General features: G+C 70.3%; 204 protein-coding genes, 1 tRNA gene, 8 pseudogenes and 2 riboswitches (2 of these 215 cut by a window edge). Of the genes and pseudogenes, 87 read left to right on the forward strand and 126 right to left on the reverse strand.

The genetic code is table 11. The annotated features are described in order from the left end of the window. On the reverse strand, positions 1 to 1,206 hold the 5' portion of the coding sequence (locus LNK82_RS11515; protein ID WP_230566934.1) for a PI-PLC domain-containing protein. It extends 75 nt beyond the left edge of the window; 1,206 of the gene's 1,281 nt are visible here — the first part of the coding sequence; the start codon lies at positions 1,204 to 1,206; the stop codon falls past the left edge of the window. 90 nt (positions 1,207 to 1,296) lie between these two features. Here LNK82_RS11515 and LNK82_RS11520 point away from each other — a divergent pair, with 90 nt between their 5' ends. Then, positions 1,297 to 1,716 carry a CoA-binding protein gene (locus tag LNK82_RS11520; protein ID WP_230566935.1) on the forward strand — a complete coding sequence of 140 codons (420 nt, stop codon included), beginning with the start codon at positions 1,297 to 1,299 and terminating at the stop codon, positions 1,714 to 1,716. On the opposite strand, the gene LNK82_RS11525 is transcribed toward LNK82_RS11520, so the two are convergent. Together LNK82_RS11525 and LNK82_RS11530 are read right to left on the reverse strand one after the other, a co-directional pair. Further along, positions 1,717 to 2,955: an MFS transporter gene (locus LNK82_RS11525; RefSeq protein WP_230566936.1), complete on the reverse strand. Its 1,239-nt coding sequence runs from the start codon at positions 2,953 to 2,955 to the stop codon at positions 1,717 to 1,719. 70 nt (positions 2,956 to 3,025) lie between these two features. Continuing rightward, on the reverse strand, positions 3,026 to 3,409 hold the full coding sequence (locus LNK82_RS11530; protein WP_230566937.1) for a RidA family protein: 384 nt from the start codon (positions 3,407 to 3,409) through the stop codon (positions 3,026 to 3,028). 90 nt (positions 3,410 to 3,499) lie between these two features. Between LNK82_RS11530 and LNK82_RS11535 the strand changes: the two genes are divergently transcribed. Beyond that, on the forward strand, positions 3,500 to 4,300 hold the full coding sequence (locus LNK82_RS11535; protein WP_230566938.1) for an alpha/beta fold hydrolase: 801 nt from the start codon (positions 3,500 to 3,502) through the stop codon (positions 4,298 to 4,300). Positions 4,301 to 4,427: 127 nt separating this feature from the next. After that, positions 4,428 to 6,443 (forward strand): NACHT domain-containing protein, encoded by a 2,016-nt coding sequence (locus LNK82_RS11540; protein WP_230566939.1) that lies wholly within the window; start codon positions 4,428 to 4,430, stop codon positions 6,441 to 6,443. Here the strand turns inward: LNK82_RS11540 and LNK82_RS11545 are convergent. From LNK82_RS11545 to LNK82_RS11560, 4 genes are read right to left on the reverse strand one after another with little or no spacing between them, the layout of a single operon-like run. After that, positions 6,412 to 6,849: a hypothetical protein gene (locus tag LNK82_RS11545; protein WP_230566940.1), complete on the reverse strand. Its 438-nt coding sequence runs from the start codon at positions 6,847 to 6,849 to the stop codon at positions 6,412 to 6,414. The genes LNK82_RS11540 and LNK82_RS11545 overlap by 32 nt on opposite strands. Before the next feature lie 60 nt (positions 6,850 to 6,909). Continuing rightward, positions 6,910 to 7,707 carry a pentapeptide repeat-containing protein gene (locus tag LNK82_RS11550; protein ID WP_230566941.1) on the reverse strand — a complete coding sequence of 266 codons (798 nt, stop codon included), beginning with the start codon at positions 7,705 to 7,707 and terminating at the stop codon, positions 6,910 to 6,912. Further along, entirely contained in the window at positions 7,704 to 9,506 is a 1,803-nt protein-coding gene (gene recQ, locus LNK82_RS11555; RefSeq protein WP_230566942.1) for a DNA helicase RecQ, read from the reverse strand. Before recQ ends, LNK82_RS11550 begins: the two co-directional genes overlap by 4 nt. A 9-nt stretch (positions 9,507 to 9,515) precedes the next feature. Next, complete coding sequence (locus LNK82_RS11560) at positions 9,516 to 11,171, reverse strand: phosphorothioated DNA-binding restriction endonuclease family protein (RefSeq protein ID WP_230566943.1); 1,656 nt, start codon at positions 11,169 to 11,171, stop codon at positions 9,516 to 9,518. A 112-nt stretch (positions 11,172 to 11,283) separates the two neighbouring features. Between LNK82_RS11560 and LNK82_RS11565 the strand changes: the two genes are divergently transcribed. After that, positions 11,284 to 12,774, forward strand: a complete 1,491-nt coding sequence (locus tag LNK82_RS11565) for an AAA family ATPase (protein ID WP_230566944.1) — start codon at positions 11,284 to 11,286, stop codon at positions 12,772 to 12,774. 18 nt (positions 12,775 to 12,792) lie between these two features. Here LNK82_RS11565 and LNK82_RS46675 read toward each other — a convergent pair. Beyond that, positions 12,793 to 12,924: pseudogene (locus tag LNK82_RS46675) on the reverse strand (ABC transporter permease); the annotation flags it as partial. Positions 12,925 to 13,140: 216 nt separating this feature from the next. Here LNK82_RS46675 and LNK82_RS11570 point away from each other — a divergent pair. Next, a complete protein-coding gene (locus LNK82_RS11570; protein WP_230566945.1) occupies positions 13,141 to 14,037 on the forward strand; it encodes a helix-turn-helix transcriptional regulator in 897 nt (298 codons plus the stop codon). Between the two features lie 124 nt (positions 14,038 to 14,161). After that, positions 14,162 to 15,034: a dioxygenase family protein gene (locus LNK82_RS11575; RefSeq protein ID WP_230566946.1), complete on the forward strand. Its 873-nt coding sequence runs from the start codon at positions 14,162 to 14,164 to the stop codon at positions 15,032 to 15,034. A gap of 79 nt (positions 15,035 to 15,113) precedes the next feature. Here the strand turns inward: LNK82_RS11575 and LNK82_RS11580 are convergent, their stop codons facing one another. Next, positions 15,114 to 15,266: a hypothetical protein gene (locus LNK82_RS11580; protein WP_230566947.1), complete on the reverse strand. Its 153-nt coding sequence runs from the start codon at positions 15,264 to 15,266 to the stop codon at positions 15,114 to 15,116. 515 nt (positions 15,267 to 15,781) lie between these two features. Between LNK82_RS11580 and LNK82_RS11585 the strand changes: the two genes are divergently transcribed. Beyond that, complete coding sequence (locus tag LNK82_RS11585; RefSeq protein ID WP_230566948.1) at positions 15,782 to 15,982, forward strand: cold-shock protein; 201 nt, start codon at positions 15,782 to 15,784, stop codon at positions 15,980 to 15,982. Positions 15,983 to 16,133: 151 nt separating this feature from the next. On the opposite strand, the gene LNK82_RS11590 is transcribed toward LNK82_RS11585, so the two are convergent. After that, positions 16,134 to 16,475: a hypothetical protein gene (locus LNK82_RS11590; protein ID WP_230566949.1), complete on the reverse strand. Its 342-nt coding sequence runs from the start codon at positions 16,473 to 16,475 to the stop codon at positions 16,134 to 16,136. A gap of 173 nt (positions 16,476 to 16,648) precedes the next feature. Here LNK82_RS11590 and LNK82_RS11595 point away from each other — a divergent pair, with 173 nt between their 5' ends. Continuing rightward, a complete protein-coding gene (locus tag LNK82_RS11595; protein ID WP_230566950.1) occupies positions 16,649 to 16,825 on the forward strand; it encodes an RGCVC family protein in 177 nt (58 codons plus the stop codon). Position 16,826: 1 nt separating this feature from the next. Here LNK82_RS11595 and LNK82_RS11600 read toward each other — a convergent pair whose 3' ends face one another. From LNK82_RS11600 to LNK82_RS11620, 5 genes are all read right to left on the reverse strand, one after another. Further along, complete coding sequence (locus LNK82_RS11600) at positions 16,827 to 17,306, reverse strand: YbaB/EbfC family nucleoid-associated protein (protein WP_230566951.1); 480 nt, start codon at positions 17,304 to 17,306, stop codon at positions 16,827 to 16,829. Continuing rightward, positions 17,303 to 17,788, reverse strand: coding sequence for a hypothetical protein (locus LNK82_RS11605; RefSeq protein WP_230566952.1), 486 nt, complete (start codon positions 17,786 to 17,788; stop codon positions 17,303 to 17,305). Before LNK82_RS11605 ends, LNK82_RS11600 begins: the two co-directional genes overlap by 4 nt. A 23-nt stretch (positions 17,789 to 17,811) precedes the next feature. Then, a complete protein-coding gene (locus LNK82_RS11610) occupies positions 17,812 to 19,176 on the reverse strand; it encodes a putative T7SS-secreted protein (protein WP_230566953.1) in 1,365 nt (454 codons plus the stop codon). Further along, positions 19,176 to 19,475, reverse strand: coding sequence for a hypothetical protein (locus LNK82_RS11615; protein ID WP_230566954.1), 300 nt, complete (start codon positions 19,473 to 19,475; stop codon positions 19,176 to 19,178). The genes LNK82_RS11610 and LNK82_RS11615 overlap by 1 nt, the downstream gene beginning before the upstream one ends. Before the next feature lie 137 nt (positions 19,476 to 19,612). After that, on the reverse strand, positions 19,613 to 20,107 hold the full coding sequence (locus LNK82_RS11620; RefSeq protein WP_230566955.1) for an RrF2 family transcriptional regulator: 495 nt from the start codon (positions 20,105 to 20,107) through the stop codon (positions 19,613 to 19,615). Positions 20,108 to 20,190: 83 nt separating this feature from the next. Between LNK82_RS11620 and LNK82_RS11625 the strand changes: the two genes are divergently transcribed. Beyond that, positions 20,191 to 20,934 (forward strand): SDR family oxidoreductase, encoded by a 744-nt coding sequence (locus LNK82_RS11625; protein ID WP_230566956.1) that lies wholly within the window; start codon positions 20,191 to 20,193, stop codon positions 20,932 to 20,934. A gap of 46 nt (positions 20,935 to 20,980) precedes the next feature. Here LNK82_RS11625 and LNK82_RS11630 read toward each other — a convergent pair whose 3' ends face one another. The 5 genes from LNK82_RS11630 to LNK82_RS11650 form a co-directional block, all read right to left on the reverse strand. Next, positions 20,981 to 23,143 (reverse strand): MMPL family transporter, encoded by a 2,163-nt coding sequence (locus LNK82_RS11630; protein ID WP_230566957.1) that lies wholly within the window; start codon positions 23,141 to 23,143, stop codon positions 20,981 to 20,983. Positions 23,144 to 23,148: 5 nt separating this feature from the next. Continuing rightward, positions 23,149 to 23,718 (reverse strand): TetR/AcrR family transcriptional regulator, encoded by a 570-nt coding sequence (locus LNK82_RS11635; RefSeq protein ID WP_230566958.1) that lies wholly within the window; start codon positions 23,716 to 23,718, stop codon positions 23,149 to 23,151. A 123-nt stretch (positions 23,719 to 23,841) separates the two neighbouring features. Then, entirely contained in the window at positions 23,842 to 25,050 is a 1,209-nt protein-coding gene (locus LNK82_RS11640) for a vWA domain-containing protein (protein WP_230566959.1), read from the reverse strand. A gap of 11 nt (positions 25,051 to 25,061) precedes the next feature. Continuing rightward, positions 25,062 to 26,285, reverse strand: a complete 1,224-nt coding sequence (locus tag LNK82_RS11645; protein ID WP_230566960.1) for an AAA family ATPase — start codon at positions 26,283 to 26,285, stop codon at positions 25,062 to 25,064. Positions 26,286 to 26,354: 69 nt separating this feature from the next. Beyond that, entirely contained in the window at positions 26,355 to 27,677 is a 1,323-nt protein-coding gene (locus LNK82_RS11650; protein ID WP_230566961.1) for a hypothetical protein, read from the reverse strand. A gap of 182 nt (positions 27,678 to 27,859) precedes the next feature. Here LNK82_RS11650 and LNK82_RS11655 point away from each other — a divergent pair, with 182 nt between their 5' ends. The 6 genes from LNK82_RS11655 (at position 27,860) to LNK82_RS11680 (ending at position 36,038) form a co-directional block, all read left to right on the forward strand. Continuing rightward, positions 27,860 to 28,255: a VOC family protein gene (locus LNK82_RS11655; protein WP_230566962.1), complete on the forward strand. Its 396-nt coding sequence runs from the start codon at positions 27,860 to 27,862 to the stop codon at positions 28,253 to 28,255. After that, positions 28,252 to 29,130 (forward strand): sigma-70 family RNA polymerase sigma factor, encoded by an 879-nt coding sequence (locus LNK82_RS11660; RefSeq protein ID WP_230566963.1) that lies wholly within the window; start codon positions 28,252 to 28,254, stop codon positions 29,128 to 29,130. The genes LNK82_RS11655 and LNK82_RS11660 overlap by 4 nt, the downstream gene beginning before the upstream one ends. A 937-nt stretch (positions 29,131 to 30,067) precedes the next feature. Beyond that, positions 30,068 to 31,810, forward strand: coding sequence for an FAD-dependent monooxygenase (locus tag LNK82_RS11665; protein ID WP_230566964.1), 1,743 nt, complete (start codon positions 30,068 to 30,070; stop codon positions 31,808 to 31,810). Next, positions 31,791 to 33,221 carry an MFS transporter gene (locus LNK82_RS11670; protein ID WP_230566965.1) on the forward strand — a complete coding sequence of 477 codons (1,431 nt, stop codon included), beginning with the start codon at positions 31,791 to 31,793 and terminating at the stop codon, positions 33,219 to 33,221. Before LNK82_RS11665 ends, LNK82_RS11670 begins: the two co-directional genes overlap by 20 nt. Before the next feature lie 252 nt (positions 33,222 to 33,473). Next, entirely contained in the window at positions 33,474 to 34,547 is a 1,074-nt protein-coding gene (locus LNK82_RS11675; RefSeq protein WP_230566966.1) for a methyltransferase, read from the forward strand. Positions 34,548 to 34,817: 270 nt separating this feature from the next. Then, on the forward strand, positions 34,818 to 36,038 hold the full coding sequence (locus tag LNK82_RS11680; RefSeq protein WP_230566967.1) for a LuxR family transcriptional regulator: 1,221 nt from the start codon (positions 34,818 to 34,820) through the stop codon (positions 36,036 to 36,038). Between the two features lie 11 nt (positions 36,039 to 36,049). Here the strand turns inward: LNK82_RS11680 and LNK82_RS11685 are convergent, their stop codons facing one another. From LNK82_RS11685 to LNK82_RS11745, 13 genes are all read right to left on the reverse strand, one after another. Next, entirely contained in the window at positions 36,050 to 36,715 is a 666-nt protein-coding gene (locus tag LNK82_RS11685; RefSeq protein WP_308257198.1) for an isochorismatase family protein, read from the reverse strand. Positions 36,716 to 36,735: 20 nt separating this feature from the next. Beyond that, positions 36,736 to 37,539 (reverse strand): 2,3-dihydro-2,3-dihydroxybenzoate dehydrogenase, encoded by an 804-nt coding sequence (locus LNK82_RS11690; RefSeq protein ID WP_230566968.1) that lies wholly within the window; start codon positions 37,537 to 37,539, stop codon positions 36,736 to 36,738. Beyond that, positions 37,536 to 38,768: an FAD-dependent monooxygenase gene (locus LNK82_RS11695; protein ID WP_230566969.1), complete on the reverse strand. Its 1,233-nt coding sequence runs from the start codon at positions 38,766 to 38,768 to the stop codon at positions 37,536 to 37,538. Before LNK82_RS11695 ends, LNK82_RS11690 begins: the two co-directional genes overlap by 4 nt. Positions 38,769 to 38,814: 46 nt before the next feature. After that, positions 38,815 to 40,134: a phenylacetate--CoA ligase family protein gene (locus tag LNK82_RS11700; RefSeq protein WP_230566970.1), complete on the reverse strand. Its 1,320-nt coding sequence runs from the start codon at positions 40,132 to 40,134 to the stop codon at positions 38,815 to 38,817. Further along, positions 40,097 to 40,906: an amidohydrolase family protein gene (locus LNK82_RS11705; RefSeq protein WP_230566971.1), complete on the reverse strand. Its 810-nt coding sequence runs from the start codon at positions 40,904 to 40,906 to the stop codon at positions 40,097 to 40,099. The genes LNK82_RS11700 and LNK82_RS11705 overlap by 38 nt, the downstream gene beginning before the upstream one ends. After that, positions 40,903 to 42,006, reverse strand: a complete 1,104-nt coding sequence (locus LNK82_RS11710) for a 3-dehydroquinate synthase II (protein WP_230566972.1) — start codon at positions 42,004 to 42,006, stop codon at positions 40,903 to 40,905. Before LNK82_RS11710 ends, LNK82_RS11705 begins: the two co-directional genes overlap by 4 nt. Continuing rightward, positions 42,003 to 42,848, reverse strand: a complete 846-nt coding sequence (locus LNK82_RS11715; RefSeq protein WP_230566973.1) for a 2-amino-3,7-dideoxy-D-threo-hept-6-ulosonate synthase — start codon at positions 42,846 to 42,848, stop codon at positions 42,003 to 42,005. The genes LNK82_RS11710 and LNK82_RS11715 overlap by 4 nt, the downstream gene beginning before the upstream one ends. Before the next feature lie 48 nt (positions 42,849 to 42,896). Then, positions 42,897 to 44,114, reverse strand: coding sequence for an aspartate kinase (locus LNK82_RS11720; RefSeq protein WP_230566974.1), 1,218 nt, complete (start codon positions 44,112 to 44,114; stop codon positions 42,897 to 42,899). 214 nt (positions 44,115 to 44,328) lie between these two features. Continuing rightward, positions 44,329 to 45,042 (reverse strand): DsbA family oxidoreductase, encoded by a 714-nt coding sequence (locus LNK82_RS11725; RefSeq protein WP_230567170.1) that lies wholly within the window; start codon positions 45,040 to 45,042, stop codon positions 44,329 to 44,331. A gap of 19 nt (positions 45,043 to 45,061) precedes the next feature. Then, entirely contained in the window at positions 45,062 to 47,005 is a 1,944-nt protein-coding gene (locus LNK82_RS11730) for an anthranilate synthase family protein (protein ID WP_230566975.1), read from the reverse strand. A gap of 145 nt (positions 47,006 to 47,150) precedes the next feature. Further along, the gene (locus tag LNK82_RS11735; RefSeq protein WP_230566976.1) at positions 47,151 to 48,770 is read right to left on the reverse strand and encodes an FAD-dependent monooxygenase; all 1,620 of its coding nucleotides are present in this window, start codon (positions 48,768 to 48,770) and stop codon (positions 47,151 to 47,153) included. Positions 48,771 to 48,878: 108 nt separating this feature from the next. Beyond that, on the reverse strand, positions 48,879 to 51,764 hold the full coding sequence (locus LNK82_RS11740; protein WP_308257200.1) for a helix-turn-helix transcriptional regulator: 2,886 nt from the start codon (positions 51,762 to 51,764) through the stop codon (positions 48,879 to 48,881). A 144-nt stretch (positions 51,765 to 51,908) separates the two neighbouring features. Next, positions 51,909 to 53,141, reverse strand: a complete 1,233-nt coding sequence (locus LNK82_RS11745; RefSeq protein ID WP_230566978.1) for a 3-deoxy-7-phosphoheptulonate synthase — start codon at positions 53,139 to 53,141, stop codon at positions 51,909 to 51,911. A gap of 451 nt (positions 53,142 to 53,592) precedes the next feature. Between LNK82_RS11745 and LNK82_RS11750 the strand changes: the two genes are divergently transcribed. Next, the gene (locus tag LNK82_RS11750) at positions 53,593 to 54,033 is read left to right on the forward strand and encodes a cupin domain-containing protein (protein ID WP_230566979.1); all 441 of its coding nucleotides are present in this window, start codon (positions 53,593 to 53,595) and stop codon (positions 54,031 to 54,033) included. A 72-nt stretch (positions 54,034 to 54,105) separates the two neighbouring features. Here LNK82_RS11750 and LNK82_RS11755 read toward each other — a convergent pair whose 3' ends face one another. The 4 genes from LNK82_RS11755 to LNK82_RS11770 all read right to left on the reverse strand — a co-directional run bounded on the left by LNK82_RS11755 (position 54,106) and on the right by LNK82_RS11770 (position 58,004). Then, on the reverse strand, positions 54,106 to 54,708 hold the full coding sequence (locus LNK82_RS11755) for a malonic semialdehyde reductase (protein ID WP_230566980.1): 603 nt from the start codon (positions 54,706 to 54,708) through the stop codon (positions 54,106 to 54,108). 55 nt (positions 54,709 to 54,763) lie between these two features. Next, on the reverse strand, positions 54,764 to 55,294 hold the full coding sequence (locus tag LNK82_RS11760; RefSeq protein ID WP_230566981.1) for a cupin domain-containing protein: 531 nt from the start codon (positions 55,292 to 55,294) through the stop codon (positions 54,764 to 54,766). Between the two features lie 866 nt (positions 55,295 to 56,160). Next, a complete protein-coding gene (locus LNK82_RS11765) occupies positions 56,161 to 56,931 on the reverse strand; it encodes a HEAT repeat domain-containing protein (RefSeq protein WP_230566982.1) in 771 nt (256 codons plus the stop codon). A gap of 254 nt (positions 56,932 to 57,185) precedes the next feature. Then, positions 57,186 to 58,004 carry an RHS repeat-associated core domain-containing protein gene (locus tag LNK82_RS11770; protein WP_230566983.1) on the reverse strand — a complete coding sequence of 273 codons (819 nt, stop codon included), beginning with the start codon at positions 58,002 to 58,004 and terminating at the stop codon, positions 57,186 to 57,188. On the opposite strand from LNK82_RS11770, the gene LNK82_RS11775 reads away from it, so the two are divergent. Next, positions 57,967 to 59,181, forward strand: a complete 1,215-nt coding sequence (locus tag LNK82_RS11775) for an NsdA family TPR-like regulatory protein (protein WP_230566984.1) — start codon at positions 57,967 to 57,969, stop codon at positions 59,179 to 59,181. The genes LNK82_RS11770 and LNK82_RS11775 overlap by 38 nt on opposite strands. Positions 59,182 to 59,183: 2 nt before the next feature. Here the strand turns inward: LNK82_RS11775 and LNK82_RS11780 are convergent, their stop codons facing one another. From LNK82_RS11780 to LNK82_RS11800, 5 genes are all read right to left on the reverse strand, one after another. Next, complete coding sequence (locus LNK82_RS11780; protein WP_230566985.1) at positions 59,184 to 60,443, reverse strand: site-specific integrase; 1,260 nt, start codon at positions 60,441 to 60,443, stop codon at positions 59,184 to 59,186. A gap of 475 nt (positions 60,444 to 60,918) precedes the next feature. Continuing rightward, positions 60,919 to 62,388, reverse strand: a complete 1,470-nt coding sequence (locus LNK82_RS11785) for an SAVED domain-containing protein (protein ID WP_230566986.1) — start codon at positions 62,386 to 62,388, stop codon at positions 60,919 to 60,921. Then, a complete protein-coding gene (locus tag LNK82_RS11790) occupies positions 62,385 to 63,296 on the reverse strand; it encodes an AAA family ATPase (RefSeq protein WP_230566987.1) in 912 nt (303 codons plus the stop codon). Before LNK82_RS11790 ends, LNK82_RS11785 begins: the two co-directional genes overlap by 4 nt. Next, positions 63,293 to 63,805: an HORMA-1 domain-containing protein gene (locus LNK82_RS11795; RefSeq protein ID WP_230566988.1), complete on the reverse strand. Its 513-nt coding sequence runs from the start codon at positions 63,803 to 63,805 to the stop codon at positions 63,293 to 63,295. The genes LNK82_RS11790 and LNK82_RS11795 overlap by 4 nt, the downstream gene beginning before the upstream one ends. A 2-nt stretch (positions 63,806 to 63,807) precedes the next feature. Next, a complete protein-coding gene (locus LNK82_RS11800; protein ID WP_230566989.1) occupies positions 63,808 to 64,797 on the reverse strand; it encodes a CBASS oligonucleotide cyclase in 990 nt (329 codons plus the stop codon). Between the two features lie 282 nt (positions 64,798 to 65,079). Between LNK82_RS11800 and LNK82_RS11805 the strand changes: the two genes are divergently transcribed. Continuing rightward, positions 65,080 to 66,195, forward strand: coding sequence for a helix-turn-helix domain-containing protein (locus tag LNK82_RS11805; protein ID WP_230566990.1), 1,116 nt, complete (start codon positions 65,080 to 65,082; stop codon positions 66,193 to 66,195). A 101-nt stretch (positions 66,196 to 66,296) separates the two neighbouring features. On the opposite strand, the pseudogene LNK82_RS48590 reads toward LNK82_RS11805, so the two are convergent. The 5 genes and pseudogenes from LNK82_RS48590 to LNK82_RS11830 form a co-directional block, all read right to left on the reverse strand. Beyond that, positions 66,297 to 66,722 (reverse strand): annotated as a pseudogene (locus tag LNK82_RS48590) (transposase); the annotation flags it as partial. Positions 66,723 to 66,853: 131 nt separating this feature from the next. Beyond that, complete coding sequence (locus LNK82_RS11815; protein WP_230566992.1) at positions 66,854 to 67,792, reverse strand: hypothetical protein; 939 nt, start codon at positions 67,790 to 67,792, stop codon at positions 66,854 to 66,856. A 698-nt stretch (positions 67,793 to 68,490) separates the two neighbouring features. Beyond that, positions 68,491 to 69,669, reverse strand: coding sequence for an endonuclease/exonuclease/phosphatase family protein (locus LNK82_RS11820; protein ID WP_230566993.1), 1,179 nt, complete (start codon positions 69,667 to 69,669; stop codon positions 68,491 to 68,493). A 1,051-nt stretch (positions 69,670 to 70,720) separates the two neighbouring features. Continuing rightward, positions 70,721 to 71,209, reverse strand: coding sequence for a hypothetical protein (locus LNK82_RS11825; protein ID WP_230566994.1), 489 nt, complete (start codon positions 71,207 to 71,209; stop codon positions 70,721 to 70,723). Positions 71,210 to 71,220: 11 nt separating this feature from the next. Then, positions 71,221 to 72,471 carry a hypothetical protein gene (locus LNK82_RS11830; RefSeq protein WP_230566995.1) on the reverse strand — a complete coding sequence of 417 codons (1,251 nt, stop codon included), beginning with the start codon at positions 72,469 to 72,471 and terminating at the stop codon, positions 71,221 to 71,223. Positions 72,472 to 73,948: 1,477 nt separating this feature from the next. Here LNK82_RS11830 and LNK82_RS11835 point away from each other — a divergent pair. The 4 genes from LNK82_RS11835 to LNK82_RS11850 are packed head-to-tail and all read left to right on the forward strand — an operon-like array spanning position 73,949 to position 76,912. Beyond that, complete coding sequence (locus LNK82_RS11835) at positions 73,949 to 74,248, forward strand: PE domain-containing protein (protein ID WP_230566996.1); 300 nt, start codon at positions 73,949 to 73,951, stop codon at positions 74,246 to 74,248. After that, positions 74,245 to 74,889 carry a DUF3558 domain-containing protein gene (locus tag LNK82_RS11840; protein ID WP_230566997.1) on the forward strand — a complete coding sequence of 215 codons (645 nt, stop codon included), beginning with the start codon at positions 74,245 to 74,247 and terminating at the stop codon, positions 74,887 to 74,889. The genes LNK82_RS11835 and LNK82_RS11840 overlap by 4 nt, the downstream gene beginning before the upstream one ends. After that, complete coding sequence (locus LNK82_RS11845; protein WP_230566998.1) at positions 74,889 to 76,190, forward strand: hypothetical protein; 1,302 nt, start codon at positions 74,889 to 74,891, stop codon at positions 76,188 to 76,190. Before LNK82_RS11840 ends, LNK82_RS11845 begins: the two co-directional genes overlap by 1 nt. A gap of 23 nt (positions 76,191 to 76,213) precedes the next feature. Continuing rightward, on the forward strand, positions 76,214 to 76,912 hold the full coding sequence (locus tag LNK82_RS11850; protein WP_230566999.1) for an ESX secretion-associated protein EspG: 699 nt from the start codon (positions 76,214 to 76,216) through the stop codon (positions 76,910 to 76,912). Between the two features lie 171 nt (positions 76,913 to 77,083). On the opposite strand, the gene LNK82_RS11855 is transcribed toward LNK82_RS11850, so the two are convergent. From LNK82_RS11855 to LNK82_RS11880, 6 genes are all read right to left on the reverse strand, one after another. Beyond that, positions 77,084 to 77,866: a deazapurine DNA modification protein DpdA family protein gene (locus tag LNK82_RS11855; RefSeq protein ID WP_230567000.1), complete on the reverse strand. Its 783-nt coding sequence runs from the start codon at positions 77,864 to 77,866 to the stop codon at positions 77,084 to 77,086. Next, a complete protein-coding gene (locus tag LNK82_RS11860) occupies positions 77,863 to 78,351 on the reverse strand; it encodes a VUT family protein (RefSeq protein ID WP_230567001.1) in 489 nt (162 codons plus the stop codon). Before LNK82_RS11860 ends, LNK82_RS11855 begins: the two co-directional genes overlap by 4 nt. A 92-nt stretch (positions 78,352 to 78,443) precedes the next feature. After that, positions 78,444 to 79,385 carry a hypothetical protein gene (locus LNK82_RS11865; protein WP_230567002.1) on the reverse strand — a complete coding sequence of 314 codons (942 nt, stop codon included), beginning with the start codon at positions 79,383 to 79,385 and terminating at the stop codon, positions 78,444 to 78,446. Beyond that, a complete protein-coding gene (locus LNK82_RS11870) occupies positions 79,382 to 80,701 on the reverse strand; it encodes a DNA cytosine methyltransferase (RefSeq protein WP_230567003.1) in 1,320 nt (439 codons plus the stop codon). Before LNK82_RS11870 ends, LNK82_RS11865 begins: the two co-directional genes overlap by 4 nt. Positions 80,702 to 80,811: 110 nt before the next feature. Continuing rightward, the gene (locus LNK82_RS11875; RefSeq protein ID WP_230567004.1) at positions 80,812 to 81,972 is read right to left on the reverse strand and encodes a TRM11 family SAM-dependent methyltransferase; all 1,161 of its coding nucleotides are present in this window, start codon (positions 81,970 to 81,972) and stop codon (positions 80,812 to 80,814) included. Continuing rightward, positions 81,969 to 82,934 carry a hypothetical protein gene (locus LNK82_RS11880; protein WP_230567005.1) on the reverse strand — a complete coding sequence of 322 codons (966 nt, stop codon included), beginning with the start codon at positions 82,932 to 82,934 and terminating at the stop codon, positions 81,969 to 81,971. The genes LNK82_RS11875 and LNK82_RS11880 overlap by 4 nt, the downstream gene beginning before the upstream one ends. 706 nt (positions 82,935 to 83,640) lie before the next feature. Here LNK82_RS11880 and LNK82_RS11885 point away from each other — a divergent pair. The 10 genes from LNK82_RS11885 to LNK82_RS48245 all read left to right on the forward strand — a co-directional run bounded on the left by LNK82_RS11885 (position 83,641) and on the right by LNK82_RS48245 (position 97,856). After that, entirely contained in the window at positions 83,641 to 84,624 is a 984-nt protein-coding gene (locus tag LNK82_RS11885; protein WP_230567006.1) for a hypothetical protein, read from the forward strand. A gap of 239 nt (positions 84,625 to 84,863) precedes the next feature. Continuing rightward, a complete protein-coding gene (locus tag LNK82_RS11890) occupies positions 84,864 to 85,142 on the forward strand; it encodes a pilin (RefSeq protein ID WP_230567171.1) in 279 nt (92 codons plus the stop codon). Between the two features lie 443 nt (positions 85,143 to 85,585). Continuing rightward, a complete protein-coding gene (locus LNK82_RS11895; protein WP_230567007.1) occupies positions 85,586 to 87,208 on the forward strand; it encodes a TrbL/VirB6 family protein in 1,623 nt (540 codons plus the stop codon). Next, positions 87,205 to 88,419: a PrgI family protein gene (locus tag LNK82_RS11900; protein WP_230567008.1), complete on the forward strand. Its 1,215-nt coding sequence runs from the start codon at positions 87,205 to 87,207 to the stop codon at positions 88,417 to 88,419. Before LNK82_RS11895 ends, LNK82_RS11900 begins: the two co-directional genes overlap by 4 nt. Beyond that, complete coding sequence (locus LNK82_RS11905) at positions 88,419 to 90,317, forward strand: VirB4 family type IV secretion system protein (protein WP_230567009.1); 1,899 nt, start codon at positions 88,419 to 88,421, stop codon at positions 90,315 to 90,317. Before LNK82_RS11900 ends, LNK82_RS11905 begins: the two co-directional genes overlap by 1 nt. Before the next feature lie 142 nt (positions 90,318 to 90,459). Next, positions 90,460 to 92,976: a DUF8128 domain-containing protein gene (locus tag LNK82_RS11910; protein ID WP_230567172.1), complete on the forward strand. Its 2,517-nt coding sequence runs from the start codon at positions 90,460 to 90,462 to the stop codon at positions 92,974 to 92,976. 202 nt (positions 92,977 to 93,178) lie between these two features. Further along, on the forward strand, positions 93,179 to 94,240 hold the full coding sequence (locus tag LNK82_RS11915) for a replication-relaxation family protein (RefSeq protein ID WP_230567010.1): 1,062 nt from the start codon (positions 93,179 to 93,181) through the stop codon (positions 94,238 to 94,240). A 4-nt stretch (positions 94,241 to 94,244) separates the two neighbouring features. Next, positions 94,245 to 95,237, forward strand: coding sequence for a C40 family peptidase (locus LNK82_RS11920; RefSeq protein ID WP_230567011.1), 993 nt, complete (start codon positions 94,245 to 94,247; stop codon positions 95,235 to 95,237). Positions 95,238 to 95,417: 180 nt separating this feature from the next. Continuing rightward, entirely contained in the window at positions 95,418 to 97,496 is a 2,079-nt protein-coding gene (locus tag LNK82_RS11925; protein ID WP_230567012.1) for an NACHT domain-containing protein, read from the forward strand. A gap of 138 nt (positions 97,497 to 97,634) precedes the next feature. After that, complete coding sequence (locus LNK82_RS48245; protein ID WP_372470464.1) at positions 97,635 to 97,856, forward strand: hypothetical protein; 222 nt, start codon at positions 97,635 to 97,637, stop codon at positions 97,854 to 97,856. On the opposite strand, the gene LNK82_RS11935 is transcribed toward LNK82_RS48245, so the two are convergent. Both LNK82_RS11935 and LNK82_RS11940 read right to left on the reverse strand, forming a co-directional pair. Further along, the gene (locus tag LNK82_RS11935; RefSeq protein WP_230567013.1) at positions 97,759 to 98,466 is read right to left on the reverse strand and encodes a WYL domain-containing protein; all 708 of its coding nucleotides are present in this window, start codon (positions 98,464 to 98,466) and stop codon (positions 97,759 to 97,761) included. The genes LNK82_RS48245 and LNK82_RS11935 overlap by 98 nt on opposite strands. 166 nt (positions 98,467 to 98,632) lie before the next feature. Continuing rightward, positions 98,633 to 98,767: pseudogene (locus LNK82_RS11940) on the reverse strand (HTH domain-containing protein); the annotation flags it as partial. 80 nt (positions 98,768 to 98,847) lie between these two features. Between LNK82_RS11940 and LNK82_RS11945 the strand changes: the two are divergent. Both LNK82_RS11945 and LNK82_RS48250 read left to right on the forward strand, forming a co-directional pair. After that, on the forward strand, positions 98,848 to 99,582 hold the full coding sequence (locus LNK82_RS11945) for an alpha/beta fold hydrolase (protein ID WP_230567014.1): 735 nt from the start codon (positions 98,848 to 98,850) through the stop codon (positions 99,580 to 99,582). A gap of 24 nt (positions 99,583 to 99,606) precedes the next feature. Beyond that, positions 99,607 to 99,891 (forward strand): DNA glycosylase AlkZ-like family protein, encoded by a 285-nt coding sequence (locus tag LNK82_RS48250; protein WP_372470466.1) that lies wholly within the window; start codon positions 99,607 to 99,609, stop codon positions 99,889 to 99,891. A 36-nt stretch (positions 99,892 to 99,927) separates the two neighbouring features. On the opposite strand, the gene LNK82_RS47650 is transcribed toward LNK82_RS48250, so the two are convergent. Next, entirely contained in the window at positions 99,928 to 100,362 is a 435-nt protein-coding gene (locus LNK82_RS47650) for an integrase core domain-containing protein (protein ID WP_308257199.1), read from the reverse strand. Here LNK82_RS47650 and LNK82_RS11955 point away from each other — a divergent pair. Then, positions 100,301 to 100,633, forward strand: a complete 333-nt coding sequence (locus LNK82_RS11955; protein ID WP_268996272.1) for a non-canonical purine NTP pyrophosphatase — start codon at positions 100,301 to 100,303, stop codon at positions 100,631 to 100,633. The two genes, LNK82_RS47650 and LNK82_RS11955, sit on opposite strands and share 62 nt — an antisense overlap. 199 nt (positions 100,634 to 100,832) lie before the next feature. On the opposite strand, the gene LNK82_RS11960 is transcribed toward LNK82_RS11955, so the two are convergent. Beyond that, positions 100,833 to 100,991, reverse strand: coding sequence for a hypothetical protein (locus LNK82_RS11960; protein ID WP_230567017.1), 159 nt, complete (start codon positions 100,989 to 100,991; stop codon positions 100,833 to 100,835). 149 nt (positions 100,992 to 101,140) lie between these two features. Here LNK82_RS11960 and LNK82_RS11965 point away from each other — a divergent pair, with 149 nt between their 5' ends. The 6 genes from LNK82_RS11965 (at position 101,141) to LNK82_RS11990 (ending at position 106,536) form a co-directional block, all read left to right on the forward strand. Then, positions 101,141 to 101,311, forward strand: coding sequence for a hypothetical protein (locus LNK82_RS11965; protein ID WP_230567018.1), 171 nt, complete (start codon positions 101,141 to 101,143; stop codon positions 101,309 to 101,311). A 778-nt stretch (positions 101,312 to 102,089) separates the two neighbouring features. Next, the gene (locus LNK82_RS11970) at positions 102,090 to 103,802 is read left to right on the forward strand and encodes a hypothetical protein (RefSeq protein ID WP_230567019.1); all 1,713 of its coding nucleotides are present in this window, start codon (positions 102,090 to 102,092) and stop codon (positions 103,800 to 103,802) included. 58 nt (positions 103,803 to 103,860) lie between these two features. Then, positions 103,861 to 104,820, forward strand: a complete 960-nt coding sequence (locus LNK82_RS11975) for a hypothetical protein (protein ID WP_230567020.1) — start codon at positions 103,861 to 103,863, stop codon at positions 104,818 to 104,820. A 10-nt stretch (positions 104,821 to 104,830) separates the two neighbouring features. Then, positions 104,831 to 105,244 carry a hypothetical protein gene (locus LNK82_RS11980; RefSeq protein ID WP_230567021.1) on the forward strand — a complete coding sequence of 138 codons (414 nt, stop codon included), beginning with the start codon at positions 104,831 to 104,833 and terminating at the stop codon, positions 105,242 to 105,244. Position 105,245: 1 nt separating this feature from the next. After that, on the forward strand, positions 105,246 to 105,536 hold the full coding sequence (locus tag LNK82_RS11985) for a hypothetical protein (protein WP_230567022.1): 291 nt from the start codon (positions 105,246 to 105,248) through the stop codon (positions 105,534 to 105,536). Between the two features lie 4 nt (positions 105,537 to 105,540). Next, positions 105,541 to 106,536: a hypothetical protein gene (locus LNK82_RS11990; RefSeq protein ID WP_230567023.1), complete on the forward strand. Its 996-nt coding sequence runs from the start codon at positions 105,541 to 105,543 to the stop codon at positions 106,534 to 106,536. A 93-nt stretch (positions 106,537 to 106,629) separates the two neighbouring features. Here the strand turns inward: LNK82_RS11990 and LNK82_RS11995 are convergent, their stop codons facing one another. From LNK82_RS11995 to LNK82_RS46685, 4 genes and pseudogenes are all read right to left on the reverse strand, one after another. After that, positions 106,630 to 107,712, reverse strand: coding sequence for an IS110 family RNA-guided transposase (locus tag LNK82_RS11995; RefSeq protein ID WP_230567024.1), 1,083 nt, complete (start codon positions 107,710 to 107,712; stop codon positions 106,630 to 106,632). Between the two features lie 327 nt (positions 107,713 to 108,039). Beyond that, positions 108,040 to 109,388 (reverse strand): annotated as a pseudogene (locus LNK82_RS12000) (IS30 family transposase). Beyond that, positions 109,328 to 109,771 (reverse strand): DDE-type integrase/transposase/recombinase, encoded by a 444-nt coding sequence (locus tag LNK82_RS12005; RefSeq protein WP_308257201.1) that lies wholly within the window; start codon positions 109,769 to 109,771, stop codon positions 109,328 to 109,330. The pseudogene LNK82_RS12000 and the gene LNK82_RS12005 overlap by 61 nt, the downstream one beginning before the upstream one ends. Before the next feature lie 42 nt (positions 109,772 to 109,813). Next, positions 109,814 to 109,960, reverse strand: a pseudogene (locus LNK82_RS46685) (helix-turn-helix domain-containing protein); the annotation flags it as partial. A gap of 154 nt (positions 109,961 to 110,114) precedes the next feature. Between LNK82_RS46685 and LNK82_RS46690 the strand changes: the two are divergent. Beyond that, the gene (locus LNK82_RS46690) at positions 110,115 to 110,237 is read left to right on the forward strand and encodes a hypothetical protein (RefSeq protein ID WP_268996238.1); all 123 of its coding nucleotides are present in this window, start codon (positions 110,115 to 110,117) and stop codon (positions 110,235 to 110,237) included. Here the strand turns inward: LNK82_RS46690 and LNK82_RS48255 are convergent. Continuing rightward, positions 110,217 to 110,351 (reverse strand): annotated as a pseudogene (locus tag LNK82_RS48255) (transposase); the annotation flags it as partial. The gene LNK82_RS46690 and the pseudogene LNK82_RS48255 overlap by 21 nt on opposite strands. 616 nt (positions 110,352 to 110,967) lie before the next feature. On the opposite strand from LNK82_RS48255, the gene LNK82_RS12010 reads away from it, so the two are divergent. Together LNK82_RS12010 and LNK82_RS12015 are read left to right on the forward strand one after the other, a co-directional pair. Continuing rightward, entirely contained in the window at positions 110,968 to 111,582 is a 615-nt protein-coding gene (locus tag LNK82_RS12010) for a MarR family transcriptional regulator (RefSeq protein ID WP_230567025.1), read from the forward strand. A 68-nt stretch (positions 111,583 to 111,650) separates the two neighbouring features. Then, positions 111,651 to 112,592: a DUF4192 domain-containing protein gene (locus LNK82_RS12015; RefSeq protein WP_230567026.1), complete on the forward strand. Its 942-nt coding sequence runs from the start codon at positions 111,651 to 111,653 to the stop codon at positions 112,590 to 112,592. 362 nt (positions 112,593 to 112,954) lie between these two features. On the opposite strand, the gene LNK82_RS12020 is transcribed toward LNK82_RS12015, so the two are convergent. Next, complete coding sequence (locus LNK82_RS12020) at positions 112,955 to 113,620, reverse strand: TetR/AcrR family transcriptional regulator (protein WP_230567027.1); 666 nt, start codon at positions 113,618 to 113,620, stop codon at positions 112,955 to 112,957. A 97-nt stretch (positions 113,621 to 113,717) separates the two neighbouring features. Here LNK82_RS12020 and LNK82_RS12025 point away from each other — a divergent pair, with 97 nt between their 5' ends. Continuing rightward, positions 113,718 to 114,608 (forward strand): SDR family NAD(P)-dependent oxidoreductase, encoded by an 891-nt coding sequence (locus tag LNK82_RS12025; RefSeq protein ID WP_230567028.1) that lies wholly within the window; start codon positions 113,718 to 113,720, stop codon positions 114,606 to 114,608. A gap of 97 nt (positions 114,609 to 114,705) precedes the next feature. On the opposite strand, the gene LNK82_RS12030 is transcribed toward LNK82_RS12025, so the two are convergent. From LNK82_RS12030 to LNK82_RS12125, 20 genes are all read right to left on the reverse strand, one after another. Further along, positions 114,706 to 114,975 carry a hypothetical protein gene (locus LNK82_RS12030; RefSeq protein WP_230567029.1) on the reverse strand — a complete coding sequence of 90 codons (270 nt, stop codon included), beginning with the start codon at positions 114,973 to 114,975 and terminating at the stop codon, positions 114,706 to 114,708. A 6-nt stretch (positions 114,976 to 114,981) separates the two neighbouring features. Beyond that, positions 114,982 to 115,206 (reverse strand): hypothetical protein, encoded by a 225-nt coding sequence (locus LNK82_RS12035; RefSeq protein ID WP_230567030.1) that lies wholly within the window; start codon positions 115,204 to 115,206, stop codon positions 114,982 to 114,984. A gap of 14 nt (positions 115,207 to 115,220) precedes the next feature. Next, complete coding sequence (locus LNK82_RS12040; RefSeq protein ID WP_230567031.1) at positions 115,221 to 115,406, reverse strand: hypothetical protein; 186 nt, start codon at positions 115,404 to 115,406, stop codon at positions 115,221 to 115,223. Between the two features lie 154 nt (positions 115,407 to 115,560). After that, entirely contained in the window at positions 115,561 to 116,112 is a 552-nt protein-coding gene (locus LNK82_RS12045) for a hypothetical protein (protein ID WP_230567032.1), read from the reverse strand. Positions 116,113 to 116,364: 252 nt separating this feature from the next. Beyond that, a complete protein-coding gene (locus LNK82_RS12050) occupies positions 116,365 to 118,284 on the reverse strand; it encodes a vWA domain-containing protein (RefSeq protein ID WP_230567033.1) in 1,920 nt (639 codons plus the stop codon). Positions 118,285 to 118,332: 48 nt separating this feature from the next. Next, entirely contained in the window at positions 118,333 to 119,523 is a 1,191-nt protein-coding gene (locus tag LNK82_RS12055) for an AAA family ATPase (RefSeq protein ID WP_230567034.1), read from the reverse strand. A gap of 1,406 nt (positions 119,524 to 120,929) precedes the next feature. After that, positions 120,930 to 123,710: a BTAD domain-containing putative transcriptional regulator gene (locus tag LNK82_RS47655; RefSeq protein WP_230567035.1), complete on the reverse strand. Its 2,781-nt coding sequence runs from the start codon at positions 123,708 to 123,710 to the stop codon at positions 120,930 to 120,932. A gap of 531 nt (positions 123,711 to 124,241) precedes the next feature. Next, positions 124,242 to 124,673 carry a hypothetical protein gene (locus tag LNK82_RS12065; RefSeq protein WP_230567036.1) on the reverse strand — a complete coding sequence of 144 codons (432 nt, stop codon included), beginning with the start codon at positions 124,671 to 124,673 and terminating at the stop codon, positions 124,242 to 124,244. A gap of 40 nt (positions 124,674 to 124,713) precedes the next feature. After that, positions 124,714 to 125,196: a pilus assembly protein TadG-related protein gene (locus tag LNK82_RS12070; RefSeq protein WP_230567037.1), complete on the reverse strand. Its 483-nt coding sequence runs from the start codon at positions 125,194 to 125,196 to the stop codon at positions 124,714 to 124,716. Next, positions 125,193 to 125,600 carry a pilus assembly protein TadE gene (locus LNK82_RS12075; protein ID WP_230567038.1) on the reverse strand — a complete coding sequence of 136 codons (408 nt, stop codon included), beginning with the start codon at positions 125,598 to 125,600 and terminating at the stop codon, positions 125,193 to 125,195. The genes LNK82_RS12070 and LNK82_RS12075 overlap by 4 nt, the downstream gene beginning before the upstream one ends. Positions 125,601 to 125,721: 121 nt before the next feature. Next, positions 125,722 to 126,105: a TadE/TadG family type IV pilus assembly protein gene (locus tag LNK82_RS12080; protein ID WP_230567039.1), complete on the reverse strand. Its 384-nt coding sequence runs from the start codon at positions 126,103 to 126,105 to the stop codon at positions 125,722 to 125,724. Positions 126,106 to 126,181: 76 nt separating this feature from the next. Continuing rightward, positions 126,182 to 126,370, reverse strand: coding sequence for a hypothetical protein (locus LNK82_RS12085; protein ID WP_230567040.1), 189 nt, complete (start codon positions 126,368 to 126,370; stop codon positions 126,182 to 126,184). Between the two features lie 34 nt (positions 126,371 to 126,404). Next, complete coding sequence (locus LNK82_RS12090; protein ID WP_230567041.1) at positions 126,405 to 127,307, reverse strand: type II secretion system F family protein; 903 nt, start codon at positions 127,305 to 127,307, stop codon at positions 126,405 to 126,407. A gap of 4 nt (positions 127,308 to 127,311) precedes the next feature. After that, entirely contained in the window at positions 127,312 to 128,214 is a 903-nt protein-coding gene (locus LNK82_RS12095) for a type II secretion system F family protein (protein WP_372470470.1), read from the reverse strand. After that, positions 128,202 to 129,677 carry a TadA family conjugal transfer-associated ATPase gene (locus LNK82_RS12100; protein WP_230567043.1) on the reverse strand — a complete coding sequence of 492 codons (1,476 nt, stop codon included), beginning with the start codon at positions 129,675 to 129,677 and terminating at the stop codon, positions 128,202 to 128,204. The genes LNK82_RS12095 and LNK82_RS12100 overlap by 13 nt, the downstream gene beginning before the upstream one ends. Further along, a complete protein-coding gene (locus LNK82_RS12105; RefSeq protein ID WP_230567044.1) occupies positions 129,674 to 130,561 on the reverse strand; it encodes a CpaE/TadZ family protein in 888 nt (295 codons plus the stop codon). Before LNK82_RS12105 ends, LNK82_RS12100 begins: the two co-directional genes overlap by 4 nt. Positions 130,562 to 130,572: 11 nt before the next feature. Next, positions 130,573 to 131,286 carry an SAF domain-containing protein gene (locus LNK82_RS12110; protein WP_230567045.1) on the reverse strand — a complete coding sequence of 238 codons (714 nt, stop codon included), beginning with the start codon at positions 131,284 to 131,286 and terminating at the stop codon, positions 130,573 to 130,575. Positions 131,287 to 131,407: 121 nt separating this feature from the next. After that, positions 131,408 to 132,250 carry a hypothetical protein gene (locus LNK82_RS12115; RefSeq protein WP_230567046.1) on the reverse strand — a complete coding sequence of 281 codons (843 nt, stop codon included), beginning with the start codon at positions 132,248 to 132,250 and terminating at the stop codon, positions 131,408 to 131,410. Then, a complete protein-coding gene (locus LNK82_RS12120; protein ID WP_230567047.1) occupies positions 132,244 to 132,816 on the reverse strand; it encodes a hypothetical protein in 573 nt (190 codons plus the stop codon). Before LNK82_RS12120 ends, LNK82_RS12115 begins: the two co-directional genes overlap by 7 nt. Before the next feature lie 67 nt (positions 132,817 to 132,883). Further along, complete coding sequence (locus LNK82_RS12125; RefSeq protein ID WP_230567048.1) at positions 132,884 to 133,396, reverse strand: prepilin peptidase; 513 nt, start codon at positions 133,394 to 133,396, stop codon at positions 132,884 to 132,886. A gap of 432 nt (positions 133,397 to 133,828) precedes the next feature. On the opposite strand from LNK82_RS12125, the gene LNK82_RS12130 reads away from it, so the two are divergent. Beyond that, the gene (locus LNK82_RS12130; protein WP_230567049.1) at positions 133,829 to 136,177 is read left to right on the forward strand and encodes a helix-turn-helix domain-containing protein; all 2,349 of its coding nucleotides are present in this window, start codon (positions 133,829 to 133,831) and stop codon (positions 136,175 to 136,177) included. On the opposite strand, the gene LNK82_RS12135 is transcribed toward LNK82_RS12130, so the two are convergent. Further along, positions 136,152 to 136,994, reverse strand: coding sequence for a class I SAM-dependent methyltransferase (locus tag LNK82_RS12135; RefSeq protein ID WP_230567050.1), 843 nt, complete (start codon positions 136,992 to 136,994; stop codon positions 136,152 to 136,154). The two genes, LNK82_RS12130 and LNK82_RS12135, sit on opposite strands and share 26 nt — an antisense overlap. A gap of 182 nt (positions 136,995 to 137,176) precedes the next feature. On the opposite strand from LNK82_RS12135, the gene LNK82_RS12140 reads away from it, so the two are divergent. Next, positions 137,177 to 137,545, forward strand: a complete 369-nt coding sequence (locus LNK82_RS12140) for a DUF6355 family natural product biosynthesis protein (protein WP_230567051.1) — start codon at positions 137,177 to 137,179, stop codon at positions 137,543 to 137,545. A 355-nt stretch (positions 137,546 to 137,900) separates the two neighbouring features. On the opposite strand, the gene LNK82_RS12145 is transcribed toward LNK82_RS12140, so the two are convergent. From LNK82_RS12145 to LNK82_RS12155, 3 genes are all read right to left on the reverse strand, one after another. Then, positions 137,901 to 138,980, reverse strand: coding sequence for an asparaginase (locus tag LNK82_RS12145; protein WP_230567052.1), 1,080 nt, complete (start codon positions 138,978 to 138,980; stop codon positions 137,901 to 137,903). Between the two features lie 359 nt (positions 138,981 to 139,339). Continuing rightward, positions 139,340 to 140,230, reverse strand: coding sequence for a bifunctional diaminohydroxyphosphoribosylaminopyrimidine deaminase/5-amino-6-(5-phosphoribosylamino)uracil reductase RibD (gene ribD / locus LNK82_RS12150; protein WP_230567053.1), 891 nt, complete (start codon positions 140,228 to 140,230; stop codon positions 139,340 to 139,342). Continuing rightward, positions 140,227 to 141,498, reverse strand: coding sequence for a helix-turn-helix transcriptional regulator (locus LNK82_RS12155; RefSeq protein ID WP_230567054.1), 1,272 nt, complete (start codon positions 141,496 to 141,498; stop codon positions 140,227 to 140,229). The genes ribD and LNK82_RS12155 overlap by 4 nt, the downstream gene beginning before the upstream one ends. 137 nt (positions 141,499 to 141,635) lie before the next feature. On the opposite strand from LNK82_RS12155, the gene LNK82_RS12160 reads away from it, so the two are divergent. The 11 genes from LNK82_RS12160 to LNK82_RS12210 all read left to right on the forward strand — a co-directional run bounded on the left by LNK82_RS12160 (position 141,636) and on the right by LNK82_RS12210 (position 149,178). Further along, positions 141,636 to 142,814 (forward strand): radical SAM protein, encoded by a 1,179-nt coding sequence (locus LNK82_RS12160; protein ID WP_230567055.1) that lies wholly within the window; start codon positions 141,636 to 141,638, stop codon positions 142,812 to 142,814. Continuing rightward, on the forward strand, positions 142,811 to 143,437 hold the full coding sequence (locus tag LNK82_RS12165; RefSeq protein ID WP_230567056.1) for a 3'-5' exonuclease: 627 nt from the start codon (positions 142,811 to 142,813) through the stop codon (positions 143,435 to 143,437). Before LNK82_RS12160 ends, LNK82_RS12165 begins: the two co-directional genes overlap by 4 nt. Then, positions 143,434 to 144,051, forward strand: coding sequence for an AAA family ATPase (locus LNK82_RS12170; protein WP_230567057.1), 618 nt, complete (start codon positions 143,434 to 143,436; stop codon positions 144,049 to 144,051). Before LNK82_RS12165 ends, LNK82_RS12170 begins: the two co-directional genes overlap by 4 nt. A gap of 218 nt (positions 144,052 to 144,269) precedes the next feature. After that, the gene (locus LNK82_RS12175) at positions 144,270 to 144,719 is read left to right on the forward strand and encodes a hypothetical protein (RefSeq protein ID WP_230567058.1); all 450 of its coding nucleotides are present in this window, start codon (positions 144,270 to 144,272) and stop codon (positions 144,717 to 144,719) included. 57 nt (positions 144,720 to 144,776) lie between these two features. After that, a complete protein-coding gene (locus LNK82_RS12180) occupies positions 144,777 to 145,064 on the forward strand; it encodes an HC3 family zinc finger protein (protein ID WP_230567059.1) in 288 nt (95 codons plus the stop codon). Continuing rightward, on the forward strand, positions 145,061 to 145,468 hold the full coding sequence (locus LNK82_RS12185; protein WP_230567060.1) for a hypothetical protein: 408 nt from the start codon (positions 145,061 to 145,063) through the stop codon (positions 145,466 to 145,468). Before LNK82_RS12180 ends, LNK82_RS12185 begins: the two co-directional genes overlap by 4 nt. A gap of 198 nt (positions 145,469 to 145,666) precedes the next feature. Next, positions 145,667 to 146,245, forward strand: coding sequence for a helix-turn-helix domain-containing protein (locus LNK82_RS12190; protein WP_230567061.1), 579 nt, complete (start codon positions 145,667 to 145,669; stop codon positions 146,243 to 146,245). Continuing rightward, entirely contained in the window at positions 146,242 to 147,156 is a 915-nt protein-coding gene (locus tag LNK82_RS12195; RefSeq protein ID WP_230567062.1) for a tetratricopeptide repeat protein, read from the forward strand. Before LNK82_RS12190 ends, LNK82_RS12195 begins: the two co-directional genes overlap by 4 nt. 39 nt (positions 147,157 to 147,195) lie before the next feature. Next, positions 147,196 to 148,050 carry a helix-turn-helix domain-containing protein gene (locus LNK82_RS12200; RefSeq protein ID WP_230567063.1) on the forward strand — a complete coding sequence of 285 codons (855 nt, stop codon included), beginning with the start codon at positions 147,196 to 147,198 and terminating at the stop codon, positions 148,048 to 148,050. Positions 148,051 to 148,129: 79 nt separating this feature from the next. Further along, positions 148,130 to 148,378 carry a transcriptional regulator gene (locus tag LNK82_RS12205; RefSeq protein ID WP_230567064.1) on the forward strand — a complete coding sequence of 83 codons (249 nt, stop codon included), beginning with the start codon at positions 148,130 to 148,132 and terminating at the stop codon, positions 148,376 to 148,378. Continuing rightward, positions 148,375 to 149,178, forward strand: coding sequence for a tetratricopeptide repeat protein (locus LNK82_RS12210; RefSeq protein WP_230567065.1), 804 nt, complete (start codon positions 148,375 to 148,377; stop codon positions 149,176 to 149,178). The genes LNK82_RS12205 and LNK82_RS12210 overlap by 4 nt, the downstream gene beginning before the upstream one ends. A gap of 695 nt (positions 149,179 to 149,873) precedes the next feature. Here LNK82_RS12210 and LNK82_RS12215 read toward each other — a convergent pair. From LNK82_RS12215 to LNK82_RS12225, 3 genes are read right to left on the reverse strand one after another with little or no spacing between them, the layout of a single operon-like run. Further along, the gene (locus LNK82_RS12215) at positions 149,874 to 151,913 is read right to left on the reverse strand and encodes a hypothetical protein (protein WP_230567066.1); all 2,040 of its coding nucleotides are present in this window, start codon (positions 151,911 to 151,913) and stop codon (positions 149,874 to 149,876) included. After that, the gene (locus LNK82_RS12220; RefSeq protein WP_230567067.1) at positions 151,906 to 152,508 is read right to left on the reverse strand and encodes an ABC-three component system middle component 2; all 603 of its coding nucleotides are present in this window, start codon (positions 152,506 to 152,508) and stop codon (positions 151,906 to 151,908) included. Before LNK82_RS12220 ends, LNK82_RS12215 begins: the two co-directional genes overlap by 8 nt. Beyond that, entirely contained in the window at positions 152,505 to 153,536 is a 1,032-nt protein-coding gene (locus tag LNK82_RS12225) for a hypothetical protein (protein ID WP_230567068.1), read from the reverse strand. The genes LNK82_RS12220 and LNK82_RS12225 overlap by 4 nt, the downstream gene beginning before the upstream one ends. A 1,070-nt stretch (positions 153,537 to 154,606) precedes the next feature. Here LNK82_RS12225 and LNK82_RS12230 point away from each other — a divergent pair. The 6 genes and pseudogenes from LNK82_RS12230 to LNK82_RS12255 all read left to right on the forward strand — a co-directional run. Continuing rightward, entirely contained in the window at positions 154,607 to 155,185 is a 579-nt protein-coding gene (locus tag LNK82_RS12230) for an AAA family ATPase (protein WP_230567069.1), read from the forward strand. A 31-nt stretch (positions 155,186 to 155,216) separates the two neighbouring features. After that, positions 155,217 to 156,446, forward strand: coding sequence for an ATP-dependent nuclease (locus tag LNK82_RS12235; RefSeq protein ID WP_372470474.1), 1,230 nt, complete (start codon positions 155,217 to 155,219; stop codon positions 156,444 to 156,446). Next, positions 156,436 to 157,650, forward strand: a complete 1,215-nt coding sequence (locus LNK82_RS12240) for a UvrD-helicase domain-containing protein (protein ID WP_230567071.1) — start codon at positions 156,436 to 156,438, stop codon at positions 157,648 to 157,650. The genes LNK82_RS12235 and LNK82_RS12240 overlap by 11 nt, the downstream gene beginning before the upstream one ends. Next, positions 157,551 to 158,138 (forward strand): 3'-5' exonuclease, encoded by a 588-nt coding sequence (locus LNK82_RS12245; RefSeq protein WP_230567072.1) that lies wholly within the window; start codon positions 157,551 to 157,553, stop codon positions 158,136 to 158,138. The genes LNK82_RS12240 and LNK82_RS12245 overlap by 100 nt, the downstream gene beginning before the upstream one ends. 394 nt (positions 158,139 to 158,532) lie before the next feature. After that, positions 158,533 to 158,742, forward strand: coding sequence for a DUF8686 domain-containing protein (locus tag LNK82_RS12250; RefSeq protein WP_230567073.1), 210 nt, complete (start codon positions 158,533 to 158,535; stop codon positions 158,740 to 158,742). A gap of 97 nt (positions 158,743 to 158,839) precedes the next feature. Then, positions 158,840 to 159,710 (forward strand): annotated as a pseudogene (locus tag LNK82_RS12255) (IS110 family RNA-guided transposase); the annotation flags it as partial. Positions 159,711 to 160,195: 485 nt separating this feature from the next. Here the strand turns inward: LNK82_RS12255 and LNK82_RS12260 are convergent. Then, entirely contained in the window at positions 160,196 to 160,864 is a 669-nt protein-coding gene (locus LNK82_RS12260) for a hypothetical protein (protein ID WP_230567074.1), read from the reverse strand. 648 nt (positions 160,865 to 161,512) lie between these two features. On the opposite strand from LNK82_RS12260, the gene LNK82_RS12265 reads away from it, so the two are divergent. Both LNK82_RS12265 and LNK82_RS12270 read left to right on the forward strand, forming a co-directional pair. Continuing rightward, positions 161,513 to 161,881, forward strand: coding sequence for an alpha-L-rhamnosidase C-terminal domain-containing protein (locus LNK82_RS12265; protein ID WP_230567075.1), 369 nt, complete (start codon positions 161,513 to 161,515; stop codon positions 161,879 to 161,881). Between the two features lie 197 nt (positions 161,882 to 162,078). Then, a complete protein-coding gene (locus tag LNK82_RS12270) occupies positions 162,079 to 163,755 on the forward strand; it encodes a hypothetical protein (protein ID WP_230567076.1) in 1,677 nt (558 codons plus the stop codon). Positions 163,756 to 164,034: 279 nt separating this feature from the next. Here the strand turns inward: LNK82_RS12270 and LNK82_RS12275 are convergent, their stop codons facing one another. Next, positions 164,035 to 164,340 carry a transposase gene (locus LNK82_RS12275; RefSeq protein ID WP_230567077.1) on the reverse strand — a complete coding sequence of 102 codons (306 nt, stop codon included), beginning with the start codon at positions 164,338 to 164,340 and terminating at the stop codon, positions 164,035 to 164,037. A 735-nt stretch (positions 164,341 to 165,075) separates the two neighbouring features. On the opposite strand from LNK82_RS12275, the gene LNK82_RS12280 reads away from it, so the two are divergent. Both LNK82_RS12280 and LNK82_RS48260 read left to right on the forward strand, forming a co-directional pair. Further along, a complete protein-coding gene (locus tag LNK82_RS12280) occupies positions 165,076 to 165,252 on the forward strand; it encodes a hypothetical protein (protein ID WP_230567078.1) in 177 nt (58 codons plus the stop codon). 257 nt (positions 165,253 to 165,509) lie between these two features. After that, positions 165,510 to 166,496: pseudogene (locus tag LNK82_RS48260) on the forward strand (recombinase family protein); the annotation flags it as partial. Between the two features lie 639 nt (positions 166,497 to 167,135). Here LNK82_RS48260 and LNK82_RS12295 read toward each other — a convergent pair. After that, positions 167,136 to 167,209 (reverse strand) — tRNA-Leu (locus tag LNK82_RS12295). A 68-nt stretch (positions 167,210 to 167,277) separates the two neighbouring features. Next, positions 167,278 to 167,559 (reverse strand): metal-sensitive transcriptional regulator, encoded by a 282-nt coding sequence (locus LNK82_RS12300; RefSeq protein ID WP_053722042.1) that lies wholly within the window; start codon positions 167,557 to 167,559, stop codon positions 167,278 to 167,280. 273 nt (positions 167,560 to 167,832) lie between these two features. Here LNK82_RS12300 and LNK82_RS12305 point away from each other — a divergent pair, with 273 nt between their 5' ends. Then, positions 167,833 to 168,174 (forward strand): histone-like nucleoid-structuring protein Lsr2, encoded by a 342-nt coding sequence (locus LNK82_RS12305; RefSeq protein WP_015104119.1) that lies wholly within the window; start codon positions 167,833 to 167,835, stop codon positions 168,172 to 168,174. A gap of 65 nt (positions 168,175 to 168,239) precedes the next feature. Here LNK82_RS12305 and pabB read toward each other — a convergent pair whose 3' ends face one another. The 3 genes from pabB to LNK82_RS12320 all read right to left on the reverse strand — a co-directional run bounded on the left by pabB (position 168,240) and on the right by LNK82_RS12320 (position 171,839). Further along, positions 168,240 to 170,255 (reverse strand): aminodeoxychorismate synthase component I, encoded by a 2,016-nt coding sequence (gene pabB / locus LNK82_RS12310; RefSeq protein WP_230567081.1) that lies wholly within the window; start codon positions 170,253 to 170,255, stop codon positions 168,240 to 168,242. 139 nt (positions 170,256 to 170,394) lie between these two features. Continuing rightward, positions 170,395 to 171,339, reverse strand: coding sequence for a hypothetical protein (locus LNK82_RS12315; protein ID WP_230567082.1), 945 nt, complete (start codon positions 171,337 to 171,339; stop codon positions 170,395 to 170,397). Next, a complete protein-coding gene (locus LNK82_RS12320; protein ID WP_230567083.1) occupies positions 171,336 to 171,839 on the reverse strand; it encodes a SigE family RNA polymerase sigma factor in 504 nt (167 codons plus the stop codon). The genes LNK82_RS12315 and LNK82_RS12320 overlap by 4 nt, the downstream gene beginning before the upstream one ends. Positions 171,840 to 171,957: 118 nt before the next feature. Here LNK82_RS12320 and LNK82_RS12325 point away from each other — a divergent pair, with 118 nt between their 5' ends. The 4 genes from LNK82_RS12325 (at position 171,958) to LNK82_RS12340 (ending at position 175,763) form a co-directional block, all read left to right on the forward strand. Further along, positions 171,958 to 173,172, forward strand: coding sequence for a metallophosphoesterase (locus LNK82_RS12325; protein ID WP_230567084.1), 1,215 nt, complete (start codon positions 171,958 to 171,960; stop codon positions 173,170 to 173,172). A 98-nt stretch (positions 173,173 to 173,270) separates the two neighbouring features. Next, the gene (locus LNK82_RS12330; RefSeq protein WP_230567085.1) at positions 173,271 to 174,455 is read left to right on the forward strand and encodes a type III PLP-dependent enzyme; all 1,185 of its coding nucleotides are present in this window, start codon (positions 173,271 to 173,273) and stop codon (positions 174,453 to 174,455) included. Between the two features lie 55 nt (positions 174,456 to 174,510). Further along, positions 174,511 to 174,924 carry an adenosylmethionine decarboxylase gene (gene speD / locus LNK82_RS12335; protein WP_053722047.1) on the forward strand — a complete coding sequence of 138 codons (414 nt, stop codon included), beginning with the start codon at positions 174,511 to 174,513 and terminating at the stop codon, positions 174,922 to 174,924. Then, positions 174,921 to 175,763: a spermidine synthase gene (locus LNK82_RS12340; RefSeq protein WP_230567086.1), complete on the forward strand. Its 843-nt coding sequence runs from the start codon at positions 174,921 to 174,923 to the stop codon at positions 175,761 to 175,763. Before speD ends, LNK82_RS12340 begins: the two co-directional genes overlap by 4 nt. A gap of 144 nt (positions 175,764 to 175,907) precedes the next feature. On the opposite strand, the gene LNK82_RS12345 is transcribed toward LNK82_RS12340, so the two are convergent. Next, on the reverse strand, positions 175,908 to 177,971 hold the full coding sequence (locus tag LNK82_RS12345; RefSeq protein ID WP_230567087.1) for a S9 family peptidase: 2,064 nt from the start codon (positions 177,969 to 177,971) through the stop codon (positions 175,908 to 175,910). Between the two features lie 159 nt (positions 177,972 to 178,130). Between LNK82_RS12345 and LNK82_RS12350 the strand changes: the two genes are divergently transcribed. Further along, positions 178,131 to 178,787, forward strand: a complete 657-nt coding sequence (locus LNK82_RS12350) for a hypothetical protein (protein WP_230567088.1) — start codon at positions 178,131 to 178,133, stop codon at positions 178,785 to 178,787. Positions 178,788 to 178,926: 139 nt separating this feature from the next. Here LNK82_RS12350 and glyA read toward each other — a convergent pair whose 3' ends face one another. The 8 genes from glyA to LNK82_RS12390 form a co-directional block, all read right to left on the reverse strand. Beyond that, positions 178,927 to 180,192, reverse strand: coding sequence for a serine hydroxymethyltransferase (gene glyA, locus LNK82_RS12355; RefSeq protein ID WP_230567089.1), 1,266 nt, complete (start codon positions 180,190 to 180,192; stop codon positions 178,927 to 178,929). Between the two features lie 14 nt (positions 180,193 to 180,206). After that, positions 180,207 to 181,307, reverse strand: a complete 1,101-nt coding sequence (gene gcvT / locus LNK82_RS12360) for a glycine cleavage system aminomethyltransferase GcvT (RefSeq protein ID WP_372470471.1) — start codon at positions 181,305 to 181,307, stop codon at positions 180,207 to 180,209. A 128-nt stretch (positions 181,308 to 181,435) separates the two neighbouring features. Continuing rightward, positions 181,436 to 181,531: riboswitch (glycine riboswitch) on the reverse strand. Between the two features lies 1 nt (position 181,532). Next, positions 181,533 to 181,620, reverse strand: a riboswitch (glycine riboswitch). Positions 181,621 to 181,683: 63 nt separating this feature from the next. After that, positions 181,684 to 181,986, reverse strand: a complete 303-nt coding sequence (locus tag LNK82_RS12365) for a DUF3817 domain-containing protein (protein ID WP_230567175.1) — start codon at positions 181,984 to 181,986, stop codon at positions 181,684 to 181,686. Between the two features lie 14 nt (positions 181,987 to 182,000). Beyond that, entirely contained in the window at positions 182,001 to 182,399 is a 399-nt protein-coding gene (locus LNK82_RS12370; protein WP_230567090.1) for a hypothetical protein, read from the reverse strand. Between the two features lie 110 nt (positions 182,400 to 182,509). Then, positions 182,510 to 182,998 (reverse strand): helix-turn-helix transcriptional regulator, encoded by a 489-nt coding sequence (locus LNK82_RS12375; protein WP_123746208.1) that lies wholly within the window; start codon positions 182,996 to 182,998, stop codon positions 182,510 to 182,512. 201 nt (positions 182,999 to 183,199) lie between these two features. Beyond that, positions 183,200 to 183,361 carry a hypothetical protein gene (locus tag LNK82_RS12380; RefSeq protein WP_181319924.1) on the reverse strand — a complete coding sequence of 54 codons (162 nt, stop codon included), beginning with the start codon at positions 183,359 to 183,361 and terminating at the stop codon, positions 183,200 to 183,202. Between the two features lie 448 nt (positions 183,362 to 183,809). Further along, positions 183,810 to 184,934: a CaiB/BaiF CoA transferase family protein gene (locus LNK82_RS12385; protein WP_230567091.1), complete on the reverse strand. Its 1,125-nt coding sequence runs from the start codon at positions 184,932 to 184,934 to the stop codon at positions 183,810 to 183,812. Further along, positions 184,934 to 186,082: an acyl-CoA dehydrogenase family protein gene (locus tag LNK82_RS12390; RefSeq protein ID WP_230567092.1), complete on the reverse strand. Its 1,149-nt coding sequence runs from the start codon at positions 186,080 to 186,082 to the stop codon at positions 184,934 to 184,936. The genes LNK82_RS12385 and LNK82_RS12390 overlap by 1 nt, the downstream gene beginning before the upstream one ends. A 208-nt stretch (positions 186,083 to 186,290) precedes the next feature. Between LNK82_RS12390 and LNK82_RS12395 the strand changes: the two genes are divergently transcribed. The 3 genes from LNK82_RS12395 to LNK82_RS12405 are packed head-to-tail and all read left to right on the forward strand — an operon-like array spanning position 186,291 to position 190,065. Further along, the gene (locus LNK82_RS12395; RefSeq protein WP_230567093.1) at positions 186,291 to 186,743 is read left to right on the forward strand and encodes a GNAT family N-acetyltransferase; all 453 of its coding nucleotides are present in this window, start codon (positions 186,291 to 186,293) and stop codon (positions 186,741 to 186,743) included. Between the two features lie 56 nt (positions 186,744 to 186,799). After that, the gene (locus tag LNK82_RS12400) at positions 186,800 to 188,002 is read left to right on the forward strand and encodes an acetyl-CoA C-acetyltransferase (protein WP_230567094.1); all 1,203 of its coding nucleotides are present in this window, start codon (positions 186,800 to 186,802) and stop codon (positions 188,000 to 188,002) included. Beyond that, positions 188,002 to 190,065, forward strand: a complete 2,064-nt coding sequence (locus LNK82_RS12405) for a 3-hydroxyacyl-CoA dehydrogenase NAD-binding domain-containing protein (RefSeq protein ID WP_230567095.1) — start codon at positions 188,002 to 188,004, stop codon at positions 190,063 to 190,065. The genes LNK82_RS12400 and LNK82_RS12405 overlap by 1 nt, the downstream gene beginning before the upstream one ends. 162 nt (positions 190,066 to 190,227) lie before the next feature. On the opposite strand, the gene LNK82_RS12410 is transcribed toward LNK82_RS12405, so the two are convergent. The 4 genes from LNK82_RS12410 to LNK82_RS12425 all read right to left on the reverse strand — a co-directional run bounded on the left by LNK82_RS12410 (position 190,228) and on the right by LNK82_RS12425 (position 196,142). Next, positions 190,228 to 190,752, reverse strand: a complete 525-nt coding sequence (locus LNK82_RS12410; protein ID WP_230567096.1) for a hypothetical protein — start codon at positions 190,750 to 190,752, stop codon at positions 190,228 to 190,230. Positions 190,753 to 190,854: 102 nt separating this feature from the next. Then, the gene (locus LNK82_RS12415) at positions 190,855 to 194,241 is read right to left on the reverse strand and encodes a phosphodiester glycosidase family protein (protein ID WP_230567097.1); all 3,387 of its coding nucleotides are present in this window, start codon (positions 194,239 to 194,241) and stop codon (positions 190,855 to 190,857) included. Positions 194,242 to 194,355: 114 nt separating this feature from the next. Then, entirely contained in the window at positions 194,356 to 195,348 is a 993-nt protein-coding gene (locus LNK82_RS12420; RefSeq protein ID WP_230567098.1) for an AraC family transcriptional regulator, read from the reverse strand. Between the two features lie 248 nt (positions 195,349 to 195,596). Continuing rightward, the gene (locus LNK82_RS12425) at positions 195,597 to 196,142 is read right to left on the reverse strand and encodes a DM13 domain-containing protein (protein WP_230567099.1); all 546 of its coding nucleotides are present in this window, start codon (positions 196,140 to 196,142) and stop codon (positions 195,597 to 195,599) included. 122 nt (positions 196,143 to 196,264) lie between these two features. On the opposite strand from LNK82_RS12425, the gene LNK82_RS12430 reads away from it, so the two are divergent. The 5 genes from LNK82_RS12430 (at position 196,265) to LNK82_RS12450 (ending at position 200,553) form a co-directional block, all read left to right on the forward strand. Next, the gene (locus LNK82_RS12430) at positions 196,265 to 196,660 is read left to right on the forward strand and encodes a hypothetical protein (RefSeq protein WP_230567100.1); all 396 of its coding nucleotides are present in this window, start codon (positions 196,265 to 196,267) and stop codon (positions 196,658 to 196,660) included. Further along, complete coding sequence (locus LNK82_RS12435; RefSeq protein ID WP_230567101.1) at positions 196,657 to 197,757, forward strand: winged helix DNA-binding domain-containing protein; 1,101 nt, start codon at positions 196,657 to 196,659, stop codon at positions 197,755 to 197,757. The genes LNK82_RS12430 and LNK82_RS12435 overlap by 4 nt, the downstream gene beginning before the upstream one ends. Positions 197,758 to 197,830: 73 nt before the next feature. Continuing rightward, positions 197,831 to 198,211 (forward strand): hypothetical protein, encoded by a 381-nt coding sequence (locus LNK82_RS12440; protein WP_230567102.1) that lies wholly within the window; start codon positions 197,831 to 197,833, stop codon positions 198,209 to 198,211. Between the two features lie 77 nt (positions 198,212 to 198,288). Continuing rightward, positions 198,289 to 199,485, forward strand: coding sequence for a GNAT family N-acetyltransferase (locus LNK82_RS12445; RefSeq protein WP_230567103.1), 1,197 nt, complete (start codon positions 198,289 to 198,291; stop codon positions 199,483 to 199,485). A 36-nt stretch (positions 199,486 to 199,521) separates the two neighbouring features. Beyond that, positions 199,522 to 200,553 (forward strand): LacI family DNA-binding transcriptional regulator, encoded by a 1,032-nt coding sequence (locus tag LNK82_RS12450; protein WP_230567104.1) that lies wholly within the window; start codon positions 199,522 to 199,524, stop codon positions 200,551 to 200,553. A 63-nt stretch (positions 200,554 to 200,616) separates the two neighbouring features. On the opposite strand, the gene LNK82_RS12455 is transcribed toward LNK82_RS12450, so the two are convergent. The 9 genes from LNK82_RS12455 to LNK82_RS12495 form a co-directional block, all read right to left on the reverse strand. Further along, positions 200,617 to 202,035, reverse strand: a complete 1,419-nt coding sequence (locus tag LNK82_RS12455) for a GH1 family beta-glucosidase (RefSeq protein ID WP_230567105.1) — start codon at positions 202,033 to 202,035, stop codon at positions 200,617 to 200,619. 8 nt (positions 202,036 to 202,043) lie between these two features. After that, complete coding sequence (locus tag LNK82_RS12460; RefSeq protein WP_230567106.1) at positions 202,044 to 202,877, reverse strand: carbohydrate ABC transporter permease; 834 nt, start codon at positions 202,875 to 202,877, stop codon at positions 202,044 to 202,046. Between the two features lie 5 nt (positions 202,878 to 202,882). After that, entirely contained in the window at positions 202,883 to 203,797 is a 915-nt protein-coding gene (locus tag LNK82_RS12465; RefSeq protein WP_268996293.1) for a carbohydrate ABC transporter permease, read from the reverse strand. Positions 203,798 to 203,862: 65 nt separating this feature from the next. Then, on the reverse strand, positions 203,863 to 205,146 hold the full coding sequence (locus LNK82_RS12470; protein WP_230567107.1) for an extracellular solute-binding protein: 1,284 nt from the start codon (positions 205,144 to 205,146) through the stop codon (positions 203,863 to 203,865). Between the two features lie 447 nt (positions 205,147 to 205,593). Further along, a complete protein-coding gene (locus tag LNK82_RS12475; RefSeq protein WP_230567108.1) occupies positions 205,594 to 208,131 on the reverse strand; it encodes an ABC transporter permease in 2,538 nt (845 codons plus the stop codon). After that, positions 208,124 to 208,876, reverse strand: a complete 753-nt coding sequence (locus tag LNK82_RS12480; protein ID WP_230567109.1) for an ABC transporter ATP-binding protein — start codon at positions 208,874 to 208,876, stop codon at positions 208,124 to 208,126. Before LNK82_RS12480 ends, LNK82_RS12475 begins: the two co-directional genes overlap by 8 nt. An 89-nt stretch (positions 208,877 to 208,965) precedes the next feature. Beyond that, on the reverse strand, positions 208,966 to 212,001 hold the full coding sequence (locus LNK82_RS12485) for a helix-turn-helix transcriptional regulator (protein WP_230567110.1): 3,036 nt from the start codon (positions 211,999 to 212,001) through the stop codon (positions 208,966 to 208,968). Positions 212,002 to 212,012: 11 nt separating this feature from the next. Next, the gene (locus tag LNK82_RS12490) at positions 212,013 to 212,201 is read right to left on the reverse strand and encodes a hypothetical protein (protein ID WP_230567111.1); all 189 of its coding nucleotides are present in this window, start codon (positions 212,199 to 212,201) and stop codon (positions 212,013 to 212,015) included. Positions 212,202 to 212,383: 182 nt separating this feature from the next. After that, positions 212,384 to 214,720 carry a chitinase C-terminal domain-containing protein gene (locus LNK82_RS12495; protein ID WP_230567112.1) on the reverse strand — a complete coding sequence of 779 codons (2,337 nt, stop codon included), beginning with the start codon at positions 214,718 to 214,720 and terminating at the stop codon, positions 212,384 to 212,386. A gap of 275 nt (positions 214,721 to 214,995) precedes the next feature. On the opposite strand from LNK82_RS12495, the gene LNK82_RS12500 reads away from it, so the two are divergent. Beyond that, complete coding sequence (locus LNK82_RS12500; protein ID WP_230567113.1) at positions 214,996 to 215,658, forward strand: hypothetical protein; 663 nt, start codon at positions 214,996 to 214,998, stop codon at positions 215,656 to 215,658. Between the two features lie 24 nt (positions 215,659 to 215,682). Here the strand turns inward: LNK82_RS12500 and LNK82_RS12505 are convergent, their stop codons facing one another. The 4 genes from LNK82_RS12505 to LNK82_RS12520 all read right to left on the reverse strand — a co-directional run bounded on the left by LNK82_RS12505 (position 215,683) and on the right by LNK82_RS12520 (position 220,899). Then, positions 215,683 to 218,538 (reverse strand): AfsR/SARP family transcriptional regulator, encoded by a 2,856-nt coding sequence (locus tag LNK82_RS12505; protein WP_230567114.1) that lies wholly within the window; start codon positions 218,536 to 218,538, stop codon positions 215,683 to 215,685. A 471-nt stretch (positions 218,539 to 219,009) separates the two neighbouring features. Next, complete coding sequence (locus LNK82_RS12510) at positions 219,010 to 219,657, reverse strand: DedA family protein (RefSeq protein WP_230567115.1); 648 nt, start codon at positions 219,655 to 219,657, stop codon at positions 219,010 to 219,012. A gap of 184 nt (positions 219,658 to 219,841) precedes the next feature. Next, a complete protein-coding gene (locus tag LNK82_RS12515; protein WP_268996242.1) occupies positions 219,842 to 220,033 on the reverse strand; it encodes a DUF397 domain-containing protein in 192 nt (63 codons plus the stop codon). A gap of 17 nt (positions 220,034 to 220,050) precedes the next feature. Continuing rightward, entirely contained in the window at positions 220,051 to 220,899 is an 849-nt protein-coding gene (locus LNK82_RS12520; protein ID WP_230567117.1) for a helix-turn-helix domain-containing protein, read from the reverse strand. A 167-nt stretch (positions 220,900 to 221,066) separates the two neighbouring features. Between LNK82_RS12520 and LNK82_RS12525 the strand changes: the two genes are divergently transcribed. Further along, positions 221,067 to 221,390, forward strand: a complete 324-nt coding sequence (locus LNK82_RS12525) for a hypothetical protein (RefSeq protein WP_230567118.1) — start codon at positions 221,067 to 221,069, stop codon at positions 221,388 to 221,390. Between the two features lie 273 nt (positions 221,391 to 221,663). Here LNK82_RS12525 and LNK82_RS12530 read toward each other — a convergent pair whose 3' ends face one another. From LNK82_RS12530 to gnd, 3 genes are all read right to left on the reverse strand, one after another. Continuing rightward, positions 221,664 to 223,868 (reverse strand): SulP family inorganic anion transporter, encoded by a 2,205-nt coding sequence (locus LNK82_RS12530; protein WP_230567119.1) that lies wholly within the window; start codon positions 223,866 to 223,868, stop codon positions 221,664 to 221,666. A 314-nt stretch (positions 223,869 to 224,182) separates the two neighbouring features. Then, positions 224,183 to 224,800 (reverse strand): rhomboid-like protein, encoded by a 618-nt coding sequence (locus tag LNK82_RS12535; RefSeq protein WP_230567120.1) that lies wholly within the window; start codon positions 224,798 to 224,800, stop codon positions 224,183 to 224,185. 24 nt (positions 224,801 to 224,824) lie between these two features. Next, positions 224,825 to 226,264 (reverse strand): NADP-dependent phosphogluconate dehydrogenase, encoded by a 1,440-nt coding sequence (gene gnd, locus LNK82_RS12540; RefSeq protein WP_230567121.1) that lies wholly within the window; start codon positions 226,262 to 226,264, stop codon positions 224,825 to 224,827. A 123-nt stretch (positions 226,265 to 226,387) separates the two neighbouring features. On the opposite strand from gnd, the gene LNK82_RS12545 reads away from it, so the two are divergent. From LNK82_RS12545 to LNK82_RS12555, 3 genes are all read left to right on the forward strand, one after another. Continuing rightward, complete coding sequence (locus LNK82_RS12545; protein WP_230567122.1) at positions 226,388 to 227,395, forward strand: LacI family DNA-binding transcriptional regulator; 1,008 nt, start codon at positions 226,388 to 226,390, stop codon at positions 227,393 to 227,395. 168 nt (positions 227,396 to 227,563) lie between these two features. Beyond that, positions 227,564 to 229,438, forward strand: coding sequence for a ricin-type beta-trefoil lectin domain protein (locus LNK82_RS12550; protein ID WP_230567123.1), 1,875 nt, complete (start codon positions 227,564 to 227,566; stop codon positions 229,436 to 229,438). Positions 229,439 to 229,525: 87 nt separating this feature from the next. Continuing rightward, positions 229,526 to 230,686: the 5' portion of a hypothetical protein gene (locus LNK82_RS12555; protein WP_230567124.1), read on the forward strand. 222 nt of this gene lie beyond the right edge of the window; only the first 1,161 of its 1,383 coding nucleotides appear in the window; its start codon is at positions 229,526 to 229,528; the stop codon falls past the right edge of the window.

The raw sequence follows: 230,686 nt of genomic DNA on the forward strand, positions 1-230,686 counted from the left end.
CAGGTAGGTCGGGGTCTTGCGGGCGGCGGGCTCGCAGAACCGGCGGGCCCGGTCGGCGAGCTTGCCGTTGTCGGTGGTCGCGGTGGCGGTGATCGGGACGTCCCGGAAGTGGTTCATCACGAACAGCGGCCGGAAGCCGGGCTCGGTGCGGGTGAGCGGCGTGCTCCAGCGGCTGGCGCAGGACCAGTCGGACGTGCCCAGGCCCGAGCCCATGGACCAGTAATTCTCCACCGTCCACTCCGACTGGTACATCACGCCGAACGTGTCGCGCTGCGGCGAGTCGCCCGAGCGGCCGTGGTCGGTGAAGATCATCAACCGCTTGTTCGTGGCGCGCAGCGCGTCGAGGGTCGGCCAGCCGTTCGTCCGCACGCCCGCCTGGTCCGGGCGGAACAGCAGGGCCGCCAGGCCGTCGACGCGGGCGAGCTCGGCGCGCAGCACCGCCGCGGGGACGTAGTCCTCCAGGAAGATCGTGACGAACTCGGTCGGGTTGCGCTCGAGGAAGTCCACGATCCGCCGCACGTCCACCCACAGCGCCACCGGGCGGCTGACGAACGTGCAGCTGTTGTGGCACAGGATCGCGCCGTCCGGCGTCTGGTGCACGTCGAGCTGGAACCCGCGCACACCGTCCCCGAGCTGCTGCTCGATGCCGCGGGCCTGGTTGGGCGCGAGGTTGACGAACGGCGGGGCGAAACCGCCGTCCACGCCGTTGGCGTAGGCGTTGTGCGCGGTGAGGAAGGTGACCTGGTCCAACCGCCGCTCGCCCTCCGGCGGGACGGGCACCCGTCGGGGTGACACCGGGGTGAGGTACCAGAGGTCGGCACCCGTGCCGATCCGCACCTGGTCCGTGCCGGCGGCGATCAGGTAGCGGTCGGCGCCGGGCACCTTGAGCCGGTGGCGATCACCGTCGGGCAGCACGTCCCACTGCGCGTCGGCGCTGTCGCAGGACGACATCACGGCCTGGTCGCCCTGACGGCCCAGGCACTGCGCGCCCTCGCGCAACGTGCGGCCGGCGAGGGTCCACTGCTGGCGGTCCTCGTCGCCCTTCGGCCGCCGTTGGAGCACGGACGTGCCGGAGACGCCGGCGTTCAGACCGGTGGTGACGCTTTGCAGGTAGTAGACGCCGTCGGCGGGTGCGGCGTGAGCGGTGAGCGGTGTCATCAGGGAGGCGACGAGCGTGGCGATCACGACTGATCGGGTGGCGCGCATCAAGAAGTCCTCTCGAAGGCTCCGCGGCGGCGGACGTTCCACAGGGTAAACGCGAAACCTCTTCACGTCAGCCCGTCCTACGCTGGTGCCATGACCGAACCCTGGGGCGACCCCGAGAAGATCCGCCGCGTCCTCGCCACCGGCGGGACCTGGGCCGTGGTGGGGCTGGCCGACCACCCGCACCGCGCCGCGCACGGCGTGGCGAAGTTCCTCCAGCAGCGCGGCAAGAGAATCGTGCCCGTGCACCCGGACGCGCCGACCGTGCACGGCGAGCGGGGCTACGCGACGCTGGCCGACATCCCGTTCCCGGTCGACGTGGTCGACGTGTTCCGCCGGTCCGAGGCGGCGGGCGCGTTCGCCGACGAGGCGGTGGCGATCGGCGCGAAGGCGGTGTGGTTCCAGCTCGACGTGGTGGACGAGGCGGCGTACGAGCGGGCCACGGCGGCGGGGCTGGACGTGGTCATGGACCGCTGCCCCGCCATCGAGTGGTCCCAGCACGGGCCGCGCTGATCACCGCCGGACCGCGGGGAACCCGTGCGCGCGGGCGGCGACGATCACCGTCAGGGCGGGCACGAGGAGCACCAGCGCGCTCCACGGCAACGAGCCCGCGCCGAGCCGGTCGAGCAGCAGGCCGCCCGCGACGCCGCCGCCCGCCATGGCCGCGTTCCACAACGTGACCAGCAGGGCCTGGGCGGAGTCCGCGGCCTCGCCGCCCGCGTCGCCGGCCGCCGTCGTGAGCAGCGTCGGCACACCGCCGAACCCCAGGCCCCACAACGCCACCGCGACGTAGACCAGGGGCGCGACGGCCAGGTCGGCGGCCAACGCGGTGACCGCGACGGCGAACAGCACGGCGGCGGCGATCATCAGGGCGCGCAGCCGGCGGTCGATGTGCGCGCCGACGACCCAGATGCCCGCCACCGACGCCACGCCGAACACCAGCAGCACCGCGTCGACCCGGTCGGCCAGGCCGAGCCGCGCCAGGTACGCGGCGATGTAGGTGTAGAGGATCGTGTGCGCGAGCACGAACACCAGCGTCACGGCCAGGACCGGCGCCACACCGGGCAGGGCGAGCGTCCGCGCGACCGGGATCCGGCCGCCGCGCGGCTGACCGGGCCGGTCCGGCACCACCGCCGCCACCCAGGCGATCAGCGCCACGGCCAGCGCCGTCATCGCCCAGAACGCGGCGCGCCAGCCGAGCGCGCCGCCGAGGAACGTGCCCGCGGGCACGCCGAGCGACAGCGCGACCGGGATGCCGGCCATGACCAGCGCGGTGGCCTTGCCGCGCAGGTGGTCGGGCGCGACGCGGCGGGCGTACCCGGCCAGCAGCGCCCACACCACGCCCGCGGCCACGCCGGCGACGAACCGGGCGGCCAGGGTGACCGGGAAGGCCGAGGACACGGCGGTGACGGTGTTGCCGACCGCGAACCCCGCCACCCCGGCCAGCAGCAAGCGCTTGCGCGGCCAGGTCGAGGTGGCGGCCGACAGCGGGATCGCCGCCGCCACCGTGCCGATCGCGTAGACGGTGACCAGCTGGCCGGTCGCGGACTCGCTCACGCCGAGGCCGGCGCTCATGCCGCGCAGCACGCCGGCGGGCAGGGCCTCGGTCAGGACGGTGATGAACGCGGCCGTGGCCAGCGCGAGCAGGGGCCGCAGCGGCAGCTTCCCGACCCCGGTCGGTGGCGCGGCGTCGTCACGAGCTGCGGTGTCGGGTCGAGTAGCGGTGTCGGGTCGGGTCGCGGTGAATCGCATACCGCATGGTCGGACCTGACACCGGTGTCACTTTCAATCCGCAGCGGCGTGAGCCGGCGCACACCCGCCGTCAGCGGGCCTGCCGGTGCGCGGTGACCTCGATCTCGATGCGCATCCTCGGGTCGGACAGGCCGCACTCCAGCATCGTCGCGGCCGGGCGCACCTCGCCGAACGCCGCGCGCAGCACCGGCCAGCACGGCTCGAAGTCCTCGGCGTCGGGCAGGTAGTACGTCACCCGCACCACGTCGGCGAAACCGCTCCCCGCCTCGGCCAGCGCCGCGCCGATGTTGGCCAGGCACTGCTCCGCCTGCGCCACCACGTCGTCGGAGATGGTCATGGTGGTGTAGTCGAAGCCGGTGGTGCCGGAGACGTGCACCCAGTCGCCGTCGACCACCGCTCGTGCGTAGCCGATCTGCTCTTCGAACGTGGAACCGGACAGGATCGCTCGCCTCATGGGATCAACCTATGTCGCGCCCGGCCGACCTCGAAGCGGTTTCCGCCCGGCGATAGCCGCCGTGCAGGGCCGGTCAGTAACCTGCGGGCCATGCCGGTCGTCGCGCTCAACGGGATCAACCTCAGCTACCACGTGGAGGGCGAGGGCGACCTCGTCGTGATGGTGATGGGCACCGGCAGCCCGGGTCGGGTGTGGCACGCGCACCAGGCGCCCGCGCTGCGGGAGGCCGGGTTCCGGGTGGCGACCCTCGACAACCGGGGCATCCCGCCGACGGACGAGTGCGCGTCCGGGATGGTGATCGAGGACCTGGTCGGCGACGTGGCGGCGTTGATCGAGTCGCTCGGGGGTCGGGCGCACGTGGTCGGCACGTCCATGGGCGCGCGGGTGACGCAGGAACTCGCGCTGGCCCGGCCGGACCTGGTGGGCAAGGCCGTGATGCTGGCGACCGCCGGCCGCAACGACCCCGTGCAGTCGGCGTTGTCGCACGGCGAACGCGCGCTGCACGACCAGGGGATCACGCTGCCCTCGCGGTACTACGCGGCGGTGAACGCGCTGCTGAACCTCTCGCCCGCGACCCTGCGCGACCCGGTCGGCGCGCGCGACTGGTTGGACGTGTTCGAGTTCACCGGGTCGTCGGTGAGCAAGGGCGTGCGGGCGCAGATGGAGATGAACGACTTCGACGACCGGCTCGACGCCTACCGCGCCATCACCGTGCCGTGCCTGGTGGTGGGCTTCGCCGACGACCGGGTCCTGCCCGCCCACCTGGCCCGCGAGGTGGCCGGGGCCATCCCGGGCGCGCGGTACGAGGAGGTGGCCGACGCGGGCCACTACGGGTTCCTCGAACAGCCCGCCGCGGTCAACCGGCTCCTGGTGGACTTCCTCAAGGGCTGAACCGCCGTCGTCCGGCGTCCGTTTGTGGAGTACGTGACCACGGATGGTGACCGGTCGACCACGGGAACTCGCCTACCCCCGCGTCGCGAACGCCGTTACCGTCGATCGCGACCTGGTGGGAGGCCCGATGGATGCGCGACGCGCCCGCTGGACCAGGCTGGGCCGCACCACCCGTCTGGTCGCCCTGGCCGCGGTCGGCGGTGTGACGTGCCTCGTGCTCGTCCCCGTCGCGATCAACGCCGCCACCGGCGGGTCGGCGCTGCCGGTGCTCGGCCCGCACGCGCGGTGGCTGTGGCCGGCGCTGGTCGTGCTGTCCGCGCTCACCGCGTGCCTCGCGGCGTGGGACCGGTTGAGCGCGCTGCTCGTGCGACGACGGCCGGCGCACCCCGCGAACCGCCGGGCGGCGCTGGACCGGGTCGAGCGGTTCGTGCGGGCGCGGGTGGACGGGTCGCTGGCCGAGCAGCTGCGGCTCAAGCTCGGTGTCGCACCCAGGGTCGGGCCGCGCCTGTCGACGCGCGTGCGCCACCCGGTGATCGTGGCCGGCGAGGCGGGCGCGGGCAAGACGACGTTGCTGCTGGAGCTGGCCGAGGCGTTGCTGGCGCGGGCCGCGCTCGACCCGGTCCGGCCGATACCGGTGGTCGTGGACCTCGGCGGGTGGCGGCGTGACGACGATTTCGGCGCGTGGCTGCTGCGCGTGCTCGCCGACCGGTACCGGATCGCGGCGCGGGTGGGGCGGGCGTGGCTGCGGGAGCGCAACCTCGTGCTGCTGTTCGACGGGTTGGACGAGCTGGCGCCCGCCGACCGGGTCGAGTGCCTGGCCTGGATCACCGCGCTGAACGTGCCGCAGGTCGTGCTGTGCACCGCGAGCGACGAGTACCAGCACCTGCCGCGGTACGACGTCGTCGAGGTGGAACCGTTGTCCCGCACCGTGGTGCAGGAGCTGATCGCCGCGTGCGGTCCGCGGCTGGACGGCCTGCACGACGAGCTGGAGAAGAACCCGGACCTGTGGGACGAGCTGCGCACGCCGCTCGCGTTCGGCCTGCTGGCGTTGGCCTACCGGGCCGGGCGGGCGGAGTACCGGGGCGTGCTGGACACCTACGTGGTGGAGTCGGCGGCACGGGGTGCGGCGCGTCCCGAGCGGACGGTGCGCGCGTTGCGGTTCCTGGCCCGCATCGCGCGGCGAAAGCGCGACCTGCTGGCGCGGGCGGCGTTGCCGCCGCGGCACGTGTGGCTGGACTTCATCGGCCCGGAGGCGGTGTGGCGGTTGTTCCGGCGGGCCGCGCCGGGCGCGTTGGCGGGCGCGGCGGCGTCGTCGTGCTTCGTGGTGGGCGTGCGGCTCGGCCTGGTGCCGGCCGCGGTCGCCGCCGTGGCCACGTTCTTCCTGCCGCACAGCGCTTTCCGGGTGACGCGCGGTGACCCGAGCCGGGGGAACGTCTGGGCGGCAACGGGTTTCGTCGCCGGCGCGGTGGTGACGGGCGGGGTGGCGGTGCTCGGCGGGGTGGTCGGCACGCAGGTCGCGCGGTGGCCCGCGCCGGTCGGGTACGGGCTGGTCGTCGTGGTCGCGCTGCTCGTCGCGTACGGCAACACCCGTGACCGGTACTGGGCCGTGGCGTGCGCGCTGGTGCCCGCCGGCGTGATGGTGGTGACGGGACCGTCGGCGGAGTTGTCGGCCGGGTTGGGCATCGGGCTCGGCACGGGCGCGCTGGCGGGCGCGTTCGTCGGCGGCCTGCGCGAGGTGTGGTCCGGTGTGCGGGTCCGGCCGGCCGTCGGCCTGCGCTGGCTGCCCGCGGCGGGCGCGGTCGGGGTGGGCCTCGCGGCGCTCGTGGGCGCGGACGTCGGGCTGTCGGCGTTGGGCGCGGTGACCGGGCTGCTGGTCGGGCTGGCCGTCACGCCGATCGCGAACCGGCCGTACCACCTGATCGCCGAGCTGCTCGCCCGGCCGCTCGCGCTGGACGAGTTCCCGTTGCGGCGCAAGGCGATCCTGCAGTCCGCGCGGGACCGGGTGCTGCTGGTGGACGAGCACCGGTTCCCGCACGACCTGGTCCGCGACCACCTCGCCGAGTGCGACCCGGTCGAGCTGGCGACGAGCGTCGAGCGCAGGCGCGCCGAGCTCAGCCCCACCGGGTCCGGCCCCACGGCTTGAACACCGACAGCACGGTGTTGAACGTGTAGAGCGCCAACGACACGCATGCCGCCGCCAGCACGTCACCACCCGCCGCGACGACCCCGTCCGCCGCCTCGTGCAGGCCCGAGCGCAGCGAGAACGTGGTGGCGACGACGGCGACGACGGTCAGCACGAACTTCACCAGCACCCACCGGTGCCGCACCAGGCCCCACTTCGTGCCGAGCGACAGCACCACGCCGGTCACCAGCGCGCCCAGCGCCAGCGGTAGCACGACGAGGTCGCCGAGCAGCTCCATCGCCTGGTAGAGCTGCGGCGCGTCGAACGCCGCGAGCGCCAGCACGAGCATCCCGATCGTGACGCCGAGCCAGCCCACGGACGTGATGACGTGCAGCAGCAGCCACGTCTTGCGCGCTTTCGGTTTCATGGCGCACAGCGTGGCGCTCACCCCGCCGTCACCGCGTCCGCCCGGTGGCGGCTCGCGCGCCTACGCCTGCCGACGTACCCAGTGCGCCGGGCGGGTCACGGACTTCGGCAGCTTCGTCGCCTCGTCGCCCCTGGCGGCGTCCACCTGGGCCTGGGTCAGGAAGAACGCGCCGGTCAGGTTCGCGCCGGACAGGTCGGCGCCGCGCAGGTCCGCGCCGATGAAGTCGACCAGCCGCAGGTCCGCGTTCGTCAGCTTGGCTCCGATGAGGTACGCGCCGCGCAGGTTGGACGCCCGGAGGTTGGCGCCCTTGAGGTCCTTGCCGATCAGGTCCGCGCCGCGGCGGTTCTTGCCCTTGTCCCGGGTCAGCTCGCTGGCGCGCAGCAGCAGGGCGTTCGCGCGCTCCCAGTGCGGTCCGACGTCCAGCGCCAGCAGCTCTTCAGGTGTGCCGGTGGTGAGGGCCTCGATCGTCTTCCTCAGCTCGCGCGCGGCGGGGTGCAGCTCGCGGGCCGGCTCCAGGTCCAGCGCCTCGGTCAGGTACCAGAGCAGTTCGTGCAGCTGCCGCATGACCGGGAACACGTCGAACATGGCGTTCGCCGACGCCGGGTCGTCACGCCAACTCGTGCCGCCGAACGTCACCTGCGCCACCTGCTGGCCCGCGCCGAAGCAGTCGTACACCGTGCAGCCGGTGAAACCCGTGTCCCGCAGGGTGGTGTGGGTGCCGCAGCGGAAGTCGTCGCGCAGGTTCGGGCACGGCGTGCGGGCGGGCTTGTCGATCGCGAAGTCGACCGACTTGGCGAAGGCCGGCACCACGCAGCACAGGGCGAAGCAGCGCGCGCAGTCGGCGCGGAGGTCGTTCATGCGCTCAACGTGTCCAGGATCTGCTGACCGTACTTGGCGAGCTTGTTCTCGCCGACGCCGCTGATCGCGCTCAGCTCGTCCAAGGTGGACGGGGTGGTCGCGGCGATCTGCCGCAGCGTGGCGTCGTTGAAGATGATGTAGGGCGGGACGCCCTGCTCCCTGGCCTGGGCGGTCCGCCAGGTGCGCAGCTTCTCGAACACCGGCGCGGCCTCGGCGGGCAGGTCCACCGGCGCGTTCTTGGCCGCCTTGGCGGTCTTGACCTTGGCCGCACGCTCCTTCTCACGCCGCATCATCACCTTGCGGCCCTGGTAGAGCACCTCGTCACTGGCGGGCGTGACGACGAGCGTGGAGTACTCGCCCTCGACCGCGAGCAGGCCCTGCGCCAGCAGTTGGCGGATCACGCCGCGCCAGCCGCTCTCGTTCAGCTCCGTGCCGATGCCGAAGACCTTCAGCTGGTCGTGGTCGTGCTGGATGACCTTCGCGGTCTTGCGGCCGAGGAGGATGTCGATCGTCTGGCCCGCGCCGAACTTCTGCCGCCGTTCGTTGCGCAGCCGCACCACGGTGGACAGCGCCTTCTGCGCGGCCACCGTGCCGTCCCACGTCTCCGGCGGCGCGAGGCAGGTGTCGCAGTTGCCGCACGGCGTGCCGGACTGGCCGAAGTAGTCGAGCAGCCGGACGCGGCGGCACTCGACCGTCTCGCAGAGCGCGAGCATCGCGTCCAGGTGGGCCATGAGCTTGCGGCGGTGCTGCTGGTCGCCCTCGGAGTCGTCGATCATCTTGCGCTGCTGCACGACGTCCTGCAGGCCGTAGGCCAGCCAGGCGGTGGACGGCAGCCCGTCGCGGCCCGCGCGGCCCGTCTCCTGGTAGTAGCCCTCGACGGACTTCGGCAGGTCGAGGTGGGCGACGAACCGGACGTCCGGCTTGTCGATGCCCATGCCGAAGGCGATGGTGGCGACCATCACCAGGCCGTCCTCGCGCAGGAAGCGGGACTGGTTGCGCGACCGGGTGCCCGAGTCGAGGCCCGCGTGGTAGGGCAGGGCCGGGATGCCGTTCTGGCTGAGGAACTCGGCGGTCTTCTCCACCGAGTTGCGCGAGAGGCAGTAGACGATGCCCGCGTCGCCCTCGTGCTCGGTGCGCAGCAGTTCCAGCAGCTGCTTCTTCGGCTCGTTCTTGGGCACGATGCGGTACTGGATGTTCGGGCGGTCGAAGCTGGCGACGAAGTGCTTCGCGTCACCGAGGTTGAGGCGTTCGGCGATCTCGGCGTGCGTGGCCGGCGTGGCGGTCGCCGTGAGCGCGATGCGAGGCACCTCCGGCCACCGCTCGTGCAGGTGCGAGAGCGCCAGGTACTCGGGCCGGAAGTCGTGGCCCCACTGGGAGACGCAGTGGGCCTCGTCGATGGCGAACAGCGCGATCCGGCCGCGCTCCAGCAGGCGGGTGGTCTGCTCGGTGCGCAGGCGTTCGGGGGCGAGGTAGAGCAGGTCCAGCTCGCCTGCCAGGAACTCGGCCTCGACCATCGAGCGCTCGTCGGGGAACTGGGTCGAGTTGAGGAACCCGGCGCGCACGCCGAGGTCGCGCAACGCGTCCACCTGGTCCTGCATCAGCGCGATCAGCGGCGACACCACCACCCCGGTGCCCTCGCGCACCAGGGAGGGGATCTGGTAGCACAAGGACTTCCCTCCCCCGGTGGGCATGAGCACCAACGCGTCCCCGCCGGCGACGACGTGGTCGACGATGTCCTGCTGCTCCCCGCGGAAGGACTCGTACCCGAAAATCCTTCGCAGCACCTCTTGCGAAGCCATCGCGCGATCCTAACGGACCCCTCCGACACTCCCTCCGGTCCGACCCTTGAACACGTTGCGGCGATGCCACCGGAAGTACCGCGCCGACTGCTCGTGGAAGGCCTCCGTGACGCGGCCACGCAGGTGTTCGAGGTGCGGATCGACCGGGCCACCGCCGGCGGCGAGCAGCACCCCGCCGTCCTCGCCCACCGAGACGTACCCCAGCTCGAAGAGCCGGTCACAGCCGAACGAGCACGCGAGCATCGCGACGTTGCGCAGGTCGTTGCGCTCGACGTCGTCGCACACCGCCCGCCGCTTGATGTGCGCCGCGATCAGCAACTCGACCGGGAACACCCGCCCGCACAGCGCGCACGGCGCCTCAGCCGCGGCCCCGACCAGGACCTTCCGCAGTTCGCCCTGCTCCTTGCGGTACTTCGCGACCACCCGGCCGTCCAACTCGGCGAAGTGCTTGTCCCGCCCGTCCCGACCGCCGCGCTGCACGGCCCGCCCGGCCTGGACGGTGGTGCCGGCCACCGTCGCGACCACGGCGGCGAGGACCTCGCTCTGCCCGACGGACGCGGTCCCGTCCTCGGTGAGCCGGTCGAGCACGGCCTGGACCTCGTCGACCGAGAGCTCGACCGGTCCGTCGGCCGTCGCCACCAGCGCCGCCGAGGCACCGACCCCGACCACCGTGACGGTCTGCCCGGACGCCGTCGGCAACCCGGTCCCGATGAGATCCCGCAGCACGTCGAGCGCCCGGGGCGGCTCGGCGACCGGCAGGCCCACCCACCGCCACAACGCCCGGTGGTCGACCTCGCCGAGGTACGTGACCCGCAGCACCTCGGCCGCCTGCGCCCGCACGACGGGATCGGACAGCAACTCGGCGGCCTGCTCCGTGAACCCGGCCAGCGCCGACCCGTCCGCCGCCGTCGGCTCCCGGGTCAACCCGTGCGTCTCCCACAGGGCGTCGGCGGAGCGGAGCCGCCAGAACGGGTACTGGGGTGTCGCGCTCGCGCCGGCCCGCCCGAACTCGCGCAGCAGCGCGGCCACCGGCGTCCGGAACTCGGCCCACTCGAACAACCGGTCGTGCCCGGCCGCGAGCCGCCCGAGGGCCCACGTCAGCACCAAGGGCTTGTGCAGCGTGACCTCGCCGCCCTGCCGGTGCGTGACCAGGCTCTCCAACGCGGCGAGCAGGTCGGGCACGCGGAACCGCTCGGCGAGCCGCGTGCGAGGCCAGGCGATGTCGCTCGCCAGCCGGTCGGCGTCCGCGTCCGCCGGCCGGTACCCGGGCACGTCGACCCGCAACCGCAGCCGCTTGCTGTTGTTCCCCGCCTTCGGCGCGCCCGGCCGCTGCCCGATGCGCCCCTGACCACTGGTGAGCCGCCGGCGCAGCGCGGAGATGTCGACGCCCCGTCCCAGCCACACCGGCTCCGGGAGGAGCCTGCGCTCGTCCTCGGCCAGGCCGCGGACCTGGCTCGAGTCGACCAACGCGTCCAGCAGCACGGCGTCGAACGCCGCCAGCCTGCTCAGCAGCGCTTCCAACCCGGGCCGGTAGTCGGCGTTGCGCACCCCGCCATCAGCCCTCCGCCCGCCGGCGCTCTCCACCAGCACCGCCAGGTGCTCACCGTCCGGCTCGACCGAGAAGTCGGCGTTCAACTCGTCGCCGGCATCGTCCGCAACTCGCACCACCCCACCGTGTCAGACACGATGGGGTGAAATCCCGGAGACGTGGACATCAGGTCATGTGGGGACACAGCGGCCCCGGATGGGTGATGATGGCGTGCAGGGGGTGGCGGCCATGGGGGAACTCTCCGGGGACGAGGCGAAAGCGCTTGCCGGCAGTTTGCGGCGCCTGATGCAGTTGACCGCGAACCTCGTCGAGCAGGACGGTGAGGCGGCGCCGTTGCTCGCGCGGCTCCGGGATCACCTCGGGTGCGAGTTGGCGCAGGTGTTGTCGGTCGCCACACGGTTCGAGGTGTGGGAGCACGTCAACCTCCAGCGGGGTGTCGACGCTTACCTCGCGGAGCACACGCCGGACGCCGAGTGGTTCGGGGTCGGTGGGCACCACCGCGGCCACGAGGACATCATGGGGATGCTCCTGGCCGCACGGCACTCGGTCGGCGTCGGGCTCGGGGCGGCCGACTACGCGACCGCGGCGGTGGGGCCGGAGGACAGCGTCGAGGTCGTCCAGCTCGGACTGGTGCCGACCACGGCTCCTGACGGCACGCCCGTGCTGGTGGGCATCCGCGGGTCCAACGACTTCGGGCCGCCGGCCTGCCGGTTGGAGGTCCTCGCGGCCGATCGGGCGGCGGCGCGGGCGGTCGGCGGGGAGATCGAGCGGTCGATGCGGGAGCACGACGTGTTCCGGCGGCAGGTGCTGGCGTTCGGGGTGAGCGAGCACCGGGGCAACGAGCTGCTGACGTTCCTCCCCCGGCCCGCGCTGGGCGCCGACGACGTCGTGCTGCCGGACGGTGTGCTGGACCGGATCGAGGAGCACGTGGTCGGCATCGCCGAGCACGCCGAACGGCTGCTCGCGGCGGGACAGCACCTCAAGCGCGGGCTGCTGCTGCACGGACCGCCCGGCACCGGCAAGACGCACACCGTCCGCTACCTGATGAGCCGGCTGACCGACTGCACGGTGATCCTGCTGACCGGCCAGGCGATGCGGCTGATCGGGCAGGCGGCGGCGCTGGCGCGGCGGTTGCAGCCGTCGATGGTCGTGGTGGAGGACGTCGACCTGGTGGCCATGGACCGCGGTTTCGCGGCCGGCCCCACGAACCCGCTGCTGTTCACGCTGCTCGACGCGATGGACGGGGTCGGCGCGGACGCGGACGTCACGTTCGTGCTCACCACGAACCGGGCCGACGAGCTGGAACGCGCGCTCGCCGACCGGCCGGGGCGCGTCGACCTGGCCGTCGAGGTGCCACGACCCGACGCCGACGGCCGCCGCAGGCTCGTCGAGCTGTACGGGCGCGGTGTCGACCTGCGGGCCGACCTGGGGCCCGTGGTCGAGGCGACCGAGGGCGTCACGGCGTCGTTCATCAAGGAGCTGCTGCGGCGGGCCGTCCTGGGCGCGGTGCGGGCGGACGGGGCAGGCGGCGTGCCGGTGGTGGGCGACGAGCTCGCCGACGTGGCGCGGGCCATGGCCGACGAACGCGCGTCGCTCACCGGCATCCTGCTCGGCGGCTCGAAGAGCACGGCGACCGGACCGGGACTCGGCGGACCGGGCCCGGCGCAACCGGGCCTGGCACCGCCCGTGATCGCGGTGAGGGCCACCAAGGAGTACTGAGGACGGGGCGCCGCGAGCTCAACCGCCACGCCCGGCCAGGGTGCGTTGCAGCACCACGACCACGAGCAGGAACGCGCCGCTGACCACCGACTGGTGGTTGCTGTCCAGCGTGCCGACCTGGTTGATCACGTTCTGGATCACGGCCCGCAAGGGCGGCTCCGTTTACGTCGTTGATACAACGTTGTAAAAGCCCGGACCGCGAGGGCTGCGGTGCCCGATCGGACCGCGATCCACCGACGGAACGCAGGCAAGCGCTTACCGTGGGCGACGGGGAAACCTCGCCACCGTTCCCCCGCGTGCCCGGCCGTGCCATGGTGGTCGGAGCGAGAATTGGTCTGGACCTTCAGCGGAGAGGGGATCGGGACTATGCGTGGCACCACCGTGTTGCCCGGAACGCCCTGCCGGACGCCGCGCGACGGCGAGCTGCCCCTGCACCGGCTGGAGGTGCCGACGCCCGGCGCGCTGCCGTTCGCGGTCGGCACGTTCGACACGATCGGGCCGATGTCGCGCGCGCCGTTCCCGCACCGGCACACGTTCCACGAGATCGTGCACGTCACCGGCGGCACCGGCACGCACGTCGTCGACCTCGCCCGCTGGGAGCTGCGCCCGCCGCACCTGTGCGTGATCGCGCCCGGCCAGGTGCACCACTGGGACGGCGCGCACGACCTGCAGGGCTCGGTGCTGCTGTTCACCGACGACTTCCTGCTCGACCACCCCGCCGACCGCGACCTGCTGCGCCGGATGGGCGAACGGCCCTGGCTGACGCTGGACGAGCCGGCGCACGCCCGGGTCGGCCGGGTCATCGCCGAGCTGCACGAGGAGTACCGGCACGGCGAAGCGGGCGCGGACACGGTGCTGCGGGCGTTGCTGCACGTGCTCGTCGTGCGCGCGGCCCGGCTGACCGCGACACCGGCCGCGCCGCCGCCCGCCCGGCCCGGCGCGGTGGCCGAGGAGTTCGTCCGGCTGTCCGGCCGCACGGACCACCGGCTGTGGTCCGTGCGGGCGTACGCGGAGCGGATCGGCGTGACCCCCGGCTACCTGACCGAGGCGGTGAAGGCCGCGACCGGGCGGACGCCGTCGCAGCTGGTCCGCCAGGCGCGGACGCAGGAGGCGCAACGGCTGCTCGCCAAGACGGAGCTGAGCGTGCGGCAGGTGGCGAACCGGGTCGGCTTCGACGATCCCGCCTACTTCTGCCGGTTCTTCCGCCGCGAGACGGGCGCGAGCCCCGGCGCGTTCCGCCGCGCGGCGGGCCGTTCACAGTGAGCGCGGGGGCAACGCAGACCGCGAGGATCACCACGAACAGCGGCGTCAGTCCATCGTCCGCGGGTGAGCGGCGTCCGTAGGTTCGTGGTCGATCCCGAACCGAATGCCCCCACGAGGAGCAGGTATGGACGCATCCACGGACGGCGACCGCGGCACGACCGGGCAACCCCCGGCCGACGAGTCGGACGCGCGCCACCTCAGCCGCAAGACGGTGCTGCGCGCCGCGGTGGCCGCGGGGGTCGCGCTGCCGGTGGCGATGATGGGCGTGCCCGCGCTGGCCCGCACGGTCGGCGCGAGCGGCGAGCAGGTGGAGCTGACGCCGGCGTGCGACGACGGCGACGACCCGACACCGCCGCAGACCGAGGGGCCGTACTTCAAGCCGAACTCGCCGCGCCGCACGTCGCTGGTCGACGCGGGCACGCCCGGCACCAGGCTCACCGTCACCGGTTACGTGTTCGGCCTGGCGTGCCTGCCGCTGGGCAACGTGCTGATGGACTTCTGGCAGGCCGACGTCAACGGCGTGTACGACAACGCCGGCTACCGGTTCCGCGGCCACCAGTTCACCAACCCCGACGGCACGTTCACGCTGACCACGATCGTGCCCGGCCTCTACCCCGGCCGCACCCGGCACATCCACGTGAAGCTGCAGGCGCCCGGCCGGCCGGTGCTCACGACCCAGCTGTACTTCCCGGGCGAGCCGCGCAACAACACCGACAGCATCTTCGACCCGCGGCTGCTGATGGAGGTGCGCACGGTCGGTGGCGGCCGTGAGGCGAAGTTCGACTTCGTGCTGAACGTGCCGCAGAGCACCACCACGCGGCCGACCTCGACCACGACGCCGTCGTCGCCGGGCGGCGGCACGTGGGCGGCGGGCACGAACTACGCGATCGGCGCGACCGTCACCCACAACGGCGTGGGGTACGTGTGCTTGCAGGGGCACCTCGCCCAGCCGGGCTGGGAACCGCCGAACGTGCCCGCGCTGTGGCGGGCGGAGTGAGCGCGGCCTGACGCCCGCGACGGCGAACCCCCGGTGTGCGGATGACACCGGGGGTTCCCGCGCGGGTGGAGTGCCCTGGTCAGGCGGTGTTGCCGGTGCCCTGCGGCGGCACGTCGGCCGGCTCGCGGAACAGGTCGGTGTAGGCGCGCTGCTCGTCGCGGCGCGGGCCGCTGGTGTCCTCGGGCCGGTCCGTGTCCGGGTGGCTGAACAGGTCGTGGTACGTGGATGACATGGGTTTCCGACTTTCTTCGCGTCCGATGCGTGCTCACGGTCGGCGATGCCGGTCCGGAGATCCCCGCACGGCGCGAGGGTGTTCGGGGTTCGAGAAGATAGAGAAACACCCCGATGAGACCCACGGTACACGTCGCGGTGCCGTGACCGCCACAGCATTGGCGCGGGCGTGTCGGGCGCACCACCGCGACGCCGGTTCCGACGACACGGCCGATCGGCGGATCGCACGCCGCACCCGTCCGTCCACAATGTACTGAGGATGCCCGTGGCCCATCGCACCCTCGAACGGGTGACTTGGGCCACTCCGGGAGGGTCCGGGGAACGAACCCGAGCCTCCCGTGGTTGTACGGGGTGGTCGTCAATCTTGTGTCCGTGTTTCCATCGAAGTCTCGCGGGAATGATGTTGCGGACGAAGTTCTTCCTTTGCCTTGCAGGACAAGCTGGAGAAGTCGTCGTCTGGAATCCGACCCGGAGCCCCGACCGGGGCGCCGCAGCCAGCACTGCCAAGGAGAGATCATGACTCAGGGAACCGTGAAGTGGTTCAACTCGGAGAAGGGCTTCGGCTTCCTCGCGCAGGAGGGTGGCCCGGACGTGTTCGTCCACTACTCCGAGATCGAGGGCAACGGCTACCGCAGCCTCGAGGAGAACCAGCGCGTCGAGTTCGACGTCAACCAGGGCCCCAAGGGCCCGCAGGCCGTCGGCGTCCGCGCCATCTGATCACTTCGCAGCCCGTTCGACTTGCTCCTACCAGCGGTGACGCCGGCGGAGACTCGAAACCCGGCGCCCCTCGGTCCAGTCCTGGGCCGAGGGGCGCCGGGCTTTTCCGCGCCGGTCGCGCGGGATCCGGGCGGCGGAGACCACCCGCGGATCACCCGTCCGGTGTAGTTTCCAGCCCACCGAAGGAAATCCTTCGCTCCACAATGGAGCTCGGCGCGTCGCCCGCGCGGGCGGGCCGGAGCACGCGTTGCGGCGCTTCGAGCCCGAGCCGGAGCGGACGTTCATCGGCACGGTCGCCGCGCACGAGCACCACCGGCCGTGGCTCGACGTCGACCGGTTCGCCCAACCCCTGGCCGACCTGCTCGACGGGCCCGAGGACCGGGTGTCGGGAGGCGGCCGGGCTGGGACTCGTGGCGACGGCGTGGGCGGAGCCGGCGACCCGCGCGGACGTCCAGGAGCTGGTCGTGCGCCGGTTGTTCGCCGCGCCCGGCACGCGACGTGCTCGACTCGGCGAGGGCTCCGGCCGACGGCTGACGCCGGCTCAGCGTGTACCTTTGGGTGCAGGCGGGAACCGTTCGAGCATCAGTCATGAGTTGCCGGTGTCCCGACCCATCTCGCACCGCCCGGAGATCGACGCGCTCCGCGGGTGCGGACAGGACAGATCCGATGAACCACGTCATGCCGACCACCGAGTCGACCGACGTCACCGAGACCGACGCCGCCGAAACCCTTCAGTGCGCCGTGTGCCCGCACCCGTGGAAGTCCCACGACCGGATCGCGATGCGCTTCTGCACCGCGACCGTCAGCGAGAACCACCACCGGGGTTGCGTCTGCGGCTCCTGACTCACCAGGCGTCGCGGCTCCGGTAGGCGGGCTCCGGCTCCTCGTCCTCCACCGGCGCGACCCTCCGGACCACGCGGGGTGGCGCGGTGGCGGGCAGTTCCTGCGGCGGCTCGTCGCCGAACACCCGCCGGTCCTCGGCGAGCACCCGGTCCAGCAGCGTGGTGTCGCCCAGCGCCGAGCGGACCACCTCGGCCTGCTTGCGCGCCGCGTCCGCGCGGGCCAGCGCGATCACGCGCAGGGTGGCGGACGACAGCGCCGCCGGGTCCGTCGTGCGCACGGCCGGGCTGAAGGCGATCGACTTGACCGCGCCGTCCGCCCCCGCGACCGCGGTCACCACGCCGTCGTCGGACGTCGCCGTGCCGACCACCTCCCGCAGCCCTTCGGCCATGCGCTGGAACGACTCCGCGCGCAGCCGGTTGTCGGCCGCGGCGGTGTCGATGGCCTCGATGCGCCGCAGCAGGATGTCCGCGGACTCCGTCACCGGGATGCCCCCTCGTCCGGTCGGATGGTCTTGAGGAACGCCTGGAAGTCGCCGACCAGGTCCTCGAACTGCCCGGGCGTCGCGCTGAGCACGATCTGCAGCACCGCGCGCCTGCGCTCGTCGCGCACGTCCGCCATGGCCAGGAACACCTGCAACTGCACCAGGTCCACCGGGCGGTCGCCGACGGGCGCGGTCAGCCGCAGCACCTGCGTGTAGGCGTTCTCCAGCTCGTTGCGCCGGCCCACCTCCACCGCGCCGATGTCCCGTCGCAGCCGTGCCGCGGCCTGGTCGGCGATCTGCGCGAGCGTCGCGTCGTCGGCCCGGACCTCGCCGCTGATGGTGATGTTCGCGGTGAACCCCGCGCCGGAACCGGGGTGCAGCGCGACGAACGCCGCCTGGGACGCGCCGACCTCGTCGGGCGGCGCCGAGAGCCACCCGTCGGGCAGCGAGAACTCGATCGGCACCGGAAGGGTGGTGGCCATGCCTGGTGTCCTCCTGGGATAGCTCATCGGCCGAACAGGCGGCCGATCGCGCGGCCGGCGTTCTCCACACCGCGGCCGACGTCCTTGGCGACCTCGCCGACGTCGTCCGCGACGTCGACCACCGTCTCCACGACCTCGACCGGGTCGACGGTGACGTCGAAACCGACCTTGCCACCCACGCCGAACGCGAGTCCCACCGACCCTCCGATGTGGAACTTGCCGTCCTCGCCCATGCCGAACTGACCGCTCGCGTGCCCGCCGATCCCGGCCCACGCCTCGCCGTTCACGCCCGCGCCGACGCCGGCGACCTCGGCACCCGCCTCGCCGGACACCTTCGCGCCCGCGAAGGCCTCCGCGTTGCCCTTCGCGCCCAGGATCCCGATCGAGCCCTTGGCCTCCGCGGCGGCGCCGATCGTGCCCTCGGCGCTGCCCGAGACGCTCGCGTGCTGCCCGAGCTTGACCTCGCCTTCGGCGTACCCGCTGGCCAGGTACGCGCCCGCGTGGGCGCCGACCGACACGCCCGCGTAGCTCGCGGTGGCGGTGTACCCCGCGTCCGCGCCGAGCACCGAGCCGCCGATCCGGCCCTGGCCGGTGACCGGGCCCGCGTGGAAGTCGCCGTCCTTCTCGCCGTGCTTGACGTCGACGTGCTTGTCGTCGCCGCCCCACTCGCGCTCGTGCAGGTCGATGCCGATCTTCTCGGCGATCTCGCCGAGCGCGTCGGTGAGCAGGCGCTTGGACTCGCTGCCGGACTTGCTCTCGTACGAGCGCCCGTCGACGCCGTACTGCCAGCCGCCGGTGTCCTCGCCCTCCTCGTCGGTCTCGCGGTGCGCCGCGCCGTACTTCTCCTTGCCGAACGTCTTCTTGTAGCCGCCCTTGCCGTCGGACTCCCAGCCGAGCGCCTTCGCGACCACGTCGCCGATGCCGGACAGACCCTTGCGGGCGTCGTCGAGCACCTTCTGCGCCTCCACCGCGCCCGCCTGGCCGGGGTCCTGCAACGGCGCGGTCGGCGTGCCGGAGAGCGCCGCCGCGGCGTGCTCGGCGGCGGCCAGCCGGGTCGCGGCCTGTGCCGCCAGGTGCAGCTCGACGGCCCGTTGCGCCTCGCGCTGGCTCTCGACCAGCGCGTCGCCGTAGTCGGCCAGCAGCCGCCCTCCGCCGCCGAGGTCCTCGCCCGCCCGGAGCCACCGGGGCGGTTCCGCCTGGAAGGCCGACCGGAACGCGCCGCTCGCGCCGCCGCTCCAGCCGCCGGGGTCGATCCGGCCGAGGTCCTCGCCGACGGCCACGACCAGCCGCAACGTGCCCACGAGCTGCCGCAGGTCGCCGGTGATCAGCTCGGGTTCGCCGGGGACGAGCGCCTTGGGGTCGGTCGTCTCGCCGAGTCGTGCCGCCATCAGGACACCGGCCCTTCCGGGTTGAGGCGGCCGAAGACGTCCGCGCGCGCGTCGTCGACGTCCACATAGGACGATGCCGCCGCGCGCAGCCCGATGGCGTGCTCGTCGGCCTCCTGGCGCAGCCGCTCCACGTAGGCGCGCATCTCCTCGATGAACAGCTCCCACGCGCCCGCTACGCCGGCGTGCCCGTACTCGCCGCTCGGCCCGCACCAGACCATGCCCGCGGTCCTGTCGCCGACGTCGCCGATCTGCCCGGCCGCCCGCCGCAACTCCTCGGGCACCGCACCGAACCCACTCATGTCCGTCCCACCAGTCCACTCGACGCCACGCCGTCGGACGGCGCCGGCGCGTCGGCCGTTCCCAGGGGTACAGCTATAGCGGCAGGCGCAGTGGTCGCGCAGACGTTTGGCCGAATCGGGTTCGTGCTTGGAGGGCCTCACGGCGCTCTGCGGAGGGCGGCGGCCGTCGCCGCCATGAGCGACCGGGTGCGGGTGACGGCCGTCGGCGGCAACGCGGCGATGACGTCGGCCAACGACTCCGCGGCGAGCGTGCGCCGCCACGCGTCGTGCGCGGCGGCCATCTTCGCGGCGAGCACGCACGCGTTGCGGCAGTCCTCGGCCGGCAACGCACCCCGGCCGCGCTGCCGGATCTCCTGGCACTCGTACGGCGAGGACGCGCCGTCGACGGCCTCCACCACGTGCAGCAACGTGATCTCCGAGGCGGGCCTGGCGAGCCGGAAGCCGCCCCGCGGGCCGGTCGTCGCGGTCAGCACACCCGCCTTGACCAGCCCCTGCAACTGCTTGGCGAGGTAGGGCGCCGGCAGGTCGTAGTACGCCGCGAGCTGGGCCGCCGACGCGGTCGTCCCCGGTTCGAGCTGCGCCATGGTCGTCGCGCAGTGCAGTACCCACTCCGTGCTCACAGGCAGCTTCACACGGGCCAGTCTATCCAAGACATTGCGGATCTGTTTAGTCCGAGATAGGTTCACGGCACAGCCCAGCAGCGGAAAGGTTCGTCATGCGGATCGCAGTCGCCGGCGCGACCGGCAACATCGGCTCCCTCACCGTCGCCAACCTCGAACGCGACGGGCACGACGTCGTGCGCATCAGCCGGTCGGACGGGGTGGACCTGACGACCGGCGACGGGCTCGACGCGGCGCTGACCGGCGTCGACGCGGTGGTGGACGCGGTCAACGTGCCGTCGGCGGACCGCGCCGGGACCGTGCGCCTGTTCGGCGGGATGACCCGCAACCTGCTCGCCGCCGAGGCGCGCGCCGGCGTCCGGCACCACGTGCTGCTGTCGATCGTCGGCATCGCGGACATCGAGGGCAACGTGCACTACGCGGGCAAGCGGGAGCAGGAACGCCTGGTCGAGGCCAGTCCCGTGCCGTGGACGATCGTGCCCGCCACGCAGTTCCACGACTTCGCCGAGATGGTCGCGGGCTGGACCGAGCGGGACGGCGTCGCCACCATCGCGCCGCTGCTCGTGCAGCCGATCGCGCCGCAGGACGTGGCCGACGTGCTCGCCGAGATCGCCGTCGGCGAGCCGCAGGGGCGTTACGCGGACGTCGCCGGCCCCGAGACGCAGGACCTGGTCGACATGGCGCGGCGCACGCACCAGGCCCGTGGCCGGGACGTGCGCCTGGTGCCGACGTGGTCGGGCGTGTTCGGCCCGGAGATGGCAGGGAACGCGCTGCTGCCGGGCGAGCGCGTCCGCCTCGCGCCGACCACGTTCGACGAGTGGCTGGCGAAGTCGGTGTGAACCCGGGCGGGTCCGGCGCCGGTGCTCGGCGCCGGACCCGTCGCGGTCACCGGGTGGCGCCGACGAGTTCCTCGCGGTCCGCCTCCAGCGCGGCGCCCTCCACGTCGAGGGTCGGAAGGCGGCGCAGCCACTTCGGCAGCCACCACGCCTTCTCGCCCAGCAGGGCCAGCGCGGCGGGCACGAGGACCATCCGGACCACGAACGCGTCGAACAGGATGCCGATGGCCAGGGCGAACGCGATGGACTTCATCGGGCCCTCGCCCGCGGGCACGAAGCCGGCGAACACCGAGAACATGATCAGCGCGGCGGCCACGACCACGGGCGCGGCCTGGCGGAAGCCGGTGTCGATCGCGGCGAGCGGCGGCTTGCCGTGGTGGTGCGCCTCGTGCATCCGGGACACCAGGAAGATCTGGTAGTCCATCGCCAGGCCGAACAGGATGCCCACCATCAGGATCGGGGTGAGGCTGAGCAGCGGTCCGGTGCCGTCGAGGTTGACCGCGTCGGCCAGCCAACCCCACTGGAACACCGCGACCGTCGCGCCGAGGGAGGCGCCGATGGTGAGCAGGAAGCCCAGCACGCCGACCAGCGGCACCAGGATCGACCGGAACACGAGCACCAGCAGCACCAGCGCGAGGCCGACGACCAGCGCCAGGTAGACCGGCATGGCCTCGTCCAGGGCGACGGCCACGTCCACGCTCACGGCGGTGGCGCCGGTGACGTAGGTGGTCGCGCCGTCCACGCCGGCCAGCCGTTCGCGCAGGTCGGTGACCAACTGCTCGGTGGCCTGCGTGGCCGGGCCGGACTCGGGGATCACGGTGAGCATCGCGGCCGTGCCGTCGGCGTTCGGCGTCGGCGGCGTGACCAGCGCGATGTCGCCCGCGCCCTGGATGGTCGCGACGGAGGCCGAGGCGGTGGCGGCGGCGTCGTCGCCCTCGAACAGCACGACCAGCGGGCCGTTGAAGCCCTCGCCGAAGCCGTCGGCGAGCAGCCGTTCCGCGCGGGCCTGGCTCGACTCGGCGGGCGGGGCCGCGACCAGGGTCGTCTCCATCGACAGCACGGGCACGGCGATCGCGCCCAGGCCCAGGACCGCGAGCAGCAGCGCCGCGACCCGGTTGCGGGTGACCGCGCCGATCCAGCCGCGGAAGAAGCCGCGCTCGTGCGGCTCGGCGTCCGAGGCGTCCACGGCGCGCACGTCGCGCTCCTTGCGCGGCAGCACGCGGCGGCCGAGGTAGCCGAGCACCGCGGGCACCAGGGTGACGGCGACGAGGACCGCGACCACGATCGTCAACGCGGCGGCGACGCCCATCTGGGTCAGGAACGGGATGCCGACCACGGCCAGGCCCGCCAGCGCGATGACCACGGTCAGGCCGGCGGTCACGACGGCGGAGCCCGCGGTGCCGACCGCCGTGCCGATCGCGTCGCCCACGTCCCGGCCCCGGCGCAGCTCGTGCCGGTAGCGGTTGATGATGAACAGGGCGTAGTCGATGCCGACCGCCAGGCCGAGCATCGCGGCCAGGATCGGGGTGGTGGACTGCAGGTCCATGAAGCCGGTGGCGATGGTGACGCCCAGCGCGCCGATGCCGACGCCGACGGCGGCGGTCAGCAGGTTCATGCCGGCCAGCACGAGCGAGCCGTAGGTGACGGCCAGCACCAGCAGCGCGATGACCACGCCGATGACCTCCGCGGGACCGCCCACGTGCGGCGGCGCCTGCGTGGCCTCACCGGTGGCCTCCACGGTCAGCCCGGTCACCTCGCGCGTGGCGTCGAAGAGCGCGGTGCGCTGCTCCTCGGTCACGTCGCCGACCTGGGCCTCGTAGGTGACCGTGCTGTAGGCGACGTCCTGGCCGGCGTTCACGGTCGGCGCACGCGGGTCGAGCGGGTTGCTCGCGGACGTCACGCCGGGCAGCTCGGACAGCTCCCGCACCAGCCCGGCGAGCTTCGCGGCGTTCTCGGGCGAGGTGACCTGCCGGCCGTCCGGAGCCCGCACGACCACCCGCGCGGTCGCGCCGCCGCCCGTCCCGAACTCGTCGGAGATCTTGTCGAGGGCGGTGGTCGACTCCTGCCCCGGGATGGAGAAGGAGCCGGAGGTCGGGCCGGCCAGCGTGACCGCGCCGAACGCCGTGCCGCCGAGCACGAGCAGCCACAGCAGGACGACGACCAGGCGGCGCCGGTGCGCGCCGAAGCCGAGTCGGTAGAGCAGACGTGCCATGGGAGTCAGGCCTCCGGGTGGGATGGGTCGCGGTGCCCGAGCGCGTCGAGGCAGGTGGCGATGATGTGGGGCCGCCACGCGGTCTTCTCGCCCGCGTGGTTGGCGGCCAGGCTGAGCACGGCCAGGGCGCTGAGCATGCCGATCACGCGGACCAGCCGTGCCGTGTCGCCCGCGTCCTGCTCGACGCCGAACACGGCGAACACGTGCTGGGACAGGGCGTCCAGGTCGCCCTCCGCACCCTCGGCGCCCAGCAGGCTGATCGCGCGGGACTCCAGCGCGATCAGACCGGGCCGGTCCAGGGCGAAGTCGACCAGCAGCTCCACGGCCCGCCGGTCCCGCGCCGGGCCGGCCGGCGCCTGCGCGGCCTGCGCGAACAACTTCCCGCTGTGCGTGCGCCCGACGTCGCGCGCGGCGTCGAACAGCGCCTGCTTGCTCGGGTAGTGGTGCAGCAGGCCTGCCTTCGACAACCCGACCGCGTCGGCCAGGTCCTTCACCGACGTGTGGTCGAACCCGTGCCGGGCGAACAGACCTGCCACGCGGTCCAGCAACTGGTCCTCGGTCAGCGCGCGTGCCATGCCTCCACGGTACGCAGTTACCGACCGATCCGGTCGGTAAGCCGACCGATCCGGTAGGTGGCCTCCGTCACCCCGCTCCGCCGCACGCCTGGGCCGGGCGGTGGCGCTCCTGACGACGTGGGATCAGCCGATGGTGACCACCCGCGCCCACGCCGGTGGCGAGTCCGGCACGTAGTCGGGATCGTCCTCGTCCCACCGGGACGGTCGGGGGAACAGGCCCACGACCGTCCGGCACGGTGGACGCGCACCCGGCCAGGGCGTCTGCCCGTCGGTCAGGGCGACGACGACGTCGGGGCGGGGGTTGCCGCGCAACGCCTTGGCGAAGCCGCTGCGCAGGTCCGTGCCGCCACCGCCCACCAGCGGGATGCCCTCGGCACGGCACAACGGGTGCGTGACGTGGGCGGCGGCGTCGCACGACAGCACGGAGACGAGATCACGTCGACCGCCCACCGCACGGACGATCGCGGCGATCTCGACGATCGCGCTGCCCAACTCGTCGTCGCTCACCGACCCCGAGGTGTCGACGATCACGCAGACGCGCGGCGGTCGTCGTCGCAGGCTCGGCAGGACGACCCCGGGCAGGCCGGCCGACCTGCGCGAAGGCCGACCGTAGGTGTAGTCCTCACCCGCGCCGGGCCCGGACACCGCCGAGCGGACCGCCGCCCCCAGGAGCTCGCGCCACGGCTGCGGCGGGTGGAACGCCTCCTGCGCCCACCGTTGCCAGCCCTTCGGCGCGTTGCCCGGACGTGCGGTGATGCCTTGGGCCACCCGGAACCGGACGGCGTCGCGTTCCTGCGCGCTGAGCCCGTTCGCGCCGTCCGGCCCCAGGTCCCACTCCCGCTCCAGCCCGTCGGCGCCGCTGCCGCAGTCCAGCCAGCCGAACCCGTCGGTGTGCGGCCCGAGCCGGAACTGGCGCAGGTAGTCCTCCATCAACTGCCCGTCGGGCAACCTGAGCAGAGCCGGCTGGACGGCGCCCGCCGGCTTCGCCAGCCCCTCGCCGAACACGTCGTCGTTGATCTCGCAGTCCGCGGCGATGTTCATCCGCAACCGCTCCCCCGGCCCGGTCAGCCCGTGCTGCGCCGCGAACCGGTCGCCGCGCCCGTGGTGGTCGCGCAGCAGGTGCGAGACCTCGTGCACCCAGACCCCGGCCAACTCCTCCAACGGCGTCCGGTCCACGAACGCCGGCGAGACGTAGCAGCGCCAGTGCCGGTCCACCGCCATCGTGGGCACTCGCCGTGATTCCACCACGTGCAGCGCGAACAACGCCGTCGCCAGGTACGGCCGGCTGCGAACCGCGTGCAACCGGGCGGCGAAGAGCTTCTCCTCGTCCATGTCCCCCGGCGTCATCGGCGGGCGCCCGCGCCGACCGCCGCCCGGTCCGCCCGCCGCGACAGCGACACCGCGCCGGCCAGCCGCTCGATCGCCGCCGGCACCTGCCAGTCGTCGCGGCGCAGCGCGGCGAGCGTGGACGCCGGCACGACCACCAGGTCCGGCGCGCCGGTTTCCAGGGCCAGCACCAACAACGACCACGCGGCGTCCCAACGGGACCGCTCCGGCCGCCTGCGCACCGCCTCCACCACGCCGTCGAGCACCGTCTGACGCAGGTCGCCGCGCTCGGGCAGGACGGCCGCCGCCGGGTCCGCGAGCAGCTCCTCGGGATCCGGCAGGTCCATCCGGTCCAGACTGGCCAGCAGCTCCAGGCCCGGACCGTCGCCCACGGTGGCCCGCACCAGCATCGACAGCACCTCCCGGGAGGCACCGGCCGCCGTGGCGAAAGCGATCAGCCGCAACGTCATCTCCCAACTGCGCGGTGAGGGCCACGGACCGCCGCGGTTCGCCTCGCTCTTCGGAAGCTGGTGCACCAACCCGGGACGTGCGGCCAGGAGCTCGCACACCGCCCGACGGGCGAACGCCACGGCGTCGGTCAGCCGTGCCGGGTCCAGCCTCGGCAGCGCCGCTTCCGGCCACGTCCCGCCCAGCCCGCGCACCACGACCTCGTGGTCGTAGCTCCACCGCAGGTGGACGAACCGGTTGGCCAGCGGTGGGCTGAGCTCCCAGCCGTCGGCCGCGGACGAGCGCGGGTTGGCGGCGGCCACGATCCGGACACCGGGCGGTAGCCGCAGCGCGCCGATCCGGCGTTCGAGCACCACGCGCAGCAGCGCGGCCTGGACCGCGGGTGGCGCGGTGGACAGCTCGTCGAGGAACAACAGCCCCCGGCCGGCCCGGACCAGGCGCACGGCCCAGTCGGGCGGGGCCATCGGGACCCCTTGCACGGCCGGGTCGTCGCCGACCACCGGCAGGCCGGAGAAGTCGGACGGCTCGTGCACGCTGGCGATCACCGTGGTCAGCGGCAGTTCGAGGGTGTCGGCGAGCTGGGTGAGGGCCGCGGTCTTGCCGATGCCCGGCTCGCCCCACAGCAGCACCGGCAGGTCGGCGGACACGGCCAGGGTCAGGGCTTCCAGCTGGAGGTCGGGACGCGGCTCGGTGGTCGTGTCCTGGAGCAGGGCGAGCAGGTCGGCGGCGGCGTCCATCGGTCGGACGTGGGCCGCTTCGGCGAAAGTGCGCATGTTCCGGTCACCTTTGGGGTCGAGTCGGGGGGCCGTGAGGTCGGCCGGTGGGTCGAGCGAGGTGTGAGGTCAGCGGCTGATCGCGTGGCGCGGGTGCGACCGGACGTCACGGCGGCGGGTGTCCCGGGCGGCCGGCCCTGGTCCGGACCCGGCGAGCCCGGCCCGGAACAGCCCGTGCGCCACCCGACCACGCGCCGCCGCCTCCAACTCGTCGCGCAACGCCCCGCTGCGGAGCAGCACGTCGGGTCCGAGCAGTCGTTCAACGGTCGCGAGGGCGCCTTCGGTGTCCCCGTGGTCCAGCCGGGCGCGAACGTCCACAAGGGACTCCGGCCGCCGGTGCGCGTCGTCGATCACCCGCAGGCACGGCAACGGAGGGCCGCCGAACGCGACCAGCAGCTCCTCGCGGCGGATCTCGTCGGGGTCGTGGTCCAGCGGGACGAGGACGCCGTCCACCACGCCGATGCGGTGCGTGGCGCCACGGCAGTCGACCAGGCGCGCGTGCCCCGGGCCGTCCGGGCTCGGTGACGCGCCGGCCGGCCGGTGATCCGGCACGAGCGCCGACGCGACGAGCGGGTGCAGCCGGTCGACGTCGATCAACCCCGCGCGGAGCAGTTCCAGGTCGGGGAGCACCCGGGTCGCGGCGTCCGGCAGGACCGGCCACGCGCGGCTGCGACCTCTCGGCGGCGCCACCGTGATCCCTGCCGGGGCCAGCACCAGCCGGCGTCGGCTGTCGAGCCGCACGGTGACGAGGCCGTCCACACGTCCCTCCGCGCGCAGCAGCAACGCAGCCTCCGCCGGCCACCGGTCGACGGCGAAGCCGCTCAACTCCGCCGCCACCCCGTCACCGATCGTGCTCCCGGACCGCTCCCCCAGCTCACCGGCCCTGCGCACGTCCCACAGGTGGCGGTGCAGGTCCAGGCGGAACCGCCGGTCGGGGCGGGGGTGGGGGTGCAGGCCGGCCCCGTCCCTCGGCCGGGACGGCACCCACAGCGCGAGGCTGATCCGCTGGCCGGCGTCGGCCCACGACGGCGGTGTGCGCGCCACCAGGTGCACCTCGCCGTCGGCCGTCGAGGGGTACCGCGCCAGGGACACGGTGAGGCCGGGCCGCAACAGGCCGTCCGGCGCGATCCTCGGGAAGTGCCAGCGCAGCAGGTCGGGAGCCAGTTGGCGGAGGTCGGCGCGGACCTGTGCCGCGAGGAGCCGGCCGTGGGCGCGACCCACGGCTCGCAGGTTCAGGTCCACGTCGACGCGCGCGGCGGCGCAGGCTCCGGCCCAGTCGCCCACCAGCCGGCGGGCGGTCGCCGATTCGATCATCGGCGGCGGCACGGCGAACTCGCGCACGTGCGCCCAGAAGAAGAGGCGGTCGTTCTCATTCGCGGTCAAGGGGCGCATCAGCACTCACCTTGTGCGAAGAGAACCTCCGATCCGTTCACGTAGGTAACCATCGCCGGGAGCGTACCAGGATCGACAACGAGCGGGTCCGGTTCTGTTACCTCTGCCCGCCGGCTCTCGTCATACCGGCGACGACCGAGTGCGCCCACCGGTCGTCCGACCTGAGTGGAGTGAAGAGCAGGATGCTGACGAACATCATGTACGTGACGGTCTACGTCACCGACCAGGACCGCGCGCTGGAGTTCTACGCGGAAGGGCTCGGTTTGGAGAAGCACGTCGACTACCCCGGGCCGGACGGGCGCTTCCTCACCGTGGGCGCGCCCGGTAGCGCGGTCAAGATCATCCTCTGGCCGCACGCGCCGGCCGCCGGACACCCGGCCGAGCCGGGCGCCGCGCCCGGTCCGCTCATCCTCGAGTCGGACGACCTGAGGAAGGACTTCGAGGTGTTCCGCCGGCGTGGCGTGACGTTCGTCAAGCCCGAGCCGGTGGACTACCCGTTCGGCGTTCGCGTGGAGGCGGTGGATCCGGACGGCAACCGGATCTCGCTCCGCCAGCAGCCCCGCGGCGCCGGCAGGTGACCGACGCGGGCCGGGGGAACCCGGTGGCCGAGGCGTTCGAGGGGCAGCGGGACCGGCTGCGCGCGATCGCGCACCGCGTGCTCGGGTCGCACGCCGACGCGGAGGACGTGGTGCAGGAGGCGTGGCTGCGACTGTCCCGCCAGGACGCGGCGGCCATCGGGAACCTGGCGGGCTGGCTGACCACGGTGGTCGGCCGGCTCAGCCTGGACGTCCTGCGTGCGCGCCAGACCCGTCCCGAGGCGTCCTACGACAGCCGCCTGCCCGAGCTGGTGGTGACCGTCGACGACGGCGCCGCGCCGGAGGACGACGTGGCGCTCGCCGACTCGGTCGGGCTCGCGCTGCTCGTCGTGCTGGAGTCGCTGCGGCCGGGCGAGCGGCTGGCGTTCGTGCTGCACGACCTGTTCGCGGTGCCGTTCGACGAGATCGGCCGGATCCTCGGCAAGTCGACCGACGCCACCAAGATGCTCGCCGGCCGCGCCCGGCGGAAGGTGCGGGCGACCGGGCGGCCGGAGGTCCCCGGGCGGGAGCAGCGGGAGGTCGTGCAGGCCTTCCTGGCGGCGGCTCGCGACGGCGACTTCGAAGGGCTGCTGCGCGTGCTCGACCCCGACGTGCGGCTCACCGCCGACACCCCCGACGGCCGTGTCGTCGTCCTCGGCGCCACCAAGGTGGCCACTGGCGCACGGCTGGCCGCCGGCGCGGCCGGGCACGGGCTGGCCGTGCTCGTCAACGGCCGTCCGGGCGTGGTGTCCTGGCGCGACGACGGCACCCCGCTCGCGGTCATGGCCTTCACCGTCGTGGACGGCCGGATCGCCGGGATCGCGATCGTGTCCGACCCCGCCAAGCTCGCGTCCACGGACCTGCCGGGGCCACCGTGAGGCCCTCGGAACCACTCAGCCACGAACCCGTCAGTCCGAAGTGGACCTCACGCGGGAATTCGTCTCCGTCACCGGGACGTGCGGTCCAAGCGGGTGCGGCCGGTGAGCGAGAGGGTGCGGGCCAGGTCGCCGGGGGTGACGAAGTTCGGGGCGGCTGCGTGGGCGCGGACGGCCTCCAGGCAGTCGTGCGGCTGGTCCGGGGTGCCGCGGCCGGGAGGTGGAGTCCGGTTTCGGCGGCGTAGTCGGCGAGGAGCGGGCCGAGGTCGGTCGGTGCGCCGGTGCGCCCGGTCGGGGTGGTGAACGGCAGGGTCGCGTGCTGCCGCGCCCAGTCCAGTGGTGACCCGTCGTCGGGCTGGGCGCCGACGTCCAGCGCGCAGGGGCCGGCCGGGTCCGCCTCGCGGTGGCGGCGGTAGACGAATTCGGAGCAGATCATGAGTGTGCGGCCTTGACCGCCGCCGTCGAAGGCGGCGATGGCCGACGACAGCGGCCCGTCGCCGGAACGAACCAGGTCCGCACCCGTCCGCGCGCCCCGCGGTCGCCTGGGGCCGGCACCGGACCGGAGCCGACGACCGAGTCGCCGCTCATCTCCGCCTCACCGATGCCACCCGCTCGTGTCGTGATCCACCCTGTTCGCGGCGGCGTGCCCGAAGGGCGACCGGCCGACCTGCCGGTGACCGTCTGAGTTCAGTCGCGGCGTACGGCCGTGCGGAGGACGTGGGAAGACACCGGCGTGCGGGCGTCGGAGAACAGGAACCGGTCGAGCCGATCGCCCGGCTGACCGCAGTGGTCCCCCAGTCGAACCGGAGCGGCGAGCCCATCGCCACCGCACCGGGCGTTGACACCGCGCTGAAGATCCCATGAACACGTGATGTGGCGGCACGGCCGACGCTGGACGCTGCCCGTATCACGTCGGTCCCGGAGGTGGGGGAAAGAGTGCATGGACAACGTTCCCGTAGTCGTGGTCGGCGCAGGCCCCGTCGGGATGATGACGGCGCTGGAACTGGCCCACCACGGTGTGGCGTGCCTGCTCGTCGAGCAGAACGCCGGTCCGACCGCGCACCCGAAGATGGAGTTCAGCAACCCCCGGACGATGGAGCACCACGCGAGGCTGGGCTCGGCGGCGGACATCCGGCGGTCGGGGGTGCCGCCCGAGTACCCCTTCGACGTCATCTGGTCCACCGGGCTGGACGGCGAGCGGCTCGCGCTCTGGGAGCAACCCTCGGTTGAGCGGAAGTGGCAGCAGATCAGGGAGCACAACGACGGCAGCCAGCCCAGCCAGCCGTACCAGCGGATCTCGCAGACCGACCTCGAGCCGATCCTGCTCTCCCGCTGCCGCCGCCACCCGCTGATCGACCTGCGCCTGCGCTGGAGGTTCGACTCGCTCGAACCGGACGACGACGGTGTCACCAGCACTTTCCTGGACCTGGCGAGCGGTGCCGCGCGGTCGGTGCGTTCGCGGTACCTGGCCGCCTGCGACGGCGCGAGCAGCACCATCCGCCAGGCCGTCGGCATCCCGCTGAGCAGCGGTGGTGTCGCCGACGGCACCAGCGGCGGTGTCCGCGACCTGCCGGCCGCCTTCTCGGTGACCTTCCGCACCGCCGACGACAGCACCCTGTTCCGGCACGGCTACTTCTGGCACTACTTCACGAACCGCTACGTGCTCATCTCGCTCGACGAGGCAGGCACCTGGGCGTTCCACTCCCTGCGCCCGGCCGACTTCGACCCGCCACCCGCCGACACGGCAGCGTGGATGCGCTCCCTGCTCAACGTCGACCTGGCCGTCGACCACGTGCACGTCTCCTCGCGCTGGACGCCGAGGTACCTGATCGCCGACAACTACCGGTCCGACCGGGTCCTGCTCGCGGGCGACGCCGCGCACCAGATGTTCCCCGCCGGCAGCCACGGCATGAACACCGGCGTGGGCGACGCGGTCGACCTGGGTTGGAAGCTGGCGGCACTGGTCAACGGCTACGGCGGGCCAGGGCTGCTGGACAGCTACGAGGTGGAGCGGCGGCCGGTCGGCCTGCGGAACATGGCCATGTCGCGCGAGCACCTCGAGGTGCACTTCCGGTTCATGCGGCTCATCGGCGACGGCGCGACACCGGCGCAGCTGGGCCGGTTCCTCGGCGCGCAGCCCGGCGAGAACACCTACGAGGGCATCTACCTCGACTACCGGTACGCGGGCTCGCCGATCGTCTGCGCCGACGGCACCGCCGAGCCGGCCTCCGACCCGCTGCGCTACGTCCCGAGCACCTGGCCGGGCGCCCGCCCGCCGAGCCTGCTGCTGGCCGACGGCAGTCAGCTCTTCGACCGGTTCGGCCCCGAGTTCACGTTGGTGGACACGGCAGGGGACGGACGGGCCGACGCCCTGCTGGCCGGCGCGGCCGACCGGGGCTTGCCGGTCCGCCACCTCGTGGTCCGGGAACGCCGGGTGCGCGAGCTGTGGGAACGCGACTTGGTACTCGTGCGCCCGGACCACCACGTCGCGTGGAGGGGGAACCGATCCCCGACCGACCCGACCGAGGTCGTCGACCGGGTCAGGGGCGCGACGGGTGGGCCGGCCGCGCCGCCGGCGGGCTCCACCGGTTCGGGCCGCACCGCCGGGAAGAACGTGCACCACCCCGTAAGAGGCATCGCAGATTCGCATTCAGGAGGCCCTCGTGGCGACCGAACCGTCTAGCTCGACCCGCGGCGACACGAAAGAGGGAACCCGGCCCGCCTGGCTGGTCCTGGTGCTGGTGTGCGCTTGCCAGTTCATGGTGATCCTCGACGCGTCCATCATCAACGTCGCCCTGCCCTCGGTCGACCGGGACCTCGGCTTCTCCGACACCGGCCTGGCCTGGGTGGTGAACGGCTACCTGCTCACCTTCGCCGGCTTCATGCTGCTGGGTGGCCGCGCCGCCGACCTGTTCGGCCAGCGCCGGGTGTTGATCGCCGGGATGTTCCTGTTCTCCGCCGCGAGCCTGGCCGCCGGCCTGGCGAGCTCACCGGAGGTCCTGGTCGGGGCCCGGGTCGTGCAGGGCATGGGTGCCGCCATGCTCGCTCCGACGACGCTGGCCGTGATCAACACCACCTTCACCGCCGAAGGCGCGCGCGCCAAGGCGTTCGGCGCCTGGGCCGCCTCGGGCGGTGTGGGCGGGATGGCCGGCGCGGTCGTGGGCGGCGCTCTCACCACGGGCCTGTCGTGGCGGTGGGTGTTCCTGATCAACGTGCCGATCGGAGCGGCGTTGATCGTGGTGGCGGTCATGGCGCTGTCGGGCGCCCGGGGTGCCCGGAACCAGTCGCTGGACGTCGTCGGCGCGGTCACCGGCACGCTCGGGCTGGCCGCCCTGATCTACGGGATCATGCAGACCGTCGACCACGGCTGGGGTTCGGGGCTGGTCATCGGGCCCATCGCGGCGGGCTTGCTGCTGCTCGTCGCGTTCGTCCTGGTGGAGGTCCGCTTCGCCGCCCAGCCGATGATGCCGCTGCGGCTGTTCCGCATCCGGAGCGTGGTCGTCGGCAACAGCATGCTGCTGCTCTTCGGCGGGATCGCCATCGCGATGTGGTACTTCACGTCGCTGTTCCTGCAGAACGTGCTCGCCTACAGCGCGCTCGAGGCCGGACTCGGGCAGACGCCCGCGGCGGTGATGTTCCTGCTGGTCGCGCGGTGGGCCGCGGGTCTGCTGCCGCGTGCCGGTGTGCGTCGCCTGGTCCTGGTCGGCAGCGCCTGCTTCGTGGCCGGTTTCGGTTGGCTCTCCCGAGCGGACGCGGACACCGGCTACGTCACCGGCCTGCTCGGGCCCACGCTGCTCATCGCGATCGGGATCGGGTTCGCCTTCCCCACCTTCATGGCCGCGGCGACCGCCGAGGCGCCCGAGGGCGACGCGGGCATCGTCGGCGGTCTGGCCAACACCGCCAACCAACTGGGCGGGTCGTTGGGCCTGGCGGTGCTCGCGACGGTCGCCGGCGCCAAGACCGCGTCGGAGGCGGACAGCGGCTCACCGTCCGCCCTCGCCTCCGGCTACGGCGTGGTCTTCCTCATCGCGGCCGGACTCGCCGTGGGCATCGCGGCGATCAGCCTCCTGCTGCCGAAGACCCGGCGCGCCTGACCCGAAGCCGCGACACGGGCCCACCGACTTCCGGTGGGCCCGTGTCCGCGTTCACGGGAATTATTCCTGAACGCCGCCGCGCGCCCATGCCGGGTACCTCTTATTCATCGGCACGAACACCGGCGCCGCGCGGACCGCTTTCCGGTGCACGCTTTCTGCGCCACAACCACGTGGACACGTGATGTCGCGGGAGATTCATCGCGCAAAACTGACTGCACCAGCAAAAGCGTGAGTCGCCAAGGAGGCTGACAGATGTCCCAAGCACCAGCGCTGCCCGTCGACCCCGCCGAAGGGCTCCGGTCGCTGTTCTACGCCCATTATCGGTTCCAATACCTGAGCGCGGCGTACCAGCTCGGCCTGTTCGCCCTCCTGGCGAGCCGACCGGGCGCCACGAGGGCGGACATCGGTCGCCAACTCGGCCTGGAGGACCAGCCGACCCGCATCCTGATGCTCGGCTGCACCGCTTTCGACCTCGTGCACAAGGACGGCGACCGCTACTTCAACAGCAAGCTCGCCGAGCCGCTCGCGACGAACAACGACCAGGTGCCCGCGGCGTTCGTGCCGTGGGAGCAGCACGTCAACTACCGGCCCATGGCGTGGTTCTACGAATCGCTCAAGGCGAACACGAACGTCGGGCTCCAGCGGGAGATCGAGGGCACGTCGCCCACCCTCTACGGCCGCTTGGCGGGCAACGCCAGGCTGGAGACCGTGTTCCACAACATGATGGGCTCGGTCAGCCGACTGGTCGCCGAGCAGCTCGTGCACAAGCTCGACCTGTCGGGCTACCGCCACATGCTCGACATCGGCGGTGGGACCGCCATCAACGCGTCGAACTTCGCCCGGCGTTGGCCGCACCTGCAGATCACCATCATCGACCTGCCGTCCGTCACCGAGGCCGCGAACCGGCGGATCGCCGACCTGGGGCTGTCGGACCGCGTGCGCGCGATCGGCCTCGACGCGTTCCAGGACGAGTTCCCGAAGGGGTGCGACTGCGTCCTGTTCGGCCACTTCCTGGAGATCTGGTCGACCGACCGCAACAAGGCACTGCTGACCAAGGCCGCCAGGGCGGTCGAGGAGGGCGCGGGGATCTTCGTCGTCACCCCCGGCCAGAACGACGACGAGACCGGGCCCGAGCTCGCCGCCGCGCTGTCGGCCTACTTCCAGACCGTCGCGTCCGGCGAGGGCATGGTCTACACGCCCAGGGAGTACGAGCAGTGGTTCGCCGAGACGGGTTTCCAGCCCACCGGCCGCCAGTTCGTCGGCGAACTGGGTGACATCGTGATCTCCGGGGTGCGCACGTCCGACGAGGCGCCGAGCGCGCCCTGAGACGGCCATCGCCGGACCGACGGCGTGGGGCCCCGCCTGCCGGCGGGCCCCACGCCGACTCGCCGAAACTCCCCACCAATTTTACAATAGGCTCCGAACGACCGGGAACAGATGCGTTCGTGATAGATGCTCATCTCCGACCGCTTCCCACCGAAACGACACAGGAGCGGAACACTTCCGATACAATCGGCGAAGGTTGCACAGAACTACCTGGACTGAGGAACACGTGCCACAGGGGGTGTCACGTGCGTGATCGAACCAGGGGGGAACATGATCGCGTTCCAGGGTCGACAAAAGGAAGTCAGACGGATCACGTCATTACTCGGGCCGACGCCGTCGAAGAGACCGAGAATCGTGGCGATCACCGGGGTCGCCGGCACCGGTAAGACATCTCTGCTCCAGGAAATCGCCGCGGTCGCCAGGCGGTCCGGTTACCGGACGTCGCCGCCGGTCCACGGCGCGCGGTTGAACGCCCTGCCACCGGGTTCCGTCACCCGGCAGGAACCTCTGAGCACGCCGGGACTAGTGCTCGTGGACGACGCGCACCTCGTCACCCCGGAAAGGCTGCACGCCCTGATCGGAGCGGCGGGCGAACGCACGGACATCGCGTTCCTGCTGGCGGGCAGGGGCACGACACCGGCTGCGGCGGACCGGTGGCTGCGCCCCGGCGGGATCGGCGGCGGCGAGGTCGTGCACGTGTCCGACCTGTCCTCGGCGGAGACGCACGCACTGGTGGCCGACTTGACCGGGGCGCCACCGGACGCGCACCTCAAGGCGTTGGCGGGCCAGACCCGCGGCAACCCGCGGTGGATCGAGGCGCTGGTCACCGGTCTGCGGGACGAGGACAGGCTGCGCGTGGCGGACGGGTACTCGGCGGTGACCGACTGCCGCATCCCGTGCCGGTTGAGGGCCACCATCGTCGACGTCCTGGACCTGCTGACCCCCGCCTGTCGGCAGATGCTGCAGATAGCCGCGACGCGGGGCTGCGTCCACCCGGCGCGCACCCCGTTCATGCTCTCGCTGCTGGAGGAGGGCGCGGAGGCGGCCATGCTCAGGCAGGTCGGCCGGACGTTCGAGTTCCAGAGCGAATCCGTGCTGCGGGTGATCCGCGAGACCGTGCCCGCGCCGATGCGGTCGGTCCTCGCCCGGGAGGACCTGCCCGCGCCGAGCCGACCGGGGTGGGACCACTTCCCGTGCCTCCCGAGCCCCGGTGGGGGCGACGGGTCCGAGGCGGACGTCGAGCAGCCGACCGACCAGGCACCCGTCGAGTGGGCCAGCCTCACCCGGACCGAGCACGCGATCGCGCGGTTGGTCAGCCGCGGGATGACCAACCGGCAGATCGCGAGCCGGGTGTTCCTGTCCCCCCACACCGTCAACTACTACCTGCGCCGCATCTTCCGGAAGCTGGACATCGCCTCCCGGGTGGAGTTGGCGACCCTCGCGAACACCTACGACCCGCAGACCGCCTACTCCGGCACGGTGTCGGAGTAGGCGGTCCCCGGTCACCGCCCCTCGCCCCTCGCGTCGACGGCCTCGGCGAGCCGGGCGAGAACCGACTCGGTCGGCAGCACGACGGCACAGCGGCGCGCCGCGTAGTCGAGGGCCATCATGTGCTCCTCGGGGGTGAAGTCCGCGACGGCGTCCGCCACCAGGAACGCCTCGAGGTCCCGGCTGAAGGCGTCGCACGCGGTGATCAGGCACCCGATGTGGGCGTAGATGCCGCAGATGACGACCTGATCCCGACCGCGCGACCGGATGACGTCGTCGAGGTCGTTGCCGACGAAGGCGCTGTAGCGCCACTTGGTCACGACGACGTCGTCCGGTCCGGGCTCGAGCGGTGCCACGACCCGCCGGTGCTCGGGCCGCCGGTCCATGCCGGGACCCCAGAAGTCGCGCAACAGCCCCCGCTGCGCTTCGCTCATCGAACCGGGCTGCGCCGTGTAGACCACGGGGATGCCCAGCGCCACCGCCGCCGCCTTGACCGAGGCGGAGTTGCGGATCAGGTCCTCCCTCGGTGCGGCCCCGGCGGGGAAGAAGTCGACGAAGTACTGCTGCATGTCGTGGATCAGCAGGACGGCCCGGCCGGGGTCCAACCGCCAGGGCGCCACGTTCGGCGGCAGGTCCTCGCGGCCGGGCATCGGGTACTCGGGGATGCTCGAAACGATCACGTCCGCTCCTCGCTGGGGCATCAGACGCCGAGCGCCGCGCCGCCGTCGACGCACAGGTCGTGCATGGTGATGTGACCGGCGTCGTCGGACACGAGGAAGAGCACCGCGGCCGCGATGTCCGCCGTGGTCGCCAGCTTGCGCAGCGGGATCCCCACCCGGTAGGCGGCGAGGGATCCGTCCAAGGTCGCCGCGCTGCTCGCCTCGCCGGTCCACGTGTCCCGCAGCATCCGGGTGTCGGTGGAGCCGGGTGACACCACGTTGCACCGGATGCCCTTGTCCGCCAGCTCGAGCCCGAGGGCCTTGGTGAAGTAGACGGCCGCGGACTTCGAGGCGGCGTACGCCGCCATGCTCCTCCTGGGCACCCGGGCCGCGTTGGACGCGACCGTGACGATCACGCCGGCCTCCCGCCGGACCATCCGCCGCGCGACCGCGCGGCTCATGTAGAAGACCCCGTCGGTGTTGACCGCGAACACCGAGTGCCAGTCGTCATCGGTGAGTTCGACCAGGTTCCCGAGGCGCATCGACCCCGCCACGTTGACCAGGACGTCCACCGGCCCGAGTTCCCGCTCCACCCGGTCGACGGCACGCTCGACCGCGCGGCTGTCGCGGATGTCCAGCGGGTAGGCGTTCGCCTCCGCCCCGGCCTCGGTGAGGCGGGTGACCACCTTCGCCAGCGCGTCACCGTCCAGGTCCGCGGCCGCGACCTTCGCGCCGTGCTCGGCGAGCAGGTCCGCGACCGCCTCGCCGATCCCGTTGGCGGCTCCGGTGACCAAGGCGACCTTCCCCGCCGCTTTCCCGACACGTGCCGTCGTCGACTCCGTCATAACGACTCCCTCCCCATGGCGAAGACCCCCTGTTGACCGCCGGCCGCCGACAGCGCCGACTCCGCTTCGTACCCCCAGAGCCATCGCCGGTGCTCCAAGTCGGCGTAGCGCGCCAGCTCGGCGTCACGCCGGAGCTGATCGGCGCCGTCCGGTAGGTGGAACACGTCCGTGTTGACGCGTGATTTCTCGTGCACCGCGTCCGTGCGCGGCTTGCGCAGTGCTTCGTACGCGCGCAGCGCCGCTCCCGTACCCCCGGTCGGCAGCACGTCGTGCAGGCACGTCGCCAGGACGACGGCGTCCTCGATCGCCTGGTTCGCGCCCTGCGCGAAGAACGGCAGCATCGGGTGCGCGGCGTCACCGACGAGGACGGTTCGCTCGGTGCTCCACCGGGCGATGACGTCCCGGTCGTGCAGCGCCCACCGACCGACGGACTCCGCCGCGTCGAGCAGGCTGAGCACGTCCGGGCACCAGCCGTCGTAGGCGGCGCGCACCTCGGCGGCGTCCCCCGTCGCCGACCACGACTCGGCCCGCCACCCACCGGCCGGCGTGGTCGCGCCGAAGCTCACCCGCTCACCGCCCGCGACGGGGTAGGCGACGCAGTGCCTGCCCGGTCCCAACCACAGCTGCACCCGCGGTTCGGCGCGCAGGAACGGCACCCGGTCGGCGGGGATCACGCCCCGGTAGATCGTCTCCCCCGAGAAGCGCGCCTCGTCCCGGACGAGGTGTCGCCGGACCGCGGAGTGGATGCCGTCGGCGCCCACCACCAAGTCCGCGGTGACCCGACGGCCGTCGGCGAAGGTGAGCTCGACGTCGTCGGTGCGCTCGGCCAGGCCGACGCAGCGCCGGCCGAGGTGGACCGCGTCGGGCGGCAGCAGCCCCGACAGGGCCGCGTGCAGGTCCGACCTCAGCACCGTGTAGTAGGGCGCGCCGAATGTTTGCTCGCAGCGCTCGCCCAGGGCGGTGGACGCGATGAGGTCGCCGTCGTCCCACCGGCTCACCCGGATCTCGTCGGGCCGCACGGCGGTCGCCGCCAGCGGTTCCGCCAGGCCGAGCCCGCGCAGGACACGCACCGCGTTCGGCGCGAGCTGGATGCCGGCGCCCACTTCGGCGAGGCGGGGAGCCTGCTCGAAGACCTGGCAGGACAACCCGGCCCGGCGCAGCGCGGCCGCGACCACCAGCCCGGCGACACCGGCCCCGATCACGGCGACCCGGAGATCTGCAGTGGGCACTGGACGTCCTCGTCTCTGTCGTCGGACCGGTCGGGGCCGAGCTCGTTCAGTAGTAGAGAAGTGCTTTGTCCCAGTCCTCGTCAGCGCCGAAGAGGCTGCGTGGCTTGAGCACGTCGTGACTCGCGGTCAGCACCTCGCGGGGCACCAGTGACCCGGACGGCACCGCGGCGACGAGGCAGGGTGTGCCCAGGGCGTCCCCGATCGCAGCGGTGAGCGCCCCGGCGGCCGCTTCGGCGAGGTCCCGGTCGGGCACCTCGATCTCGACCCGAAGCGAGTCCGGTTCCGCGCGGGCCCGCCAGAACACCACTCCGTACTCGACGGGCAGCTCGAACACCAACTGCTCCAGCAGGTTCTGGTTGACCTTCCGCCCGGCCACCGGGTAGCCGAACGCCGCCCGGCCGAGCACCCGCACCACCGGGAGCTGCCAGCCGCAGCCGCAAGCCTCGTAGGAGACCTCGACGTCGTCCTCCAGGTTGTACCGCAGCAGCGGCATCGCCCGCCGGAACAACGGGGTCACCACGAGTTGGCCCGCGCCGTCGACCGTGGTCGACCCGGTCTCCGGGTGGTACACCTCGAAGACCGCCCGGTCCGCCCACAGGTGCATCCGGCCGAACCGGCACTCGCCGGCGAGGCTGCCCGTCTCGGTGGCGCCGTACTCCTCGATGACCGGCACGCCCCAGACCTCGCCGATGCGCCGCCGGCGCGCGTCGCTGAGCGGCTCGCCACCGACGAACAGGGCGCGCAGCGACGGGAAGTCGGAACCGGGGTCGAGCCCGGCCTCGCGAGCCGCCGCCGCCCACAGGAGGGTCTCGGTGGGCATCGACCACGTCAGGGTGACGTCCAGGTCGTGCAGCACGCGCAGGACGCGGGAGTACGGCATCGCCAGCGAGCGGTTGTCGCCGGGCACGACCGTGGCGCCGCGCAGCCTGCCCGCCGCTTGCGCGAGGTGGCCGGTGATCATCAGGGCGTACGGGGTGCGGACGAGCAGCGTGTCGGTCTCGTCGATGCCGTTCCACTTCCTGGCGAACCGCTCCGCGAGGTCCGTCCAGTCGTCGGCGGTGTAGTAGGACGGCGTGGGCGTTCCCGCCGTGCCGCTCGACTCGTGGTAGGTCGCCAGCCGCTCCCGGGGCACGGCCAACATGCCGAACGGGTAGTTGTCCCGCAGGTCCCGCTTGGTCGTCAGCGGCAGCGCGGTGAGGCCGGCCCGGTCCCGCGACACCGCGTCCAGGTCGCCACGGGCCCGGTAGAACGGCGATCGGCCCGCCTCGGCCAACAACCTGGCCACCTGCTCGTCCTGCAGGGCGGTCAGCTCGTCGAACGATCCCCAGTCACCCAGTTGCGGCAGGGGCGTCCTGGTCGACGTCATGAGGTCCCTCTCCTAGAATCCGGGCCGCGTTGGTCCACGCGACCTTCCGCCACTGGTCGGCGGGCACCTCCAGCGCCGCGAACTTGGCCAGCTCCACCGCCGGGTGCTGCAGCGGGAACTCCGTGCCGAACAGGACCCGGTCCGGACCGAGCCGGTCGAGCGCGGCCCGCAGGACGCTCGTGTAGCCACCGGAGGTCTCCAGCAGGACGTTGCGGCTGGGCTCGATCAGCTCCACACCGTGGAAGTCGATGTTGCCCACCCCGCTGTGGCCGAGCACGAAAACCACCTCGGGGAACCGCGCGGCGAGGGCGACCAGGTCGGAGACCCGGGCGCCCGGCCGCTCCAGGCAGACCACGTACACCGGGTGGCCCTCGTCGGCGGCGACCGACGCCAGGTCGGCCACCCGCGGGTCGTCCAGGCCCACGCCGTGCACGGCCGGCGAGACCTCCACGCCGCGGAACTCGGCGGCCCGGTCCCGGTACGGGCCCGCGCCGCGGTGCGGGTTGGCGAAGAAGAACGGCACGAGCCTGCCGCCCGACGCCGCGCACGCCCCCAGCACCGCGTCGTTGTCCGCGTCCGTCTCGACGTGACCGCCCTCGACGAGTTGGCGCGACAACCTCGGCAGGTCGATCGTGCCGCCCGCGCAGGCGACCGCGCGGTCGATCCCGCAGGCCGCGAGCGCCTCCAGCAACCGGTCCGCGGCACCGGGTCGTGGGACCAGCCGAACGTGGAAGTCGAACACCGGCCGCGGGTGGTGCGGCTCGCCGTTCACTGCTCGAGGCAGAACTCGTCGATCGGGTAGCCGACGTGCCGGTCCTCGACGGGGAGGTAGCCGAGCACCTTGTCCCCCGGCTTCAGCTCGGTGCTGTTGAGCACCGTGCCGCCGGGCCCCAGGACGCGCACGTGCCAGTCGTCCTGGAGGATCAGGTTGACCGTGGCGCCGTTCGGCGCGACCGCGTCGACCATCAGCATCGGGCGGGACTCGATCTTGACCCGGCCCACGACGGCGACCCTGGTCTGCCCCTTGATGTCGACCGCGAGGACCTTGCTGCCCGCCTTCAGCTCGCTCAGGTAGTTCGTGCGGCCGTTCTTCGACAGCGTGTAGGACATGATCGCGCCGGCGTTCACCCGGAACGGCCGGGTGGGCATGTACGGCAGCGGGTGGGTCTCGCTGACGCAGAGGATCATGCCCTTCGAGTGCGAGCCGACGAGAATGCCCTCGTCCTCCCGGAAGTACGTGCAGGTGTCCACACAGGCCCGTTCGCCCATGCCGACGTGGGTGATCCGGGTCACCTCCAGCTCGACCAGGTCGAGGTCGTCCTGGCGCTCCTGCGCGGCGGCCTGGAGCTTGGTCGCGTCGCCGACCTCCCGCGGCGCCATCATCACGCCGTCCGAGCCGTGCTCCAGCACGCCGAAGATGATCTCCGCCTCTTCGACGCCCCCGCTCACCGTGATGACGCTGCCCTCGGCGCCCGAAGCCGCCGCCAGCACGATCTCCAGCGGGATCTTGGTCGGGTCGGCGAACCTCACCACGGTCCACCGCTCGGTGCGGGCCGCCGTGCACGCCCGTTCGAGCGTGTCCGCGTCGACCACCTCGACGTACCGGGCGAACTCGACCCCGGTATCGCCCTGCGCCGCACGACGCGCCACGTCGTGCGCTTCTTCCGCGAGCACCACGATGTCCGCCCCGCCGAGGTGCTCGGGCATCTGCCCGTCCTCGCGGAAGAGCACCTTCCGGACGGTCGGCGGCAGGCTCTCCAGGACCGCGGGGTCGTCGCTCACGATGCCGGCGACGCGCTGGTGCACGGCTTCCTCGACGATCGCCTCACGCCGGTCTCCGACGCCCCGGACGTCCAGCCAACAGAACTTCACTGGGGTCTCCCTCCTGATGTCTTCCAGCCGGTGGGGACTTCGAGCAGGTCCAGCCGCGGCGGTGCCCCCGCCCGCGCGACGCCGTGCACGACCGCGGCGACCTCCCTCGCCGCCGCCGCCGGGTCGTCGGCCTGGAAGATGTTCCTGCCCATGGCCACCCCCGCCGCACCGCTGCCGATCACTTCGTCCACGTAGGACAGAACTTGTCGCTGGTCCGTGCGCGGTCCACCGGCGGCGATGACGGGCACCGGGCAGCTCCGCACGACGTCGGCCATCTCCGCGACCGATCCGGGGTACACCGACTTGACGATGTCGGCGCCGAGGTCGGCGGCGATCGTCGCGGCGTGCGCGATCAACTCCGGGTCCCTGGGGTTGCGGACCTTCGGCCCCCGCGGGTACATCATGGCCAGCAGGGGCAGGTTCCAGCGGTCGCACCCCTCCGCGACCTTGGCCAGGTCCGCGATCTGGCGGGCCTCGTCCGACGCGCCGACGTTGACGTGCACGCTCACCGCGTCCGCGCCGAGGCGCATCGCCTCCTCCACGCTCGCGACGAGGTACTTCGCGTCCGGGTCCGGGCCGCGGGCGGTGCCGGCGCTCAGGTGCAGGATCAGTGACATGTCGGTGAACCAGCGCCGGTCGACGTGCCGCAGGCTCCCCTTGTGCAGCACCACGGCGTCCACCCCGCTGGTCGAGAGCAGCCCGACCAGGGTGTCGACCGTCCGGCCACCGCCCGTGATCGGGCCGTCGGTGACCGAGTGGTCCAATGGGACGACGAGCAAGCGTTGGTCGACTTGTCGGCACAACCTGCGCAGCCGCACTTCACGCGCGAACGAACCCGGCACGGTGGACTCCTCTCCCCGGAGGTGGCGCTGGTGGATCGGCGGGTGCGATCACCCGCGGTCGAGCTCGAACTCGGCGTGCAGCAGGGCGACCGCGGTGTGCACCCGGTCGATCGGGATCGTCACCGAGGTTCGCAACTGCGAGGTGGAGACCCAGCTCGTGGCGATCCCGGCGTCCGCGAGCACGGACAGCATCCGCGCGGTGTGCCCGGGCCGGCTGAGCATCCCCGTGCCGATCAGGGACACCTTGCCGACGTGCTCGTCGTAGACGACCGATCCACCGTTCCGAGCCACCAGGTCGCGCAGCTCGTCGGCCAGCCGGACCAGGTCGCTGCGCCGCATGGTGAAGCCCATCCGGAACTCGTCCTCGAACGGCCCGGACCTGGCGACCAGGTCGACCGGCGCGTTGTGCTCGCCCAGCAGCACGAGCACGTCCACCGCCGGGTCCCGGTGTCCCGGCCCCGAGCGGACCAGCACCCTGGTGACGTCCGAGTCGTGCGCGACGGCCAGCACGCCGAACGCCTCCAGCACGTCCGGGTCGTCGCCGTGGCGGACCACGGTCCCCGGACGGTCACCGACGGAGTTCCGCACGTGGACCTCGACCCTCTCGGCAGTGGCCAGCTCGACCGCCCGGGCGTGCAGGACCTTGGCGCCGGCGAAGGCCATCTCGCTCATCACGTCGACGTCCACTTCGGACAGCAGCGACGCGGTCGGCACGATCCGCGGATCCGCGCTGCACACGCCGTCGACGTCGGTGTAGATCTCACACCGGCGCGCGCCGAGCGCGGCGGCGAGGGCGACGGCCGTGGTGTCGGAACCACCGCGGCCCAGCGTGGTCACGTCACCATCGGGGTTGTCGCCCTGGAACCCGGCGACGACGGGAACCTCGCCCACGTCGAGCGACGAGCGGATCCTGGTGGGCGTCACCTTCGCGACCCGTCCCTCGCCGTGCGGCCCGACCACCGCGACACCCGCCTGGGCGCCGGTCAGCGAGACGGCCGGGACCCCGACCTCGTGCAGCGCCATGGACATCAGCGCCGCGGACGCGCATTCTCCGGTGGCCAGGAGCTGGTCGCTCTCCCTGGTGGGCCGCCGCACGTTCAGCGCCGCGGCCGTGCCGAGCAGGTCGTCGGTGGTGGAGCCCTGAGCGGAAACCACCAGCACGACGGCGACGCGTCGCCGTGCCGCCGCCACGGATCGGGCTATCGAGCGCACTTGGTCGAGCCCGGCGAGCGAAGTGCCGCCGTACTTGCGGACGACTGTTTCCATTTCTCCCCCATCGGCACGGGAAGTGCCGTTCAGGCCGGTCTGTCCACCAGCCGGCCGGCCATCACCGACGTTAACCGAGCGCTTCGGCGCCTCCCACTACTCGAGTGGGTAGGCACTTCTCCTCGACCGGTTGGAACGCACGCTCCCGCCCACCCATAAAGGAACGGTCGGGAAGGCCGACCGGGAGATGTCGGCGAAGAAGAGTCGCGCGCGGTCAGGAGTCGGCGAAACCGTCCAGCAGTTCGTCCACCCACTCGCGCCGGTATTCGTCCAGCCGTGGAAAACCCGCGGGCGGCTCACCGGTCCAGTGGTAGGTCGCGCCCGGGTTGTGCTCGGCGTAGCCGTTGGCCGCGAACAGGTGCGGACTGCCCTGCACCCGCGGCCCTCGCGCCACGGACCACTGCCGGTACACCGCTTCCCTGCCCGCCCCGCGGGCCATCGCCTCGGCCAGCCGGTCGTGGTCGACGTGCTCGCAGTCCCTGGCGAGCTCCAGGATCACCGAGTGGACGCTGACGCACCGGCTGTCCACGAAGAAGGCTCGACGCAGGGCGGTGTCCAGCTCGTCGCTGCCGAGCAGGCCGCCCACGGCGGGGTCCTTCGCTGCCTGGACCGCTTCCATCGCCGGCAGCGTGGTCACCGGGTAGGACTCGACCGGGCCGTGCCACGCCTTCCAGCCGAGCTCCGGCAGGGCACCGGCGATCGCCACGACCTCGACGTCGACGATGTGCTTCGGCGTCGGTATCCCGTTGAACAGCTCCAGCGGGAAGGCGCGGTGGTCGATCAGCACTTCGACGTCCCGCTCGCGCGCCCTGGTGTGCAACGTGTGCAGCGCGAGCGCGCTCCACGGGCAACTGGTGTCGGACCAGACCGTCACCGTGCGAAGGGCGGGGTTCACCAGGTCGCTCGCCACATCGGGGTGTGCAGCCATCTTCACGCCTACCTTCCGCTCAGCCCGCGGTGGCTCCGGCCCTCCGCCGGTCACCGGCCATCAGGGCACTCGTCAGTTCGTCGAGGACGTCGATCCCGTCGACGGTCAGCACCGACTCCGGGTGGAACTGCACCGACGCGAACCCCCGGCCGCGCATCCCGTGCACCTCGCCGCTGACGGGGTCGCGCGACAGCTCGACCAGTCCCCGCCCCAGCGGCGCCAGCACCCGGTCGGTGTCCGCGCAGGCGGCGAACGTGTTGTAGAAACCGCAGCGCCGCGAGCGGCCGAAGAAGTCGATGACCTTCTGCTCGCCCTGGCCCGGCACCGGCCGCCGCAGCACCCGCAACCCCAGCAGGTGTGACAGCACCTGGTGGGACAGGCAGATCGCGAGCAGGGGGACGCCCCGCGCCAGCGCGTCGCGCAGCAGGCGGTGCGCGGCGGCGATCTTCGGGTGGCCGACGTCCCCGGGGTCACCCGGACCGGGCCCGGCCACCACCAGGCTGTGGTCGGTGATCCGGAACTCGTCGTCGTACCGCGCGACGCGAACCGACAGCCCCAGCGAGGAGAGCTGGTGGCGCAGCATCGCGGTGAAGGTGTCCTCGAAGTCGACGACCAGCACCGGGGGCCCGTCGATCACGGCCTGTCGCCCGGTGTGCGGTCGCAGCCAGAAGCGGGCGAGCCGGTCGTTGCGCGACCGCAACGCTTCCACGAGCACCGGATGGTTCCGCCACTGGCTGATCAGGGGTGTCACGCCGGCCACCGGCCCGTCCGGCACCGAGTCCCGGCCGCCGAGCGCCGCCAGCAGCCCGGCGGCCTTCGCCCTGGTCTCAGCGGACTCGGAAGCGGGATCGGAGTGGCGCACGAGCGTCGCCCCGACGTCGAGCCGCAGCCGCCCGGTCGCGTCGACGTCCGCGGTCCTGATCACGATCGCCGAGTCCAGACCCCGCTCGCCGCGGGCGTCGCGGTCGATCAGCGCCACCACCCCGCTGTAGTACCCGCGGCCGGCCGGCTCGTGCCGGGCGACCACCCGGCACGCGCTCTCCAGGGGGCTCCCGATGACCGTGGGCGCGAACATCGTCTCCCGGAGGATGTGCCGGGGGTCCATCGAGGTCCGGCCGGTGATCAGGTACTCGGTGTGCGCGACACGGGCCATCGCCTTGAGCGCGGGCCCGACGACCCGGCCGCCGGACTCGCAGATCCGGCCCATCATCTTCAGCTCTTCGTCCAGCACCATGTGCAGCTCGTCGACCTCCTTGCGGTCGTCGAGGAAGCCGAGGACGTCCTCGATCGAGCCGCCGGACGGCGGGTAGCGGTACGTGCCGCTGATCGGGTTCATCGTCGCCGTGCCGTCGACCACGCTGACGTGCCGCTCGGGTGACGCGCCGATGAGCGTCCGAGTGCCGGTGTGCACCAGGAACGTCCAGTAAGCACCGCTCTCGTGGCGCAGCAGCCGGCTGAACGCCGCCAGCGCGGTGCGCGTGGAGTAGTCCTCGACGTGGGCCAGCAGCGAGCGCTTGAGCACGAAGTTCGCCCCGACGCCCCGGCCGATCTCCTCGGCCACCACCCGCCGCACCAGGCGTGCGTACTCCCGGTCGTCCAGGGAGAACCTCTTGTCGCGCAGGCGGATGTCGACGTCCGGGACGGCGTCGAGGAAGTCCGGCACCGCGAGGTCGGCCCGGTGCGACACCCGCATCACCACCAGCGGCGTGCCGTCGTCGACGCACTCGAAACCCCGTTCGGCCAACTGCCGGTGGGGCACCAGGACGAGCGCGGCGGAACCCGGCGACGTGACGTCCGGCAGGTCCGCCAACCTGTCCACCGTGGACAGTTCACCGGTGAGGAACTCCACCCGTGCACCGCCCTTGGCCGAGACCCGGTGCAACAGTGCGAACGGTGGCGTCCGCGGCGAGAGGACGCGCCGCACCACCTCGGCCGCGGACTCCCTGAGAACAACCGCACCCATCACTGCCCGTTCCCCCTTGGTCGAACCGTCGAGCACTGGGAGCCGACGCGGCGGCGGCCCCCTGCCGCGCACCGGGCGTCGACCCGAAATCGCTACTGCGCCCCGGATCGGGGACGACCACTCGCTCCGGCGGTGTCCGGCACGGTCACGACACCTGCCCGCGGACGAGGTCGAGCAGGGCCGTGCAGTCAGCCGGCAGCTCGGAGGCGTTGCCGCGCCAGGCGACGTGGTGGTCCGGTCGGACGAGCACGAGGTCCCGCTCCCACACCTCGGCCACGTGGCGGTCGGGCACCGACACGGAGGTGAGCGGCACCCCCAGCCGCTCGGCCGCGTCGACCAGCGGCCGTCCGGCGCCCCTGCCGGACGTGTCCACGAGGGTCATCTCCGGGCCGAGCAGGTCGAACACCTCGGTCCCGTCCTCGAGCCGGACGCTCGGCGCCCGGCCGCCCGGCCAGGTGGTCGGCACGATCGACCGCCAGTCCCAGGGCGGCTCGGCGCCCTCCTCGTGCCGCACCACGGGCGAGTGGCGGTAGCGGTGCCCGAAGTGGATGCCGGCGTTGTCGATCTGGTGCCGTTCGCGATCGAGGAAGCCGACGATCTCGGCCGCGCTCGCCCCGTGGGCGGCCAGTGTCGGGAAGCGCCGCCACACCTCCAGCAGGTTCGCGCACATCTCGCGGTTGAACAGCGCGACACCGCGCCGCTCGGCCTCGTAGCTGTCGAGCAGCCGCGGCCCACCCCAACCGTTGACGACGGCGGCGAGCTTCCAGCCGAGGTCGACGGCATCGCCCAAACCGGTGTTGGCCCCGTGCCCGCCCGTCGGGTAGAACTGGTGCGCCGCGTCGCCGACCAGGAACACCGCGCCCTTCCGGTAGGTCCGCGCCACGGCGAGGCGGCCCTCCCAGTGCGCGACGGCGAGCACCTCGTCCACCTGGAGGTCGACGCCGAGCCGCTCCCGGACCACCTCCACCGGGTCACCCCGGAACGGCTCGTCACCCGGCAGCGGGAAGGTGCCCGTCCAGGTCGACGTGCCGTCCCGGGAGACCAGGGTGAGGCCCCGGGTGGCGTTGGCGAGGAAGAAGCGCCCGTGCTTGGCCAGCACGGGGTCGGTGCTGCTGAAGTACACGTCGCAGTGCAGCGCCCGCTGCCCGACGTCGTCCATCGCGATGCCGCACTGCTCGCGCACGGTGCTGTTGGCCCCGTCGCACGCGGCGAGCCAGCGCGTGCGCACCTGGTCGCGTTCCCCCGTCGCGGTGTGCCTCAGGGAGACCGTGACACCGTCGCCGTCCTGGGTCAGCGAGACGACGGTCCAGCCTTCCCGCAGCCGCACCAAGTCGTTCGCCCGGCAGTGCTCCCGGCCCAACCGCTCCAGCAGCGAGCCCAGCACGCGCTGGTAGGGCTCGCGCGGCTGGGTGCCGTCATTGGCGGCCGCCATCCGGAGGCGGAGTTCGTCCACCGACGGGTAGGTCCACCCGGTCAGCGGGTCGTCCGCGAAGTCCCGCGTCCACAGGAAGGTGAACGGGTGGTCCGAGGGCACGCCCAGCTCGCGGATGGCGTCGACCAACCCGAGCCGCCGGAGCAGCTCCATGCTGCGGCCGTTGACGAAGTCCATCTTGGGGTGGCGCGACACGTGCTCGGCGCGCTCCACGACCAGGCTCGACACCCCGTGCCGGGCCAGCTCCAAGGCGAGCGTCGCACCCACCGGACCGGCGCCGACCACCAGGACGTCGACTTCAGCGGGTGCGGGCGACTTGTGCGTCGTGACCATCGACGAAGAGCTCCGGAGGACGTAGGGAGGTACCTCCGTCGAGCCTGCCACCCGTCCGGGGCCGGACCATCGCGCGTTCACGTGATTCACGCGTGGGAGCCCGGTTCCTCACTGCCTTTCGTGTTCCATCACGCGCCGGGTGAGCTCCACCCGGCTGGACACGCCGAGCTTGGCGAACGCGTGCCGGAGGTGAGTGTCCACCGTGTGCGGGGACAGGAACAGCCGCTCGGCCGCCGCTCGGTTGCTCAACCCCTGCGCGACCAGCCGGGCCACCCGCATCTCAGCCTCGGTGAGGCTCGCCCAGCCCGTGCGCGCCGGGGTCGGGGCCGCCTGCGTCCGACGGCGGACGCCCAACGACCGCAGCGCTTTCAGCACCCGTGCGTGATCGCGGACGGCCCCGCACCGCGCGTACACGTCGAGCGCCTCGTCCAACAGCGACACGGCACTCGGGCGACGGCCCGCGGCGTGCTCCGCCGCAGCCAGGTCCTCCATCGCGGACGCCAAGCCGAGCGGTCGCGGGCCGGACCGCTGCACCTCGACCGCTGAGCGGAGCAGGGCCGGATCGTCGCGCAGCAGCCCTTCGGCCTGGGCCGCGGCGCCGACGAGCGACGCGACCGCCGGGTTGTTCCGGGCGAGGAGGTCCATGGCCCGCACCGCCTCGCGGGCCCAGTCGTGGTGACCGGACTCCTGCGCGAGCCGCACCATCCACGGCGCCGCGGTGGGGTGGTGGACGAACAGCACGAACCGGCCCGGCAGCGCCTCGTAGTCGCCCCGCAGCACCTCGATCGCCGCGTCCGGGTCGCCGCGGGTGTGGTGCACGAGGGCGACCGCCCAATCGAGGTCCTCGGGCATGGCTCCGACGCCGGCGGCGAGCAGCGCCTTGGCCCGCTCGACGTGCTCGACCGCCTCGGGCAGCTCGTCGCGGTGCAGCGCGACCTCGGCGAGGATCGCGTACAGGCCCACGGCGGTCGCACGGGCCGACGTCCGCTCGGTGACCAGCAACCCGGCCTCGGCCTCCGCCTTCGCGTCGTCCAACCGCCCCGAGGCCAGCAGCAGTTCGGCGCGGTAGAAGTGCCACAGCGGCTGCGACCACACGGTGCCCGCCCGTTCGGCCTCCCGGCGGCCCCGCTCGTAGATCGCCTCGGCCTCCTGGAGCCGGTCGGCGCAGACCAGCGCGCGGCCCAGCCACAGCGCCGGGTGGCGCCAGCGCGCTTCGCCACCCGAGGTCTCGGCGAGCTCGGTCGCGTCCCTGGCCAGCTCGACGGACCGGTCGAGGTAGCCGCTGGACCGCGCCACCACGCTGCGGGCGACGGCGCCGAACACCACCGCCGCCGGCTCGTCGGCCTCGGTGCCCACCCGCACCGCCTCGGCTCCTGCCTCATCGGCGCCGGCCAGGTCGTCGACGTAGAGCAGGGCGTGCGAGCGGACGGCGAGCAGCTGCGCCCGGGCCGCTGCCGGCACACCCGTCCTGGCCAGCGCGGCGGTGGTCGACTCGACCACCGCGGAGTCCTCACCGGCGTGCTTCAGCGCCTCGGCGAGACCGACCAGGATGGCCGCTTCGCTCTCGACGTCCAAGCCCTGCCGCAACGCGCTGTCGGCGAGTTCGCGGGCCTGCACCAACCTGCCCGCGGCGGCCAGCAGCCTGACCACCTCGGCCAGCAGGGCCGGCCGGTCGGCGTCCGCGGGATCCATCAGGTCGAGGGCGTTGACCAGCAGTTCCGCCGCGGTGGCGGGGGTCCGCAGCGCGATGTCCGCCGCGGCCTCGCGCATCGTGTCGATGGCCGGCCGGTCGCCCTTGCGGGCGCTGCGGATCATGTGCTCCACGACTTCGACGACCGGGCGGCCCTCGTACCGCAGCACGGTCGTCGCCTCCCGGTGCAGCGCACGCCGAACCGCACCCGACAGCGACTGGTACACGGCTTCGCGCAGCAGGTCGTGGGCGAACGCCAACTCGGCGCCGGAGTTCACCAGGATTCCCGCCCTGGTCGTCTCGTCCACGGCGGTGAGCATCCGCGCGGTCGGGATGCCCGCCAGCCCGGCCGCCTCGTGCAAGCTGAACGACCGGCCGAGCACCGACGCCACGTCCAGCAGCCGCCGCGCGCTGGGGGTGAGGTCGCGCAGCCGGTGGTCGACCGCGCTGACGAAGGTGGACGGCAACTCGCCCTCGATCACCGTGGCCTTGCCGTCCCGCACGGCTATGCGCCCGTCCTCGACCATCGTGATCAACAGCTGTTCGACCAGGAACGGGTTGCCGCCGCCGCGTTCGGCCAGCAGCAGCACCTCGGGGTCGGGTTCGGCGTCGAGCACGAGCGAGCACAACCTGCGCACCTCGGCCGGGGGCAGCGGTCCCAGCGTCAACCGCCGCGCGCCCTCCGACACGAGCCAGTCCACCGCTTCCCCGGCGTGGGACCCGGCTGGTTGGGGCCGCCGGGCGATCAGCCACAGGACTCCCGACGACCGCAACGCGGGCACGAGCGTGCGCAGCGCGAGCGCGGTCAGCTCGTCAGCCCACTGGGCGTCGTCCAGGAGGACGAGGAGCGACTGCCTGCCCGCGAACTCCTCGATCAGCTCGCCCAGGCGGTCGAGCTGGTAGAACCGGCTGCCCCGCAGGTCGGAGAGCGCTTCCACCGCGTCGGCGTCGAGCACCTGCGGCACCGTCGCGCGCAGCGCGCGGAGCAGCGCACCGAGAGGTGCGATCCGGTCCAGCTCCGTGTGCCGGGCCTCGGCGACCACCATCCCCTTGGCCACCGCCTGCTCGGCGGCGGCCGCGAGCAACCTGCTCTTGCCGACCCCCGCGAGACCCTCGACGACCACGCAACCGCCCTTGCCCTGGGCGACCTCGGTCAACGTGACGGCGATGTCGGCCAGCCACTCGTCTCGGCCGACGATCGGAGCCTTGGTCAGCTGGATGGCCGCCTCCCCCTCGCACCATTCATGCCCGACCCCGCACGTGATTGGTGTGCTGGAAACCCGCAGGACGCACGGTGGTCCCAGCGCATGTGAACGAGGTTAGCGCGCGGTGCTGATCCGGTTCAGCCGGACAGCGCGATTCCCGGGCACTCGCCCCGGACGGGTTTCGCGCCGCCGCGCGGTGATCAGCGCGTGGCGCGGTGTTCCGACCGACGTGGAATCCCGGCATCAGTCGACGGGCGGAGGACGGTCCCAGACCGACGCCACCGCCACTGCCTGCTCCGGGTTCAACCGCGGATCGCACAGCGTGGTGTAGAGGCGCTCGCCCACGCGGTCGACCTCGGACTCGTCGGTCACGCACTCGTCCACGTCGGCCGGGGTCGTCTCCAGGTGCAGGCCACCGGGCACGCCTCCGCCCGCGAGCACCGCGCCCCGGAATTCCCGCACCTCGCGACGCAGGACGTCCAGCAAACGCGTCTTGCGCCCGTTCGGCGCGCGCACGGTGTTGCCGTGCATCGGATCGCAGAGCCAGATCACCGGGTGGCCGGCCGCGCGCACCGCCGACACCATCGCGGGCAGCCGGTCCGCCACGGAGGTGGCGCCGAACCGGGCGATCAGCGCGAGCCTGCCCGGTTCCCGGTCCGGGTCGAGCCTCTCGCACAGCGCGAGCAGGTCCGACCGGGTGACCAGCGGACCGACCTTGCACGCGACCGGGTTGCGCACCGCCGCGAGCAGGTTGACGTGCGCGCCGTCCGGGTCGCGCGTGCGCTCGCCGATCCACGGCCAGTGCGTCGACGCCAGCATGAGGCGACCGGTGCCGTCGTGCCTGAGCAGGGGGACCTCGTAGTCGAGCACCAGCGCCTCGTGGCTGGCCCACACCGGCGGCCGCGCGGGTGCGGTGCCCGGACCGCGCCTCAGGTAGTCCATGGCGACACCGGCGGCTCGATAGCAGACCAGCATCCGCAGTGGATCCGCGCGCCGCCGGGACAGCACGGGCTCAGGGCTGTTCACCATCGGCCCGCGGTACACCGGCAGGTCGACGTCGCCGTGCCGCTCCAGCGCCTGCGACCGGGGCTTGGCGAACTGCCCGGCGATCCGGCCCACCTGGACGACCGGCTTGCCGGACCCGACCCGCATCACCCCGGCGAGCGCGTCGAGCAGGCCGACCTTGCGGCCGAGCACCTCCGGCACGCACTCGTCCGGGTCCTCGGCGCAGTCCCCCGCCTGGATGACCTGCGCCCGACCCGCCGACACGTCGGCGAGGGCATCGCGCAACGCGTCCACCTCGGACCACCGGACGAGCCCGGGCATGCCGGCCAGGTCGGCGCGGACCTTGTCCACCAGCCAACCGTCGCCCCAGTCCGGTTGCTGGGCAGCCGGAAATGCCTTCCACTGGTCGAGGTCGGCGGCCGGGAACCGGAAGTCGAACGGCTCGGACAGTCTTCTCGCATCTCCGGACACGCTTCCCCCATTGTCGCATTGTCTGCGGACGCACGTGATCAACCGGTAACACGACCCGAGGACGGACGGAGTTCGACGCGACGAGCACCCCGTCGTTGCGGCCGACCCCCAGCGGAGCACCCATGATCTCGACTAGCAAAAGTAGCCCAAGCGACAATTCGCAGGTACTACTTGCTCGGGTAGTGTCGCCCACCCGTGCCGGCCCCTTCGGGCGCGGTCGACCGGCCGACCAGCACCGATCGGTGAGCGGAGCGGCCGGCGCGTCCGCCCCTCCGCGCTTCGATGCCGTGCCCCGATCCCGTCGTCGGGCGTCCTCGTCGGACACCACCAACAGGGCAGGAAGATGTGCGGACTTTCATAATCTGGTGGAATCCCGTGAACACGGGATGCGACGGCGCTCACCGATCGGCACTCTTGAGAGTATGCGGAAACGGTCGGCGGAGCGACGGGGATGACCTACGAGAATGATTCTCCAGCGCCGGAGGTGGTCTTCGTGCCGGCCGGTGAGGGAATTTCCCTGCTGGTCCCCGAGGAACCCTCACCGGAATCGGTCGGCGGTGCCGAACCCGCGCAGTACACGTACACCTTCATGGTGACGACCGACCAAGCGGGCAGGGCACTCGCCGTCGTGGACACGGTCGTGCCCGCGAGGGGCGGCCCACCCGAGCACGTGCACGACGACACGGACGAGTCGTTCTACGTGCTCAGTGGCGAGTTCGAGGTGCGCGCGGGAGAGCGGTCGTTCGTCATGAAGCCGGGCGACTACGCCTTGGTTCCCCGCGGCACCGCGCACGTCTGGCGGAACTCGGGCGACGAGGCCGGGCGGATGATCCGCATCTACACGCCGGGCGGGCACGAGCGGTTCTTCTTCGCCGTCAGCAAGCTCGCGTGAGGGCGAAGCCGGGGACCCCACGCCTGGTCCACCGGCCGGGTGGTCGGTGGACCAGGCGTGGGGTCCGTGAGGTCAGTAGCTCCTGAACACCCGGTCGTAGGCGAGGCGCGGTTGGCGGTCGAACCACGCGTCCGGGCCCGGCTTGCCGAGGTTCACGACGACGAGGGCCTGGTGGCGGCCGGCGTCGAAGAACTCCTCAGTGACCTTGTCCGCGAAGAAGCCGGTCATCGGCCCGGCCGCCAGGCCGACCGCCCGTGCTCCGATGATGAAGTACCCGATCTGCAGGGTGGTGTTCAGCATCGCCGCTTCCAGCCGAGCCTCCTCCTTGGCGAAGAAGACGTCCTTCGCCTGGGGGAAGATCGGGAACACCTCGGGGAGCAACTCGTCGAACCGCAGGTCCGCGGCCAGGATGGCGGTCAGCGGGGCCGCCGCCGTCTTGGCCTGGTTGCTGTCCCACATGAGCGGGACCAGGCGGCTCTTCGCCTCCTCCGACCGGATCAGCGCCACCCGCAGCGGCTGCTGGTTGAACGAGGTGGGCGCCCACTTCACCAGGTCGTAGAGCGCGGCGATCTTCTCGTCGCCGACCGGTTCGTCGGTGAACGTGTTCGCCGTGCGCGCCTCGCGGAACAGCAGGTCCTGCGCCCGCTCGTCGAGCAGCACGTGGTTGGAGGACATCAGACATTTCCTTTCCAGCGCCATGCATGGTGATCAGCCGCTCGGATCCGGGGGATCAGAGGTCCTCGGGGGAGCGGACTGCCGGGGTCAGCTGCTCGGTGTGGTGCTTCCGCCGGAGCTCGGCCACCGCCTCGCGCAGCAGCTCTTCATCGGACGGCGGGTCGGCGAGCAGGTCGGCGATCTCCTGCTGGTAGTGCTCGTGACCAGCGGGCGCCGCGATGAACAGCATCCGCATCGGGCCCGGGCCGGGGTTCCTGAACGCGTGCGGCGTTCCGCTCGGGACGTACATCACGCTGCCGACCGTCGCCCGGGCCACCCGGGAGCCGTCGGCCGACTCCCAGTCCCGCCACGAGCCGGGCTCGCTCGTGCGCACCCGCGGCTCGAAGGCGAATAGCTCGAGCTCGCCCTCCAGCACGTAGAAGATCTCTTCGTGGTGGGCGTGGATGTGCGCCCCGACGTCGAACCCCGGACCGAACCTGCACTCGACCGCCAACAGGTTCGGCGTGTGCGCCTCACCCACCTTCAGGCTCAGCTGGTGGCCGATCGGCTTGCCCCCACCCGGCGACAGCACGAATCCATCGCTCATCTTCACTCCGTCGTGTGGTTCCCCTACCGAATGACACGACCAGCATTCCGAGGTGGGGCACGGCGCCACATCACGTGTTCATGGGATCTCCACCGCTGACCACGTCCCCGACCGGCGCGCCTACGCGCCCTCCCTCGAACTGCTCCGCCGCGAACGACGACGCACCAACCCCCACCCAGACGACGCCGACGCACCGCGCTTTCGAGCCTCGCGCTCGGACTGCACCGCGGCCGGGAACTTCGGCGGACCGCTCCGCGCCACGATCCCCATCGCGTCGGCGTGCACGACCGCGCTCAGCGAGTCGGTGACGGCGTGTGCGGCCCAGCCGATGTCGAGCCAGTGCCGGGTGCGGTCGTGGACGTCAACGACTCCACCGCACGATCACCGACATCGTCCTGGGGTCCATTCCGGACGTCGCCATCAAGTACCTCGGTGACGGGGCCGTGTTCGCGTGCGGCCGGACCACACGACCGCGTCGGTCAACGCGGCATCATCGACTTCACGTGCTCGGCGGCGTCGACCACCGGTGAAGGCGATCTTCGTCGCCACCGCCACCGTGGGCGCGGCCAACCCGAGAGGCCGGTGACCTGATGTTCCTCATCCGCCTGCCGCTCGATCAGACAGCCGACGAACTGCGGCGGAAACATGAGCCACCGACGATCGGACGGCACCTGGCGGCCTGGAGGGTACGGTTGAGTCCATTCGAATTCCCGTGTACCACAACTGCCGACGAATTCTCGACACAGGACTCTCATGCCTTCAACCGACTGCCGCCGGCGCGCCACGCCGTGAATGGGGTCCGCCGAAATCGACGGACCCCATTCACGGTGGCGGCTAGTTATTTCACTGTACAAGCGGTCTTGCTGCTATTCCTTTTCGTTCGCCGAACCGATGTCGCCTGCCCAAGTGGGCTCCAGTGGAGGCCGCTTGCCATCGAGCACCGCGTCGACAACCGCCACGGCATCGGCCGTCAATCCAGACGAACGCCGCTCCTGGATCAACCGTTCCCGCAGAGGGTGGATGGACAGGGCAGCCGCCGCGTGCTCGACCACCTTCAGCCTGCGATCCGACAAACAGCCGACGAGCGCGTCCGCCACCGCGTCCACCGCCTGGGGCCCCACCGCACCATCCCTCACAAGCCGCCGAATGGCATTGGTGGCCTCCAGCCGAACCCCCCACTTCCGGTCCCGCAACGCCGTCACGACGTGCGGCACCGCGACGGGGTCCGCCGTGTCACCAAGGGATAGCACAGCGAGGAGCCGACGGGTGGCGCGCCAGGACACCACATCCCGCGCGTAGTGCTCGACCGGCGACGCCAGCCGAAGCCGGGGAATCCCGTACAGCACACCCAATGGGTTGCGGTATGCCAGCCGCCGGAGCCAGCCGTCCACCGGATGTGACTTCCCCGGCTTTGATCGCCGGAATCGGTCGAGCACGTACGTCGGATCGCGATCGGGCCGCCGCTCCGCCAGTACACGACAGAGCACCGACTCCACCCCAAGCGGTTGATCGTCGATCAGGGCCAGCATCCTCTCGTCGAGCCCGTCCTCGGTACTCTCGATCAGGAACCGGATGTGGCCCAGCCGCTCTGGCGAGTCCACGTCCAGCACTGCGGCGAGAGCTGCGTCTGTCGACAATCTGACTTCCTTTCAGCGGCCCCGGAGCACTCTGCCGATGCAACCGAGAGCGCTTACGGCCGGCTTCCACCACCACGGACCGCCCTGCAGATGGACGATAGCCTGGCTGGTGTACCGGTATCCTTCTCTACAGCGCTGAACCACCGGGTTATACGTGACCCGAATGACTCTCGGCTGCACCTTGTCCTTATACCAGGTCGTGGCGCCGCGCACGATGTTCTTGGCCTGGACCTTGGCGACGGCGAACTTGGTGCCTACCCCCTGAGCCCGCCCATAGCCTGACGTACCACCCACGGTGCCGCCGTGCGTGCGACCCATGGTGCTGCCGTCCGCGCGATCCACGGGGCAGCCGCACGGATTCCCATGCCGGCCGCGAAAATGCAGAAGGGGCATCGCCCATCGAGGTCGCTGGTGTTGACCGGGTCGCCATTGACGTAGTCGTAGTCGTTGGCGCTGCCGCCTTCCTCAGGGTCGACCGACAGGAACCGACCCAACAGCGGGCTGTAGGGCCGGGCTCCCATTTGGACGATGGACAGCGCACCGGCGTGCTCGTGCGGACGCTGGTGCTGACCGAGCCAGCCGTAGTCCATATGACCGGGCTGGTTGTCGGGAAGGCCGTCGTTGGCATCGGCGGTCCCGACGGCCTCGCCGAACGGGTTGTACTGGCGCAGCTCGCCTACCCGCTTCCCGTCCGCACCCGTGGTCAGGACGAGGTCACCACGCACCGTCGGGTAGTCGAACGTGACCTCGGCCGCGACCGGCTTCCAGGTGTAGAGCACTCCACCAGGCAGGCTGACGCTGCGGGACATGACCCGCTTGTCCCCACCGGTCAGGGCGAAGTCCGCGCTGTCGCCGCTGCCGCTGTAGCCGTAGCGAATGTCCGCCGCCGTATCGCCTTGCACCGCGCTGCGGCGAATGATCCGGTCGTTGCCATCCCTGGTGTAAGAGACGTCCGCCGGATCCGCGCCGTCGGTACGCAATGCGATGTTGCGGTCCGCACCGTCCCACGACAGGTACGTGGTAGCTCCGCTGATCGTGTACTGGGTCGTGTTGCCGTGGTCGTCGTACCGCACGTTGGTCACCACCGAAGTCCCGGTGGTGGCAAGGCACCGAAGCACGCTGCTGGGCGAGCTGCTCCACGAGCGCGGGCTGACGCCCGAGCAGTTCAGCGAACAGGCCAACCTGTTCGCCTACGAACACGGCATTGACGCCACCCTCAGCGCTCGCCACGTCAACCGTCTGGCAACGGGTCGACGCACCGACGGCCGACCGTTGGGACCGGTCCGGGCAGGCACCAAGCGACTGCTTGAGGAAATGCTCGGCGTGCCGATCGACCGGCTCTTGAAGCCCACGACAACCTTGCCAGCCGAAGCGCAAGCGTGGTCGGCCGAGGCGTTGGAGCTGCGGGCACGAATCAGGTGCGGTCGGGCCGTCGACCGGGAGACCGTCTCGCTGCTTCAGCAGAAGCTCGACCTCACGCGGGTCATTGATCGACGGCTCGGCGCATCGGTGTTGCTCGGCGAGCTACGGGCACAGATCAGGCAGATGTGGAACCTGCTCGGGAACGTCCTCGACCAACAGTCGAGAATTGCGCTCGCGCGGGTGCTGGTCGACGCGTCCACGCTCGCGGGCTGGCAGTCGCTCGACCAGGGTTTGCTACGGGAATCTTGGGAGCACTACGAACAGGCCCGAAGCGCCGCACGCGTCGCGGAGTCGAGCGCGCTGGAGGCTTACGCCTGCGCCGGACAAGCCGTCGTGCTGCTCGACGTCGGAGAGACGGAATCAGCAGTCGAGTTGACGCGGTACGCGTGTGCTGTTGCGGAACACCGCGCACCGGGATTGCTCACCTCGTGGCTGTTGGCTGGTCATGGTGAAGCGCTTGCTGCGGCCGGTGACCGTGACGGCAGCCTTCGCACCTTCGACCACGCTGAGTGGATCATGCCGACCGACTCCGACGACGCAGAAGCGCCGTTCCTGGTGTTCGACGGAACGCACCTGACCAGATGGCGCGGCGGTGCGTTGGCACGTCTTGGTGAGCCAGCGGCGGTAGAAGTCCTGTCCGGCGTGCTCGACAGGTTGCACCCGGAGTTCGCACGGGCGGAAACAGCGCTACGGGTCGACTTGGTGCACGTGTTGTCGGTGCACGGCGAACGGCGTGACGCGTCCGCCCATGCCGAGCGCGCACGACTTCTCGCCGCGCAAGTCGGGTCAGTGCGCCAGCGCCGGAGGCTGGAAGCCCTGACGAGCTGAGGTCACTTGCGTGCCCGCTTCGGCATCCGTGACCCCAGAATTTCGGCGACCTTGCGGTCCGACGCGGCTACCCACGCGGCGTAGACGCGCAATGTGGTCGCGCCTCCCCCACCGTGACCGAGACGACCGGCAACCGTGCGGAGGTCTACACCAACGGTCAGCAACTCTGTTGCCGAGTAGTGCCTCAGCGCGTGCAAGTGAGTGTCGATCTCGAGCCGGATCGCCATGTCCTTGTACCGCTGAGTGACTGCGTTCGGCGAGTATGGCTGCTTGTGGTCGAGCGACCGGGTACCGTTGAACACGAACAGATCTTCGGTGAACTCGCCACCGACCGAACGCACCCGCTCGGCCACGCGCTCACGGTGCTCGCGGAGCAGCGCGACGGTTTCCGAGTCCAGCGCGATCCGGCGGTTCTGGTGGGTCTTGGTGTCCTTCTCCTTGCCGCCGACCCAGTTCCGACGGAGGTCGATGACCTCAGCGTCCAAGTCCACCCGGTTGAAGCGAAGCCCACACAGCTCCCCGCGACGCATCCCCGTGGTCATGACCAACCACACGAGGGTGCCCCAGTCGTCATCCATCCGGAACGCCTCTTCGACCAACCGCGCGGCCTCAGCGGAGGTAGGCGGGTCCGGCTCCGGTGGCTTCTGCTTCGTGCGACGCGCGAGCTTTGCCGGGTTGAGCGTGATCCAGTCCCAGCGCGCCGCCGCGTTCATGGTGCCGCTGATGATCGAGTGGATCTGGCGCACGGTGGACGCGGCCATGCCCTTGCAGACGTGCGGCTTGCACTTCTCCGCCACGCAGTCGTGGTCACCTTCGGCGTTGTGCTTCTCGATGAACGGCTTGCGGTCGCAGCGGACGCGGCACCGGCGAAGCTCCGTGTAAGAGCTCTCCAACTCCAGCGCGCCCAGCTTGTTGACCGCGATCGCCCCGAGCGCCGGCTTGATGGTCCGCTCGATGTACCCGACGTAGGCCTTACGTGTGCTTTCCTCAAGTTCGTTCGTCGCGAGCCACCGGTCTATGGCGTGGTCGAGGCGAACGGCCGAAGGCGTCGAGCACTGCTTGTCCACCTGGACGACGAGCTCGTTGCGCTTCTTCTCGGCGCGCTTCCACGCTGCCTTGCTGGTGCCCTGGATGGTCACCCGAAGGTAGACCCGCTTACCTGTGACGGGGTCAAGTCCGGCGTAGACCTTGACCCGCAGCGTGTCCCCCCGCTGCTCGATCTCACCGCGCCGGCGACCCTCCGGAACGCGTGCAGCACTCATAGACCCAAGGCCACTCGCACCCAGCGCCGCACCCACTGATCAACTTGTGATCAACATCTTCGGTTGTAACGCCTGGTCAGGCGCAGTGCCCCCGGTCCGGCTCCGACAGGAAGCACACGGATTCACCGTCCGCTCAACCAGCGTCAACTGCTCGCTTCGGGGGCATGCACACAACGAGACACCCACTTGTGATCAAGACACGAATAACACTCTCAATGCAACGCAGGACGTCTCCCTCTATCGACAAGCCGTAACCTGCTCTCAGTCAGAGCGACGTGCAGCCACGTCGAGCGCCCGGCCGTCGGCAGGCTGTTTGACCGGCGTGAACACGCTGACGCCCACACCGTCGTAGCCGCCGTCGGCCAGGGTTTGCGCGTCAAGTTAGGAGGCGGCCCAGTACGGCGCGCCGGGCCCGCGCCGAGGACCGCATACGCGCCGCGAAGGCCACCGGACTGACCAATCGGCACATGCAGGTCTAGTTGGGGATGGTGAATGCTGGTTCGTAGCCGTTGGCTGCGAGGTCTTCGTAGGTTTGGGTGGTGGGGACTCGGTCCCAGATTCCGCCGAGGAGGACGGCGAATCCTGCGGGTGTGGCGAGGAAGAGATGTAGAATCGGGGGTTTGATGGTGCGGGCGATCTCGCGTGCGAGGTCGCGGATGGCGAGCGCGACTCCGAAGGCGTGGTCCACGCCGGTGATGCTTGTGTTGGACGTGCCTACTGATGGCCGAACGGTCAGCAGGGGAATATCGCGGCCAGTTGAGGCGAGGTGTTGGCGGACGTCGGCGGTCAGGTCGGCGGAGATTGCGACAGCGAGAGCAACGTCCTGTCCGGCTGGCAGGTCGGTGAGAGGGTGGGACAGGGAGATCGCTGCGGGGGTGACGTGGCCGGTCGGCAGGGTCCAGAGTTGCCCGTCTTTGATCTTTGCAGGGGTGAACCCTGCAGTTTCCTGGAACATCACTCCTGCGGTGAACCAGGTGGGAAGCCGCATGGTGCCGGTGATGAGGATGCGGCGGGCGCGGAGGTTGCGCAGTGTGTGCTGAGCTGCAGCAAGTTGTGGGCGAAGGACGGTTTCCCATTCCTGCGGGTTCTTCAAGCCCCGACGGTTGCGGGCCTCGCTGCCGCGGAACCTGTCAACCCAGTCGAGGGTGATCGCGGCGTCGGGATGCGCGGTGTGGTCGTCGAGGGAGTTGATGGCGAGGATGGTGAACGGCTCGGTGACGTGAAGCCCGAGCCGGTCAAGCGCATCCCGGACGTCGCTGGCTGTTCTCTCCACGCGGCTGGTCTTGACCCATTCCCGGACTTCGGTGATACCGAGGCGGAAGGCGGTGTCGTCGGCGCGGACGCCAGCGGCGTAGCTGATCTCGGCCACATGGTCTCGCCAGACGGCTTCGGATGCATCGGTGCGTAGCCGCAGGTCGGCGAGGAAGTCGAACAGTTCGTCGTCGGTGCAGCCCAGGTGTTCGATGAGGCGGCTGCGGGCCGCGAGAGCGTTAGCCGTCGTCGCGTGCTGGAGTCGCTCGCCAAGCCGGTCGTTGCGATTGCGCAGGGTCAGGATCGGGTCGGCGGGGTCGATGGAGCGACTGGTGACCAGAGTCAACTGGGGGTGCATCTCGTTTCGAGACAGGTCGGTCCATGCGTGGTGGAACCGTTGCAGGATGCTGGCCCCGCCGGTCCGGGTCGGTTCGCACAACCAGTCGAGTGTCGCGGCTCGCTGTGCGGACACCGTCGCCTTGACCTGGAGGTATTCGTTGGGGCCGGGGTCCTTGGTGATCACGACGTCGTCGACATTGCCAACGTGGGCGGCTTCGACGGTGACGGCTTGGACCCTGGTGTGCGGGACCAAAGTACGTAGGGCGGCGTGCCAGGCCACGGCGTGCTGGACGTCATCGCCGGTCAGGCGGGCGCCGCTAGCACTCGGACGGGTTGCGGCTGCCACCTGCTTCATGACTGTGCCGTGAACGGAGGCGTCGGCGGGCAGGTGCGGATCTGTTCGGCGATGAGTTGGGCGGTGACGGGGCGGTCGGGGTAGGCGGCCAGACAGGTTGCGGCGAGCACTCGGTCGACCAAGTCGGAATAGGTGTGGCCGTATCCGCGCGCGTCTGGTCCGGTCAACTGTGCCAGGTGCTCCAGGTCCGACGGGCTGAGGTGGACTCCCTCGAAAAGAGCGGTAATGATGGCAGCGCGTTGGGTTTCGTCGGGGCGGATAAAGTCGAACTCGGCCGCGGCCCTGCGGCGGATCGCGGGGTCGAGGGCGCCGATGCGGTTGGTGCACATGATGACCAGGACGCCGGGTGCTTCGGTGGCGATCTGGCTGATGCCGCGGATCAGCGCGTTCACCCCGGCTCGGTCCTCGTGGTGCATTTGGCTGGCTTCGCGGGATTGGGCCAGGGCGTCGGCCTCGTCGATGATGAGGATGGTGGGTCGTGTCGAGCCGGCTGCGCGGGCCTCGTCGAGTACGACGTCGAATGCGGTCCCGATCAGCCGGGTCATTTCGCCCACGGCGCCGGTGCCGCGGGCGCGCAGGCTCAGCCGCTTGACGCGCACGTCGATGCGGTGTCGACGGGCGATGGCGTCGGCGAAGGTCTCCGCGAGGGTGGTCTTTCCGGTGCCGACGTCGCCGGCGAAGATGATCAGGGGCGGTCGGTGGGTCAGCCGGTCGACTGCGGGCAGCACGGTGTTGTGGGTGCGGAGACTCCACTCACGCAAGAGGTGCGGTTGCAGGATCAGTTCGGCTTCTTTGGCCAGACGGGTCTTGACGTGGTCGAGCCCGATCAAGTGTGCGTAGCGCTGCTGGGCGAGGGGATCGGGGAGGTCGAGGTCGTCCTCGAACAGGTCGTTGCTGGTGGTGGTCATAGTGATCGGTACGTGCTCCTGGTGAATCCCGTCCCGTGGGCCGAGTAGGTGCGATCGGAGGTGTGATAGCCGCCCGTATAGCCGGGAGCCGGGGCGCTGGTACGAGTGAAGGGGAGCAGTTCGGTGAAGTTGTCCCGGTCGGCGCCGGTCAGCTGGGACCACTTCCAGCTGTAGTACAGGAAGCTGGTGAACACGGTGCCGCTGGTGTCGGCGTGGCGGTCGATCCCGCCTGCGCGATCGTCCGCGACCAGGGTTCCGTTGGCGCTGGTGTACTCCAGCGTGACGGGGACCCAGGACCCGTTACGCTGGAAGCCGTAGATGACCTTGTCGACGTAGCCGCCGTGGGACAGCAGCGCCGCCTCCAGGGCGTAGTCGGTGATGTCGGTGTCGGAGGGACGGCCGTAGTAACGCTGCACCTGTCGCAGATCGGTGGCGATCTTCGAGGCGACGTACTTGGCGGAGGTCAGGCTGTAAGTCTCGGACTCGGAGCGCGTATAGGACGTGGTCATGGCTACCCCCGGAACCTGCTGCCGAGCACGACCTGCCAGCACTTCACGGCCTGGTCCTTCGTCGTGGCGAAGCTCGCCTCGGTGATGGCGTCCAGGGAGGCCTCGGCCGCGTCCACGATTCGGACACGGTCCCGGTGCTCATACTGGCGGGCGGTGTTGTTCGCCGGATTGACCGGGTCGAAAATCTCGATCTCCCCGACCCGTGCGTTCGGCAGGTCCGACGCCGGGTAGTACGTGTCGAACGCGATCCGTTCACCGAGCTCCGTCCGCACGATGTAGTCGAAGAAGCCCTCCAACGCAGTGACGTAGTCGGTGAAGTCGATGCGCGCGGTGTCCAGCAGGTGCGCGCAGAGCAGTTCGATCATGAACGACTTGAACCGGAACTTGTCTCCCGGCGGGCTGCTCATGACCTGCTCGCGAACCCACCACTTCACCAGGCGCACCACCTGCGCCCAGTCGTCAGGACAGTCGTCCTTCCGGTTCTGAACGAAGTCGAGGTGCAGCCGGACGCTGGTGAGCAACCAGTCGGTCCGGTCAACGGCATCCTTGGCGATCAAGTAACCGCGATCATCGGCGTCGCCTTCGTAGAGCACCGGCACGACATCGACATCGGTACCGGTGGACTTGAAGTGGACGTTCACGCAGTGCGTGCCCGGCGTGATTTGTGACGGGTCGAGCAGTCCCTTGTACGCCGCGCGGAGCCGCTCGGCGATCCACTCCACGAGTTCGGCTTCATCGACGGGCGCGTCGTCGCGCTTGACGTAGATCGCCACGTCGAAGTCGTTGAACGTACGCAGCGCCGTCCCCTTGGCCACCGAGCCCGCATGCAGCATCTTCACCAGCGAAAACCCGGGGTTGCGCGCAATGTGCGACTTCAGGCGGTCGCGCAGCGTGTTCACCTGCCTACGTCTCTCGATCGCGGTGTCACGCGACAGGTTCACCGCCCGTTCCGCGAAGGCCGCCACCTCGGCATGCGTGATCTTCGGCGTCACGTCCGCAACCCCCTGCCGTCCCTCGCGTACTCCTGAACCCTCACTTCTACGACTCCATCCCCCGCGTGCGGGTGCCTCAGATTTGAACATCATCTTCCAGGTTTTGGCGAGAGTACACGACGAAGGGTACCGTTGAGTCGCTACACCTCATCCGGGCGCGCCGCCGGGAATTACTGCAACTTGACTCAGCGGTAACCAAGGTGTGCCTAAGATGCGAGTGGACCGATCAAGATCGAGGATCGTCCGCTCACCAGCGGACGTGGACTGGCGCGGAGACGAGACGTGAGCGACCCGCAACTGGACCTCGGCGACATCGCGGCCCTGTTCGACCGGGCCAGACTGCGGATGGCGCGCGAGCTTCGAGGGCTTACCCAGGTGCAACTGGCCCGGGAAGTTGGCTCCGTCACGGCGGCCTCGGTCAGCCAGTTCGAGAATGGGCACACCAGGCCCGCCGCATCGACTCTGCGCCGGCTCTCGGTGGCGCTGCGCGTGCCGCCGTCTTTCTTCGCCGCCCCGGCCCGTCCTCCTGCCCAGGAGCAGCTCGACGGATTCTTTCGAAGCCTCAGGTCCACCTCTCCTCGAGATCGCCAGCAAGCACTGGCCTACGTTCACCTTGCACGGGAACTTGCACTCGAGCTCGAAAAATACGTTGCACTGCCGGATCTCAATCTGCCGCGCGTTCCAGTCGACGAAGGACAGCCCCTACAAGCTGCTGATATCGAACAAGCCGCAGCCCAGGTGCGCAACCATTGGAACGTCCCTCCTGGTCCAATTCAGGACGTGGTGAGGCTGCTTGAAACGAACGGGATGGTCGTTGTTCGCTTCCGTGTCAGCATCGAGAAAGTCGACGCATTCTGCGTCGACTTCCCTGACAGGCCCGTCGTCGCCCTGGGGGCCGACAAGGGGTTGCGCGACCGCTCGCGCTTCGACGCAGCCCACGAACTAGGGCACCTCGTCCTGCATGGCGTCCATGGCCAGGTCGGCGACAAGGCTACTGAGAATCAAGCCAACGATTTCGCCGCCGCGTTCCTCATGCCAGCCAACGACATCAAACCCGAACTTCCGGCTCGGCTCGACTGGCCCGCATTGCTCCGACTGAAGGCAAAGTGGCACGTCTCACTGGCGGCCCTGTTGGTCCGAGCAAAGACGCTCGGGGTCATGAGTGAGCACATTTACGCGCAGGCATGGAAAGCCTTGTCGGTGCGTGGATGGCGAAAGGTGGAGCCCGGTCCGCTGGGGAACCCGGAGGCTCCGGTACTACTACGGCGTGCGCTGGAACTCACGGAAACGACCGGGGTCTCATTTTCCGAGTTTATCCGCCGCTCAGGATTGCCCGAAGCGGACGTTCGCACCCTGCTCAACCGCGATATCAGCGAACGGCCGCGTGTGGAGTTTTGAACTTGACGGCGTGTAGCGCGCAGAGTATTCATGCAGATATTCGAGCAGTATGGGTCACGCCAGTCTCGGTGGCGGTGGGAGGGTGTGTCTACCGGGGGACCGGGTTCGACCCGGCTTCCCTGCGCATCGAAGCGGGATCGCATCCGCCCGGTGGGACTGGCGGCTATCTTGTGGGAGCCGTGGCGCGCCAGACCACGAATCGCCCCGCCGATCGGCCCGCGGACACGGCCAGGGTCTTCAGATTCACCGCGGGCTCGGGATAGCGCGGTAGCGGCCAGCGGCCGATGCCGCCGTAGTCGGCCGTCACGGCACCGCCGAGGCCGGGTGGGCGGTGGTGTTGGAGTGCACGGCCAGCGCATAGGCCAGGCCGCGCTCGGTCAGCACCAGACGGAAGGTGGTCGTGTCGCCGTAGCCCGCGTCCGCGACGACCGATCGGGAAGGCAGGCCCAGCCGGTGATCTCGTCGAGCATGTCCAGCACCAGCCGCCACTTCCCTCGGTGCCGGACTGCGTCCGGGATCGCGCACCGGTCCGATGGCGAACTTCAGGTGCTGGAGACCTGGTCGAGGCGTCGCACAACCGAGCAGGGATTGGAGCATGCTTTGCGATGACTATGCCGGTGCAATTCCTTCCGATTCGGTGTTGTATGACGTGGGGTCCCTACGGACGGCGTTCAAGGACAGTGGGGTCGACCGTGTAGGGGTGGTCCGGCAGAGCAATCCACGCCGTGTCCCTGACCTCTTTCACTTCTACCTCAACAGGTCGGAAGGTGGCCCCGGCCAACACTGGCGAGTGGCGTATGACGTCGTCGAACACGACTCGGGACACGATCATCGCGACCACTCCGGGCGAGGAGGTCAAGGCTTCCTTCAGCGGAGCTGCCTCCAGCAGGCGGAACGCGGTCGTCAGCTGTGTGGAAGTGACCCCGTACGTGTCGAAGGCGACCTCGCCTGCGTGCAGGGTGAGACGCAGACGTGTCTGTGCCGCGTCGTGGCTGATGTCGTTGCGTGATCGCACCGCCCGCGCCAGGGCCTTTGGCAGCACCTCTACCAGCGGTGCCTTCGGGTACTCGGGCGGCACGAGTACAAGTACCCCATCGCCACGGTCCTCGTGGTAGCAGGCGTCCCAAGGCACCCCTGCCGCCGCCAGCGCCTCGACCAGTGCGGCGTACAGTCCCTCCCTGGTGCCAAGCTGGTGGGGAAGTGTCCGGTCGGGTGCACAGAAGCCCTGCACATCCACGATTACCATGGTTCGATGAACTGCGTGCCAGCCTGTCCTCGCCGAGGCGTCTATCAGAGCGCGATTTCGGTAGAGGGATCGGTGTACGGGCAGATCGGGCTGGTGCCACGGCGCTGGCAGACCGTCGGGACCGATGTTCTGGTTCAACACCAGGTGTAGCAAGGCTTGGAGGCGGCGGAATGGCTGATCCGTTGGCACGGTGATGACGTAGGCAAGAAGGAACAGTGTGACCACGACGGTGATGATCAACAGCTCCTGTAACAGGCGGCCATCAATGATCAGCGCACCGATAAGCCCTGCGCTGAGTGTCGCGGCGAGCGGATCGGTGCACCTCCGTCGAGGTGGCGGGTTCGACGTCATGCCCTGCTACAGCTTTGGCCCGGATGTTGACGCCGCTTTAACAGGTGATCGATGGCGTGCATGCAACAACCTCGTCGCGGCCGCGGGGAAGATTGTGACCGCGCACAGGTGTATCGCAAGGTCTCAGCGGGCCGCGACGTTAGTCGCCCGAACCGATGCGCAGGAACGACTGACGCACTGAGTCGGCCGCCACGATCTGGGTGACTGCCCGGCTGGGCGGCTCACCCCCAGCCCGGGCTGTGTGCAGCTCGTTCATGGCGGCGAACGGGGTCCGCTCGGGCACCGTCGTGACGGCGCCACGACGACCGCCGTACCCTCGGCGACGAGCAACCCGTTGGCGAACCCGAGCGTCCTGCGCCGACACGCGCTCGCCGTGCCCTGAAGTACGACCAGGACGGGCGATTCCTCCAGTTCGCCGATCTCGTGCGCGAGCAACGCGCCGTTGACGAGTACGACCTTGGAGATCCGGTTCGTGCTCCCGCTGCGCGTCGCGCTGGCTCACGCCGGAATGAGGGTGACCGGCACACGACCACAGACCACGTCCGCCGCAACGAGCAGCTACGCTCGGTCTACCTGCAGCCGACAGTGTCCAAGCAGAGATGATGGCCCTGAGGTACACCGCCAGTTACCCACCGGGACGCCACCCGAATCGGGTCTTCACAGCGGTGACCGCGACGAAGATGTTATGTAGTGAATGACTAGAGGTTGAGGTCGATCCAGACTGCGGCGTGGTCGGAGGCGCTGTGTCGGGATGAGGTGATCTCGGGGTAGATGTCCCACTGTTGCGGTGGGTTGGTGTTGTCGGGGTCGCCCCAGAGTCCTGTGCGGAACACTCCGCCCGTTGTGGTGAGGTCGGCGAGTTCGGGTGAGACGAGGATGTAGTCCAGGCGGTTGCGCAGGCTGCACGACTGGAACGTGCCGGGGCGTGGGCCGGTGTCGAAACCCGGCAGGTCGGCGGTGTCGACCAGCGGTGTTCCGGGGCCGAGGAGTGGTTCAAGGGTGGGGTGTTGGGGTGGGGTGTCGTTGGTGGGGCCTTTGTTGAGGTCACCTAGCACGGCGACGAGTTCGGCACCGTCTGTACGGAGCCGGTCGTAGATCTCGCGCACTCGGGTGGCCTGCCTGCGGCGTAGGGGGTCGGGGTCACCGCTGGAGAACGACTGGCTCTTGAAGTGGTTGAGCAGCAGGAACAACTCGCGTCCGCCGGGCAGTCGCAACTGGTAGACCGGGCAGTCCCGGCTGAATAGCGCACGCCCGGTGTCGGACTGTGGGTCGGGGTCATCGACATGGCTGTGCACCGACTCGATGGATACTCGGGCGGTGGTCATCAGGCCGACGTCGATGCCGCGCGGGTCGTTGCCGTCGACCAGCATGGCGTGGGCGTAGTGGCGATCGAGCAGGGCGGCGTTGAACCGCACCAGCGAGGGCCGGTGCTCGGCCTCCACCAGGCACAGGATGTCGGCTGCCACGTCGTTGATCACCTTGGCGGTCATGCGGGTCGCGTTCTCGTCGACCGGCTCGGTGATCAGATCGACCCAGCCGATCCAGTCACCACGCCCGCCAGCCACGATCACGGCGTCACCACCGGCGGGTTGTTTGAGGAAGTCGCCGCGGTTCTCCCGCAACAACGCCCACGCTTCGAACGGGCGGGGATTGAGCACCAGCCGCCCGCTCTGATCACGAACGAGCACTTGAAGAATCTCCAGGGCCTGCAGCATGTCCTGCTTGTCGTCGTCGGTGTAGACGGTCTTGGCGGACAGGGTGGTGAACCGGCCGTAGGCAGCCAGGACCGGCTCGCCCTCAGCCCACGTCGTGGTGTCGAGGGCCTTGGCCCGTTCGAACAGGTTCTCGACGTTGAAGGTCGCGAGCCGGATGGCCATGACGACGTCCTCGATTCGCAGCGGCGGCGATGCGGTGCGCCACACCGGACAACGCCGACGCACCACGGTGTCTTACCTCTCCCGTCGCCGACAACGTCAGCCGGGTTACAACTTTCACCCAAACGAGCTAATTCTCAGTCGGAAGTTGATACGGCTCCGCCACAGGCGTATTTCGGCCTCCGCTAATCCTGTGCGCCGGTTACCAGACTCAGGGAAACCTGCGTTCTACGACCGACGGATCCACCGACCCGCGTCGGCAGGTGCACAACCTTCGCGTGCTCGCCAAGGCAACAGTCACCACAGGAGCGACCGACCAGGCCGCAGTCCTGTCCGAACTGGCGGAGTCCGTCGCCCGCACGATCTCGAACCCTCATCAACGTCGGAAAGCGATGGAGCGGTCCACCGCGCCCGGGCGAGCAGCGGTACCACCACAGAATTCCTGGCACGGGCCCTGGCCACCGATATCGCCGCGGACCAACCGCGCCCGCGTACTCGTGGCCCGGGCGTTCGTCACCGGGCGCTGGACCACCCCGATGGCTGCCCACGCCATGATCGAGCGGTCAGCGCTCACGCAGTTCGCGGCCCTTCTCATCACCTCACACCGCCACGTGTGATCGTGCGCCGCCGCGCCGCGGAGTAGACGCGGTGGTACCCACGCCATCTCACCGCTCTGGTTGTGCAGAGCCAGGTCAGAGGTGGCTTGGTCCGTGTCGCGGGGCGACGAGGGTGCACGAGTCTGGTCAGCGTTGGACCTGCACGCCGAACTCAACGAACGACAACGCACAGAATGGCTCCCCACCGCCCTTGGGGATCCAGCGCTGTTCTCCCTGACGACGTCCGGTGTCCCGCTTAGGGTGTGTGCGACCGCACGTCGTGATCGACCACAGGCCGGTGCCGACCCGGACTGCAGTGCCGGATACCGCGCCGTCACCGCTGGCACCGCAGGTGCCGTCGGATCGCAACGGCCGCGGCGGGTAGCTGCGGTTGATGGAGCCGGGGAGCACCGATATCTCTCGATCCCGTTGCGGCGCAGGAGAGGGGTCCTACGGGGTCAGCGGGTCCGGCGGCGCAGGGGGTCCTCGAACCACTCGTCGTCATCGTCGTCCGGGCGGGTGGCGGTGGTCCGGGACTCGGCGGTAGTTGGCCGGTCCGGCGGCAGGGTGGGGAGCACGCCGAGCTGGACCAGTTCCTCAACGCTCGCCGGCGGCACCCTGCTCAACGATCGGAAGGCGGCGGAGACCTCGCGGTCGAGGGTGCCGTGGAACAGCCCGTCGACGATCTCGCGCCAGGTCAGCTCACCGCGGTCGATGCGCGTGACCACCTGCCGCCACTGCTCGGTCATGGCGTGGCCGAGGATGTACTTCTTCATCCGCTCGACGTCCTCGTCCGAGGGTGGTTCCTTCTCGTCGAACCGCTGATCGAGCTGCGCGGCCTTCTCCGCGAGCCCGCGGCCCAGGTCGAGCGCGTAGTTGGCGCGGGCGTTAAGCTCTCGCTCCGCCTGGTCCATCTCGGGTGTGTACAGGTCCCGGTCCGAGCGCATGCGTACGACCTCTACTTCCCTGCTTTTTCGGCGATCTGGTCGAGTTGGGTCAGCGAGTCGTCGGCCTTGTCGATGTCCTGCTCCAGCTGTTTCTTCTGCTCGTTCAGCGCGGTGGCGCCATCCTCGATCGACCCGGCTGTCGCCACGGCGTCCGAGAGGCTGTCGATCTCCGGGATACGCGCGACCGTGTCGACGAGTTCTTCGAGTGTGTTGAAGTAGGCCCGCATCGTGTCGGCCATGTTCCGCAAGGCGTCGAACAGCTTCAACACCGCCGGGACCATCTCCACAATGGCCTTGATGTCGTCGATCAGGTCGTCGATGTCGATTCCGAGGACCTTGCCGAGCCACTTGCCGATTGATTCGACTGCGGTCCAAGCCCAGCCGACGACCGGGAGGGCTTTCGTCGCGATCCGCCTGGCCGCACGGAGGATGACTTCGATGGCGTTGATCGCGGTCTGGGCGATACTCTTCGAGACCTCGGCGATCTTGTCGAAACCGGCCGCGACAAACTTGCCGAGCTGCTCGCCCGCCCAGACCGCGCCCTTCTTCCAGAAGACATCGAGGAACTGCGTGAAGGCCACCGCAGCGTCACCCCGCCAATGGCCGGTGGCGAGCGTGGTCCCGTTGTGCAGTAGGTTCTCGGCGAGAAGACCGAGATTCGCGCCGACGCGCTGCCACGCCTCGCCGTTGGCCGAAATGCTGTTGTAGTTGCCGGCGAGCGGCGAGATGAGCGAGTCCGTGAACCCCTTCCCGCCATCGACGTTGAACTCCGACCAGATCCAGTCGAGCACCTTCAGCGACACATCGAGCTTGAGGTCATCCGAGTACTTGGTGTCCGGCCGGTCGATATCACCGATGTCGAGCTTCGTGCACTGGAACTTCGAGTGGCCATCCGCAGTGTAGTCCGCGTAGCCGTAATCCGCACCGAAGGTGATCTCCTGGTTGGTGTCCCCGTTCAGCTTGTTGTACTCGAACAGCGAGGTATTGCGGTCGTCGACGTGACCGTAGTCCTTGGCCGCCGCGCGCACGCTGTCGCCGAGATCGCAGAGCTTGCGTTGCATGAGGCTGAACGCCGAGCCGACGAGCAGGGACGCCGGGCCGTTGACGATCTCGCCGAGTGGTTCGAGCACCCCGGTGAAGCCGTGGTCGCTCATGCCCTCGTCGCGGGCCAGGGTCTCGATGGTCGGCAGGGTGTAGCCAGCCTCCGCTCCGAGGTAGCGGCCGAAGTCGGCGACCGCCGACTCATCAACTTCAAATGCCACTTCTCGACCTCGATTTGTCGTCGCAGGTATCCCGCATGCCGGATTCGGTTTGCCGCAGCGCGTGAGTATCGCGAACACGGCACCTCCGCTCAAGCGCGAGGAATGTGATGATCCATCAGAAGACCGTCTGTTGTCGAAACGTCTGGGCAATCAGGCGCAGATCATCGCCGAGTCCCGGAGGGAACGGACAAGCGGACCCGAGTGTCGATCACCTGCGGGGTACCGAAGCAGTTGCGGTGCCGAAGCTTTACGCTGCCGACGACAGCCGCCCGTCCGCAACCCGTTCGGCCTTCCGGGCCCCATCCTGGCGAACCGCTCGCGGCCCCGGCGCCGCTCTGCCCACGCTCCGTTCCGGCGACAGCCCGAGGACGCGAGCGAAGGCTCGATGGCCGACGGCATCCTCGACCCGGACGGCGCGCGCGGCCGGCGGTACGGAAAGACCGCATCGACGAGATCGCCGCCGACGCCTGGCAGCTTGGCGCCCTCGCCGCTGCCCGTCGCCGGGCTCCGAAATCCCTGGGACAACCGGCTACCGAACGCCGTCCACGTCATCCCGCTCGTGGCGGGCTTCGCCATCCTGGGCTGTACCGGTGGTGGGCAGTACGCCGCCGCAGCCCTCGTACGTCCCTGCCAGGCCGGCCCAGGTCGGCGCGATCTATCGCAAGGCGTGATTCACCTGGCCGGAACGGTGATCGGCCAACTCCTCGCAATCCACGTCATGCCGGCCAAGTTGGGGCGCTCGCCGACGCCCCGGCGAGTTCATTGCCCGCGGTGAACGCAATCGTGGACGAACAAGTCGTCGACTCTGCGGTAGCCCCCTATCGACCCGCGCACAGCCACCAGCGCCGCTGTGGTCACTGGTGATGGATCGGGCCAACGCACTCATATCCAGGCGTCCGTCTTCACGGTCTCGTCCGACGCCGACTTAGTTGGCGTTCTGCGCGCGCCAACCCGTACCCACGGCCAACTGGGCCGATCGCGCAGTGCTTGCAGCGTTGACACGACGCCTTACTCGACCCTGCGCGAGCACCGATTGGTGTACCTGGCACCGTCCTACGATGGTGCCAGCGTCTGGTCGCGCAGAAGCGGACCCTCCAAGCCTGAAGGACGCCCAGTCGACGATGCCGTAGTCGCGTTGATCGAACGCCTGGCGTAGGCGAACACCGGGCGGAACTTTCGCCAGGTGCAACAGGAACACCTCCTGGGTGACCATGCCACCCTTCGGGAATCCGAAGGGTGATCAACGAAGCCGGGTTTGCACACTCCCACGATGGCCACACAGATGATCAGCACACAACCAGCGGGCGTACCGACAAAGCTGCACATGCGTGATAGAACGTCACATTAGCCTCGCTTGAACGAAGACCTCGCACTTGAGATACTTCGGTGCGATCCGTCGACACGCCTGATTAGCGACCGATCGACTATTTCGTTGCTTCTGCCCGTATTCCACCTGAAGATGGAAAGGTGAAGCCACATGACGGCGGTCAAGGTCGATCTGGACGCGGTGAGGCAGGCAATCACCGCGTATGCTGCCATCGTCATCAACCTGGCGTCCATCCATGGGGACGGGGAGGCCATGACCCAAGTGGAAGCTCCCGGCCAGGACGTTCCTAGTCAACTATACGTACAGGCGGCCACACAACGGGGCGCGAGTTGCCAACAAGCCAACGTGCTCCTGCGTGACGCCCTGCAGGAAAGGATCGACAAGCTCAATTCGGTTGTGGAAAAGTACAATGGAACAGAACAGTCGAACTCCGACTCGTTCACAAAATGACTGACCGAATGCGCACTCATATTCTGGTCGCGGCCAGCCTGCTCGCGGCGACCTCGGTCACGGGCTGTTCTGCAGAGACCCAGGGAACACCTACCCGAGTCACCGAGGCCACCGGCAGTCCGACGAGCACGTCGACCGACAACGGCACGACGGAGCACGGGGCACCCAGGGTGAAGAACCCGGTCGATTTCAGCGCCACGGAAGTGGACCCCTGCAGCGCCCTGACCGCCACTCAAGTGCAGACCCTCGGCCTAGCCGGAACGACCGGCAAAGACGACAGCAGGGCTTCCGGCAAGGCCTGCATGTGGAGCGGTTTCACAGGACCCAGCGGCCTGATCGTCAGCTTGAGGTTCGTTGCTGGCAGCGGAGGTTTGGACAACCTCTACAACCTCCGGAGCAGTTACAAGCTTTTCGAGCCGCAGTCGGAAATCCAAGGGCTCCCGGCGGCGCTCGTCGCCGTGCTCGACAACCGGGCACGCGGCGAGTGCGGTTTAGCCGTAGGCCTCACGGATTCACAGCACATCCTCATCACTGTCATCTCGCGGACCGGCGCCGACCCCGCCCCGAGGATCGGCGAGCCGTGCGTCGTGGCGCGAGAAGCCGCAGACCTCATGCTCACGACCATCAAGGGGGGATCCTGATGAACGCGACTCCACCGCCTGATCCCGAGGACGAGACGCGAGCCGAAGGGATGTCGGGAAAGCAGATTTATGACCTAATGACGACCGGCTCCGGGGCCGGTTCCCTCTACAGGGCCGCGTACACGGCCGCCGAGGTCGCGGGCCGGTACGCGGACATCGAGACCAGGCTCAGCAGGATCAGCATCGCCCTCGGCGAGGAGTGGACGGGCTCGGCGGCAGACGCGGCCAGTCTGGCCTTGTCGCCGATCAACAAGGCGATGCACGACCTCCAGGACACACTGCACCGCTTCGATCGCTCGACGGGGAACCAGTCCTACCAGTTCGACTTCAGCCGCGGTCAACTCAGGGACATGCCAGGGGAGCGCCCTGGCTTGAGCTTCTGGGACGGCATGACGATCTGGGACACCGATACCGAGGACGCGGTCAACAAGTACAACGCCGACGAAGCCGAGAACCGGCGGGTGTATGCGGAGTACCAGGCGAACAGTCGGGTCAACCGGAGTGAGTTGCCGCCGCCGATCCCCAATGTGCTCGTGCGCGATTTGGACTTCGCCGACGGCAACGGTGTGGTGGAGAGCGTCGCTTCAGTCGTGGGGAGCGTCGCCTCCATAACGGGGAACGTGGGCTCCGCGGCGGGGAGCGTCGCCTCAGTGGTGGCGAGCGTCGCCTCCGTAGTAGGGAACGTAGGCTCCCCGGACGGCTTGCAGCCCTTCGGCACTCGCGGGTACGCGGACGGTTACACACCGCCTCCCCCGGTCACGGACACTACATCCACCAGTGCCGTCACGACCACAACCACCGAATCCCACGACGGGCAGTCAGGACAACGCTCTACCGGCACCGCCCCGATCACACCCGCCACGACGTCGGCGGGTCTCACATCGAACGCGCCTCCCGCACGTCCCGCATACCCCGGCAGCTCCGACATCCACGGCCGTGTCGGCGCCCACGCGGCGGAACGACCCGGAACGGGGAACAGTGGTCCGCACGCTTCTGCCTCCGGCGGCGGAGGAGGCCGACTGGGTGGTGCGGGACCGCTGGGTACCGGGGCTCAGGCCGGAGTGTTGGGGGCGGAGCCCGGTCGGACTGCCAGCTTCGGAGCGGGGTCGACGCGGGGTGTCGCCGCACTCGGGTTCGCGGGTGGGGCAATGTCGGGCGGGCCGATAGGCGCTACCACCGGACGTGATCAAGGCGCGGAGGACAGGGAGCACGGCACTCCCGAATACCTCGTCACCGAGGAGCACGGCAACGAGATCGTGGGGCCGATGCCGATAGCCTCGCCACCGGTGTTGGGTGGATGACGTTGCTTCGTGCTCCTGTCAGCTTGACCGAACTCGCCTACGACGTCCTGTGGAGGCACGACAACAACGGTCGGCAGCACACCGCGCTCACCGTCGACTCGCCCGGCGCGACGCACACCGAGCGGGAACGCATCGTCCGGTCCGTCTTCGAGCACCTGGAACGGGACGGCTTGGCCGAGCGGGGTACACCACACCCGGAGTTGCGGTCGGCGTTGGCACTCGTCGCCAACGCCGACACCGAGTTCTACGGGTGGCTCGCCGACGGTCCCGGCCAGCCGCGCACGGTCGTCACCTCAGCAAACCACCGTGAAGCGGTCCTGGTGGAGCGCGACGCCGGCATGCTGCGGTTCAGCCCGGCCACCCCGACCCACCCGGCAGAAGCGCTGGTCGGCAGGCTTCCCCCATCCCGCGCCGGACGCGGGCTCTCGCTCAACGTGCGCAGCAGCGACGTCGACAACCCGGACAACCTCGACGCCCGCACCCTCCGCCGCCTGATGACCGAACCACGCACCGGTCTGGCCAAGCTCTACACTGCCCGACGCGACAGGACCGGCAGAATTCGTCGCGCGGAAGGCTTCCTGACCGTCCTGGACGTCCCCACGGGCCGGTGGCTCATCACGACGGAGACCGACACGGCCGGACAGCGCTGGGTGATGGTCAACCCCGGCACCGACCAGACAATCGTCCGACACCTCTACAAGCTCAACAACGCCATCTCATAAGCCCTCCAGCACAACGCGCCTAGCTGCGACCTGCAAGGAGCGAGCCGCGCCGCTACGTGACGAGACGGTTGTCGAGGCCAGCGGCGCGGAGGTAGCTGTCGGCCAGTGCCTGCCGCCAGATCGATCTATCATGCAGGTTGACACCGCGCGCAGCGGGGTATCGCTGCGTGTTCATGGGGTCCTCGCGAGGGTCCGGCCGGGTTCCGGTGCGGGGTTGCGGGGTGTGAGGGTGTGCAGGACGCGGTTGTGCCAGGTGAGGGCGAAGCGGAGGCAGTTGGATTCGCTGCGGTGGCTGGGTGTGCAGCCGGTGGTGTAGCGGCCGGTGAGGCTCCAGGATGCGGAGTCGGAGCTGGTGATGGTGTCGGCGTAGCGGGTGAGGCCGGTGAGTTTGACGCCGAAGCCGTGCAGGCGGAGTGCGCGTGTGGCCAGTGAGCGCATGATGCGTTCGACGTCGGTGGTGTGTTGTCGTCGGCAGACGCTGCCGACGCCGACCAGGGGCAGGGTGGCGAGGTCGATGCCGTGTCGTTCGTACAGGTCGGCGCAGCGGTGGTAGTCGGCGGTGGATTGTCCTTGCAGGACGGGGATGATCGGGAGGTCGGGTGCGAGGTCGCGCAGCCGGAGGTAGTTGGCGACGGTGCGGTGTTGGTGGGCGTGCAGGCTCAGTCCGGTGCGGGCCAGGACGTGGGGTTCGGTCATCCAGTCCTGGGGCGCGGCCCAGTCGAGGTGGCCGATCTCGGTGGCGTAGCGGCGGACGGCGGCGGCGTAGGTGGTCGCGTCGGTGCGCCAACGGCCGTGCAGGGACAGTTCGGTGAACCCACCCGAGTCCAGTGCCCATCCTGTGGTGGCTCGGGGGAGGGTTCGGCGGCCAGCCAGGCGGCGGTGGCTGACCAGGAGCGGCACGCCGAGGTCGAGGGCCAGCCAGGCCGGTTGGTGGGTGCCGAGGTAGAACTTCATGTCCGCGCCGTCCGGCGGCGCCGACACCGGGCGGTGTGCAGGGCTGCCAGGGTGAGGACCGTGGCCGCCGCTTTGCCGGTGATCTGACCGGGCAGGGCGGCGAAACTGCCGAAGGCCAGCGGGACGAACAGCACGCTGTCGACCACCAGCCCCGCCGCGTTGGACGCCGCGACCGCTCCGGTCCGTGTGCGGTGGCGTAGCCGGGTGTAGACGAGTGTGTCGAGGACCTCGGAGACGGTGAACGCGACGACACAGGCCACCGCGATCCGCGGCGAGGCGAACACGGCCGACAATCCGGCGCCGGCGATGATGCCCGCTGTGACCCCGCGGGATCCGCACCGGTCGTGCACCAGGTCGCGGAGGGTCAGACCGATCCCGACGAACAGCGTGCCCGCCGGCAGCAGCATCCCGCCCACGGTCAACGGCGGCCAGTGGACTGAGGCGATGTTGGCGGCGACGACGGAGAACAGGTAACCGGCAATCACCGCGACAGCGGACCCTACGTGACGCTGTGAGGCCGTCGGACCGGCTACCGTCCCCGGCCCGGTCGTCTGGAGCTGCTGGGCCGTCGTGGTGTTCACGCCGCACGCTCCCCGGACCCGGTGTCGGTGACCGGCCGGCCGGAGCGGCACGACCAGGGCGAGCAGCCATCGGGGTCGCTGTCGTCGTCGTGCGTAGGCACCAGCGTGAGCGACCGCGGGTGCCGTGTCGTCTTCGGTGGCGCGTCGAGGTCGACGTGGTCGAGCGGGATGCAGGAGCGGTGCAGGAAGTACTGCCCGCGTAGCTCCTGGCCGTGTGCGGTGGCGTGGGGGTGGCCGTGGCGGATGGCGCGGTCGAACTCGACGGCTTCCGCCCAGCCGTGCGGGTCGTGGTCGCGGATCCAGCGCCAGCCTGTGGTGCCGTGGAACGGGCAGCCCACGCAGGCGGATTTCACCGTGTCCCCGAAGCCCCGCTCGGCGAGGAACTCCACGCACGTGGCGCGGTCGAAGCCGAGGTCAATCAGGGGGAACACGTTGCGCAGGAACCGCACGCCGGAGTCCTTGGCGCGGGTGAACTCGTCGGTGCTGATGCCGATGGCCTGCTCGGCGTACACCCCGCGCGGAACCCGGCGTGGATGCGGATGACCCAGCAGTTCCCGGGCGGCTTTCTTCAAGGGAATGATCTTGTATTCGCTGGTGCACTGCCGGCGTGCGAGCCCTCGGGAGCCGTCGGGGTTGAGGGTGTGCAGAGGCATGGAGACGAAGCGGTGCTTCGGGTCGAGGGCGTCGACGCGGATGTTCCCGGCCGAGACCCGACGGACCGGGATGCCGTGGTTCCCGGCGTGTGCGGTGAGCCGTTCGAGGTTGGCGTAGACGGCGCGGGGTTCCCAGCCGGTGTCGGCGAACAGGGCCGCGTCGAAGCGCGGGATCTCGCCCTCGCAGGCCAACAGCAGCACCGTGGTGCTCTGCACGCCGGCGCCCAGTGACAACAGTCGCAGGGCGGGCCCGGGATCGGGCGCCGCCGGGTTGTGTGTGGTCACGCCGCAGCCACCTCCGTGCCGGTATCGGGCCGGTGGTCGGCGTGGATGAGTTCGGCGAGGTCGTGCAGCAGCAGCGACACTGCGTGGGCGGCCTGCTGGGGGACGACGCCGTTGCCCAGCGCGCGCAGCTGTGCGGTGCGGGGCAGCGGGAGGTCGGTGACCCATCCAGGCGGGAGGCCCATGAGGTGTTCGACGAAGGCAGGGGCGAGTACCGGGCGGCGGTGGTTGCCGGGTTGGGTCGGGTGGGGTGTCGGGCGGCCGAGCACGGTCTCCCAGCGGCGGATCGCCGCTTCGTAGACGCCCCAGTCCACCGACGGCGAAGACGACCGGACCGTCGGATTGTCGGTGGGTCCGCCGTCCGGTGAGGGCGCTGTTACGAGCCGGCGTCGCCGCTGTGGTTCGTGGCCGGGGTGAGCAGGCTGATCACCGCGGAGGGCAGCATCAGGTCGCCCTTGGAGCCCCGCTGGGCCGGGCAGCCTTTCGTACCGTCCGTGGCGCGCGGTGTCGGCAACAACCACTGCGGGTCGGCCAGCGGGAGCACCTGCTGTGACAGTGGCGGCCGGAACCCCGTTCCCGCCGCGCGTCCCGCCGTTCCTGTGTCCGAGGCTCGCGGTGTCGGCAGCAGCCTCGCCTCGTCGGGCAGCGACGGCCCACCGGTCCGCGTCCGGTGCGTGCAGTTCTTCGCATCCGACGCCGTCGGCGTGGGTAGCAGACGTGTCGGGATCGGACGGGCGGTGGCCGAGGACACGATCTCCTGGTCCCCGGTGGCAGCACGTCGTGTCGCGTTCCCGGTCGGTCGTCGATCGGGTCCTCGCTGCGGGGAGCGTCGTGAGCAGTCGGTGGGTGGTGTGGGTGGTGTCGCGGGGCCAGGCGAGCAGGAACACGCGTTCGCGGCGGTGGGCGGCTCCGACGTCGGCGGCGCGGACGCTACGCCATGCCGCGTCGTACCCCGCTTCGGCCAGGTCGCCGAGTACACGGTGGAGCCCGCCGCCTTTCCAGCGAAGCGCGGCGACGTTCTCCAGCACGACGAGCGCGGGTCGTAGTATGCGAACGCCCGCCACGATGTCGGTCCAGAGGCCACTGCGGCGCCCTTTCTCGATGCCCGCGCGTTTGCCGGCGGCGGAGATGTCCTGACACGGCCACCCGGCGACGAGCACGTCGACGGGCTCGACCGCGGCCCAGTCGATGTGCCGCAGGTCGCCCAGGTTCGGGATGCCCGGCATCCGGGCGGCGAGGATCCGGGCGATGTGCGGGTCGGGGTCGGCGACCCAGGCGATCCGGCCGTCGCCGAGAGCGGCCAGCACGCCGAGGTCCAAGCCGCCGTGGCCTGTGCACAACGACCCCACGACCGGACCGGACCCGGTGACCGCGGTGAGCGTGAGCGGATGTGCCGCACACGCACGGGATGGGCGATGCGGACGACCCGTCATGCCGCCCGCCTCCGCTCGCCCATGTCGGCGATCCGGTTCACCGAAGATCGCGCGGGGCGGAGTCGTCCGACGTCGGTCGTGGTCGCCGTAGGCCCGCCGGCGGTCTTGTGCAGGGCGGTGCGGAACACGAGGACGTCTTCGTGGGCGATGAGGTGCAGCGGCAGGCCGGCTTCGCGTTGTTTGCGGATGAAGTCGCGTTGGAAGAAGCTGCCGCGGGCGACCAGGTCGGTCTCGGCGGCGCGGGCCAGCAGCGCGACATCGCGCTCGACCGGGATCAGGCCGGCCGCGCGTCCGCAGGCGAGGATCTGGGAGGGCAGGTCGATCAGTTCGGCGTGTTCGCGCCAGGGGCGGATGGTGATGGCGATGTGCCCGCCGGGCTTCAGGAAGGTGCGCAGGGCGGCGAGGATGCGGGTGAACCCGGCCAGCAGCCGGTGGTGGCCGATGTTGGCGAGGTTGCCGCGGTCGAGGGTGTTGCCGTAGAGGTGGTGGTACTTCTGCACCCCCGCGCCGGGCGCGACCGACACCTGCCCGTGGGTCGACGGCCCGTAGGGCGGAGACGTCACCACCAGCGCCGCCCGCCCGACGTACTCGTCCGGCAGCAGGGTGACGAGCTGTCGGGCGTCGCCGTGGAACACCCGCGCGTCGTGCTCGATCCCCTGCTCCCGCGCGAGGTCGAGGTTCGCCGTCGCGACCTGTACCCAGTGTGGTTCGTACTCCACGCCCACGGCGCGGCGGCCGAGGCGGACGGCTTCGACCAGGGTGGTGCCGATGCCGCACATCGGGTCGAGCACCAGGTCGCCCGGCTTGGTGTAGTGGGCGACGGCGTGGCGTACGACCTCGGGCAACATCTTGGCGGGGTGGGCGGTCGACTCGGCGGTGTAGGTGTTCTTGCGCTGGGCCGCCGGTGACGTCTGTGCGGTGGTCCATACCGAGACCGCCGGCGCGTCCGTCCGGCTGTCGCGGGCTCCGCGTCCCGAGGTGGTGTCCACCGCCTTGTCCACAGGGATGGGCGACGTGTCGAGGGTGGTGGAGTTGTCGTCGGCGGTGTCGGCCGCATCAGCGACGGCATGGCGGCGGTCCGGGTCGTTCGTCACGGATGTGCCTTCCTCGCGATGCGGTCCGGGGTGGCTGAAGTCGGGATGCGACGCGGCGCTCATCGGAGGTGCCCGTCATCCGAGGGCATGTCCGCCGGCGATGACAGCGGTGGCCGGTGGTCGTGTGGCTGGGCGAACACGAGGACGTCGGAGTGGATGCGTCGATGCGGCGCGGGCAGTCCGCGCACCAGCGCGCGGTGCACTGTGCGGGCCTGGCTGTCAGGGCCGCCGACGTCGTGTGAACCGCCGTCGACGTCGGCGTCGGACAGGTGGAAACGGCCGTGCTGAACGGGTGCGTGCACCGCGACGATGTGTTGGAGGTAGAGCAGGTCGGCGTTCTGTCCGGCGGAGACCACCGCGCCCGTCGGGTCGGTCAGTTCACCCGTCGACCAGTCACAGTGCGTGAGTACCGCGAGGATGCCGCCGACCCGCAGCAGCCGGGCGGCGAACAGTGCCACGCGGTCGGCTCCGTGGCCGCCGGAGTGTTCCGGGCGCAGGCTGGTGATGATCAGGTCCGCGCCGTCGGTCGGCTGCGGCGCCGTGTCCGTCGTGGACGGTCCGACAGCTGCCGTAGGTGGGTTCGGGACGGTCACGGGAGCCGGGCCGGAGCCGCCGATCAGGTCTGCCCAGAACGGTTCGGAGGCTGGTTCTGTCGCGGTCGGATCGACCGGGACGTGTTGCACGCGCGCGGTGCGGCCGAGACGTTCCACGGCGTGCACCGCGTCGGCCAACTCGGGGTCCGGCTCGGTACCCGGCGCGTGGTCGACGACGCCGTCACAGCCCACCGGGGCGAGCCTGCGCCGGTGGTCGGTCGGGGTCGGCCAGGCCAACAGCACGACGTGTGCGCCGGGCTCGCTGAACGAGGTGACGACCCGCTCCACGAGCGCCGCGGGCCACGTGGCGTCGAGGTCGATCGGGGTGGTGCCGGCGGTCCAGACGGTCGCCGGGGTGGGGGTCGAGGACGAGCCGCGCGAACGGGGGCGAGCGGTGCCGGCGGTGGGCTTGCCGAGGCTGACGCGGGTCATGGTCGGAGCCGTCGGCCAGGGTCGGCGGTCGCCGCCCCGACGCCCACCGGGTCGGGTCGAGGCCGGGTGGGTGGAGTCGGCGCGCCGTCGGGGCGAGCGGCGACCGGACTGATCGGGTTGGGTCACGGGTGTCCCCTTCACGAGGGCTGGGCGCCCGCCGTTGCGAAGCGCTGATGACATCCCTGAACTCCGAAATACCGGCCCATCGGGGACACCCGACCGTCGACTTTCCTGCCGCTTCAAATCCACGGGAAGCGGCGGAGCGTCGCGCGCGCATGCGCGCACAGAACCCTTTCCCGACGCCCGAAGAGACCGACGGCGAGATTTCCCTTCGGTCGACTTCATCGTCGACCCGCACAGCGTCACGTCCGACGGTGCGCAGGTTAGACCTATGACCGAACTGGTACCGAACGAGTACCGAGGTCGCATACTCGCAGGTGGAGCACTACTACCGCGATCCGCGGGTTGATCTTCGCAGCGGGCCGTCGGGAGATCCGCGAGGGCGGTCGCCGTGCGATGTGAACCGGCGATGGAGAACGGTCGGCGATCGTCGGTACCTGTGCGGTATTAGCGCGGTACCAGTTCGGTAAGCGGTTGGTACTACCTGTTGTGGCGTCCTGGGCTGGTCGTTGCTTGTCGACTCGCTTCGGGAGCTTTCATGAGTTCACGTGACGCCATTCCGTGTTCTGGTTTCGAGCGTGGTTCGATGCCGTTGGACGCCGCCAGGTCGGCGTTCGAGTGGCTGGTCGCCGGACCGTGTCCGGTGTCGGTCGACGGTCGGTTGTTCCCCGGTCTCCCCGCGCGCCGGGTGCCGCTGAACGAGGTGCGCGACCGGCTGCTGCGCCGCCGCTGCCCTCAGTCCGTGCGCGACGCGGTGTGGGCGCACCTGGTGTTGCTGGCCCGTACCGAGGGCGGCACCTGGACCGTCGGGTGCGTGGGGGTGGCGTTGCCGGCGCTGACCGTCATCGCCGCCACGCTGTCGGCGAAGTTCGCCGGTGACCCGAGCGACATCCACGCCGCGGTGCTGGCCGGGTTCGTCGCCGAGCTGGGCGGGATCGACCTGCGCCGGCCGCGCATCATGCTGCGGTTGCGGTGGGCCGCTTACCGCGCCGGCCATGCGTGCGTGCGCGAGGCGCTGGACGCGCCGGTGCCGTCCGGGCACGCGGGCGAGGGGTTCCGCTCGGCGATGCCGCCGCCACCGTGGGGCCATCCGGACTTCGTTCTCGCGCGCGCCGTCGCCGACGGCGCCATCACCGCCGTCGAGGCCGAACTCATCGGTGCCACGCGCTTGGAGGGCGTGTCCCTGGCCGATGTCGCGGCCGAGCGGTACATGTCGTACCAGGCGGTGAAGAAGGCGCGCCAGCGTGCCGAGCGTCGGCTCGTCGCCTACCTGCGCGACGACGTACGGGACGCCGGTCCGCACGGGTGCGACGTGGCGACGCAGGTGGCCGACGCGGTGACTATCACCGCTGCCGAGGACGTGAACGCCCTCGCGGTCCCGTCACGCACCGTCACCGCTGCGGCGGTGGGCGGTGCACCGGTTCTTCGAGGCCGCGTGTCCCCGCAGGGCCGGTTTTCCGGAGTTCAGGAGTGCGGGGCGGCCCCAGTCATCCCCGCGCCCACCGCCTCCACGCCCGCGCCGCTGCTGCGGCGGTCGGGTCCGACTCCGGGAGCGTCGCGATGCGCCTGACCCGAACTCCAGCCCGTCCTCACACCCACCGTCCGCTCGACGCCCGCCCACCCTGTCGTAGGCCCGAGTTCCCCGACAGGGAAGCGGCGACGCGCACCCGTCCGTTCACCCGGGTCGCTCCTCGTGCTGGGCAGTTCGGTACCGGCACACCGTCGGCTGCCGACACGGTCACCCGCCGGGGACGTGACACGCGTCGTCGACTGCTGCTGCTCGCCGTGCTTGTCGTGTCGGGTCTGCTGATGTCGGGGTCGGCTGCCCAGGCCGACACAGTCGTGCTCGCGATCGCGGGCAGCGTCGACGAGGTCCTGAACAACATCCGCAACTGGTTGATGGGCATCCTCGCCGGTCTGGCGACGGTGTTCCTCACCATCGGGGGCGTGCGGCGGGTGTTCGGCGGTGGCGATCCCGGCGAGCAGGAGAAGTCCAAGCAGGCGTTCAGGTCCGCTGGTATCGGCTACGGCTTGGCCGCGCTCGCCCCGCTGGCCGTCAGCGTCCTCAAGGGAATCGTGGGGGCCTAGCGATGGCCGCCGCGTCCACCGTGCACCCGTACCAGCGACTGCGAGACGATCCCTGTGCCGACGTCGTGGCCTCACCTTCGCCGGCGGGTCGCGCCGATGTTCCCCGGCCGGCGTCGCGGCGACGACGCCGCACCGTGTGGGTGTTGCTCACCGGTGTGGTCGTGTCGTTGGCCTGCACACTGGTGCTGTCCGCGTCCGCGCAGCCGACCACAGCACCCGTGCCTCGTCCCGCCCAACCGGCCGATCCTTGTGCCGGCCCGGGACCGCACCCTGTGCCGTGCGTGCCGGTCGTGACGAGCCCGCCGACAACAGCGCCGTCGACTGTTGTGCCGTCGAGTCCCTGCCTCACCCCGCAGCCCGGTCAGCCAACGCCGCCGGGATGTCTGCCTCGGCCGACGACCACCGCGTCCCCACCGACGTCCGCTGCGGCGAACACCGCGCCGATGGTTGCGGACGCGCCGGAGTGCGGGATTCTCAACCCGAGCGCGTGCGTCGGGGAGGGCATCGCCGGGTTCCTGCACCTGCTGGTCGGCGAGTCGCTGAACGTGTTGTTGGGCTGGGTGGGCGGCACGCTGCTGTCGACGCCGACGCTCGCCGATCTGCCTCGGGTCGGGGAGTTGTGGGAGCGGTCGCGGTTGGTCGTGGTGGCGGTCTACTCGCTGGTGGTGATGCTGGCCGGGCTCCTGCTGATGGGGCACGAGACCGTGCAGGCCCGCTACTCGATCCGCGAGATCGCGCCGCGCGTCGCGGTCGGGTTCCTGGCCGCCAACCTCAGCCTGCTCGTCGGCGACCACGCCATCCGGCTGGCCAACGCCGCCAGCCTGGCCGTGCTCGGTGACGGGCTCGACCCCCAGACCTCCGGCAAGGCGGTCACGGAACTGTTCGTCGGTCTGGTGGCCAACTCGCTGGTGACGGGTGGGTTGTTCGCCGGGGTGTTGTCGGTGGTGCTCACCGTCCTGCTGGTCGCGTTGCTGGTCGGCTACATCGTGCGGGTCGCGCTCACCGTGATCCTGCTGGCCGGGGCACCGTTGGCGCTGATGTGGCACGGCCTGCCCCAGACCGAAGGGCTGGCGCACTGGTTCTGGCGCGCCGGCGCCGGGGTCCTGGGCATCCAGGTCGGCCAGAGCCTCGCGCTGATCTGCGCCCTGAAGGTCTTCCTGGAACCCGGCGGGTTCCACTTCTTCGGCGCCCCGACCGCCGACGGGCTGGTCAACCTCATCGTCCTGATCTCCCTGGTGTGGATCCTGGTCAAGATCCCCGGCTGGGTGATGCGACAGGTCCAGATCGGCGGCGGACGCCGGACCTTCGTCGGCGGGCTCGCGCACGCGTTCGTCTTCGGCAAGGCGATGGGCCTGCTCGGCGGCCGCAGTGCACGGGCCGCAGCAACGGCGCGATCGGGCAGTCCTCGTGTCGGTCCCAGCGGCGCAGCCAACGGCGAGCCGCCCTGGCCGGCGCGGATCCGGGAGTGGGGAGGCGTCGACGGCCCGTTGACGCCGGAAGCGATCGGCCGTCGCCTGCACGCCCAGCGCGCGCAGCAGTTCGCGCGGCGGCGCACGGTGTCCGGTCAACACCACCTGCGGTTTCTCCAGCCCATACCCCAAACGCCCACTCACGACCTCGCGACGTGGACTCCTGCGGGCAGCACCACCGTGCCTGAATTCCGGGCCGAGGAGCCCGGCACCGACGGCTCGTCCACTCCCCCGCGGCGCCCGGTCGGCACCACTGCGGCACCGGTGTTCCGTACGGCGGAAGACGACGTGCGTCCTCGATCCGCGCCGCCGCCGATGCGCACGGCGCCCGTGCCGGCGGAACTGCGGTTCCGGCCGCCCACCGGTGACACGCCCGCGCGCCCGGTCCGGGCGACCGCACCGGCCGAGATGCCGCTGTTCCGGCCCGCCTCGCCACAGGCCGGTGCGCACGGCCGCCGCACCAGGACCCACACCCCGGCACCCGTGCTGTTCCGGTCACCGGGCCCGCCCGGGACGTCGCCGACACCGCAGGCCTGTGGTTCACCGGCGGATGGCCGTCCGGTTCGTCCCGCGCGGCCGGGAGGTGAGCACCGGTGACTCAGCCCGTCCGCATCCCGGCCGACGTCGACTTGCACGACCGGGTCCTCGGCCCGTTGACCGCACGCCAGCTGACGATCCTCGGCACGGCCGCGGCGGTGCTCTATCTGGTCTGGGCAGCCACCCGCGCCCTGGTGCCGATGCCGGTGTTCGCCGTGTTCGCGGTCCCGGTCGGCGTGGCCTCGGCGATGCTCGCGCTCGGCACCCGGGACGGCGTCCCGATGGACACGCTGCTGATCGCCGCGATACGGCAGCGACTGGCCCCGCGGCACCGCGTCGCCGCCCCCGAGGGCGTGCGTCCCGCCCCTACGTGGCTCGCCGCCGCCGCGGATCGCTCCGGCGGGTGGGAAGACGCCGAGGACCGGTCGTCGCGGCCTGAGCAGATCGCGCCCTCGGCGTTGCGGCTCCCGGCCGAGGCCGTCACCGACACCGGTGTGGTCGATCTGGCCGGCGACGGCCTGGCTGTCGTCGCGGTCGCGAGCACGGTCAACTTCGCGCTGCGCACAGCCGCCGAGCAGGAGGCACTGGTGGCCTCGTTCGGTCGCTACCTGCACAGCCTCACCGCGCCGGTCCAGGTGCTCGTGCGCACCGAACGTCTGGACCTGACCGCACAGATCGCGGAACTGCGTGACCGTGCGGGCGGTCTGCCGCACCCGGCGCTGGAGGCCGCCGCGATCGAGCACGCCGACTACCTGGCGCAGCTGGGCCGGCAGTCGGACCTGCTGCGCCGACAGATCCTGCTGGTATTGCGCGAGCCGCTCGGTGTCGACGCCCCGACCGACGGGCTGGGCGGGCCCGGCCCGCTGGCCGTGCTCGGCTCGCTGGCAGGCACACGCCGCCGTCACGGGCACGCGCATGCCGACCCCGGGGTGCGGCGCGCGGCGGAGTCACGTCTCGTCCGCCGCCTCGGGGAGGCCATCGAGCTGTTGTCCCCGGCCGGAATCGTGGTGACACCGCTGGACGCCGGACAGGCCACGGCGGTACTCGCCTCGGCGTGTAACCCCGACAGTCTCCTGCCGTCCTCCGCGGACCTGGCCGGCGCGGACGAGGTCATCACCAGCAAGCCCGGCTTCGGCCCGGGCACTACCGACGACGTCGACGACAGCACCCGCTTCGCATCCGGCGCTCGACCGGCCGGACAGGACGAGGACGTCGACGGCCGGTTCCGCGATAACGACGGCTGGGACGAGGACGAGAGGGGTCGGTCCTGATGGCCTTCCGCGTACGGCGCCACCGCCGCCCGGCCGTCGCCGCGGCCTCGGCCGGGGCAGCGGCGTTCACCCCTGATGCTTTGTCGGTAGGCGCGCGGCATCTGGAGGTCGGCGGCGACTGGGTCTCCTCGTTCGCCGTGGTCGGGTTCCCGCGCGAGGTGCACCCCGGCTGGCTCGCACCGCTGTTGACCTACCCCGGCCGGCTGGACGTGGCGCTGCACGTGCAGCCGATCGACCCGGCCACCGCCGCCTCCCGGCTCAAGAAGCAGCTGGCGAAGCTGGAGGCCGGGCGCCGCCACACCGCCGAGCACGGCCGCCTGTTCGACCCGCAGGTCGAGGCCGCGACCGAGGATGCCTACGACCTGTCCTCCCGGGTCGCCCGCGGCGAGGGCAAGCTGTTCCGGGTCGGCCTGTACCTGACCGTTCACGCCGGCACGGAGCAGGGGTTGGCGGACGAGGTGGCGGCGCTGCGGTCGCTGTGTGCGTCGTTGCTGCTCGACGCCAAGCACACGACCTACCGGTCGCTGCAGGGCTGGGTGTCGACGCTGCCGATGGGCCTGGACCTGATCGGCATGCGCCGCACTTTCGACACCTCGGCGTTGGCGGCGGCGTTCCCGTTCACCAGCCCCGACCTGCCCGCCCCGGACCCCACCTCTGTCGCCGCACCGTCGGGGGTGCTCTACGGCTACAACATCGGCTCCCAGGGCCTGGTGCACTGGGACCGGTTCGGCGAGGCGATGCACAACCACAACTCGGTGATCCTCGGCCCGAGTGGGGCGGGCAAGTCCTACCTGGTGAAGCTGGAACTGCTGCGCAGCCTGTACCGGGGCATCGAGATCGCGGTGGTCGACCCCGAGGACGAGTACGCCCGCCTGGCCGCCGCCGTGGGCGGCACCCACGTCCACCTCGGCGCGCACGGTGTCCGGTTGAACCCGTTCGACCTGCCCGTCCACACGCGCGCCGACGGGCGCCGCACCGCACCCAAGGACGCCCTCGTGCGGCGCAGCCTGTTTCTGCACACCGTCATCGCCGTGCTCGTCGGCGACGAACCCGACAGCGCCGGACGCGACGCGGCAGGACGCGCGGCGCTGGACCGGGCGATCGCTGCGGCCTACCAGCACGTGGGCATCACCGCCGACGCCCGCACCTGGAGCCGCCCCTCCCCCACCCTGCGCACCCTCCGCGACCGGCTCGCCGACGCGGGCCGGGCCGGCGACCGGGCCGCCGCCGACCTCGCGGCCAGGCTGCACCCGTTCGTCGAGGGCGCCTTCAAGCAGCTGTTCGACGGCCCCAGCAGCGTCAACCTCGAAGGCCACCTCGTCGTGTTCAGCCTCCGTGATCTGCCCGACGAGCTGAAAGGCATCGGCACACTGCTCACCCTCGACTCGGTCTGGCGGCGCGTGTCCAACCCGGCCATCCGCCGCCCGCGGCTGGTCGTCGTGGACGAGGCGTGGCTGCTGATGAAACAGCCCGCCGGCGCGGAGTTCCTGTTCCGCATGGCCAAGGCCTCCCGCAAACACTGGGCCGGACTGACCGTCGCCACCCAGGACACCGCCGACGTCCTCGGCAGCGACCTCGGCAAGGCCGTCGTGGCCAACGCCGCCACCCAGATCCTGCTGCGCCAGGCACCCCAGGCCATCGACGACATCACCCGCACCTTCGACCTGTCCGCCGGTGAACGGCAGTTCCTGCTGTCGGCCGACCGCGGGCAGGGCCTGCTGTCGGCCGGCACACAGCGGGTCGCGTTCCAGAGCATCGCCTCACCGACCGAGCACTACCTGGTCACCAGCAACCCCGCCGAACTCGCCGCCCACACCGACAGCGCCGACCCCGTCGACGACGACGCGTTCGTCGACGTCGGCCCCGCCGAGGACGAGCGGATCGGTCACGCCGACTGAACCGTTCGCGCATCGGGAAGGACACGCCATGCCGAGCCGACCACCCGACCGGACACCGACTGCACACGACCTGTCACCGGACCGGCTTTTTCTTCGCACCGGCCACCCCGACGACCGGTCGGGAGTCGTGGCCTCCGGGTGGATGGAGGACTACCTGCGTGACCCCGGCGGTGTCCTGCTCTCGCTGCTGGACCGGCTGCGCGACCTCACGCTGGATTGGGCGACGATCGCGGCACCGATGCTGGTGGTCCTCGTCGGCGGGCTGGTGGCCTGCCGGCGGTGGTGGGTGCGGCGCTGCCACGAGCTGCTGCTCGTTGATGCCCGCCAGGTCACCGTCCTGGCACCGCCACAGGTCGATCCCGCGGGCGGCGCCGCGCTGTGGTCCAACCTCGTCGGGCTGCTGCGGCCCGGTTGGCGCCGGGCGCTCACCGGCCAGCCGCACGTGGCGTGCGAGTACGTGTTCTCCGAGGCCGGGGTCGCCATCCGGCTGTGGGTGCCCGGCGTCATCCCACCCGGCCTGGTCGAACGCGCAGTCGAGTCGGCCTGGCCGGGCGCGCACACCCGCGTCGGCCCCGCCATGCCGTCGCTGCCCGCACCGGGTGACGGGTGGCGGCGACTGGTGGTCTGTGGCGAACTGCGGCTGGCCCGCCCCGAGGCACTGCCGATCCGGTCGGAGTTCGACGCCGATCCGCTCCGGGCGTTGATCGGGGCTCCGGTCGGGCTGGGCCGCGACGAACACGCCTGCGTGCAGGTGCTGGCCCGACCGGTCACCGGCCGCCGGGTCCAGCGTGCCCGTCGCGCGGCACGGCGGGTGCACACCGGCGGGTCGACCCGCCTGGTCGGTCGCCTGCTGGACGCGCTCACCCCCGGCCGGACCCGCACCCCGCGCACTACGACGGCACGGACGGGAACGGGCGCGTTGCACAGCGACCCGCAGACCTCGCTGGAGTACGCGGCGCAGAACCGGGCCATCGTGGCCAAGCAGCGCGGAAGTCAGTTCGAGACCGTCATCCGCTACGCCGTGGCGACCCTGCTGCCCGTCGACACCGACGACCGCACACTCCGCCAAGCCCGCGACGTCGCCCGCGGCCGGGCCCACGCCCTCGCCGCCGGCTTCGCCTCCTACACCGAGCACAACCATTACACCCGCCGCCGCCTGCGCCGCCCCGGCCACGTGATCGACTCCCGCTGCCTCGGCCGCGGCGATCTGCTGTCGGTGCCCGAACTGGCCGCGCTCGCGCACCTGCCCACCGACGAGGCCATCCCCGGCATCCAACGCGCCGGAGCCCGCGCGATCGCACCTCCACCCGGCATCGCCACACCGGGACCGGAGGCCAAGCCGCTCGGGATCACCGACACCGGCCACGAACGTCCCGTGGCGCTGCGGGTGCCCGACGCCCGGCACCACCTGCACGTCATCGGCGCCACCGGCTCCGGGAAGTCCACCCTGCTCGGCAACATGATCCTGGCCGACGCCGATGCCGGCCGCGGCATCGTCCTGATCGACCCCAAAGGCGATCTCGTCACCGATGTCCTGTCCCGCCTGCCGCGCTCGGCCGCCGACCGGGTGGTCATCTTCGACGCCGACAGCAAGTCACGGCCGCCCTGCCTCAACCCCCTCGACGGCGGGGACACCGACCTGACCGTCGACAACCTCGTCTCGGTGTTCCGGCGCGTCTACTCCGCGTTCTGGGGCCCTCGCACCGACGACGTCATGCGCGCCGCCTGTCTCACCCTGCGCACCCAGCAAGGCGTCGCCACCCTCGCCGACCTCCCGAAGCTACTGGCCGACACGGCGTTCCGCACCAGGGTCACCGCGGGCATCACCGACCCCGTGCTGCGCGGATTCTGGTCCTGGTACGACGAGCTCACCGACTCGTCCCGCTCCCAGGTCATCAGCCCGCTGATGAACAAACTCCGCGCGTTCCTGCTGCGTCCCTTCGTCCGCGACGCCATCGCAGGCGGACACTCCACAGTGGACATGACAGGAGTGCTCGACGGCGGGATCTGTCTGGTGCGCATCCCCAAGGGCTCACTGGGCGAGGAGACGACCAGGCTGGTCGGGTCGCTGGTGGTCGCCCGCACCTGGCAGGCCACCACCGCCCGCGCCCGCACCCCGCAACGCCTGCGCCGCGACGCCGCGCTGGTGATCGACGAGTGCCACAACTTCCTCAACCTGCCCTACCCGATCGAGGACATGCTCGCCGAAGCCCGCGGGTTCCGCGTCGCGATGACGCTGGCCCACCAACACCTCGGACAGCTCCCCCGCGAACTAAGGGAGGGCATGTCCACCAACGCCCGCAGCAAGATCTTCTTCAACGCCTCACCCGAAGACGCCCGCGAGCTGTCCCGACACACCGCCCCACGGCTGACCGACCACGACCTCGCCCACCTCGGCGCCTACCACGCCGCCGCCCGCCTCGTCCTGGACGGCGAACAAGCACAACCGTTCACCCTGCGCACCCGACCACTCCCACCCGCCATCCCCGGCAGGGCCCGGGAAATCCGCGGCATCGCCCGACGCGCGTCACATGTCCATACCACCGGCCGCACAACCGACGACGCGACGAGCCTGCCCGCCGACGGTCTCGCGGCACCAGCACGCGACCTCGGCTCCGCCGGGCGTGCTCGGAGCGCGGATCCACGCCGCCGCGGCTGACCTTCCCGTGGATACCGACCTCGGTCGGCGGATCGAGTGCCGCTCGGCGAACCACACCGACACCGATCCCTCACGGCCGCAGCGCGACACCACCTCGTGCTCGTCGAGGCGCCCCATTCCGACCTCCGGGCCCAGCCACCCGTGGCGACAACCCGTCACCCCGCCGACCCCGCCGACCGAACAGCATTCCCGGGAGGTCCACGTGATCACCAATCCCACCCGCCAGCGGACATTGCGCGGCCACAAGCCGGCCCGCCCGAACCCGCGTGCCGCGAACACCGCCGAGCACCAAGCCGTGTTGGTGTCACGGCTGACCCCGCGCGACAAATGGATCGCGCGGATGCTGTGGGAACACAAGGTGCTCACCACCCACCAGATCACCGCACTCGCCTTCCCCAGCTTCCGGTCCGGGCGGATGAGGCTGCGCGAGCTCTACACCTGGGGCGTCGTCGACCGTTTCCAGCCCTTCGTCACCGTCGGCACCGCGCCGATGCACTACGTGCTGGCGCCCGCCGGTGCGGCCGTGCTCGCCGCCGAGGACGGCACCGACGTCAAGTCGATGGGCTACCGGCACGACCGGGTCTTCGGCTTCGCCCACAGCCTGCGGCTCGCCCACACCGTCGGGGTCAACGAGTGGTTCACCGCGCTGGTCGACCGCGCCCGCCACTCCCGTCCGGGCGAGCAGGTGACGTTGGCGGCGTGGTGGTCGGAGACCCGCTGCGCACGCCACTTCGGCGACCTGGTCAAACCCGACGGCTACGGCCGCTGGAACGACGGCGACCAGCAGGTCGAGTGGTTCCTGGAATACGACTTCGGCACCGAGGTCCTCACCAAACTCGCCGGGAAACTCACCGGCTACGCCGCGCTCGCCCAAGCCACCGGGATAACCACCCCACTGCTGCTGTGGCTGCCGACGTCACGACGGGAAGCCACAGCCCGCCGACTGCTGGCGCACGCCTGGCGCGAACTGGACGAGCCGCGCTCGGTACCCGTCGCCACCGCCGCAGCCGAACTGCTCAACCCCGGAATCGCCCACCCCAGCCCTGCCGACGACGTCTGGCTTCCGCTGGACACCTCGGCCGGAGGGCCGCGGCGACGGACTCTGACGGAGCTGCCCGGCGCCTGGCCCCACGTTCCGCCACCGGACCCGCACAACGGCGAGGCCGACCTCGGGCCCGACTCGCCACATCCGACGGCCCCACCACCCCCGCCGATGCCACCCACACCTCCGGTCCGCGGGGCGGGCCGACCGGAGAGGCGGTGAGCCGATGTCCACCCAGACGACCACCGCCACCGCCACGCTGCTGCTCATCCCCCTCCTGATCGCCCAAGGCGTGCTCGCACTGGTGTCCGCGCTGTTCACCGGCTCGTCGAACACCACCATCGACTGCGCCGACCCCATCGCCGACATCCCACCCGAGTACTGCCGGCTCTACGTCACCGCCGCGCCCCACTGCCCCGAGCTGGACTGGACCGTGCTCGCCGCCATCGGCAAGGTCGAGTCCGACCACGGGCGTCTCGAAGCACCCGGCGTGACCGAGGGCGAGAACCACGCCGGGGCCGGCGGTCCGATGCAGTTCCTCGCCCCGACCTTCGACGGCGTCATCGCCGCACACCGGATCCCGCCCGGCGGCGCCACCCCGCCCTCCCGGTACAACCCGCACGACGCCATCCACGCCGCCGCCTTCCTCCTGTGCGACGAAGGCGCACGGCGAGGCGACCTCCGGGCGGCGATCTACGCCTACAACCACGCCGACTGGTACGTCGACATGGTCCTCCAACAGGCCGCCGAGTACGCCGAAGCCGCCGCTACCAGCGTCGGCAACGGCGACTGCAACGCCATCCAAGCCCCCAACACCGTCACCCTGATGGCGATCAACTACGCCTGCGGCATGCGAGGCCTGCCCTACGTATGGGGCGGCGACGGCCCGGACGGCAACCACACAGGCTTCGACTGCTCCGGGCTGACCAAGGCCGCCTACGCCGCCGCCGGAATCACCCTGCCCCGCACCGCACAGACCCAGTTCGACGCAAGCCCCCACGTCCCACCGGGCCAGCCGCTACTGCCGGGCGACCTCGTCTTCTACGGCACACCCGGCAACATCCACCACGTCGGCCTCTACATCGGCGCCAGACTCATGATCAACGCCCCGACCTTCGGCCAACCCGTACAGATCGACAACCACCGGTACCACGGCGACGACTACGCCGGGGCAACTCGTCCGGCGGCTTCTACTGCGGGTTTGCGCCTTCCGCAGTAACGTGATCGTTTTCGCGTGTACTTGAGCACGGCGCGAGCACTTGCTCATGCACTGCGGAAGAGCTGCGATCGAGGTCGTGCCGAGGTCAGCTCGTATCCGGATTCGGAGCGCGACAGGGCCGCTCCGGCTAGAATTGCTGGCGGTCATCCGGATCCGGGAGGTGCGGTGACTCGATCGCACGTGATCCGGGTCGTGTTGGCACTGGCGATTTTGCCGATCTACGTCGCCATCGCCGTCAACGCCGCCACCGACACCACCTTCCCAGGACCGTTGCGCGTGATCCAGCTGTACCCGTGGCAGTCACTGCTCGTCGGGCTGGTCGCGACCGCCGCCTACGTCGTCTGGGAGGCATGCCGCCCGGGCGCGGCGCGACCACTGACCGAGGCCGAGGAGTCCCGCCTGCGGGCCAGGCTGCTCGCTACGACCCGCCGGATCTGGGTTGACGGAGTGCTGGCCCGCTCGCTCGGAGAGGTGCTGCGGCTGGAGCTGAGCCTGGTCTCGCGCCAGGCTCTGGTGACGCACCCCGCTCAGGTGCTGTTACAGGGTTACGGCGACGACGGCGACGGGATAATGACGTCGGGGGCATCGCCTGTGACGGTGTTCAAGCGGTTCGGGCAGAAGTTGCTGATCCTCGGCGGTCCTGGCGCGGGCAAGACGACCATGCTGCTCGAGCTGGCCAGAGACCTGATCGAGACGTCCGCTCCGACCGAATCCGTGCCTGTGGTGCTCTATCTCTCGTCGTGGCCGGACAAGGTGGAATTGGGCAAATGGGCCTCCGACGAGCTGCGAAGGTTTTACGACCTGACCGAACGCGAAGCCGACCATGTCATCGAGCACGGGATGGCCGCACTGCTGCTCGACGGTCTCGACGAGGTGCCCACCGCACGCCTACGGGCCTGTGTGAACGCCCTCAACCGCTTCCGCGAACGGCACAGTGGCACGCCGATCGCGGTGACATGCCGGATCGACCATTACCACGCCGAGGTCAAGCCGCTGCTCAAGCTGTCGGGTGCAGTGCTGATCCAGCCACTCACCGAGCAGGAAGCCGACGCCTGGCTGGCGTCGATCGGACCGCAACTCGACGGCCTGCGGGCTTCCATCGCCGTCGATGACGCGCTTCGCAACCTGCTGCGCACCCCGCTGACCCTGAGCATCGCCGCGCTGGCCTACCAGGACACCGACATTAAGACGCCGGTCGACCTGGACAGCCTGTTCGCCGCGTACACCCGACGGATGCTCAGCCGGCCACGGGCAGTACTCGCCGACGGCGGGTACAGCGACTCGGACGCCAGGCGGTGGTTGGCTTCACTGGCGCAAGGGCTGGCCGCTACGGACTCGGCGGGAATCCGCGCAGGCGCGGCCAGAGTGTTGTCGGTTGCGTGGTACGGCGACAACACGATCGACTGGACGTGGGTTCGCTGGCGGCTGGCCGCGTTCGGCGTCATCCCGATTGCTGTCATCGCCGCCGTGACAACGCTGCTGCTCGGACCATGGCAGGCCGCACCGGTGGCCGCCGGTGCGGCGGCACTGGCCGCCTGGGTCCGCGCCGACAGACCGAAGTGGTTCATCGGCGACCGCACGATCGAAGACTGGCGCCTGAGGACGACGGACGAATCGGGCCGTCGTGAATCGGCGTCCACTGTGCTGACGGCCGGAATCGCCGTGGTGAATTTCTCCTTCGGCTGGTGGATGGTGCGGAACCTCGCGTCGACGGATTCAGGCTGGTTCGGGCTGCTCTTCATCGGCGCTTGGATCTTGCTGCTGATGACCGTCGGAATCACGGTGAGCGTCATGCTATGGGCGGAAGGCACCGTCCGTCTGGCCGACGACATCACCACGTCGGTGCTGACATGGCTGACCCGGCCACTGGGCCGCCTGGCCACGTCTGTGTCCGCAGTCCTGATCGCCGGGGCGGTGGTCGGCGCCACCACCGCCCTGGTAGCCGGGATCGGCACCACACTCGCCAAGTCGGCCTACTGGGGAATCGATCCCGACCCTGAGATCACGCTTCTCGGCACGTTCGCGATCGGCCCGCTCGCAGGGTTCGCCGCCGGTGTCGTGTACGCGGCACAATACGCTGTCAATGATGTCCACACGCCACTGGAGGCATACCGTCAGCAGGTCAGGATCGGCTCTTGGCCCCGGGACCTCGGCGCGTTCCTGGCTTGGGCCGACGGACGGATCATCCTCCGCAAAGCCGGGTCAGAGTACGATTTCGTCCACCGGCTCTACAGGGACTGGTGGGCAAGGCATTCCTAGGCCAACTCGCCTCGCCCACGCGTCGGGAACGAACGGCATCGCGCCGGAGACATTGAATCGAAAGCATCCGCTTAACTACAAAATGCGCGGTCTGCCCTACATCTGGGTGACAACGGACCCGACGGCGGCCGCACGGGCTTGGACTGCTCCGGGCTGACCAAGGCCGCCTACGCCGCCGCCGGAGTCGTCCTGCCCCGCACCGCCCAAACTATCCATCACACCAGGGACCAGCTCTCCCTGACGACAGCGAGCTCCTCCGCTTTCAATCGCGCCTGCTCAGCCTTCTCCTCGCGGGCACAGCGGAGACAATCGCCGGTTCTCGCTCTGCGGCTTCGGCGAGCTCGCTGGCCAGTGTCTTGAGGGCTTGCCGTAGTTCGTCGGGGCGGTGGATGGTGAACGGCCATTCCAGGGAGGCGAGCAGGTGAGCCATGCCGTCGAGGCGTTCTGCGCGGGCGTGCATGAGGACGCCGGTGGTGCCAGCGGTGAGAGTTGCCACCGAGCGGGGCAGTCGGCGGGCGATCGCGTCGATGGGTCCATGGATGGTCACCTCGACTTGCCAGCGGTAGGGAACCTGCGCCAGAGCCGAAGTCAGGTGGGCGACGGGGTCGAAGCCGTTGGGGGCGGTGAAGTCGCGGGCCTGGGAGGTAACGGATTCGATGCGGTCGACGCGGAAGGTTCGCAGGGTGTCTCGGAGGTGATCGTAACCGACGAGGTACCAGCGGCCGTTGTGGAAGACCACGCCGTAGGGATCGACATCGCGTTCGGTGCGCTGCTGGCGCCACGACTGGTAGCTGATGCAGACCGTCGTGCAGATGCGGGTGGCTTGGGCCAGGGCGGGCAGAATGCCGGCCCCCGGGGGCTTGCCCGATGACGGCGTTGCCGGTGAATGCGAGGGATTCGCGGATGGCGGCGAGCGGTTCGCGCAGCGCCTGCGGCAGCACCCGCTCGATCTTCGCAAGGGCGCCTGCACTGGCCAGCACCGTGGTGCCCATGCCGAGGCGTTCCGCGGCGACCAGGCCCAGGACAACGGCAAGTGCCTCGTCGTTGGTGAGGACCAATGGGGGCATTCGGTATCCGCGGGCCAGTCGGTAGCCGCCGTAGCGGCCGCGTTCTGCCTCCACAGGGATACCGAGGTCCCGCAGGTGCGCGGTGTATCGGCGCACGGTGCGGACGTCGGTGCCGAGGCGCTCGGCCAGTTCGGCTCCGGTGAGTCGAGCGTGGGACTGGAGGAGTTCCAGCAGCGTCAGCACACGAGTGAGGGGATGCGACATGGATCACCCAACATTATAGGGCGGATTGTGTCCTGTATCGAGCTTACGCTCCGGCCAACACCGCACTTCAGGGAGATCACATGGCTACCTTCGTACTGGTTCCCGGCGCCTGGCTCGGGGCATGGGCCTGGGAAGAGACCGCTCGCGCTCTGCGGGAACGCGGCCACACCGCGGTAGCGGTGACGCTGACCGGCCTGGCCGAGCGCGCCGACCTGGGCGGTCCCCAGACGAACCTGAGCACCCACATCAGCGACATCACCGATCTGGTCGAGCGGCAGGACCTGCGTGACATCACCTTGGTCGCCCACAGCTACGCCGCCGCTCCGGTCACCGGGGCCGCAGGACGCCTCGGCCACCGGCTGGAGCGCGTGGTCCACGTGGACAGCGCCCCGTTCGCCCCAGGCATGTGCATGCTCGACCTCATGCCACCGCAAGTAGCCGACCAGCTGCGTCAGCAGGTAACCGCCCTCGGGGACGGGTGGCAGCTGGCAATGCCGCCGATCGACATTCTCGGCATGTCCAGCAGCCTCGACGGACTCGACGAGCCCGAGCTGGAGCGTCTGCTTGCGCGTGCCACCCCGCATCCGTTCGGCACCTACACCCAGCGCCTCGCCGACCCCACCGACCCCGGTCCCGGCGTGGACCGCGTCCTGATCGCCTGCCACGACTTCAAGGCCCTGCTCGATGCCGGGATTCCGATGCTCGCCTACCTGAACCAGCCTCCATGGCGGCGTTTCGACCTGCCCACGGGGCATTGGCCGATGCTCTCGGCGCCCGCCGAGCTAGCCGACCTGCTCGACGCGGCCGTCTCCTGACCTCGCCAGATCGGACGCAGCCGCATGCCTGACCACACGCGTGTACGACTGTTGCGGGCCGGTGCCCAAGCGCTGGCAGGCGAAGTACGGGAGACTACGGCGGAAGCAGTCGTCCGGCGGGTCTTCGCCGTCCAAGCGCAAGACACGATGGCAGCCGCCCCGGGCATCCGGGTGCGCGGGCGGGCCATCACCGCCCGCGCCATCCGCGCGGCCTATCAGGACGACCGCAGCATCGTCCGCGCCTGGTATCTGCGCGGCACCTTGCACACCACACCTGCTCTGAGGTTCCCGGTAGCTCGGTGGCTTTGATCCTCACCCCGTTTGGCGGAGTCGGGTTGCTGGAGTTCAGGCTACTGGAGCGATCCTGGCGTGTCGGAGCTCGTACTCGATCGGTGTGAGCATCCCGAGTGCGGTGTGGCGTCGGCGGCGGTTGTGGAACATCTCGAGGTACTCGAACAGGGCGTTGGCCAACTCGAGGCGGGTGCGCCATCGTCGGCGGTCGAGCAGCTCGGTCTGGACGCGTCCCCAGAACGATTTGATCATCGCACTGTCGTAGCAGTCGCCGATCGAGCCCATCGACGGTAGAAGACCGGATTCCTTGGCACGCCTGGTGAAGGTCCACGATGTGAATTGGGCGAGTTCAACCGGTCGATGCAACACCGGGCTGTTGGAGCGACTGTAGCTGTTCGGTGAATACCTCGGGACCGCCTGGCACGGCCTGCCCGGCGCGCTGGTGGCGTGGTTCCTGTCGACCGTGGGCCCCCAGGGCATCCTCGACATGGCGGCGCGCTTCGAGGACCGCCGGGCCACCGTGACGACCGCGCTGGGCTACGCCGACGCTGACGGTGTCCGGATCTTCACCGGCTCGCTGTCCGGCGCGCTCATCACCGAGCGCCGCGGCGACGGCGGCTTCGGCTACGACTCCATCTTTCTGCCAGACGGCAGCGACCTGACCTTCGCCGAGATGTCGAGCGAGCAGAAGAACGCTGTCTCGCATCGGCGGCTGGCCGTTGACGAGCTGCGCAAGGGCCTGGGCATCGCCAGCAGCTGAGTACCGCAGGTCGCCTACGACTCACATGGCCGGGTGCGGTTCGATCACCTTGCGCCACGTTCCACCGGCTACGGCGTAGAGGTCGCAACAGGACCGGGCGTGCCTGATGCGGCAGCGGATATCGTGCTCAGCGGGCGTGTCCGTTGTGTGGACGCGTTTGCCAGTGCCCCGGTCCGACAGCCCCGTGTCGGACCGGGCTTCACTGCGGCACACCGTCGAACGGCACGCGCGAGCAGTAGCGAGCAGGGCGCAGTTCGCGCCCGGTGATCTGGTTGACGTGCTTGCCCCAGACCGGGGCGTCGACTGCCCGCACACCGGGGCGACCCGCCTCCGGGTCAACCGGCACAGCCGATCCCATCGACCACCTCCCACAACCCGCCGCACAGCGTGAATGCCCCCACTGCGGCGGACCCGTCACCATCGTCGCCCTGCTCACCACACCCGAAGCGGCACGACCACAACTCCCCGCCGCCGCACCCGAAGGAGTGATCCCCTTCCGCCGCTATATTGCGGGGCAACTTCGCCATCGACCTCGCCGTGCTGCGCCAGTTCACCACCCGCCTGCGCGACCTGGCTCTCGCCCTACGCGCCCGCAGGCCACAGATCGAAGAGCAAGCCCTGAAGCAGGCTCGCGCCGTGGCGGACGTGGACGCCATCGTCGGCTGGCTCCGGTATTGACCGCCGGGCCGTGTCGGCGTGGCGGCTTGCTTCACGGTCAACACCGCAAGCTGTGCCCACATCTGGTATCTAGATCCGCTAGAGCCACTACATCTTGGGTGCGCTTGCAGGACGGCGACAGCCGTTCTCGGCTATCGGGTTCGGTCTCAAGACCGGCCCGCTGGAGGGTGAGCGTGAGCAGCTTGATCACCGCCGCGTTGCGCGACAGACGGCGCGGCTGTTGAGCGTCCTACAGGACGGCCACGTCGGCCAGCCGCTTCGGCACACGCGCGGCTGCAAGCGCTCGCCCGTCCTGCCCGCCGATGGTGAAAGCTCAGTTCCAGCGTCACGCACTGGTACGCCACAAAAAGTCAAGTCACCTTAAATGTGCCCCGATCGGATTACCACTGTCGGTTGTGGTGGCCGTGCCGACAGTCGGCGACGCTGTAACGTGTTCCGAAACCGAGTTGCGCTGCCCACCCCGCTGCAAATATCACGCAGAGTGATGCCATCGTAATCCGTACGGGGCATTGACGATGCCGCCGAGACTGCGGATACAGTGCACGAAGTTGGAGGTTATGCAGGATTATAGACCTGTGAGGCGATTATGGTTGGACTGGCTACCCGGCTGTTGATCGCCGAGCGGGTGGCGAATTCTTTGCCGCCTACAGAAAGGGCTGTCGTAGATGCTCAACCTGCGTGGTACTTCCTCGGTGCGCTTGGCCCCGCGCTCGGCGACTTTGTTCCCTCTGACCAGTCAACCACATTGGGCGGCCCAGGCAGGACACCTTATTGGGCCGTGTGGAAAGAGGTTTTTAAAATCGCAGTCGGAGACACTGCGAGTGGAATCCCTGGCGTCGCGCCGGTTCTGCGGACGTTGCAATCACTACTCGACAGCGTTGACAGTGCCGTTGCCGCTCAGGATAAAACTGCACTGCAATCTATCGTGGATGCCGATGCATCTGCAACGCTCAACCAGGCCTCTGCGGATCTTACTCTCATCCTGGCACAGTTCAGCGACCCCGCGCGATTGCTTCTTCTGGGACAACTCATGGGAAGCGCCTCTCGGCCGCGAATCGACGACCCTGTCAACTTGATTCCACCTGCCGTGTGGACCGGCCGTGACTGGCTTCATGGAAAACAAACCGGGCGATTCGTGCGCGCACTGCGGAAACATGCCGAAGCATCCGGTGATCCGAGGTTTATCGCCTATTCCCGTGGCTGGCAGGTCGCCTTTGTCGCGCTCACTGCAGGTAGTGGCTTCGTGAATGCGTCGGTCGGCTCGGCTTATCGCACACACTGGTGGCGTCACCGCTGGGTGTCGAACTTTATTGACACATGGGTCTGGGGTTTTTACCGTACGGGCGCGACAATGTCCGGAGATATTCCGTCGCCGCCATTCTCTGATTGGGCTGGCGTGTGCGTCGCAGGGCTTCAGGATAAGGTTAATGTCACCGGGGTTAAAATTGATCACGAGGCTCACGCGAAGGCCATCGCCGATGAGCAACCGATCGCACAGCTACTTCCGGCTGATTTTGTCGATTACTGGCTTCATGCGTTCGTCGACGTTTATGGGACCGTCGGAACGGTCGGATTTACCGCGGACAGTTTGCAAAAGGCATATACAGGGCTGACCGCCGTGCTGTGGTTCCAAACGTCAGGTGCAGTAATCGGATGCAACCCGCTGCCGGGCGCGCCGCCGTTTGGCACCTGTGCGGACGCTGGCCCTCCGCCATGGGTGGATCCAACTCAGGTCAATCCGATCACAGGGGCGCCGTTCCTGCCCCAACCTCCGGCACCCAAGGTGGATCCCGATGTGGCCGAGATCGTCTCCGGAATCATTCTCGCGCTGCTGGGAGTCGTAGCTGTGTTCTTCGGCGGGTTTATAGTGGGTGCCGCCGCGCTCGTCGCGGGGATCGCCGTGATCATCGGTGGTGCAACGGAGCCGGATTGGAACTCATTGCGGTGCGATGTCTATTGGCTTAAAAGCTACCTGTCAAACGGCCTCACCGCGTTGCACAACCTTTGTGTGCTCGGTGCCGTGCAGCATCCATACCCTCGGGATCTCGCAGTTAACGAACTCGTTCTTTCCTTTTCCGGCAAGGAGGTGCCCTTTGCCTCCGGTGCAGCCGTGGCAAAGTCGGCTCCGATAGAAGGGCTGCGTCAGCCGTGGGACGGAGCGTTGAGTACGTGGACGTCGCGGCCAACCGAACCGATGGAGATGCCGATCACCGCCGTGTTCGAGCGCCCGGGACTCTGGCCGTCGGCGATGGTCGACGATGCAACAGCCAACCCGTCGAGTCATGGCGTCCAGGACCAGCCTCCAACTCCATGGCCCGGTGGAATGTCTGAGTACTTTGGACCCGCAGTCCCAGCGGCCATCGCGCTCCTGCTAGCCGATCCGGACGACCTGCCCAACTGGAACCTTGACGGCGATCGTGGCCGCGGCTGGTTGACCTGGGAACTTGCTTCACCCTATGCGTCACCCGTCAACGTCGTTCCCGAGTCGTGAGGGCTTCGTGGCCATGGACAGGGAGCACGCCCAGAAAAAGCCACAGCGGCCGAGACCAGTGCCCTACGGCACCTGGCTTGTCGTGCGTTATGACGATGCGGACTGGGGATACCGGGACATTCCGGCAGGTGATGTCTTCTGGCTATCGCCGGACATTTGGATTACTGGTGGGACGAACTACGGCACGATTATCGCAGACATTCCGTTTACAGTGCATGCTAGGGTGTGGAACCTGGGCCAGTTTCCGGCGTCACCGACTCGGGTGGATTTCGCGATCGTCGATCCGGTCCTTGGTATCGGCCAGGTAGAGCCGCATGTGATCGGCACAGCTTGGATCGATGACCTACCGGGGCTGTCCGCCACCGCCGTCACCTGCCCCCAGACCTGGATCCGACCCACCGTGGCCGGAGGACACCCCTGCCTGCTGGTCAAAGCATCCTCGAGTCCGATGGACCCGGCAACAATGGGCTACAGCCCGGTGCACGACCGTCACGTGGGGCAGCGGAACCTCCACGTCGTGAAGGCGGGCACGGCCAACTCGCTCTCATTGCGTCTACAGGCGGCCGTGGTCGGGGAAGGGGGCGCGCAGCCACAGGTGGATGCGACGGCGTATCTCGCCCGGAACAGCGAACATTTTTTGCGCCCGGGGCCGACCGCGCTGCGCAACGCGCGCGCGGCGATCGAGTCGGTCCAGGACCCGGTGGCTGCAGCTGCATTGACCCGTCGAGTGCGTGCGCTGCAAGAAATGGAGGAAAAGCAACTGGCTGAGGTGCGGGCGTTCGATATCAAACCCTATATCGTGATTGCTGCTCGGAATAGCGAGAAGGGTGCTGTAGTCGACGTTGAACTTGCTCTGCCCGACGTCGCCGGAGATCTTATGGTGCATCTCCGACAGTTGGATGGCGGAGTTCCGCTTGGCGGTTATTCCGCGCTGCTGACCCGCGAGTCGTCGATTAGGACTGCTTCGGACGATACATTGCACATTGGAGATGAGGTGAAAGTAGATGGTCGACCGTAACATAGGAGACATGGCCGAGTTGGAAAGGCTCGTCATCGAACAGTACCCAGCCGCTCGCATCACTCTTGAGGTTTCCCGTCAGCTTGTTCGGCTCCTGCCTATATCGTCGGCAGAGAATCTACGGCGAAACCTTGAGAAGTCGCCATTGGAGGTCGACGGTGAGACTATCGACTTGGGTCGCGCGATCGAGGCGCTGCCTGAGGAGATATTCCCGATCGACAGTGTGGGCACTCTCGTCGAGAAGGTGTCTGCCGCCGTCCAGATCGTCGGCGTCGCTGTACGCGAAGGACATCTAAAGCTGGGGTCCGAGCACTTCGTGCGGCTCGCGCAAGACGCTGTCGTGATGGCTACTGCGGGCCGGCCCGGTATCCCGGCCGGGCATTTCACCGGCCCGTCCCTCTTCGGCTATACGAGGGGAGAATGACATGGCATGGGCGGTCACACTACAGCTAACCGACTGTGCCAACAGCGCGCATATCAAGGGCTGGGTCTCCGACGGTGTCACGACCTTCACGACCGACGCGAACGGACAGTTTATCGCCATTATCGATGATTATTTCACTGGTTACATTGTGGACACCGGTGCGCCGGGATACGTTAGTCGCCTCTTCGCTATAGACCGCGCACAACACTCGGGAACCATTCAGGAGGTCTGTTTGAATAAGTTGCCGCCGAAGCCGCCGAAACCGGAGGGAGGAACGAGTAGTGGTTGGTAGCGACTTGCTGCGCGAGGCGGCCTGGCGCGGTATCGTGTCGACTGCCGGGAGGGAGATTCTAACGGGTCTAGACAGTGCGAGGTACTTCCGGAATGTCGACCGGGTCGCTCATCGGCTACAGGTCGATGATAGGGAAGGTCGGTTCTGGCGAGCCGGCACTCTCACCACGGTCAGCAATCTCGTCGCCGACCCGCGTTTCGAATTCGTGCAGGCGCTACCACGATCCGCCCTCTTCGGGGAGACCATCGCCAATGCCGTCCGGGCCGGACGCAGTCCGCGCGGCTCGGAAGGCATTGGCATGGACGCCGCACGCCTGATCAACATGTTCGTGACGTGTTTCGACGGGATATGCGACGAAACCCGGGAGTTGCTACCCGAGACCGTGCCCTACCTGGAGGACGTACTCACCTCGATACCCCGATCGGTTCCGAGGCCGCCGCCCCTATCGCACCCGCTCGTTTCTCTCACTCATGACATAGCGGCCGCGATTGCAGATCTACTTGCCGCGGCACTACTGAGCCGGCGTGGGGATGATATCGCTGACCTCATTCTCACGGTCATTCGGGCGGCCTACCGTCAGCAGCTGGAAAGCCTACGCCTCGACATTGGATCGGCGACGAGCAGAACTCAACTCAGTGTGGCCACGTTCGCTGTTAGCCTGACAATGGCGGCGCTGTTCAACGGATTCTCGCAACAACAGGCGAACGCCTTGGTCCGCGTAGCAAACCCGATCGGCGAGCTCTTCGGCTGGATCGACGACATCGTCGACGTGGAGCACGACATCGCTCGCGGAATGCCCAACGTTGTCGCGATCCACGTTTGTGGATCGCTAACAGATCCCGATGTCCTCGCCCGCATCGCCGAGGAGACCGGTCAACGATGGATCAACGCGCTGCGGGCCGGCGATACGCTGCGTCAGGACCAAATCCTGACCGCCGATGGCTTTGATGTTCTTCTCTGTGACGCCACATGGGCATGGTTAAACTTCCCGAGTCTCTGAGTTCGACTTGAAGCGCTTCGACGTTGATGGAGACTTGATTAGCTGATCGCTCCCACCGGAGTTGGCTAGAACTCACAGACGCTCCTATAGTTGTCAAGCGGCCTGTGTGGTGCTGGTGGCCAGGGTGCGCAGGGATCGTAGTAGTGCCCAGATTTCCCTGGCCAGTAGGCGTTTGAGGCAGCGGATGATCTCGGCTTTGGTCTTGCCTTCGGTGGTTCGTCGGGCGACGTAGGCGATGGTGGGTTGGTGGAAGCGCATGCGGACGATGACGGCGCGGTAGAGGGCTGCGTTGGCCTGGCGGTGTCCGCCGCGGTTGAGTCGGTGTCGGTTGGTCATGCCGGAGGATGCCGGGATCGGGGCGACACCGCACAACCGGGCCCAGGCGGGCTCGGAGCGGACGCGGTCGATGTTGTCGCCTGCGACGATGAGCATCTCGGAGGCGGTGTCGGCGCCGATGCCGAAGGCGTCGACCAGTTGCGGCACCAGCCGGGTGGTGAGCTCGCCCAGCAGTGTCTCGTGGGTCTTGACCTCGGCGTCGAGGTGTTGCCATCGGCGGGCGATGGCGCGCAGGGTGTGTTTGGTCGCGGCGGTGACGCTGTCGACCGTGCCGGGGCGCAGGCCGGCGCAGCGGTGGATCAGTGCCATCTTCGTCAAGGGTTGCAGTTGCTCGCGCAGTTCGGGGTCGGCGGTGACGAGCACGGCCTTGAGGGTGATCATGGCCGAGGTGCGGGCCTTGACCGCGACGTCCTTGGCGACCTTGATCTGGCGCAGCATCTCGACCGTGCCGTCGTTGGTCGTGGGCACGGCGGTGGCGGTGTCGTTGAGCACGGCGCGGGCGGCGTTCTCGGCGTCGATGGTGTCGCTCTTGCCGCGCAGCCTGCGGTCGCGTCGGTCGGTGCGCAGCACCTCGACCGCGCCCAGTCCGCGGCGGCGCACGGCGGAGGTCAGTCCGGCGCCGTAGGAGCCGGTGCCCTCGATGCCGAACACGAGCCGCTTCGCACCGAACCCGGCGGCCCACTCCAGCAGCTGTCGGTAGCCGTCCCGGTCGGCGGTGAAGGAACGGGTGTCGAGGCGTCCGCCGATGTCGTCCAGGGCGACGGCGACGTGGACGTGTTTGTGGGTGTCGACGCCGATGACGACTCGACGCAACCGGGGATCGCTTTTCACACTGGGCATCGCGGGCTCCACCTCCGAGACCGGGGACACGGGGTTCGTGACGCCGGCCGGTCGGGTGGACGGGACTGTGACGGGACCTGCTGCGGTCAGGCTCCTATGAGGTCACTGCCCGTCCGGCCGGCACCACTGGGTGGTGCACCACCAGGCGGACGACAGATCAACAGCAAGGACACCCGAACTGCGGGGTCAGTCATAAGCAGGAGTCAGGCCGCCTGGTGGCGACTACCAGTCTCACAGTCATAGCAGTCGCCGATCGAACCCATCGACGGTAGAAGACTGGATTCCTTGGCACGCCTCGTGAAAGTCCACGATGTGAATTGGGCGAGTTCAACCGGTCGATGCAAAACCGGGCTGTTGGAGCGACTGTAGCTGTTCGGTGAATACCTCGGCGGGGTCTTCCAGCCGAGGACTTTGCGGGGCCGGTTGTTCAGGGCCAGGGCGACGGCTTCGAGGTCCTCGGCGGACCACCTCGACAGGTCGGTGCCCTTGGGGAAGTACTGACGCAGCAGCCCGTTCGTGTTCTCGTTCGTCGGCCGTTGCCACGGTGAGTGGGGGTCGGCGAAGAACACTCTCGTGCCGGTGTCGAGAGCGAACCGGGCGTGTGCAGACAGTTCCTTCCCCCGGTCCCAGGTGAGGGTCTTGCGGAGCTGCTCGGGCAGCGTCGTCATCGACACCGTCAGGGCGGCGTTCATCGCGACGGCGCCGTAGCCGCCGAGCGACAGGCCGTTCCTCACGGGCGGCGTCTCGCCCCAGCCCTCCAGCCGCGGCAGATGCACCAGGAGCGTGGAGCGGCTGCTGCGCTCGACAATGGTGCCGATCGCCGAGCGGCCCGACCCGATGATCAGATCCCCTTCCCAGTGGCCGGGGACGGCTCGGTCTTCAACCTCGGCGGGGCGCTCGCCGAGGACGACATCGGCGGTGACGTGTCCCTGCGGCTTGTTCCGCGACCGGGCCCTCGGCTCTCGCAGCGCTCGGCCCGTGCGCAGACACGTGACCAGTTCACGCTTGAGCGCGCCTCGCCCCTGAATGAACAGTGACTGGTAGATCGCCTCGTGGCTGATGCGCATGGACTCGTCATCGGGGAAGTCGAGCCTCAGGCGATGCGCGATCTGCTCCGGACTCCACGCCGTCGACCACCGCCTGTCAGCCCGATGCGGTTTGTTCAGGCCCTTCCACGGCGGCGTCGCGGGGCCGGCGACGACCGTGCCGTCGGGGCGACGGACATCGCCGGCGAGCCGGTCCTGCACGTACTCGCGCAACCGCTCGTCACCCGCGAGCTTCGCCGTTTTCGGGCGCTTCGCCGCCTGCTGCGCCTTCCACTGCGCCACCACGGCGCGATAGACCGACCTGCCACCCCTGGTCGCGGCATTGCACCGCGGCTCACGGGACACGGTCCCCGGGTCGCGGCCGATCACGCGCGCGATCTCACGCACGCCCATGTCCCGAGCCCTCAGCAGCGCGATCTCTTCCCTCTCGACGAACGACAGGTACCGGCCGGTGGGATCGTCGAGGTTCAGCGGCGTCATCCCGCCAGCGTGTCGAAACCAGCGGATCCCGACCGGCGACGACACGCCGACCCCCTCCGCGGCCTGGACCGTCGTGACCCCGGAGGCGATCAGACGCCAGAAATCCCGCTGAACCGCCCGCGACGGCTCCGGACGCCCCGGTGAGCGCATCGGCGCCCGCATCGCCCTATCCGTGGCCCACTGACGTCGAGCTCCGCTCGGCGCCTGCGGCACCTGCTTCCTCGGCCATCCCATCCAACACCTCCGTCATCGAAGTGTTGCGACGACCAGTTGAACTCACCTTGGACTTCGTGGTCGGAGTGGATCACCGTGTCCGACAGCGGGGACCGGTTCGAGATCGCCATGCCGAGGGCGTTGGTGGCCAGGGCCGCGGTCTGGCTGGAGTCGATCGACCAGCCGACGACGCGGCGGGAGTGCACGTCGAGCACGACCGCGCAGTACACCTTTCCCTCACGGGTGGGATGTTCGGTGATGTCGGTGACCCACAACTGGTTCGGCGCAGGTCTGGCGAAGTCGCGGTCGACCAGGTCCACCGCGGTGGGCGTGTCGTGTTTCGGCCGTGGTCTGCGTCGGTTGGGAAGGCTTTTGATTCCGTTGCGGCGCATGAGAAGTGCGATGGTGTTGTGTCCGACGGTGATCCCGCGGCCGAGGGTGAGTTCGGCGTGCACTCGTGGGGCGCCGTAGACCTGGAACGACTCGACATGGATTTCGCGGATCAGATCGACGAGCCATGCCTGGCGGGATCGCCCGCGGCGAGGGCGCGCGGCCTCGCCAGTCGTAGAAGCCGGACTCGGACACTCCGAGCACGCGGCAGGCGAGTTGAATCGACCGCCCTTCGGAGACGATCACCGTGACCGCCTCGTACCGTCTTTTGGGGTGCTGCCGTCCTTGAGCAGTTCGGCGGCGCGCCGGGTGGACGGCGACCTCGGCCTCGAGTTCTGCGATCCGACGACGCGCCGCGACCAGTTCGGCGTGGTCGGTGCTGGTGGTGCCGGGTAGTTGCCCGGAGTCGATGAGCTCCTGGCGGCGCCAGGCGTAGATCGTCTGGTCACTGATGTCGAGGTCCGCCGCGACCTGGGCGACACGGCGGCCGGACGCGACCAGGTCGAGGACTTTGCGCCGGAACTCGGGTGGGTACCGCTTGGGCGTCGTGGGTTGTCCTCCGGGCTACTGAGATGAGTGATCATCCAGCAACCCGACTCCGAAGAACCAGGGGAGGATCGCTCCGCGCCGTCGAGCAGGCCGGTCGGGTACCTAAACACCGCGCGGTGTGGCACGACTCGAACGGCACGGTCAAGGCGGCGGTCAGCTCCAGGCGTCGCTCACCGTCATCGTCGGCGAACGCGACCTCGAAGGCCTCGATCGAGGCGGCAGGCGAGCCCCCGATGACCAGCTCCAGGCGGGGTACGCGGGGCATCAGCCATCTCCCCCGAACTCCGCCGCTACCTCCGCTACCTAGGTCCGAAGCTCCGCCATCTTCGTTCGAACAGGGCACGACAACAACGAAACCCTTTGGTGACAGTAATCGCTGGTAAGTGACAGATATCGCTGGTTGTAACACGACCGTCCATAGAAGACGGACGGATCGTTCGACGCTCCGCTTGACTTCGCGGGACAAGGAAGCGTCCATAGTCGTGCGGCCCGGTACTACCGGATGCGCACCGGGGGCCGCACCCGCTCCGGCCGGGGCATGACCACCACACCACACGTCACTTCCTGCGAGGTAGTCATGTCCACCAACGCCACACCGACGCTGCGGGCTGTCCCCGACCCGGCGAAGCCGCGGACCGACACCGAGGAGAAACTGTGGCAGGCACTGCTGGCCAACCCCGGCAGCACCGCCGCCGCGCTGTCGACCGCCGCCGGGATCGGCAAGTCCACCGCACCTAAGATCCTCACCCGCTGGGAGAAGGACGGTCTCGTCACCCGAACCGCCGGGATCGCCGACGGTGGATCGCGTCCCGCCGACCGCTGGTCGATCATCACCAGTGACCAGCCCTCCGCTGAAGACCCGTCTGCGAATAACGGGCCGACCGGTGACCAGCCCGCTCCCGAGGACGACCCGCCCGCTGCTGCGGCGGATGAGGCGCAGGCGGATACGAGGTCGAAGGGCGAGCGCTTGGCACCGGGGGCGTTGCGCGGAATGGTCGAGGACCACCTGCGGGAGCACTCCGGGCAGGACTTCAGCCCGAATGCGATGGGCAGGGCGCTGAACCGGTCGGCCGGTGCGGTGCACAACGCGCTGGAGAAGCTGGTCGCCGACGGCTACGCCGTGCGCACCAGCGACAAGCCCAGGAAGTACGCGCTCGCCCCGGCCCACGACGACTCCGCCGTACGCACCTGACGGCCCGGGGGCACTGGTATCGCCGCCCGCCCCACCACTCACGCCGGACGACCTACGGGAGCACAACCATGCGCATCACCGGCCCGGCGGACGCCACCGCCGACGATCACGAAGAGCACGACGCCCTCACCTCCACGTCGTCCTGCCACGCCATCGCCGACTTCTACGACGAGCACGGCACCCAACCGCGCTGGCTCGGTTCCGTCCAAGGCGACGCCGACCCGGCGTCACTGCGCGCCATCGACTCCGGCCGGAGGCTGCTGGAGGCAACCGACCCGCACAGCTTCACCACCGCCACAGCCGCCCTGGTCGATGCGTGGGCCGATCGGGACGACGGCCTGCGCTATCCGCCGTCGGACGGGTGGCCGTGGCCATGGCAGGACCTCCGCCACGCCGACTGGGTCTACACCTTCGACGGACAGCGGGTCTGGGTCGTCACCGACCGAGCCACAGTCGGCACCATCACCCCGACGGTCCTGCTGCCCGACCCGCAGGACGTCCTCGCGCGACGGGTCGAACTGCTCGACGACCTCCATCGCCGAACCGACCCCACCGCCGAGGACCGCCCCGCCGCCCCAGGACAACCCAGCCCCCGGCGAAGCCGCTTCGACCTGCTGCACGAACACGTGCTCCGCGCCGGCGACCGCACACAACCGCTGACCGATCGCGAGGTCGCCGACCTGGCTTTCGCACTGACCAACCCGCTGGTCCGCGACGCCTGCCTGTCCTTCGCCGCCGGCGAGCACGCCGACCGCGCCGAGGCGTTGTGGACCGAACTGGTCCGGGCCAGCCCCACGCCCGAACGAGCCGAACCGGCCGCACTCCTGGCCGCGTTCGCCTACTCGCGACGGGACCTCGACCTGACCGCCGCCGCGGTCGGACACGCCAAGAGGAGCTGCCCAGGACACCGTCTCGCTGAACTGCTCGGCACCGCGCTGCGCAACGGCGTCCCTGCGGAAGCCCTGCCCGAGCTGGCCCGGCAAGGTCGGGAACTGATCTCCCAACTGTGACGCACGCCCGAACGTCGGTCTGCGCTCTTGCCCGGACTTGATTCTCGACAGCCGTGGGGGGGCCCCCCGGGGGCCCCCCCCCCGGCCCTTCCCTCACCGCCGTCCAGGGCAAGCCCTGTCCGAGAGCCCCATGACCCCACGCCGCAGCCGATTCAGCCCACTGTGGTGAACCGCTCGACTGGCCCTACAACCACCTCATCGACACCGGCTATGCCGCGCTGTGTTCCACCTGAACCAACATCCCAGACCCACGACAAGAACCTGGAGAACCGGCGGCGCCGGGGAACAGTCCTGCCCAAAGGCACCACTCACAGCAAAGCTCCCGTGAGCACCTCACTCGGCAACCAGACGAAAGATCGAGGCTAGGTCCGCGCCAGAGTGCCCGCGATCAGCGTGGCGACGGTGTTTTCCAGGGTCGTGCGCAGGTCCAGGGGCAGCGAGACCAGAGTGGGGTCGGTCTCGTAGGCGGCGAGCGCGCTGGCCGAGGGTCGGCAGTGGGACGACAGGGTGCCGGCCAGCATCAACGTCATCATGACGACGGTTTGGGCATCGTCGCCGAGTTCCGGAAGGTGTCGGCGGATGAGGTCGGCGATGGACGCGATGCTGGCGATGGCGGACCGCTTGAACCGCACGAGGGCCTCGACCGACACGTTGTGCTCCAGCACGCCGTGCTGTGCGTTGAGCAGATCCAGCAGGACCGCCTGGCGGGCGAGGGACGCGCTCAGCACCGCGGCCACCTGATCCCCGCGCTCCCGCACCGAGGCGCCCTGGTGGACACCGGCGGCGAGTTCCTCCGGCACCTGCGCCAGCCAGCTTGCCAGGGCTTGTGCCAGCAGTTCGAACAGCACCGCCTCACGGGACTCGAAGTAGCGCAGCACGTTCGACTTGGCCAGCCCGACCCGCCGGCTCAGCTCGTTGAGGCTGATCTCGGCGACCGGCATCTCGTCGAGCATCGCCGCCGCCGTGTCCAGGATCGCCTGGCGTCGGAGTTCGCGCTGCTCCGCGCTGCGCGCTCGCTGGAATGTCATGAGCCACAGTTTACAAACCGCCGGTCCCTTGACTATAGACCCATGGTCTCTTACCGTTGGGGCGCATAACAGACCGCCGGTCTGCGAGGAGAGTGCCATGAAGTGGAACGAACGCGACATCCCGGCCCAGAACGGCCGGGTGGCAGTCGTGACCGGCGCCAACGCCGGGCTGGGCTTCGAAACCGCCCGCGCCCTGGCCGACCACGGAGCGACGGTGGTACTGGCCGTACGGGACGTCGACAAGGGCAAGAAGGCGGCCGCATGCATGACCGGCGACGTGACCGTGCAGGAGTTGGACCTGACGTCATTGGACTCGATCCGTGCCGCCGCGGCCGACCTGCACGCCACCCTGCCCGGCATCGACCTGCTGATCAACAACGCCGGCGTGATGAACACGCCGAGGCAGACCACCCGGGACGGGTTCGAACTGCAGTTCGGCACCAATCACCTCGGCCACTTCGCGTTCACCGGGCTGCTGCTGGACCTGCTGCTGCCCAGGTCCGATTCCCGGGTCGTGACGGTCAGCAGCGTGGGCCACCGCAGCGGGGCCGTCCACTTCGACGACCTGCAGTCGGAGCGGTCCTACAGCCGGATGGGGGCCTACGCCCAATCCAAGCTGGCGAACCTGCTGTTCACCTACGAACTGCAGCGCCGGCTCATGCGGCACGCCTCGACGATCGCCGTGGCGGCGCACCCGGGCGTGGCCGCCACCGAACTGGTGCGCAGCTCACCCCGCGCCCTGCGGGTGCTCCTCCCGGTGATAGTGCCCCTGGTGAGCCAGAAGGCGGACAGGGGCGCGCTGCCGTCGCTGCGCGCGGCCACCGACCCCGCCGTCCTCGGCGGCCAGTACTACGGCCCGGACGGTCTCGGCGGATTCCGGGGAGACCCGCAGGTCGTCGCGTCCAGCCCGGCGTCCTACGACGTCACCGTCCAGCAACGCCTGTGGGCCGTCTCCGAGAACCTCACCGGCGTGAAATTCCCCGTCTAGCCACATGTCTCCTTGGTAGGAGGCCCGTTCCGGGATGAAAATCGGTGCCCCACCGGTCACGGTGGCACCGCCGGTCACGCCAGCACCTATTCTGGGACTAGACCACCACCGGTGGCAGCGTGGGGTCGAACATCGTCACCGGCCCGGTGAGGCAGAAGTACGAGGGGACGAGCAGCAGGCGGCGCCCGTTGAGGTGCAGGTCCTGGTCGCGGTGCCCTGGGATGCGCAGCTCGCCGGAGTCCCAGCTCATCGTGGGGCGCAGGCCGGTCAACAGGCCCTCGACGCCGCCGTCGGCGAGGGCACGGGCACGCAGCTGCCGGTCGCGTTCGACGGCCGCCTCGATCGTCCGCCGGTAGGGGGTGATCATCAGCTGCTAGCACGTGCGCATGGTTTCGGTGAGTTCGGCGAGCACCGCCGGTTCACCGTGGGCGAGCTTGCGGGCGTCGTCGGGCAGGTGTCGCGTCTGCACGAGATGCCGCAGGTCGTGGTCGAGAGCGGCCTTCGGAGTGGACCGGATGGCCTCCAGGCCGTGGTCCAGGCCGGCCATGGCCGCGCTGGGGTTGAGGAAGTCCGGGAAGTACCCGACGGGCGGGGTCAACGCCAGCAGCAGGCTCAGCCGGTCGCCCAGCGCGGCCGCCGGATGGCCGCCGCGGCGGTTCGGCGCCAGTCCCGGAACAACAGGTCGCCTGGTTGTGGCCGGAGCAGGTGCAGGCCCATCACCAGTTCCCAGAGCGGATCCGGAACCGGCGCGATCCGAGTTCGGGCAACGTCGTCGCGGGTGAAGTGAATCCTGAGCACGCGGTCTCCCCCGGTGCGTACGGAACGGCCTGGACCATGCCATCGGCCCTACAACTATTGTTGTCGGGTCTGGCAGCCGCCGTGTTCAGCACGACCGAAGGCCCTTGCCAGCACGATCGACCGCCGCACGGCCGGTCATGGGATCACCCGGGTTTCAAAGCCCACGGCCCTTCGAACGGCCCTTCGCCGTGGCCGCGGGGGGCGGGGGGCGGGGCGGCGGCGGTTCGGTGGCCGTACAGCCTGGCCGGTGGTCGGCCGGATCGGGGTTCCACGAGGCGGGTCGTGTGTCGCGGTCGGGGTCGAGGTGGTCGCCGAGGTCGGCCAGGGCGGCGACTCTGGCGACGACGACCTCGGCGTCGCAGCCGGGGCACCGGTCGAGCAGCAGCCACGACTGGCCGGGGGTGGTGTGGTCGGGGATGAACCGCCACGTGCTCCCGGTTGGCGGGTCGGTGACGGTGATCAGGTCGCCGGGGACGTCTCCGGTGCGGGTGGGGTAGGTGCGGTGGGGGTCGTCGGTGACCAGCACGGCATCCACCGGTACGTGCAGGGCGGTGGCGACGGTGCGGACGACACGGGCGCGACGTGCCCACCGGTTCCACGTCTCGGGGTTGTCGTGGCGACGGCGGAATCCGTCGGGGTCGGCGGCGCGGTGCGCGTGCGCGGCGCGTACCGCGCGTTCGGCGAGTCCGGGCGACGTGGTGGTCATCGCGGCCACCCGAGGGCGTCGCCGGCGAAAGCGGGGAGGTAGCCAACCCGGACAAGGTGGTGTTGCGTCGGGGAACCGGGCTGGGTTGCGACCCGCAGCGGCGTGGCGGGGTCGTGGGCGGACAGGGCGGTGATCGCGTCGCCCACGGTCGGGAGTCCGGTGGTGTCGGTCATCATGGTCATCTCGCGTGTGAGTGGTCGGCGTCGGCGGATGGTTCGGGACGGGGTGCCAGGTCCTGGATCGGCGGGTGGGCTAGCGGGCGGCGCGCAGGGCGGCGGTGGCGGCGCGCCCGATGATCCGCGCCGTGGCGGTGATGGGTGGGGTGGTGTCGCGGTGCTGCTGAACCAGGACGGTTGCCTGTGGCCGGGTGGTGGCGGGGCTGGTCCACCCGCAGAGGCACCAGGTGGTCGCCGTGCCGTCCGGGCGTGTGGCGGACTTCGGGTCGTGAACCTCGATTCGGCGGACGATCGCACCGTCGAGAGGGGTGTCGTAGTCGCTGATGGTCAGCCACAGCACGGCGCATCCGGCGGCGCGCATCCGGTCGAGTTTGCGCTGCCCGTCGCGGCGGGGTTGGTCGGGGAACCGGCCGTCGGACACTACGACCAACAGCCGCGCCGCGCCGGGGTGGGACAGGCCGAGGGCTCCGTCGAGGGCGTCCAGGGCGGTGGGGATGTCCTCCCAGTTGTCGAGGGTGTGGAACTCGGTGACGTGGGCGGGGTGTTTGCCGGGGTGGGTCAGTGGTCGCACCCGGTTGCCGAAGATCACGCTGGCGGTGTCGGCGGGGACCCTGGTGTGGCGGGCGGCGTCGGCGAGGATCCACGTGGCCGAGGCCACGTGGTCGCGTACCCATCCCATCGAGCCGGACACGTCGCACGCCACCCCGAGCCGCAGCGGCGGGGTCGGTACGGGGGTGCGGGTGACGCGGGTGAACGGTTCTGCGGTCACCGTGGCCCCGGCGGCGCGTTGGGCCTCGGATGCGCGGACCCCGCGCATCCGCAACCGGCCCGGCGGCACGTCCGAGGTGGACTTGACCGTCACCCGTTCCCGGAGCCCGGCGGTGTCCAATGCCCGCGCCAACACGCGTGCCGCCGAGCGTTCCTGCGGGGTGGGCGGGCGGGTGCCCGCCGTGGTGGTGGTCGCCCCGTCGTCCGGACCGCCGGCGTCGAACACCGCGCGCGCCGCCGTCCGGGCGACGTTCCCGGCGGCGGCCTCTCGGGCCTTCGCTGCGGCGGCGACGGCGGCGGGGTCCTGCGGCGGCTTCTCCCGCGCCGTCTTGCGCGCCACCTTGTCCAGCACGGCGGTGATCGCGCCGGCCAGCGGCGACGGCGTGCCGCCGACAGGGGGTGGTGTGGCCGGTCCGCCTTCGGTGCCGGTGGTGCCGCCCGACGGGTCGGGTGCCGCGCCGGGGGCGGGTTTGCCGGTGTCCGGGTCGGTGCCGGTGATCTCGCACCACTGCCGTCCGAGGTCGAGCATGGTCTCGCCGTCGTCGTCGGCGGTGCGCAACGCTTTGCGCCACACTGCCCGCAGCTTGTCCAGGGCGTCCTCGCCGAGCACGTCCCGCACGACCCGCGCGACGGGGGCGACCTCGGCTCGGGTGAGCACGCCTCCGTCGGCGCGTCCCAGCAGCAGGGCGGCGGCGCGGGCGGCGTCGGCTTTGGTCATCTGCGGGGCGGTGGCGGGGTCGGCGAACAGGTGCAGGTCGGCGGCGACGATGCCCTTGACGCACGCCCGCAACCAGTGCCGGTCGTCCGGGCGGCGGCGTACCTGTGCGGCTTCCATGCGGGGCTCTTCCAGCAGCATGGCGGCGGCGACCACGCCGGGCGGGGCGTCGGGCGGTGGTTCCCAGGCGGTGTGTTTGGCGTGTCCGCATTCGTGGGTCAGCGCGCCCCACGTCGGGGCGTAGCGGGACCGGTCGGACAGGTTCGCGGGGTCCACGGTGGCGGGGTCGACGCCGAGGTGGTCGCCGTCGATTTCGATCAGCGCGCGGGCGGGGTAGAAACACGCCGGGGCACCGCTGCCCGCGCCGGGGGCGACGCTGACCACGAGGTCGTTCCGGTCGGCGATCACGGGGACCTCGTCGGCGATGGCGGCGGACAGGGTCAGCCATTCCGGGCGGGTCGGGAAGACGGCGGCACCGGTGGCGTGCGGGTCGGTGGTGAGGTGGGTGCTCATGGCGAGTGTCCTTTCGGGACGGTCGCGCGTCGGCGGGGCGGGGGCGGGTCAGCGTGTGGTGGCGGTGATGCGGGCTCCCAGGGCGAGGGGTTTGACGATGCGTCCGAAGGCGTCGCGCACGACGGCGGCGACGGTGTCCCTGTCCACTTCCGGTGCGATGCCCACCAGGTTCGCGGCGGCGGCGTCGATTCCGAGTACGGCGGTGATCTTCTTGAACGCCAACAGCTCCCGTAGTTGCGGTGCCCAACCGACCTCGCCGCGTTCCTGCCGGGTGGCGAGGTTGCGTGCCACCCGCACCACCTTCGGGTCCACCCCCAACTGGTCGGCGAGGTCGTAGTCGCTGGACACCTGGACCTGCACCGAGAACCGGGACGAGAGGGCGTCGGTGAGCACCGCCCCGTGCACGCCGGGGTTGTGGCCGGCGACCACGTAGAACCCCGGCGCGGCGTCCACGACCTCTCCCCCGTTGGCCTTGACGACGATCTGCCGGCGGCCGTCCATCGCGGGGTAGACCACGGCGAGCACGGTCGGCGGGATCAGGGTCGCGTCGTCGATGAACAACGGCACGCCCTCGCGCATCGCGCGAACCAGAGGACCGTGCACGAATACGAACTCGCCGTCCGGGGTCTTCGTGTAGTCGCCCACCAGGTCGGCCACCACCGTGTCCCCGTCGCCCTGCACCGTGACGCAGTCCGGGAACGCCGCCTCCACCACCGACGTCTTGCCCGTCCCCGGTGGCCCGTACAACAGCGCGGCGACCCCCGCCTCCTTCAATCGCCGCAATGCCGTCACGTCGGGCAACATCGTCCCCGCCACCAAACGCGGGTGGTACTCCGTGCCGTTGGGACGCAACACCGGACCGGTCACCGCGCCCGCCGATCGTTTCCCGGCGGGCGCGGCAGGGGCACCCGTGGACACGGTTCCCGTCCGTCGCGCGGCGGCGGGTTTCCGGCGCGGCGCGCGGGCCGGGGCGGCGGCGGTCGCCGTGGTGGTAGTCGCCCGATAGGCCAGCGGCGACGTCGACGCGACCTCCGCCGCACCCTGACCGGCCAACGTCCGGCACGCATTGCCCACCGCCCCGGAAGACCGGTTCAACCTGGCCGCGATCACGCGCGGGGTCAACGCGGCGGGCGCGCTGTCGGCCAGGACGCCGGCGACCATCGCGCGCAGCTCACCGCTACGCAACCGGGGAACCGCCGCCGACACCGACGGCCGGGCGGTGGCGGCCGGGGCGGGCATCGTCGCCATTCCCAACGGTTTCCCGGCACTGGGACCACCGCGCCGAACGCCCGACGTGCCGGCCGCGCCCGGTGCGGGCAACGCCGTACACGACAGTTCGTGCATCGTGACGATCTCACCGGATGCCGATACACGCCGGTCACCCAACGCGCAACCGGGGCACTTCGGTTCGACAACGGCGGGAACAGCGGTTTCGTCCATCATTCCTCCATCGGGTACAGCTAACGCCAGGTTCGGTATTCGATGCGATTCCCGGCTTCTCTGGCGGCAATTAATTGTCACTCGTCGGCAGGAATACCGCAACAGTTCGCCAGCTCATTTTCAAGACTCTTTCCGGAACGGCCGCCCGGCCACCGATTCAGCACCGCCCACGGGGACACAAATCCGACTGTCGGCAATCGACGGGCCCGCAGTATCACGCAGCCCAACGCCACTAAATGCGTCGAACCCACAGAGCGAAGCAAAGGACGAAAGAAAACAGGAAAGCCGAATGCAGAAAGGTTTGCGAGAACAGGAATGGAAGGGTCACGAGAGCAACGGACGACCGGTGGACCAACGGCGATACGCGAACCCGAGCGAGACCACGTGCCCGCCCCGATGTGTTCACCGGCTTGTGGACAAGCGAGTCTGGGCTACCAGCGGATCCCCTCACAGGCCCACTGACCGGCATCTTCGCCTGTCGGAGAAGGTGGCGCTCTAACAGGATCCCCGATCTGACCCACAAGGTGATCCCCCATGTGAACCCCCAATGGAAGTCACCGTACGCGCAGTCGATCTCCTCACTGACCACCCAGGGCGACCGGCACGCTCGACGAGAGCGCTGCCGCTCTTCGCGAGGACGGACGTCACCCTGGGCAGCGTCGACACACGGCGAGGCGTGCGGCGGCAAAGCCGGATGCGACGATCCCGCGGGGTCCGTGCGATCCGAGGAATCTTTTCGTCGGCAAGCAGGTGCCCATCGCGACCCGGGTAACACCGTGCGACGACCCGCGCTTCGAGCCGAGAACATCTCCACGGGCAACTCGTACTTCCTCGACGAGAATTCGACGGACAAACACGCCGTTCCGCACGATAGCATTCCGGCACACAACCCGAAAAAGATGCGCGAACAGGGCCTCGTCACTCGACTGAGGAGCGACGAGACTTTTCGCCAGGAAGTCCTGTACTTGTTCACCCGGATGTCGCCGAGGTGTCGCCTCTGGGTGGAGGCTCCGATCGAGTGGACTCGGACGCCTCGGGAATTGCTGGAGCAGTTCAGGCGTACAGCCCTGGCGCGGTAGCGAAAGCGCCTTTCCGACGACACTGTGGAGTTCCACGATGACGACCGGTCCAGGGCGCGCGGCGTGGTCCACGCACCGGCGGCTGATCGACTTGGCCGCCGCCGGCCGGGCGTGCCGTCGTGGTGGTCACCCGGCCTTGCCGTGCCCACGGCCGACTCCGAGTGGGTGGCGGGGGCCGGCGGCGTCGTGACGACGGCGGAGCCGCTCGGCCAGGCTGATCGCCTCCGGGGTGGGCCGGTCGTCGACTTCGGCCAGCCGGGCGGTCAGCAGCGTGAGTGTTCTGGGGATGGCGTCGAGGCGGCCGAGGCGTTCCTGCAGGCGCATGATGTCGCGGTAGATCAACTCGTTGTGCGGGTCGAACGCCCGCGCGATCTCCAGCAGGTCCAGGGTCTGCTGCGGGTCGTGCTCGACGAGGGCGCGGGCCAGGGCGGCGACGGCGTCGATGGCGTCGCGGCGGATGGCCTCCCGCGCGGTTTCGATCCACTCGGTGCTCATCCCGTCGGCCAGCGGACCGCTGTAGCAGTCCACGATGCGCCGGTAGGCGTCGACCCTTTGGTGGTCGGTGGTGGCGGTGCGGCGGACGGCCACGGCGGCGGCGAAGGACCAGTAGTCGACCTGCACCAGATCGGGGTCGAGTCGGTAGCGGCCTTCCCCGACCAGCACGACGTTCGACAAGACGCCGTCGGTCGCGGCGGTCAGGGCGCGGCGCAGGCGGCTGAGGCTGGTGTTCATCGCGTTGGTGGTGCGCTCCGGCGGGCGGGTGGCCCACAGAGCGGCGATGAGCGCCTCGCGGCTGGCACCGTCGGGATGCAGTGCGAGGAAAACCAGCAGCTCGCGAAGCCGCGGTTGGAAGGCCGAGGTGATCTCGCGTTCGGCGACCTCACCGTCGGGGTCTGCAGGCTCGGGGCACCACCACAGTTGCGGCGGTCCCAGCACCCTGATCCGCATCGGCATCGGTGGAACACCCCGGCCGGGGTTGGCGGCGCCCTCAGGTTCGCCACCCCGCGGACGATCCGGGCCGGTGACCGGCGTGGTGTGGTCGGCGCGGGGTTCCCTCCGCGCGCGTACGGGCCGGTCGGGACACAACCGGGAACCGGGCGAGGAAGCGGACGCCGCTGCGAGGATTTCCAGATCGCGGTCGCCTTGTCGTTCGGCGGCGCCGCAAGCTGCCGGCAGCTCCCATTCGACGTCGTCGGCCGGTTCCTTCGCGTCCGGTCGCTCGCCGTGCCCGCTTGTGACTCCGCCTTTCCGGCTATCGGCCGGTGGCTTGGCAGGGCCGAAGGCCGCGGCGGACATGTCGGACACGACGTGGGGACGAGGCGGAAGGACTGATGGCGGCGGGTTGTCCGCGGTGCGTTCGGGATCGGTCGGATTGTCGGGGGCAGCGCGGTGCAGTAGGGCCAGCAGATCTGCGGTGTGGTCGTCGCCGAGCCGGAACACGCGGGTGCCGCGCAGTGGCTCACCCATGCCGGGACTGGTGGTGGAGATGGTGCCGTCGTCGCGGACGTAGGCGGTCACTCCGGAGTTCCACTGTCCCAGCAGCAGCCCGGTCACGCCGACGGACGATCCGTTGTCCAACACCGCCTGCAGCCGCCGCGACTGCCGTCCGGGCGTTCGGGCCACCAGCACAACCGGTGCCCACGGGCGGCAGGTGGACGAGCGTTGGCCAGCGCGCACCAGGAGCTCGGACTCCATCACGTCCAGGGCAGCGTCGAGGTCGGGTGCCACGTGCAGGCTCGCCGGACGTGGCGCCTGTGCCGCCCGCCAGCCCACCAGGGTGGCGAGGTCCTCGGCGGGAACGATCACCCTGGCCGCCTCGTCCGCGGCGGTCAGGGCTGTGGCGAGCAGCGCACGGGCCGCGCCGGCGGCACCCACGCCGAGCAGACCCAGACCGTGCGCGGCGGCCACGTCCAAGGCGATCTCGCGGCCGTCGCGCACACCGACCGGCAAAGGCGTGTGGCCGTCGAGGGTGCTGTCGTCGTGACCGAGCACGATCGGTGGTGCCGTTGTCCGCCGCAGTCGCCGGCCCGGCCGATCGAGGTCCGGATCGTCGTCATCCCCGAGATCGAGGCCGAGGTCGGCCTGGTCGGCGCGCAGGTGCGCCAGCCGCAGCTGGTACACCACCGGGGCGACGGGTAGGTCGCTGCGGTCGCCGCTGCCGGGCCGGTATCGACGCCGGCTGCGGTGACGGGCCACGACCAGCGCGGCGCTGACCGCCGAGGCCAGACCGAGGCCGACGAACAGCTCCTCGCCCCAGCTGAACCCCGGCTCGGCAGGCACGTCCGTACTCGGCGGCGCTGGAGCGGCCGGCGGCTGGGCGGCCTGGCGGCTCGGCGTTGGGGCGGGCGCCTGGGTGGTGGGAGCAGGCCGGCTGGCGGAGGGTGCCGGTGCTGTCGGGCTGACGGGAGGTGGTGTTGCGGTGGCCGGAGGTGGGTTCACAGGTTCGACCGACGGTGGGGTGGGATGGGTGGGCGGTGGCGCGGGGACGGTGGCGTCGTCGGGCAAGGTCATCTCTTCGCCGGGGAAGACCAGGCTGGGGCGGGTGAAGGTGCCGCCGCCCGGTTGCGGCTTGCTCTGGTTGAGCGCGTAGATCTCCGGCCAGCGGTCGCCGTCGCCCAGCGTGCGTTCGGCCATCCGCCACAGCGAGTCGTACACACCGGTCACGGGGTCGTACGCGAGAACCACGGCGGACTTCGCGCGGGCGACCCGCTCGGCGGCGACAACGGGCGCTGCCCGGTGCGGTGCGGTGCAGGCGGCCGGACACACCTGGGCTGCTGATCGCTCGGGCGCCGGATTCCAGGCCGGTGCCGCCGCGACCACGCCGGTGCCGCCGGTCACGAGGGCGTGGGGGGATGCGGCGGGGACGCCGGCGCGCTGGCCCAGGATCGAGACCAGGACCGCGCCCACGAGCACGGCCGCGATCCGGTGCACAGGTCCGGCTGCCGACAGGTCCGGCTGCCGACAGTTCCGGCATCCGGGCGTCGCGGGCGATGTCGATCGCGCAGCGGGCGACGTCGAGGGTGAAGGAAGCCCAGACCACCCAGGTCAGGCAGGCAAGGAAGTCCAGCAGGAACGTCGTGCTCATCGGGCCGAGCAGCACGCCCTGGACCTCCGCCCAGGAAGGCAGGCGGTCCGGCAGAGGCCAGCCGACGAAGTCCGTCAACGCCCACGGCAGTCCCGCCAGCAGCGCGGACAGGACAACGGCGGCCAGCACTCCGCGCACCAGCCGCGCGAGCACCCGCAGCACGCGCCCGGCACCGTGCCACGCCCGACAGCGCACACGCGGCGTCCGATACGGCTTCCGACGGGAGGTTCGCGATGCGGTCATAACGTGCTCATTCCCCAACAGAACAGCAACTTTCGGGCACGCCGCCGAGTGGAAGACCAAGCCACAGGGCTCCGTGTCGGCGGGCGAGCCCGACGGGAAGGCGAACACGGTCAGCTCGCCTGCGCGACGAGCCGCTCGGGTGCGTCCTGAGCCCCGGCGGAGCCGAGACCCTCACGCGGACCAGGTGCTTGGCCGGGCGTCGCCGACGTCCTCGATCCCGAACTGCGCCGCATGTCGCTGCGGGTGCTGGAGGCGCCCGTGGTCTTCTTGCGTTTGCCACGGCCGGTCCTGCGGCCCGTGACCCATGCGGTGAGGTCAGCGGGCTTGAGGTCGGTGAACCGGGCCAACTCGTCGACGCCGATGACGTCCTGCGCCTCGGCGAGCACGTCGCCGAGTTCACGCTCGACGTCCTCGAGTTGTTCGATGATCGCGGCGCGGCGATGGGCGAGTTCACCGACCTGCTGCGCTGCGGCGGCCCGCCGTACGCTGCGGGCGGCGTCGGTCTGCTCGACGCGCCGACGGATCTCCTCGGGCGTTGTCATCCTGTCTCCTTTGTAGGTGCTGCACGGTGAACAGCGGTGGTCATGGATCGATCTCGGTCACCCCGCGCTGCGGATGAGCGCTGCCCTGCCCGTGAACCTGGAGCGCGCCGATGCCGACCAGTCCGAGTAGTTGAGTGGTCTGGGTCACGGTCACGGTCACGGTGACCGTGACGGTGTCGCCGGAGACGGTCACCGTTCCGGTGGCGCCCTCGGCGGCCAAGTGGGCCTTCGCGTTGGCGACCGCCTGCGCGGGCACCAACCGCACGGTTCCGCTGCCGCGGTAGGCGGTCAGGTCGATGGCCTGGGCACCGGCGCGGGCCGCGGCCTCAGCCTGACCGTTGGCCCGAACCTTCGCGGCCAGCGCAAGGCCACCGTCCAGGGTGAGCCCGGCCAGGGCGAGAATGCCGGTGGTGAGCGCCATGACGAACGCAGTCACATTGCCTTCGTCGGCGCGCCACCAACGCACACCAGTACGCCACCGCACCACACCGGGCGGCCGGCAACCACGATCCCGGCAGGTCATGTCCGGCTCCCGGTGTTCGCCGTCGAGCGCCAGAGGTCGACCGGTTCGACCGAGGTGGCCGACAGCGTCTTGCCGCCCGGCACGCCGAGAATGAGCGCGTCACCAAAGTCCACGCTGCAGGACACGGTGACGCTGACCGTGCCACCGGGCCGTAGGCCACCGGTGGTGGTGTCCACCGACAGGGACGCGCACGCTGCGCCGAACTGCGACAGCGCACTCGCGGCGGTGGACCGGGCGGCAGCGGTGGCGGCGGCAGGGGTGCGTTCGATACTGGCGGCGCGGGCGGCCTGGTGGGCGGCGTCGTCGATCCGGATGCGCGCGTCCACGCCCCGGTGGATCACCACGCCCACGAACACCAGCAACATGACCAGGAACGGCGTGGCGATGGTGACTTCGGCGGCCACCGAGCCGTTGTCAGCCCGCCACCAGGCCAACCACTCCCGGCGACCGTGCGGTCGACGGCTGTGGCGGCACCGGGACGGTGTCTCGCGCATACAGAGCGTCGTTAGCGATGCGGTCATCGGTTCACCCACCTGCAAGTTCGGGAACGAAGCGTTCGACCGGTCCGACGGCCTCGGCGTGCACAGGCAGGCTCAGGAACGGCACCACCGAGGTCGCGGTCCCGCTGATGCGCACCGACGCCGAGGCCGCACCGCGGTCGGTGCTGACGGCGGCGTCACGCAGCGGGCCTGCGGCAAGCTGGTCGAGGATCTGCTGCGCACTCGTCGTTCCCGCCATCGAGGTCCCGTTCTGCGCCCTCGCTGCGGCCAGCCCTTGCGAGGCGGCAGCCTGGGCGATGTGGGTGGCGTGCGACCAGAGCGCGAACTGCACGATGGCCAGCAGCATCAGCAACAGCAGCGGTGTAGCGATCACCAACTCCGCGCTGACCGCTCCTCGCTCGTCGCGCAACGCCCGCCGGAACTGTCGAGTCCAACGGCTATGGCGTTCCGGTCGCGCATCGATGAAGTCCTTACGGCCACGGGTATCACATGGTGATGCCATTGGCTTTCTCGGTGACCTTGGCGACCACGATCGCGACGACCGCGAGTGCTGCGAGGACGAGCAGGGCGGTCACCAGGACGGTCTCGGTCGAGTACCCGGCGTCCGGTTCGCGGCGCAACGTCTCCCAGCGTGCTTGTAGAGTTGTCCACAACGCCTCCATGTGCGAGTGCATCACGTTCTCCTACCCTGTCGTGCCCGGCATGACGTCACAGTCCATTGAGGACTTGTGTCAGTGCCGGGTAGGCGATGAATGTCAGGAATCCGAGGAACAGCAACATGACCGGCAGCGACATGCGTTCGGTGGCGGCTTGGGCCTGGCTCTCGGCCTCGGTGATCTGGTGGGTGCGCAGGGTGGCGGCCTTGGCGGCCAGCGAGGCGCGGACCTTGGCGCCCTCGGTGCCGGCCAGACTGACCGACGCGGCCAACTCGGCGAGTTCGGTCACGTCCAGTTCCTCCCCGAGGCGGCGCAGTGCCGTCCATGGGGTGGTGCGGGTCAGGCGCGCGGTGTCCAGGGCGCGGCGGATCCGGTCGAATGCCCACCCGCGGCCGATGGTGACCGCGCCGCCCAGGGCGCTGTCGACCCCGGCGCCACCGGCGAGAGTGATCCACACCAGGTCCAGGTAGGCGGAGAGGGCGTGGCGGAACCCGACGCGCAGTGTGGCGGCCTCGGTGCGGGCGTGCAGGTCCGGTCCGACGAACCCGGCCGCGGCGAGCGTGAGCCCGGCGATGATCGGCAGCTCGACGCCGGGGCCGAGGCCGGCCGCGGTGAGGGCGACGGTGGGCAGGACGGGCAGTAGCAGTCCGGCGACGGTGAGAGTGGCTTTCTCCGCCAGGTGGGTCGAGGTCGCCCGGCCGATGACCGCCAGGTCGCGGGCCAGGCGTGGGCCGGGAAGGCCCAGGGCGCGCAGCGGGGCGACGGCGGGTCGTCCGAGCCGCGCGGCCCAGCCGCTGGCGTCGGTGTCATCGGTGGCGGGGGTCGGTGCCGGGGCGGGTGGTGTTGTGGCGTGGGCCAGGACGGTGCCGAGCGTCGGGCGTGGCGGGAATATCCCGACGGTCAGCGCCCACAGCCCGAGCCCGAGACCGGCTCCCAGTGCGATCGGGGTGATCATGTTGCTACACCTGCCTTTCGGTGACGGGCACGGTGTGGTTCGCCTGGGTGTCGGGGGTGGCCAGGAAGCGGTCGGGTTGCCTGACGCGGGCGATGCGGGCGAGCCAGCCGAATCCGGCTGTGAACAGGGTTCCGATGCCCAGCAGCATGATTTGTCCGGTTGTGTTGTCGTAGGCGGCTGTGTAGTCGCGGTTGAGCAGCACCACGGCGGCGGCGAAGGTCAGGGTGGTGCCGACGATGACCCGTACCGAGGTGCGGGTGCGGGCCCGTCCGGCCTCCACGCGCATCCGCATCGAGGCTTGTCCTCGGGCGGCGTCGGCCAGCGAGCCCAGCAGCTCGGTCAGGCGGCGGGTCTGTTGTTCGGCGGCGAGCAGGAGGGCGGCGACGACGAGGTCGCCGACCGGGTCGTCCAGCCGTTCCCCGAGCCTGCGCAGCGCGGGTGCCAGGCGCTCGCCGTTGCCGATGTCGGCGGCGAGGTCTCCGACATCGCCGCGGATCGCCGCCGGTGCCAGTGGCGCGGTCGCGAGGATCGCCTGCTCCAGGCCCGCGGCGGCGGACAGGGTGTCGCGCAGCATCTCCGTCCAGGTCGCCACGGCCTCGATGCGCGCCACCCGTCGGGCCTGCTCGGGATCCCGGCCCAGCACCCGCGGCAGCGCCCGACAGGCGAGCCCGGCCAGTACCGCGCCGACCGGCCAGCCGGTCAGTAGCCCGGTCACCACCGCGACTGCCACGGCCACCGCGAGCTGCGGCGTGCGCTGTCGGCCGGTGACGCGGATTCGACCGCGCAGTGGGCGGTGGGGGTCGGTGCTGTGCCGGCCGAGGAGCATCAGCAGCAGGCCGATCCCGGTGCCGGCGCCGAGCAGCCCGGCGGTCGCGGTGGTCGAACCGAGGGTGGTCACGGTGACCACCAGCCCTCGGGGTTCTCCAGCACGCCGGGGTCGAGGCCGACGTCGACCAGGTCGTCAAGCGTGTCGCCGCGCATCGCCCCGGCCACGGGACGGGCGCGGCGGTCGGTGCCGGGGCGGTAGACCTCGTTGGAGACCACCTGTGGGCCGTCGGCGCCCACGACCTCGCGGATCGAGGACACCACGCGGGTGCGCCGATCCTGCGCGCGGGCCAGGTGCACCACGAAGTGCACGGCGCTCGCGACCAGCAGGTTCGTCGCTTCCAGCGGCAGCCGCTCGACACCCTGGGCGGCGTAGGAGGCGAGCCGGGTGAACGCGATCCGGGAGCTGGAGGCGTGCAGGGTGGCCATCGAGCCGTCGTTGCCCTGTGACATGGCGTTGCACATCGGGATTACCTCGGGGCCGCGGATCTCCCCGACGATGACCCGGTCCGGGCTCATGCGCAGGCCCCAGCGGACCAGTTCGGCCTGGGAGACGGCGCCTTCGCCTTCGACGTTGGGGTCGCGGGCCTGGAACGCGGTCACGTCGGCATGGACGTCCGGGTCGCGGTCCAGGCCGAGTTCGAAGGCGTCCTCGATGGTGACGATCCGCTCCAACGGGTCCATCTCCGACGCCAGCGCCCGCAGCAGCGTGGTCTTACCGGCCCCGGTGCCGCCGGTGATCAGGATGTTCTTGCGGGCCTTGACCAGCGACCGCAGGAACTGTTCCAAGCCGGGGTCCAGGGTGCCGCGCCGGCGCAGCTGCGGCAGCGTGACCGTGAGATAGCCATGACGCCGGATCGACAGCGCCGTCACTCCCCCGGCGGTCAGGCCCATCACGGCGAACAGCCGCTCGCCGCCGGGGAGTTGGAGGTTGACCGCCGGCGAGCCGTGGTCGAACCGCCGTTCCTGGCTGCCGGCGCGCGCGGCGAGCAGGCGAACGAGATCGGTCAGCTCCTCGTCCGAGGAGGCGATCGGCCCGACCCGGGCGCGGCGGCCGTCGTCGTAGTGGACGAACACCCGGTCATACCGGTTGGCGTTGATCGTCTCGACACTCGGATCGTCCAGCAGCGGCTGCAACCCCGCCATGCCGAACAGCTCGTTCACCACCTCGCCCACGACCCGCTGCTCCGCCTCGCGGGGCAGCAGCCGGCGGCCCGCTGCCAGCTCGTTCTCCGTGTGGACGCGCAGCGCCTCGGCGAGGATGCCGCGGGCCAGCTCACGGCGCGCCTCACGGGTGGTGGTCGTTCCGGTGCGGTCCTGCCGGTCGGCCACCCGCCGCGGAAGCTCCGCGTTCAACCGCTCCCGCAAATGGCGGCGCAGCCCGGTCACGGCGGCCGAGAGGTCCACCGGGTCGTCGTCCTCTACGCCCCGGCCCGGTGGCGGCACTTCCTGGCCCGGCCCGCCGGATCGCGGCGCGCCGTCACCGAGTCGCTGGTGGGGGCGCAGCGGCACTACGGCGTGATGGTGGTCGGTCGGGAATGTCATGACGCCTGTCCTCCTTGCCGAGGCCCGTTCGGGTCGCTGCCGCAGCCTGGGGTGGGTCGGGTGCCGTCGAGCGAGGGCGACTCGGGTGGGGCATCGGGGACCGCGCGCAGCGTCGGCGGCGGAGCGGGTTCCGCTTCCCCGGACGTGGCCACGGGCGGTCGTTCGTGTGCGGCGAGTCGGAGGGCGACCTTGTGGGCGTAGCGGCCCAACGCGGAGTGCGTCGGGCTGCCGGTACGGCCCCAGCGCACCGTGTTCGGTCGCCCGCACAGCACCGCAGCACCGTTCGGGTCCTCGGGTATCCGGCCCAGCGGCGCCACCCCGAGCTCACGGGCGACCTCGGCGGTGGAGAAGCCGTCACCGACGAGCAACAGCACCGGGTTCGGGCTCCACCGACCGACCGCCGGCAGCCGGCGGGGCAGGTGCGCGAGGTCCTCGGCGTGCGCCCGTGACAGCAGCACCACCACGTCGGAGCAACGCACGATCGACAGGGCGGGCGAGCCGGGATCCACCCGCCCGCAGTCGACGACGAGCACCGTGCCCAGTTCGTTCGCCGCCGCCCGCAGCACTCCGAGCCCGCCGTCCGGGTCCGGGAGCACAGCGGACAACGCCGCGTGCGCCTGGTCGGCATCCGGTGGGGCGGTGATAACAGGCAGGCCGCCCGGTAGTCGGTGGCTGTGCCGCCACACCAGGCCCGCGTCACCGCCGTGGCGTGCGGCGGCGGCAAGGCCGACCAGGCCCGGTGCCGCGGGCAGGAAGAACCGCAGGGCCAGGTCTCCGCCGGACGGGTCGGCCTCGACCACGAGCGCGCGGGTCGGGGCCGGCCAGCGGGCCGCCAACGCCACGGCGAACGTCGTCACGCCCGGCGAGCCCTTCAATGACAGCACCGAGACCAACATCATCGACCACCGCCCGACGACAGCATCACGACCGACAATTGCCCCGCCGGCACCGCGGCGACCTGACGCGCGGCCGCCTCGGCCAACTGCACCGAGACCACCGTGGTCTGCTCGTTCACCGGCGTGGTCACGCCCGTGACCACCGCCGGCCACACCGTGCCGCCGTCGGTCGACGGGCTGCTCGCGGTGCCCGCCTGGCCGGACACGAACACCACCGACACCGGTGTCCCCGCAACGATCTCCGGCGGGAACTGACCAGGTTTGAGCGCCAGCGCGGCGATCGCCTGCCCCGCGGTCGGAAGCACCGCCCCACCGACCGAATCCGGGGTGAGCAGCGCCCCGGCCGACAGGCTGGTGGCCATCGGCCTGCCGACCACCGCGGCCACCCGATCCGCCCCGACCACGGCGACGCCGGGATCGACCGCGACGTTGACCTGCCGCAGATCCTGCGCGGTCAACACCCGCCCCACCGACATGTCGCGGGCCAACGCCAGGACAGCCTGCCGGTCCCCGGAGCTGATCGACACCAGCACGAACCCGCCTGCACAGGCCAGCACCAACAGCACGCCGAGCAACAGGTACGGGACGCTGCGGCGGCGACCGCCCGCCCGCAGGCGGAAAGCGGACGGCCGCGTGCCGTCCCCGACCCAGAGACCGTCCGCTGGGCCGGCGGAGTGGTCGGCGACCGGCCGGTTCGTGGTGTTGGTGGTCATACCGGTACCTCCAGAAGGCAAAGGAGTAGTACGCCGCGTCGCCGAAAGGCGAGCAGCGAGCGGAACATGTGGTCGCGCGGTGGGTGTCGGCCCGATCAGAACCGCCGGTGACCGGTGCCGGTCAGCCGCCGTTGTTGAGCGCGTGGGACTCCGCCACGCGGAAACTCGCTGTGCCCGTCGTGGTCATGTCCGGGAACGTCCCGCCCTGCCCCGCACCCGACCACGTGACCATCCAGCGCACGATCGCCGACACGGGGAAGGCATGCCCGGATTGGTCCGCTGATGAACGACGGTAGATATGGCCACAATCCGGTGAAGGCGACGTGGGCTCGGCATGCGGCCCGTAGGGAGTGCCGGCACCCGTGCACGTCACCGAGCCACCATCCCCCAACGACCAGGTGACCGACCTCGGCTTCGCCACGGCCGTCACCGACACACCGGTCACCGACGCGTTCGCCGACACTTCCTCCCAGCCACCGCTCAACCACAACCACGTGGGCAGGTTGACCAACTGGTCCTCGGCGGGACTGGCGGCGATCGCCACCTCCGGCAGGCGCAAGCGGTTGCGCGCGATCTCCGCCACCTGCTCCGGCGAGACCGCCAGCTGTGCACCACCAGATGGAACCCAGACCGGCCCGTGGGACAACGGGTCCTTGCCGTCCGGCGAACACAGCACCATGAACCAACCGCCCGCCTCCTGCGGCTGCCCGCCGGGCGCCTCGTAGTCGATCGGCTTGTAGCCGCAGTCGACGAACGGATCCTCGTCGTCTCCCCCGACGTGGTCCGTGCCGGCCGGGTGGTCGGGATTCAAGCCCTGGTTCGGCTGGTGGCTGTTGCCCGCACCGAGGTCGCAGACGGGTGCGGGCACTCGGCCGCAGTCGACGGTTCCCCATGGACCTGCGAAGGCCGGTGCGGCGCTGCCGAGGAGCAGCAACGCCAGGATGGCGGCGGTCTGCTTCAGCACGTCCCGACCTCCTGGACGCCGAACTCGACGACCTTCCACGTGCCGTCGGCCTGCTTCTCCACGATGGCGTCGATGTGGCGCCTGCCGTCCGGCTCGTCGTCCGCCGGTTGCCCGCTGTCGGCGTAGTGCCTGGTCCAGTTCGTCGAGTCACCACAATCGGTGACGATGATCCTGGTCGGCGCCCCGACGGGCTCGGCAGAGGACACCGCGGGGTTGAGGACCGGCCGGCCACGCGACACCACGCCCTTGTAGCGGTCGCCGTACAACCCACGAGTCAGTGTGTTCAACGCCGTGCCGGTCGCGAACTCGCCCAGCTTCGGCGACTGCCAATCGGACGTCGTGGCGGCGTCGGCGAAACTGAGCCACATGCCCCGGTAAGCGTCCGTCGCCAGCCGCCCGGCTTCCCCGGCCGGGTCGGGCGGCGGGCTCGACGCCTCGGGGAGAAGGGATGCGTCGACACTGACTGGTTCCCCAGGTCCGGCAGACGTGCCCGAGTCCGGTGGGCTGCACGCGGCGACGGCGATCAGGATGACCAGGGCGGTGGCCGTGCTGTGGAAGATCTGCATGTCCGTCCTCAAGTCGTGGTCGTCATGGCGGAAGGGGACGCACATGTCGAACCCCCGTAGCGGTCGGTCAGGGAAGGCTGAGTGCGATGAGCGCTCCGCCGACGATCGCCGGCCCCATCGCGAGAGGCTCTCCGGAGCCGATCCGACGAGCTGCCAGGAGCACGGTTGCCGTCACGCCCGCCAGCACCAGCGCGACCAACAGCCCGAGCACGACGCGCGGCCAGTTCACCCAGCCGAGATAGAGGCCGACCGCACCGATCAGGGCGACATCTCCACCCCCGATCCGCGGCGCCACCAACACCGCTGCGACCAACATCGCGACGAACAGCACACCGGACACGGTCACCGCCCTCAGCAACGCGCCGGTCTCGCCGATCCGGAGCGCGACGTGGCCGAGCAGGACCAGGCCGCCGAGGAACATCGCGCCCGTGATCGCGTGAGGAAGTCGGCGACAGGTCAGATCGATCAACACGAGTGGGGTGCCGGTGATCGCCAGCCAGCACACGGCAGGCAACTGTGGCGAACCCTCGAACCAGTAGGTCAGCAGTGCAAGCAGTGCACACAGGACCGAAGTGGTCACCAGTGCATCGCTCGACCACGCCGTTCTCCACCACCCCGTCGGGAACAACCGTTGCCCGGCTGCGGCACGCGCCGTTACCGCGGTCACCAGAGGTCCGAACGCTGGGCCGATGAGCGTCCAGCACCATTCCGGCGACATAGCACCCCCTCGATACGCAGGGTGACGATCCCCGCCGAACGGCTTCACCCTCTAGTCGGACACAAACCCGAAAGAGCATTTTCCGTACCGGCCCACTGGAAGAAGAAACCCACGCCACTCCGATCCGCATCGCGACCCACCTCGCCTACAGAAGTCACTACAGCACGTACATCAATCCCGGCACTGTTCACTCGATAGGGGCTTCATGGGATCGAACGGACCAGTGGCCCACGTCTGATCCGCATATCCTCAGTCTCTCGTGGTGGTTCCGGTGCCAACCCGGCTGACATCACGGTGACCTGGCCGTCTGGGGGATGGCAAGGGGGGCGGTGTATTCGCTTGAAGGGAATAACGAATAACAGCCAGAGAATCGGGGAGGAGCTCCGGCGGCTGCGCGTCGAGGCGGGTCTTACACTCACGCAGTTCGCCGAGCGGTGCCACTACAGCGTCGGGCATGTGAGCAACGTCGAGAACGGGGTCAAGCCGGCCACGGAAGACTTCGCCCGCGCGTGCGACCAGGTGCTCGGAACCGGCGGCGCCCTCCTAAGCATGGTGTGGGACGAAGCTGGTAGAAGCCGTCATCGCCCGGCCCTCGGTCCATCGCAGCTACCGCCATCGGCGCGGCTGGTGGGCCGCCGTCGAGTGCTCGCGCAACTGGAACTCGCCACTGAAGACCTGAGGCGCGGTGTGTCTGCGGGTGTGCTCGCGCTGGACGGGCTGGCAGGTGTCGGCAAGACGGCCTTGGCCGTCTCGTGGGCACATCACGTCCGGGAGGATTTCCCGGACGGCACGCTGTTCTACGACCTGCGCGGTTGGGCACCCACCGTGGATCCGATCGCGCCCTTCGAGGTGCTTGAGGCCTTTCTTCGCGATCTCGGTGTCGGTCCTGCCGATCTTCCTTCGACGCTGGACCGGCGGACGGCGTTGCTGCGGACGCGGCTGGCGGGGACGCGGACGCTGCTCGTGTTGGACAACGCGTTCAGCACCGAGCAGGTGCGCCCGCTTCTGCCCGGCACAGCCGGCTGTCTGGCGATCGTCACCAGTCGTCGGAGGTTGTCAGGTCTGGCGATGCGCGAAGGTGCCCGCCTGGTGAGTGTCGAGCCGTTCACGCGTGACGAGGCGGTGAGCCTGTTGCGGGAGACGCTCGGCGAGCAGCGCGTCGACCGGGAACTCCACGCGGCCGGGCGGATCACGACGTTGTGCGCCTACCTCCCACTGGCGATCAGGGTCGCGGCGGAGCGGGTGGCGGCGCATCCGCACCTCTCGCTCGACCGACTCGCCGACGACCTGTCCGCCATGGACAAGCGTCTGGACGCGCTGTCGTCTGAGGACGAGACGGTGCGGGCGGTCTTCTCCTGGTCCTACCGGGCGCTCACAGACGGCGCCGCCAAGCTGTTCCGTCTCCTAGGGCTGCACGCCGGTGCCACCTTCGGTCCGCACGTCGCCGCGGCGCTGTCCGGCGTCCCGGTCGACGAAGCGGGGAGGTCGCTGGACGAGTTGGCGTCGGTGCGGTTGATCGAGCAGGTGGCGCACGACCGATACACACGGCACGACCTGCTCAACGCGTACAGCGTCGAACGACTGCTCCAAGACGAGCCCGGGCCTGACCGTGAGTCGGCGACGCGGCGCATGTTGGACTGGTACCTGCACGCCGCGGCACGCGTGAGCGACGTGCTCGCTCCGCAGTACCGCAATCCGACCCTGGCGCCGCCGAGTCCGGGCACGCCCGACGCACCGGACGACTTCACCTACACCACGGCGCTGGCCTGGTGTGAGTTCGAGTTCGGCAATCTCGTCGCCGCCGTGCGACTGGCTCACGAGCGTGGGTACCACGTGCATGCGTGGCAGTTGCCCGTCGTGCTGTGGGATTTCCTGTACCTGCGCAAGCACTGGACCGACTGGATCTCCATCCACGAAGCGGGCCTGGCGTCGGCTCGGGCTGCCGGGGACTCGTTCGGGGAGGCCTGGGTGCTGAACAACCTGGCGCACGCCCATCGGGAGCGGCGGCGGTTCGACCTGGCGGAGAAGCAGTTGCACGCCGCCATGGAGCTGCGCGACGCGATAGGGGACACGACCGGGCGAGCCTGGACGTTCACCGGCATCGGTTACCTGGAAGGCGACCGCGAGGATCATGAAGCGGCGGCGAAAGCGTTCACCGCCGCACGCGAGCTGTTCCGGCAGGTCGACAATCAACCTGGCGAAGCGATCGCGATCAACGGCGTCGGCGAGGCCTGCCGTCGGCTGGGACGGTTCGGCGAGGCGATGAAGCACTTCGAGGACGCCCTGCGGATTATGCGCAAGGACGGCGACCGCTACACCGAGGGCTACATCCTGACGAGCCTCGCCGCGACGTTCGAGGCGATGGGCAGGCATGAGGACGCGCAGGCACAGTTCGACCTCGCACTGCTCGCCCGGCGTGAGCTCGGTGACCGATGGGGTGAGGCCGACACGCTGATCATGCGCGGTGACGCCTTGGTGGAACACGACCCCGACCAGGCGCATGGGTGCTGGCTTGCCGCTCTGACCATCCTGGGCGAACTCGACGACCCGCGGGCGGACAACGTGCGCGAACGCCTGCGGGCGGTGCCGGCTCCCCGCCCATCCCCCACATCGGAGGCTACGCCGTCGGCTTCGACGCCTTGAGCCCGTACAGCAGCGGAACTCTCGGGTCACCGTCCGGCAGCGCCCACCAGCCGCTGCCGGTCCGAGTCATGCGCGCCCAACGCGGCCACGGCAGCAACTCGCTCTCGGTGAGGCTGTCGATCCGCAGCCCCGCCCGCACCAGCGTGGTGACGACCTCCCCGAGCGAGTGCATCCACTCGTAAGACACCGTGGCCGAGGTCAGGGCCGGACCATCGGTGTAGGTGTAGGTCGCGTCACGCTCGATCGCGCCACGCCCTTCCAGGTAGTCGTGCCGCAGCAACAACTCCGGCCCCTCACCCGGTCCCGGCTTGGGTCCCAGCGCGTTGAGCAACGGGTGGAACTCCGCGATGTACACGAACCCACCCGGCTTGAGCAGCTCAACCACCGTCGCCGCCCACCGCGGCAGATCCGGCAGATAGCACAACGCACCCTTGCCGGTGTAGACGACGTCGAACCGTCCTGCACCGAGGTGTGCCACCGCGTCGTGGACGTCGGCCTCCACGTACTCGATCTTCGACCCTTCCCCGGCGGCGATACGCCGCGCTTCGACGACGGCCGCCGCCGAGAAGTCCAACCCGGTGACACGAGCTCCCTGCCGCGCGAAAGCGATCGTCTCGGCCCCGATGTGGCACTGCAGATGCGCCAACTCCCGACCGGCGAGCTCCCCGAGATCAGACCACTCGAACGGGGCGAACCAACTCCGCGGATCGCGCCTGCCCACCGCGTAGAACTCACTCGCCACGTGCACCGGCGTCCGCGCGTCCCAGTTCGCCCGGTTCGCCCGAACCATCTCCCCGACCTCGACACCGAAGCTCATACCCGACATCTACCAGCACGCCCGTCACACGGACCCAGCCGCCACGCACCAGTCACCCACATGGGCTACTCGATTCGCCCTATTCCTTCCTATTCGGAAAGACAGAATCCTGTTCCCACCGCAACGGCCGCAGGATGCTCGTGACCACCACTCCGGTATCGAATCGAGAAAGGGTGATCACCGTGACCGCGATCCGCACCAAACTACGTCACACACTCGTCCTCATAACCACCACCATTTCCGCCCTCACGACCACGTCCTCGACCGACGCCCACAGCGCGCCCCTCCCAGTCGGCTGCGGCTTCCAGCACGTCAACCCCGACCACCACAACGGCGCGACATCCCTCTACACCCACTGCGCCGACACGTTCATCCTCATCCGAGTCGACACCACCCTCGACAGCTACCACACCTGCGTCGGACCCCGAGGCACCTTGAGGTTCTTCCCCAGCAACGAAGTCAAGTACGCCTACTACGTCCCCATCCAACCGAGACTGATCACCGCGTCCGACGGCCGCCAGATCTGCTCCACCACCCAACCGCCCGTCTGACATCCCGGATGCGCCAGGACGGTGTCCGCTCCCTGCGGGGTTCGGCACACCGTCCTGGCAGATCAATCAACCGGTCCCGCAACTCCGGACGTCTGGGCCCAAAGAAGTCTCCGTGATAGCGGCGACGAACGCGCGAGCGTGTTCGTCCGCCATATCAGCACTCGCCCCTTTGCCTCTCTTACTGTCATGGATCGCCAAGCGTCCACCCTCGAGGTGCCATCTCGACACACTGGTTCCGCGCGCCGCCGACAGCTCGATTTCCTGAACTCGGCGACCAGGTCGCTACCCTCGTCGGAACGATCTACGCACGTAACCATGGTCGAAGGCGACCCCGAAGCTGCGCCCGAGGGTGAGTTCATGGCTGCGCACGGTGGGTTCCTTGTCCGGTCGCGGTCGTGGGGTAGGGCCAGTCACCGGGGGTGCCGTGGCCGCCGGCCGCAGCGAACGCCGCCGCGATGGTCTTCGAGTCGGCGTCGGCGGCGAGTAGACCGTGCAGGAGGATGCGCGCTTTGAGTGGGTCGAGGAAGCCCGCGCGGACAAGCCCTCGGGACAGCAGGTCGCGTTCGGAGCCGGGAAACGCGTAGGTGGCCGCGAGCACGGGTCCGGCGCCGGTGCGGGAGCAGAGGACGACGGGGATGCGGTCGGCGATCTGTTCCAGCGGTGGTACCCACGTGGCGGGGACGTGTCCGACGCCGAACGCCGCCACGACGAGACCGTCGAGCTGGTGGGCCACGGTCTGCAGCAGGGTCCCGTCGTCACCGAGAGTTGCCGTGACGACTCCCACCCGCACATCCGTACGACTGTGGATGTCGGGCAGCACTGCACGGTCGGCGGGTCTGTTGACGATCTGCGGGCGGCCTTCGACGAGGTACCCGAGTGGCCCGCCATCAGGGGATCGGAAAGTGGAGGTGCTGGTGGTGTGCGTTTTGCGGACCCTGCGGGCGGCGTGGATCCCGTCGGCGAACACCACCAGGCAACCGAGACCGCGGGCAGTCGGGTCGGCGGCGGTCAGGATGGCGGCGAGCAGGTTGCCGGGGCCGTCGGCGCCGGCCAGGGTGGGGTTGCGCATGGCGCCGGTCACCACGACCGGCTGAGGGACCGCGTGCCGCAGGTCGAGGTAGTAGGAGGTCTCCTCGATGGTGTCGGTGCCCTGCGTGACGACAATCCCGTCGAACCCCGCGGCGCATCGGTCACGGACCTCGTCGGCCAAGGCCGACAGGTCATCGAAGGTCAACGACGCACCTGGCACACGACGGAAGTCCACGACCTCGACGTCGACACCGGTGTCCGCCAGGCCCGGCACCGCGGCGACCAACTGTTCGGCGGACAGCGCCGGCACGACACCGCCACCCGGGGTCGCTGTCATGGCGATCGTTCCGCCCAGGCCGACGACTGCGACGCGACGAGCGGGCGTCATCAAGGCTTCACGCGACACGGGCATCCTCTCCAGAACTGGGCCAGGCAGTCAGCGCACACTAGTCCGCCGGGTGCGCGGTTCCCCCGACGAACCGGCAGGCCCGGTCAAACCCTTCCAGCGGTCCAGACGTGCACCGTCGAAGAAGTCGGTGCCCTGGGGTGGGTCGGTGATCGCCTCCACGTGGCGACGGACCGCATCGAGCGCTTGGAGACTGGCTCGGGTGTCGCCCATCGCGGCATGGGCTCGCGCCGGGAGTGCACCCACCCAAGCGCGGCGTCGCGGGCTCGACGCCGCACGCGTGCGGCCGCCGGGCGGGACAGCACGTCGTTTACTGCTGCCCGTGCCGCCTTCACAGGCCCGCAGTGAAGGCGGCGGACCTAACGGTTGTGTGCAGCGACGGAGGCGTCGATCCGGACATACCGATCGAACATGCCGACTCGGTCGATGCTGAACTTCGACAGTGCCGTCGCCTGTGTTGGCACGGGCGAAGCGGAAGGACCCGCCGGTGTCGCGTAGACCGTCGCATGGTCGACCAGGCCGTCCCGAAGGAACCGCTGTGCAGCCAACGGGCTCGTGATCAGAACTGATCGCGCTCCACCTGTGTGCAACTGTGCGAGCAGCGTTGCGGGATCTTCGGCGGGTACCGCGGCGGGCAACCTGAACACGGTGTGTCCGTGACCGTTCGGCAGGCCTTCGGTGGGTCGACTGGTGTCGTCCAAGACCGCGTCGGCCTCGACTCGATGGTGCGCGACCAGTACATCCGCGGGCGCGACGACCTGGCCGGACGCGTCGACCTCGTACAGCCACGTGACGTACGGCCGACCCAGTTGCAGGCTGTGCAGCCACGGGCGGAGCACGAGTCGCGCGGATTCGGACAGGAGGCCGACTTCGACCTCGACGCCTGCCGCTCGCAGCCGCTCGGCGCCTCCTTCCTCTCGGGACGTGGGGTCGATCACCGCGATCACCGTTCGCCTGATGCCCGCGTCTATGAGCGCTTGGCGGCACGGTGGTGTCCGGCCGTGGTGATTGCATGGTTCGAGGGTGACCACCGCAGTGCCGCCGCGGGCGCGTTCGCCCGCTGCTGTGAGGGCGTGGACTTCGGCGTGTGCTTCGCCTTTGCGTTCGTGGTAGCCCTCGCCGACAACCTGCCCGGCGGAGTCGAGGATCACGCAGCCGACCGGTGGGTTCGGGCTGGTGCGTCCGAGTCCGAAGGCGGACAGGACGATGGCACGCTGCATCGCGCTGATCTCGTTCGCCGACGTTGTCACAGGTCGCCATTGAACGTCAGCTTGGCGCGGAACGCAGCAACCGATGGCAGCGTGTCGTAGCGGGTCAGTGCGTTGGCGACGGCCCGCAGTTCGTTCTCGGTCCGTACGGATCCGGAACTGCGCGCGATGTCCAACGCCTCGCCGGCGAGGCGCGCGGCTCGTTCCGGTTCCCCCACGGCGGCCGAGGCCAGCGCGAAGCGGCCCAGGGCGATGCCCCTGTCCCGTCGGTACACCGCCGGCAGGATCGGCAGAACCCGGTCGTACAACTCGACGGCCTTACGCGGCTGCCCCAGGGTCAGCCAGCAACTGGCGCGCTGCAGTTCGAGGTAGCCGGCGGTGCAGAAGGAGCCGTGCCCGCCCCGGGCGTCGCCGGTCGTGTCCGATACAGCCCATTCGTGCGCCTTGTCCAGCGTGCGTTGAGCGGCACGGGCATCGCCGTCGAGTGCGTATCCGTGGGCTTCCTGCTGGGTGATGGCCGCGCGCATCGAGGGCGGAAGCGCGGGTCCTTCGCGGTGAGCGGCGTGTGCCATACCGATCACCCGGGCAGGGTCTCGGTTGGTGGTGGCCTGCTGACTACGGCGGAACAAGGTCCACGCCAGCATGAGACGGTCGTCCGCCTCGTGTGACCATTCCATCGCCCGGTCGGTCCACCGTTCGGCGAGCGAGGTCTCGCCCGCGTCCTCGTGCAGCCACGCGGCGGACTCGGCGTACTGCGCCGCCAACGTCACCACCTCGCGTCGGACCAGGCCCCTGGCCGAGCGAGCGATGCTCATCACGAGCCTGAGGTGCTCGTGCACCGAACTGAGCGCGAATCGCGGGCCGAAGAGGTTGTCGGTCTTCACCAGGAGGTGCCACTGCTCCCGAAGGTGGCCGAGCAAGTCCGGAATGTCGCTCGACGCCAGGCCGCTCAACAATGGGACTCCGCCGAGCGGGTCGGTGCCTGCCGTGTCGGCGTGGCTGATCGGAGTCTGGGGACCGGCGGACGCGTCCGGCCGGTTCCGGCGAGCCTGTCGTTCCCGATGCGCCTGTTCGCGGAGGGCGAGGAGTTGCCCTCCTGCCCCCAGTTCCTCGTCGATGGCTTTCACGATCCCGAGCGAGGGCAGGTTGTGGCCAGGGCGTTCGGCGAGTGACACGTACTGCCGGGTGTAGCCGATTCGTCGAGCGAGTTGTGGCTGGCTCAGTTCGGCCTGGTGCCGACGCCGCTTGATCTCGCTGGCGAGCAGTATCGCGGCGGAATGTGCCTCGTCGTACGCCCGGTCTTCGTTCACGGTCTGCTCCGCTGCGGCAGGGGGCAAATGAGGGGCAAAAACGCGTAGTAATCGATTTGCCCCGTTTCGTGATCGTAGCTGGTGGGGGTCGAATGGGCCCAGGGTGATTCGGGTGATCACGGGAGGCAGGTGCAGTCATGGGACCGCTGGTTCGAGGTGAGCGGATCCGCAGGTCGGGTCTTCGGCTGCTCGGCACGGTGGAGCGGGTGCGGGTGCGGCCCGAGTTGCTGGAGGTGGTCGAGTACCGCAAGTCGGGGTTGAGCCTGAACTGGGTCATCGGGTGCCCGTTGAACTGCGGGTACTGCGTGCGGCACCTGTTCGACAACTACGGGATGAAGGTGCCGGTGGCGTTGATGGGCGAGGAGGAGGCGGCCGCGTTGCTGACCGGGCACCGGTTCTTCCAGCCGCACGTGACGCCGATCCAGCTGCTCAACCGGGCGACGGACCCGATGCTGCCCGCGGTGAAGCCGCACCTTTTCCGGTTGTTGCGGCTGCTGGACGACCAAGGCCTGACCAATCACGTGCTGGTGATCACCCGGTGGCGGGTGGAGCCGGAGGACTGCGCCGCGCTCAACGCGTTGCGGAACCTGAAAGTGACCTTGTTGGTCACCCATTCGGGTATCGACGATCCCCGGATCGAGCCGGTGGACTCGGCCATCGCCGCGACGTCGTTGCGTACCGCGTTCGAGCACGCCGACCGGTATCGGGTGGTGTTGTACTGGCGGCCGATCGTGCCCGGTCTCAACGACACCGACGCCCACCTCGACCACGCCCTGGACCTGGGCCGGTCCGCGCACGCGACGGTGTTCACCGGCCTGTTCTACCGCGACGCGATCCGCGACTACTACCGCGCCCAAGGCCTGCCCGAACCCTACGAGGCGGGGGCGCGGCGCAAGGTGTTCCCGGAACGGTTGGAACGGCGCATCCTGACCGCCGCCGCACACCACCCCGAGGGGGCGGTGTTGTTCCGCAAGACCTCCTGCGCGGTCGCCTACGCGCACGGGGTGGCGGACTACAACGGCCACTACGGCATCCGCGAGCTGTGCGACATCTGCCCGGCCGCGCAGCTCGGCCGGTGCGCGACCGAATGGGCCCCGCCGGACCCGAACACCGCCGCCGCGCTGGCGCGGGAGCTGGGCGGCAGGCTGGTCGCGATCACCGACCGGGCCGTGGTCGTGGCCGGCCTGGACGAGCAGGCCCGCTACCTCATGCAGCACAGCTTCGGCTTCCAGGTCCACGACGTGACCAAACCGCACCACCCGCACCGTCACGGCCGCGCCGACATCGGCTGGCCCACCACCGTGGAGGCACCATGACCACCCCGCCACCCGCCGCGCCGTTGCCGGCCGTGCTGATAGGCCACCCGCTCGTGGTGGTCGACGTGGAGGGCAACGGCGGCCAGCCGCCGCAGATCGTGGAGATCGCCGTGCTGCCCGTCGACGGACCGGTCACCGGACACGACCTGCGCAGCTGGCTGGTGCGCCCCTCCTCCCCCATCACGCCGTTCGCCCGCCGGATCCACGGCATCGGCAACGACGACGTCGCACGCAAACCACGCTGGCACGGCGTCTCCCACGAAATCCAACCGGTGTTGACCGGCCGGACCCTGGTCGCGCACAACGCGGGCACCGAATACCGGGTGCTCAGCGCGCACCTGCCCGGCTGGCAGCCGCCCCTGGTGCTCGACACCCTCGCACTCACCAAACACGTCTGGCCCGACCTGCCCGGCTACAGCCTCGACAAGCTCGTCGCCCACGCCGACCTGGACACCACCGGCACCGAAGGGCAACGCCCGCACCGCGCCGGCTACGACACCTGGTGCGCCTGGCAGCTCTTCCGCACCCTCCTCGACCAGTCCACGCTCGACTGGGACGACCTGGTCCGCATCGCCGCCCACCCCGACTTCCGGCCCGGCCACGCACAGGACGGGCTGTGGTGACCGGCGAGGTGGAGAAACCCGTCGTGGTCGCGGTGCTGGGCGCCCACTCGACCGGCAAGAGCGCCTTCCTCGCCCGACTCACCCACGAACTGCGCCGCGACCAGGTCCAGGTCGCCACGGTCGCCGACCTGGGAGAAGAGGCCCAACGCATCGGGCTGCCGATCCTGCGCAACCACACCTGGGCCTCCACCCTGTGGATCATCACCAGAGGCATCAGCAACGAACTCGAAGCCTGGCTGCACGCCGACGTCGTCCTGGTCGACCGCGCCGTCCCCGACGCACTCGGCTACTACCGCGCCGCCCTCGCCCACCGCGGCGAACACCCCGACCCCCGCGTACAGGCCCGCCTGGAAACCCTCGTCCGCGACCACAGCACCACCTACGACCTGCTCTACCGCACCACCCTCGACCCCGACATCCCCCTGGGCGACAACAAACCCCGCGACCCCGACCAGACCTTCAGACACCTGGCCGACCACCACGTCGCCGCGGTCCTGCACGACCTCGCCCTGCCACACCGACTGCTGCCCTCCCACGGCCACGACCACGCACTCGACGACGCTCTCGCCTTCATCATGAGCAAGCTCTCCGAAGCAGAGAGCAACACATCATGATCATCTGGGAATCCACAATGGACACCCCGTCGACAAGGCGGTTCGGCGACGGCAGCCGAACCGATCACCGGACAGGGCAATCCGCGAGGCGCCACCAGGCCCGGTCCATCGGCGGCACCCGGTTCCGCCTGCGTCGTTCACGGTCCAGCCGGGCACGGTCTGAATCGTCGGCAGCGTCGTTGTAAGCACCACCTGCGATCACCCGGAAGGAGCCAGTCATGAGCCGCCACCGGCAAGGGCGGGCCGTGCTGAGCCTGCTCATCCGCATGGGCTGGCAGCACGATCCGGCCTCCTGGACCGTCCGCTGCAAAGACCGGAACGGCCGACGAGCACGACTGGCAATCCACGTGGCCACGACCGGCATCTCGATCGACGGCATCCACACCGATCAACTGGTCCTGACACCTCTCCAGGTCGGAAGACTGCGAGCCGCCCTCCGACAGGCGCTACTCGCATACGACCGACTCGCGGGTAGCGACACGCAGCCCGAACGCACCGTCGCCGCACCACCGACGCCCGCCGCGCCACCGAATCGCATACGAGTCCGCCCCGCCGCCCGACCCACGGTGTCGGCCATCCGCGCGCGGCTCGCCGCACCCACGACTCCCGACGTCCAGGAGGTGAGCGATGAACAACTCCGCACCAGGCCCCGTCGATTCGCCGCCTGACCCGTCGGCACGACTCGACATCGGCCCATACCGGGTCACGTCTCGAGGGCGGTGGTGATGGGCATCCGCGCGTTCCGATGGCTGCCCTACGACGGGCGGCGGCACGCGATCCCCGACACGCTGGCCGCCGACGACGACGGCAGCACGTTGTGCGGTGTCGATGTGACCGTGCCGCACGACCCGCCGCCGAGGAGCCCCGACGGCTGCTGGCCGACCTGCCACGGCTGCGACACGGCCTGGCGGGAACACGAGGGCATCCCCGTGTTCCCACGGCCACGCGAGACCGGTGACAACCGCCGGGCCGTCGCCAAGGCGCGGCGCGCCGAGGTCGGAGGGCGGTCGTGAGGGTGGCGGGCAACAACAATGTCGTGTTCGCCGCGCTGCGCGATCGACTCCGGTCCGACCTCGACGCGGTGGTCGATGTCGTGCTGGACGGCGACGACCACACGGCCGCCGTGGTGGCGCGTGGCGAACTGCCCGGCCTCATCGCCGGGCTGCACACCCTGCTCGCGCAGCACGTTCCGGACGCGAACGGCCACTGCCGGCACTGCCGGGCCGGACGGTGGTGGTGCCGGACACCGCTGCCGTGCCGGGCGCTGCTGGAGTTCCAACTCGCCCGCGACGACGCACACACCCACCGGCCACGCCACCGACTCGCGACGACACGAAACCGGACCACCACGACGCCCCGTTTCCCGAGATGCCGTGCTCACCGGAGCGGACCACCCGACGCCGTCCCCACCACCTGAACCACCCGGCCCGGTCCGCACGCCGCTCGCCCACACCCGATCACGCCGCCCCCACGTGACGCTGTGCGCAGAGCGCCGAACCGACGCCGGTCGCCGGGGCGGCAGGTTCCGCACCCCTGCCGCCCCACCCGCGCTTCTCCCGAACCATCCGCACCCGCACCGACGCCTGCTGCACCCCAACGCACGGAGAACATGGATATGACCCGGAACGACGGCCACCCACAGCCCGCCACAACCACGCTGGGCGGCCGCGTCCTCGGCGCCGAACTGCGCCGGGCCCGCGAAGCCGCCGGCCTGTCCATCACCGAACTCGCCGCACGCAGCGGCCAATCCCCCGACACCGTACGACGACTGGAAGAAGGCACCACCGACGCAACGGCACCCGAACCGACGCTGTGGTGCCGATGGGGCACCTTCGCCACCAGCATGATCACAATCCTGTGCCGCGTCTCCGAACGGATCGACATCTTCGCGCCCATGGGCATCAACCCCGCCCTCACACCACTCGGCACCGACCGCTGCACCGCCTACGTGCTCGAAAGCACCACGATCGACCGCACCGACATCACCTTCCGCACAATCCCACACAACGCGGGCTACTTCCCCGGCCTCCAACACCACCCACCAACCCGTTTCACCCTGACCGACGGCCCCGCAGTCGTCCACTACGCCTACCCGCACGCAGCCCACTTCACCGAAGAACCACAACACCTGCTGGCCGTATACACCCTCTTCGAACAACTCGACCAGCTCGCCAACACCACGCGACGACGATGACCACCGCCGACACCCCGTACGAGCGTCACAACCAGGACCCGTCGACCCTCGACCGCGACCCGACGACGGCAGCCGACCGCATCCTGGGCGACACCGTGCCGTCAGTGCGCGCACGTCCCGCAGGTGACCGGACCGACAACGACGACGCCCGTCTGTTGTCCGGCCTGTGGCGAACCGCACCCGACAGTGCCCTCGGCCGGTCCGGCGAACTGTACGGCCTCAGTGCCGAACTGGCGGCGGGATCGTCGTCCGTCGACGTCGCGGCGATGCTGCGGCAGGGCTACCTGCGCTACGCCCACGACGGCGACTTCCGCATGGCCACAGCCATGGCGATACACGAGTTGGCCGTGTGGCGGAACAGGGAACGCCAGGAGTCGGCGCCGAGCACCACGACGTTGGACGGCTACACCGGCGCGCTTCACGCACTGGCCCGCGTGTACCGGACCCAAGGGCTGATGCACGAGGTGATCGACTGCCTGGACGAACTCCTGGAAGTGCACGTCCGCCACGGTCTGAACCAGAAACTCGGCGGGACATGGACCCTTCGTGAACTGGGCGCGGCCATGCTCGACGCCGGCAGGACCGCCTCCGCCCGGGACTACCTGCGCCAGGCCGACGCCGCGTACCTGCCGCTGTGCGGCGCGACCGTCGCGGTCAGACAGCGGGCGGTGTGCCAGGTCCTGCTCGGGCAGACGTACTGGATCCTCGAGAAATACGACGAGGCGCACCGCAACTTCGTCCGCGCCAACCGGGCACTGCTGCGGTCGGATCCATACGCGGCAGCCGACATACGGCGACTGATGGACAGCATGCCCCATGCCCACGACGCACGACCACAACTCCTCCCACGCCCCACCGCGTTCACGCTGACGGAGTTCGGCCTACCCGCCTGGCCCTCACCTCCGCGGTAACCCGTCCGCACCGCCCAGCCCAGCTCACAGGAGAAGCCGATGGAGACCGACGAACAGACCACCACCACGCCGAGGATGACCACCGCCCGCAGCCGCGAACTCGGCGAGGAACTGCGACGGATCCGCCACCGCGCACGGAAATCGTCTGCGGACACCGCCGCAGCGCTCGGATGGTCGCTGGGCAAGCTCAGCAAACTCGAGACCGGCAGCCGAGGCACCAGCCCGTGGGAGATCGGCGTCCTGACCGGCCGACTGGGCGCCGACAAACCCACCCGCGACCGCATCCTCGCCATCGCCACCGAACCCGACACCGGCAGCTTCCTCCGACCACACGACAACCACCCCGACACGCTCACCGCCCTGCGCCAAAACGAACACGCCGCCCTCACCATCACCACCTACCAACCCCTCACCATCCCCGACCTCGCCCAAACCGAGGACTACACCCACGCCCTCACCGGCGACCGCACCCTCGCCCGGAACCGGGCCGCCAGGCAGGAAGTCCTGCACGGCGACACACGCCCCGACACGATCCTCTACGTGCACGAAGCCGCGGTGCGCTCGACGGTCGGAACCCCGACGGTCATGCGGGACCAACTGCGGCACCTCACCCTGATGTGCGACCGGGCACGCACATCGCTGCGTCTGATCCCGATGGCCGCACCGTTCCACCCGGCCCTCGCACGACCCGCCACGATCCTCACCTTCACCCCGCCGACCCGCCCCCTCGCCTACGTCGAGACCGACACCGCGATCGCATTCCACGACGACCCCGACACCGTCGCCCACTACGAGACCAAGATGCGCCACCTCGACTCCCTGGCCCTGTCGACCGCCGACTCCCGCGACGTCTTCGCACGCCGGGACGACGCCTACGACCGCGACACCCGCTGACGACTCCCGCACCATTGCCGACCGCCACACGCGCGGCAACGCCACCACAGCGCCGGACCCCACCGGCGGGAGAAACCCGATGAGCACCTACAACGTCGCACTGCGGACCGACGCCTTCTCCAAAGCCGTACGACTGGCCGGCTTCCGCTCCGACTACAAGCTCGCCAAGGCGATGGGCCTGAACCGCTCCACCGTGACACGCGTCATGTCGGGCGACCTCCGACCCGGCCCCGCGTTCATCGCCGGAGCCCTCGTCGTACTCCCACCGATGGTCTTCGAAGACCTGTTCGACGTGATCACCAACCCGGACAGGTCCGAATCCGCATGACCGACCCCACACCCATCGCCGCGCAACCACGCCAGGAATCAACCGAACCGGATACCGACGCCCGCCGACGGTTCGACCCCGACCACGTCCTGACAACCCTGCACGCAACCATGACGCGACCCGAGTCAGCGGTGGAGCTGCTGACCCGGACATGGCGCGCCGTCCCCGCCGACGCCGACCAGGCGTGGCTCCGCAGGCTGTGCGACCTCGGAACCGAACTGGCCACCACCCTGCCCACGTCCCTGCTGCTCGCCACAGCCTTCCGCCACGCCGCACAGACACTGCGCACCCACGGCCTCCTCCACCTCGCCGCAATCCAAGGCATGCGTGAACTCGCCATCCACCGCCTCCACGACGACAACCCCGACGCCACCGCCACCGCCCTGCACGACCTCGCCCAGACCTACCGCGCCCAACACCGCCTGCACAAAGTCATCGACTGCGCCGACGAAACCCTGGAAACCTACCTACTGCACCACCACGACACCGGCACCGCCCGCACACTGCACCACCTCGGCGGACTGATGATCGACGCAGGTCGACACGACTCGGCCGTCAAGTACCTCACCCGCGCCGACACGAAGTACCGACACGTCTTCACCACCACCGAACGAGCCCACGGCCTGGCCGCACTGGGACAGGCACTGTGGCTCTCCGGCAAACACGCTCCGGCGCACCGCGCGTTCAACCAGGCCCTCGCTCTGACCATCGGTATCGACGACCTCACCGCGCAACAATTTCGGGCCCTCGCCGCGAGACCGGACGACCTCGCCAGAAGCCCGCTTCAGCGGTTTCCATGACCTCGACGGTCACGTGAAACGGGCCGGCACCCGCCTGCGGTCCGCCGGCCTCCTCCACCAGCGCGCGTGCCTGTCACACCAGGCGAAGCCGCCGACTTCACGAAGATGCCCCGGTCCGGACAGCTGTCGTGATCAACGCTCGCTTTCACCGTTGGACGCCCGATACCCAACCCCGATCAATCGCACACGCGTGCGAAGGCCCGTATTGACTCACGCCTCCACGCGACAGGAACAGCAGGAACTCGACACAGGCGAGGACGCGGTGCAGGGTTCTCCCGAGCACAACGCAGGCGACCTGCGGACAGAGAACAGTGCTCGACCACTACACGGCCCACTACAACCACCGCCGACCCCATCAAGCCCTACGACTCGCACCACCACAACCTGACCATCCGATCGCCGAGCCGGGCCCCGCGTCGACACGACGTCGGCCCATCCACGGCGGCCTGATCAACGAGTACGAACCCACAGCAGCCTAACCGCAGGTCAGACCGTGCGGCCAACTTCTGGCACCTCACAGGCTCGGGCGCCGCCGAGCCGAGACACCACGAACCATGCGTCACATCCGACACCCTGCAACGTCGCCGACACCGAAGTCCGCTGACACTCCAACCGCACGAACCCTGTGGATCTTCAAGCTGGCACAAATCAAGACATAGAAGGTGTCGACCCACGAGGTGGCCAACGTCTTGGCATCAGTCAATGGCATCCTCGATGAGCCCGTACGGCGCGACCGCGGGGTTGCGGGTATACCGCACGACGACATCATTGTGAACTGACTCAGGCGGGCTGTTGTCGATCACGATCAGCTGAGCACCGTCACCAGGGCCGCCTAGCCACTGCCTGGCATGGCTGTAGAAGTTCTCGACGAGACGGGTATCGGCGAAGTCCGGGTCGTCGTGATGTGCACCGTGTCCGAGGCTCTTCTGTGGGCTGTCGATGATGAGCAGACCAGGTGCACGGGCCCTCTCCTCGTATGCAATCTCCCATACCGAGAGGTACCACGCGATGCTGATCAGGACGAGACCACCGCTACTGGCTGCCGTGTACGGAAGCCCGCGCACATGGGGCACGAGCTTGTCGTCCAGCATCGGGTCGCGCAGCTTGGGGTAGCCGATGTCGGAGAGCACTTCGCCGAACCTTTGTGACAGTCGGCGTATGACGGCAGCGCGGTCTGGTCGTGCTGCTGCATCGCGGCGCTCTGCACGGAGCCGGGATGCGTGCCCGAGGAGTCGATCCGCTTGTTCTTCCGCTTGGCGTACTCGGTCCCACAGTCGCAGACCGGCGGTGACCTGCTGCAATCTCAGCTGTGCGTCGGCGTGTCGGCGGGCCAGATCGTCTCGCGCAGCGAGGTAAGGGGCGGGAACCTCCACGACGTGATTCAGTGCAGCAGCTGCCTCCTCAACGGCTCGATCCGCCTCATTCTGCGCCGCGCGCAAGACAGTCAGATCGCCAACGAGGCGAGTCCAGTAGTCGTTCAGCTCGTCGAGGCGTCGGTTCGTGGCCTTGAGTTCCGCGTGCATCACAGCAGACGCCCCGGATCGCGCAGGTGCCGAGCCGTTGCCCGCGACACCTTCGTCAGTCGTGGACGCGGCCGCTCCGACATCGCTCGGTTCCGTGTGGTGACCGCAAAGTGTGCAGTTTCCGTCGACAACGGCTGGCTGATTCTCCAAGGTCGACAAACAGGCAGGACACACGGTGACTTGCAAAGGGTCAAAGAGCTGCTCGGCTTCTTTCAAGAACGTCAGCTTTTTCTTGTCGTCGGCGTACTGGCCGCGTAGCGCTGCCAACCGGTCGACCAAGCTCTCACGGTTGCGCACGCGAACCGCAGCGGCGCGTGCCGCATCCTGAGCCGCGGTGAGTGCTTGGCGCAACTGTGTGATACCGGATTCCTGCGACGTCCGGTCGCTGTCGAGGCGCGAGAACTCAGTCGCAAGCTGGGCGACTTCGCGTTGTGCGTGCGCGTGATCTGCCTCCAAGACGAGTGGACCGAGAGGATGCTCTTCCTGCACTAGTGCCCGCAATGCCTTGGCGGTGCGACCGGCCTCGCGCGCGGCGTCGTTGGCAGTCTTCAATCGTGCCGCAAGATCGCTACCTTCGGCGTCGTGCACGTCGAACATCACGTCGATGGTCTGCCGCAGCTTCTGCCCGACGATGTAGTTGCTGTGCTCGAAGAGCAAGTTCTTGTTGTCAAGCCTTTCGTTCGGCAACCACATTACGCGAAAGAGGTCGCGGATGCTGAGCATGTGCGTATCGGATTCAGTTTGCTTCGGGGCTAAGGGCAGCTCGATGTTGTCCAGGCCACAGGCGGCAAGCAGATGTTGCGAGAGACCCGTGGGGTCAGAGGTCGGCTCGATGGGCAGCCGTAGCTGCCTCGCGCTGTCCAGGTCGTGAAGGGTGGTCTCCCACACCGAGGCGAACTTCGACGCGGGTCCCGTGGCGGATCGTTCGATGGTCGTGGGGATACCGCCAAGCTCAGTCTCAAGCAAAGCGGCGCGCACCGAGGCAAGGACTTCGGGATGTTGCGGGTGCTGGTCGCTGCCGAGGCAGTAGCGAGCGAAGTCGACCACGCTCGTCTTCCCCGTCTGACTCGGACCCGCGATGACAGACAGCGGTCGCCACGCGACGTCCTCGTGATCGCGAAATGAAACCCCGTACGAGCGGCGTGTCGCGGCCAACCCGCTGAGCTTGAGCTCGACTAGGCGAATCCCTCGCCTCAGGGCATCGTCAGCCACGAGACGCACTCTCCCTCCGGCCGGCGATGCCCGGCGTCGTCTCGGCCACGTCGTCTAGCACGTCGATCAGTAGCCAAGACTTGCCGAGCCACTCCTCAGCATTCTTCTTCAAGTTGTTGTCCGAGAGTCGCTTCAATCGCTTCAGCACGACTCGTGCGGCCTCGCGATACGCGTCCGCATAGACGGACGTCAACCGTTCCGCCAACGCTCCACCGATCATCGTGAGTTCGTAACTACCGGACTCGATGGTCACCAACCCATACGCGACCAGGAGCGACAGGTCGTGCTGGAGCCGTCGACGACGGCTCGCGAAGCGTTGTCCCGTCGAGGCGTACGATAGCTGGCGGTCGCTGAAGCCAGCCAAGCGCAGCGTCAAGCGGTCTGCAACGTCGCGGCGATCATCGCCGGACAGAACCACGAACGGATTAGCCGAGAAGAAGTCGTAGAACCCGAGGCGATCCACTGAACGGATCGGTGCCTGCTCCTCACCGGCTACCTCCAGCAGCAAGGTCAGCTGGGCCAACCGAAACACCTGTCGGTCTTCCGGACCGTCAGGCACCGCAGCCGAGAGTTCAACACCGTCGCCGGTCGTCACGACACCTCTTCAGGCTGCTCAGCCACCAAGTGGGCAGCGATGCTCTCGCCCGCAGGCGGCCCTTGGTGCCCTGCGGCCACGTCGCGCCAGTGGAGCACCCATCCGGCTCGTGCGTTCTCGACCAAACGGTGTGCGACGCCTTTGCGGTGGGCGGGGCGGAGCCGAAGCCCGTCCGGATCACTGCACTGGCCAGCTTCGCGCAGGACATCATCCACAAGCCCAGCCATCCTGCCGTCGGTATCGACTTTCGGGGCTCGGGCGTTGAACTGCGCCTCCCACAACGACTGCACTTCCAGATGCAGTTCGTTAAGAGCATTCACTCCAGCCCGGTTCCCCGCAGCGGCAAGATCCCGCGCAAGCGCTTCTGCCGCGAAGAACAACCCGCGTGCGGCGTCGGTCTCGACATGGCCAGCCTCCTCAAGCTGGCGGACAAACAGGGCTTTTCCGAGACTGCTGACGTCATCCAGGGTTTTGACCTCCTCATACGGGGCATACGTGCCCTCACGGAGGAAGTACGCGCGGTAGAGGTCTTCCGCGTCAGGCTTCATCAGCATGCGTCGGATCCGCACGCCGTTCCACAGAACTATCTGCACACCAGTCTTGCGACGTCGACCAGCAGACCAGCCGTCGAACCACTTCTGTTCGTCTGGCGACAGCACACACGGCACACACAGAGTCCATGCATCGACTGTGAGCCCGTTAGCTTGCGCCTTCCCCATGAGCTGGTTGAACGATCGGCGGACCTGATCGCGCTGATCGTCACCTTTCCAGTTCAGGAAGAACTTCGACTGCCACACCACAACGGAATCGTCGAGGCGACCGACATAGGTGTCGATCCCCCAGTCGCCGCCGCCTGGGCCGGCAACCTCGTTCGCCGCTGGATGCTGCAGCGCGACCAAGTCGGTGATCAGCGTCTGGAACACCTCACGTGCCCCCGACTCCGTGCCGGCCTCGTATTGCAGACGACCGAACAGCACCGGGGGCACAGGCAGCATGGTCATGGCGACCATCCACGGTGCATCAGCCACGCCCCTTCACCTGCGCCCGATCGCTGGGAAGCGACGGCCGTCTGCCATCACCTCGTATCGTCACCCTCATCGACTTCCCTCACCGTTTCGTTTCGCACATCACCCGAACGGAGCTGCAGGGCTTGGCACAAGCAGGCACCTCACGGGTCCACCGGCCGTGGGGCCTCATTGGCAGCCCGGTCGGGATCCTGCGGGCCCTGCTGGTCGTGGCGCTGGTGCTTGCTCCTGTCCGCGCTGGCCTCGTCCCGGGTCCGCCCGCAGACCGGGCAGCGGCGACGACTGCCGGTAAGTGGTGCCCACCGTCTCGAAGACCAACAGCTGCCGAGTGGCGACGTTGTACCCCATCGTCGGGTACCGGCCCCGGCGCGATCTCGGCGCCGGACGGGTTCGCCTCGTCGTGTCCGGAGCTGCAGGTCGCGTCTTTGGGAACCCGTTCCACGAGCCTGCATGGTCGGTGATGCGGGCTCCGTACGTCGGGGCGGCGCGCGACCGGGGTGCCGTAGGTCAGCAGCAGTGAACCGGTCGAGATCAACAACTGGTGACGGGAGGAGGCGTTGATCTCAGTCTGAACCGGGTTCGTCCGCCTAAGCACACCGTCCTGCGATCGGGTCAGGAACGACAGCACGGTCTTCCTCCGCACCTTGTCCTGTGTTCGGATGAGCATCACCAGCTGTCCTCCGGGGAGCAGGGTGATGTTCAACTCCTGGAAGGCGTACGTCGCGTTGTCCCTCGCGACCAACACCTCCGCTGCTGCGTCCCAGGTCTACCCCCCGTCGGTGACTGCGAGCGACCCTCGCGCGTGTAGCTGCCTTCGATCGCCAACCGCCCACTCGTTGATGTTGCCCATGTTCTCTTGAAGGGACGCGAACCTGCGACAACTCACGCCCAGGACTCGGTGCTGCTGGCGCGCTCCGAACTGGGCGAGCACAGCGCGGCTAGACCATCTGGGGGAGCCAGCGGCGCGCGTGTCTCACTGGACGTCGAACGGGACGTAATCTGCCTCGGATGGAGATCGAGGCTGAGAGCACCCACCCCGCGCTGGTGGCCGCTACACGGACGGGACAGGTTGCGTGAAGGTCAGGCGTGTCACCCTGCACAACTTCCGCGGTGTCCAGAACGGCACGGTCCTGTTGGACGGTCACGCGCTGCTCGTCGGCCGAAACAGCGTCGGAAAGTCCACGATCTGCGAGGCGCTCGACCTAGTGCTCGGACCAGAGCGACTCTTCCGTCGACCGGTGATCGACGAGTACGACTTCTACGCTGCGCAGTATCAGGAAGTGGATGGTGTCCTTCCCGAGGTTCGCATCGAGGTCATCCTCACTGAACTGTCGCCCGAAGCTCGTCGGCGCTTCAACGGTCGCCTCCGCCGCTGGTCGGCCGAGCTCACCGACTTCATCGACGCCACTGCGGACGCACTCGATCTTGCTGATGACGAGGGCGTCGAGTGGTGTCTGCCGGTTGTCTTCGTGGGTCGGTTCGATCTCGTTGAAGACGACTTTGTCGGGGGGACCTTCTTCGGGCATCCGGAAGTTGTCACGGACGACCTGACGGGCGAGTCGGCGCAGTTGGGCGCTGGGCTGAGGCCGTTCACGCGAGACGACAAGTTGGCTGTGCGGCTTTCTCTACCTGCGGGCGAACCGCACGGGTAGTCGAGCGCTCAGCTTCCAGCGCGGATCGCTGATCGACACGATCGTGCGCCTGGAGTCGCGTACGGCCGGGTCGCTCTGGGAGAAGGCCCTCCGGGACGTCGAGACGGTCACCATCGCCAGTGAGGATTCGGGCTTCTCCAAGATCCGTACGGAGGTACGGCAGCGTGTTGACCGATTCCTCAGCTTGACCGACGGCGCTGACGCCGTCGACCTGCGTGTATCAGAGCTGACCCGAGAGCATCTACGCGAGGTCCTACGGCTTTTCGTATCGACACAGCCAGGTGCTCATGGTGTCCCGTTCAACCGCCTCAGCACGGGGTCGCTGAACCTACTCGTCTTCGCGCTGCTGACCTACATCGCCGAGTTGAAGGGCGACGACACGGTCATCTTCGCGATGGAGGAGCCCGAGATCGCCCTTCCGCCGCACGCGCAACGAAGACTCGTCGACTTCGTGATCAAACGCATGGGGCAGGCCATCGTCACCTCACACTCGCCGTACATCATCGAGAAATTCGACCCCGAGCAGATCGTCGTGCTCTCCCGCGACGCGGCTGGCGCCATGACGAGTACGAACGTGACCTTGCCCGCCGACTTCAAGCGCAAGAGGTACGGAGACAACCGCCGGCAGTTCGCCGAAGCCGTCCTGGCCCATGCAGTACTCGTCGTTGAGGGCGCGACCGAAGCCGCAGCATTCCCCATCGTCGCTGACATCCTCGACCAAGACGACAGCGTCGACTACCAGCACCTCGACCTGGCCGGAGTCTCGATCTTTGATGCCGGAGGTGACTCCTCCGTCCCGCTGTACGCGCCCGTGTTCGCAGCGATGGGAAAACCGGTCTACGGCATCCACGACACGCCGACTGCACCCTTCAAAGCCGACGTGGCTGCGAAGGGAGCCGACTTCACCAGGTACGAGGTCATCCCGCACGCCGGCGTGGAGAAACTCCTCGCGGCGGAGATCTCGGTGGCAGTACTTCGGCGGTTCAGTTCAAGGATGGCCGTACGATCCGATTATCCCGTGGACTGTGGTCAATTGCCCGAGAACGTCGATGATGAGGCAGTCCGCGATCACGTGTTCAAGTTGCTGAGGAGTCGTAAGGGCGCGGAAGGCTACGCCCCGCTGCTTATCGCCGAGTGTGCGGATCATGATGAACTGCCTGCATCGATGGCCAACTTCCTACTGCACATCGATACCGACTTGCGGCCGGCTCCATCAGCGCCACCGGAGGATGCTGACGGAGCCGACCTCAATGGATCTTGACGAGACGCGGAAGAACATCCTTGCCGTCAAAGGGCATCTACTTATCGAGGGCGGACCGGGATGCGGCAAGACCACCATCGCGCTCTTGAAAGCCCGTGAGACGGTCGAGACGCTCGAGTCGGAGCAGCGCGTTCTCTTCCTGAGCTTCTCGCGAGCAGCGGTTCGCCAGATCTCGGATCGAATGCGAGGTATCTTCACCCTCGCGATGCGGAACCGGCTGGAGATTCGGACGTTCCATTCGTTCTTCCTGGACCTAGTGCGCAGCCACGGGCGCCTGCTGACCGGCAGGCCCTCGTCGTTCATCACCCCTGACCGGGTCGGGCTGCTTAAGGCAGACTTCGACGGAGACTGGGTCGAGGAAACGCACAGGCTCGCGCGTGAGGAAGGGCGCTACGTCTTCGATCGTCTCGCCGGAACCGCGGCGACTCTGCTCGAACGATGTGCCGCAGTGCGCGCCTTGTACAGCGACACGTATCCTGTGATCATCGTCGACGAGTTCCAGGATACCGATACCGATCAGTGGAAAGCCGGCCGAGCACTCAGCGGCACGTCCACGATCATCTGCCTTGCGGACCCCGACCAAAGGATCTTCGACCACATTCCGGGCGTGGACGAAACCCGTGTGGCACAAGCAGTCGATCACCTTAAACCCCGTCGCTTCTATCTCTCAGGAGACAACCATCGGAGCCCTGGCAGTGGGCTGCTCGACTACGCCAACGCGGTACTCCGCAACGACACAAGCCAACCCGTGCCCGACAACGTCAGAACGTACACCTACCGCTGGCCTATGACGTGTGAAGTCCTGGCACACCAACTCCTGGTCGCCGTCCGTTCTCACTTGGAAGAACAGCTCGGTCGAACGCCGACGATCGCCGTCCTTGCTCCTGCGAACTCCTTCATCGGCAGGGTTTCCGAAGTGATCTCCACGGACACCGCAGTCTCCACCGGCACCGTTCCTGCCGTAGACCACGAACTCAACTGGGACGCCGACCTCGCTGCGGCGGCTGGCTATGTCGTCGCCTCGATCATGGAATGGCCCGACCTCACCCGCGATGACGCTATCCTTACGACACTGCGCACTATCACCGACTTTACCGGGTCAAATTGTCCGGCGGTACAGCCGGAGCGCGAAGCAAGATCCAAACGATCGAGCGAGCGATCGCCTCGTTCGAGTCGGGCAACACGGTCCGCTCCAAGACAGTAAAACTGGTCATCGCTGCCTTCGACAACGGCATCGAACTCGCCGGTGACCCAGTCGGCGACTGGCAGACAGCTCGCGCCGTGCTTCAGGGCTCAGCCGAACTGAGGGAGCTCTTCGACAAGGTCCGGCTACTACGCCTGCTGAAGGCCACGGATGCCCTGGCGTGGGCACTGCTTGACGCATGGGACGGCCAGGCAGCCTACGTCGACGCTGCTGCGGCCGTTCAACGTGTGCTGTCCAACGAGACGCTGGAAGCGTCTCAGCAAGATCCAGTGCCAGTCAGCCTGATGAGTATGCACAAGTCCAAAGGAAAGGAGTTTGACGCCGTCATCATCGCCGAGGGTGAACATGGTGCCCGGCTGCTCGACGCAGCCTGGGACAACAAGCGTGTGCAGGCAAACCGACGTTTGCTCCGTGTCGCGATCACACGCGCACGACACGTGGTCGTCTTCGTACGACCATGGAATGCCGTCTCGCTGACAGGCGGATAGCACTCCACGTCGCGGAGCAACACGAGACGATCGCCGTCGGTGAGTACCTGACGGTCATCGACCACGCCGCTGCGGTGCTGTTCGGTGAAGATGCCCAGCTTGTCAAGTCGAGGATGGGGCGCGCGGGATGATCTGGCGTTCAGGATCGCCGACCCAGGGCTTTGGCGGTCGTCCGCGCCCGTGGTCGATGGCAACGGTTGGTACCGGCTTCTGGCGCGCCAGAGTCGTTCGCTCGTGTGGCCTTGCTTTGGCACCACGGGCCCGCAGTTGAGAACCAGACCACACGCTCGGCGATCGGATGCGGACTTCGATGCCTTCTCAGTGCACCGACGGTCCGCGAGGCAGTCGTTGTTCCCGCACGCGACGCGACCGAAGAACAGAACTTGGCCGCGGCATGATCACCCGAGCCGTCTCGCTGAGGAAGGTCGGCTTCCCCACGCTCGCATCCCTGGCCGCACTGCTGTTCGCGGTTCCCGGTATCCGCAACTCCATGCCCAACACCCCGCCCGTGGGCACGCTCACCGGCTTCATCGTCTTCTTCTGCACTGCTGATCACCACCGGGTGCATGGTCGTCGCCTCGATCTCGTGGCTGCGCAACGCTGACCGGGTATCGGTCGACTGACCGACTGCGGGCCGTCTGGCTACGGTCCGCGGCCGCGAGGTGCGGTGACACGACGTTCTGTCGGTGGAAGCGAGGACGCGGGTGATCGCCGAGACCGCCCGGATGCGCACCGACCTGTCGCCGGTGGCCGGCACCGACGACCTTGTCGTCGAACTCACCCGGCTCACCACTTACCGCGCAGACCTCATGGCCGGCTGGGTGCGCGGCGTGAACCGGCTGCGTGACCTGCTCACCAGCGTGTTTCCCCACTCTGGAGCGGGCGTTCGACTCTCCACCCGCAGCGCACTGGTGCTGGTGACCGGGTTCCAGACCGCCGACGCGATCCGCACCGCGGGCGAAGTCGGTATCGCCGAGTTCCTGCGCCAGCACGGCGCCTGGCCCAAGGGCATCCCCGCCATGGCCGCCACCGCGCACGCCGCCGCAGCGGCCCAGACCGTCCGGCTGCCCGGCGAGGCCACCACCGCCACCCTCATCGCCCGCCAGGCCGCCCACCTGCTGGACCTGGACCGGCGGATCAAAGATACCGACAAGCTGATCACCAGCCAGTTCCGGCAACACCCGCACGCGGAGATCATCGAGTCCCTTCCCGGCCTCGGCCCGACCCTCGGCGCGGAGTTCGTCGTCGCCACCGGCGGCCACCTGGCCGAGTTTCCCAACGCCGGCCACCTGGCCTCCTACGCCAGCCCTGTCCCCGGTCGCCCAGGACTCCCGCCACGTCACCGGAAACCTCCGACGCCCCAAGCGCTACAACCGTGAACTGCGCCGCAGTGTTCTACATGGCCGCCCTGTCCAGCCCCAAACTCCAGGGCCCTCGCGGATCTACTACGACCGCAAGCGCAGCGAACGACTCGACCACACCCAAGCCCTGCTCGCCCTCGCCCGCCGCCTGGTCGACGTACTCTGGGCACTGCTACGCGACGGACGAACCTTCACACCTATCCACCCTTCGACCACCACCACCGCTTCATGGTCATTCAGATTCCTACCCGCGCGAGCGGGGTCCCTGGCCCTTCTCGCGGCCGTCGTGCTCCCACTCGTCTTCCCCGCGCGAGCGGGGGTGATCCTGCGACCATCCGCCACTGGTCGCGGGTACATCAGTCTTCCCCGCGCGAGCGGGGTGGTCCCCGGTAGGCGGTGAAGTGCAGCTTCGCCAAGCAGTCTTTCCCACTCGAGCTGAGCGGTCCCTCCTCGCTGATGATCTGCACGAACTCTCCTCGTGGTCCCCGCGCGAATGGGGGTGATCCGCGATCGGGCAGGCGGCGTCTTCCCTGCGCGAGCGGGGTGGTGCAACACCGGCCTTCCGCGGTAGCAGCGAGCCGGGGTCTTCCACGAGCGAGCGATGGTTCGAGCGACATCGACGAGTGGGGCAAGCTGGTGTGGCCTTCGCCCAGGAGGGGTGGCCGTGGAGGTGGCTCAAACCGACCGTTCTTCCGTTCAGCCGGTATCGGCGCGTTCGGACCTCACCACCTCGACCAACCGCCGGGCGCGTCGCGCGCCGATCCAAAGACACCTGCGCAGCGTCTCAGCCGAGATCGGACGGCGGTGCGACTCCCAGTGACGGACATCCTCCACCCGGGCCCGATGCAGGAGGTCATCCGCCGCATCCGACACCACCACGTCGTCCGACGCGACGACCTCGACCACCCCATCAACCCGGCCGCCGGCCGCCGGCCCGTTCACCGCCCGCAACAGACCCGGTCCGACCTTGGCCCAACCGATCAGCAACAGCGGCCCGACAGCGTCGAAGGCGGCCTTGCCGAACCGCCCGGCGACCAAGGGGTCGGCGACGTTCAGCGCCAACGTCACCAGACTGGAGAAGATCAGGAGCCGTCGAGCGGGCTGGAGCTGTTCCCGGCTCGCCCCGCACATCGCCAGGTGACGACTTGCAAGCAGCAGGGCGAGCACCGACAGATCGACCGCAGGCGCCACCAGCGGCGCGACCCAGATTGGCACGCCCAACCCCAGCGCCAAGCTCAACACGTTCCCGAAGCCGAACACGAAGGTCAACCCGACGACCACACCGATGATCACCGTGACCGCCCGTACCACCTGCCGATCACCGACCTCACCCGCGATCTCGGACGAGCGCTGCCCGGCAGTCATCAGAAACCACCACCAGGGGCATCGACCTCGAACCGCCCCTCCACCACCAGCCGTCCGGTAAGAAACCGCTGGTCAGGCGTGAGTGGGTCTGTGAAGTCCCCTGCCGGGGATTCGAACCTGCGCAGCCATTCGTCAGGCTGCACCCCTGCCCATTCGGCGGTGGCATGGACGTCGTCCACGGGCGACACCGGGGTGCTCCGACGTGGCAGTCGAACGGGCCGATGTGCCGTAGTGCGCCGCTGCAACGCGGCGCTGGGGCCACCGCGGCGATCGCTCGGTACCTGAGACCCCCGCGGCCTGCGTCCGATCGCGCCGGTTCAGGTCAACGAGCGGCCGTATCAGCAGGTCAGGGCACGGTCAGGACGCTCGGCGCACAGTGGACGCGGTTCACCCCAACGGGTGGCGTTTGGCGTCGGTTGGCCGGATTCACCCGTTTGGGACGACCCCATTTGGCGCTGGTCAAAGATCTGGAGCGACCCGCTCCTGATTTCGCTCCTAAACAGCGTTCACCAAGATCGTGAAGTTACCGTTTCGTGACCGAATGAAGATCGACACCAGCACGCGAAAAGCCCGCTGACCTGAGCAAACATCCAGATCGAGCGGGCTTCTTCAGACCGTCGGGACGACAGGGTTTGAACCTGCGACCCCTTGACCCCCAGGGCAGACCACGGCCGGTTGTCCTCGGCGTGGAGCACGGCCGACGGCTTCTCCTTGAAGGTCACCGTCCCGACCAACACGACCGCCGAGGTGGTCGTGCCGAACGCCGGCCACCGGGCGGTCACCCGAGCGGCCTGCCGGCGGTGTCCGCGCCGGGCATCCGCTTACCTCCGGATGGACGGCGACTCGGCAGTGTTCGAGGTCGGCTCCGGCACCTACGACTTCGCCGTCCGCGGTAAGTCCAAGGCCGTGGACCACGTTGACATCGGTGACGCGACGTCGGAGAACGCGCACGCCATCACGGCGTCGCCCACGCTGGGACCAACGTTGAGGCCGGACTCACCCGGCGCCACACCGTGAACACGGCTGGGACAGGTCCCGCCAGCCGCCACGGCTGAACCGGGACGACGGGAAGCTCGACGAACCAACCTTCCAGCGACCGTGTGCCGGACTACCGGTTCACGCCGGCCCACGAGCGGACTTCGTGAACCGCCTGCCCATCCACAACCCCAGTGATGCCACCCACGACTTCGGGTGGCTGCCGTTAGGATCTCCAGGTGACACCGGGCGCGGCTCTCGCTCTGCTGACCATTCCCTACGTCTTCACCCAGGACGGCCTGCTCACGACTGGCGATTTCATCGCGAGGGCGAAGGAGCGTGGTCATGAACTGTCGCCGGACCTTCTCCAAGACCTCCACAACCTCGGTCTCCTGAAGCCCTTCTACCGAGTGTCCGACTTCCCCGTCTCAGGGCGTCAACTGGACGTCGAGGTTCGTGATGGTCCGAACGCACGCGGGTGGACATTTCAAGCCGGGGCCGATGGGCGGCTGCGAGACTCCGAAGAAGAGGGCTACTCCAGCGCCTGGCCGTACTCGCGGCAGCCCGACGAACATGATCGGAGGTGGTGGAACGGGTTTGTGTATTCCCACTGGCAGTTGGTCTATGTTGGGCACGCGCTCAGTGAGTACCGATCCGTCAAGAGCGGCCTTCCGCGCACCTGGGGCTACCAGCGGCGCGCTCGTGAGCGAAAGTTGGTGCGTGTCCTCTCCGCGCTGTCGACGCGATACCTTCCCGGGATTCTCGGCCGGATCAGCATTCCGATGGGTACGGACGAAGAAGGACTTCGACAATACCGGGCGACATCGGAGGTGCGACACCTTCTAGAGGTCGCGGACTTCGACATGACGGCGCTCGAATCCGGAGCGGACAATCTGCTCGCACAGGCGCATCGAGAGCCACTCGGCGGTTGGCTGCCTTTGACCCGATACGCCAGCTACAGCGGTTGGTCGAAGCTACGGGGGCAGCCTCTGGACGCGATGTGGAGGCGAGTCGCTGCAGAGGTTCTGCTTCGCGCTCACGAAGATCTCGCGGCGGAGGGAGTTCTCGATCCGCTCCCAGACCTGACCGGCTCATCGTGGTGGACTAGCCAACACGACCGGCTGACGCCGAGGCATGTGGACGCGCCCACCTTGGAACGGGCGCTCGCCGAACTGGGCTTGTCGCCACATCCCAAGGTCATCCTGCTGGTGGAAGGAGAGACCGAGCTTTACCACGTCCCACGACTACTCGCCGAGTTCGGCCTGACCCAACCTCAAGACGTCCGCGTCCAACGGACAAAGGGTTCGAAGATCAACGCTCATCTGATCGCAAGATACGGTGTCACACCGCGCGTCGGCCGCAAACTCGACAACGGGTGGCTGCTCGACGCGTCGCTGACGGCGTTGCTAATCGCGATGGACCCCGAGAACGACTTCGCGACTCAGGCCGACCGAGACGATGTTCGACGCAAACTGCAGGACGCGATCAGGGAAGAAGTGGAGTACCAAGACGCCAGAATCAGCCAGGAAGAACTGGACCATTTGGTCCACGTCCAAGTCTGGGGTGACGACAAGTATGAACTCGCGAACTTCACGGACGACGAACTTGTGCCTGCAGTAACCGCCCTGGCATTGAAGCAGCACAACCCGCTGGTCAGCTCGCCGACATGGGAGCAAGATCTGCGATCGCAGCTCATGACGGCACGGGTTGCGCACGACGACATCAAGGTGCCGCTTGGTCGGATGCGTGTCAAGGAAGACAAGGTCGGCCTGGCCCAGTTCCTCTGGCCCGTCCTGCTCTCGAAGTGCGATGCCGAGTACGCGAACGACAACATCCAGACACCCATCCTGGAGTTGGTGCTCGAAGTGCGTCGCCTGGTTCACAGGCTGACTGGCGTTTTCGCCTTGAACGGCTAGCTTGGAGCTGTAGGCCTTGTCGGCCAGAACCCGGTCGGGGCGGGTGCGTGGACGGCCTCCGTCGGGCCGAGGCACTCGGATGCCCTCGATCACCGCCGTGAACTGCGGGCTGTCGCCCCGCTGCCCGGCGGTGACCAGCAGCGACAACGGTCGTCGGCGCCGCTCGCAGGCCAGGTCCAGCTTGCTGGTCCACCCGCCCCTCGACCGCCCCAACCCGTGATCGTCCGGCTCTGTCCCACCCGTGTCGGTGTCGGGCGGCTCGACCTGGAGATCCCCCTTTCACGCGCACCCGCCGCGTGCTGGTGCGCCCGCGTGATCGTGGAATCCACCGACACGTCCCACACGATCAGCCCGTCGGCATCGGCACGAGCCTGCAACGCGGTCCGGATCGCCTGCCACACCCCGGCACGTTGCCGGCGTCGGAACAATCCCGTACACGGTCTGCCAGGGGCCGTACACGGGCGGAATGTCGCGCCACGGGGAGCCGACCCGCGTCCGCCACCTGATGCCGTCGACGAGTTGCCGCTTGCTCCACTTGGGCGGACGACCAGGTCTGCGCCCGACGGGCAGCAGCGGTTGCAGCACCGCCCACTGCGCGTCGGTCAGGTCGGCCCGCCCGCTGCCGCTACGCCGGCCACGAGGTCTCCGGTGTCACGGGTTTTCTTGGTCGTTAACCCACTTACCGGAGACCTCGTCACGTTCCGGCCACCGACACGCCGCCCATCACTCAGCTTTGAAACACGACCTAACCGCAGGTCAGACTACGTAGCCGACTTTCTCGCACCCCACAGGGTGGACGATCGACCGACCGATCCGGGTCGATCGCCAATGGAAGGCCGACATCGTTGACTTGGCTCGCGTGGTCAGACGCGGCTAGGGAGGGCGGCGATCCTCTTCGAGAAGTTCCCCAGGGCGTGTCCCCTAGCCGACCGTTTCGCGGAGTTATAGAGCGTCCGCCGACGACAACATCCGGTGGGCCGCGAGCGGCACCGCGCTTGACCACGGCGGTGAAACGAGCGTGGATACAGGTGGATGGCCCGTCCGGTGGGTTGGCTCGGGCTGCGCGGCCGACGGGAGGAGCCCGGGAGATGGTCGAAGCATGCCTTCGTAGCCGTCGCTTCGGATGGACAGGCTGGCCGATGCCCAGTGTCGGATCGGCGGACACGCACGTCGGTACCGAGCCGCTGGCGTCCAGCCGGAAACGGTCCGGAGTCCGCCATGACGACTGAACAACCTCGGCACCCTGGGCGTGGCCCACGCGGTCGTCATGACCGTCGCGGTCCGGGGAACCCCGGTCCTTCTCCACGACACCTCTCCCGCATGGATCGCCAGTCGACCGGCGGCTGGGTCTTCTCCACCGAGATCGATCCGATCACCGGCACGGATGCCGACTGGGTGCGTCAGGAAATCGCCACCGCTGTCCGCGACCTTCTGCTGTGGGCACTCGCCGACGCGGCCTCCGCGTCCGGCGACGTCGTAGAGGGGCCGGCGGCGTGAGCGACCGAGAACCGCCCTCACACATCGTCGACCCCCACCGACCCGGCAGCGGGTTGAGTGACCTGGCGGTGTCCCCGTTCGGCATGCCGTTGGCCCTGCAGGCGAAGGAAGTTCGGGTCGCCTGGGTTGGCCGGACCTCGACCCAGGAGCACCAGGATCCACGGCAATCGCTGCTGCGACAGCTCGAACGGTCGAAGGTGGCGTTGCCAGCATCGTGGGTGATCGTGTGCCACTTCTACGACGTCGAGTCCGGCCGGATGGAACTGGAGGACCGGGGCCGCAAGACCGGATACGACAAGTTCGACATCCCGATCGCGCGCGACGGCGGCATCGCCGATCTCCTGGCCGAGGTCAAGGAGCCGGGACGACGGTTCGACGTGGTGATCTGCGAGTCGATGTCGCGTCTCGCGCGCAAGATGTACGAGACCCTCTCGGTGGAACGGGAACTGGAACGCGCCGACGTGCCGGTGTTCGCCTCCAACGAACCGATCGTCCTCACCGGCGGCCGCGCGCAGCAAATCCTGCAACGGCGGATCAACCAGTCCGTGGCCGAGTACGAAGTGCTCAACATGCTGGAGCTGTCCTGGGGCGGCACCTGCACCCACGTGCGCGAGGGCTACAACATCGGCAAGCCGCCCTACGGGTACAAGGCCAAGACGCTGCGCCATCCGAATCCCACGAAGGCGGAGAAGGGCGTCACCAAGACCCGCCTCGAACCCGACGGGATCCGCGCCGAGACCGTCACCCTGATCGCGAAGTGGCGCCACCACGAGCAACTCGGCTACGACACCATCGCCGAACGTCTCAACCAGCACCCCGACCGCTACCCGCCACCGACACCACCCGGCGGGTTGCGCGCACGCAACGCCTGGTCGAAGTCCAGTGTCGCGGAGCTGCTGAAGAACCCGAAGTACACCGGCTACCAGGTCTACAACCGACGTGCCCGTCGCAGCCGCGGTGGGCGTAACAAGGCCAACCCGCCGCAGTTGTGGGTCTGGTCGAGCGAGCCAGCACACGAACCACTGATCCCGAAGTGGATGTTCGACGAGCTCAACACCACCAGCGACGCCAAGCGGGGTTCACGTGACGGTGCCGGACAGCGGAAGGACCCCCGGGCCACCCGAACCTACCTGTTCCGCGGCCGGGTGCTGTGCGACTGCGGACGCCGCATGATCGGCAACCCCCGCCACAACACCACCTACTACCGCTGCCACCCCGCCAACAACAACCGGGGTCGCCCCGACAAGCACGCCGACCACCCACCCACCGTCTACATGCGCGAAGACCTGCTCATCACAGCGGTCAACCGCCTGTACTCCGAACGGGTGTTCGGCCCACAACGACGCGAACTCTTCCTCGCCGACCTCGCCACGGTCGACGACAGCGCCCGCCGGGAGTCGGAAGAGGAGCGGCAACGGCTCCAGAAGAACCTCGCGGACACGGTGCGCAAGCAGGACAACGTCCTGCGCCAAGCCGAGGACAGCGACCCGCGCGACCCGTTCACCAACGGCCTGCGCCGGCGCTACAACGACCTGGAGACCGAACGCCGGACACTGCTGGCCACCCTCAACGCGCTGGAGAAGGCCCGACAACAGCAACCGCAGCACCCCGGCATCGACAGCGTCGAGCTGATCGAGGCGCTGCCGCACCTGAAGGTGAATCTGCACCGGGCCCCGGCCGAATTGCTGGACCGGCTGTTCACCCTGACCCAGCTGTCGATCACGGTCCACTACAAGACCAACGAAGCGACCCTGAAGCTGGTTTTGCCCGGCGACGACGCGTCTCAACTGGCCACGCTGGCCGCCGCCCTGGACGACGACCCGTTGGACCCTGTGGACAACTGCACCAAAACCGCAGGTGACGGCCTGTGTGCTTCCTGTACGTGCCCCCGGTGCGACTCGAACGCACACTGGACGGATTTTGAGTCCGCTGCCTCTGCCGATTGGGCTACGGGGGCCGGCGGGAGCACTGTACTCGATCAGTTCGCCCGGCCGCCGTCCGGGGTGGCGGCCGGGCGGGTGCGGGTCAGGAGCGGACCAGGCGGGTGATCGCGGCGGAGGCTTCGGCGATCTTCTCCTCCGCCACCTCGCCCCCCTCGGCCACGGCCTGCGCCACGCAGTGCTTCAGGTGCTCGTCGAGCAGACCCAAGGAGACCGCCTGCAACGCCTTCGTCGCGGCGGAGATCTGGGTCAGCACGTCGATGCAGTACTCGTCGTTCTCGACCATCCGCTGGAGGCCGCGGACCTGCCCCTCGATGCGGCGCAATCGCTTGAGGTACGCGTCCTTGTCCGCCGTGTAACCGAGCATCGCTCCCGACCTTCCCTACCCTGGGCGGGTATCCGGGTCCAGGATAGGCCACTCGACCGGGTGTGACCGGCACCACGGGGTGACGGCCGGCGGGCCGCACATTTCGGCTCCGTGCGGTTTGTGTCGCGAAATGACCCGTCCGGGGGCATCACTCACATTTTCACCGCGAAAGGTTAGGCGATATTCCTCTCGTGCACTATGGTGTCGACCTAAGCGTGTGGCGCAGAACTAGTCGAGGGCAGCACGCGCTATGCGAGCACACACGGAGGAACAGTGGCACAGCAGACCGTCGTCCAACTCATCGACGACCTCGACGGCAGCGAAGCCGCCGAGACCGTGACCTTCGCGCTGGACGGTGTGGAGTACTCCATCGACCTCTCCAAGGACAATGCGGACAAGCTCCGCGAGTCCCTGGCCGACTTCGTCGCCAAGGCGCGCCGCGCAGGTGGCCGCAAGCAGCGCAAGGGCACCGGCAAGAGCACGGTAAAGGCTGGTGACAAGGCGCAGGCCCAGGCCATTCGGGACTGGGCTCGCGCGCAGGGCCACCAGATCTCCGACCGGGGCCGCATTCCCCAGGGTCTGGTCGTGCAGTTCCAGGAAGCCCACGCTTCCTGAGTCACGTCGTTTTCCCCTGCGGTGGACTACGCCAACCGCAGGGGAAAACGGCAGGTCAGGGACCCTCAGGGCAGGGAAGGGCGCCCCGGGAACTCCACCCCGGCCAGCCTGAGCAGGGCCGTCGCCTTGACCGCGGTCTCCTCGAATTCCTCCGCGGGGTCGGACAGCGCGATGACCGCGCCCCCCACCCCGAAACTCACCTTGTCGCGGTCCACCACCAGCGTCCTGATGACGATGCTGAAGTCGGCCGTTCCGGAGAGTGAGAAGTAACCGAGCGCCCCGGAGTAGACACCCCTGGGCCCGGCTTCCAGCCCGTCGATGATCTGCATTGTCCGGATCTTGGGCGCGCCGGTCATGGACCCGCCGGGGAACGCCGCCCTAACCACCCGCGCGGCGGAACTACCGGAACGCAGACGGGCCCGAACGGTGCTGACGAGCTGGTGCACTGTCGCGTAGCTCTCCACCTCGAAGATCCTGGGCACCTCGACGCTGCCGACTTCCGCGCAATGGCCCAGATCATTGCGGACCAAGTCCACGATCATGAGGTTCTCGGCGCGGTCCTTCGCGCTGGTAGCCAAGGCCCTGCGCAAAGCCTCGTCCTCGGCGGCGGTCGCCCCGCGGGGGCGCGTGCCCTTGATTGGCTCGGATTCGACGACACCCTGTCGGTCGACCCGGATGAACCGCTCGGGTGAAGTGCTGAGCACGGAGAGCGCACCGAAACGGAGCAACGCCCCGAACGGCGCGGGGCTTTCCGCACGCAGGAACCGGTAGGCGTCCCACGGGTCGAGCGGCCCGCGCCACGTCACCGTGTTCGTCAAGCACACCTCGTAGGACTCGCCCGCCGTGATGGCCTCCTGACAAGCCGCCACCAGCTTCAAGTAGTGCGAGCGGCCGTGTCTCGGCTGCACCGAGTCGGCGCGGGCCGGGCGCGGCGCGGGCGCGGGCGGCGCGGTGAACCGACGCAGGAAATCGGCCGTTCGGCCCAACCACCCGTCCTCGTCGGACAACGCCAACAGGTAGACGCACCGGGATTCGTGGTCGAAAACCAGCGCCCGGTCGGCGAACACGAATGCCGCGTCGGGTTGCTCCGAACGGTGCGCCGCCGCACCGCCGCATTCCGCCTTCAGCTCGTACCCGAGGTAGCCCACCCAGCCGAGCGCGAACTCGAACGGCACGTCCGGCGGCGCCACCCGCCACGCCGCCAGGTCGGCCTCCAGCCAGTCGAAGAACGGCCCGGGACGCGTCACCCCGTCCACCGTGACCTCGCCGGTCCACACGTCGTACGTCGCCACGCGCGCCAGCGGCCCGGACGCGTCACCCATCACGGAGAACCGGCCCCGCTCCCCCGTGAGGCTGCTGTCGAGCCAGAACGCGTCGTGCGACGTCCCGTAGAGGGCCGCGTGGACGTCCTCGGGCGAAGGGTGCACGTCAACCCGTCGCACGAGCACCTCACGGGCCGCCTCACGGGGCCGAGCGGGATGCGCGGGTAGCACGGGCACGACCGCGGCGGCGTCGGTCAGGTCGCGGAAGTTGGCCAGCAGCTGGTGGCCGTGCGACGTGCACACCGACTCGGGGTGGAACTGCACGCCCCAGGCGGGCCGCGACCGGTGCCGCACCCCCATCAGCACGTCGTCGGACGACGCCCAGGCGATCGGCTCCAGCGACGGCGGCAGGTCCGACACGGCCAGCGAGTGGTAGCGCACGACGGGCAGCGGCGACGGCAGGCCGGCGAACACGTCCACCCCGGTGTGCCGAACGTGGTCGACCACGCCGTGCCGCGGCGTGACCAAGCCCACGGACGCACCGTGCGCGAGGCACAGCCCCTGATGCCCCAGGCAGACACCCAGAAGGGGGATGTCGGCGTGCTCGACCACCGCGCTGCACAGGCCGAAGTCGGCGGCGCGCTGCGGCCGGCCCGGTCCGGGCGAGATCACCACGTTGTCGAACCGCCGCAGGTCGGACAGCCGGAACCGCGGGTCGTCGTTGGTGATGACGACCGGTTCGCGCCCGTTCACCTCGGCCAGGTACTGGAAGAGGTTGAACGTGAACGAGTCGTGGTTGTCGATGAGCAGCGTCCGCATGGCAAACAGCACGGTACCTGCACGAACACCCGGATGGAGTACCCCCGGACGAGGGAGGTCGACGACACCGGCGACCGACCCGGGACGCCGAAGAGGCCGGGCGCGCGTGCCGCCCGGCCTCCTCGTCCCCGGCGGTGGCTCAGTCCAGGTGGAACTTCGGGTCCGCCGCGATCGCCGCGAGCTGCGCGCCCGTCAACGCCGGCCGGGACAGCGCCGGGTGACCGGACTCCCGGTACTCGCTCGAGTACGCGACGGTCACCAGCGTGCCGTCCGGGTGCCGGTAGAACGCCGCGGCGTCCATCGTGTTGCGGTCGGCGTCCGCGACGGCCCCGGTGACCACGCCGACCTTCTTGCCGCCGACGTCGACCAGCTCGCACGTCCCGCCCTCGACCGGGTACGGGTACCTGGTCGCCGCCTCGCACCCGACGAGGTCGCCGAGCCGCGTGTTGCCCTTGGTCTCGACCTCGACGCTCAGCTCGCCCACACCCGCCTCCCCCGTGATCACGACCGGCGTGTGCGCCCAGTACTCCCAGACCTGCAGGTCGCCCGCGTGCTCGACGAACTGCGCCTGGTGCAGGGTCATCGGCCCGTACTCGGCGAAGCCGATCCGGGTCCGGTCCTCGGCCTTCACGCCGGGCGGCAACGACGAGGCCAGGCCGTTCAGCACCCCGGCGCCCTTGTCCGCGCGCGGTCCGCTGGTCGCGGTCCGGTCGCCCTGCCCGTCCGGCCACTGCGTCTTGGACCCGCTCGCCTGCGACGGCGGGTCGCTGGGCGGCAGCACGGTCGCCGACGGCGCCCCCGACGGCGGCCGGTCGGTCGGGGTGACGCGCGGTCCGGACTCCGACGGCTGCCCTCCCGCCACCTGGACGACGCCGCCACCGTCCCCGGTCAGGGTCGGCAGCAGCACGGCGCCGACCGCGATGGCCACCACCGCGAGACCCGCGACCGCGCCGCCCCACGTGGCCTGCCTGCGGCGCTGGGCACGTCGACCGCGGTCCAGCGCGACCTCCGGGCTCATGGGCGGCGGCGGGCTGCTCGCCACCATCACTTCCTGCAACGCGCTCTTCAGCTCGTGCTCGTTCATCGCACCTTTTCTCCCTGCTGGGGGGTGATCAGGCCGCGCAGCGTCTGCAGCCCCCGCGCGGCCTGGCTCTTCACCGTTCCTTCGGAGCAGTCCAACGCCCTGGCGGTCTCCTCGACCGACAGGTCTTCCCAGTACCGCAGCACGAGCACGGCGCGTTGCCTGGGCGGCACCTGGGCCAGTGCCGCCAGCAGCACCAGCCGGTCCTCCGCCGAGCCGCGCGCGACGGCCGCCGCGTCGACGGTCGTCTCGCTCACCCGTTCCTTGCGGAACCAGCCCCGGCGCAGTTCGGACACGAACGTCCGGACGAGGGTCTGCCGGGTGTACGCGTCGAGTGCCTCGTGCCGGTTGATCCGCCGCCACGCCACGTAGAGCTTGGCGAACGTGGCCTGGACCAGGTCCTCCGCACGGTGCCAGTCGCCGCACAGCAGGTACGCCGTGCCGCGCATGGCCTCGGACCGCGCCGCGAAGTACTCGGCGAACGCGGCGTCCCGATCACTCATCTGTCCTCCCCCGTACTGCGGTACGAGGTAATCACGCTCACGGGCGGCCGCGGGGTTGCATGCCCGCCCCGAGATTCGTGGAAACTGGACTCACCACCACTGGGGAGGCCCCGCCTTGATGTTCTTCGTGCTGTTCGCGGTCGTGATGGGCGTGTTCCACTACTACATCTGGACACGTGCCGTGCGGGCCACGACCCGACCCGGGCGGGGCCGTCGGACCGGCACCTGGGTCGTGCTCTTCCTCTACGTGCTGGTGATGACGGCGTTGTCGGTGGCCGGGATCGGCGGGTCGGGGTTCGCCGTGGTCCTGGCGTGGCCGGGGTTCATCTGGCTGGCGTGCGCGTTCTACTTCGCGGTGATCCTGGTCGTGCTGGAGATCCCCCGGCTGGTGCTGAACCGCGCGATGCGCGAGCACGGGGCGCCGGTCGCGGTCGGCGCGCCCACCGCGGAGGTCGAGGCGCCCGGGCCGACGCTCGGGGAGCAGCCGGCCGACCCGGGCCGACGGCTGTTCATCGCCCGGTCGCTCGCCGTCGCGGGCGGCGTGGCCACGGCGGGCGTCGTCGGCTACGGGACCACGCAGGCGCTGGGCGACCCCGTGGTCAAGCGGGTGCCGGTGACGCTGGGCAAGCTCGACCAGCGGCTGTCCGGCTACCGGATCGCGGTGGTGAGCGACATCCACCTCGGGCCGCTGCTCGGCCGCGAGCACACCGAGCGGATCGTGCGCATGATCAACGAGCAGCAGGTGGACCTGGTCGCCGTCGTCGGCGACCTCGTCGACGGCACGGTGGCCGAGCTGGGCGAGGCGGCGGCTCCGCTGCGCGACCTCGTGAGCACGCACGGCAGCTTCTTCGTCACCGGCAACCACGAGTACTACTCGGGCGTCGAGCCGTGGGTGGCGGAACTGGAGCGGCTCGGGGTGAACCCCCTGCGCAACGAGCGGCTGCGGATCGAGCGGGCCGGCGCGTCGTTCGACCTCGCGGGCGTCAACGACGTCACCGGCGTGAACGTCCAGGACGGTCCCGACTACGCCCGCGCGCTGGACGGCCGCGACACGTCCACGCCGGTCGTGCTGATGGCGCACCAGCCGGTGGCGGTCCGCGAGGCCGCCAAGCACGGGGTGGACCTGCAGCTGTCCGGGCACACGCACGGCGGGCAGATGTTCCCGTTCCACCTCGCGGTGGGCTTGCAGCAGCCGGTGCGCAGCGGGCTGGAGACCGTCGACGGCACGCAGGTCTACACCACCAACGGGGCCGGGTTCTGGGGTCCTCCGGTGCGCGTCGGCGCGCCGCCGGACATCTCCGTCGTGGAGCTGCGTCACAAGTTCGCCGGCTGATAGCGCTTTTTTCGCCTTCACCACCTAGAGTGGACCGCCGTGCCCGAACACGGTCGGACCGTGCCTGATCACGGTCGCGAAGGGGGACCCCTAGCGAGATGACGACGAGCTTTGCCGACGAACGGCTTCCCGAGGCAATGGCTCGTATTCGTCGTTTCCTGGACCACGACCGCCCCGACACCCCCTGCCTCGTCATCGACCTGCCGACGGTGCGCGACCGGTTCGCGGCGATCCGCGCGGCCCTGCCGCGGGTGGGGATCTTCTACGCGGTCAAGGCGAACCCGACGCCCGACGTGGTCGAGCTGCTGGCCGCCGAGGGTTCGAGCTTCGACGTCGCCAGCCCCGCCGAGATCGACCTGTGCCTGGCGCGCGGCGCCGCGCCGGAGGCCGTCTCCTACAGCAACCCGATCAAGAAGGCGCGCGACATCGCCTACGCGTACGGACGCGGTGTCCGACTCTTCGTGTCCGACAGCGAACAGGACGTGCGCGCGCTGGCCGAGCACGCGCCCAGCGCGTCCGTGCTGCTGCGGATCTTGGTCGACAGCAACGGTTCCACCTACCCGTTCGGCAAGAAGTTCGGCTGTTCGCCCGAGATGGCGACGGATCTCCTGCGGTTGGCCGCCGAGCTCGGACTCGTTCCGCTCGGCGTGGCCTTCCACGCCGGGTCGCAGCAACTCGACCCGAACGGCTGGGACGGCGCGATCGCCGACGCCGCCGTCATCATCGGGAAGCTGCGCGCCGAAGGGCTCTCGCCGACCACGGTCAACCTGGGCGGCGGTCTGCCCGCGGGCTACCTGGCGCAGCCGCCGCCGCTGGCCGAGTACGCCGCGGCCATCACCGCGTCGATCTCCCGTCACTTCGGCGCCTTCGCTCCCGAGGTGATGATCGAGCCGGGACGCGCTATCGTGGCGGAGTCCGGTGTGATCCGCTCCGAAGTGGTGCTGGTGTCCCGGAAGTCCTATTCGGACGAACGGCGCTGGGTCTTCCTCGACATCGGCCGCTACGGCGGCCTCGCCGAGACCGAGGGCGAGGCCATCGCGTACCCGTTGGCCACCAGCCGTGACGGCGTGCCGCAGACCGGGGCGCCCGTCGGTCCGGTCGTGCTGGCCGGTCCCACGTGCGACGCGGACGACGTGCTGTACCAGAACACGTGCTACGAGCTGCCGTTGGAACTGCGCGCGGGCGACCACGTCGACCTGCTCGGCGCGGGCGCCTACACGGCCAGCTACTCGTCGGTGGCGTTCAACGGCTTCCCGCCGTTGGCCACCCACTGCGTGCGATGAGCGCGCCCCCGACTGTCCGCTGCACCGCCCCTCCTGAAGATGTTTGGAGTGATTGATGTCCGAACTCCCGTGCGAAGCCGAGCCGGTTGGCTTGTTCGCAGGACAGCACGTGCTCGCCGAGCTCGAAGGCGTGAGCCCGGAACTGCTCGACGACGAGCGGTTCCTGCGACACGCGCTCGGTGAAGCGCTCACCCAGGCTGATGCCACGGTGTTGGAGGTGGTCTCCAAGCAGTTCGAGCCGCAAGGGGTCACCGTGCTGGCCCTGTTGTCGGAGTCGCACGCGTCCATCCACACGTACCCCGAGGTCGGGGCCGTGTTCGTGGACGTGTTCACCTGCGGCACGCGCGCCAAACCCGCGCTCGCGGTGCAGTTGCTGGCCGAAGCGCTGGGAGCTGCGTCGGCACGGACGGACATGATCAGCCGGGGACACCGCGTCCCCGCGCTCGTCGGTGAGGAGAAGGCGTCTTGATCCGCGAACCGCTCGCGGCCGGTATGACCAGGCACTGGGACGTCGACGAGGTGGTGGTCGACACCCGGACCGAGTTCCAGCACCTGGTGATCGCCCGCACGTCCCAGGGGTTGTCGCTGTTCTGCGACGACGACCGGCAGAGCACCGAGTTCAGCCAGCTGACCTACCACGAGGCGCTGATGGTCCCGGCGCTGCTGCTGGCCGACCGCGTCGACCGGGTGCTGGTCATCGGGTCGTCGGAGGGCGTGGTGTGCCAGATGGCGGTGGCCGCCGGCGCTTCGGTGGTCGACCACATCGACATCGACGCGCAGGCCGTGCGGCTGTGCGCCGAGCACCTGCCCTACGGGTACACGCTCGACGAGCTCGCGTTGGCGGAGAAGGGCGAGGGCCCGGTCCACGTCCGCTACATCGACGGCTACGAGTACATCCGGACGACGTCGGAGCGCTACGACATCGTCCTGGTGGACCTGCCGGACGAGCGCGAGGAGGAGGCGCAGCACAACCGCTTGTACGGCGCCGAGTTCCTGGCGATGTGCAAGGCGCTGCTCACGCCCGGCGGTGTCGTGGTGTCGCAGGCGGGCTGCCAGACGATGTGGCGCAACACCACGTTGATCCGCATGTGGGAGCGGTTCAACGAGGTGTTCGGCACGGTCGCGTACTACGGCTCGGACGAGCACGAGTGGGCGTACCTGTTCGGGCGCGCCGACGAGGTGGCCGACCCGACCGCGCTGATGGTCGAGCGGCTGCCCGGGTGCGGCTACCAGCCGGAGTCGATCGACGACCTGGCGCTGGTGGGCAACTCGATCCCGCCCTACCAGGTCCGCCACTCCCTGGCCTGACCCGAGAGTCCTACGTTCACGCCGCGAGAGTCCTACGTTCACGTGCCCTGAGTTCACCATTCGACCGACCAACCGGTATGCCGAACGTTGAACTCGGGTGCGCTGAACGTAGGACTCTCGCGCGCTGGGCGTAGGACTCTCGCGCTAGTGGGTCAGTGAGCGGTGGAGGAAGTCGACCTGGAGCAGGAGCAGGTTCTCGGCCACCTGTTCCTGCGGGGTCATGTGGGTCACGCCGGACAGCGGCAGCACGGTGTGCGGGCGGCCGGCGGCCAGCAGCGCCGAGGACAGGCGCAGGGTGTGCGCGGCCACCACGTTGTCGTCCGCCAGGCCGTGCACGATCATCAGCGGGCGCTCCAGCCGCGGCGCGTCGGCGATGAGCGAGTTGGCGTCGTACACCTCCGGCTTCTCGGCCGGGTGGCCGAGGTAGCGCTCGGTGTAGTGGGTGTCGTAGAGCCGCCAGTCGGTGACCGGCGCGCCCGCGATGCCCGCGTGGAACACGTCCGGCCGGCGCAGCACGGCCAGCGCCGCCAGGTAGCCGCCGTAGGACCAGCCCCGGATGCCCACCCTGGTCAGGTCGAGGTCCGGCTCGCCCTTCGCGACCGCGTGCAGCGCGTCCACCTGGTCCTCCAGGGTGGCCCCGGCGAAGTCGAACGCGATCTCCCGCTCCCACGCGGGTCCACGGCCGGGCGTGCCGCGACCGTCCACGACGAGGACCGCGAAACCCTGGTCGGCCAACCACTGCGAGGCCAGGTAGGCGTTGCGCGCCGACACCACGCGCTGCGCGTGCGGACCGCCGTACGGGTCGAGCAGGACCGGCAGCTTCGTGCCCGGCACGTGGCCGCGCGGGAACAGCAGCGCCGCCCTCAGGTCGCGCTCGCCGACGGTCAGCAGCCGCACTTCCGGTGTCAGCACGGGGGTTTCGGCGAACGTGCCGATCTCACCACCGGTCGACACCGTGACCTCGGGCCCGAAGTGGTCCATCGACGAACGGGACAGCACCAGCACGCCGCCCCCGCGCGTCGCGCCGTGCACACCGTCCTCAGTGGACAGTCGGGTGATCCGGTCGGCGGCGACCAGGAAGACGTGCGTCTGGGTCGGGTCGTCGGTGGACGCGGTGACCAGCACGCCGTCCTCGGCCACGTCGAGCACCGCGCGGACCTGGAAGCCGTCCGGCGTCCACGGCCGGTCGCCCACGACGAGCCGGTTCGCGTCGCCGATCGGCAGCACGCGCAGCAGTTCGCCGTCCGGGGTCCAGCGCGGGGCGCCCGGCACGATCTCCAGCCAGTGCGGGTCGGTGTCGTCGGCGACCACGTCGGTGGCGCCGGTCTCCACGTCGACCGCGAGCACCACGACGCGGCGCTGGTCGCGTGACTGGACCTGCACCAGCGGCTTGCCGTGCCGGGTCCACGACACCGTGTTGACGTACGGGAACGCCTCGCGGTCCCACGTCACGTCGGTCCGGCCGGCACCGAGGACGGCCAGCTCCACCACGGCGTTGGCCTCACCGGCGGCCGGGTAGGCGATCTCGGCGGCGGGCGTGCCCGGGTTCGCCGGGTCGGCGATGTGCCAGCGCGGCACGGGCGCGTTGTCCACCCTGGCCGCCAGCACGTGCTCGCCGTCCGGGGAGAACCAGTAGCCCCGGTAGCGGCCCATCTCCTCGGCCGCGATGAACTCCGCCAGGCCCCACGTCACGTCCGGGCCGTCCGGCGACGCCACCACGCGGTCCGCGCCGGACTCCAGGTCCACCACGTGCAGCGCGCCTTCGGCCACGTAGCCGACCTTCCGGCCGGTCGGGTCCAGCCGGGGGTCGATCACCGGGCCCGCGACCGGCAGCTCGCGGACCGCGGCGGTGGCGAGCTCGACCACGAAGAGCCTGCCGGACAACGCGAACACCGCCTGCCGCGCGTCGCTGTCGGTGGCGTAGCCGACGATCCCGGCGGCCGACTCGCGGGTGCGCTCACGGCGGGCCCGCTCCTGCGGGGACAGGTCCTCGGGGTCGGTCAGCAGGACGCCGGGGTCGGCCAGCAGCGTCTCGGACCGGGTCGCGGTGTCGAACGCCCACAGGCCGTTCGCCCGGCTCGTGGCCGTGGCGGTGCGGAGGAAGTACACCTTCGTGCCGTCCGGCGACGCGGTGAACGTCCGGGGTGCGCCGAGGGTGAACCGCTGGGTGCGCGCGTGCTGGCGCGGGAAGGAGATCTCGTTGCCCACCCGGACACCCTATGTCCCCGGCCGGCCGGCGGTCAGGCGATGCGGCGGTGGCGGTGCGCGACCCCTGTCTTGGTCCCCGTCGTCGAGGCGGGCTGAACCGCGCCGGCGGACGAGCCGTAGTCGTGGGTGGAGCGATTGACGGACCAAGGAGGAGTGAGTGTGATCCGACGAAACCGCATCGCCATCGCCGTCGCGGGTGGCATGGCCGCCGTGCTCGCGCTGGTCATGTGGACTTCCAACGCCACCGGCCTGCAGGGCAGGACGGTCGCGCAGACCGAGCAGGTCGGCGCCGCGGCCCAGGGCGACTACGGCGACGTTCAGGAGCCCTTGACCCCTCCGACCAGCGAAGAGGCGGCGCCCGTCGAAGAGGGGGAGCCCGCCGCCGACGCGCCGGAGGGCCAGGCCGCGCCCGCGCCGTCCGACCCGCAGGTCACGTTGGTCGGCAAGAGCGTGCCCAAGATGGGTGAGGTCGTGCAGGACGGCGACGGCCGCACGCTGTACCGGTTCGACAAGGACACGCCGGACCCGGCCAAGTCCAACTGCGAGGGTCAGTGCGCCGTGACGTGGCCTCCCGTGCTGTCCAACGGCACGCCGCAGCTGCAGGGCGTCGACCCGGCGCTCGTGTCGACCGTGAAGCGGGCCGACGGCACCGACCAGGTGACGCTCGACGGCTGGCCGCTCTACACCTACGCGAAGGACGAGGCGCCCGGCCAGTGGAAGGGCCAGGGCGTGGGCGGCACGTGGTTCGTCGTGCAGCCGAACGGCAAGCGCAACGTCGAGTGCCTGCCGCCGGGGGTGACGCCGCCCGCCGCCTAGTTCCGCCGTCCGACCCGGTGAGCAGTCCACTGTGGAATGCCCTGATCCCCCGGCTGGGGTTGGCCGGGGGATCAGGGCGTCGTGCAGCGGGCCGCCGGACGAGCGGTCGTCGGGGTGGTGCTCGGCGCCCGTCAGTCGTTCACAGGGTGGGGTACAGCGGGTGCTTGGCCGCCAGCACCTCGACGCGCGCCCGCAGCTCCGCCAGGTCCGGCGAGGGCTGCAACGCCGCCGCGATGACGTCCGACACCTCGGCGAAGTCGGCCGCGCCGAACCCGCGCGTGGCCAGCGCCGGCGTGCCGATGCGCAGGCCGGAGGTCACCATCGGCGGGCGCGGGTCGTTCGGCACCGCGTTGCGGTTGACCGTGATGCCCACCTCGTGCAGCCGGTCCTCGGCCTGCTTGCCGTCCAGTTCGGACGCCACCAGGTCCACCAGCACGAGGTGCACGTCCGTGCCGCCGGTGAGCACCTTCACCCCCACCGCCGCCGCGTCGGGCTGCGACAGCCGCTCGGCGAGGATCTTCGCGCCCTCGACCGTGCGGCGCTGGCGGTCGGCGAACTCGGGCGACGCGGCGTGCTTGAACGCCACCGCCTTGCCCGCGATCACGTGCTCCAGCGGGCCGCCCTGCTGACCGGGGAACACCGCCGAGTTGATCTTCTTCGCCAGGTCGGCCTCGTTGGTCAGGATCACGCCGCCGCGCGGGCCGCCGAGCGTCTTGTGCGTGGTCGTGGTCACGACGTGCGCGTGCGGCACGGGGCTCGGGTGCAGGCCCGCCGCCACCAGGCCGGCGAAGTGCGCCATGTCCACCATCAGGTAGGCGTCCACCGAGTCGGCGATCCGGCGGAACTCCGCGAAGTCCAGCTGACGCGGGTACGCCGACCAGCCGGCCACGATCAGCTTCGGCCGGTGCTCGGTCGCCAGCCGCTCCACCTCGGCCATGTCGACCCGGCCGTCCTCGTCCGAAACGTGGTAGGGCACCACGTTGTAGAGCTTGCCGGAGAAGTTGATCCGCATGCCGTGCGTGAGGTGGCCGCCGTGCGCGAGGTCGAGGCCCAGGATCGTGTCGCCCGGCTGGAGCAGGGCGAACATCGCGCACGCGTTGGCCTGCGCGCCCGAGTGCGGCTGCACGTTCGCGAAACCGGCGCCGAACAGCGCCTTCACCCGCTCGATCGCCAGCCGCTCGATCACGTCGACGTTCTCGCAGCCGCCGTAGTAGCGCCGGCCGGGGTAGCCCTCGGCGTACTTGTTCGTCAGCACCGACCCCTGCGCCTGCAGCACCGACACCGGCGTGAAGTTCTCCGAGGCGATCATCTCCAGCGTGCTCTGCTGCCGGTGCAGCTCGGCGGCGACGGCGTTCGCGACCTCCGGGTCGAACTCCGCGAGGGAGGTGTTGAAGTGCTCGGACATGTGTGGGGTCTCCCTTACGAGGTGCGCTTGTAGAAGGGCAGTGCGACGACTTCGACCGGCTCGTGCTTGCCGCGGACGTCCACCGACAGCAGGGTGCCGGGATCGGTGTTGCCGACGGCCACGTACGCCATCGCCACCGAGTAGCCCAGGGTCGGCGACAACGCGCCGCTGGTCACCTCGCCGATCCGGGCGCCGGAGGCGTCCAGCACGGGGTAGCCGTGCCGCGGCGCGCGGCGGGAGGCGGTCTTCAGGCCGACCAGGACCTGGTCCACGCCCCGCTCGGCGGCGGCGGCCAGCGCGTCGCGGCCGACGAAGTCGCCCGGCTTGTCCAGCTTCACCACGCGGCCGAGGTTCGCCTGGAACGGCGTGCGGTCGCGGCCGAGCTCGTTGCCGTACAGCGGCATGCCCGCCTCCAGCCGCAGCGTGTCGCGGCAGCCGAGGCCGGCGGGCTTGAGGTCGTGCGGCGCGCCCGCCTCCAGCAGGGCCTGCCACACGTGCCCGGCGTCGTCCGGCGCGACGAACAGCTCGAAGCCGTCCTCGCCCGTGTAGCCGGTGCGGGCCAGCAGCACGGGCCTGCCGGCGACCTCGGTCGGGTACGACGCGTAGTACTTCACCGCGGCCAGGTCGGTCGGCGTGAGGCCGGCGAGGATGGCGGTGGCCTTCGGGCCCTGCACGGCGAGCAGCGCGTAGTCGGTCGACTTGTCCTCGACCACCGCGTCGAAGCCCTCGGCCCGCTCGACCAGGGCCTCGTGCACGACGGCGGCGTTCGAGGCGTTGGCGACGACGAGGTACTCGGTGTCACCCGTGCGGTACACGATCAGGTCGTCGATGACGCCGCCGTCGGCCTGGCAGATCATCGTGTACCGGGCGCGGCCGACGCCGATCGCGGACGCGTGGCCGACCAGGGCGTGGTCGAGCGCGGCGCCCGCCTCCGGGCCGGTGAGCAGGATCTCACCCATGTGGGTCAGGTCGAACAGGCCCGCCGACGTGCGCACCGCGTAGTGCTCGGCCAGCTCGCTGTCGTAGCGCAGCGGCATCCGCCAGCCCGCGAAGTCGGTGAACATGGCGCCCAGCGCCTCGTGTTCGGCGTGCAGGGGCGTGCGGCGGCTTTCCATCAGGCGGGCCCTCCCTGGGTGCGGACATGCCGACGGGCCGACCGGTCGGGTCGACGGGCGGGCACGTCCGAGCGATTCACGAGCGAAAGGATGACACGGTCCACCGGAGACTCCTCGTCGAGTGAGCCTCCCCCTCTGCCATGAGCCTGAGAGCTTCACCACCCGGTGGGGGCGGCTTGCACCGTGGGCGAGGCGCACAACGGCGCGCCTGCTTTCCAGAGTTGCCTTCGTCGCGCGGTACCTGTGCCTGAGAGATTCCGGGGAGGAGTTGCTCCTTCGGCGCCCCGCTCGGGGACTCTCCCGCGCGACATCGACGGCCGTGTTCAGTTGGTACCGCCAGACGCTAGGCGCGCGCGGCGGGCGGGGTCAACCCCGGTCACAGGCTCTTCTCGGCCCGGACGCTCTCGACCACCTTGCGCTCGGCGTAGAACGACACGAACGGGATCGTGCCCGCGAGCAGGACCAGCACCGTGCCCTTGATCGACCAGCGGGCCTTGAGCGCGAGGTCGACGGTGAGCACCAGGTACACCGCGTACAGGAAGCCGTGGACCGGGCCGACGACCTGCATCATGCCCGTGTCGTCGCCCGCGTACTTGATGATCATCGCGACCACGAGCAGCAGCAGCCCGACGCCGACCACGTAAGCCATGAACCGGAACCTGGTCAACGCGCCGCTCATCGCCCTACCTTCGCTCACCGCTGGTCCCGCGCGTTGAGTTCGGCGAGCATGCGGTTGTAGGCCGCGAGCTCTTCGTCCTCGTCGTCGTGCGCGGGTGCTCTGACGGGCTCAACGGTAACGACCGGCCGCGACGGCGCGGCCACCGGCTCCGGCGCGGCCTCGTCGGCGGCCCCGGTCGCCGCGGCGGCGTCCTCGGCCTTGCGGCGGGCGTCCAGCCTGCGGATGCGCCACACCATGAACGCGGGGAAGAGGCCGAACAGCGGCCACTGGAACACGTAACCGAGGTTCTGGAACGTGCCGCCGGCCTGGGAGAACCGCTCCCACTGCCAGTAGGCCAGGCCGCAGCACACGACCAGCGACGCCAGGCAGACGGCCGCGATGGCCAGGCGCTGGGGGGTGATGAGGCCTCGCACGCCTCAAGAGTACTTCGTGCGTCGCACGAGGCTGGGGCTCCCCGCACGGGAGCCCGCACCTCGAAGGCGAGGGCTCCTCGACCGCAGGAGCCCGCCCCGACTCGTCGGACCTAGGCCACGCCGTCCCGGCGTTGCCTCTGCAGCCTGGCCACGCACCAGGCCGCCGCGCTACCCCGACGCAGGTGCTGGAGCACCGTCATCGGGCCGAGGCGACGACCGAGGTCGGCGGGCGAGAGCCCGGCCGCCCGGTAGTCCAGAGCGCGCTGGTCCAACGGGCTGATGCCCGCGTCCCACCACTGCTCCGCCTCGGACAGGTCGCCCACCAGCTGCCAGTAGCTGGCGGCCGCGGCGAGCAGGGGCTCGGGCACCTCGGGCGCCCGCTTCCGCATCGCCGCCACGTACGCCGGATCCGCGGACTCGACCTTCACCAGGCCGCGGGGACCGCCATTCGCCCGCTGCACCGGGATCCCCGGCGCGGACGGCGGGGCTTCCGCGAGCCACGCGTCCTTGATCCGGTTCACCTCCTGCAGCTCGGCGTCGTCCGAGCGCTCAGCCGCCCACTGCCGCAACAGCTCGTCGACTCCGGAGTCCTCGACCATTCTGCCTCCTCATCGGTCGAAGATCAGCCAATGCGACGCACCGTATTAGCGGGTACCGACAACCGCTAGACCCTGGTTTGTCTAAAACCCTGTTACCAGGGCGTTATAGCCCTCATTCCACCCGTACGGTGCAACGTTCGGGGCGCATAGTCACCGATCGTGACCGCATTGAGCGGAGTACGAGGGGTTACCGCGAGTCCTCTAGGCGAACAGGCTGCGGACGAAGGTGATGATCGACTCGGCGCCGGACTGGAGCCACCCGAGCGCGGTCCTCACCGCCTCGGCGGACTCGTTCGGCTGGGTGATCAGGAGGAACAGCACCAGCGCGACCGCCGCCAGCGTCACCACCTTCTTGACGTTCACTGATCGGTCTCCGTCCGTCTCACAGTGCAGGGCGGCCGAGCGCCGCTCCGGTCGTGTCAACGGCCATGGTCCCTCATTCACCCGGATGATGACGATCGAACCCGCCGCCATCCCTCGACCGGTCGCACGAACACCACGCAACCACGCCTGGGGAGGCCCGGGTGTCACCCGAACGGACGATCAAGGGGACCGGTGGTCCCGCCGATCACCAAGGTACGGGCCACTCGCCCACCCCTGGCACGGACACCGAGGTTCTTCAGACACTGCCACCTCCGCACAGCCCATCACCTGATTGCGCCGACGCACGCACCGAGCGTGACAAAGGCCGCTGGCGGCTGCCACTCATTTCCGGTACCCCTTCAGGTGATTTCCCTTGCCTTTTTCTTGCCCGATCGGGCAGTGCCCGGATCGGGTCGGCACCCGACCGGGCCGCGCTCGACCGGGTTCGTCAGCCGATCACGCCGGACCGCCGCAGCCCGGCGATCTCGTCCTCGCCCAGCCCCAGCCCGGCCAGCACCTCGACCGTGTGCTCGCCGACCGCGGGCGGCGGCCCCGGCGCGGCGGCGGGCGTCCGGCCGAACCGCGGTGCGGGCGCGGGCTGCACCACCCCGCCCACCTCGACGAACGTCCCCCGCTCGGCGTTGTGCCCGTGCTTCGGGGCCTCACCGGGCGCCAGCACGGGCGCGAGGCACGCGTCGGTGCCCTCCGCGAGCGCGGCCCACTCGTCCCTGGTCCGGGTCGCCACCGCCGCGGCGATGCGGGCCCGCAGCTCCGGCCAGTTCGCCGGGTCGTGCCGCCCGGGCAGCCCGGCGTCGGCAAGCCCGAGCACGGCGAGCAACTCGGCGTAGAACTTCTCCTCCAGCGCCCCGATGCTGACGAACCCGCCGTCGGCCGCCTCGTACACGTCGTAGAACGGCGCGCCGCCGTCCAGCAGGTTCGTCCCGCGCGCGCCCGGCCAGGCGCCCACCGACGACATGCCGTGCAGGAACGTGGTCAGCAGCGCCGCGCCGTCGACCATGGCCGCGTCCACCACCTGCCCGCGCCCGGACCGCTCCCGCTCGTACAGCGCGGCCAGCACGCCGAGCGCCAGCAGCAACCCGCCGCCGCCGAAGTCGCCGACGACGTTGAGCGGCACGGTCGGCGGCGCGCCCGCCCGGCCGATCGGCTCCAGCGCGCCCGCCACCGCGATGTAGTTGATGTCGTGCCCGGCGCGGTCGGCCAGCGGCCCGTCCTGGCCCCAGCCGGTCATCCGCCCGTAGACCAGTCGCGGGTTGCGGGCCAGGCACTGCGCCGGGCCGATGCCCAGCCGTTCGGTCACGCCGGGCCGGAAGCCCTCGACCAGCACGTCCGACTCCGCGACCAGCCGCAGCACCAGCTCGGCGCCCTCGGGGCGGCGGACGTCCACGCCGATCGAGCGCCGGCCGCGGCCGAGCAGGGGCACCTCCGTGCCGCCGCCGACGCGGTCCACCCGGACCACGGACGCGCCGAGGTCGGCCAGCACCATGCAGCCGAACGGCGCGGGCGCGAGGCCGGCCAGCTCGACGACCTTCAACCCCTCCAGCGGCCCCGGCACTAGAGCGACCTCGCGATGATTTCCTTCATGATCTCGTTCGTCCCGCCGTAGATCTTCTGCACGCGCGCGTCCGCCCACGCGCGCGCGATCGGGTACTCGGCCATGTAGCCGTAGCCGCCGAACAGCTGCACGCACTCGTCCACGACCTGGCACAGCCGTTCGGTGGCCCACCACTTGGCCATCGCCGCGGTGGGCACGTCGAGGCGGCCCGCCAGGTGGTCCTGCACGCACTCGTCCACGAAAGACCTGGTCACCCGGGCCTCCGTGGCGCACTCGGCGAGCTTGAACCGGGTGTTCTGGAACTTGATCAGCTCCCGGCCGAACGCCGTGCGGTCCTTGACGTAGGCCAGCGTGAGGTCGACCGCCGCCTCGATGCCCGCGACCGACGCCACCGCGATGATCAGCCGCTCCTGGGGCAGCTGCTGCATCAGCTGGATGAACCCCTGGCCCTCGCCGGTGCCGAGCAGGTTCGCCGCGGGCACGCGGACGTCGTCGAAGAACAGCTCGGCGGTGTCCTGGCCGTGCATCCCGATCTTGTCCAGCACCCGGCCGCGGCGGAAGCCCCGCGCCTGCGCGGTCTCCACGACCAGCAGCGAGATGCCCGTCGCGCCCTGGCCGGGGTCGGTCTTGGCGACCACGACCACCAGGTCGGCCTGCGCGCCGTTGGTGATGAACGTCTTCGAGCCCGACAGCACGTACTCGTCACCGCGCCGCAGCGCCCGCGTCTTGATGTTCTGCAGGTCGGAGCCGCCGCCGGGCTCGGACATGGCGATCGCGCCGACGTACTCGCCGGTGGCCATCTTGGGCAGCCAGCGCAGCTTCTGCTCCTCGGTGCCGTAGGCGTTGATGTAGTGGGCCACGATTCCGCTGTGCACGCTGTTGCCCCACGCGGTGTCGCCGCACCGGGCCTGCTCCTCCAGCAGCACGGCCTCGTGCGCGAACGTGCCGCCGCCACCGCCGTACTCCTCGGGGATGGACAGGCAGAGCAGCCCGACCTCACCGGCCTTGGTCCAGAAGTCCCGGTCCACCTGCTTCTGCGCGGCCCAGCGCTCCTGGTTCGGGACCGCTTCCCTCTCGAAGAACGTGCGGGCCAGCTTGCGCAACTGGTCCAGGTCCTCGGTCATCCATGCGGAACGGCGAGTTGGCATGCCCTCGACGGTCCCACCGCCCGGCCCGCGCCGCCATGACCGCAGCGCGCTGCGTGGGCGTTGATCGTGAGCGCAAAAGTCAGTGTTGGATGGCGCCACCTCCGGCGTCGCGGGCGAGGTCGCGTCCTCACTGGGTCGGCGCGATCGGTGTGCTTGACAGGAGGTGGCTGAGGATGAGGTCGTGGGGGGTTGGCGGGACACTGGGGGTATGCGACTGCGGCGGCTCGGGCCCGAGGACTGGGCGACCTGGCGTGACATCCGGTTGACCGCGCTGAGCAGCGATCTCGAGGCGTTCGGTTCGACGTTGGCGCTGGAGCGGACGTTCGACGAGGCGCGGTGGCGTGAGCTGTTGCGGCCGGAGCGCGGGGTGAAGGTCGTCGCCGAGGACCCGGAGCCGGTCGGGCTCGTCGCCGGTGTGCCGCACGAAGTCAACCCGGACGTGTTGTACCTGTACTCCATGTGGGTCATGCCGGAGTTCCGGCGGCGCGGCGTCGGCGAAGCGCTGGTCGCCGACGTGCTGGCGTGGGCGCGGGAGCACGGGTGGGCGAGGGTGCAGTTGCGCGTGTTCCAGGACAACGCGACGGCCCGGCGGCTGTACGCGCGGCTGGGGTTCGTCGGCGAGGGCGAGATCATGGACTACCCGCTCACGCCGGTGAGCTAATAAGTCACCTCGGGAGGTCATGGGCAACCGCCGCCGTGCTCCCTACCGTGGCGTGCATGAGCGAAGCCTTGATCTTCGACGCGGTGCGCACACCGCGTGGCAGGGGAAAGCGCGGTTCGCTGCACAGCGTCAAGCCGATCACCCTCGCCTCCGGGGTGCTCGCGGCGCTGGCGCGGCGCAACGACCTGGACACCTCCGCCGTTGACGACGTGGTGTTCGGCGTCGTGTCGCCGGTCGGCGAGCAGGGCGCGGACATCGCCCGCACGGCGGTGCTGGCGGCCGGGTGGGACCTGCGGCCCGCGGGCGTGCAGCTCAACCGGTTCTGCGCGTCGGGCCTGGAGTCGGTGAACCTGGCCGCGGCCAAGGTGGCGTCCGGGTTCGAGGACCTGGTGGTGGCGGGCGGCGTCGAGTCGATGTCGCGGGTGCCGATGGGCTCGGACGGCGGCGCGTGGATGGCCGACCCGGAGACCAACATGGCGGTCAACTTCGTGCCGCAGGGCGTGAGCGCGGACCTCATCGCGACGCTGGAGGGTTTCAGCCGCGAGGACGTGGACGCCTTCGCGCTGCGCTCGCAGCAGCGGGCGACGCTGGCGCGGGACAAGGGCTACTTCGACCGGTCGCTGGTGGCCGTGGTCGACCAGAACGGCTCGGTCGTGCTCGACCACGACGAGGCGATCCGCCCGGAGACCACGCTGGACGGGCTCGGCAAGCTCAAGCCGAGCTTCGCGTTCCACGGCGACCTCGGCTTCGACGCCGTCGCCATCGACCGCTACCCGACGGTGGAGCGCATCGACCACGTCCACACACCGGGCAACTCGTCGCAGATCGTGGACGGCGCGGCGGCGATGCTGATCGGCAACGCCCGCATCGGCCAGGAGCTGGGTCTCACGCCCCGCGCGCGGATCATCGCGACGGCGGTCGTCGGCTCCGAGCCCACGATCATGCTGACCGGTCCGGCGCCGGCCGCGCGCAAGGCGTTGGACAAGGCCAGGCTGACCGTCGAGGACATCGACCTGTTCGAGATCAACGAGGCGTTCTCGTCGGTGGTGCTGAAGTTCCAGCGGGAGCTGGACCTGCCCGACGACAAGGTCAACGTCAACGGCGGCGCCATCGCCCTGGGCCACCCGCTCGGCGCGACCGGCTGCATGATCCTCGGCACCCTGCTCGACGAGCTGGAGCGCCGGGACCTGCGGCGGGGTCTGGCCACGCTGTGCGTGGGCGGCGGCATGGGCATCGCGACGATCATCGAGAGGGTCTGATGGCTATCCACTTCGAGCAGGACGACGAGGGCGTCGTCACCCTCACGATGGACATGTCCGGCTCGGCGAACGTGATGAACGCCGAGTACCACAAGGACATGGGCGACGTGGTCGCGCGGCTGGAGGCTTCCCGCGACGACATCACGGGTGTCGTGCTGACGTCGGCCAAGAAGACGTTCTTCGCCGGTGGCGACCTGAACGTGCTGATCCAGATCACGCCGGAGAACGCGGCCGAGGCGCTCGGGTTCCTGGAGGAGATCAAGGGCCAGTTGCGGCGGCTGGAGCTGCTGGGCAAGCCGGTCGTCGCGGCGATCAACGGCAGCGCGCTGGGCGGTGGCCTGGAGATCGCGCTGGCGTGCCACCACCGGGTGGTCCTGGACGACGACAAGATCAGGCTGGGGCTGCCCGAGGCGACGCTCGGCCTGCTGCCCGGCGGTGGCGGCGTGACCCGGATGGTGCGGCTGCTGGGCGTGCAGCCCGCGTTGCCGCTGTTGATGGAGGGCAAGCAGCTGCGGCCGGCGCGGGCGTTGCAGGCCGGGATCGTGCACGAGCTGGCGTCCTCGCGCGAGGAGCTGATCGCCAAGGCACGGGCGTGGATCAAGGAGAACCCCGCGCCGCAGCAGCCGTGGGACAGGCCGGGGTACGCGGTGCCGGACGTGCGCGTGGGCGACCCGAACCTGTACGGGCTGCTGGCCGCCGCGCCCGCCGTGCTGCGGAAGAAGACGCACGGCGTGTACCCGGCGCCGGAGAAGGTGCTGGCCGCCGCGGTCGAGGGCGCGCTGGTGGACTTCGACACCGCGTTGAAGGTCGAGGCGCGGTACTTCGTGGAGCTGGCCGCAGGTCAGGTCTCGAAGAACATGATCAACACGTTCTGGTTCCAGCTCAACGAGATCAACGCCGGCAAGTCGCGGCCGGCCGGGGTCGAGCGGTCGCAGGTGACCAAGGTGGGCGTGCTCGGCGCGGGCATGATGGGCGCGGGCATCGCCGTGGTCACCGCCAAGGCCGGGATCGAGGTCGTGCTGAAGGACGTGACGCTGGAGGCGGCCCGGCGGGGCGCGGGTGACACGCCGGGGATCACGCCGACCGACTCCGACGCCGACCTGGCGGGCTGCGACCTCGTGATCGAGGCGGTGTTCGAGAACCGGGAGCTGAAGAACCAGGTGCTGCCGGCGGCGGAGGCCTCGGCGTTGCCGGACGCGGTGATCGCGTCGAACACGTCGACCTTGCCGATCACCGGGCTGGCGTCGGCGGTGGGCGACCCGTCGCGGTTCATCGGGCTGCACTTCTTCTCGCCGGTGCCGAAGATGCGGCTGGTGGAGATCATCCGCGGGGAGAAGACGTCGGACGAGACGTTGGCGCGGGCGTTCGACTACGTGCTGCGGATCGGGAAGACGCCGATCGTGGTGAACGACAGCCGGGGCTTCTACACGTCGCGGACGTTCGGCACCTACGTCACCGAGGCCGTGTCGATGGTGGCGGAGGGCGTGTCGCCGGCGTTGATCGAGAACGTCGCTCGCCGCGCGGGCATGGCCGTGGGTCCGCTGGCGGTGTCGGACGAGGTGACGTTGACGTTGCAGCTGAAGATCCGCGACCAGACCTTGGCCGACGACCCTTCGGTGGCGGGCTCCCTGGGGGATCACCCGGCGTTCCGCGTGCTGGAGGAGCTGGTCGCCGAGGGGCGCACGGGCAAGTCCGGCGGTGCGGGGTTCTACGAGTACCCCGAGGGTGGGCGGAAGTTCCTGTGGCCGGGGCTGGCGCGGTACGCGCGGGCCGACGCGGGCGTGACGGAGCAGGACGTCGAGGACCGGTTGCTGTTCATCCAGGCGTTGGAGACGGTGCGGTGCCTGGACGAGGGGGTGCTGACGTCGATCGGTGACGCGAACGTGGGCAGCGTGTTCGGGTTCGGCTTCGCGCCGTGGAGCGGCGGCACGGTCCAGTTCGTCAACTCCTACGGCCTCACCGGGTTCGTGGAGCGCGCGGACTACCTGGCCGACACCTACGGCGAGCGCTTCCGCCCACCGACCTCCCTCCGCGACCGCGCCACCCGCAACACCCCCTTCTGATCCCGCGAGAGTCCTACGTTCAGCCCGCGTGAGTCCTACGTTCGGAACGCGCGTGTCCTACGTTCGCGCACCCCGAGTTGAACGCCCAGAACAGTCGATCTTGTTCTGAGCGTTCAACTCGGGTGTTCCGAACGTAGGACACACGCGACGCGAACGTAGGACTCACGGCTTGATCAAGGGCTCGTAGGGCTCGTTCTCCGGCGTGAGGATCAGGACGAATTCCCGGCCGACCCCGGTGGCGACCTCGTGCAGGCGGGCGAGGGCGTCGGCTTCCGCCGGCAGCTCCAAGCCGAGGGCGGCAGCGGCGCGGTCCCGCCGAACGGCCAGGTCGGGCATGTCCTCCAGGTACTCGGCGGCCAGCGCGGCGCTCTCCTCCGCGGTGAACGAACGGCAGCTGCGCCACCACGGTGCGACCAGCAGCAGCCGCAGCAACTCCGGCACGCCGACCGCGACCAAGGTGGCGCCGCCCTCGGAGTCCGCGTACAGCACCGGACGTTCCTCACCACCGTCGCCGCAGAAGAAGTACGTGCCCCCGGCCCCGTCACCCGCGAAGCCTTCCAGCGCCGCGCCGGACGCGAGGTGCACCTCCTCGACGTGATCCCGTCGCCGCAGGTCGAAGTCGCCCGGCCAGTCCAGGAACCGGGCGACCTCGTCGTCCTCGGCAACGGCAGCGAGCAGCGATCGCACGCACAACCCCCTTCTGAGCGTTCAACTCGGGTGTTCCGAACGTAGGACACGCGCGGTCTGAACGTAGGACTCACGCGGGGTGAGGGTAGGACTCTCGCGAGGTCAGGCGGGGGTGAGGGAGGGGTGTGGGTAGGCGGTGGTGAGGTCGGAGCGTTGGGTGGCTCCGTTCACGGTCACGGCGAGCGTCACGCGGCCCGGGCGCAACGCGGTGAGAGCGCCGGTCGCCGGATCCAGCCACGCGACGTGCCACGGGCGCAGGCCGGCAGCGGGCCCGACGTGCAGGTTCGGCGAGCCCGACCAGTCCGCGGACACCGGATAGGTCACGGGGACGTGCCGCGAGCCCTGCGTGACGGAGGCGGTGACGCGGGTCGGCGGGCCCATCCGGACCTCGGCCGGCGCGGTCAGGGTCAGGCCGTCCACGTGCGGGCGGATCTCGGCCGCCAGCCAGCCGTCGGAGCCGCGCCGGGGGTCGACGCCGAGCATGGTCCAGCCGGTGAAGCCGCCCCGGCCCGCCTCACCCGCAGGGGCCTTGCCCGAGTTGCCGTTGATCAAGTACGGCACGCCGTCCACCCGCGAAGCGTGGAACAGGCCCACGTGCGCCCCGATGAACGCCGCGCCCTTGCCGGTGTCACGCCGGAACGCCGCCAACCAGTCCTCGACCACGTCGGCCTCCATCCGGTCGGTCAGCTGGCTGCCCTTGGTCGGCGTCGGGTCACGCGGCGGGTGGTGCTCCATCACCACGACCGAGTTCACCGAACCGTGGTCGCGCAACGCCTCACGCAGCATCACGGCCTGGTCGAACCCACCGCCGCGCACCGTCCCGGTCGACGAGTCCAGCAGCACGAACCGCGTCCCCTTGTGGTCGAAGACCCGGTTGGTGGACCCGAACTCGCGCCGGAAGTTGTCGATCGTGCCCGGCCCCATGATCTCGTGGTTGCCCGGCACGTAGTGCCACGGCAGCTCGTCGCCCAGCTCCTCGGTCAGCACCCGACGCGCCAGCGCCAGGTCCGCGGGCGACGCCTCGTCCACGAAGTCGCCGTTGACCACCACGAAGTCCGGCCGCTGCGCCTTGATCTCCCGCAACGTCCGCCGCGCCGCGCGCACCAGCTCGCTGTCCGGGTTGCGCGCCACGAACTGCGCGTCGGACATCACCGCGAACCGCCACGGCCGGTCGGCCACCGTGCCGTCCTGCACCACGAACCGGTCGGCCGGCTCGTCCACCACCGGCAGGTCCACCGCGGGCGGCACCTTGGCCACGATGTCGTCCACGACCACCTCGCCGGTGTACTGCCGGTCCGCCTTGGTCTCGATCGTGTAGAACCTGTTCACCCGCAAGGGGAACGCGAGCCCGGACGGCACGGGCACCTCCAGGTAGCGCCACCCCGTCCAGGTGATGTACGGCCCGTAGAGCGAACGGCTCAGCCCCGACGAGTCGGTGACGGTGAACGCCGTCCACTCGCCGCGACCGTGCCCGTGGACCCACGCGCCCAACGCCAGCGGCTGCCCGTCCACCTCGATCGGCTTCGGCGGGATCGCGTAGGCCGTCCGCGTGCCGGTGGACTTCGAGAAGTCGTACGTCATCCGCAGCCCGGCCCCGGTGCGCCCCTCGGGCACCGGCGCGACCGAGCCGGAGCCCCGCGCCGAGCCGAACGTCCACGCCGCGCCGTCGTCGAAACCGGCGAGCAGCCGCTCCTCCAGCCCCACGGTCACGGGCACGCGCACCACGTGCGACCCGACCCGCGCCACGACCGTCGTCGCACCCGGCTTCACCGCCGTGACGCGCAGCGAGCCGTCGGCGCCCGGCGCGATGCCGATCACCGAGCGGTCGTAGTCCAGCGACACGTCCGCGGGCTCGACCGGCGCGGTGAACCCGTCGCCGTCCCGCCCCACCACGCCGAACCCGCTCGTGCCGCCCACCTCCGGCAGGCTCAGCCGGCTCGTGGTCGCCGACAGCCCGGCCAACGCGCCCAGCACGGTCAGCTCCACCTCGCCGGTCACGCCGCCGCGTTGCGCCACGGCCTTCGTCGTGCCGGGCCGGTGCGCGTGGAACACGCCGTCGTCGTCCACCCGTCCCACGTCGGCACGGGCCGTGCGCCACCGGTGCGCGTCGTCCCGCGCCGGGCCGTACGTCTCGTCGTGCCCGTCGACCAGGAGCCGCCGGGTCAGGCCGGGGAACACCCGTTCCGGGTGACCGCCCGGCACGGTGTCCGACCCCGGCGCCGCCCGCGGGTCGATCGCCGTCCGGACCCAGAAGCCCGTGAGCTGCCCGCTGCCGGTCGGCGCGTAGAGCGCGAGCCCGTTCGGCACGGGCCGCTCACCGCCGTCGGACGGCGTGTTCTCCACCGCGACGGTCTCCGCGCCGGGCGTGCGGGCCACCAGCGTGGACGAGCCACCGCCGTCGAGGTTGAGCGCGTTGTGCGCGCCCATCTCCTTCAGGATCGCGGCCACGTCCTGGAGGTTCAGCCCGAGCAGGTAGGCGCCCTGGCGGCCGTCCACGGTGAGCAGGAACATCTTCTCGCCGTCCGCCGAGAACCCGACCGCCGTGCGCGGGTGCAGCGGATCGGCGGGCGCGACGACCTCGCCGTCCTTGAGCAGCAACTGGTTCCCGCCGATCGCGGCGCGCAACGCGCCGCCGTCGTCCGCCTTCGTCGTGTGCTCGACGGCGACCCGCTCCCCCACGGCCAGCGTCGCGAGGGCGTCGGCACCTGCCTCGCGGCCGACGAGCACCTGGCCGTCGGCGGGGATCGGGTCGTCGCCCGCCCGGTCGCGCCGTTCGGCGACCACGCCCGCGCGCACGACGACCTCGGTCACGCGGGTCGCGCCCTGCACCGCCCGCGCCCGGCTGTAGGCACCCCAGATCGGGTCGAACAGCCCGACGCCGCCGGGCTCGACGGCGGCGCTGTTGAGCTGGTGCAACCGGATGGACGTGCCGTCCTCGCGGGTGACCTTCCCGTCGAAGAACACCTCCATCACCCGGCCGACGCCCGCCGCGTCGAGGCCGACCGCCCGGCGGTGCCCGGCGACGGGCGACTTGACCGTGCGGCCGTCCTGGACGCCGACGCCCCGCGGCGCGTTCGAGTTGTTGATGTCGAAGAAGTCGCCGTTGACGGCGGCGACCGCGCGGGTCCGGTTCGCCTGCGCGGACAGCGGTTCGGCGGCGGCGACCTGCCCGGGGTGCAGGTAGTCGACCTTCGTCCCGGCGGTGAGGTCGACGGTGAGCGCGTCGCCGCGGATCCACCCTCCCGCGCCGCCCGGCTCGTACCAGTCGAACGAGCTCAGCGACACGCCCGGCGCGACCGGCCGGGTCGTGCGGGCGGTCTCGATGCGGCGGGCGGGGTCGACGGCGGGCGCGACGGCGACGCCCGGCAGGTCGACGACGGACGGCGGGGGCGGAGCGGTCGGCGGATCGGCATGAGCCGCGGGTGTCGCCGCCATCAGGGCGAGGACCAGCGCCGCGGCCAGGGCGGCGGAGCGAGGGCGTGGGAACACGGGCACTCCCGCAGGGATGGGTGAGGAACTTACGCGATGTAAGTCCACCGTGTTGACGATTCGCCGGACACGGCCGTTCGGCCGCAGTTGGCGACCCGATCGACCCCGGCGACGTCAGCCAACCCCGCCACCCCGGTAGGTTCCAGGGCTCGCGCCCGTCCACCTCTTGAACGCCCGGTGAAATGCGCTCGCCTCGGAGAAACCCAGCCGCAGCGCCAGTTCCTCCACCGACTCGCCGCCGCGCACCAGGCTCGCCACGGCCTGGTCGCGCAGCAACTGCTCGCGCACCTCGCGGAACGACGTGCCCTCGGCCGCCAGCTTCCGCCGCAACGTCGGCGCGCTCATGCCCAGCCGCGCGGCCACGTTCTCCAGTCCCACCACGCCGCCGCCGAGCATCCGCCGCACCTGGCTGGACGCGTCCGCGCCGTAATCGCGCCGGGACAGCAACTCGGCGGGTGAATTCCGCAGAAACCGCCTTAATGCGGCTTCGTCCTGCACGACGGGCATCCGCAGAAACCGCGCGTCGAAAGTCAACGTGGTGGTGGGTGCGGAAAACCGCAGCGGAGCGCCGAAGATCAGGTGGTATTCCGCGCCGTGCGGCGGCTCGGGATAGTCGAGGTCGACCCCGCGCAACGGGATCCGCCGGCCGATCAACCACGACGAGAACCGGTGCCACAGCACCAGCAGCGACTCGACCAGGAACCGGTCCGGGTCGTCCACGCCCTCCGTGGACAGGGTGAACGCGGCCACGCCGTCGTGCTCGCCCAACGCCATCGCCGGCCGCACGTCGAACAGCTCGTAGAACGCCAGACCGCGCCGCAGGGCGTCCTCCAGCGACGCGCAGTGCACGGCGAGCAGGCACATGGTCGGGAACGTGCCGCGCTTGCTCGGTCGCGGACCAAGACCCATGAACTCGTCGTCCAGCGCGTCCCACAAGGCCTGGACGAGCCTGGTGTACTGGGCGGGAGTGACGCGGGCGCGCTCGTCGGAGAGCAGGGCCTCGCCGATGCCCGCGGTCGCCAGCAGCCTCGCCACGTCGTGACCGCGCCGCACGGCGCCGCGCAGCGCGGCGTTCACGTAGTGGATGGCGATGGTCCTGGTGAGCATCACTCACAGTGTGCATCACGATCGTCCGCCGGCCGTGTGCGGCGGCGCGGAACGGGGAGAGAGAGCGCCGCGCCGCCGCCAACGGTGGCCCACCCCAGTGAGCCGGCTCCTCGTCGATGGGGCATCCGCCCGCCCACCAACGAGGGACGTTGTGGTGCTACCACTGTATGTGGTCTAGACCAGATACGTCAATACGGCGAAAAGGTTATACGCGGCCTGGACCATCGCGCATTTGTTTCGCCTATGTGTCAGCCCTGTTCCAACGGCGCTACTCCGAAGCCCTCCGAAAACCTTTTGCACCAGATCACGACGCTGCGGACCGTGCTCAGGTCGATCTCGGCCGGCACCTCGTAGACCTGGTTGCCGCGATTGGCCTTGAGTTTGCCCAGGTTCGTGAAACCGGAGTCGAACGCCGCTTCGGGCGAGTCCGCCGGCTTGTCCGACAAGTACACGTGGAGGTCCGGACCGTCGCTGGTGTCCAGCGCCTCGAACTGCACGGCGCGCTTGCCGTCCGGCAACCGGACCAACGTCGCGCTCCCCGTCGTCGTGTAGTCCAGGGAGCGGAACGGCCCGGAGGCCAGCGCGACCGGGCCCGCGGGCGGTGCGGGCGTCGTGGTCACGGGAGTCGTCGTCGACCCGACCGTGGACGTCGTGGTCGTCGTCGCCGGCAGCAGCAACGCCTCGTCGGCCGTCCGGTCGGTGAACAGCCGCCACGGCTGGAACAGGTACAGCCCCACCACCAGGGCGACCACCAGCACGCCGGCCACCCCGATCACCACTACCCGCTTGGACATCTCACGCCTTCCGAAGTCGACCCGTCTACCGGACAACCCTGGCGAACCGGACGCCGGTCGGGGTGCGAAACCCGCTTACGAAGTTCTGACGTCTGCCAGGCCGGCGTTGTTAGGGTCGCCGGGTGGGTGAACGGGCCGGGTTGGCGATCGTGTGCGCGCTCATGGTGGGCTGCGCCGCGTTCGGCCCGTTCCCGCACCCGGTGCCGCTGCTGTTCCTGATCGCCGCGGTCGGGGCCGCCAACGCCGCGTTCGGGTTGATGCGCACGTTCGGGTCCGCGCTGCTCGGCGGGGTCGCGGCGGCGAGCATCGGACTGGCCTCCGTGCCGTACGTGACCTGCTCCTCGGAGAAGTTCACGGACGTGTTCACCTGCACGGGTGACTCACCGACCTGGCACATGACCGGCGCGGTGCTCGTGGCCGGGCTGTCCGGCGCCGGCCTCGTGCTGGCCCGCGTGCTCGGCACGGCGGTGCTGGAACGCCGGCTCGCGGCCGGGACGGACCGGGGCGGACGCCGGTGAGCGTGACGTGGCGCCAGGTCGCGGCCTGGCGCACCCGCAGGCACGGCCTCGACGCCCGGCGACCGGCCGAGGAGGCGTCGGCGGTGGTCTCGCGGCTGTGCGGGCTGCACGCCCAGCTGATGTCCTCGGCCGAGGCGACGTTGCGCGCACGCGTCGACGGGCTCCCGGACGACGCCGTCGAACGGGCGCTGTGGACCGACCGCACGCTGGTCAAGACGTGGTCGATGCGCGGCACGCTGCACCTGCTGCCCGCCGCCGAGTACCCGCTGTGGCAGGCCGGGTTCGCCACGTACCGGCACTACCTCAAGCCGGTGTGGCTGCGGAACTTCCACATCACCGCCGAGGAGCTGACCACGCTGGTGGACGCGGTCGGCGAGGTGCTGGCGGACCGCGTGCTGACCCGCGCCGAGCTCGCCGACGAGGTCGCCGCGCGCACGTCCGCGCACATCGGCGAGAAGCTGCGGGAGAGCTGGGGCGCGTACCTCAAGCCCGCGTCGTTCCAGGGCAGGCTCGTGTTCGGGCCCGGCGAGGGCCAGTTCGTCCGGTTCACCGCCCCGCGCACGTGGCTCGGGGTCGACCTGGCGGCGCGGGAGGGCGCGGTCGAGGAGATCGCGCTGCGGTTCCTGGCCCAGCAGGGACCCGCGACCAGGGAGGACTTCGCGCGCTGGTGGGGCGTCAGCCCGGCCGACGGCGGGCGGGTGTTCAAGGCGCTCGGCGACCGGATCGAGCCCGTCGACGTCGAGGGCGCGGCCTGCTGGGCGCGGGCGGAGGACGTCGCGAGCCTGCGCGAGGCGGAGCCGGTGAAGACCGTGCGGCTGCTTCCGGCGTTCGACCAGTACGTCGTCGCGGCGACACGCCACGCCACGCACCTCCTCGATGGTGGGTCGCCCGAAAAGGTGTACCGACCGCAGGGATGGCTGTCACCGGTACTCATGGTGGACGGGATGCTGGCCGGCGTGTGGTCGCAGGAGCGCAAGGGCGGCCGGGTGGCCGTCACCCTCGAACCGTTCCGCTCGTTGTCCGCTGCGGCGCGGAAAACCGTGCTCAGCGAGGTGGACCGGATGGCCGGGCCGACCGAGGTGCACTGGGTCGGGTGAGACCGGTCCGGTGGGCGGTACTGTTCAGCCGCTCACCGTTGCGCCACAAGCGCGTTCTGTTAGGAGGCTTGCTGTGCGGGTGCTGTGGGCCACGTGCGGCTTGGCCGTGGCGGCGTCGGCGCTGACCGGTGTCCTCATCGGGGTGTACCTCGACGGGGTGAACGACGAGCAGCAGGCCGACACCCCCGCCTCGACGTGGATCACCGGTCGGCCGTCGACCAGCAGCGTCACCACGCCACCGAGCTCCGTCACCACGGACGCCATCTCGGCGGCGCCGAGTTCGACCACCACGGTCCGGACCACGACGACGACACCGCCACCGGCCGCGCCGCCGCCACCGCCGGACACCTCGACCGAGGCGCCGCCGACCACCACCACGACCACCACGGTGAAGAACACCGAGTGGCCGTGCAGCCCGCTCAACCCGCTGCCGCCGCCGCACTGCCGGGACTGAGCGCGCGGGGACCATCCCTCACGTCGCCGAAACGCCCACGTCGCCCCAGCGCAACGTGGGCCGTCCAGCCTGGTCGCATGGACACCACACCGAAGACCTGGCGACTGCGCGTCGAGTTGGACGACAGTCCCGGCGCCCTGGCCCGGGTGACCGTCCGGCTGGCGCACCAGGACTGCAACGTGCTGGCGCTGTCCGTGATCCCGGTGCCCGGCGGCGTGCTGGACGAGCTCGTGGTCCAGGCCGCGCCGGGCCTGCTGCCCGCGGACCTGGTGGACGCGGTGCGCGCCGAGGGCGGCCGGTGCGTCGGCATCACGGCCGCCGACCTGCGTGACCTGGTCGACGCGCCGACGGCCGCGTTGCGCGCCGCCGCCCTCGGGCTGCGGGACCCCGACGCCATCGGCGAGGCCCTGCGCATCGTCATGGGCGCCGACTCGGTCGTCATCACCTCCGCCGCGCCGGAGGCCACCTCCCCCGCAGGCGGTGCCAAGCCCGACCACGACCGCGAGGTCGCGTCGACCGTTCGCGACTCATCTCCCGGCGATCACGCTCTTCGATCGTCGGGAAATCAGGCGCGAACGGTCGACTTCCAGGCGACCTCGCCCGCGACGCCGGAGGCGGCGCAGTCCTACACCGTCAAACGCGGCTGGGCGCCGTTCACGCAGGTCGAGCTGGCCCGCGGGCAGGCGTTGATCGACCTGCTGTCCGCCGCGGGCGCGGCGGCGCCCCGGCCGACCGCGCTGCTGACCGAGGACGGCATGGCGCTCGTGCTGCGGCCCGGCCGCGCGAGCGACGAGGAGGCGGTCGCCGAGCTGCACTCCCGCTGCTCGATGGGCACCCTGTTCAACCGCTACCACTCGGGCATGCGGACCGTGCCGAGGCGGTGGTTGCACCGCCTGCTCAGCCCGCCGCGCGGCAGCACCGTGGTGGCGCAGTGCGCGGACCGGGTGGTCGCCATGGGCCAGCTCATCCCGATGTCCACCCCCGCCGGCGCCGAGGTGTCGTTGCTGGTCGAGGACGGGTGGCAACGTCGCGGCGTGGGCACCGCCCTGCTCGGTTCGCTGGCCGGCGCGGCGCGGGCGGCCGGGTACCGGGAGCTGGTCGGCTGGTGCCTGCCCGCCGAGACGGGGCTGGTCCGCACGGCGGCCCGCGCCGGGCTGCCGACCTCGGTGCGCCGCGAGGACGGGTTGCTGCGGGTGTCGATCGCCACCGATCCTCCGGGTGTCACCGGTCCGGGCCGTCTTGAGAGCGCTTCCCACCAGGTCGCCTCCGGCTAAGCTGGATTCGTAGGCGATCGTCGAGGAGTGGTGCTCGTGTCGGTTCAATCGCACTCAGCCGCGCGGCCCACGTTGGAGGACGTGGCGGCCAAGGCCGGCGTCTCCCGTGCGACGGCGTCGCGGGTGCTCAACGCGTCGCCCAGGGTGAGCCCGGAGGCGCACGAGGCGGTCACGGCAGCGGTGATGGAGTTGGGCTACCAGCCGAACCAGGCCGCGCGGGCGCTCGTGACCAGGCGCTCCGGCGCGGTGGCGGTGGTGTTCTCCGAGCCCGAGCCGAAGATCTTCGACGACCCCCACTTCGCGTGGCTGATCCGCTCGGCGGCGCGGTCGCTGGCCGACGCGGACGTGCAGATGGTGCTCATGCTGGTGCACTCGACGCAGGACCAGGCCCGCGCGGAGCGGTTCCTGGCGGGCGGGCACGTGGACGGCGCGTTGTTGTTCGCGCCGCACAAGGGCGACCAGCTGCCGACGGTGGCGCGCAAGCTGCCGCTGCCGGTGGTGTACGCGGGCCGGCCGTGGGGCTCGCTGCGCGGGCTGCACACCGTCGACCACGACAACGAGGGCGGCGGCCTGCTCGCCACCGAGCACCTGATCTCGTTGGGGCGCAAGAAGATCGTCTCGGTGACGGGGCCGTTGGACGAGCACTCGGCGATGGACCGGCTGGCCGGGTGGCGCACGGCGGTGGGCGCGGACGACGAGACCACGGCGTTGATGACGGCGGACGGCGGCTTCTCCCGCGAGGGCGGCAGGAAGGCGATGGAGGCGTTGCTGGCGCGGGTCCCGGACCTGGACGCGGTGTTCGTGGCGTCGGACCACATGGCGGCCGGCGTGCTGGACGCGTTGCGCGAGGCGGGCAGGCGGGTGCCGCAGGACGTGGCCATCGTGGGGTTCGACGACCACCCGATGATCGCGCCGCACACCACGCCGTCGTTGACCAGCGTGCGGCAGGACACCAGCGCGCAGGTCCGCCACATGGTGACCCACCTGCTGCGGCTGCTGCGCGGCGAGACGATCCGCGCGCGGCGCGAGGTCCTGCCGACGATGCTGGTCCGCCGCGAGTCCGCGTAGTCGGCGGCGACCCGAGCGCCGGGCGGGGGCCGCCGCGGCGACATGCGGCCCCCGACCGGCAGATCAGGGCAGGTCGTGCCCGGCGGCCGGGACGGCGTTGGCGCCGATCACCCCGGCCAGCGTCCTGCCGCTCCGCTTCACCGTGCGCACCTGGGTGTCGTAGTCCACGTGCACGATGCCGAACCGCTGGCTGTACCCCTCCGCCCACTCGAAGTTGTCCAGCAGCGACCACGCGAAGTACCCGCGCACGTCGACCCCCGCCTCGATGGCCCGGTGCAGCGCGCGCAGGTGGTCGACCAGGTACCGGGTGCGCTCCTCGTCCACCACCTCGCCGTCCACGACCACGTCCGGGAACGCCGAGCCGTTCTCCGTGATGTACAGCGGCAGGCCGACGTCGCGCTGGAGTCGTTCCAGCAGCGCCGTGAGGCCACTCGCGTCGACCTCCCAGCCCATCCCGGTCAGCTCGCCGCGCGGCGGCAGCAGCTCCACGCCCCGCAGGCCCGGGAACGGCCCTTCGGTCACCACGAGCGGGTCGGCCGCGGCGGCGACGCGGGTCGGGCTGTAGTAGTTCACGCCCATCCAGTCGATCGGGGAGGCGATCACGTCCAGGTCGCCGTCGCGCACCACGGCGGTCCAGTCGCCCAGCCACGCGGTGTCCTCGACGACGTCCCGCGGGTAGCCGCGACCGCCCAGCGGATCGAGGAACAGGCGGTTCTGCAGGCCGTCGACCTTGCGCGCCGCGTCCAACTGCGAGTCGTCCTCCACCGTCAGCGCGCAGAAGTTCAGCACGATGGAGAGCTCGTGGTCGTCCGGCGCCTGGTCCCGCATCACCTGCACGGCCAGGCCGTGCCCGAGCAGGAGGTGGTGCGCGGCCTCCAGCGACGCCTTCGGGTCGACCACGCCGGGCGCGTGGACGCCGTTGGCGTAGCCGAGGAACGCCGAGCACCACGGCTCGTTCAACGTGGTCCACTGCCGCACCCGGTCGCCCAGGTGCTCGTGCGCCAGCGCCGCGTACTCGGCGAACCGGTAGGCGGTGTCGCGGTTGCGCCAACCGCCGTCGTCCTCCAACGCCTGCGGCAGGTCCCAGTGGTACAGCGTGACCACCGGTTCGATCCCGCGACCCAGCAGCTCGTCCACCAGCCGGTCGTAGAACGCCAGCCCCCGCGGCTCGACGCGGCCCGCGCCGACCGGCTGGATGCGCGGCCACGCCAGCGAGAACCGGTACGCGGCCAGGCCCAGCTCCGACATCAGCTCCACGTCGGACGGGTAGCGGTGGTAGTGGTCGCACGCCGGTTCGCCGGTGTGGCCGCCGAACACCGCGCCCGGCTTGGCCGCGAACGTGTCCCAGATGGACGGGCCACGACCGTCCGCCGTGGTCGCACCCTCGATCTGGAAGGACGCCGTCGCCGCTCCCCACCGGAAATCCGGCGGGAAGCGCAGCACGTCCCGCCGGACCCCGGTGTCCGGGTCCGTTGTCGTCATCTCCGAGTTCACCCCTTCACAGCGCCCTGCATGATCCCGCCGACGATCTGCCGCGCCAGCAGGATGAAGATCCCCACGACCGGCAGCACCGCGAGCGACGCGCCGGAGAGCATGAGCGAGTAGTCCGTGTAGTAACCGCTGGCCAGGGTCGACAATGCCACCTGGACCGTGGGGCTGTCATTGGGGTCCAGCACGATCAGCGGCCAGAAGAAGTCGTTCCACGCCGTCATGAACGTGAACATGCCCATCACGGCCGCCTGCGGGCGCACCGCCGGGAACGCCACGTGCCAGAACGTCTTCAGCACCGAGCAGCCGTCCACCCGCGCCGCCTCGATCAGCTCGTGCGGCACGGACTCCTCGCACGCCTGCCGCATCCAGAACACCGAGAACGCGCCGATGAGCGCGGGCACGATCACCGCTTGCAGGGTGCCGTACCAGTCGAGGTCCGACATCAGCATGTACAGCGGGATGACGCCCAGCTGCGTCGGCACCATCGACGTGCCGACCACGATGAGGAACAGCGAGTTGCCGCCCCGGAACCGCAACCGGGCGAACGCGAACCCGGCCAACGTGCCCAGCACGACGTTGCTGATCGCCACCGTGCCCGCCACCACCAGCGAGTTCTGCATGGCGAGCCAGAAGTCGACGGTGTCGAACACCCTGGTCAGGTTGTCGAACAGGTTCCCGCCGGGCACCAGCGACGGCACCGCGTCGCCGAGCGCGGAGTTGTCCTTGCTGGCGATGAGGAACGAGTAGTACAGCGGGAACACCGACGCGAGCAGGACCACCACCAGCAACGCGTACGCGATCGGCCCCGAGCGGGTGAGGCGCTTCGTGGTCACCGGCCTCACCCCTTCGACGCGATGCGCCGCGCCACCGTGAAGTTGACGATCGCGACCACGAGGATCACCAGGAACAGCACCCACGCGATGGCCGAGGAGTAGCCCGCGTCGAACAACCGGAAGCCCTTCTCGTACAGGTACATCACCAGGGTCTGGAACTGCCGGTCGTCGCCGCCGGTGCCGGTGGCCGTGCCGCCCGGGTCGAACAGCTGCGGCTCCACGAACAGCTGCATGCCGCCGATGGTCGAGACGATGACGGTGAACAGGATCGTCGGCCGGATGCTCGGCACGGTGATCGACCAGAACACCCGCCAGCGGGACGCGCCGTCCAGCATCGCCGACTCGTACATGTCCTTGGGGACGGACTGCATGGCGGCCAGGTAGATCAACGCGTTGTAGCCCGTCCAGCGCCACATCACCATCGAGCTGATCGCCAGGTGCGACGCCCACGTCTCGGCGCGCCAGTCCACCGGGTCGATGCCGACGAAGCCCAGCAGGGCGTTGACGATGCCGAAGTCGCGGCCGAACAGCTGCGCGAACACCAGCGCCACCGCCGCCACCGAGATCACGTTCGGCAGCAGCACGCCCGCGCGCCAGAACGCCCGGCCGCGCAGGCCGCGGTCCAGCAGGGCGGCCAAGCCGAGCGCGGCGAACAGCTGCGGGATCGTGGAGAGCAGGAACAGGCTGACCGTGTTGCCCAGCGCGTTCCAGAACTTCTCGTCGGACAGCAGTTCGGTGTAGTTGGCCAGGCCGGTGAAGCCCTGGTCGCCGTCGATGAGCTGCCACTCGTGCAGCGACACCCACGCGGTGTAGAGCAGCGGGTAGAGGCCGAAGACGCCGAACACCACGAAGAACGGCGCGATGATGACGTACGGCGTGTACTTCGTGTCGAGCCGGCCCAGCTTGTCCCGCCACGACAGGCGCTGCGCCGACGGCGGGACGGGCCCCGAGCCACGCCCCGCCGTCGCCCGTTCCGGTGCGACCGTCACTTGACGGCGTCCCGCGCTTCCTGGACGGCCTGGTCGAAAGCGTCCGAAGTGGACTGCTTGCCGGTCTCCACGCGCGACAGGGCGTTGCCGAAGACCGGGGTCACCTTGGCGTCCTTGGTGCCGCGGTAGGTGGGCTTGAGGCTCTCGGCCGAGTTGCCGAAGATCTGGCCGACGGGTGCGGCGTTGAAGTACTCGTTGGTCGTCGCGGTGACCTCGGGGTCCTTGTACGCGGCGGGCTCGCTGGGCAGGTTGCCGGTCTCCTTGAAGATCCGCTTCTGCTGCTCGGGCGCGGTCAGCCACTTGGCCAGCTCGTAGGCTTCCTTGGGGTGCTTGGTCTGCTTGGGCACGGCCAGGAACGAGCCGCCCCAGTTGCCGCCACCGCCGGGCGCCGCGGCCACGTCCCACTTGCCCGACGCCTCGTCGCCGGCGCCGGCCTTGATCAGCGCGAGCGCCCAGGCCGGGCAGGTGGTGGTGGCGAAGGACGCCTGCTTGAGCGCGACGTTCCAGTCCTGGCTGAACGGGGCCAGCGCGCCGGTCTGCTTCTTCTCGCCGAGGCTCGCGGCGAGCGTGAAGGCCCGCTTCACCTTGTCGTTCTTGTCGCCGATGAACGAGTCGTCGGCCTTGGCGAAGTAGCCCTCCTCGGTCTGGTCGAGGATTGCCTTGTAGACGTTCTGCGCCGTGTCGACGAACTTCTTGTCCGGCAGCTTCTGCGAGAAGGTGTCCGCGACCTCCAGGTACTCCTCCCACGTCGGCCAGAGCTTGCCGACCTGCTCGCGGTCGGTCGGCAGGCCGGCGGCCTCGAACAGGTCACGCCGGTAGCACAGGGCGAGGCTGCCCATGTCGGTGCCGAGGCCGAGCACGAAGTTCCCGCCGTCGGCCGTGCCCTGGTTCCACTTCCAGGCCGCCCACTGGCCCTCCAGCTCCTTGGCGCCGTGGTCCGCGAGGTTGACGAACTTGTCCTTGGACTGGCGGAACTGGGTGATGTTGCCTTCCTCGATCGCCACGATGTCGGCGGCGCCCCGGCCACCCGCGAGCTGCGTGGCGAGCTGCGTGTGGTGCTGCTCCATCTTGACCGTGCGCTGCTCGATCTCGATGCCCGGGTGCGACGCCTGGTATTCCTTGATCAGGTTGGTGTAGCCGAAGTCGGAGAAGACCCCGATCGACAGCTTGATCTTGCCGTCACCCGCGTCACCTCCCCCGCCACCACAGGCCGCCACCAGCGTGGCCGCCAGTGCCACTGCGGTGATCGACGTCGCCCGACCGGCCAGAGTCCTGCTCATCCGTCCTCCTCGACGCACTCGCCGGGTACGACCCGACACCGTGAGAGCGCTCTCATGAGAGCGCTCTCACACTCGTGAGTCCCGGTCCCCGGTGTCAACCCGGAAAGGACCGGTCGACACCGTTCCGCAACAATCTGAAGCGCTCTCGTGCGTCGATCGTGACGGCCGCGCACGTTCCGTGAGCCCGGCGGCGAGAGTGGGGAAGCCGGGTGGCCCGGCCCTCGCCCGGGCCACCCCGCACCCTGTTAGAGGCCGTTGACGGCCGGATGTGACGCGCGCTCGCGAGAAATCCTGTGACCCGCGTCGCAGGGCGGGATCGTCCTCAGTCGAAAGCCGCGACACCCGACCGGACGCGGTGGACCGGCAGGCGACGCGGCTGCTCCCGCTCACGGCGTGGGACCCGGTGGCCCGCTCCTCCCCCGAAGAAGAGCGGGCCACCGGGTCCTCTCACGCCTCGGCCATCCCCGCGACGACCGAGGTCCTGGCGGCACGCCGGGCGGGCAGCGCGGCGGCCACGATCGCGGCCACCACGGCGCCGGCGAGCATCACGCCGATCTGACCGAACGGCACCACGAGGTCGACCGAGATGGTGTCGTTGGACAACGCGCCGGTGATCACCCAGCCGAAGCCGATGCCGAGCAGCAGCCCGATCGCCGCGCCCATCAACGCCATCAGCACCGACTCGACCACCAGCATCAGCCGCAGCTGGCCGCGCGTCAGCCCCAGCGCCCGCAGCAACGCCGACTCGCGCGTGCGCTCCAGCACCGACAGCGTCAACGTGTTGGCGATGCCGAACAACGCGATCACCACGGCCAACCCGATCAACGCCCAGATGAACGCCAGCACCTGGTTGAGCTGCTGGTTCAGCTGTTCCTTGGTCTCGGCCGCGCTGTCCAGCACCGCCAGCGGCGAGGGGTCGGTGACCCGCTCGACCGCCGCGCGCCCGTTGGCGGTGCCGTCCTCGAGCTTGACGAGGATGCTGTCGTAGCCCTCGGCGGCCTGCTCGAACCGCGTCGACGTCTCGATCGTCATGATCCCGTCGGACAGCCGCTGGCCCTCCACCACCGCGACGACCTTGAGCTGCTGCGGCTCGCCCCGGCCCGTCTCGACCGTCACCACCTGGCCGACCGCCACGCCCTCGCGCTTGGCGTACTGCGCGTTCACCGCGACCGCGCCGTCACCGAGGTCGTCGAGCGACCCGCTGGTCACCGTCGGCCGGAACAGCGTGCCGAGCGCGTCGCGGGGGATGCCGGTGAAGTACTCGCGCTCCCCGTACACGACGGTGGTGGGCGCGACCTGCGCCACCTCCGGCACGGCGGCCAGCTGCTCGGCCAGCTCCTTGGGCAGCGGCCGGCCGTGGACGGCGGACGTCACCGTGTAGTCGGCGGGCATCCGCTCGTCGATCTCGGCGTTCGCGGTCTCCTTGGCGCTGTTGGCGACCACGGTCACCAGCGACACGATCGTCACGCCGATCATCAGCGCCGCGGTGGTCGCGGCGGTGCGCTTGGGGTTGCGGCCGGCGTTGGCCGACGCGAGCTTGGCCGGCACGCCGAGCACCGCCCGCGGCAGCGCGCCGAGCACCCGGTTGACCGGGCCGACCAGCAGCGGACCCAGCACGAGCACCGCGGCCAGCAACGCCATCGTGCCCGCACCGCTGGTGAGCATGGCCGCTTCCTCGTCGTCCAGGCCCATGCCGAACACCACCGCGCCGACACCGACCACCGCGAACAGCACGGCGGTCAGGACGCGCACCACGCCGGTGCGGGAGACCTCCTCGCCGCTGTCGGGCTGGCTGCGCAGCGCGGCCACCGGCGCGACCCTGGTCGCCTTGCGGGCGGGCAGCACCGCGGCGAGCACGGTCACCAGCGTGCCGACCGCGAACGCGGCGAGCACGGTCGTCACCGTCACGGGCAGCAGCACCGTGCCCTCGCCGCCGCTGAACGAGAACATCACCCGTTGCAGCAGGGCCGACACGCCGATGCCGCCGAACAGCCCGATCACCGACGCCGTCAGGCCCATCGCCAGCGCCTCGGCCAGCACGCCCCGGAACACCTGGCCGCGACTCGCGCCCACGCAGCGCATCAGCGCCAGCTCGCGGGTGCGCTGGGCCACCAGGATGGTGAACGTGTTGTAGATGACCATGGCCGCCACGACGAGCGCGATGATCGCGAACGCCAGCAGCAGCGTGGTGAACTCGCCCGACCGGGACTCGACCCGTTCCAGCGTCTCCTTCGTCAGCTCCTCGCCGCTCTGGACCTTGAACCCGGTGCCGCCGATGGCCTTGCGGACGTTGTCCACCACCTGCTGCTGCGTGAAACCGGCCGCGGCGGTGGCGACCACCTGGTACGGCGGGCGTTCCGGCTCCAGCGCCTGGAACGCGTCCGGCGTCAGCCCCACGTGGTCGTAACCCGCCAGCGACAGCTGGTTCGTGCCCTGTTGGTACGTGCCGACGAGCGTGTAGGTGTGGCGCGCGTCCTCCTTGCCCAGCAACACGACCGGCTGCCCGATCGTCAGCTTGGCGGTGGTGGCGGTGCGCTTGTCGACCGCGATCTCGTCGGCGTCGGTCGGGTATCGACCGTCGACCAGGTCGAACTCGCGCAGCTTCTCGTTGCTCGCCAGCGGAACGGCCCACGCGGGCTTCGCCTTGCCGTTGGCCGCGACCAGCGGCACCTGCTGGAAGTCGCGCGGGTCGGCGCCCGCGACGCCCGGCGCCTGCCGGATCTTCGCCAACGTCTCCGCGGTGATGCCCGGGATCTCGGTGGACGAGTCGCCGGACGACGCGCTGCCGTCCACGGTGACGGAGACGTCGACGTTGCGCGCGTCCTTGGCGAACTCGTCGCGCAGGCTCGCGTTCATGGCGTCGCCGAGCACCAGCGTGCCGGTCACGAAGGCGACGCCGAGGGCGATCGCCACCGAGGACAGCACGAGCCGCGCGGTGCGGGCCTTGAGGCCCGCGATGATCGTGCGCAGCATCCGCTCACGCACCCAGGTGCTTGAGGGCGGACAGCACGGAGTCGGCGGTCGGGCTGTCGATCTCGCCGGCGAGGTGGCCGTCGGCCATCAGCACCACGCGGTCGGCGTAGGACGCGGCGACCGGGTCGTGCGTCACCATGATCACGGTCTGGCCGAGCTTGCGCACGGACATGCGCAGGAAGTCGAGCACCTCGGCGCCGGAGCGCGAGTCGAGGTTGCCGGTCGGCTCGTCGGCGAACACCACGTCGGGCCGGGCGACCAGGGCGCGGGCGCAGGCCACGCGCTGCTGCTGGCCGCCGGACAGCTCGGTCGGCTTGTGCTTGAGCCGGTCGCGCAGGCCGAGCACGTCCACGATGGTGTCGAACCACTCGCGGTCGGGCTTGCGGCCCGCCAGTTCGAGGCCGAGCAGGATGTTGGCCTCGGCGGTGAGCGTGGGCAGCAGGTTGAACGCCTGGAAGACGAACCCGACCCGGTCGCGGCGCAGCCTGGTCAGCTCCTTGTCGCCCAGGGAGGTGATCTCGGTGCCGCCGATCGCGACGCTGCCACCGTCGACGTTGTCCAGGCCTGCCAGGCAGTGCATCAGCGTGGACTTGCCGGACCCGGACGGACCCATGATGGCGGTGAACCTGCCCGCCGCGAACTCGACGCTGACACCGTCGAGCGCCCGCACGGCGGTGTCGCCCTTGCCGTACACCTTCACCAGGTTCGCGGCGGCTACAGCGGTGCGGGTTCCGACGTCGGACACCAGTGCGGACATGCTCCCTCAATTCCTCGGGTCGGGCTGACGTCGAGAAAGCTAGGGGCCGGACGGGTCGGCAGGCGTCACCTCGGCGGCGGAACCGGAGGTCAGCCGGCGGGATGACGGGCACTAGTCCCGAGGTCTGACGGCTCCTGCCCGCCGGGTGGTCCGGGCAGGTCGAGCAGGCCGCGGTCGAACGCGTTGGCCACCGCCTCGGCCCGCCTGCTCGCGCCGAGCTTGGACATGATCCGGCTCAGGTGCACGCTGACCGTCTTCTCCGAGATGTAGAGCTCCTCGCCGACCTGGCGGTTGGTGCGGCCGAGCGCCACGAGCTCCAGCACGGACCGCTCACGCGGCGTGAACGGGTCGACCCGGTCACGCGGGTCGACGTCGCGCAACGCCACCCGGGCCCGCCGGGCGACCACGTCGAGCGCCTCGCGCAACGGCGCCGCGCCCAGCTCGTCGGCCACCGCGCTGGCCAGCCGCAACTGCGCCGCGGCCTCGTCGCGCCGGTCCGCGCCCAGCAGCGCCTCGGCCAACCGCCACCGGCACACGGCCTGCTCGAACACCGACCCGAAGCCGAAGCCGTCGACCGCGCCGCGCCACAGGTCCGGGTCGCCCGCGCCGGTCAGCCGCGACTCCTCGGCCGCGGCGCGCGCCAGCCACGCCCGCCCCTCCGGGCCGAGCTCGCCCGAGCGGGGGCTGCCCATCTCGGCCGTCGTGCGCGCGTACTCGGCCAGCTCGCGGCCGGCCAGCACGGCCTGCTCCTCGGCCGCGTGGTCCTTGCGCCGCCGTGCCCGCGCGGCGATCTCCACGTGCCCCGCCACGCCCAGGGCGGCCAGCCGGATGCCGGCCAGCATCCACTCGCCCTCCTTGCGCGACCAGCTGATCGCGTCGGCGACCCGGTCCACGGCCAGCTCCGGCCGGCCGCGCCACAACGCCAGCTCGGCGCCCGTGCCGCCGGTGATCAGCGCGATCTGCAGGTCGCGGTGCCAGTCCTGGCGCAGCTCCCGGATCATCCGCTCGGCCTGCTCGAACTCGCCCCGGCTGACCGCCACGTGCGTGCCCGCCGCGGCCAGCCGGGCCGACACCGTGCTGGAGACCCGCAGGCCGGGCGGTTCGGCCGCGGTCGCCGCGCCGTCCCACTCGCCGCGGTAGTACCTGGTCAGCACCTGGAGGATGCGCAGCTCCAGGCCGAACGAGCTCCACGTGAGGCCGGTCGCCTTGGCCCGCGCCACGCCCTCGTCGAACACCCGCCCGGCCTCGTCCAGCTCGCCGAGGTCGTAGTGGTGCAGGCCGAGGAAGTACCGGGCCCGCAGCTCGGTGCTGACCGCGTCCGCCTGCATCGCGCACTCCACCGCGGCCGTCAGGTGCTCGTGCGCCCGCGACACCTGGCCCTCGGGCTCGTCGAGCAGTCCCAACGTGGTCAACGCGTCGGCCACGGCCGACTCCGCGCACGCCGTGCGGCCGTCCGCCACCGCCATCTCGGCGCGCTGACGTGCCTCGACGTACTTGCGGTCGTGCCGCAGGCACGCGGCCCACACCGCCAGCACCCACGCGCGGGCCGGGCTCGCGGGCCGGTCCCGGACCAGCCGCCACGCCTCCTCCACCGCGTGGTACTTCTCGTCCTCGGTGCCGTCGAGCACCTGCAACGCCTGCGCGAAGCGCCGCCACATGACGGCGGCCTCCTCGGGGTCCGACTCGTCGATGACGGTGGTGCCGGTGCGGGCGAACGCGATGGCCCGCTCGGGCTGGCCGGCCGTGCCCGCCGCCCACGACGCGCTGCGCAGCAACGACAGCTCGGTCAGGCCCGGTGGCCGCTGGTCGGCGGGCACCGCGTGCCACAGCTTCAGCGCCTGCTCCAGGTGCCGCAGCGACTCGGCGGGCGCGCCGGCGGCCCGCGCCTCCTGCCCCGCGTCGACCGACGCCCGCAGCGCGCGGGGCAGGTCGTGGGCTTCCAGGCTGTGGTGGGCCAGCGCGGCGGCGGCGCCGCGGTCGTCGGACGACGCGAGCCGGTCCGCGTAGGCGGAGTGCAGCCGCACGCGTTCGCCGGGCAGCAGGTCGTGGTAGACGGCCTCGCGCAGCAGGGCGTGCCGGAACGTGTACACCTCGGCGCCGTCGACCACCAGCACGTGGTGCTGCACGGCCTCGCGCAGCACGCCGTCCAGGCCGACCTCGTCCATCCCGGCCACGTCGCGCAGCAGGTCGTGGCGCACGGACCGGCCGCCGACCGACGCGACGCGCACCAGGCGCTGCGCGTCCGGGGACAGGCCCTCGATGCGGGCCAGGAGCACCTCGGCCAGCGTCCACGGCACCTCGCGGTCACCGCAGCAGGCGACCGCGATCAGCTCCTCGGCGAAGAACGGGTTGCCGTCCGAGCGCTCGGCGACCTCGAGCACCACGTCGTCGGGCAGGTCGTCGGCCAGCGCGGCGACGAACGAACGCGCGTCGATCGCGCTCAACGGGGTCAGGTCGAGCCGCTGCACGGCGGGCAGCCGCACCAGCTCGTTGAGCAGGGGTCGCAGCGGGTGGCTGCGGTGCAGGTCGTCGGACCGGTAGGTGCCGACGATGAGCAGCCGCTGCGCGCGCAACCGGGAGAACAGGAACGACAGCAGGTAGCGGGTGGAGGCGTCGGCCCAGTGCAGGTCTTCGAGCACCAGCAGCACGGGCCGCTCCTCGGCCAGCTCGCCGAGCAGGCCGTGCACCGCGTCGAACAGCTGGAGCTGGCCGACGTCCTGCTCGGGACGGCGCCCGATCAGGTGCGACGGCAGGCCGGACACCGACGTGCTGCCGTCGTGGCCCGCGGGCAGCGCCAGCTCCGGCAGCAACAGGCCGAGCGCGGGCCGGGCCGCGACGTCGAGCAGACCGGCCTGCCGCACCTGCCCCAACGCCTCGGTGAAGGGCAGGTACGGCAGGCCGGTCTCGCCGACGTCGAGGCAGCGGCCGTTGAGCACGAGCGCGTCGCCCGCCGTGGCGGCCAGCTCGTCCACCAGCCGGGTCTTGCCGACGCCCGCGTCGCCGGCGAGGAGGATCGCACCCGCCTCGCCGCGCGCGGCGTCGTCGAGGGCCGCGCGCAGCCTGGTCATCTCCCGGCTACGCGCCACCAAGGGGATTCCGGAACCGATGCGTGCCACACCAGGCATGCTGTCACACCTCAGGCGGCGTCGCGGTGGCCATTTCCGGTGCCCGGCACGTCCGGGCCGGCGTGGTGGCCGAGCCGCCGCCACCAGGACCGCCTCGACCGGTGGGTCCGCCGGCCGACGCGGTAGTCCGCCGCGTCGGCGCGCAGCGCGGCCTGCCGGTAGTCGATCTCCGCCTTCAAGGACTCGGGCGTCCACTCCATGACTTGCTCCTCGTGTCGTTCCGCTTCTCTCTGGTGACACGAAGAGTCGTCCTGAGGCGCAGGTGCGGGCATCGGGCGTTCACGTGGGTTGCCGCGCTGGTCCCCTTACCCGCCGCCGTAAGGGGTGGCAGACGGCGGGTAAGGGATGCCTCAGCGGCGCGTCAGAGCAGGTCAGGCACCCCTCAGCAGGCGCCTTGGTCGCGCCAGACGCCCCACTCGCCGGTGGTGCCCGGCTCCTCGCCCTGCGTCCACCACTTCGCCTGCCAGCGCTTGCCCCGGTGGGAGACCTCGTTGCCGCCGTTGTAGACCTTGGCGCGGTCCCACGCGGGCACGGTGCAGCTGGGCTGGTCGGTCGTGGTGGTGGTGGTCGTGCTGCTGGTCGGGTCCGGGCCGCCGCCACGCGGGTGGTCGGAGGCGATGGCGTAGGACCGGCCGCCGAACGTGAGCTTGACGTTCGACGGCGACGCGATCGGCAGCTGGTAGCTCAGCGCGACGTCCACCGACGCGCCGGGCGCGAGCGACTGCCAGGTCGGCAACGTCAGCTCGACGTGCTGGAAGTCGCCCCTCAGGCCGCCGACGTTGCTGCCGGAGTGCCCCTTGGCGGTGACCCGCAGCCCGAAACCCGACTGGTCGGCCATGCTGCCCGGCGCGCTGGTGCCGTAGTCGAACTCGATCTTCGTCCCGCCCGGCAGGGTGGTGGTCGAGCGGTTGGTCAGCTTCAGCTTGGGCGTGATCGGGTAGTTGCTGTCACCCAGCGCGAACCCGGAGACGGTGGCGCTCACGTCCAGCACCTGGCCCGGCGTGGCGCCGGCGGCCTTCCGCGCGCCGTACGGCGCCGCGCCGCGCAACCCCTCGTTGATCTTGGTGAGCAGGGTGTCGCCGACCGTGTACTGGCCCTTGGCGCTGTCGAAGCGGTAGTCGCCCGCCAGCTCCCAGATCATGATGCCGCCGATGCCCTTGTCCGCCACGTACTTCGCCTTGGCCGCGATGGACTGCTCGTCCTCAGTGGACAGGAAGACCTTCTTGTCCGCGTTCCACAGCCACGGCGAGGTGAGCGTGCTGTCGTAGAACCGCTGGTACGAGCCGGAAACCCGGTCGGTCGGGTCGTTGGCCGGGTCCAGACCGTGCTGGGCGAGGTAGTCCGGCGTGATCTCGTTCTCCAGGTTCTTGGCGTGCCACATGGGGTTCACGCCCGACGGCACCTCGGCGCCGCCCGCGGTGGAGTCGTGCCACAGGTTGTCGATGCCGACCGCGCCGTTGCCGCACGGCGTGGTCGAGCCGACGCTCGAACCCGTGCCGGGCGGGCACTTCGCCTGGTCCGGCAACGCGGCCCGACCCCACAGCCCGTTCGTGCCGCCCGTGACGCCCTGCCAGCCGCGGCTGTAGAACGGGACGCCGATGTTGATCCGGCCGGCCTGCATCGCACCGCGGTAGTAGTGGTAGGCCCAGTCGGTGTTCAGGTAGCCCATGCCCTCGTACTGCGGCGCGGTGTAGACGCCGCCGGCGGCCAGCTCGCCGTCCTTGCCGTCGTCGTAGAGCGCGGCGTTCGGGCCGACGAAGTGGTTCCACGACCCGTGCAGGTCGTAGCTCATCACGTTCAGGTAGTCGAGGTAGCGGGTGACCTGGTAGGCCTCCTGACCGCGCAGCAACCAGCCGGACGCGGGCACGGCGGCGGTGAGCAGGTAGTGCTTGCCGTCCTGTGCCGAGGCGCGGTCCAGCTTCTCCCGCAAGGTCTTCATGATCTTCTCGTAGCCGGCCCACAGCGTGCCGCGGTTGGCGTTCGAGATCCAGAAGTCGTCCGGGTTGCCCGCGTGGTTGTTCGACGTGGCGTACTCGTAGTCGATGTCCACGCCGTTGAACCCGTACTTCCGGATGAAGTCGACGGCCGAGTCCGCGAAGGCGTCCACAGTGGACTGCGGCTGCGCGCCGAGCTTGTAGAACCCGCCGGAGGCGTTGCGCGTGCCGTCCGGGTTGAAGAAGCCGCCGGTCTCCGCCCAGCCGCCGACCGAGATCAGCGTCTTCACGTTCGGGTGCTGCTTCTTGTACTTGGCGAGCAGGTTGAAGTGCCCCTTGTACGGCACGGACGGGTCGAGCTCGACGCCCGGCCAGGTCATGCCGGTGGAGGCGTTGTCCGGGCCGTCGGGGCCGACCGAGACCCGGTTCTGCGCGTCGACGTGCGCGAACGCGTAGTTGAGGTGCGTGACCTTGGTCCACGGGATGTCGGACGCCAGGTAGGCGGGCGTGCCGTTGCGGCCCGTGCGCCAACTGGTGAAGTAGCCGATGACGCGGCGGGAGTGCGCGGCTCCCAACGACTCCCGGCCCTCCGTGTCGTAGACGGAGCAATAGGGCACGGCGACGCCGGGGGTCTGGTAGAGCCCGTCGGGACGGCACTCCTCCCCCGCGGCGGCGGCGCTGGGTGACGTCGGGGACACGACGGCGACGACGAGTCCGGCCACCGCGGCCAACAACGCCACGAGCGGCGACAACCTGGTTCTCCCGGGCTTGAATCTCTGGGGCACGACCGGCACACCTCCTGCACGAGGCGGCGGCCACGACGCAGCCACTGAACCGTAAATAGGTCTAGACCTCTCTGTCAATAGGTCCAGACCACCAACGGCCGACTCGCGACGGCCACCCGGCGTGAGGCACTGGGCCCCGGATCCCGCTCCCGTCGGGCGTCACCCCCTCGGAAGAGGGACGTTCCGCCTCCGGACCGGATGCGCGTGGGACGTTGGCCTTCACCCGGTCAAGCGCGGGGCCACACGTCGCCCGCCGTCACCGTCGGAGGCCACCGATGTCCTACTCGATCACGCCGGCTCTCCTCGAGCTGAGCATCACCGACGTGTTCGACTACCAGTACCCGGAGTTCGTCACCGCCAACGGCCTCACCGGGGGTGGCGGCTACGAGAACTGGGCGCTCGTCACCTACCTGCTCTACCTGCGCTACCGCCACGGGCAGTTCGACTACCAGCGCGAGTACCCCGCGGGCGCGAAGGGGGGAAGGCGGGTGCGGGTGGACCTCGCGTTCAACCCGAACATGGTCACCGCCGGCACGCCGCTCATCCTGACCGAGTGGAAGTGCAACCCGGACCGCACCGACCTGGAAACCGCCTGCACCCAGGACGTCCAGAAGTTCGTCGACATCCTCGAGTACTACGGCCCGCGGAAGATCTACCCGCTCCCGCTCGTCTTCGGCATCGGACCGGACGGTCCACCGCTCGCCAAGGGGTTCACCACTTACAGTTTCGGCGACGGCCTGGCCCTCTACACGTCCGGTCCGGGGACCTGGAGCCCCCTCGGTCTCCTCGGCTACACGTGGTACGAGCACCAGCCGCTCCCCGAGCAGGCCGTGCCGGACAGCGCCCCGGCCGACCGGGCGCCGATCACGGACCACCCGAGCCGACCGCGGGCACCGCTGCCCCGTCGCGCGGAGGAGGACCTGGCCGAACCGGTCTGAACGCCCCGGTCGACGCGGACGCGGTCAGACCGAGGTCGTCGCGCGGGCGCGCGCCAGGCGTTCCCGCACCTGGTCGGACTCCGGGGCGCCGAGCTCGGTGAACAGCGCCAGCGCCCGCTGCCAGTGCGCCACCGCGCCGGGCAGGCCCTGCCGGTCGAACACCGTGGCCAGCCGGTCGTGCGCCATCGCCTGGTGGTACGGGCTCGCCGCGGCCGACGCGACCGACAGCGCCGTGCGCGCCGACGTGACGGCCTCGCCGCCCTCGCCCGACTCCAGCAGCACCATCGCGAGGTCGGTGTGGCAGGTCGACTCACCGCACTGCTCGCCGACCTCGCGGTACATCGTCACCGCCGCCCGCAGCCACGTCTTGGCCTCGTCGTAGCGGCGGGACGCCAGGTGCAGCAGCCCGAGGTTGTGGTGCGCGTTCGCCTCGGCCCACCGCGACCCGGCCGCCCGGCTGACCTCCAGCGCCTCCCGGTAGGAGGCCTCCGACTCGTCCACCCGACCCAGGAACGCCAGCATGTCCGCCACCGCCGTCAGGGCTCTGGCCTGCGCGTTCACGTCGCCGGACGCCCGCGCCACCTCCAACGCCTCGCGATGCCGGTCCAGGGACTCGTCCATCCGCTGGAACTGGGCCAGCGCGATGCCCAAGTTGAACAGCATCACGAACCTCGCCTCGGGGTCGCCGAGGGTGGTGGCCGCCTCCAGCGCGGCCTCCGTCGTGCGCAGCCACGTGGTCCGGTCCGCGCGCAGCCAGAGGAACCGCGACAGCGTGTACGGCAGCTGCCAGGCGTGCACCAGCCACCCCGGGTCCGAGCCGGGCGCGGCGGCCAGCTCGGCGGCGGCCACGATGTTGCCCTGCTCGGCGTCCAGCCAGGCGCTCGCCTCCGCCGAGCCGTGCAGCTTCGGCACCTCCAGCGGCACGTGCTCGGGCGCGACCCGCACGCTGCTGCCGCGCGTGACCGGCAGCCGCCCGTCGGCCAGGTCCGCGCAGTGCAGGTAGAAGTCGAGCATCCGGCTGGTCGCCTCGTGCCGCACGGGCGCGGGCAGTTCGGCGGCCAGCGTCCGCATGTAGACGCGCACCAGGTCGTGCGCCCCGTAGCGGCCGGGCTCGTTGACCGACAGCAGGTTCGCCGCCGTCAACGCGTCCAGCGCCCGCTGCGCGTCGCCGACCCGCACCTGCGCCATGGCGGCCACCACGAACGCCGTGACGTCCGGGCCGGGGTGCAGGCCGAGCAACGCCAGCAACCGCGCCGGCAGCGGCGGCAGCGCCCGGCGTGACGCGTCCAGCGCCGCGCGCACCGTGGAGTCCTCGTCCTCCAGGCCGAGGGCGGCCAGCCGGCCGTGCTCGTCGTCCAGCTCGGCGACGAGCTCGGCCACGCGCAACGTCGGCGCGACGGCGAGGCGGGCGGCGGCGATCCGCAGCGCCAGCGGCAGCCCGTCGCACAGCACGGCCAACCGGCGCAGCGCGGCGGCCTCCGTGCCGTCCCGGCCCGCGACCCGGCTGACCACGGCCACCGACGCGTCCGGGTCCAGCATGTCCAGCTCCACCAGCCGCGCCTCGGCGTGCGCGACCAGCCCGACCAACCGCCGGCGCGACGTGACCAGCACGCACGACGGCGGTCCGGGCAGCAGCGGTAGCAGCTCGGTCGAGCCGCGCGCGTTGTCCAGCATCACCACCATGCGCCGGTCCGCGATGAGCGTGCGGAACAGCGCCGACCGCTCCTCGACCGTGACCGGGATGTCCGGCGACGGCACGCCCAGCGTGCGCAGGAACCGGCTCAGCACCTCGCCCGCGCCCAGCGGCTCCTGGTTCGGGTCGTAGCCGTGCAGGTCGACGTACAGCTGGCCGTCCGGGAAGTCCTCGCGCACGCGTTGCGCCCAGTGCAGGGCGAGCGCGGTCTTGCCCACGCCGGCCGGGCCCGTGACGACGAGGACCAGCCCGCCCTCCGGGTAGGAGGCCAGCAGGCCGTCCAGGCGCTTGAGCTCGTCGTCGCGGCCGATCAGGGACGCCGAGACGCGCGGCAGCTGCGCGGGCGTGATGGCGGGCGAGGACTCGGCGGCCGGCCGCACCTCCATCGGCCTGGTCGGGCGGTCGGGCTCGGGGTTCTCCCCCGCCAGCACGGCCTGCTGGAGCTTGCGCAGCTCCGGGCCCGGCTCGACGCCGAGCTCCTCGACCAGCACCCGGCGTGCCTCGCGGTAGACGGCCAGCGCCTCGGCCTGCCGCCCGGCCTGGCACAGCGCGCGCATCAGCAGGCCGTGCCCGCGTTCCCGGAGGGGGTGCTCGCCGACCAGCGTGGTCAGCGACGGCACCAGCTCCGCGCCTCGGCCGATCAGCAGCAGCAGTTCCGCCCGCTCCTCCAGCACCGCGAGCCGGCGTTCGACCAGCCGGCCGCGCTCGACCTCGGCGAACAGGCCCGCGACACCGCCGAGCGGCTCGCCGCGCCACAGGCCGAGCGCCTCGTCCAGGGCGGTGGCCGCCGCGATCAGGTCGCCGGACGCGCGCAGGCGGGCCGCGGACACCACGCCGCGCTCGAACTCGTCCAGGTCGACCTGCTGGGGGTCCACCCGGAGCAGGTAGCCGTCGCCGACCGAGGTCAGCAGCTCGGCCGGGGCGCGGCGGGCGCGGCTGGGCTCCAGCGCGCGGCGCAGCCCGGCGACGTAGGTCTGCACCAGGTTGACCGCGCTGGTCGGCGTGTTGTCGCCCCAGACGGCCTCGATGATCTGGTCGCGGCTGACCGGCGCGTTGCGGGCCAGCAGCAGCACCGCCAGCACCGCACGCTGCTTGGCGGCGCCGAGGTCGACCTCCCCGCCACCGCGCACCGCCCGGAGCAGGCCGAGCACCTCGAACCGCAAGCGCTCGCCGCCGCCGTCTGCCACCGACCGATCCTTCGCCGACACGTTGAGACCCAGACCGAGCCTAGGAGATCACTTCAGTCCGGCTCCAGTCGTCCTGTAGCCGCATTCTTACGCTAAGCGTGTCCGATCAACCACACAGGGCGAACCCCGGTGAGCGAGGTTGGACCAGACAGCGGAACATCCGCTGCTCTCCCTGAACGACGAGGGCAGGCCGGCGTGCAAGGGGCATCCAGCCCGCGGCGGCGGAACGCCGGCCCGCCCTCGTCCCCTTCTCCACCGGAGACGGGTCATCCGGTAGGGGATGGCCCAACTCCATGCCCTCCCCCCAGTCGAAGGGGCCGTGCCCGGGACCGAACCCCCGGACACGGCCCCTTCGGCGTTGCGCGGGACCAGGGGCCCGCGCACTGCACCGCGCGACCAGCGACCACACCGCGCGTCCGGCCCCTGCCGGACAGCCGGTCCCAGGGCCGAACGGCGAGGCCGGCTCGCGGGCTAGGCGACCTCTTCCAGCTCGCGCACCTCGCCGGCCTTGGCCGCCTTGCGCCGCTTGCGCAGCACCACCACGACGCCGACCACGACCGCGATGCCCATCAGGCCCCACATCGCACCGTTGAACACCGACTCGATGTACTTCGCCGACGCCCCCGCGGCGGAGCCGATGCCGATGTGCAGCGCCGACCAGCTCACCGCGCCGGCGATCGACGCGGGGAGGAACCGGCGGTACTCCAGCTTCGACGCACCCGCCGACGCGGGCACCAGGGTCCGCACCACCGGCATGAACCGGGCGAAGAACACCGCCCACGCGCCACGCCTGCGCAGCAGCGCGCCGGCCTTGTCCCAGTGCTCCTGGCCGAGCTTGCGCACCACCTTGCTGTCCCGCAGCCGGTCGCCGTAGCGGCGGCCGAGGAAGTAGCCGATGCTGTCGCCCGCCACCGCGCACACCGACACGACCAACCACATGACCAGGAACCGGGACACGCTGGTGACCGTCGTCGCGGCCAGCAGCAGCGCGCTCTCGCCCGGCGCGATGAAGCCGACGCCCAGCGTGCACTCCGCCAACGTCAACGCGCCCGTCACCGCGAGCACGGCGGGCTGCGGCAGACCGGCGAGCCCTTCCAGGGCGTCGGTCAGCAAGGCCATGGTTCATCCCCCTGTGGATCATGACGAGCACTCGGCGTGCAGGCTAAGGGGAGTCCACCGCAGCCACGTGGGCGGGCGCATCGGACCGCGGTCTGACCGGCCGCCAGACCAAGGTCGTACGGGCACCGGCCGAAAGTCGGGGACGCGCCTTAAGGCACGTCCCCGAGGTGAACGGGCCGGCACGTCACCGGGTGTCGAATGCGCCGTTCTTCGCGCTGCCCACGAATCGGGACCACTGCGCGAAACCGAAGCCCAACTCGCCGCGGGTTCGGTTCTTCGAATCACGCACACCGGCGCCGTTCGGGTCGAGCGCGATTTCCACGCACTCCGGACCACCCGCGGACGACCACGTGCTCTTGCGCCACTGGCGTTGCATGGCAGTTCACCTCGGATTCAGGCGAGCTCGCGCGCCACCCGCCCGATCAGCGCGGACGAGGCGGCCGGGTCGAGCGATTCGGCGCTGAGCCGTGCGAACATGTCGGAATACCTGGCGATGTCCGAGGGCTGTTCCCAATAGACGTCGCCCCTCGGACTTTCGATGTATACCACGGCCGGATCCGACTGCTCGGGAAACGACAGGATGACGAACGGACCGTCCATCGCAGCGTGACCGCCCGCCTCGAAAGAGGCCACCTGCAGAGTGATGTTCGACAGTTCTCCGACCTCGTTGAGTCGCGCCAGCTGCTCGGCCATCACCTCCGGGCCGCCTACCAACCTCCGCAGGGCTGCCTCGTCCACGACCGCGTGCAGGGACAGCGGGTCGTCCTCCAGCAGCAGCGCCTGGCGGGCCTTGCGCAGCTCCACCCGGCGGTCCACCTCGGCCGGCGCGGCGTCCGGCAGCACGGCCCGGATCAACGCCCTGGTGTACGCCTCGGTCTGGAGCAGGCCGGGCACCATGAGGCCCTGGTAGGTGCGCACCCACTCGGCGTCGGCCTCGAACCCGACGTACCGGCCGGGCGCGATGTCGCCGAACTCGTCCCACCACGCCCGGCGCCGCGCGTCACGGGCCAGCTGCACGAGCTCTTCCGACGTGGCCCGGTCGGCGCCGTAGGCCGAGAGCATGTCGCGGACGTCGCGCGGGGTGACGCCGACGCGGCCGGTCTCGATGCGGCTGATCTTGGACGCCGAGCACTCCAGCCGCTCGGCGACGTCCTCGATGGTGAGGTCGGCCGCCTCGCGCAGCCTCCGAAGCTCGCTGACCAGCCGTCGCTTGCGCAGCGTCGGGCTGCTGCCCCGTGGCATCCGGACACCTTTCGTCGACGGCCCCGACCCGGGGGCCGCGGTCCAGTCTGTGGGCGGGCGCGGACCAAGCAAAGTGACGTCATCCATTCGTGTACTGCAACTTGCAGAGGGCCGGACGCGGTAACAGGCTGCGTGCAGCACACCGCCCCAGGGAAGGAGCGCTGAAGGTGTCCACCACCGTCTTCAGCCAGCTCGACCGGTCCCTCCGAGAACACCTGGCCACGCTGGTCCGCCTCGCGTCGATCGGCGACGACGAGACGGCGGTCGAGCTGGCCCGCTGCGAGCTGCCCAGGGTGGTGACCGCCGTCAAGGCGCTGCTCGACGAGCACACGCCCGACGAGCACGGCCGCTGCCCGACGTGCCGCACCCGCCGCTTCCGCCGCCGCCTGCCCTCGCCGTGCCGGGCGTACCTCGGCGCGCAGCTGGCGCTGACCGTCGGCGGCGACGAGCCGTCCGGCAACCACCGCAAGCACCTGCGCAGCGTCGGCTAGCCCAGCTCGGTCGGGCGACGCGCCTCCCCCGCAAATCGAGCCCCACCAGCGCCGCCCGACCTGCCCCCGAGCCCGACGCCGGACCGGCCACGCACCCCCGACCGAGGCCGGTCCGCCGTCGAGGCTCGGCACGGGGTGGGGGGGCCGGGGGGGGGGGCCCCCCCACCCCGTGTTGAATTGCCGCTGCTCCGCAGACGGCGGGCGAGGTCGCCGGGAAGTCGACCTCGCGGATCGGGTGCGACCGGTGCGGGCTATGCGGTGGGGGGCAAGGGGTTAGGCGTAGACCGGTTCCAGGCCGTCGTGGTCGGGGTCGACCAGGTAGACGCGGGCGGCGGAGATGTCGAAGTACATGCCGACCAGGCGCAGTGAGCGCGTGGCCACCGCTTCGCGCACGCTCGGGTAGGCCATGAGGTTGTCCAGTTGTTGCGCCACGTTCGCGACCGAGAGCCGTTCCACCACCGGTAGGTCGGATTCGGCCGCGTGGAAGCGGATCAGGCTCGGCTCGACCGCCTTCAGCCACGTGTGCAGCTGCGTGCCCGGCCGCGTCGAGCCGTGCACCACCGCCTTCATCGCGCCGCAGTCCGAGTGCCCGCACACCGCGATCGTCTCGACCGCCAGCACCTCCACCGCGTACTCGATCGCCGCGCCCACGGAGTCGTCGCCGTCCAGCGGCACCAGGTTGCCGATGTTGCGCACGCAGAACAGGTCGCCCGGCCCGCTCGTGGTGATCAGGTTGGGCACCACGCGGGAGTCGGCGCACGTGATGAACAGCTGCCGCGGGCGTTGGCCTCGCGCGGCCAGCTCCGCCAGGAACGGGCGGACCAACGGCGCGGTGGTGCGCTCGAACTCGCGCATGCCGCGGATCATCGGGTCGACGTCGGCGCGCGGCCGGGGCAGGGTGACGTGCCGGTGGCGCTGCCAGTGCGACCACGGCGCGAACCACCTCGGCAACGGCGACAGCGGCGTCTTGCGCAGCGCCGGGATGCCCTTCCTGGCCTTGCTGAACCACGTGTCGTGCACCTCGTCCACCTCGACGTGGCCGCCCAGCCGCTCGTAGCCGACGCGCCAGTCGTCGATCGCCTCGAACGCGCCGTGGTCGAGGAAGTCGATGTGCAGCTCCAGCACCACGCGCTGCCCCAGCGGGATGGCGCGCAGCCCGCGCACCAGCCGCCCGGCGCCGAAGAACACCAGCGAGCCGCGGATCACCACGCGCCAGCCGTCGGGCTCCTGCTCGACGCGCACCGAGGCGCGGGTCAGCCGGTGCAGCGACCGCAACGCCGCCACCGCGACGCCCAGCAGCACGCCTTCCACCAGCCCGAGCACGAGCACGCCCACCACCGTGACCGCGTACGCGGAGAACTCGCCGTGCCGCCACAACGCCTGCATCCGGCGCACGCTCACCAGCCGGAGACCCACCACCAGCAGCACGCCGGCCAACGCCGCCAACGGGATCAGCTCCAGCACCCAGCCGAGCGCGAGCACGAACACCGCGATCCACGCACCGTGCAGCACGGTCGACGCGCGGGTCCGCGCGCCCGCGGCGACGTTGGTCGAGCCGCGCGCGATGCCGCCGGCGATCGGCAGCCCGCCCAGCGCACCCGTGACGACGTTGGCGGCGCCCTGCGCGATCAGCTCCCGGTCGAGGTCCGCGCGCGGCCCGGCGTGCAGCTTGTCGACCGCGACGGCGGACAGCAGCGATTCCATGCTGGCCACCACGGCCACGGTGAGCACCGCGAACGCGATCCCGCCGAAGCCGCCGACCGGCAGTTCCGGCAGCACGATTTGGCTGAACACCTCACCGGGCAGGTCGACCCGGGCCACGTCGAACCCCATCGTCGCGACCGTCGCGACCAGCACCGCCACCAGCGGCGCGGGCACGACCGAGGCGCGCGGCACCCGCGGCCACAGCACCAGCGCGGCCACCGCCAGCGCGCCGACGAGGACGGCCGACCACGCCACCTCCATGGTGGCCACCTTGGCGACGTTGTCCAGGACCGAGGTGGCCGTGGCGCCGCCGAGCACGACGGCGAGCTGCCCGATCGCGATGCTCAAGCCGATGCCCGCCAGCATCCCGTGCACCACCGCGGGCGAGAGGGACAGCGCCATCCGGCCGAGCTTGGCCAGGCCGAACAGGAGTTGCACGGCGCCCGCGGCGAGCGTGATGGCCGCGGTGGCGGGCCAGCCGTACTCGGCGACGAGTCCGCCGGTGATCACCACCAAGCCGGTGGCGGCGCCGCTGATCTGCAACGGCGCGCCGGACAGGGAGCCTGCCACGATGCCGCCGACGACGCCGGAGATCAGCCCGGCCATCAGGGGCGCGCCGACCGCGGCGGCGACGCCGAGCGAGAGCGGCACGGCGACCAGGAACACCACGACGGAGGCAGGCAGGTCGTGGCGAAGAACGCCGGCGAGACCGCCCGGAGGACCTGCCGTGGTGTGCTCGCCCGCGTGGGACTTGTTGGGGCGCGGTCGGTTCATGTCGGGTCCTTTCGAGCGCAAGGGGTCGTCGCCCCACGCGGCGCGCGGGGTGTCGTCGATCGCAGAGGGGGCCTAGCGCCGTGCTAAGGGCGGCAGGAGGCGCGGCCAGAAGGCGTCGAGTCGGAACTCGGCCCCGGCGCGGTGGTGAGGGTTCGCCACGGTGGCACCTCCGTGTCGGCACAGGGGAACGTGTCGGCACAGCCCGCGTCGCACAGGTCGCGTCCACACCATGATGACTGAGGAAGTGCCCGCTCTGACAGCGGATCCACCCGGTCGTGTTGATCACGAGCGGGGCGTCACCCCTGGTGACGGACCTACCGGCCGACGGCGGCGTAGGCGCGGCCGACCGCGACCGCGCCGGCGCACAGTCCGATGAGGACGGCCGCCACCTGGCCCACGGCGGCGAACTCCGGCACGGCGCCGAACCACTCCGCGCCCGCCAACGGGTACGCGAGGAGCAGCGCCAACCACGGCACGCGCAGCACCACCGGCCCCAACACGGTGATGCCGCCGGCCGCGGCGCACGCCACGTAACCGGGACCGACGTCGACCACGTCGGTGAGATCGATCGGGTAGACACCCGAAGAGATGACGAACGCCGTCACGAACGTCGCGCCGACGTGTCCCGCGAGGACGACCGCCGCCGCGCGCCACGGCCCCGCCTCGCGTTCCAGCACGCCGAGGCAGACCGCCACGCCGACCAGGGCCAGCCCGGTGGCCACGAGGCCGTCGCCCGCGGGGTCGAGCACGAACGCGCTGCCCAGCAACGCGTTGACCGGGTGGTCGTCGAGGTTGGCCGCGTTCGTGCTCAGCGATTCCCGCACCTGCGCCGACATCCCGTCGGCGAACACGAACCGCGTCAGCAGCGCGAGCACCGCCACGGCCGACAGGTAGCCGGCCGTGACGGGGTGGCGGCGGAAGCGTTCACGCACCCGGCCATGATCGGGCCGGTGGTCTCAAGCGTCCACTTGAGACCTGTCACCCGACCAGAGGGTGTGGAAGCTGCCCTCGCGGTCGGTGCGGCGGTAGGTGTGCGCGCCGAAGAAGTCGCGCAGGCCCTGGATCAGCGACGCGGGCAGCCGCTCGGACCGCAGCCCGTCGTAGTACGCCAGCGCGGACACGAAGCCGGGCGCGGGCACGCCCGCGGTCACCGCCTTCACCACGACGCGCCGCCACGCCGCCTCGGCCGACTTGACCGCGTCGCGGAAGTAGTCGTCGACGAGCAGGGACGCCAGCTCCGGCGCCTTGTCGTAGGCCTCGCGGATGCGGTCGAGGAACCGGGCCCGGATGATGCAGCCGCCGCGCCAGATCGTGGCCATCGCGCCCAGGTCGAGGTCCCAGCCGTACTCGGCGCTCGCCGCGCGCATCTGGTCGAAGCCCTGCGCGTACGCCACGACCTTCGACGCGTACAGCGCCTGCCGCACGTCCTCGACCAGCGAGCCGTCCGCGTCGCCCGCGACCTCGGCGGGCCCGAACGCCGACCGCACGGCCTGCCGCTGACCCGCCCGCCCGGACAGCGACCTCGCGAACACCGCCTCCGCGATGCCGGTCACCGGCACGCCCAGCTCCAGCGCCTCCTGCACGGTCCAGCGGCCGGTGCCCTTCTGCTCGGCCTCGTCCGCGATCACGTCCACCAGGGCGGCGCCGGTCTCGACGTCCACGTGGCCGAGCACCTCGGCGGTGATCTCCACCAGGTAGGACTCCAGGTCACCGGTGTTCCAGCCGCGGAACACCTCGGCGACCTCGGCGGGCGCCATGCCGCCGACCCGGTGCAGCAGGTCGTAGGCCTCGGCGATGAGCTGCATGTCGGCGTACTCGATGCCGTTGTGCACCATCTTCACGAAGTGCCCGGCGCCGTCCGGCCCGACGTGCACGCAGCACGGCACGCCGTCGACCTTGGCCGCGATGTCCTCCAGCACCGACCCGAGGTGCTGGTAGGACTCCTTCGAACCGCCCGGCATGATCGACGGGCCGTTGAGCGCGCCTTCCTCGCCGCCGGAGATGCCCGCGCCGACGAAGTGCAGCCCGGCCTCCTTCAGCGCGGCCTCGCGGCGACGGGTGTCGGCGTAGTGGGCGTTGCCGCCGTCGATCACCATGTCGCCGGGCTCCAGCAGGGGCACGAGCTCGTCGATGACGGCGTCGGTGGGACCGCCCGCCTTGACCATGATGATGATCTGGCGGGGCGTCTGGAGGCTCGCGACGAGCTCTTCCAGCGTCTCGGCGGGCACGAAGTCGCCCTCGTGGCCGTGGTCGGCGATCAGCGCTTTGGTGCGGGCGTGGCTGCGGTTGTGCACGGCGACGCGGTAGCCGTGCCGGGCGAGGTTGCGCGCCAGGTTGCTGCCCATGACGGCGAGCCCGGTGACGGCGATCCGCGCGGGTGCCTCGGAGGTGGTCATCTGCACAGCCTGCCGAAATCCTCGCCCGCGCGCACCTGTGTGGCACCCCTCAACGCCCACTGCGCCGTACGCGGCCGGCCGCGCTGTAACATCGTGAAACGCCAGTGGAACAGGGGGACGGGGATGGCCAGGGCGACGGTGCGGGACGTGGCGCGGGCGACCGGGCTTTCCATCGCCACGGTGTCGCGCGTACTCAACGGTCAGACCAACGTCGCCGAGCACACCCGCGAGCTGGTGCTGCGCGCCGTGGCCGGGTTGGGCGCGGAGGCGCCGCGGGCACGGGGCGCGAAGCCGACCGGCCCCATCTACGTGCGCTGCCCGTACCTGCTCACCGACTACTTCGGGCTGATCGTCTCCAGCGTCGCCGAGACGGTGGCCCTGCACCACCGCCAGGTCGTGCTCAGCGCGGGCGTGTCGGCGCAGCGGGAGTCCGCGCTGCCCGGTCTGGCGGCCCGCGCGGACGTGGGCGGCGCGATCCTGATCCTGCCGCCGGAGCCGGCCGAGGAGCTGGTCCGGCTGCGGGACCGCCGGTTCCCGTTCGTGGTGGTCGACCCGCGCACCGAGCTGCCGCGCGACGTGGCGTCGGTGTCGGCGGCGCACTTCTCGGGCGCGCGGCGGCTGATGGCGCACCTGGTGGAGCTGGGCCACCGGCGGATCGGGATCATCGGCGGCCCCGGCGACTGGCTGGCCAGCGACGGCAGGCTCGCCGGGTACGCGGCGGCGTTGTCCGACGTCGGCGTGCTGCCGTCGGCGGAGCTGCTGCGGCACGTGGACGAGCCGACCGAGGAGAACGGCTTCCTGGTCGCCCGCGACCTGCTCGGCCTCGCGGACCGGCCGACGGCGCTGGTCGCGTTCAACGACAAGATGGCCGTCGGCGCGCTGCGGGCGGCCCGCGAGCAAGGTCTCGACGTGCCGCGCGACGTGTCCGTCGCCGGCTTCGACGACCTCGACCTCAGCCGTGCCACCCGGCCGGAGCTGACCACCGTGCGGCAGCCGTTGCAGGAAATGGGCCGACTGGCCGTGACCCTGCTGATGCGGCTGCTCGACCGGCACGAGCTGGAGGCGCTGCACGTCGAACTGGCCACGGAACTCGTGGTCAGGGCGTCCACCGGGCCCGCGCCGCGCCGCTGACGGCCGGCGCCCTTCACGGTATTTACCGGTATCCACCGGCTGTCACCGCACGACCTTGACACCGGTTCGGCAGCATTGTTTCCTTTCACCTGCGGACAAGTTCCACAAATGTTCCAGTTTGTTACAGAGTGCCGACCCCTGCCCACAACGTCGTGAAAGGAGTCCGTGGTGCCCTCTTCCCACCGTCGGGCTTTCGTCAGCGCCGGCATAGCCGTGATCACCGTCGCAGCCGCCCTCGCCGCCTCGCAGCCGGCCTCGGCCGCGGGCGAGACCGTGAACGTGCACCTGACCACCACCTCCGACAGCGGCGGCCGGGTCGTCACCCGCGGCCTGGCCCAGCAGCCGTCCATCGCGTTCGGCACCAACGGCGGCAGTGCGACCCACACCATCACCGTCGACGAGGGCACGACCTACCAGCAGTTCGAGGGCGGCGGCGCCTCGATCACCGACACCACCGCCTACCTGCTGCGCGGCGGTCCCGTCTCCGCCGCGACGCGGGACGCGGTGATGCGCAAGCTGTTCCACCCGGTCGACGGCATCGGCCTGTCGTTCGTGCGCAACCCGATCGGCGCGTCGGACCTGTCCCGGCCGGGCCACGTCTCGCTCGACGACACGTGCTGCGACCTCAACGACTGGGGCGCCAACGGCTACGACACGAACGTGCGGCTGCTGACCCAGCAGGCCAAGCAGCTCAACCCGCAACTGCGGGTCAAGGGCGTGCCGTGGAGCGCGCCGGGCTGGATGAAGGACAACGGCCGCATGGACCAGATGGGCTGGCTCAAGTGGGAGTACGCGCCGATGTACGCGCAGTACTTCGTGAAGTACGTGCAGAGCTATCAGGCGGCGGGCATCCCGGTCGACTACGTGTCCGTGCAGAACGAGCCGAACTGCTGCCAGGCGTCCAACCCGACCGCGATGAACTACCCCGGCATGAGCTGGAACCCGGCGGGCCTGGTCGAGTTCACCAAGAACAACCTCTACCCGGCGTTCCGCGCGGCGGGCATCAGCACCAAGGTGCTGGTGCACGACTGGAACTACGGCGACTACGCCAACTTCGGCTCCGGCGTGCTGAACGACGCGGGCGTGCGCAACGACCCGCTGTTCGGCGGCATCGCGTGGCACGGCTACTTCGGCGACCCGGCGGTCGGCACGCAGGTCCGCAACCAGTACCCGAACGTGAAGCAGTTCAGCACCGAGCACTCCGGCGGCACGTGGATCTCGAACCAGCACAACGAGGACATGGCCGACATCGTCAACTACGCCCGTAACCACAGCTCCAGCCTGGTGAAGTGGAGCCTCGCGCTCAACCAGAACATGGGGCCGCACAACGGCGGCTGCGGCACGTGCACCGGCCTGATCACCGTGCAGGAGGGCGGGTCGCGGGCCGGTCAGGTCGACTACACCGTCGAGTACTACACGACCGGTCACCTGACGAAGTTCGTCAAGCCGGGCGCGCACCGGATCGACTCGACCGCGAACGGCACGGTGCAGAACGTGGCCTACCGCAACCCGGACGGCTCCAAGGCCCTGATCGCGCACAACGGCGGCACCTCGTCCCAGTCGATCCGGGTGAACTGGGGCAACCAGTCGTTCACCTACACCCTGCCCGCCCGCACCTCGGCGACGTTCACCTGGCAGGGCACGCCCGGCAACGGCGGAGGCACGGGCGGCGCGATCACCGGCCTGGGCGGCAAGTGCGTCGACGTGGCGGGCGCGAGCAGCGCGGACGGCGCGGCCGTGCAGCTGTACACGTGCAACGGCACGGCGGCGCAGCAGTGGTCGCGGCCCGGTGACGGCACGCTGCGCGCGCTCGGCAAGTGCCTGGACATCAAGGACCGCGGCACGGCCGACGGCGCGCAGTTGCAGCTGTGGAGCTGCGCGGGCGGCGCGAACCAGCAGTGGACCTACACGTCGGGCCGCGACCTGGTGAACCCGGCGACCGGCAAGTGCGTGGACGTCACCGGCAACACCAGCGCCGACGCCACCAGGCTCCAGATCTGGACGTGCACCGGCGCGGCCAACCAGAAGTGGACCATCGCCTGACCGCTGTCGTTCGATCGCTGCGGGATCCCGCTCCACCGGGACGGGCCACCGCTGACAGCCGGCCGCGACGGCGCGAGAGTCGGGGGAATGACCCGATTACTCGTGCTCGTCGCGGCCGTGTTCGCGGCCTGCCTGACCGCGCCGACGGCGCAGGCCTCGTGGACGCTGACCACCGCGCAGCGGCAGGCCTACCTGAACCACTACGCGCCCGTCATCCTCAAGCGGGGTGACGAGAACGACGGCAAGCAGGGCCGGGACTGGCTCGCGAACTTCGACTTCGACCGGGACGGCGCCTTCGCCACCAACCGCGCGAACTGGAAGCTCGGCCCCCGGTACGTCGCCGGGACCGCGGGGTACGAGCGGTGGCGGATCCGGCCCACCCTCTACACCGCGCTGCTGGAGTTCACCGAGAACGGCAGCAAGTCCTTGGTGCTGCTGTACCACGTCTACAACGCGGCCGACAAGGACGGCGACGAGATCCACGACTGGGAGCGGGTGGAGATCGTGGTGCGCGGGGTGACCGGCACGCCGGGCGGCGCGGGCGAGTCGTTCGGCAACGCCACCGTGACGCACCACAAGGACCACGTCATGCGGCGGTCCTACGACCCGGACGTGAACTTCCTCCACACCTCGACCGGCAGGCACCTGCTGCTGTGGCAGGCCGACGAGAGCGACTTCGACCTGCCCGACGCCGGGCCGCACGCGCACGAGCTGCGGTTCGTCACCGACACCTGGGCCCACGTCTCGAGCCGGATGGCGGCGGCCGGGACCGCCGAGGTGCGCATCTCCGGCGCGGACGACCGGCGCAACGTGCACTACGCGTTCGTGCCGGAGGGGGCGGCGGGTGCGGTGGCGGCGTTCGGCGCGGTGCCGCTGACCTGGGCCAACGCGTCCGCGCAGGCCAGTCGGGTGGACAACGGCACCGAGGTGGCGTGGCCGAGGGTCAAGCGGTTGACCTACGAGCTGCAGGACCTGGCCGACATCGTGCCCACGCACTGGTCGCAGTCGGCGTGGCAGCGGCACTGGCTGGCCACCGACGTGGTGGACGTGCGGTTCGAGACGCCCGCCCTGGGCATCGGGACCGGCGTGCAGCGCTTCTACAACCAGTCCCGCGACGACGCCGCGTCGGACCTCACCGACGGGCGCGAGGGGTACCTGTCGAAGGCGTGGTTCTTCGGCGCGTACTCGGCCGAGCTGGACGAGGACACACCTTCCGGGTCCGACGACTTCGGCGGGTTCGCGGGCACC

This window comes from Saccharothrix luteola, from assembly GCF_020859565.1.
In the GTDB taxonomy this organism is placed as follows: Bacteria; Actinomycetota; Actinomycetes; order Mycobacteriales; family Pseudonocardiaceae; genus Actinosynnema; species Actinosynnema luteola.

Bases quoted from the DNA above. Each gene is read 5' to 3' on its own strand.
- LNK82_RS11520 (WP_230566935.1), top strand. From the start codon at position 1,297: ATGACCGAACCCTGGGGCGACCCCGAGAAGATCCGCCGCGTCCTCGCC.
- LNK82_RS11525 (WP_230566936.1), bottom strand. From the start codon at position 2,955: ATGCGATTCACCGCGACCCGACCCGACACCGCTACTCGACCCGACACC.
- LNK82_RS11530 (WP_230566937.1), bottom strand. From the start codon at position 3,409: ATGAGGCGAGCGATCCTGTCCGGTTCCACGTTCGAAGAGCAGATCGGC.
- LNK82_RS11535 (WP_230566938.1), top strand. From the start codon at position 3,500: ATGCCGGTCGTCGCGCTCAACGGGATCAACCTCAGCTACCACGTGGAG.
- LNK82_RS11540 (WP_230566939.1), top strand. From the start codon at position 4,428: ATGGATGCGCGACGCGCCCGCTGGACCAGGCTGGGCCGCACCACCCGT.
- LNK82_RS11545 (WP_230566940.1), bottom strand. From the start codon at position 6,849: ATGAAACCGAAAGCGCGCAAGACGTGGCTGCTGCTGCACGTCATCACG.
- LNK82_RS11550 (WP_230566941.1), bottom strand. From the start codon at position 7,707: ATGAACGACCTCCGCGCCGACTGCGCGCGCTGCTTCGCCCTGTGCTGC.
- recQ (WP_230566942.1), bottom strand. From the start codon at position 9,506: ATGGCTTCGCAAGAGGTGCTGCGAAGGATTTTCGGGTACGAGTCCTTC.
- LNK82_RS11565 (WP_230566944.1), top strand. From the start codon at position 11,284: ATGGGGGAACTCTCCGGGGACGAGGCGAAAGCGCTTGCCGGCAGTTTG.
- LNK82_RS11570 (WP_230566945.1), top strand. From the start codon at position 13,141: ATGCGTGGCACCACCGTGTTGCCCGGAACGCCCTGCCGGACGCCGCGC.
- LNK82_RS11575 (WP_230566946.1), top strand. From the start codon at position 14,162: ATGGACGCATCCACGGACGGCGACCGCGGCACGACCGGGCAACCCCCG.
- LNK82_RS11580 (WP_230566947.1), bottom strand. From the start codon at position 15,266: ATGTCATCCACGTACCACGACCTGTTCAGCCACCCGGACACGGACCGG.
- LNK82_RS11585 (WP_230566948.1), top strand. From the start codon at position 15,782: ATGACTCAGGGAACCGTGAAGTGGTTCAACTCGGAGAAGGGCTTCGGC.
- LNK82_RS11595 (WP_230566950.1), top strand. From the start codon at position 16,649: ATGAACCACGTCATGCCGACCACCGAGTCGACCGACGTCACCGAGACC.
- LNK82_RS11605 (WP_230566952.1), bottom strand. From the start codon at position 17,788: ATGGCCACCACCCTTCCGGTGCCGATCGAGTTCTCGCTGCCCGACGGG.
- LNK82_RS11610 (WP_230566953.1), bottom strand. From the start codon at position 19,176: ATGGCGGCACGACTCGGCGAGACGACCGACCCCAAGGCGCTCGTCCCC.
- LNK82_RS11615 (WP_230566954.1), bottom strand. From the start codon at position 19,475: ATGAGTGGGTTCGGTGCGGTGCCCGAGGAGTTGCGGCGGGCGGCCGGG.
- LNK82_RS11625 (WP_230566956.1), top strand. From the start codon at position 20,191: ATGCGGATCGCAGTCGCCGGCGCGACCGGCAACATCGGCTCCCTCACC.
- LNK82_RS11630 (WP_230566957.1), bottom strand. From the start codon at position 23,143: ATGGCACGTCTGCTCTACCGACTCGGCTTCGGCGCGCACCGGCGCCGC.
- LNK82_RS11635 (WP_230566958.1), bottom strand. From the start codon at position 23,718: ATGGCACGCGCGCTGACCGAGGACCAGTTGCTGGACCGCGTGGCAGGT.
- LNK82_RS11640 (WP_230566959.1), bottom strand. From the start codon at position 25,050: ATGGACGAGGAGAAGCTCTTCGCCGCCCGGTTGCACGCGGTTCGCAGC.
- LNK82_RS11645 (WP_230566960.1), bottom strand. From the start codon at position 26,285: ATGCGCACTTTCGCCGAAGCGGCCCACGTCCGACCGATGGACGCCGCC.
- LNK82_RS11650 (WP_230566961.1), bottom strand. From the start codon at position 27,677: ATGCGCCCCTTGACCGCGAATGAGAACGACCGCCTCTTCTTCTGGGCG.
- LNK82_RS11655 (WP_230566962.1), top strand. From the start codon at position 27,860: ATGCTGACGAACATCATGTACGTGACGGTCTACGTCACCGACCAGGAC.
- LNK82_RS11665 (WP_230566964.1), top strand. From the start codon at position 30,068: ATGGACAACGTTCCCGTAGTCGTGGTCGGCGCAGGCCCCGTCGGGATG.
- LNK82_RS11675 (WP_230566966.1), top strand. From the start codon at position 33,474: ATGTCCCAAGCACCAGCGCTGCCCGTCGACCCCGCCGAAGGGCTCCGG.
- LNK82_RS11680 (WP_230566967.1), top strand. From the start codon at position 34,818: ATGATCGCGTTCCAGGGTCGACAAAAGGAAGTCAGACGGATCACGTCA.
- LNK82_RS11690 (WP_230566968.1), bottom strand. From the start codon at position 37,539: ATGACGGAGTCGACGACGGCACGTGTCGGGAAAGCGGCGGGGAAGGTC.
- LNK82_RS11700 (WP_230566970.1), bottom strand. From the start codon at position 40,134: ATGACGTCGACCAGGACGCCCCTGCCGCAACTGGGTGACTGGGGATCG.
- LNK82_RS11720 (WP_230566974.1), bottom strand. From the start codon at position 44,114: ATGGAAACAGTCGTCCGCAAGTACGGCGGCACTTCGCTCGCCGGGCTC.
- LNK82_RS11725 (WP_230567170.1), bottom strand. From the start codon at position 45,042: ATGGCTGCACACCCCGATGTGGCGAGCGACCTGGTGAACCCCGCCCTT.
- LNK82_RS11730 (WP_230566975.1), bottom strand. From the start codon at position 47,005: ATGGGTGCGGTTGTTCTCAGGGAGTCCGCGGCCGAGGTGGTGCGGCGC.
- LNK82_RS11735 (WP_230566976.1), bottom strand. From the start codon at position 48,770: ATGGTCACGACGCACAAGTCGCCCGCACCCGCTGAAGTCGACGTCCTG.
- LNK82_RS11750 (WP_230566979.1), top strand. From the start codon at position 53,593: ATGACCTACGAGAATGATTCTCCAGCGCCGGAGGTGGTCTTCGTGCCG.
- LNK82_RS11755 (WP_230566980.1), bottom strand. From the start codon at position 54,708: ATGTCCTCCAACCACGTGCTGCTCGACGAGCGGGCGCAGGACCTGCTG.
- LNK82_RS11760 (WP_230566981.1), bottom strand. From the start codon at position 55,294: ATGAGCGATGGATTCGTGCTGTCGCCGGGTGGGGGCAAGCCGATCGGC.
- LNK82_RS11780 (WP_230566985.1), bottom strand. From the start codon at position 60,443: ATGAGTGCTGCACGCGTTCCGGAGGGTCGCCGGCGCGGTGAGATCGAG.
- LNK82_RS11785 (WP_230566986.1), bottom strand. From the start codon at position 62,388: ATGAAGCAGGTGGCAGCCGCAACCCGTCCGAGTGCTAGCGGCGCCCGC.
- LNK82_RS11790 (WP_230566987.1), bottom strand. From the start codon at position 63,296: ATGACCACCACCAGCAACGACCTGTTCGAGGACGACCTCGACCTCCCC.
- LNK82_RS11795 (WP_230566988.1), bottom strand. From the start codon at position 63,805: ATGACCACGTCCTATACGCGCTCCGAGTCCGAGACTTACAGCCTGACC.
- LNK82_RS11815 (WP_230566992.1), bottom strand. From the start codon at position 67,792: ATGACGTCGAACCCGCCACCTCGACGGAGGTGCACCGATCCGCTCGCC.
- LNK82_RS11820 (WP_230566993.1), bottom strand. From the start codon at position 69,669: ATGGCCATCCGGCTCGCGACCTTCAACGTCGAGAACCTGTTCGAACGG.
- LNK82_RS11825 (WP_230566994.1), bottom strand. From the start codon at position 71,209: ATGCGCTCGGACCGGGACCTGTACACACCCGAGATGGACCAGGCGGAG.
- LNK82_RS11835 (WP_230566996.1), top strand. From the start codon at position 73,949: ATGACGGCGGTCAAGGTCGATCTGGACGCGGTGAGGCAGGCAATCACC.
- LNK82_RS11840 (WP_230566997.1), top strand. From the start codon at position 74,245: ATGACTGACCGAATGCGCACTCATATTCTGGTCGCGGCCAGCCTGCTC.
- LNK82_RS11845 (WP_230566998.1), top strand. From the start codon at position 74,889: ATGAACGCGACTCCACCGCCTGATCCCGAGGACGAGACGCGAGCCGAA.
- LNK82_RS11855 (WP_230567000.1), bottom strand. From the start codon at position 77,866: ATGAAGTTCTACCTCGGCACCCACCAACCGGCCTGGCTGGCCCTCGAC.
- LNK82_RS11875 (WP_230567004.1), bottom strand. From the start codon at position 81,972: ATGAGCGCCGCGTCGCATCCCGACTTCAGCCACCCCGGACCGCATCGC.
- LNK82_RS11880 (WP_230567005.1), bottom strand. From the start codon at position 82,934: ATGACCCGCGTCAGCCTCGGCAAGCCCACCGCCGGCACCGCTCGCCCC.
- LNK82_RS11885 (WP_230567006.1), top strand. From the start codon at position 83,641: ATGCCGTTGGACGCCGCCAGGTCGGCGTTCGAGTGGCTGGTCGCCGGA.
- LNK82_RS11890 (WP_230567171.1), top strand. From the start codon at position 84,864: ATGTCGGGGTCGGCTGCCCAGGCCGACACAGTCGTGCTCGCGATCGCG.
- LNK82_RS11895 (WP_230567007.1), top strand. From the start codon at position 85,586: ATGGTTGCGGACGCGCCGGAGTGCGGGATTCTCAACCCGAGCGCGTGC.
- LNK82_RS11905 (WP_230567009.1), top strand. From the start codon at position 88,419: ATGGCCTTCCGCGTACGGCGCCACCGCCGCCCGGCCGTCGCCGCGGCC.
- LNK82_RS11910 (WP_230567172.1), top strand. From the start codon at position 90,460: ATGGAGGACTACCTGCGTGACCCCGGCGGTGTCCTGCTCTCGCTGCTG.
- LNK82_RS11920 (WP_230567011.1), top strand. From the start codon at position 94,245: ATGTCCACCCAGACGACCACCGCCACCGCCACGCTGCTGCTCATCCCC.
- LNK82_RS11945 (WP_230567014.1), top strand. From the start codon at position 98,848: ATGGCTACCTTCGTACTGGTTCCCGGCGCCTGGCTCGGGGCATGGGCC.
- LNK82_RS48250 (WP_372470466.1), top strand. From the start codon at position 99,607: ATGCCTGACCACACGCGTGTACGACTGTTGCGGGCCGGTGCCCAAGCG.
- LNK82_RS47650 (WP_308257199.1), bottom strand. From the start codon at position 100,362: ATGTCGAGGATGCCCTGGGGGCCCACGGTCGACAGGAACCACGCCACC.
- LNK82_RS11960 (WP_230567017.1), bottom strand. From the start codon at position 100,991: ATGGGATCGGCTGTGCCGGTTGACCCGGAGGCGGGTCGCCCCGGTGTG.
- LNK82_RS11980 (WP_230567021.1), top strand. From the start codon at position 104,831: ATGGCCGAGTTGGAAAGGCTCGTCATCGAACAGTACCCAGCCGCTCGC.
- LNK82_RS11985 (WP_230567022.1), top strand. From the start codon at position 105,246: ATGGCATGGGCGGTCACACTACAGCTAACCGACTGTGCCAACAGCGCG.
- LNK82_RS11995 (WP_230567024.1), bottom strand. From the start codon at position 107,712: ATGCCCAGTGTGAAAAGCGATCCCCGGTTGCGTCGAGTCGTCATCGGC.
- LNK82_RS12010 (WP_230567025.1), top strand. From the start codon at position 110,968: ATGTCCACCAACGCCACACCGACGCTGCGGGCTGTCCCCGACCCGGCG.
- LNK82_RS12015 (WP_230567026.1), top strand. From the start codon at position 111,651: ATGCGCATCACCGGCCCGGCGGACGCCACCGCCGACGATCACGAAGAG.
- LNK82_RS12020 (WP_230567027.1), bottom strand. From the start codon at position 113,620: ATGACATTCCAGCGAGCGCGCAGCGCGGAGCAGCGCGAACTCCGACGC.
- LNK82_RS12025 (WP_230567028.1), top strand. From the start codon at position 113,718: ATGAAGTGGAACGAACGCGACATCCCGGCCCAGAACGGCCGGGTGGCA.
- LNK82_RS12030 (WP_230567029.1), bottom strand. From the start codon at position 114,975: ATGATCACCCCCTACCGGCGGACGATCGAGGCGGCCGTCGAACGCGAC.
- LNK82_RS12045 (WP_230567032.1), bottom strand. From the start codon at position 116,112: ATGACCACCACGTCGCCCGGACTCGCCGAACGCGCGGTACGCGCCGCG.
- LNK82_RS12050 (WP_230567033.1), bottom strand. From the start codon at position 118,284: ATGAGCACCCACCTCACCACCGACCCGCACGCCACCGGTGCCGCCGTC.
- LNK82_RS12055 (WP_230567034.1), bottom strand. From the start codon at position 119,523: ATGCCCGCCCCGGCCGCCACCGCCCGGCCGTCGGTGTCGGCGGCGGTT.
- LNK82_RS12065 (WP_230567036.1), bottom strand. From the start codon at position 124,673: ATGACAACGCCCGAGGAGATCCGTCGGCGCGTCGAGCAGACCGACGCC.
- LNK82_RS12070 (WP_230567037.1), bottom strand. From the start codon at position 125,196: ATGACCTGCCGGGATCGTGGTTGCCGGCCGCCCGGTGTGGTGCGGTGG.
- LNK82_RS12085 (WP_230567040.1), bottom strand. From the start codon at position 126,370: ATGCACTCGCACATGGAGGCGTTGTGGACAACTCTACAAGCACGCTGG.
- LNK82_RS12090 (WP_230567041.1), bottom strand. From the start codon at position 127,307: ATGATCACCCCGATCGCACTGGGAGCCGGTCTCGGGCTCGGGCTGTGG.
- LNK82_RS12100 (WP_230567043.1), bottom strand. From the start codon at position 129,677: ATGACATTCCCGACCGACCACCATCACGCCGTAGTGCCGCTGCGCCCC.
- LNK82_RS12110 (WP_230567045.1), bottom strand. From the start codon at position 131,286: ATGACCACCAACACCACGAACCGGCCGGTCGCCGACCACTCCGCCGGC.
- LNK82_RS12120 (WP_230567047.1), bottom strand. From the start codon at position 132,816: ATGCAGATCTTCCACAGCACGGCCACCGCCCTGGTCATCCTGATCGCC.
- LNK82_RS12135 (WP_230567050.1), bottom strand. From the start codon at position 136,994: ATGAGCTTCGGTGTCGAGGTCGGGGAGATGGTTCGGGCGAACCGGGCG.
- LNK82_RS12160 (WP_230567055.1), top strand. From the start codon at position 141,636: ATGGGACCGCTGGTTCGAGGTGAGCGGATCCGCAGGTCGGGTCTTCGG.
- LNK82_RS12165 (WP_230567056.1), top strand. From the start codon at position 142,811: ATGACCACCCCGCCACCCGCCGCGCCGTTGCCGGCCGTGCTGATAGGC.
- LNK82_RS12175 (WP_230567058.1), top strand. From the start codon at position 144,270: ATGAGCCGCCACCGGCAAGGGCGGGCCGTGCTGAGCCTGCTCATCCGC.
- LNK82_RS12180 (WP_230567059.1), top strand. From the start codon at position 144,777: ATGGGCATCCGCGCGTTCCGATGGCTGCCCTACGACGGGCGGCGGCAC.
- LNK82_RS12190 (WP_230567061.1), top strand. From the start codon at position 145,667: ATGACCCGGAACGACGGCCACCCACAGCCCGCCACAACCACGCTGGGC.
- LNK82_RS12195 (WP_230567062.1), top strand. From the start codon at position 146,242: ATGACCACCGCCGACACCCCGTACGAGCGTCACAACCAGGACCCGTCG.
- LNK82_RS12200 (WP_230567063.1), top strand. From the start codon at position 147,196: ATGGAGACCGACGAACAGACCACCACCACGCCGAGGATGACCACCGCC.
- LNK82_RS12205 (WP_230567064.1), top strand. From the start codon at position 148,130: ATGAGCACCTACAACGTCGCACTGCGGACCGACGCCTTCTCCAAAGCC.
- LNK82_RS12210 (WP_230567065.1), top strand. From the start codon at position 148,375: ATGACCGACCCCACACCCATCGCCGCGCAACCACGCCAGGAATCAACC.
- LNK82_RS12240 (WP_230567071.1), top strand. From the start codon at position 156,436: ATGGATCTTGACGAGACGCGGAAGAACATCCTTGCCGTCAAAGGGCAT.
- LNK82_RS12250 (WP_230567073.1), top strand. From the start codon at position 158,533: ATGATCACCCGAGCCGTCTCGCTGAGGAAGGTCGGCTTCCCCACGCTC.
- LNK82_RS12260 (WP_230567074.1), bottom strand. From the start codon at position 160,864: ATGACTGCCGGGCAGCGCTCGTCCGAGATCGCGGGTGAGGTCGGTGAT.
- LNK82_RS12280 (WP_230567078.1), top strand. From the start codon at position 165,076: ATGGATCGCCAGTCGACCGGCGGCTGGGTCTTCTCCACCGAGATCGAT.
- LNK82_RS12300 (WP_053722042.1), bottom strand. From the start codon at position 167,559: ATGCTCGGTTACACGGCGGACAAGGACGCGTACCTCAAGCGATTGCGC.
- pabB (WP_230567081.1), bottom strand. From the start codon at position 170,255: ATGCGGACGCTGCTCATCGACAACCACGACTCGTTCACGTTCAACCTC.
- LNK82_RS12315 (WP_230567082.1), bottom strand. From the start codon at position 171,339: ATGAACGAGCACGAGCTGAAGAGCGCGTTGCAGGAAGTGATGGTGGCG.
- LNK82_RS12320 (WP_230567083.1), bottom strand. From the start codon at position 171,839: ATGAGTGATCGGGACGCCGCGTTCGCCGAGTACTTCGCGGCGCGGTCC.
- LNK82_RS12325 (WP_230567084.1), top strand. From the start codon at position 171,958: ATGTTCTTCGTGCTGTTCGCGGTCGTGATGGGCGTGTTCCACTACTAC.
- LNK82_RS12330 (WP_230567085.1), top strand. From the start codon at position 173,271: ATGACGACGAGCTTTGCCGACGAACGGCTTCCCGAGGCAATGGCTCGT.
- speD (WP_053722047.1), top strand. From the start codon at position 174,511: ATGTCCGAACTCCCGTGCGAAGCCGAGCCGGTTGGCTTGTTCGCAGGA.
- glyA (WP_230567089.1), bottom strand. From the start codon at position 180,192: ATGTCCGAGCACTTCAACACCTCCCTCGCGGAGTTCGACCCGGAGGTC.
- gcvT (WP_372470471.1), bottom strand. From the start codon at position 181,307: ATGGAAAGCCGCCGCACGCCCCTGCACGCCGAACACGAGGCGCTGGGC.
- LNK82_RS12365 (WP_230567175.1), bottom strand. From the start codon at position 181,986: ATGAGCGGCGCGTTGACCAGGTTCCGGTTCATGGCTTACGTGGTCGGC.
- LNK82_RS12375 (WP_123746208.1), bottom strand. From the start codon at position 182,998: ATGGTCGAGGACTCCGGAGTCGACGAGCTGTTGCGGCAGTGGGCGGCT.
- LNK82_RS12390 (WP_230567092.1), bottom strand. From the start codon at position 186,082: ATGCCAACTCGCCGTTCCGCATGGATGACCGAGGACCTGGACCAGTTG.
- LNK82_RS12395 (WP_230567093.1), top strand. From the start codon at position 186,291: ATGCGACTGCGGCGGCTCGGGCCCGAGGACTGGGCGACCTGGCGTGAC.
- LNK82_RS12400 (WP_230567094.1), top strand. From the start codon at position 186,800: ATGAGCGAAGCCTTGATCTTCGACGCGGTGCGCACACCGCGTGGCAGG.
- LNK82_RS12405 (WP_230567095.1), top strand. From the start codon at position 188,002: ATGGCTATCCACTTCGAGCAGGACGACGAGGGCGTCGTCACCCTCACG.
- LNK82_RS12420 (WP_230567098.1), bottom strand. From the start codon at position 195,348: ATGCTCACCAGGACCATCGCCATCCACTACGTGAACGCCGCGCTGCGC.
- LNK82_RS12425 (WP_230567099.1), bottom strand. From the start codon at position 196,142: ATGTCCAAGCGGGTAGTGGTGATCGGGGTGGCCGGCGTGCTGGTGGTC.
- LNK82_RS12445 (WP_230567103.1), top strand. From the start codon at position 198,289: ATGGACACCACACCGAAGACCTGGCGACTGCGCGTCGAGTTGGACGAC.
- LNK82_RS12455 (WP_230567105.1), bottom strand. From the start codon at position 202,035: ATGACGACAACGGACCCGGACACCGGGGTCCGGCGGGACGTGCTGCGC.
- LNK82_RS12470 (WP_230567107.1), bottom strand. From the start codon at position 205,146: ATGAGCAGGACTCTGGCCGGTCGGGCGACGTCGATCACCGCAGTGGCA.
- LNK82_RS12480 (WP_230567109.1), bottom strand. From the start codon at position 208,876: ATGTCCGCACTGGTGTCCGACGTCGGAACCCGCACCGCTGTAGCCGCC.
- LNK82_RS12485 (WP_230567110.1), bottom strand. From the start codon at position 212,001: ATGCCTGGTGTGGCACGCATCGGTTCCGGAATCCCCTTGGTGGCGCGT.
- LNK82_RS12490 (WP_230567111.1), bottom strand. From the start codon at position 212,201: ATGGAGTGGACGCCCGAGTCCTTGAAGGCGGAGATCGACTACCGGCAG.
- LNK82_RS12500 (WP_230567113.1), top strand. From the start codon at position 214,996: ATGTCCTACTCGATCACGCCGGCTCTCCTCGAGCTGAGCATCACCGAC.
- LNK82_RS12510 (WP_230567115.1), bottom strand. From the start codon at position 219,657: ATGGCCTTGCTGACCGACGCCCTGGAAGGGCTCGCCGGTCTGCCGCAG.
- LNK82_RS12515 (WP_268996242.1), bottom strand. From the start codon at position 220,033: ATGCAACGCCAGTGGCGCAAGAGCACGTGGTCGTCCGCGGGTGGTCCG.
- LNK82_RS12520 (WP_230567117.1), bottom strand. From the start codon at position 220,899: ATGCCACGGGGCAGCAGCCCGACGCTGCGCAAGCGACGGCTGGTCAGC.
- LNK82_RS12530 (WP_230567119.1), bottom strand. From the start codon at position 223,868: ATGAACCGACCGCGCCCCAACAAGTCCCACGCGGGCGAGCACACCACG.
- gnd (WP_230567121.1), bottom strand. From the start codon at position 226,264: ATGACCACCTCCGAGGCACCCGCGCGGATCGCCGTCACCGGGCTCGCC.
- LNK82_RS12545 (WP_230567122.1), top strand. From the start codon at position 226,388: ATGGCCAGGGCGACGGTGCGGGACGTGGCGCGGGCGACCGGGCTTTCC.